This window comes from Rania fehmarnensis, from assembly GCF_056494185.1.
In genome coordinates this window covers 1,730,146-1,960,831 of record NZ_CM151398.1, presented here as the reverse complement: position 1 = coordinate 1,960,831, position 230,686 = coordinate 1,730,146, and the positions used below count along the sequence as shown (strand labels likewise).

Annotated in this window: 176 protein-coding genes and 2 tRNA genes (2 of these 178 running past the window's edge); 82 read left to right on the top strand and 96 right to left on the bottom strand. The window is 55.3% G+C overall.

The window, feature by feature from the left end; all coding sequences use genetic code 11:
• The 4 genes from SH573x_RS06295 to SH573x_RS06280 form a co-directional block, all read left to right on the top strand.
• A protein-coding gene (locus SH573x_RS06295) for a coiled-coil domain-containing protein (RefSeq protein WP_479353480.1) crosses the window boundary here: on the top strand, positions 1–905 show its final stretch. 3,019 nt of this gene lie to the left of the window's left edge; 905 of the gene's 3,924 nt are visible here — the last part of the coding sequence; its start codon lies off the left edge, out of view; the stop codon is at positions 903–905.
• A gap of 272 nt (positions 906–1,177) precedes the next feature.
• Complete coding sequence (locus SH573x_RS06290) at positions 1,178–2,191, top strand: ABC transporter substrate-binding protein (protein ID WP_479353479.1); 1,014 nt, start codon at positions 1,178–1,180, stop codon at positions 2,189–2,191.
• A 120-nt stretch (positions 2,192–2,311) separates the two neighbouring features.
• Complete coding sequence (locus tag SH573x_RS06285; protein ID WP_479353478.1) at positions 2,312–3,832, top strand: sugar ABC transporter ATP-binding protein; 1,521 nt, start codon at positions 2,312–2,314, stop codon at positions 3,830–3,832.
• Positions 3,829–4,860, top strand: a complete 1,032-nt coding sequence (locus tag SH573x_RS06280) for an ABC transporter permease (protein ID WP_479353477.1) — start codon at positions 3,829–3,831, stop codon at positions 4,858–4,860. Before SH573x_RS06285 ends, SH573x_RS06280 begins: the two co-directional genes overlap by 4 nt.
• Before the next feature lie 233 nt (positions 4,861–5,093).
• On the opposite strand, the gene SH573x_RS06275 is transcribed toward SH573x_RS06280, so the two are convergent.
• On the bottom strand, positions 5,094–5,957 hold the full coding sequence (locus SH573x_RS06275) for an inositol oxygenase family protein (RefSeq protein WP_479353476.1): 864 nt from the start codon (positions 5,955–5,957) through the stop codon (positions 5,094–5,096).
• A 266-nt stretch (positions 5,958–6,223) separates the two neighbouring features.
• On the opposite strand from SH573x_RS06275, the gene flgN reads away from it, so the two are divergent.
• The 7 genes from flgN to gatB all read left to right on the top strand — a co-directional run bounded on the left by flgN (position 6,224) and on the right by gatB (position 15,366).
• Positions 6,224–6,703, top strand: a complete 480-nt coding sequence (flgN, locus tag SH573x_RS06270) for a flagellar export chaperone FlgN (protein ID WP_479353475.1) — start codon at positions 6,224–6,226, stop codon at positions 6,701–6,703.
• Between the two features lie 9 nt (positions 6,704–6,712).
• A complete protein-coding gene (gene flgK, locus SH573x_RS06265) occupies positions 6,713–8,410 on the top strand; it encodes a flagellar hook-associated protein FlgK (RefSeq protein ID WP_479353474.1) in 1,698 nt (565 codons plus the stop codon).
• Between the two features lie 84 nt (positions 8,411–8,494).
• Positions 8,495–10,462, top strand: a complete 1,968-nt coding sequence (locus tag SH573x_RS06260; RefSeq protein ID WP_479353473.1) for a flagellin N-terminal helical domain-containing protein — start codon at positions 8,495–8,497, stop codon at positions 10,460–10,462.
• Between the two features lie 156 nt (positions 10,463–10,618).
• A complete protein-coding gene (moaC, locus tag SH573x_RS06255; RefSeq protein WP_479353472.1) occupies positions 10,619–11,155 on the top strand; it encodes a cyclic pyranopterin monophosphate synthase MoaC in 537 nt (178 codons plus the stop codon).
• Positions 11,109–12,206: a polyprenyl synthetase family protein gene (locus SH573x_RS06250; protein ID WP_479353471.1), complete on the top strand. Its 1,098-nt coding sequence runs from the start codon at positions 11,109–11,111 to the stop codon at positions 12,204–12,206. Before moaC ends, SH573x_RS06250 begins: the two co-directional genes overlap by 47 nt.
• Positions 12,207–12,396: 190 nt before the next feature.
• Positions 12,397–13,878, top strand: coding sequence for an Asp-tRNA(Asn)/Glu-tRNA(Gln) amidotransferase subunit GatA (gene gatA, locus SH573x_RS06245; RefSeq protein WP_479353470.1), 1,482 nt, complete (start codon positions 12,397–12,399; stop codon positions 13,876–13,878).
• Between the two features lie 18 nt (positions 13,879–13,896).
• The gene (gene gatB / locus SH573x_RS06240) at positions 13,897–15,366 is read left to right on the top strand and encodes an Asp-tRNA(Asn)/Glu-tRNA(Gln) amidotransferase subunit GatB (RefSeq protein ID WP_479353469.1); all 1,470 of its coding nucleotides are present in this window, start codon (positions 13,897–13,899) and stop codon (positions 15,364–15,366) included.
• A 501-nt stretch (positions 15,367–15,867) separates the two neighbouring features.
• Here gatB and SH573x_RS06235 read toward each other — a convergent pair.
• From SH573x_RS06235 to SH573x_RS06210, 6 genes are all read right to left on the bottom strand, one after another.
• Positions 15,868–18,147 carry a KUP/HAK/KT family potassium transporter gene (locus SH573x_RS06235; protein ID WP_479353468.1) on the bottom strand — a complete coding sequence of 760 codons (2,280 nt, stop codon included), beginning with the start codon at positions 18,145–18,147 and terminating at the stop codon, positions 15,868–15,870.
• 272 nt (positions 18,148–18,419) lie between these two features.
• Positions 18,420–19,424, bottom strand: a complete 1,005-nt coding sequence (locus tag SH573x_RS06230) for a tail fiber domain-containing protein (RefSeq protein ID WP_479353467.1) — start codon at positions 19,422–19,424, stop codon at positions 18,420–18,422.
• A 551-nt stretch (positions 19,425–19,975) separates the two neighbouring features.
• A complete protein-coding gene (locus SH573x_RS06225; RefSeq protein WP_479353466.1) occupies positions 19,976–22,429 on the bottom strand; it encodes a TolC family protein in 2,454 nt (817 codons plus the stop codon).
• Positions 22,430–23,332: 903 nt separating this feature from the next.
• Positions 23,333–25,579, bottom strand: coding sequence for a site-2 protease family protein (locus tag SH573x_RS06220; protein WP_479353465.1), 2,247 nt, complete (start codon positions 25,577–25,579; stop codon positions 23,333–23,335).
• A 9-nt stretch (positions 25,580–25,588) separates the two neighbouring features.
• Positions 25,589–27,040, bottom strand: coding sequence for an efflux RND transporter periplasmic adaptor subunit (locus tag SH573x_RS06215; protein WP_479353464.1), 1,452 nt, complete (start codon positions 27,038–27,040; stop codon positions 25,589–25,591).
• A gap of 91 nt (positions 27,041–27,131) precedes the next feature.
• On the bottom strand, positions 27,132–27,974 hold the full coding sequence (locus SH573x_RS06210; RefSeq protein WP_479353463.1) for an efflux RND transporter periplasmic adaptor subunit: 843 nt from the start codon (positions 27,972–27,974) through the stop codon (positions 27,132–27,134).
• A gap of 388 nt (positions 27,975–28,362) precedes the next feature.
• Between SH573x_RS06210 and SH573x_RS06205 the strand changes: the two genes are divergently transcribed.
• Positions 28,363–30,960 (top strand): sulfatase-like hydrolase/transferase, encoded by a 2,598-nt coding sequence (locus SH573x_RS06205; RefSeq protein WP_479353462.1) that lies wholly within the window; start codon positions 28,363–28,365, stop codon positions 30,958–30,960.
• Here the strand turns inward: SH573x_RS06205 and SH573x_RS06200 are convergent.
• The 3 genes from SH573x_RS06200 to SH573x_RS06190 all read right to left on the bottom strand — a co-directional run bounded on the left by SH573x_RS06200 (position 30,937) and on the right by SH573x_RS06190 (position 35,204).
• The gene (locus SH573x_RS06200) at positions 30,937–32,079 is read right to left on the bottom strand and encodes a trans-sulfuration enzyme family protein (RefSeq protein WP_479353461.1); all 1,143 of its coding nucleotides are present in this window, start codon (positions 32,077–32,079) and stop codon (positions 30,937–30,939) included. The two genes, SH573x_RS06205 and SH573x_RS06200, sit on opposite strands and share 24 nt — an antisense overlap.
• Positions 32,080–32,227: 148 nt before the next feature.
• Entirely contained in the window at positions 32,228–33,241 is a 1,014-nt protein-coding gene (locus SH573x_RS06195) for a 2-oxoacid:ferredoxin oxidoreductase subunit beta (RefSeq protein ID WP_479353460.1), read from the bottom strand.
• Between the two features lie 58 nt (positions 33,242–33,299).
• Positions 33,300–35,204, bottom strand: a complete 1,905-nt coding sequence (locus tag SH573x_RS06190; RefSeq protein ID WP_479353459.1) for a 2-oxoacid:acceptor oxidoreductase subunit alpha — start codon at positions 35,202–35,204, stop codon at positions 33,300–33,302.
• 962 nt (positions 35,205–36,166) lie between these two features.
• Between SH573x_RS06190 and SH573x_RS06185 the strand changes: the two genes are divergently transcribed.
• The 4 genes from SH573x_RS06185 to SH573x_RS06170 all read left to right on the top strand — a co-directional run bounded on the left by SH573x_RS06185 (position 36,167) and on the right by SH573x_RS06170 (position 41,149).
• On the top strand, positions 36,167–37,603 hold the full coding sequence (locus SH573x_RS06185) for a DUF1501 domain-containing protein (protein ID WP_479353458.1): 1,437 nt from the start codon (positions 36,167–36,169) through the stop codon (positions 37,601–37,603).
• Between the two features lie 357 nt (positions 37,604–37,960).
• Positions 37,961–39,640, top strand: coding sequence for an MFS transporter (locus SH573x_RS06180; protein ID WP_479353457.1), 1,680 nt, complete (start codon positions 37,961–37,963; stop codon positions 39,638–39,640).
• A 1-nt stretch (position 39,641) separates the two neighbouring features.
• On the top strand, positions 39,642–40,136 hold the full coding sequence (locus SH573x_RS06175) for a peptide chain release factor family protein (RefSeq protein WP_479353456.1): 495 nt from the start codon (positions 39,642–39,644) through the stop codon (positions 40,134–40,136).
• 254 nt (positions 40,137–40,390) lie between these two features.
• Positions 40,391–41,149: a hypothetical protein gene (locus SH573x_RS06170; protein WP_479353455.1), complete on the top strand. Its 759-nt coding sequence runs from the start codon at positions 40,391–40,393 to the stop codon at positions 41,147–41,149.
• 665 nt (positions 41,150–41,814) lie between these two features.
• On the opposite strand, the gene SH573x_RS06165 is transcribed toward SH573x_RS06170, so the two are convergent.
• Both SH573x_RS06165 and pnuC read right to left on the bottom strand, forming a co-directional pair.
• Entirely contained in the window at positions 41,815–42,819 is a 1,005-nt protein-coding gene (locus tag SH573x_RS06165; RefSeq protein ID WP_479353454.1) for an AAA family ATPase, read from the bottom strand.
• 54 nt (positions 42,820–42,873) lie between these two features.
• Positions 42,874–43,506, bottom strand: a complete 633-nt coding sequence (gene pnuC, locus SH573x_RS06160) for a nicotinamide riboside transporter PnuC (protein ID WP_479353453.1) — start codon at positions 43,504–43,506, stop codon at positions 42,874–42,876.
• Between pnuC and SH573x_RS06155 the strand changes: the two genes are divergently transcribed.
• The 8 genes from SH573x_RS06155 (at position 43,499) to SH573x_RS06120 (ending at position 52,289) form a co-directional block, all read left to right on the top strand.
• On the top strand, positions 43,499–44,515 hold the full coding sequence (locus tag SH573x_RS06155; RefSeq protein ID WP_479353452.1) for a radical SAM protein: 1,017 nt from the start codon (positions 43,499–43,501) through the stop codon (positions 44,513–44,515). The two genes, pnuC and SH573x_RS06155, sit on opposite strands and share 8 nt — an antisense overlap.
• A gap of 163 nt (positions 44,516–44,678) precedes the next feature.
• Positions 44,679–46,259 carry an AAA family ATPase gene (locus SH573x_RS06150; protein WP_479353451.1) on the top strand — a complete coding sequence of 527 codons (1,581 nt, stop codon included), beginning with the start codon at positions 44,679–44,681 and terminating at the stop codon, positions 46,257–46,259.
• Positions 46,260–46,382: 123 nt separating this feature from the next.
• Positions 46,383–47,465, top strand: a complete 1,083-nt coding sequence (locus SH573x_RS06145; protein WP_479353450.1) for a hypothetical protein — start codon at positions 46,383–46,385, stop codon at positions 47,463–47,465.
• A gap of 17 nt (positions 47,466–47,482) precedes the next feature.
• On the top strand, positions 47,483–49,249 hold the full coding sequence (locus SH573x_RS06140; protein ID WP_479353449.1) for a vWA domain-containing protein: 1,767 nt from the start codon (positions 47,483–47,485) through the stop codon (positions 49,247–49,249).
• Positions 49,250–49,339: 90 nt separating this feature from the next.
• The gene (locus SH573x_RS06135; protein WP_479353448.1) at positions 49,340–49,906 is read left to right on the top strand and encodes a hypothetical protein; all 567 of its coding nucleotides are present in this window, start codon (positions 49,340–49,342) and stop codon (positions 49,904–49,906) included.
• A gap of 4 nt (positions 49,907–49,910) precedes the next feature.
• Positions 49,911–51,302: an AMP-binding protein gene (locus SH573x_RS06130; RefSeq protein ID WP_479353447.1), complete on the top strand. Its 1,392-nt coding sequence runs from the start codon at positions 49,911–49,913 to the stop codon at positions 51,300–51,302.
• 200 nt (positions 51,303–51,502) lie between these two features.
• Positions 51,503–51,856, top strand: coding sequence for a hypothetical protein (locus tag SH573x_RS06125; RefSeq protein WP_479353446.1), 354 nt, complete (start codon positions 51,503–51,505; stop codon positions 51,854–51,856).
• A gap of 109 nt (positions 51,857–51,965) precedes the next feature.
• Positions 51,966–52,289 (top strand): hypothetical protein, encoded by a 324-nt coding sequence (locus SH573x_RS06120; RefSeq protein ID WP_479353445.1) that lies wholly within the window; start codon positions 51,966–51,968, stop codon positions 52,287–52,289.
• A gap of 1,006 nt (positions 52,290–53,295) precedes the next feature.
• Here SH573x_RS06120 and rpmG read toward each other — a convergent pair.
• The 28 genes from rpmG to SH573x_RS05980 all read right to left on the bottom strand — a co-directional run bounded on the left by rpmG (position 53,296) and on the right by SH573x_RS05980 (position 69,778).
• The gene (gene rpmG, locus SH573x_RS06115) at positions 53,296–53,457 is read right to left on the bottom strand and encodes a 50S ribosomal protein L33 (RefSeq protein WP_479353444.1); all 162 of its coding nucleotides are present in this window, start codon (positions 53,455–53,457) and stop codon (positions 53,296–53,298) included.
• 41 nt (positions 53,458–53,498) lie between these two features.
• A complete protein-coding gene (locus SH573x_RS06110; RefSeq protein WP_479353443.1) occupies positions 53,499–54,092 on the bottom strand; it encodes a bL17 family ribosomal protein in 594 nt (197 codons plus the stop codon).
• 152 nt (positions 54,093–54,244) lie between these two features.
• Positions 54,245–55,237, bottom strand: coding sequence for a DNA-directed RNA polymerase subunit alpha (locus SH573x_RS06105; protein WP_479353442.1), 993 nt, complete (start codon positions 55,235–55,237; stop codon positions 54,245–54,247).
• Positions 55,238–55,314: 77 nt separating this feature from the next.
• Entirely contained in the window at positions 55,315–55,695 is a 381-nt protein-coding gene (gene rpsK, locus SH573x_RS06100; RefSeq protein WP_479353441.1) for a 30S ribosomal protein S11, read from the bottom strand.
• Between the two features lie 114 nt (positions 55,696–55,809).
• A complete protein-coding gene (rpsM, locus tag SH573x_RS06095) occupies positions 55,810–56,193 on the bottom strand; it encodes a 30S ribosomal protein S13 (protein WP_479353440.1) in 384 nt (127 codons plus the stop codon).
• Between the two features lie 329 nt (positions 56,194–56,522).
• A complete protein-coding gene (locus SH573x_RS06090; protein WP_479353439.1) occupies positions 56,523–57,095 on the bottom strand; it encodes an adenylate kinase in 573 nt (190 codons plus the stop codon).
• 81 nt (positions 57,096–57,176) lie between these two features.
• Complete coding sequence (gene secY, locus SH573x_RS06085; RefSeq protein ID WP_479353438.1) at positions 57,177–58,550, bottom strand: preprotein translocase subunit SecY; 1,374 nt, start codon at positions 58,548–58,550, stop codon at positions 57,177–57,179.
• 81 nt (positions 58,551–58,631) lie between these two features.
• Positions 58,632–59,126, bottom strand: a complete 495-nt coding sequence (gene rplO, locus SH573x_RS06080; RefSeq protein WP_479353437.1) for a 50S ribosomal protein L15 — start codon at positions 59,124–59,126, stop codon at positions 58,632–58,634.
• Positions 59,123–59,635 carry a 30S ribosomal protein S5 gene (rpsE, locus tag SH573x_RS06075; protein WP_479353436.1) on the bottom strand — a complete coding sequence of 171 codons (513 nt, stop codon included), beginning with the start codon at positions 59,633–59,635 and terminating at the stop codon, positions 59,123–59,125. The genes rplO and rpsE overlap by 4 nt, the downstream gene beginning before the upstream one ends.
• A gap of 48 nt (positions 59,636–59,683) precedes the next feature.
• The gene (rplR, locus tag SH573x_RS06070; protein ID WP_479353435.1) at positions 59,684–60,052 is read right to left on the bottom strand and encodes a 50S ribosomal protein L18; all 369 of its coding nucleotides are present in this window, start codon (positions 60,050–60,052) and stop codon (positions 59,684–59,686) included.
• A gap of 79 nt (positions 60,053–60,131) precedes the next feature.
• Positions 60,132–60,674: a 50S ribosomal protein L6 gene (gene rplF, locus SH573x_RS06065; protein ID WP_479353434.1), complete on the bottom strand. Its 543-nt coding sequence runs from the start codon at positions 60,672–60,674 to the stop codon at positions 60,132–60,134.
• Positions 60,675–60,690: 16 nt separating this feature from the next.
• Positions 60,691–61,092 carry a 30S ribosomal protein S8 gene (gene rpsH / locus SH573x_RS06060; protein ID WP_479353433.1) on the bottom strand — a complete coding sequence of 134 codons (402 nt, stop codon included), beginning with the start codon at positions 61,090–61,092 and terminating at the stop codon, positions 60,691–60,693.
• A 23-nt stretch (positions 61,093–61,115) separates the two neighbouring features.
• On the bottom strand, positions 61,116–61,301 hold the full coding sequence (locus SH573x_RS06055) for a type Z 30S ribosomal protein S14 (RefSeq protein ID WP_479353432.1): 186 nt from the start codon (positions 61,299–61,301) through the stop codon (positions 61,116–61,118).
• A 102-nt stretch (positions 61,302–61,403) separates the two neighbouring features.
• Positions 61,404–61,973 carry a 50S ribosomal protein L5 gene (rplE, locus tag SH573x_RS06050; protein WP_479353431.1) on the bottom strand — a complete coding sequence of 190 codons (570 nt, stop codon included), beginning with the start codon at positions 61,971–61,973 and terminating at the stop codon, positions 61,404–61,406.
• Between the two features lie 180 nt (positions 61,974–62,153).
• Entirely contained in the window at positions 62,154–62,501 is a 348-nt protein-coding gene (gene rplX, locus SH573x_RS06045) for a 50S ribosomal protein L24 (RefSeq protein ID WP_479353430.1), read from the bottom strand.
• 2 nt (positions 62,502–62,503) lie between these two features.
• Complete coding sequence (gene rplN / locus SH573x_RS06040) at positions 62,504–62,872, bottom strand: 50S ribosomal protein L14 (protein ID WP_479353429.1); 369 nt, start codon at positions 62,870–62,872, stop codon at positions 62,504–62,506.
• 100 nt (positions 62,873–62,972) lie between these two features.
• On the bottom strand, positions 62,973–63,305 hold the full coding sequence (rpsQ, locus tag SH573x_RS06035) for a 30S ribosomal protein S17 (protein WP_479353428.1): 333 nt from the start codon (positions 63,303–63,305) through the stop codon (positions 62,973–62,975).
• A gap of 74 nt (positions 63,306–63,379) precedes the next feature.
• On the bottom strand, positions 63,380–63,577 hold the full coding sequence (gene rpmC, locus SH573x_RS06030) for a 50S ribosomal protein L29 (protein WP_479353427.1): 198 nt from the start codon (positions 63,575–63,577) through the stop codon (positions 63,380–63,382).
• Positions 63,578–63,681: 104 nt separating this feature from the next.
• Positions 63,682–64,089, bottom strand: a complete 408-nt coding sequence (gene rplP / locus SH573x_RS06025) for a 50S ribosomal protein L16 (RefSeq protein WP_479353426.1) — start codon at positions 64,087–64,089, stop codon at positions 63,682–63,684.
• A complete protein-coding gene (gene rpsC / locus SH573x_RS06020; RefSeq protein ID WP_479353425.1) occupies positions 64,037–64,753 on the bottom strand; it encodes a 30S ribosomal protein S3 in 717 nt (238 codons plus the stop codon). Before rpsC ends, rplP begins: the two co-directional genes overlap by 53 nt.
• A 15-nt stretch (positions 64,754–64,768) precedes the next feature.
• Entirely contained in the window at positions 64,769–65,128 is a 360-nt protein-coding gene (gene rplV / locus SH573x_RS06015; RefSeq protein WP_479353424.1) for a 50S ribosomal protein L22, read from the bottom strand.
• 106 nt (positions 65,129–65,234) lie between these two features.
• Positions 65,235–65,507: a 30S ribosomal protein S19 gene (gene rpsS / locus SH573x_RS06010; protein WP_479353423.1), complete on the bottom strand. Its 273-nt coding sequence runs from the start codon at positions 65,505–65,507 to the stop codon at positions 65,235–65,237.
• Positions 65,508–65,637: 130 nt separating this feature from the next.
• Positions 65,638–66,495, bottom strand: coding sequence for a 50S ribosomal protein L2 (gene rplB / locus SH573x_RS06005; RefSeq protein WP_479353422.1), 858 nt, complete (start codon positions 66,493–66,495; stop codon positions 65,638–65,640).
• A 112-nt stretch (positions 66,496–66,607) separates the two neighbouring features.
• Positions 66,608–66,925, bottom strand: a complete 318-nt coding sequence (rplW, locus tag SH573x_RS06000; protein WP_479353421.1) for a 50S ribosomal protein L23 — start codon at positions 66,923–66,925, stop codon at positions 66,608–66,610.
• An 11-nt stretch (positions 66,926–66,936) separates the two neighbouring features.
• Positions 66,937–67,584, bottom strand: a complete 648-nt coding sequence (rplD, locus tag SH573x_RS05995; RefSeq protein ID WP_479356659.1) for a 50S ribosomal protein L4 — start codon at positions 67,582–67,584, stop codon at positions 66,937–66,939.
• Between the two features lie 78 nt (positions 67,585–67,662).
• Positions 67,663–68,319 carry a 50S ribosomal protein L3 gene (gene rplC / locus SH573x_RS05990; RefSeq protein WP_479353420.1) on the bottom strand — a complete coding sequence of 219 codons (657 nt, stop codon included), beginning with the start codon at positions 68,317–68,319 and terminating at the stop codon, positions 67,663–67,665.
• A gap of 294 nt (positions 68,320–68,613) precedes the next feature.
• Positions 68,614–68,943 carry a 30S ribosomal protein S10 gene (rpsJ, locus tag SH573x_RS05985; protein ID WP_479353419.1) on the bottom strand — a complete coding sequence of 110 codons (330 nt, stop codon included), beginning with the start codon at positions 68,941–68,943 and terminating at the stop codon, positions 68,614–68,616.
• Positions 68,944–69,436: 493 nt separating this feature from the next.
• The gene (locus tag SH573x_RS05980; protein ID WP_479353418.1) at positions 69,437–69,778 is read right to left on the bottom strand and encodes a hypothetical protein; all 342 of its coding nucleotides are present in this window, start codon (positions 69,776–69,778) and stop codon (positions 69,437–69,439) included.
• A gap of 236 nt (positions 69,779–70,014) precedes the next feature.
• Here SH573x_RS05980 and SH573x_RS05975 point away from each other — a divergent pair, with 236 nt between their 5' ends.
• The 5 genes from SH573x_RS05975 to SH573x_RS05955 all read left to right on the top strand — a co-directional run bounded on the left by SH573x_RS05975 (position 70,015) and on the right by SH573x_RS05955 (position 77,788).
• Complete coding sequence (locus SH573x_RS05975) at positions 70,015–72,957, top strand: serine/threonine protein kinase (protein ID WP_479353417.1); 2,943 nt, start codon at positions 70,015–70,017, stop codon at positions 72,955–72,957.
• Between the two features lie 196 nt (positions 72,958–73,153).
• Positions 73,154–73,573, top strand: a complete 420-nt coding sequence (locus SH573x_RS05970) for a hypothetical protein (protein WP_479353416.1) — start codon at positions 73,154–73,156, stop codon at positions 73,571–73,573.
• Between the two features lie 218 nt (positions 73,574–73,791).
• Positions 73,792–74,415 carry a 3-keto-disaccharide hydrolase gene (locus tag SH573x_RS05965; RefSeq protein WP_479353415.1) on the top strand — a complete coding sequence of 208 codons (624 nt, stop codon included), beginning with the start codon at positions 73,792–73,794 and terminating at the stop codon, positions 74,413–74,415.
• 19 nt (positions 74,416–74,434) lie between these two features.
• Positions 74,435–76,843 carry a hypothetical protein gene (locus SH573x_RS05960; RefSeq protein WP_479353414.1) on the top strand — a complete coding sequence of 803 codons (2,409 nt, stop codon included), beginning with the start codon at positions 74,435–74,437 and terminating at the stop codon, positions 76,841–76,843.
• Between the two features lie 6 nt (positions 76,844–76,849).
• Positions 76,850–77,788: an ABC transporter ATP-binding protein gene (locus tag SH573x_RS05955; RefSeq protein WP_479353413.1), complete on the top strand. Its 939-nt coding sequence runs from the start codon at positions 76,850–76,852 to the stop codon at positions 77,786–77,788.
• A gap of 196 nt (positions 77,789–77,984) precedes the next feature.
• Here SH573x_RS05955 and SH573x_RS05950 read toward each other — a convergent pair whose 3' ends face one another.
• Positions 77,985–79,490: a zinc ribbon domain-containing protein gene (locus SH573x_RS05950; protein WP_479353412.1), complete on the bottom strand. Its 1,506-nt coding sequence runs from the start codon at positions 79,488–79,490 to the stop codon at positions 77,985–77,987.
• Positions 79,491–79,638: 148 nt separating this feature from the next.
• On the opposite strand from SH573x_RS05950, the gene SH573x_RS05945 reads away from it, so the two are divergent.
• Complete coding sequence (locus SH573x_RS05945) at positions 79,639–84,249, top strand: DUF6797 domain-containing protein (RefSeq protein ID WP_479353411.1); 4,611 nt, start codon at positions 79,639–79,641, stop codon at positions 84,247–84,249.
• Between the two features lie 250 nt (positions 84,250–84,499).
• Here SH573x_RS05945 and SH573x_RS05940 read toward each other — a convergent pair whose 3' ends face one another.
• From SH573x_RS05940 to SH573x_RS05920, 5 genes are all read right to left on the bottom strand, one after another.
• Positions 84,500–87,838 carry a PVC-type heme-binding CxxCH protein gene (locus SH573x_RS05940; RefSeq protein WP_479353410.1) on the bottom strand — a complete coding sequence of 1,113 codons (3,339 nt, stop codon included), beginning with the start codon at positions 87,836–87,838 and terminating at the stop codon, positions 84,500–84,502.
• A 147-nt stretch (positions 87,839–87,985) separates the two neighbouring features.
• A complete protein-coding gene (locus tag SH573x_RS05935) occupies positions 87,986–88,885 on the bottom strand; it encodes an aldo/keto reductase (protein ID WP_479353409.1) in 900 nt (299 codons plus the stop codon).
• Positions 88,886–89,019: 134 nt separating this feature from the next.
• The gene (locus SH573x_RS05930) at positions 89,020–90,291 is read right to left on the bottom strand and encodes an MFS transporter (RefSeq protein ID WP_479353408.1); all 1,272 of its coding nucleotides are present in this window, start codon (positions 90,289–90,291) and stop codon (positions 89,020–89,022) included.
• Positions 90,288–91,820, bottom strand: a complete 1,533-nt coding sequence (locus SH573x_RS05925) for a DUF7133 domain-containing protein (RefSeq protein WP_479353407.1) — start codon at positions 91,818–91,820, stop codon at positions 90,288–90,290. The genes SH573x_RS05930 and SH573x_RS05925 overlap by 4 nt, the downstream gene beginning before the upstream one ends.
• A gap of 11 nt (positions 91,821–91,831) precedes the next feature.
• Positions 91,832–94,357: a c-type cytochrome gene (locus SH573x_RS05920; protein WP_479353406.1), complete on the bottom strand. Its 2,526-nt coding sequence runs from the start codon at positions 94,355–94,357 to the stop codon at positions 91,832–91,834.
• A gap of 450 nt (positions 94,358–94,807) precedes the next feature.
• On the opposite strand from SH573x_RS05920, the gene SH573x_RS05915 reads away from it, so the two are divergent.
• Together SH573x_RS05915 and SH573x_RS05910 are read left to right on the top strand one after the other, a co-directional pair.
• Positions 94,808–95,806, top strand: coding sequence for an IS110 family RNA-guided transposase (locus SH573x_RS05915; protein ID WP_479353405.1), 999 nt, complete (start codon positions 94,808–94,810; stop codon positions 95,804–95,806).
• Positions 95,807–96,607: 801 nt separating this feature from the next.
• Positions 96,608–97,606 (top strand): IS110 family RNA-guided transposase, encoded by a 999-nt coding sequence (locus SH573x_RS05910; protein ID WP_479348882.1) that lies wholly within the window; start codon positions 96,608–96,610, stop codon positions 97,604–97,606.
• Positions 97,607–97,859: 253 nt separating this feature from the next.
• Here the strand turns inward: SH573x_RS05910 and SH573x_RS05905 are convergent, their stop codons facing one another.
• The 4 genes from SH573x_RS05905 to SH573x_RS05890 form a co-directional block, all read right to left on the bottom strand.
• Positions 97,860–98,909, bottom strand: a complete 1,050-nt coding sequence (locus SH573x_RS05905) for a polysaccharide deacetylase family protein (protein WP_479353404.1) — start codon at positions 98,907–98,909, stop codon at positions 97,860–97,862.
• On the bottom strand, positions 98,906–99,955 hold the full coding sequence (locus tag SH573x_RS05900; protein ID WP_479353403.1) for an isochorismatase family protein: 1,050 nt from the start codon (positions 99,953–99,955) through the stop codon (positions 98,906–98,908). The genes SH573x_RS05905 and SH573x_RS05900 overlap by 4 nt, the downstream gene beginning before the upstream one ends.
• A gap of 31 nt (positions 99,956–99,986) precedes the next feature.
• Complete coding sequence (locus SH573x_RS05895; RefSeq protein ID WP_479353402.1) at positions 99,987–102,923, bottom strand: PVC-type heme-binding CxxCH protein; 2,937 nt, start codon at positions 102,921–102,923, stop codon at positions 99,987–99,989.
• A gap of 172 nt (positions 102,924–103,095) precedes the next feature.
• Positions 103,096–106,608 (bottom strand): DUF1553 domain-containing protein, encoded by a 3,513-nt coding sequence (locus tag SH573x_RS05890; RefSeq protein WP_479353401.1) that lies wholly within the window; start codon positions 106,606–106,608, stop codon positions 103,096–103,098.
• A gap of 295 nt (positions 106,609–106,903) precedes the next feature.
• On the opposite strand from SH573x_RS05890, the gene SH573x_RS05885 reads away from it, so the two are divergent.
• Positions 106,904–108,364, top strand: coding sequence for an outer membrane protein assembly factor BamB family protein (locus tag SH573x_RS05885; RefSeq protein WP_479353400.1), 1,461 nt, complete (start codon positions 106,904–106,906; stop codon positions 108,362–108,364).
• Here the strand turns inward: SH573x_RS05885 and SH573x_RS05880 are convergent.
• The 4 genes from SH573x_RS05880 to gnd form a co-directional block, all read right to left on the bottom strand.
• Positions 108,332–109,045, bottom strand: a complete 714-nt coding sequence (locus tag SH573x_RS05880) for an arginyltransferase (RefSeq protein ID WP_479353399.1) — start codon at positions 109,043–109,045, stop codon at positions 108,332–108,334. The two genes, SH573x_RS05885 and SH573x_RS05880, sit on opposite strands and share 33 nt — an antisense overlap.
• A complete protein-coding gene (locus tag SH573x_RS05875) occupies positions 109,033–110,301 on the bottom strand; it encodes a beta-ketoacyl-[acyl-carrier-protein] synthase family protein (protein ID WP_479353398.1) in 1,269 nt (422 codons plus the stop codon). Before SH573x_RS05875 ends, SH573x_RS05880 begins: the two co-directional genes overlap by 13 nt.
• Before the next feature lie 8 nt (positions 110,302–110,309).
• On the bottom strand, positions 110,310–111,758 hold the full coding sequence (gene zwf / locus SH573x_RS05870; protein ID WP_479353397.1) for a glucose-6-phosphate dehydrogenase: 1,449 nt from the start codon (positions 111,756–111,758) through the stop codon (positions 110,310–110,312).
• A 248-nt stretch (positions 111,759–112,006) separates the two neighbouring features.
• Positions 112,007–113,485 (bottom strand): decarboxylating NADP(+)-dependent phosphogluconate dehydrogenase, encoded by a 1,479-nt coding sequence (gene gnd / locus SH573x_RS05865; protein ID WP_479353396.1) that lies wholly within the window; start codon positions 113,483–113,485, stop codon positions 112,007–112,009.
• A gap of 268 nt (positions 113,486–113,753) precedes the next feature.
• Between gnd and SH573x_RS05860 the strand changes: the two genes are divergently transcribed.
• Positions 113,754–113,826: transfer RNA gene (locus tag SH573x_RS05860), tRNA-Cys, on the top strand.
• 179 nt (positions 113,827–114,005) lie between these two features.
• On the opposite strand, the gene SH573x_RS05855 is transcribed toward SH573x_RS05860, so the two are convergent.
• Positions 114,006–114,782 (bottom strand): NRDE family protein, encoded by a 777-nt coding sequence (locus SH573x_RS05855; protein ID WP_479353395.1) that lies wholly within the window; start codon positions 114,780–114,782, stop codon positions 114,006–114,008.
• A 423-nt stretch (positions 114,783–115,205) separates the two neighbouring features.
• Between SH573x_RS05855 and SH573x_RS05850 the strand changes: the two genes are divergently transcribed.
• Together SH573x_RS05850 and SH573x_RS05845 are read left to right on the top strand one after the other, a co-directional pair.
• On the top strand, positions 115,206–116,339 hold the full coding sequence (locus SH573x_RS05850; protein ID WP_479356657.1) for a peptidylprolyl isomerase: 1,134 nt from the start codon (positions 115,206–115,208) through the stop codon (positions 116,337–116,339).
• Positions 116,340–116,446: 107 nt separating this feature from the next.
• Positions 116,447–117,109 carry a hypothetical protein gene (locus SH573x_RS05845; protein ID WP_479353394.1) on the top strand — a complete coding sequence of 221 codons (663 nt, stop codon included), beginning with the start codon at positions 116,447–116,449 and terminating at the stop codon, positions 117,107–117,109.
• Positions 117,110–117,151: 42 nt separating this feature from the next.
• Here the strand turns inward: SH573x_RS05845 and SH573x_RS05840 are convergent, their stop codons facing one another.
• The 7 genes from SH573x_RS05840 to SH573x_RS05810 all read right to left on the bottom strand — a co-directional run bounded on the left by SH573x_RS05840 (position 117,152) and on the right by SH573x_RS05810 (position 126,574).
• Entirely contained in the window at positions 117,152–118,609 is a 1,458-nt protein-coding gene (locus SH573x_RS05840; RefSeq protein ID WP_479353393.1) for a UdgX family uracil-DNA binding protein, read from the bottom strand.
• Positions 118,610–118,740: 131 nt separating this feature from the next.
• On the bottom strand, positions 118,741–119,961 hold the full coding sequence (locus tag SH573x_RS05835; protein WP_479353392.1) for a putative DNA modification/repair radical SAM protein: 1,221 nt from the start codon (positions 119,959–119,961) through the stop codon (positions 118,741–118,743).
• Complete coding sequence (mqnC, locus tag SH573x_RS05830) at positions 119,927–121,129, bottom strand: cyclic dehypoxanthinyl futalosine synthase (RefSeq protein WP_479353391.1); 1,203 nt, start codon at positions 121,127–121,129, stop codon at positions 119,927–119,929. The genes SH573x_RS05835 and mqnC overlap by 35 nt, the downstream gene beginning before the upstream one ends.
• A complete protein-coding gene (locus tag SH573x_RS05825) occupies positions 121,126–121,932 on the bottom strand; it encodes a menaquinone biosynthetic enzyme MqnA/MqnD family protein (protein WP_479353390.1) in 807 nt (268 codons plus the stop codon). The genes mqnC and SH573x_RS05825 overlap by 4 nt, the downstream gene beginning before the upstream one ends.
• Before the next feature lie 49 nt (positions 121,933–121,981).
• Entirely contained in the window at positions 121,982–123,283 is a 1,302-nt protein-coding gene (hemL, locus tag SH573x_RS05820; RefSeq protein WP_479353389.1) for a glutamate-1-semialdehyde 2,1-aminomutase, read from the bottom strand.
• 82 nt (positions 123,284–123,365) lie between these two features.
• Entirely contained in the window at positions 123,366–125,957 is a 2,592-nt protein-coding gene (locus SH573x_RS05815; protein WP_479353388.1) for a hypothetical protein, read from the bottom strand.
• Positions 125,958–126,076: 119 nt separating this feature from the next.
• The gene (locus tag SH573x_RS05810) at positions 126,077–126,574 is read right to left on the bottom strand and encodes a tRNA (cytidine(34)-2'-O)-methyltransferase (protein WP_479353387.1); all 498 of its coding nucleotides are present in this window, start codon (positions 126,572–126,574) and stop codon (positions 126,077–126,079) included.
• Positions 126,575–126,691: 117 nt separating this feature from the next.
• On the opposite strand from SH573x_RS05810, the gene SH573x_RS05805 reads away from it, so the two are divergent.
• Positions 126,692–127,543, top strand: coding sequence for a hypothetical protein (locus SH573x_RS05805; protein WP_479353386.1), 852 nt, complete (start codon positions 126,692–126,694; stop codon positions 127,541–127,543).
• A 23-nt stretch (positions 127,544–127,566) separates the two neighbouring features.
• Positions 127,567–128,394 (top strand): leishmanolysin-related zinc metalloendopeptidase, encoded by an 828-nt coding sequence (locus SH573x_RS05800; RefSeq protein ID WP_479353385.1) that lies wholly within the window; start codon positions 127,567–127,569, stop codon positions 128,392–128,394.
• A 439-nt stretch (positions 128,395–128,833) separates the two neighbouring features.
• On the opposite strand, the gene SH573x_RS05795 is transcribed toward SH573x_RS05800, so the two are convergent.
• Positions 128,834–129,739: a universal stress protein gene (locus tag SH573x_RS05795; RefSeq protein WP_479353384.1), complete on the bottom strand. Its 906-nt coding sequence runs from the start codon at positions 129,737–129,739 to the stop codon at positions 128,834–128,836.
• 95 nt (positions 129,740–129,834) lie between these two features.
• Positions 129,835–130,749 (bottom strand): phosphoribosylaminoimidazolesuccinocarboxamide synthase, encoded by a 915-nt coding sequence (locus tag SH573x_RS05790; protein ID WP_479353383.1) that lies wholly within the window; start codon positions 130,747–130,749, stop codon positions 129,835–129,837.
• A gap of 269 nt (positions 130,750–131,018) precedes the next feature.
• Here SH573x_RS05790 and SH573x_RS05785 point away from each other — a divergent pair, with 269 nt between their 5' ends.
• The 4 genes from SH573x_RS05785 to SH573x_RS05770 all read left to right on the top strand — a co-directional run bounded on the left by SH573x_RS05785 (position 131,019) and on the right by SH573x_RS05770 (position 138,318).
• Entirely contained in the window at positions 131,019–132,491 is a 1,473-nt protein-coding gene (locus SH573x_RS05785) for a hypothetical protein (RefSeq protein WP_479353382.1), read from the top strand.
• A gap of 284 nt (positions 132,492–132,775) precedes the next feature.
• Positions 132,776–133,810, top strand: a complete 1,035-nt coding sequence (locus SH573x_RS05780) for a PIN/TRAM domain-containing protein (RefSeq protein ID WP_479353381.1) — start codon at positions 132,776–132,778, stop codon at positions 133,808–133,810.
• Between the two features lie 4 nt (positions 133,811–133,814).
• Complete coding sequence (locus SH573x_RS05775; protein ID WP_479353380.1) at positions 133,815–134,534, top strand: double zinc ribbon domain-containing protein; 720 nt, start codon at positions 133,815–133,817, stop codon at positions 134,532–134,534.
• Positions 134,535–134,556: 22 nt separating this feature from the next.
• Complete coding sequence (locus SH573x_RS05770) at positions 134,557–138,318, top strand: WD40 repeat domain-containing serine/threonine protein kinase (RefSeq protein ID WP_479353379.1); 3,762 nt, start codon at positions 134,557–134,559, stop codon at positions 138,316–138,318.
• Between the two features lie 182 nt (positions 138,319–138,500).
• Here the strand turns inward: SH573x_RS05770 and SH573x_RS05765 are convergent.
• Positions 138,501–138,589: transfer RNA gene (locus SH573x_RS05765), tRNA-Ser, on the bottom strand.
• Between the two features lie 152 nt (positions 138,590–138,741).
• Here SH573x_RS05765 and SH573x_RS05760 point away from each other — a divergent pair.
• The 6 genes from SH573x_RS05760 to SH573x_RS05735 all read left to right on the top strand — a co-directional run bounded on the left by SH573x_RS05760 (position 138,742) and on the right by SH573x_RS05735 (position 145,674).
• A complete protein-coding gene (locus SH573x_RS05760; protein WP_479353378.1) occupies positions 138,742–139,962 on the top strand; it encodes an NPCBM/NEW2 domain-containing protein in 1,221 nt (406 codons plus the stop codon).
• 28 nt (positions 139,963–139,990) lie between these two features.
• On the top strand, positions 139,991–141,856 hold the full coding sequence (locus tag SH573x_RS05755; protein ID WP_479353377.1) for a S1C family serine protease: 1,866 nt from the start codon (positions 139,991–139,993) through the stop codon (positions 141,854–141,856).
• 20 nt (positions 141,857–141,876) lie between these two features.
• Positions 141,877–142,902, top strand: a complete 1,026-nt coding sequence (locus SH573x_RS05750) for a S1C family serine protease (RefSeq protein WP_479353376.1) — start codon at positions 141,877–141,879, stop codon at positions 142,900–142,902.
• A 121-nt stretch (positions 142,903–143,023) separates the two neighbouring features.
• Positions 143,024–143,776 (top strand): hypothetical protein, encoded by a 753-nt coding sequence (locus SH573x_RS05745; protein WP_479353375.1) that lies wholly within the window; start codon positions 143,024–143,026, stop codon positions 143,774–143,776.
• Entirely contained in the window at positions 143,773–144,723 is a 951-nt protein-coding gene (locus SH573x_RS05740; protein WP_479353374.1) for an HTTM domain-containing protein, read from the top strand. Before SH573x_RS05745 ends, SH573x_RS05740 begins: the two co-directional genes overlap by 4 nt.
• 33 nt (positions 144,724–144,756) lie before the next feature.
• The gene (locus SH573x_RS05735; protein WP_479353373.1) at positions 144,757–145,674 is read left to right on the top strand and encodes a malate dehydrogenase; all 918 of its coding nucleotides are present in this window, start codon (positions 144,757–144,759) and stop codon (positions 145,672–145,674) included.
• A 319-nt stretch (positions 145,675–145,993) separates the two neighbouring features.
• On the opposite strand, the gene SH573x_RS05730 is transcribed toward SH573x_RS05735, so the two are convergent.
• On the bottom strand, positions 145,994–146,992 hold the full coding sequence (locus tag SH573x_RS05730) for an IS110 family RNA-guided transposase (RefSeq protein ID WP_479353372.1): 999 nt from the start codon (positions 146,990–146,992) through the stop codon (positions 145,994–145,996).
• A 459-nt stretch (positions 146,993–147,451) separates the two neighbouring features.
• Between SH573x_RS05730 and SH573x_RS05725 the strand changes: the two genes are divergently transcribed.
• The 3 genes from SH573x_RS05725 (at position 147,452) to SH573x_RS05715 (ending at position 155,369) form a co-directional block, all read left to right on the top strand.
• Positions 147,452–148,681, top strand: coding sequence for an IS4 family transposase (locus tag SH573x_RS05725; RefSeq protein ID WP_479351024.1), 1,230 nt, complete (start codon positions 147,452–147,454; stop codon positions 148,679–148,681).
• A 1,007-nt stretch (positions 148,682–149,688) separates the two neighbouring features.
• A complete protein-coding gene (locus tag SH573x_RS05720) occupies positions 149,689–151,038 on the top strand; it encodes a BBP7 family outer membrane beta-barrel protein (protein WP_479353371.1) in 1,350 nt (449 codons plus the stop codon).
• A gap of 125 nt (positions 151,039–151,163) precedes the next feature.
• A complete protein-coding gene (locus SH573x_RS05715) occupies positions 151,164–155,369 on the top strand; it encodes a beta strand repeat-containing protein (RefSeq protein WP_479353370.1) in 4,206 nt (1,401 codons plus the stop codon).
• 118 nt (positions 155,370–155,487) lie between these two features.
• Here SH573x_RS05715 and SH573x_RS05710 read toward each other — a convergent pair whose 3' ends face one another.
• Positions 155,488–157,092 carry an amidophosphoribosyltransferase gene (locus SH573x_RS05710; RefSeq protein WP_479353369.1) on the bottom strand — a complete coding sequence of 535 codons (1,605 nt, stop codon included), beginning with the start codon at positions 157,090–157,092 and terminating at the stop codon, positions 155,488–155,490.
• A gap of 263 nt (positions 157,093–157,355) precedes the next feature.
• On the opposite strand from SH573x_RS05710, the gene proB reads away from it, so the two are divergent.
• Positions 157,356–158,501, top strand: coding sequence for a glutamate 5-kinase (proB, locus tag SH573x_RS05705; RefSeq protein ID WP_479353368.1), 1,146 nt, complete (start codon positions 157,356–157,358; stop codon positions 158,499–158,501).
• Here the strand turns inward: proB and SH573x_RS05700 are convergent.
• Positions 158,485–158,778 (bottom strand): DUF167 domain-containing protein, encoded by a 294-nt coding sequence (locus SH573x_RS05700; RefSeq protein WP_479353367.1) that lies wholly within the window; start codon positions 158,776–158,778, stop codon positions 158,485–158,487. The genes proB and SH573x_RS05700 overlap by 17 nt on opposite strands.
• A 100-nt stretch (positions 158,779–158,878) precedes the next feature.
• Here SH573x_RS05700 and SH573x_RS05695 point away from each other — a divergent pair, with 100 nt between their 5' ends.
• A complete protein-coding gene (locus tag SH573x_RS05695; RefSeq protein WP_479356655.1) occupies positions 158,879–159,814 on the top strand; it encodes a dihydrodipicolinate synthase family protein in 936 nt (311 codons plus the stop codon).
• 176 nt (positions 159,815–159,990) lie between these two features.
• On the opposite strand, the gene SH573x_RS05690 is transcribed toward SH573x_RS05695, so the two are convergent.
• From SH573x_RS05690 to SH573x_RS05680, 3 genes are read right to left on the bottom strand one after another with little or no spacing between them, the layout of a single operon-like run.
• Positions 159,991–160,884 carry a hypothetical protein gene (locus SH573x_RS05690; RefSeq protein ID WP_479353366.1) on the bottom strand — a complete coding sequence of 298 codons (894 nt, stop codon included), beginning with the start codon at positions 160,882–160,884 and terminating at the stop codon, positions 159,991–159,993.
• 59 nt (positions 160,885–160,943) lie between these two features.
• Positions 160,944–161,684, bottom strand: a complete 741-nt coding sequence (locus SH573x_RS05685) for a YggS family pyridoxal phosphate-dependent enzyme (RefSeq protein ID WP_479353365.1) — start codon at positions 161,682–161,684, stop codon at positions 160,944–160,946.
• A gap of 27 nt (positions 161,685–161,711) precedes the next feature.
• Positions 161,712–163,646 carry a hypothetical protein gene (locus SH573x_RS05680; protein ID WP_479353364.1) on the bottom strand — a complete coding sequence of 645 codons (1,935 nt, stop codon included), beginning with the start codon at positions 163,644–163,646 and terminating at the stop codon, positions 161,712–161,714.
• Positions 163,647–163,802: 156 nt separating this feature from the next.
• On the opposite strand from SH573x_RS05680, the gene SH573x_RS05675 reads away from it, so the two are divergent.
• A complete protein-coding gene (locus SH573x_RS05675; RefSeq protein ID WP_479353363.1) occupies positions 163,803–164,612 on the top strand; it encodes a YdjY domain-containing protein in 810 nt (269 codons plus the stop codon).
• 132 nt (positions 164,613–164,744) lie between these two features.
• On the opposite strand, the gene SH573x_RS05670 is transcribed toward SH573x_RS05675, so the two are convergent.
• Complete coding sequence (locus SH573x_RS05670) at positions 164,745–165,671, bottom strand: DNA cytosine methyltransferase (RefSeq protein WP_479353362.1); 927 nt, start codon at positions 165,669–165,671, stop codon at positions 164,745–164,747.
• Between the two features lie 227 nt (positions 165,672–165,898).
• On the opposite strand from SH573x_RS05670, the gene SH573x_RS05665 reads away from it, so the two are divergent.
• Entirely contained in the window at positions 165,899–166,237 is a 339-nt protein-coding gene (locus SH573x_RS05665) for a hypothetical protein (RefSeq protein WP_479353361.1), read from the top strand.
• A gap of 36 nt (positions 166,238–166,273) precedes the next feature.
• Here SH573x_RS05665 and thiO read toward each other — a convergent pair whose 3' ends face one another.
• A complete protein-coding gene (gene thiO, locus SH573x_RS05660) occupies positions 166,274–167,410 on the bottom strand; it encodes a glycine oxidase ThiO (protein WP_479353360.1) in 1,137 nt (378 codons plus the stop codon).
• Positions 167,411–167,659: 249 nt separating this feature from the next.
• On the opposite strand from thiO, the gene SH573x_RS05655 reads away from it, so the two are divergent.
• Positions 167,660–169,273, top strand: a complete 1,614-nt coding sequence (locus SH573x_RS05655; protein ID WP_479353359.1) for a serine/threonine protein kinase — start codon at positions 167,660–167,662, stop codon at positions 169,271–169,273.
• A 42-nt stretch (positions 169,274–169,315) separates the two neighbouring features.
• On the opposite strand, the gene SH573x_RS05650 is transcribed toward SH573x_RS05655, so the two are convergent.
• Positions 169,316–170,053, bottom strand: a complete 738-nt coding sequence (locus SH573x_RS05650; protein ID WP_479353358.1) for a two-component system sensor histidine kinase NtrB — start codon at positions 170,051–170,053, stop codon at positions 169,316–169,318.
• A gap of 120 nt (positions 170,054–170,173) precedes the next feature.
• Between SH573x_RS05650 and SH573x_RS05645 the strand changes: the two genes are divergently transcribed.
• Entirely contained in the window at positions 170,174–171,820 is a 1,647-nt protein-coding gene (locus SH573x_RS05645; RefSeq protein WP_479353357.1) for a YeiH family protein, read from the top strand.
• Between the two features lie 121 nt (positions 171,821–171,941).
• Positions 171,942–172,127, top strand: coding sequence for a hypothetical protein (locus SH573x_RS05640; protein WP_479353356.1), 186 nt, complete (start codon positions 171,942–171,944; stop codon positions 172,125–172,127).
• 67 nt (positions 172,128–172,194) lie between these two features.
• Here the strand turns inward: SH573x_RS05640 and SH573x_RS05635 are convergent, their stop codons facing one another.
• Positions 172,195–174,069 (bottom strand): c-type cytochrome domain-containing protein, encoded by a 1,875-nt coding sequence (locus SH573x_RS05635; protein WP_479353355.1) that lies wholly within the window; start codon positions 174,067–174,069, stop codon positions 172,195–172,197.
• Between the two features lie 211 nt (positions 174,070–174,280).
• Here SH573x_RS05635 and SH573x_RS05630 point away from each other — a divergent pair, with 211 nt between their 5' ends.
• The gene (locus tag SH573x_RS05630) at positions 174,281–177,409 is read left to right on the top strand and encodes a PSD1 and planctomycete cytochrome C domain-containing protein (RefSeq protein ID WP_479353354.1); all 3,129 of its coding nucleotides are present in this window, start codon (positions 174,281–174,283) and stop codon (positions 177,407–177,409) included.
• A gap of 8 nt (positions 177,410–177,417) precedes the next feature.
• Positions 177,418–178,548, top strand: coding sequence for an outer membrane protein assembly factor BamB family protein (locus SH573x_RS05625; RefSeq protein WP_479353353.1), 1,131 nt, complete (start codon positions 177,418–177,420; stop codon positions 178,546–178,548).
• A 191-nt stretch (positions 178,549–178,739) separates the two neighbouring features.
• On the opposite strand, the gene SH573x_RS05620 is transcribed toward SH573x_RS05625, so the two are convergent.
• From SH573x_RS05620 to hemQ, 4 genes are all read right to left on the bottom strand, one after another.
• Positions 178,740–180,158, bottom strand: coding sequence for a transposase (locus SH573x_RS05620; protein WP_479349604.1), 1,419 nt, complete (start codon positions 180,156–180,158; stop codon positions 178,740–178,742).
• Positions 180,159–181,111: 953 nt separating this feature from the next.
• Positions 181,112–182,263, bottom strand: coding sequence for an iron-containing alcohol dehydrogenase (locus SH573x_RS05615; protein ID WP_479353352.1), 1,152 nt, complete (start codon positions 182,261–182,263; stop codon positions 181,112–181,114).
• 19 nt (positions 182,264–182,282) lie between these two features.
• Entirely contained in the window at positions 182,283–183,947 is a 1,665-nt protein-coding gene (nadB, locus tag SH573x_RS05610; protein ID WP_479356654.1) for an L-aspartate oxidase, read from the bottom strand.
• A gap of 2 nt (positions 183,948–183,949) precedes the next feature.
• Positions 183,950–184,798 (bottom strand): hydrogen peroxide-dependent heme synthase, encoded by an 849-nt coding sequence (gene hemQ / locus SH573x_RS05605; protein ID WP_479353351.1) that lies wholly within the window; start codon positions 184,796–184,798, stop codon positions 183,950–183,952.
• Between the two features lie 84 nt (positions 184,799–184,882).
• Between hemQ and SH573x_RS05600 the strand changes: the two genes are divergently transcribed.
• Positions 184,883–185,581 (top strand): response regulator transcription factor, encoded by a 699-nt coding sequence (locus tag SH573x_RS05600; protein WP_479353350.1) that lies wholly within the window; start codon positions 184,883–184,885, stop codon positions 185,579–185,581.
• Positions 185,582–185,652: 71 nt separating this feature from the next.
• Positions 185,653–186,126 (top strand): hypothetical protein, encoded by a 474-nt coding sequence (locus tag SH573x_RS05595; protein WP_479353349.1) that lies wholly within the window; start codon positions 185,653–185,655, stop codon positions 186,124–186,126.
• Positions 186,127–186,165: 39 nt separating this feature from the next.
• Here SH573x_RS05595 and SH573x_RS05590 read toward each other — a convergent pair whose 3' ends face one another.
• The 3 genes from SH573x_RS05590 to SH573x_RS05580 form a co-directional block, all read right to left on the bottom strand.
• Positions 186,166–187,584, bottom strand: a complete 1,419-nt coding sequence (locus SH573x_RS05590; RefSeq protein ID WP_479349408.1) for a transposase — start codon at positions 187,582–187,584, stop codon at positions 186,166–186,168.
• 742 nt (positions 187,585–188,326) lie between these two features.
• On the bottom strand, positions 188,327–192,988 hold the full coding sequence (locus tag SH573x_RS05585; RefSeq protein ID WP_479353348.1) for an outer membrane protein assembly factor BamB family protein: 4,662 nt from the start codon (positions 192,986–192,988) through the stop codon (positions 188,327–188,329).
• Between the two features lie 83 nt (positions 192,989–193,071).
• Complete coding sequence (locus SH573x_RS05580) at positions 193,072–194,295, bottom strand: S1C family serine protease (RefSeq protein ID WP_479353347.1); 1,224 nt, start codon at positions 194,293–194,295, stop codon at positions 193,072–193,074.
• Between the two features lie 171 nt (positions 194,296–194,466).
• On the opposite strand from SH573x_RS05580, the gene SH573x_RS05575 reads away from it, so the two are divergent.
• Positions 194,467–195,744, top strand: a complete 1,278-nt coding sequence (locus SH573x_RS05575; RefSeq protein WP_479353346.1) for a thymidine phosphorylase — start codon at positions 194,467–194,469, stop codon at positions 195,742–195,744.
• 100 nt (positions 195,745–195,844) lie between these two features.
• Here SH573x_RS05575 and SH573x_RS05570 read toward each other — a convergent pair whose 3' ends face one another.
• Both SH573x_RS05570 and SH573x_RS05565 read right to left on the bottom strand, forming a co-directional pair.
• On the bottom strand, positions 195,845–196,747 hold the full coding sequence (locus tag SH573x_RS05570) for a DUF1559 family PulG-like putative transporter (RefSeq protein WP_479353345.1): 903 nt from the start codon (positions 196,745–196,747) through the stop codon (positions 195,845–195,847).
• A gap of 162 nt (positions 196,748–196,909) precedes the next feature.
• Positions 196,910–197,299, bottom strand: a complete 390-nt coding sequence (locus tag SH573x_RS05565) for a hypothetical protein (protein ID WP_479353344.1) — start codon at positions 197,297–197,299, stop codon at positions 196,910–196,912.
• Positions 197,300–197,451: 152 nt separating this feature from the next.
• Here SH573x_RS05565 and SH573x_RS05560 point away from each other — a divergent pair, with 152 nt between their 5' ends.
• Positions 197,452–198,450, top strand: coding sequence for a ZIP family metal transporter (locus tag SH573x_RS05560; RefSeq protein ID WP_479353343.1), 999 nt, complete (start codon positions 197,452–197,454; stop codon positions 198,448–198,450).
• A gap of 48 nt (positions 198,451–198,498) precedes the next feature.
• On the opposite strand, the gene SH573x_RS05555 is transcribed toward SH573x_RS05560, so the two are convergent.
• The 3 genes from SH573x_RS05555 to SH573x_RS05545 all read right to left on the bottom strand — a co-directional run bounded on the left by SH573x_RS05555 (position 198,499) and on the right by SH573x_RS05545 (position 201,766).
• Positions 198,499–199,341 (bottom strand): leucine-rich repeat domain-containing protein, encoded by an 843-nt coding sequence (locus SH573x_RS05555; RefSeq protein WP_479353342.1) that lies wholly within the window; start codon positions 199,339–199,341, stop codon positions 198,499–198,501.
• Between the two features lie 139 nt (positions 199,342–199,480).
• Positions 199,481–200,266: an SDR family NAD(P)-dependent oxidoreductase gene (locus SH573x_RS05550; RefSeq protein ID WP_479353341.1), complete on the bottom strand. Its 786-nt coding sequence runs from the start codon at positions 200,264–200,266 to the stop codon at positions 199,481–199,483.
• A 57-nt stretch (positions 200,267–200,323) separates the two neighbouring features.
• Positions 200,324–201,766, bottom strand: coding sequence for a hypothetical protein (locus SH573x_RS05545; protein ID WP_479353340.1), 1,443 nt, complete (start codon positions 201,764–201,766; stop codon positions 200,324–200,326).
• Positions 201,767–201,856: 90 nt separating this feature from the next.
• Here SH573x_RS05545 and SH573x_RS05540 point away from each other — a divergent pair, with 90 nt between their 5' ends.
• From SH573x_RS05540 to ahcY, 3 genes are all read left to right on the top strand, one after another.
• Positions 201,857–203,125 carry a glycosyltransferase gene (locus SH573x_RS05540; RefSeq protein WP_479353339.1) on the top strand — a complete coding sequence of 423 codons (1,269 nt, stop codon included), beginning with the start codon at positions 201,857–201,859 and terminating at the stop codon, positions 203,123–203,125.
• Between the two features lie 580 nt (positions 203,126–203,705).
• On the top strand, positions 203,706–204,662 hold the full coding sequence (locus SH573x_RS05535; protein WP_479353338.1) for an ArsR/SmtB family transcription factor: 957 nt from the start codon (positions 203,706–203,708) through the stop codon (positions 204,660–204,662).
• Between the two features lie 75 nt (positions 204,663–204,737).
• Positions 204,738–206,282, top strand: coding sequence for an adenosylhomocysteinase (gene ahcY, locus SH573x_RS05530; RefSeq protein WP_479353337.1), 1,545 nt, complete (start codon positions 204,738–204,740; stop codon positions 206,280–206,282).
• Between the two features lie 62 nt (positions 206,283–206,344).
• Here the strand turns inward: ahcY and SH573x_RS05525 are convergent, their stop codons facing one another.
• Entirely contained in the window at positions 206,345–207,733 is a 1,389-nt protein-coding gene (locus tag SH573x_RS05525; RefSeq protein ID WP_479353336.1) for an O-antigen ligase family protein, read from the bottom strand.
• Positions 207,734–208,108: 375 nt separating this feature from the next.
• On the opposite strand from SH573x_RS05525, the gene SH573x_RS05520 reads away from it, so the two are divergent.
• The 4 genes from SH573x_RS05520 (at position 208,109) to SH573x_RS05505 (ending at position 213,055) form a co-directional block, all read left to right on the top strand.
• Positions 208,109–209,050: a polysaccharide deacetylase family protein gene (locus SH573x_RS05520; RefSeq protein WP_479353335.1), complete on the top strand. Its 942-nt coding sequence runs from the start codon at positions 208,109–208,111 to the stop codon at positions 209,048–209,050.
• A gap of 46 nt (positions 209,051–209,096) precedes the next feature.
• Positions 209,097–210,422 carry a glycosyltransferase gene (locus SH573x_RS05515; protein WP_479353334.1) on the top strand — a complete coding sequence of 442 codons (1,326 nt, stop codon included), beginning with the start codon at positions 209,097–209,099 and terminating at the stop codon, positions 210,420–210,422.
• Positions 210,423–211,172: 750 nt separating this feature from the next.
• Complete coding sequence (locus tag SH573x_RS05510) at positions 211,173–211,583, top strand: TraR/DksA family transcriptional regulator (RefSeq protein WP_479353333.1); 411 nt, start codon at positions 211,173–211,175, stop codon at positions 211,581–211,583.
• Positions 211,584–211,972: 389 nt separating this feature from the next.
• A complete protein-coding gene (locus SH573x_RS05505; RefSeq protein ID WP_479353332.1) occupies positions 211,973–213,055 on the top strand; it encodes a S1C family serine protease in 1,083 nt (360 codons plus the stop codon).
• 8 nt (positions 213,056–213,063) lie between these two features.
• On the opposite strand, the gene hemB is transcribed toward SH573x_RS05505, so the two are convergent.
• The 3 genes from hemB to leuC form a co-directional block, all read right to left on the bottom strand.
• Complete coding sequence (hemB, locus tag SH573x_RS05500) at positions 213,064–214,068, bottom strand: porphobilinogen synthase (RefSeq protein WP_479353331.1); 1,005 nt, start codon at positions 214,066–214,068, stop codon at positions 213,064–213,066.
• Between the two features lie 6 nt (positions 214,069–214,074).
• Entirely contained in the window at positions 214,075–214,668 is a 594-nt protein-coding gene (leuD, locus tag SH573x_RS05495) for a 3-isopropylmalate dehydratase small subunit (RefSeq protein ID WP_479353330.1), read from the bottom strand.
• A gap of 130 nt (positions 214,669–214,798) precedes the next feature.
• On the bottom strand, positions 214,799–216,220 hold the full coding sequence (gene leuC, locus SH573x_RS05490; protein WP_479353329.1) for a 3-isopropylmalate dehydratase large subunit: 1,422 nt from the start codon (positions 216,218–216,220) through the stop codon (positions 214,799–214,801).
• Positions 216,221–216,412: 192 nt separating this feature from the next.
• Between leuC and SH573x_RS05485 the strand changes: the two genes are divergently transcribed.
• The 6 genes from SH573x_RS05485 to pdeM all read left to right on the top strand — a co-directional run bounded on the left by SH573x_RS05485 (position 216,413) and on the right by pdeM (position 224,398).
• Entirely contained in the window at positions 216,413–216,748 is a 336-nt protein-coding gene (locus SH573x_RS05485; protein WP_479353328.1) for a Rieske (2Fe-2S) protein, read from the top strand.
• A gap of 123 nt (positions 216,749–216,871) precedes the next feature.
• Positions 216,872–217,957: a ligase-associated DNA damage response exonuclease gene (locus tag SH573x_RS05480; protein WP_479353327.1), complete on the top strand. Its 1,086-nt coding sequence runs from the start codon at positions 216,872–216,874 to the stop codon at positions 217,955–217,957.
• 12 nt (positions 217,958–217,969) lie between these two features.
• Positions 217,970–219,757 carry an ATP-dependent DNA ligase gene (locus tag SH573x_RS05475; protein ID WP_479353326.1) on the top strand — a complete coding sequence of 596 codons (1,788 nt, stop codon included), beginning with the start codon at positions 217,970–217,972 and terminating at the stop codon, positions 219,755–219,757.
• Positions 219,754–222,345 carry a ligase-associated DNA damage response DEXH box helicase gene (locus SH573x_RS05470; RefSeq protein WP_479353325.1) on the top strand — a complete coding sequence of 864 codons (2,592 nt, stop codon included), beginning with the start codon at positions 219,754–219,756 and terminating at the stop codon, positions 222,343–222,345. The genes SH573x_RS05475 and SH573x_RS05470 overlap by 4 nt, the downstream gene beginning before the upstream one ends.
• A 305-nt stretch (positions 222,346–222,650) precedes the next feature.
• Positions 222,651–223,685, top strand: a complete 1,035-nt coding sequence (locus tag SH573x_RS05465) for a transposase (RefSeq protein ID WP_479353324.1) — start codon at positions 222,651–222,653, stop codon at positions 223,683–223,685.
• A gap of 32 nt (positions 223,686–223,717) precedes the next feature.
• A complete protein-coding gene (pdeM, locus tag SH573x_RS05460; protein WP_479353323.1) occupies positions 223,718–224,398 on the top strand; it encodes a ligase-associated DNA damage response endonuclease PdeM in 681 nt (226 codons plus the stop codon).
• Positions 224,399–224,630: 232 nt separating this feature from the next.
• On the opposite strand, the gene SH573x_RS05455 is transcribed toward pdeM, so the two are convergent.
• The 4 genes from SH573x_RS05455 to SH573x_RS05440 all read right to left on the bottom strand — a co-directional run bounded on the left by SH573x_RS05455 (position 224,631) and on the right by SH573x_RS05440 (position 226,474).
• Positions 224,631–224,837, bottom strand: a complete 207-nt coding sequence (locus SH573x_RS05455; protein ID WP_479353322.1) for a hypothetical protein — start codon at positions 224,835–224,837, stop codon at positions 224,631–224,633.
• A gap of 47 nt (positions 224,838–224,884) precedes the next feature.
• Entirely contained in the window at positions 224,885–225,319 is a 435-nt protein-coding gene (locus tag SH573x_RS05450) for a phage holin family protein (protein WP_479353321.1), read from the bottom strand.
• Entirely contained in the window at positions 225,316–225,552 is a 237-nt protein-coding gene (locus SH573x_RS05445; protein ID WP_479353320.1) for a hypothetical protein, read from the bottom strand. The genes SH573x_RS05450 and SH573x_RS05445 overlap by 4 nt, the downstream gene beginning before the upstream one ends.
• A 484-nt stretch (positions 225,553–226,036) precedes the next feature.
• The gene (locus SH573x_RS05440) at positions 226,037–226,474 is read right to left on the bottom strand and encodes a CsbD family protein (RefSeq protein WP_479353319.1); all 438 of its coding nucleotides are present in this window, start codon (positions 226,472–226,474) and stop codon (positions 226,037–226,039) included.
• Positions 226,475–226,758: 284 nt separating this feature from the next.
• On the opposite strand from SH573x_RS05440, the gene SH573x_RS05435 reads away from it, so the two are divergent.
• The 5 genes from SH573x_RS05435 (at position 226,759) to SH573x_RS05415 (ending at position 230,355) form a co-directional block, all read left to right on the top strand.
• Positions 226,759–226,932 carry a DUF1328 domain-containing protein gene (locus SH573x_RS05435; RefSeq protein ID WP_479353318.1) on the top strand — a complete coding sequence of 58 codons (174 nt, stop codon included), beginning with the start codon at positions 226,759–226,761 and terminating at the stop codon, positions 226,930–226,932.
• A 174-nt stretch (positions 226,933–227,106) separates the two neighbouring features.
• Positions 227,107–228,075, top strand: coding sequence for a diacylglycerol/lipid kinase family protein (locus SH573x_RS05430; RefSeq protein WP_479353317.1), 969 nt, complete (start codon positions 227,107–227,109; stop codon positions 228,073–228,075).
• A 99-nt stretch (positions 228,076–228,174) separates the two neighbouring features.
• A complete protein-coding gene (locus SH573x_RS05425) occupies positions 228,175–228,534 on the top strand; it encodes a hypothetical protein (protein WP_479353316.1) in 360 nt (119 codons plus the stop codon).
• A gap of 472 nt (positions 228,535–229,006) precedes the next feature.
• Entirely contained in the window at positions 229,007–229,144 is a 138-nt protein-coding gene (locus tag SH573x_RS05420) for a hypothetical protein (RefSeq protein WP_479353315.1), read from the top strand.
• A 68-nt stretch (positions 229,145–229,212) separates the two neighbouring features.
• The gene (locus tag SH573x_RS05415) at positions 229,213–230,355 is read left to right on the top strand and encodes a putative zinc-binding metallopeptidase (protein WP_479353314.1); all 1,143 of its coding nucleotides are present in this window, start codon (positions 229,213–229,215) and stop codon (positions 230,353–230,355) included.
• Here SH573x_RS05415 and SH573x_RS05410 read toward each other — a convergent pair.
• Positions 230,294–230,686, bottom strand: the 3' end of a protein-coding gene (locus SH573x_RS05410; RefSeq protein ID WP_479353313.1) for a hypothetical protein. Its footprint extends 519 nt past the window's final position; 393 of the gene's 912 nt are visible here — the last part of the coding sequence; its start codon lies off the right edge, out of view — the gene reads right to left on this strand; it ends in the stop codon at positions 230,294–230,296. The genes SH573x_RS05415 and SH573x_RS05410 overlap by 62 nt on opposite strands.

The window sequence follows — 230,686 nt, the reverse complement described above, 5'->3', positions numbered from 1 at the left end:
ATCCGCTCGTGACCAATTCCACCCTGGGCCTCATCGATCAAGTGCAAAACGTCGTCGACTCCAATCGTCAATTGGTCTTGGCACGCACAGCCGCTCCCAATCCGTTTGAAACAGCCAACTCTCTGCTAAAAACTCAACATCAGATGGATCAATTGCAGTCACAAGTTGTGGGTGACGAACAAGCGCATGCCGAAGCTCGTCGTGCAGTGCAAGGGGCTCGCCAACAACTTCAACAAGCCAACCACCTCGTCCGCCAATCTCAATCCGACGGCATCCCCGACAGCCCGCAAATTATTCAAACCAATTCACGCATCAGTCAGTTAACTCAGGAACTCAACGATACCGAACGCGAACTGGAAGTATCCCATGGCGATTGGCGGTTGGTGGATCAACGAGCCGCGCAAGTTCAATCCAACCTCGCATCGGCCACCCAGGCTCTCAGCAGCGAATTAACTGCCGCTGGTCAAGCCCTGGCTGCCTTCCAAAAGGCTTCGCAGACGGTGCTACAAGCCGGTCAATGGGCTGGCCCGTGGGGCATTCGCGTATCAGGCTCGCCAGGCGTCTCAGAACTGGAACGAGCACGACACAGTTTGCAGAGTGGCAATTACGATATTGTTTTGCAAGTCAGCCAGATTGCATTAATGGCCGCCCATACAGCTCTACAACAAGCCGAGCGCGAAGTCGCTCGGCGCCGACTGGAAGAAGAACGCCAGCGCGAAGCCGAACGCCGAGCGCGCGAGGCCGCCACCCGCCGACAATCATCTCCCACATTCGATAGCGGTAGCATCTTCACCTCTGGATCGGGCTCCTTCGGTAGTTCATCCAGCAGCTCGTCCAGTTCTTCAAGCTCGTCTAGCTCCTCGAGTGGTGCCTCCGGCTCCGGCTTCTCTCGCTCCGGTTGGTAAACGCCACGTAGCCGAGTCTCACGTAGCCGAGTCTCTCCGAGACTCGGGGCTGAATCTTTCAGCGTCTCGGAGAGACGCTGCTACGTGACACGTAGCCGAGTCGCTCCGAGGCTCGCTCAACTTCATCGCTAAGACCATTGGTGGCGCATCCAAAGTCTGGCGACTTCGGCTACAAAGTCGTAGCCGATGTCAACAGATCCACTGCGATCCGGTTATGATAGTAGTCCCACTAAACTCATCCTCTTCTTCAATCCCCGCTAGGAAGAATAATCATGCGTCGCTGTGCCTGGTTGTTGATTTCCATTTTATCGCTAACGCTTTCAGCCTGTACGAGTTCGTCTAACGACACCGCCTCCAACTCGAGTAGTTCCAGTGCCGGCGGTCAAGGAAAAACGCTACGTTTTGCGGTGATTCCCAAAGGCACCAGTCATCAATTCTGGCGCTCGGTTCACGCTGGCGCGGAAGCAGCGGCGAAAGAACTGGGCGGCATCGAGATTATTTGGAAAGGCCCTGAGACCGAAGCTGATACAGCTGGCCAAATCAACGTGGTCCGCAATTTCATTACCAACGGTGTCGATGGCATCGTCTTGGCACCCAATCACTCGCAGTCGCTGATGGATGTAGTGGCCGAAGCCAACGCTGAGAAGGTCCCCGTGGTAATCTTCGATAGCGGACTGGGCACTGGCCCCGAGATCGTCAGTTATGTGGCCACCGACAATCATCGCGGAGGCATGCTGGCCGCCGAAACCATGGCCAAGGCCCTCGATCACAAGGGCAAAGTCATCCTGCTGCGCTACAAACCCGGCAGCGAGAGTACCGAACAGCGCGAAAATGGATTCCTGGAAGCCATGAACAAAGAGACCGGCATCCAAATTCTCTCTTCCGATCAATACGCCGGTACGAAAACCGAAGAAGCCATGAACATGGCCACACAATTGCTGAACAAGTATCGTGACGAAGTCAACGGCATCTTTGCGGTGTGCGAACCGAACTGCAATGGCGTGCTGGAAGCACTGAAACAAACTGGCCTGGCTGGCAAAGTGAAGTTCGTGGCTTTCGATCCCAGTGATACACTGATTCAAGGACTGGAGCAGCAGACGGTCACCGGCATCGTGCTGCAAGATCCTTTTGAAATGGGCCGACAATCCGTAATGGCTCTAGTGAAACATATCAAAGGCGAAAAAGTAGAACCGGTCGTCTCAACCGGTGAATATGTAGCCACGGCCGAGAATCAATCGCAAGCCCCGTACGATCGCCTGCTAAAGCCCGAGATGGCCAGCCATTAACGTTTGACGTCGTACTCGTAATCCTCGTACTCGTACTCCTACTCGAAAATTCTGCGAGTAGGAGTAGGAGTAGGAGTAGGAGTAGGAGTAGGAGTAGGAGTACCGATATGAAAGCAGCGCATGCCATCGTTACTTGAAATGCGAAGTATCTCCAAGCGATTTGGTGCGACGCAAGCGCTCAGCAACGTATCGCTGTCGGTTGCGCAGGGCGAGACTCTGGCCCTCATCGGCGAGAATGGGGCCGGTAAGAGTACACTAATGAAAGTACTCAGCGGCGCTCATCAGCCTGACGCGGGATCGATGCTGATGGGCGGTCAAAGATTTCAACCGCAGCGACCAGTGGATGCGCGGCGCCATGGAATTGCCATGATCTACCAGGAGCTGAACCTGGCGCCTGATCTGACGGTCGAAGAGAACATCATGTTGGGCATGGAGACCAGCCGCTGGGGTCTGGTCCGCTCTCGCGCGCAGCGCGACCAGGTACGACAAGCCTTAACGACTCTCGGCCATGCTGATCTTTCGCCCGATCGACGCGTCAGTTCGCTATCGATCGGGGCGCAGCAAGTGGTTGAGATCGCCCGCGCACTAGTCAGCGATGCGCGGGTGATGATCTTTGACGAACCAACCAGCTCCTTATCACGACATGATGTCCAGCGGCTATTCACCATCTTGGCTCGACTGAAAGAGCAGGGGATGGCCATCATCTATATCAGCCACTTCTTGGAAGAGGTGCGGCAAGTGGCAGACAACTATGTCGTGCTCCGTGACGGTCAAACGGTCGGCCAGGGACAACTGGCTGACCAAAGCGATGAACAGTTAGTGGCGTTGATGATTGGTCGCAGCGTGGACAATTTGTTTCCTCATGTGCCGCACGCGATGGGTGAACCCGTGCTGGAAGTACAACAGCTGTCCGGTTCCAAGTCGCCACGAGGACTAAGCCTGAATTTGCGGCGCGGTGAGATTCTGGGACTGTTCGGACTGATCGGTGCAGGTCGCACTGAGACGCTGCGATGTTTGCTGGGTCTGGATCCAGCGCCCGCTGGGCAAGTCCTCATCGCTGGTCGCTCCAGTGCTGCGCGACCAAGTGCGCGCATGCGCGCCGGGCTGGGTCTGGTTTCCGAGGATCGCAAGACGGAAGGTTTAGCGCAGCAACTGTCGATCGCTGACAACCTCACGTTGAGTTCGCTGGGCCGCTACAGCACCGGTGGACTGTTGCGTTTGGGCCAGCGACAAAAATCAGTGGCCCATTGGATGCAAGAACTGTCCGTGAAAGCCAACAGCTCTGAACAGACCATTGGCGAACTGTCCGGCGGCAATCAACAGAAAGTGGCTATCGCACGCGTGCTGCATCAAGGCGCCGATATTCTGCTGCTGGACGAACCGACGCGCGGAATCGATGTGGGCACCAAAGCCGATATCTACCGGTTGATGGGTGAGTTGGCGGGGGAGGGCAAGAGCATTATCTTTGTCAGCTCGTATTTGCCCGAATTGCTGGCAGTGTGCGATACACTAGGTGTTATGTCGCGAGGCGTATTGCGCGAGACGCGGCCCACCAAACAGTGGACGGAGAACGAAGTATTGTCGGTGGCCATTTCAACCGACACCGTAATCGACGATCAAGCAGAAACGACAGCCCTGTGAGTACCTTACCCAGCCAAACTGAATCTACTGCCTCGCCGCGATCGGCCAACTGGAAAGTTTGGCTGGAACGTTTGGGGCCTCTACTGGCCTTGGTCATCGTCACCTTGGGCTTTGCCATCGCTGATCAAGTGTGGGGGCGCGGCAAATTTGTCGAGTTTCGCAATGTGCGCGTGGTCCTGGCTTCAACCGCGCCGGTAGCCGTGGCTGCCCTGGGCATGACCCTGATCATCATTACCGGTGGCATCGATCTATCAGCTGGTACCTCAAGCGTTTTATGCGCGACCGTACTGGCCCTGGCTCTCAATGCCAAAGTGCCTGTGTGGTTGGCCATTCTGATGGCCGTCGGGACCGGTTCGGCTTGCGGCGCAATCAATGGACTCTTGATCGGCACGCTACGGATCGCGCCTTTTATCGTGACCTTGGGTTCAATGACAATTTTTCTGGGCATCGGTAAACACTTAGCCGGTAGCACGACGGTCTTCGTCGGCCCAGAACTAGTGCCCGAGTGGTTGAGCAAGTTCGTTTCCACGGCGCCGCCACATTGGCTGGGCTGGATACCGAACATACCACCCGGCGTTTACGTTGCCCTCGGTATCGCCACGGTGGTGGCCATCGTCTTATCGCTAACAATTTTTGGACGGCACTTGAAAGCCGTTGGTTCCAACGAAGCTACCGCCAGGTTGTGCGGCGTCAATGTGCTCAAGACCAAACTCTGCGTGTACGCACTGGCCGGAGCGCTCTTCGGTGTCACTGGGATCTATTCGTTTGCTCAGTTACGTATGGCCAATCCTACCGAAGGTATTGGTAAAGAGCTGCAGTACATCGCCGCAGTGGTCATCGGCGGCGGCAGCCTCTCCGGCGGCCGCGGTACCGTGATCGGCACACTGGCGGGTGCCACCATCATGGGCGTGATGGTCAGCGGCTGTGCCCAGTTGGGCGTCAGCAACGCAACTCAAGACATCATGATCGGCCTGATCATCATCGCCGCTGTGACGCTAGACCAACTGCGTCAACGATCAGCGAGGTGATGCGTCACCTCTCCAAGGCTTTGCCTTGGGGAGGTCGAATCGAGCCTTAGCGAGATTCGGGAGGGGTCTTGGCGTGTAGCGATCTCTCCAGAGATCGGACGTAGATTGGTGCCGCGTCCAAAGTCTGGCGACTTCGGCTACGGCAAAAGTCTTGCCTAGCGCTGTGCCCCCTCCCGCAGACGACGGCTAAACGCCGCGTCTGCGACCTCCCCCGCTGCGCGGTGGAGGTGACGTCACCAATCTATCTTCTCAGGAAAATACTCGCTAATGAGCTCTTCATAGAATGGCCGCAAGCCGGCTACGTCCATGCGCTCGCTGCGTTTGGTGTAGAGATCGTATTGATTGAAATCGTTCACCCAAATGAACAGTTCGCGATCACGGTCGTTCATCAGGTAACCATACGCCTGCTCGCGATGAATTGGATAACACGAGTGATAACGAATCATGTACAGCGCCGGGGCTGGCATAAAGTCTTTGACGACATGATACAGGTACTCGTCATGTCCCCATGACATCATGACGTTCTCTAATCCACACCCAGATGAATAGATGCCCAGCTCGGTCTGCAGCTTCGGATCTTGGTAGTCGGGATTATCGCGAAACGCATCGTAGAAGACGATCTTTTCCGAGTACCGGCAGCCGACAGGAAAGGTATCGCCAACGACTGCCCACTGCGGTTCGTCCCACAAACACAGAATCTTTCCCAAGTCATGAATCAGCCCAGCGAGAATGTACCAGCGAGGTCGGCCATCGGCTCGAATCGCTTCCGCCGTTTGCAGCAGGTGCTCGATCTGCGGCAAGTCGATATCAGGGTCGCTGTCGTCGACCAACTGATTGAGATACTCCATCGCTTCCCAGATTCCCATCCGACGCTTGCCAAGACCCAAATACTCTTCGCGCTTGCGGCGCACAAACTCGAGCGTTTGATGGCGATGATTGAGGCGATAGAACTCTTTTACACTGGGCCGAGCTTCCGCCGCGTAGTTGCGAAATCGCTCGGTATCGGTCGCAGTCGCCAAAGTACCCGGCGAAGGATAACGCCTAAGCAAATCGTCTTCCCATTCATCCAAGCTGGCTAGTGGTCTATCGGTGCTCATGGTTCTGCGATCCTACGGGTCAAGTCGATCATGGGTGATGACTCAATATTCTAACCCACTCTTCGCCCAGCGGTACCGCGCTGGCTTTACGGGTCGGATAAAGTCTAACGACCGTGCGTACACTGTGCCGATATGGAAGGAGACGAGTCGGCAGCGACATACCACCGGCAGGTTGAATCCGTAGCGTAAGCCGCCAAGGCTGGCGTCATTGGATTGAAGTGCAGGACGAAAGCCTTGACGGCTTCCGCTACGAAGGAGCGAAGTTCATGCTCGATGCTCTAAAACAATATCTATCCCGGGCTTCAACCACGCTGGAAACCTGGGGGAGATGGCTAAACGAACATGAACAACTGCTGATTCTGGGCGATGTGGTGGGACTGGAAGCCCACACGTTAGGGGCTGAGAAGCTGCATCAGGATTTGGCGAACCTTCGACAGAGCCGCGCAGCACTTTTGGCCGAAGCTCATTCAGCCGGGTTGGTCTGCGAAAACTTGAAACAGCTAGCAATGGCGCTGCCCCAGTGGAAAGCGGATCGCAGCTTGCGCGACCAGGTCGCCCATGTCGAGCGCCAGATGACGAACTTGCGCAGGCTCAACACGGCCGCCTGGTTACTGGTCAGTCAGTGTTGCCGTGCTGTCGACGAGACCCTGCTGCTGATGACCTGCGGGCATACGACCGTGGGCGCGTATATCACAGTGCCCCAAGCGGATACGTCGGGCGGCCAGTTCTTCGATACGGAAATATAGTAACCGGCTATGTCGCTATTCGCTTCGATACAACAATCGGCTAATGCACTGACGGTGGCCCAATTGGGTCTGAACGTCGCCGGTAACAATATCGCTAATGCCAATACGCCTGGCTACATTCGCCAGGAACTGATTCAATCCACCGGCGCTGGATATCGTTATGGCGATGTGATCCTGGGCTTTGGTGTGCGGGCAGTTGGCGTTCAGCAAAAGATCGACAACTTTTTGTCCGAGCGATTGCGCGAGACCGGTAGCAACCTGGCCAGCAGCGAAGCGCTGGGTGAAGTCTACGATCAAATCGAATCTGCCTTTGCCGAGCTGGGCGATAACGATTTGAGCTCGCAGCTCTCGAACTTTTCCAACAGCATTCAAGATATGCTGAACCAGCCCGGCAATGATTCGCTGCGGCGACTGGTCATTGAACGGGCCAAGACACTCACCGGTCAGGTCAACTCGCTGAGCGGTACCTTGGATTCGCTCAAAGGAAACCTGAACTCTGAGATTCAAAGTTCGGCCAACGAGATCAATCGTTTAACGGAGCGTATGGCTTCACTTAATCAGCGCATCGTTCAGATGGAAGGTGGCCGCACCAGTGGTAGCGATGCGGTGGGACTCCGCGACGAACGTTTGCAGGTGCTCAATGAACTGGCTAGCTACGTTGATATTCGCGCGGTGGAACAAGCTAGTGGCAGCGTCACCGTTTATGTTGGTGGCGAATACCTGGTGGCCGAAGGCATTCAGCGACCGGTGGCCTATGCCTTGAAGCAGGATGGTAACGAAACGCGTCCAGAAGTTCGACTGATCGATACCGATTCTCCGCTACAGGTCAACTCAGGCCGACTAAAAGGCTTGTACGATGCACGCGATGGAGCTGCCTCCAAAGCCAGTGCCGACCTCGATGGGTTCGCGCGGACTCTGATTGAACAATTCAATCGCATTCATACCCAAGGGCAGGGCTTGGAAGGCTATGCAGCGCTGCAATCGACCAATGCTGCCGATGACACATCCGCCCCGCTCGATCTAGCTGGTTTCGATTCTAAAATTACCAATGGCAGTTTCGAACTGATTGTGCACGACTTGGAATCGGGCCGCGATACCACCGCGACTATTCGTATCAAGCTGACCGGTGGGGCTGATGATACTTCGCTGGAAGATGTGCGTGACCAGATCAATGCCGTTTCGGGCTTAACTGCTACGATCACTCCCGAAGGTGGATTGAAGCTGGGCACCTCGAACCCCAAATTGCGATTCGCTTTCCAAAACGACAATGCCGGCTTTCTGACTGCCGCAGGCTTGAATACTTTCTTCACCGGTAGTTCGGCGGCCACGCTACAGGTGAACGCACAGATCATTCAGAACCCGCGTTTGATGGGAGCCAGCCTGAGCGGTATCGGCGGCGGTACGGAGAACGCGGTCAAGCTCGCCCAGGCCTTCGATCAACCACTAGCCGCGCTTGGCGGTCGTTCGATCAAACAAGACTTTGAAGACCTGGTAGTGCGCGTAACTCAAGATATCAACGTCCAGCAAGGCACCACCGACGGACTGCGCAATTTCTATAAGACTCTCGAGAGCAAGAACATGGCCGTCACAGGTGTCAACCTGGATGAAGAAGCCATCAAGATGATCTTTTATCAACGAGCCTTCCAAGCCAGCAGCCGAGTCATTCAGACCTCCAGCGAAATGCTCGATACGCTCGTCAATTTGTAACCATCGAATCATTGACCGAATCGCTAACCGAATCATTGAAGTCCGCAGTTGACACGATCGCGGCTTACATAGAGGCTTTTGGCCATGTCCTCCAGTTTTTATCCAGCTACCGTGGGACGCACTTCTTCGTCGCAATCGATTAGTCGGTTGTTGTTCCAGGTTCACACCGACCAAAGTGCGATTCAAAAGCTGCAGATTCAGTTGAGCACTGGTCGCCGCATTGAACGAGCCAGTGAAGATCCCGCCGCCGCCATCCGGGCCCTGGCCGCTCAACGTTCACTCGAATTCAAAGGCCAGATGGTCAACAATCTCAAGAGTGCCAACACAGTTCTGGGAGCCAGTGAATCGATTCTCTCGCAAGTGCAATCGATTCTTAACGAGATGCGGGGAGTGGCGGTCGAGTCCGCCGGCAATACGCTCTCAGAAGCCGAACGCGATGCCAATGCTAACTCCGTGCGCGAAGCGGTTCGTAACTTAATTGAACTGGGCAACTCCAAGTTTCGCGATCAGTACATATTTGGTGGCTCCAACTTGAACAAGCCGCCGCTGGAAATCGTCGGTAACACAGTACGATTCTCAGGCACTGATAATCTGCTCAATACGATTACTGACCTGGGAGCGACGCTGGCGGCCAACGTCACCGCCGATGAAACGTTTGGCACGCGTTCCAACAACATCCTGGGCAATGTCGATCTCGATCCCAGCCTCGCGCTCGATACACCCCTGGCCAACCTGAATTCCGGAGACGGAGTCCGACGCGGTTCGATCGCCTTGTCCGATGGCACCAGTCGCGTTGAGATTGACTTAACCGGCGCGTTTACGATCGAAGATGTCGCTGATGCTATCGAGGCGCAGACGCTCGGTTCGCGAGCCATCGACGTGACCATTAATCAAAATGGTATCACTGTTGACTATCAAGATGGTCTGGGTGGTGTCCTGCGTATCGACGAAGTGGGATCTGGATTGGCGGCCGGAGATCTGGGTATTCGATCCAGTGGAGTTACTTCGACGTCGCCTATCGTCGGCACTGATTTGAATTTGTTGACGACCACTCAAACGAAACTCACGCAACTCTTCGGCGGTACCGGCATACCCAATGGATCGTTCTTTACGATCCGTCAAAACGATAGAGACTTCCAGGTTAACACCGCAGGCATGGAAACGGTCGAAGATCTAATCAATGGCATTGAAACCAGTGGCGCATATGTGGATGCAGGACTGGATTCCAGCGGACGTTACTTCACAGTGCGCAGCACGGAAAGCGGCACGACGCTGTCGATCGGCGAAGCCGGCGGCAACCTGGCATCGCGTTTGGGCATTCGCACCTTCGACCTGTCGACTCCTGTCGCGCGATTGAACTTCGGTCAAGGAATTTTCACCAGCGACGTCGCCAATGACTTGAAACTGGTGCGAACCGACGGCACTGAGTTGCAGATCGATTTGGACGGCGTGCAAACGGTCGGTGATGTAATTACGCGCATCAACAATCATGTCGATAACTTTACACCCGCCACCCGCATCGTGGCCAGCCTGTCGACCACCGGTAACGGCCTGGTCCTGACAGCTCCCGCCGGCGGGCAACCCATTCAGCTGATCAAAGGCGGCGGCAGCGAAGCAGCTACAGGCCTGGGCCTGGTACCAGCCGATCAGAGCAGCGTTACCGGCACCGACATAGGCACGGATAGCGTTATCAGCGGAATTGATATCAGCGGAATTGAAGTCGAAGGCACCTATACGACGCTGCTGCGACTGGAATCGGCCATTCGCGATGGCAATACCATCGACATGGAACGCCTGGTGGACGCTCTGGATGAAGATATCCGACGCGTCAGTATGTCTCGGGGCATCGTGGGATCGCGTCAGCAATCGATCGACCAAATCCAATCGCGGACCGAAGAACAGCAGATTCAGCTGAAGGAAGTCGAATCCAACGAAATCGACGCCGACCTGGCCAGCGTTATTTCCGAGCTTTCTACCCGCCAGGCTGCCTACGAAGCCAGCTTGCAACTGATGGGCACTTCGTCTCAACTGTCGCTATTCGATTATTTGTAGCGGACCTGTAGCGGAAGCCGTCAAGGCTTTCGAGCTTTTCCGCCGGCTAGCCGGAAAACGAGTTACGCACGAAAAGCTTGACGCATTCCACTACGCTGGACGAGTGTTATCTCCCTTCTGCCAATTACGGTTAGCTCACTGGTGAGCGGAAACAGTATGACTTTGCCGACCTTTTCTCATCTGGACGCCGAGGGAAATGCCCGCATGGTCGACGTGGGTCACAAGCCGGTAACCCGGCGGGTGGCTGTGGCCGAAGCGACAGTGAGGCTAAGAGAACACGTGGCTAGTCGACTGCAGGCGGGGCAGATGCCCAAAGGTGACGTTCTTCAGGTGGCGCGCATCGCTGCCATTGGAGCGGCCAAACGCACTGACCAGCTGATTCCGCTATGCCACAGTTTGCCGCTGGACCATGTTACGGTCCAGTTCAGTTGGCCCAATCCAACGAGCCTGCTGATCCAAGTCGAAGCGGCGGCGACGGCCCGCACGGGAGTTGAGATGGAAGCCTTGGTGGGCGCCTCACTGGCCGCCTTGACCGTGGTCGACATGTGCAAAGCCCTCGACAAGAGCATCGTGGTGGAAAACATACAGCTCGTTAGTAAAACCGGCGGGGCGTCGGGGAGCTACCAACGAGCGGTGGAGAACGCAGATGGATCAACTAGCCAACCAACAGACGCAAGCACCCATGCTCAGTGACGATTCATCCGGCCGGCCGTGGAATCGCCTGGCCAACGCATCCGCCGTGGAAGATCAGGCTTCGCGCATTAGCGCCAGTGGTGACACCCTGCGAGACGCGCGTTACGTCGAATTGGCCGTTGAGCAAGAGTTGGTTCACTTCGAGGAACTGCTGGCCCACCAACTCGACAGCCATTACCCAGAAGTTAGTCGACTAATGGAATCGGCCGCCGCGCTGCAAGGCAAGCGTTTGCGACCGCGACTGGTGATGCTCAGTGCATTGGCTTGCGGTGCCATCTCTCCCAATACGCGGCGCGTGGCTGCAGTGGTCGAAATGGTACACGCAGCTACGCTGGTGCACGATGATGTACTGGATGATGCCGATACGCGCCGCGGCGCTCCAGCCTCGCACGTGCGCTGGGGTAATCGAGCCAGTATTCTGCTGGGTGACCTGCTGTTTTCAAAAGCCTACATCCTGGCCGCCTCGGCCGGATCTTGTTTCGCAGCCGAGCGCGTCGGGCAAGCCGGGCAGGCACTATGCGAAGGCGAATTGCGTCAGCAGGCCACGATTGGCAACTGGTCGTTATCGATCGAAGAGTATATCGATATCCTTGGTCAAAAGACCGGTGACCTGTGCGCCGCCAGCAGTTTGCTGGGTGGTTGGAGCGCTGGGGCAGGTGGCCGTTGGCAGAAAGCTCTCGGGGCCTACGGCCTGCAGTTGGGCATTGCCTTCCAAATCTTTGATGACTGGTTGGACGTTTGGGGCACACCGGCCATAGGCAAACCACTGGGTAACGACATCGCCAACCGCAAGCCGACATTGCCGACATTGCGGTTGCTGGCCACTTGCGAGCCTGAGGCTCGCCCAGTGATTGTGGACTTGCTTAACAGCGGATCGATTAGTGAGCCATTACGCGAAGCGCTCGATCGTAGCGATGCCTCGTCGACCACGCTGGATATGGCTCGCAGCTTCGCTCAAGCTGCGTGTGAATCGCTGAGCATTCTGCCTGATTCGCCAGCGCGACAAGCGCTCATTCAAGTCGCCCAACAAGCCGTCAGCCGCCGGCGCTAAGCGTCACCTCTCCAAGGCTTCGCCTTGGGGAGGTCGAATCGAGCCATAGCGAGATTCGGGAGGGGTCTGGGTGGCCGATCTCGCCAGAGATTGGAAATCGATCGGCCACGCGTCCAAAGTCTGGCGACTTCGGCTACAGGGAACGCGGGGGACTTTCGCTCTGCGGAGCGTGACTATAAGCTCTTGCGGTATGAAACTCGAAGAATTATCCGCCGCGGAGCTCGGCCGCAAGATTGCAGGTGGCCAGCTTTCCAGTCGCCAAGTCACCCAGTATTTTCTCGACCGCATTGAAGCACTCGATGGTCGCGTGAATGCGTTCGTGCATGTCGATCGCCAACGGACGCTTTCCGAGGCCGAAGCGGTCGATCTTCGCGTTTCGCAGCGCGACCCAAATTTAAGTCCGCTGGCCGGCGTGCCCGTGGCCTTGAAGGATATCTTATGCGTGCGCAATAGCCCGACCACCTGCGGTTCGAAGATTCTTGAGAACTTTCGACCGCCCTACGATGCGGGGGTCGTCGAGCGCTTGCAGAACGCGGGCCTCGTCATCCTGGGCAAAACCAACCTCGATGAATTCGCCATGGGCGGTAGCACCGAGACCAGCATTTTTGGTTCGACCAAGAATCCCTGGGACCTAGCGAGAACCGCAGGTGGCAGTAGCGGCGGTTCGGCAGCTGCGGTCGCTGCCGGACTGGCTCCACTAGCCATTGGCACCGATACCGGTGGCTCTGTGCGACAGCCCGCATCGTTTTGCGGCATCCTGGGCATGAAGCCAACTTATGGCCGCATCAGCCGGTACGGCTTGATCGCATTTGCTTCCAGCCTGGATCAAGTCGGTCCGTTTGCCCATCATGCGGAAGATCTGGCATTGCTGATGGAAGTCATCGCAGGTCACGATCCACGTGACAGCACATCGCTTAATGCACCGGTGGCGGCGTATCAACGCGAATTGACTCAAGGGCTCGAAGGGCTCCGCGTCGGTTTATTGCGCGAGCAACTGGACTCACCTGGATTGCATGACACGGTACGTGCGAGCGTGCAGACTGCCGCGCAAGCCTTGCAAGATCTCGGGGCTACCGTGGTCGACGTCGAACTGCCGCACTCGAAGTATTCGGTGCCCACGTATTATCTGATAGCGCCCAGCGAAGCCTGCAGTAACCTGGCACGTTACGATGGTGCGCATTATGGCTATCGCGCACCACTGGCTGCTCGCCAAGCCAGCCTGGAAGCCATGTACTGCCAAACGCGCAGCGCAGGCTTTGGTGCCGAGGTTAAACGTCGCATTATGCTCGGCACCTTCGCCCTCAGTTCAGGATACTACGATGCCTACTATCGTAAAGGTCTGGAAGTTCGGCGACTGATTTACAACGACTATCAAGCGGCCTTTGAAAATGTGGATTGCGTGTTGGGTCCGACCACTCCAGCCTGCGCGTTCAAACTCGGCGAGAAACTGAACGATCCAATCCAGATGTACCTTGAAGATCTGTTCACCGTTGGGGCGAATCTGGCAGGCATTCCCGCACTATCGATACCCGCCGGTGTTACCGACGAGGGCTTGCCGGTGGGCGTGCAGTTGCAGGGACCACCTCTGAGCGAATCACGTTTGCTCAGCACGGCTCATCAACTGCAACAACATGGGTTCTCTAGTCCCCGCCTGGCCCAAGTCACGAAATAAGCGTTGAACGAATTGATCATGAGCGATACTCCTTACACCGTTGTGATTGGCCTGGAAGTCCACGTTCAACTAGCGACCGACAGCAAGTTGTTCTGTAGTTGCAGCACCAAGTTCGGCGCGCCACCTAATACTCAAGTTTGTCCCGTATGTCTGGGCATGCCCGGTTCGCTACCGGTGATGAATCAGCGCGCCGTGGAACTGGCCATTCGCACGGGCCTGGCCCTCAATTGTCAAATTGCCGAGACCACGAAGTGGGATCGCAAGAATTACTTCTATCCCGACTTGCCCAAAGGGTACCAGATCAGTCAATACGATATGCCGATTTGCTTTGAAGGGCATCTCGACTTGCCCTCCGAGCTGACTACCAGCAAACGCGTGCGCATCATACGAGCGCATCTGGAAGAGGACGCTGGCAAGAGCATGCACGATGAAACGGCTGGCAAAGCGGATAGCCGTATCGATCTCAATCGCACCGGCACACCGCTGCTGGAAATTGTCTCGTACCCAGATATGAGCTCTTCCGAGGAAGCCAAGAGCTACCTGACCGAACTGAAACTGCTGCTGGGTTATCTGGGCGTATCGGACTGCAATATGCAAGAAGGCAGCCTGCGCGTCGATGCCAACATCAACTTGCATATCACCGAAGGCAGTGAGACGTTGGCCACCCCGATCGTCGAAATTAAGAACATGAACAGCTTCCGCGCGGTCGAGCGCGCACTGGAATATGAAGCCCAGCGGCAGTGGAATAGTTGGCAGCGTGCGCCGATTCAAATAGGTCAAGCACCCAAGACCACGGTAGGCTGGGATGACCAGGCCGGCGTGACAGTCGTGCAGCGCGAGAAAGAAGAGTCCGCCGATTATCGCTACTTCCCGGATCCAGATCTTGTGCCTTTGAAGATTGCAGCCTGTACTATCGAAGCAGCTCGCGCGGAACTTGGCCTGTTGCCAGCGCAACTGCGTGACAACTTGCAAACGCAGCATGGTTTAAAACTGTACGATGCTGATGTGATTGTTAGCCAAGGTCCCGAGCTAGTTGATTACTTCATGGCAGCCATCGCCGCTGCTGCCCCAGCCAAGCGTGTCAGCAGTTGGTTGCAACAAGACATCCTGCGCACCCTGAAGGAACGCGATTGGACCATCACGCAGCTACCCGTACCTGCGCCGAAGTTAGCAGAGTTGTTGATCGAAATTGAAACCGGCCAGCTCGATACTTCGCGCGGCAAAGATGTATTTCAATATTGGCTCGAACATCCTGCCGATGACCTGTCTACCGCCCGCAAAGCTCTCGGTATCACTGCCGTCGATCACAGCGAAATCGAAGCCCTCTGCCGAGAACTCTTGGCCGAGAACCCACACATCGTCAAACAAGTTCAAGAAGGCAACTCCAAAGCCCTCGGCTCGCTACTCGGCCTGGCTAAGAAAAAGAACCCCAACGCCGACCCTCGCCAGGTCCGCGACCTGTGCGAAAAGATAATCGCCAGCATGTAGTCACATCTCCAAGGCTTTGCCTTGGGGAGGTCGAATCGAGCCGCAGCGAGATTCGGGAGGGGTCTGGGTGTGTAGCCGATCTCGCCAGAGATTGGACGTCAATTGGTGACGCGTCCAAAGTCTGGCGACTTCGGCTACCTCAAGCGTCTTGCTTAGCGCTGTGCCCCCTCCCGCAGACGAAGGCTGAACGCCTCGTCTGCGACCTCCCCCGCTGCGCGGGAGAGGTGACTGTCACCTCTCCAAGGCTTTGCCTTGGGGAGGTCGAATCGAGCCGCAGCGAGATTCGGGAGGGGTCTGGGAAGTGGAGGCGGTTGGTACCGCGGGAGTCTTGCCTAGCGCTGTGCCCCCTCCCGCAGACGAAGGCTGAACGCCTCGTCTGCGACCTCCCCCGCTGCGCGGGAGAGGTGACTGTCACCTCTCCAAGGCTTTGCCTTGGGGAGGTCGAATCGAGCCGCAGCGAGATTCGGGAGGGGTCTGGGAAGTGGAGGTCTGGGTGTCACCCTAAGGACTTGGTATTGGAGAAGTCGAATCCGGCGCAGCGAGATTCGGGAGGGGTGCTTTATCGCCGGCCTCGATCTCCAGTTCTGGCAAATCGACCTTCGCTTCGGTCGGGCCAAACACCACGGGGATAATCTGTTTGGACAAGGCCGCGTCGTAGATCAGTCCCAAATACTTATGAGCGGGAGTCGAGAGTCGCAAGGTCCAGCGGAAGATCAGGATGCGGAATTTCTGCAGAATATTCAGGTTCTTGTCGGAGATGATATCCTCTTCGCCCACTTCGACGATCCAGCGGTCGGCTGAAATTTTGATTTTGTGGTGCGACTGCAGATCGCGCAGCGCACCGCGCACATCGGGTTGCTCCAGGTAACCATAGTTGGCAATCACTGAATCGATATCGTGACCCAAGCTGATGACTTCATAACGACTACGCGACGAATAGTAAGGCTGCGAAACTTGATTAACGTGCAGGAACACAATATGCGATGGCAGGACTCCATACTTCTTGAGGAAGACACGTAAGACAACAGGCACGTAATCATCGTCAGAGCGGATGGGGCGCGAGCACAAAAAGACCGCTGCTCGATCGCTCTCGACCAGCCGTCTTCGACCTTGCACCAACATGCGTGCATGCGGCAAATTTTCCTGTAGAGCGATCTCCATATCATCCAGCATATCGCGCAGAGCGACCAACCAATCGATCTTCTTACCTTCGCGCACGCCGAAGCGATAGAAGGCAGCGCCCATCTGTGTTCGTCCCCATTGCCAGGTCAGCATGATCGTGATCAAGACGGTAGCAACCATGACGGGGAAATAGCCACCGCTGCCCAGTTTCAACAAGTTGCTCGCAAAGAAAATCAAATCGACGAACAATATAGGTGTGCACACCAGTAGCACTAAAGCCAGCGGCCAGCGCCAACGATAATAGGCTACGTTGCCGAACATCAACGTCGTCACACCCATCGTACCCGTGACCGCGATGCCATAGGCCGCAGCCAAGTTACCGGAATTGCGAAACATCAGCGTGACCAACAAGCAACCGAAGAACATCAACCAGTTGATGCCCGGCAGATAGACCTGGCCCTCAGCTTCGCGCGAAGTGTACTTGACTTCGAATCGCGGCATGAAGCCCAGCGTGATGGCTTGTTTGGTTATAGAGAAGATACCGGTGATCAGAGCTTGCGAAGCAATGAAGGCGGCCATGGCCGAGATCGTTAGGTCGGCACCTAAGATGATGGCATCGAGCGTCTCTCTACCGGTTTGAGGAGTCAGCGCGTAAAACGAATTGGCGCGCGGTGGCACTCCTTTCTCGAGCATATATCCAACTTGACCACCATAGTTCAGCAGCAGGCATGGCACGACCAGCGAAAACCACGCGATCATCACTGGTCGGCGGCCTGAGTTTTCTGGCTTGATGCTTTCACCTTCGGGGACTGGTTCTCCGCTCGAGACAGCAAAGTGTCCGATGTCCGCGTATTTGGCTTCGCCGCCTGTAATGGCCAAGACCACGACGCCCAACACAATAAAGGCTCCCGCGCCTGGGAAGTTCATGAGGAACTGAATACCGTATGCAGGATTGACAGCCTCAAAGACTTCGGGATGAGCGATAACCCAAGGCAGGCCTTTGAGGGCAATCCAGGGAAACCACACGAGCATCATGAACCAGCCAAAGAAGCCACCAACTTTGCTCGTACCGCGCCACTGCGCTTTGAACATCGCGAACAGACAGATAATGGTGATCGTGATGGCCCAAAATTCGCCCAGTGGATCAAAGGCACCGAGCAAACTAATGGGTGGTGTAATGATTCCATCAGCTGCCAGCAATCCTGCCGCCGTGACGACCAGGTAGCCAAGGAAGGTGACACCAAAGACTTTACCCGTGTGGCTCTTCAGCAGACTCCACAATGCAAAGTCACCGCCTTCGCCGCGATCGTCAGCCCGCATGACCAAGAAATCATACTTGACCGTTAAAACGACCAAGGCCCAGAAGATGAGACTTAAACTGCCCAGGAGATCATTGCGTTCCACCAGCCCAGTTCCGCCTGCAGCCAACATGGCCTCGACGGTTTCATGTGGCAAATGTTCGTGCTTGAGCCGAATCGTTTCGCGAGTGATCTCCATGACGGTATACAGTACCGACGTACCGATATCGCCATAGACGGTGCCAGCCGCTTCGCGAATGCGAGTGAATAGGCTCTTGGCAGGATGGTGGGACGCTCGTGAATGGCTGGTGCCAGTCTCCGCAGGACCTTGTTGGCCGCCGGCACCTTCATTCGTACTCATATCCACTCTCAAATTGTGGCCTAGGCTTTTCGCCTGTGTCGTATTTGGGAACGCTTAACTGGGCCATAGTGTAACCACAAGTGCGACTTCCCTGTACCCGGCACCCTAGTCTCCTTTCGCTCCGCGAAAGGCGGTGCTACGCGGCCACGTAGCCGAGTCTCTCCGAGACTCGAATTCCCAGCACTGCATGGCTTTACCGCAGATTCATCAGGGTTTCCGAAAGGTGGTGATGAAATGAGATGAACTGCCTTTCGCGGAGCGAAAGGAGACATTTACTCTATTTTCTCGGCCAATTTCTTCAGTAGATCCTGCTGTTGCCGAAGTTGTTCCGCTTGTTGCTTGATCTGCTCGGCCTGGACATCCAGGCGACTTTGTTGATCTTGGACAACTTTCGTCAGTACGGCCACGACATCCATCGGAGAGAGTTCGGTGCGGGACTTGGTCGCCACCAGGTCGGGCACGTCTTCGGCGATAAAGCCCACTTGCTGCTCATCAGGTTCGGCTTTGTAGCGATAGGTCACCGGCTGGAGCTGGGTAAGAGCTTGCTGGGCTTGCTTCAACGGCAGCGACTCGATGTCTTCTTTCAATTTGCGACTACTGGCGTTGGTCCACACGCCACCCGCGGAACACTTGGCACCGCTGGCCAGTGCTAAGGGACTAGTGGGATTGGTGATCCCCATGCCGATGTTGCCGTTCTTGATCACGATAGAGTTGATGTTCTTGTTGCTCGGAACGATGATCAGTGGATTGACTGCGTTGTTGTTATCACGAATCGCGAAGTTAGTAGCGACCGATTGCGAGAAACTGGAAACGGTTGTTTTCATTTGCAGCGTGGATGTACTGGTAGGTGATTGAGTTTCAAGAATCAGGCTGGTCGGCAGATTGGCATTAAGCGCATGGATGGTGGCAGTCGCATTCGGATTGCCTGGATCGACGCGCACTTCTCCCGGCTCGGTGGCCGATTGAATGGTGCCTACGTGCAGCTTGGCACTTGGAAAACCACCACCGCGAATACTAACGCCGCCTTCATTCATAGAAAGACTGCCACTAGGCGCTGCGGCGGTACAGACGATTACTCCAGCATTGAATGGTCCATCGAGTTTCCAGAGCACGTTGTTAGCTGGTAGGGACCATAAAAGATTGCCGCCGTTGTCGCGATAGTTAAGACGCGGTAGCGAACCTTGGACCGTCAAGACTTCCGTTTGTGCCTCCGCTGCGGTGGACAGCAAGCACAACATTCCGACGATCATACAAGCGTTAGAGTGTTTGAAATTCATGACGACCTCTTTGGCTGCGGATTGAAAAGTATGAGTCCGTGAGTTTCGGACAATATTCTCAATCGTAACTGGATTCCTTCCTCGAAGATGCACCCCCAATGGTAGGGCGGCTGTCCCCAGCCGCTCAGCACCCTCTAACCAAATCCTCGACCGACCGAGTGCCCGGGAGGGCGAAGGTCCTCCTGAGCCAACAACCGCCTTGAAGAGCGGATGCATGTAGAGCGGCTGTCCCCAGCCGCTCAGAACCCTCTAACCAATCCTCGACCGACCAAGTGCCCGGGAGGGCGAAGGTGCTCCTGAGCCAAACACCGCCTTGAAGAGCGGATGAATGTAGAGCGGCTGTCCCCAGCCGCTCAGCACCCTCTAACCAATTCTCGACCGACCAAGTGATCGGGAGGGCGTGCGGTCGGTAGACAATTTGATTAGAGGGTGCTGAGCGGCTGGGGACAGCCGCTCTACGCAAATGCCGAAAACGGGTAGCGATGGCTAACCATCGCACCCGTTCGGCAGTTCCCCCTGCTCTCGTTCACAGCATTGCTGTACGCGTTGTATTAGTTGTTGGCTTTGCTTCGCCACTGAGGAGAATTGGTACCTGCTTTGGTTTGCTGAGCAGGTAGAGCAGGGCGGTTGCCGCTGGCGGTGACCACTGGAGCTGGTTTGGTTTCCAGGTCACCCCATTCAAAGTTGCTGGCTTGAGCCACGGGTTTAGTGTTAGCTGGTCGAGCCGGAGTCATGGCACTCTTGTCTTGACGATTGGTTACCCGTTGAGTCGGCACGGCAGGGCGACGTGGTGCCGATGCTCGTGGCGTGTCGCTCTTGGGCTCGATCGCTTCTGGCGTGCGTGGTTTTTCTAGCTTGTCCAGATCGGGGAACTCGGAGTCGGGCTTGGAGTCTTGCGACTTGTCGTTCTTCGATTCGTCATCGGCTGGTGTGGGTTCGCCCCGGTTGTCGCGATTGACTTGGCCAAGTGATGGTTGGTTGCCTTCGGTTGGCAAACCCGATTCAACTGGACCGCGACTGATAACACCTGGACGAGTATAACCGTAGTCGAAGTAGTGGCCAGCGGCCCGTTGCTTGGCCAGTTCATCTGCGTCCCAGTAAGCTTTGTTGGCCCATTGACCTTCTTCCAAGGCAATCGAGTTCAGGTCCAGCAACGAACCTTTCCAGTAGTGGATACTGACAATGGCTTTGTTGTAGTCGCATAGTGACTGATAGTAGCTGCGTTGGGATTGTGCGCGATTTTGTTCAGCTCGCAACAACAAGTCGAGTAGTTGAGGCAGTTCACCGGTATTGTTTTCGATCTTGTCGCGATAGACTTTGATTTCTTCTGAGTTGGCAGCCCACTGATCGCGAAGCACACGCATCTGTTCAAAGCTTGACCGCATACTGCGTTCGGATGTAGTGATCTCATGCATGAGCCACACTTCTTTTTGCTGCAGTTCGACTTGCGCTTTATTCAGCCCCATCTCCCGGTTTTTAATGCCGGCCAACGCCCGGCGTTTGCCCATAGGTGCTGGAGTCAGTTCAATCCGTGCACCCAGTTCTTGATATTCACCGTCGGTCAAGGATTCCCAAGCACTAGAACCGGCGTCTGGGAAACGCAGACCGGTGCGGTCAGTCTTGGCCAGAACATCGCCCACGCCTACCCAGCGGTAAATGCCGGTCAAGTCCAACTGAGGCAAGAGTTGGTTTTTGGCGGACATGATTTCCATCTCGACGCTCTTGATCGCCCACTTCTGCTTGCGTAGTTCGACGTTTCGCACCAGGGCTTCTGCTTGAACGCTGCACCAATCAAAGTCGACGTAGGCATCGGTTGGCGTATCGACTGGGCGGATCAAGCGGCCGTCGGTTGGGGCCCAACCAATCTTCTCGCGAAGAACTTGTTCGCGGCCATATAGACCCAACTGATCGATGCTGCCGTTGAAGCGTGCCCCGTGTTTGGCGCTATACATTTGACTTTGGAAGGTGCCCAGCTGACCACGAGCTTGAGCTTCAGCTTCCGGTGCACCGCCGGCTCGAGCACGATCGGCGGCCACGCGCCACAGGTACGTGGCGGTGTCGAGCGACTGTTGAGCGGACTCGACCAGGCGGTAACCGCAGTATAGGTCCCAATACGCATCTTCGGTCGCTTTCACCAAGTTGCGCACGTTGGCTTCGAAGTCGTGGAGCGCAATGTCTTCATTGATGCGAGCCAGAACGACGGGAATACGATTGATCAAGGTGCCACGACCGCGGAGCAGTGGATGGCTGATCTGCATTTCGATGGCTTGCGTGTAGTCGGTAGGTACTGCACGACCAACTCCACCGGCTTCGACGTTGTTGTAGGAGTAGACCGTGGTTCCACGCAGGGTGGCGACACCACCGGTGGCCAAACGCTTGCTGATAGCCGACTGGTAGTTGGCATCAACGGCTTGGAACTGCTGTGGGTTAAACGGGTTGTTGGGTCCAACGTTTCGAGGTCGATCGGTGGTGTTGTAACCGAACAGCGACGAATACTGAGCATCGAATTCGCTGAGGGCATCTTCGACACCGGCAACTTGATTGGATCGCACGGCGCCTCGGAAGGGCACGCGATTGCCTTGGCTATCGATTTGCACTTGTTGCGTGCTGGCCAGCGTCGAGACCAGGGCAACATCATAGATACTCGGGAGCTGACCGGGTTGAGCACTAAGTTGCAAGGCGGAGACTGATCCGGTTTGCGCGTTGGCACCATTGGATACTGGCATGATCTTGGCATTGGCCAGCGCCATCGAGATGCAATCTTCCAGCGTGAGGTCAACGAACTCTTTTTCCGAGTTGGCTGGACCCAACGGTTGGTGAGCCTGGCTGGCTTCCGGTAGGGACTCTACCTGGACGTCGGCATACTCGATAGCCAAAGCTTGATCGAGGTAATGGGCCATTGAATTGTCTTTGGGAATGAAGAACGGTTGCGTTGGAGCACAGCCGGTCAGCAGTACCAAAGCGATTTGCAAATAGGCCGTGAAGCGAACAATTGATCGACTCATGGAGCCAAGGTTCCCTGCCAAGTCAGTCGTTAAAGCTTTGGCGCGCCAGTTCTCTGCCTGGCCGCGCCGCCCTCCAAGGATGGCTAATGCCAGCAAGAACGCGCCTCGCGGCGACAGATGCTTGATTGTGAACCCCCCTGTGTGTTGATCTACGAATTGCAAGCAATTCATAGACGTGTCCGCCGACACTTATCAACAGTATGGGTATCGACGCCCGCGCCCGCAAACTTTGGGCAATCGTTACAGCTTTACACAGAATCGGGAAATAATTTCCATCTGACCAAATCTGCTCAAGAGCGATCCGTATCCGATCTCGCCAGAGATTGAATCTATCACCGTTTGCGTCGCTGCGATGCTTGCTCTTCTTCCTACTCCTACTCCTACTCCTACTCCTACTCCTACTCCTACTCCTACTCCTACTCCTACTCCTACTCCTAGGCAGGATTGGTTAGAGGGTTCGCCTCGCCTGGCGGCTACGGGTTAAACGAGGAAGCCAGGTCAAACTTGGCTGCTTGGATAAACTAGCCCAATCCACATCCATTCCCAGGTGTGCTGGGTCTGTCCCCCGTCGCGCCCGGGGACACACTCGGGATCCGCAGGGGACACACCTGGGGTCTGTCACCGTTTGCGCCGCCGCAATGCTGGCTCTTCTTCCTACTCCTACTCGTGAGCGCGGGGACAGACCACTGGTCTTTTTGCTAGCGTCACTCATGCGCGGGGACAGACCGGACAGACCTGGGGTCTGTCACCGTTTGCGCAGCCTCTGTGCTTGCGCTTCTTCCTACTCCTACTCCTACTCCTACTCGATTGGGTACCTGACGTCTTGCCAAGTTGGTTAGAGGGTTCGCCTCGCCTGGCGGCTACGGGTTAAACGAGGAAGCCAGGCCAAACTCGGCTACTTGGCTAGACTAGGCTGTTCCAGATCCATTCCCAGATGCGCTGCGGATGTGCGTTTAAATGCACCCAAACTAGCTGACCCGGATACCACGGGGTCTGTCCCCGCACCTGCGCTGGGGACAGACCTGGGGTCTGTCCCTGGAGCGAGGCTTTGATAGCAAAACGCGGAGTCGGGTACTTCAACTTGGAATCGCCACTCTCATCGCTAGCAAACTCGACCGCTAGCGGACCGCCATAACGAGCAGCTAGCGAATCTTGATCGCAGATGTCAGAGCCGCGGGTATCGACTTCTTCCAGGCTGCCCATGCTACCTCGTCCACCGGTCTTGGCTACGGTAACACCCGCGTGGATATAACGAGCGAACAGAGCCGCGTCGCGCTGGCTGGCCGAGGCCACTACCTCCAGTTGGTCCGGGGCCACAATGGTGCACAGTGGTGTGCCCGATTTCACAAAGCGTCCCTCAATCTTGTCCGCCAGGCTCATCAGTAACATGCCCGCGCAGGGTGCGCGTACTTCCAAACCTGCCGCCCGTGACTTGAGTTGCTCGACGTGCGAGGCCAGCGATTCGGTCTTGGCCTGCTCAGCTTGCAGCAATGCTAGCTCTCCTCGTGCGCGCAGAGCATTGGCCTGCTCCTGCGAAGCTTGAAACTTCAATTCCGCGTCGGCCAGTTCCACAAGCAGTTCGTGGTTCTCCAGCCGGGCAATCAAGTCGCCCTCTTCGACCATTTGCCGGTCGGCCATTGGCACGGAGATCAACACTCCTTCGGCAGCCGCGCGAACGGTGGTCGGATCGCCGTAACCCACCACGCCTGGTGCGCTCAAACCTTGGGGGCTCGGCAACATCCCGACCCCAGCTAACACGACCGACAGGGCTCCGGCATACATCCACTGCACGCGGCGTTTAGCTGCCGCTTGTCGCAAGGCCTCAGGAGGTACCAGTCCCGCAGCGACGGCGGCCAACATGCTATTGCGTTTGAGCCACATGGGTCTCACGAACCAACCCCAGACGGCCCACGCGATCACTAATGCTCCCACACCATGCCACACGCTCAGTAGCCACCAGGCCATGCCCACCAGCATCAACATGCGATAGAACATGGTGGTCAAGCCAAACATGGCTAGTCCCACTTGGGCTCCATGCGTGTTGAGTCCGCTGGCGCTATGCATGCGACTGGCTCGCAAACCGAACGGATTGATGACCCGACCTATCACTTCTTTGGCAGCCGCTTGAGCCTCGGTCCACAAGTTAGGCCGAGACAAATAGTCGCTCAGGATGTAATAGCCATCGAACTTCATCAGCGGGTTACCGTTGAATGCCAACGTCGTAACCGTGCCTAGCGTGGCCACAGCCGCGCACATATATTGAATTTGCAGATTCGAACTACCCAGGGCGACCAGCACAGCGATGGCAGCCACGGCCATCTCGGCCAACATACCGGCTGCGGAAACGAGTACGCGCTGGCGACCGTTGGTTACGCGCCACAGATCTGTCACATCGACATAAGGCACGGGCGCCAAGAAGATGAAGTGCAACCCAGCTGAGCGTATGCGACTACCCGTGCTCACCGCAGCCACCGCGTGCCCCAACTCGTGGCAACACTTCAGCACAAACCAGGCAAACAGCCACCACAGCCGACCGTCTTCTACAAACAACTTTTCGTTTAGCGACCAAAAGCGCTGCGAGCTGCTGATCAAGACCACAACGGCCGTCAGCCACAAACCGGCCATGGCTATACCTGCCGGCCAGCTAACCAACCACAACAGTGGCTTGGCCAGTCGTTCAGTCAATTGACCGGAGAACAATGGCAAGCGAATAAAGAATGGATCGAGGGTCTGAGTCGGCAGCATCGGCTTGACCGGCCGCGGGCTTGGTGGCGCATCGCCGGTCGACTCTTGACGTTCAACCGCTTCGGTAATCAGCAGGCCTTGCTTGGCCAACCAGGCAATCGTAGCGCTGACGCGCTCTTTGGGCTCTTCGAACTTATGCTGAGCCAAGACATGGACGATTTGCTGTGGAGTAATGCCGTTCTGCAAACCACTGGCCACCAGATATTCGGCTTCACCCAGTTTGATAAAGCGGCCGCTCTGCGGATCTTCGACTGCATACCACAAGCGACCACCGCTGAGATGTGGCGTGAATTGCAAACTTGGCAGCAAGCGAAAAGCCGTTGGACTTGCGCTAGGACCTGCGCTAGGGCTGGCGCTCGGACTTGCGGCTGAACTTGTCATTGAATTGGTGGTTGGGTTCATCATGCGGATCGCTTACCAGAACATTTTCTTCAGCAGCCACTGCCAGGGACGATGAAACAGTAGCCAACCGATCGAACGTTGACCGCTCGACATGGTGACCGTGCCTTTCATGCCCGGCTTGAGCTCGCCAGCTCCACCTTCAATCTCCAATTCACCCACAAAGACAATCTGGTCGTCGATCACGCGGGCCCGTGGGTCGATGCGTTCAATCGCTCCGCTCCACAACCGATTGGAATCCGAGTCCACTCGCAGGGTAGCCAGATCTCCCACGTGGATCTCAGGCAAATCTTCGGTGGCCAGGTGAACTTCGACCGTCATGCGTTCCAGCGGTGCAACTTCAAAGAGCGTATCGCCGCGGGAGACGGGTGCACCTTGACTGCGATACCAATCGCCTTGCAGTACAATTCCGTCGATGGGACTGCGCACGGTCAAGCGCTCGAGGTTAGCTTTGATGGCATCGATCCGCACTGCGATCTGTTGCAGCTCGAGTTGGGCCACGCGCATGTTGCCCGACGACTTGCTGGCCATCCCCATATCGCGTTTCTTGGCGGTCGCTTCATATTCGGCTTGAGCCGACTCTAGACTCCAGCGCAGGTCATCTTCATTCAAGCGCGCCAGCACTTGACCTTGATTAACCGTCTCACCGGGCTTGACCAACGATTCCATCATCCGTCCATCCATGGGCGATGACACATAACGGCGCACGGTCGGTTCAATCACGCAGGCGCGGCGCGGCCAGTATGGAATGGGCACAGCCAGGATGATTGCCAGGCCAGCACAGGCTAACATCAATCGCTTGGGATTGGCTTGCCAAAATCCAAACACTTGCGACCAGCGACGAATCCAATGGCGAGCCACATAGTTGTGATGCCAGGCGCGCATCCAGGGACGTAGCTCATCCGCTAACAACTGTCCAGCGCCCGCCAGAGCATCCGCATCGTCTAGAGTCAACGATTCGCGAAACGAGAGTACGCAGCCAAAGCGAGGTTGGCCTGCATCCAGTTCCAGTCCCACGCCCATCACCGCCGTGCTCGACAACTCTCGCTTGGCCTGAACCATCACGGCTGTTAGTGTACCGAACGCTTGCGTAGAACCAATGACACAGGCGCTATGTGCCGCTTCGACCAGCATATTGCGCAGCCACAGGGGCTTGCGTTTGAGTGTGGACCAGGCAGGATCGCTGGAGTGTATATCTTTGGCGTGCCCCATCCTACTTAGGTGACCAATGAAGAGCGTAGCGCCAAAGCGCGCCGATAGTGACTTGAGGAGCGAGTCCATCGCTTCTTGCGTGCCATCGGGCTGAAGTCGATTCCAATCGACGAAGCGATCCAACGTGCAACAGCCGCCACTAGACGAAAATACGCCCTCAGTCGTGTCCACCAACTTGTCCAGTCGGTCGAGACATCCGTTTAGATCATCAGCCTGGAGCTGAAGATCAGCACTAGTTAATAGAGAGTTATCCACAATCCTGCCCGATTGATGGTTTAAGGTCGTCTTTCGCTTAGGCGAAAGAGTTAGTAGGCGCTGCCTTCACCCCGCGAAGGCGACTCACCAGCTATAACGTCGGCGACGATTGCCAAATGAGTTGGCATCGCGAACCCAACACTTCCGACTTGGGATTCTCGACGATGACTTGCATCTCGATCAGCCCGCTTTCGTCGTTAGCAAACGGCAGAACGTAATCGAAGGTGGCCCCCACAGCCTGACCGTTGGATATACGAACTTGAATTTGCTTTTGGTTGGGCAAACGCCGCACTTCTTCATCGGTCAGATAGAACATGGCCTTCATGCGCGATGCATCCGCGATGCGTGCCAACTGCGGAGTGTTCGCCGCCACAAACTCACCGACTTCTTTATGGAGCTTGATGATGACGCCATCGATGGGCGCGCGAATGGTGCGCTCGGACAACTGCTCCTCCAGCTTGCGAACTTGCAGTTCTAACACACGCTTTTCATCCAGCTCACTCTGCATGCGCCCTTCGGCCATCTGCAAATCCACGCGTGCCCGTTCTTCTTCTAGTTCATTGGCCTGGTTCTTCTGGCGCATTTTCGAGAGCATCTCAAGTTTGCGTTTATAAAAGGCCACCTCACCTTTGGCCGTTGTCAGGCGACCCTCAGCAGAGGCTTGCGCACGAGCGGTTTCTAGTTGAATCTCCAGTGATCTGGAGTCCAACAAAGCCAGCGGATCGCCGGTTTTTACATAGTCGCCGACTTTTACATAAAACTGTTGAACAAGTCCGGTCTCAGCAGTCGCTGCGTCGGCTTCTTTCCACGGGCGCAAAATGCCATCGGGCGATGTACTGGTCGAGCCCAGTCCCATCGCTCCCGGCTGTTGTGCAGCCAGTAAGTCAACCGTGGTCATTACGACCAGGATTGCGATGACAGTTGTACGAATCATAATGTCGCGGCCCAGGACGTCCGGGGGAGTACGTTCCACTTCACGAAAACCAGCCTCCACGCTGAATGGCTGGTACTTCGGCTACGCAAGATTAGGTCGGAGTTGCGGATGTCCAACCGCTCACAGGCACATTGGTGTGCAAAACGACATGTTAAGTACAACCTGTAACGGTTATGCCGTAGCCGAAGTCGCCAGACTTTGGACGCACTCACTAACCCATCCAATCCGTAGCCGAAGTCGCCAGACTTTGGAATCGCTACATTGGACGCATCCAATCTCTGGCGAGATCGGCTAAAACCAGAAATCTTCGGCGAGATCGGCTACACTTGACGCGTCCAATCTCTGGCGAGATTGGCTACCACCAGAATCTCTGGCGAGATCGGCTACTATGACTACACTGAAATCTCTCACGTGCCTCGTGTGCGCGCTCATTACCTGCCAACTTGTCGCAGCCCCGCCTAATGTGGTTTTGGTCATGACCGATGATCAGGGTTATGGCGATATCGGTTTTCATGGCAACCAGGAGATACATACTCCTACGATCGACGCACTGGCACGCTCGAGTTTGAGGTTGACCAACTTTCATGTCGAACCCACCTGCGCTGAAACGCGGGCAGCCCTGCTGACCGGTCAATATCCACTGCGCGGTCGCGTGTGGCATACGATCATGGGTCGCAGCATTCTCAGCAGTCAATCAACGACGCTGGCCCAGTTGTTCAAACAAGCAGGCTATCGTACCGGCATGTTCGGCAAGTGGCATTTGGGAGACAACTATCCCTATCGCCCGCAGGATCGTGGCTTCGATGTGACGTTACACCATGGTGGCGGGGGAGTATCGCAGACGCCGGATGTTTGGGGTAATGATTACTTCGATGATGTCTATTGGTCGAGCAGCGAATTGAAGCCCACGCGCGGCTATTGCACCGATGTCTTCTTCGATGCGGCCAAGCAGTTCATAGCTGCTGCAAGCGACCAGCCGTTCTTTTGTTATTTGGCAACCAACGCGCCGCATTCTCCGTATAACGTAGCCGAGCACTACAAGAAACCGTACCTCGACCAAGGTATCGAAGAGCCTCGCGCCAGTTTCTATGGCATGATCACCAACATCGATGACAACCTGGCCAAGTTATTGGCACAGCTTGACCAACGTGGCATCGCCCAGGATACGATCGTCATCTTTATGACAGATAATGGTTCGGCGGCGGGCTTTGTCCAGCGTCCCAACCAAGAAGGTCAACCGCGAGGCTTTAACGCCGGCATGCGTGCGACCAAAGGCAGCCAATATGACGGTGGCCACCGTGTGCCCTGTTTCATTCGTTACGCCAAAGCCTTACCCACCGACCGCGAGTTTGACAAACTGTGCGCGCATATTGACCTGGTGCCGACGCTCGCGCGCCTGTGTAACTTGCAGACCAAATCCGCGCAGCCGTTAGACGGACGGGACCTGGTCGATTACGTCAATGACAAGCAGCCTTGGGTCGAACGCACACACTTCGTTCAATCCCATCGCGTTGCTGAGCCAGTCAAGTATCGCAAGTGCGCGATCTTGACCGATCGTTGGCGATTGGTCGACGGTGAAGAACTATTCGACATGCAAGCTGATCCCGCCCAACAACATCCGCTCGAGGCCAGCCAGCATGTAGAAACGATCGCCAAGCTGCGAGCCGACTACGACGCCTGGTGGCAGCGGATGCAGGTCGACCCCAGAGAGTACTCCAACATTCCCTTAGGCACAGTTGCTGCCCCGCGCGTGCGCTTGACGGGTCACGATTGGCATGGTCCGCAGCCCATTTGGTCCCAGGGCTTTGCTGAAAAGGATCCGGTCACCAATGGATTTTGGGCTGTGGAAGTTGCCCGACCTGGCACTTATCAATTCCTGCTATCGCGTCGACCACTGGATGCCCCGGCTCCGATTCAAGCGGTGCGTGCCAAAGTTCAAGTCGGCGATCAATCGGCCGAAGTGACGCTTGATCCTTCAGCGGTAGTCGCGCCCGTAACCATGCAACTATCTGCCGGCGTGAACAAACTTACCACGGAGTTAACCTCCAGCGATGGCACGGTGCGCGGCGCGTACTTTGTCACCGCCAACTACTTGGGTGAACTGACAAGCGCAGAGGTGAAGGCGGGCTCGCAGTTGCCGACTTGGATCAAAACTGGAGATCGAATTGCCTGGGTAGGCGGCACACTGATCGAACGCGCCGCCGGCAGTGGAGCCCTAGAGACCGAAGTCTTGTTGCGGTCACCACTGGCTGGGCTGACCTTCGTCAATCTTGGTTGGAGCGGCGATGATTTTACAGGTCGAGCCCGGGCGGTATTTGGAGCGGAAGCCGAAGGCACAGCCAGACGCCTGACCGACATCAAAAATTCCGGGGCCAGCTTAGTTGCGATTGCCTATGGCATGAGCGAACTGCTGGACGAAGGTTTTAATGCCCAGCGATTAAAACTATACGCCAGCCAGCTCGATGAATTCATCGGCAGTTTGAAGGCCGAAAGCCTTCGCAGCGTGATTTGTCTGCCACCCAACTTTATCGATGACATCGAGGGTTCCGCTGCCGTTCCGCTCTACCGCGCGACCAGCGCCCACTATCAACAGCATCGACCAGCCATGCTGGATATGCTTCGATCCATGGCCAGCAAACATGAATTGCCAATTGTTGAGTTACCGCCCGTATCGTCCAGTCAATTCGAATCGGGCACGTACTTGAGCATCCAAGGTTATCGAACTTGGGGCACCAACGTTGTAGAGGGTTTTTATACAGACATACCCGACGCGACCTTGCGTTCACGCACTCAGGAACAACAGCTGTATACGCTAGCCAGCCAGTCACAACGCTTATTCTTCGACATGCATCGTCCCGAGAACGAAACGTATCTGCTGCTCTTCCGCAAACATGAACAAGGCAACAACGCTGTAGAGCTCGGTCAGTACCGCGCTCTGCTGGCTGAGAAGCAACTGGAGATGTTACACACTGCCGCCCGGCAATGACGCGAGGGCGCTGGCAAACTTGTCGCATAACCAAGCAGTCGGTTCGGCGCCCACAGAGATGCGCAGCGTGCCGTCGTTGATACCCAACTCAGCTTGCTCTTGAGCGCTTAAACCGCGATGACTAGTGGAGACAGGATAAGAGACTGTCGTCTGAATGTCACCCAGAGAGGGACAAAAGGGAATTTCGGGAGCGAGCGCCTGCAGAACTTGCTCAATTTTTGCGCGGCCACCAGCGACATGGATACACAACATCCAACCGCCTGTCTTTAATTGTCGCTGGGCTAGTTCATACTGTGGATGCGATGGCAGCAGTGGATAGTCCACACCCAGCACTTCGGGCAATTGCTCCATGCGCTGCGCCAGGGCGAACGCACTGTGTGAGGCGGCTGCCAGACGCAACGGTAGACTAGCCAACCCGCGCGAGGTCAGGTAACAGTCCAGCGGACTGGAAGTCATGCCATATAGGCTGATCACTTCAGCCAGTCGCTCAATCAACTGCGGCTCGCGGGCAGCCACCATGCCCACCATGGCATCGCTGTGACCAGAGACGATCTTGGTGAGGCTCTCCATGCAATAGTCCGCACCAAGATCGAGCGGCCGAGCAATCAAATGCGACGCAAAGGTGTTATCGACTAGCAATCGACCACCGACGCGGTGCGTCACCTCGGCGATCTCGCGAATGTCGCTAACCCTCACACGTGGATTGCTGATCGTTTCAATGACGACCAGTGCCGCTCGACTGCTGGCCAACCGCTGCAAGTCTTCGTCGCAGTTGGGATCAAAGGTGCGTGAGAAGACATGCCAGGGACCAAGTCCACTTTGAAAGAGAGATCGCGTCTTGCCGTACAGGTCGCGAGCCAGCCAAACTTCGCTGTGCGGTTTCAGGATGGACCACGCAACCGCAGCGATGGCACTCATGCCTTGGGCAGTGAGCACACAGCCCGCTGCACCGTGCAAGTCCGCTAAGCGATTGGCTAGCGACTGGGCATTGGGATGAGCATCTCGGCGATAGACGAAGTCATCACCTTGCATTCCACGCTGGGCAGCGTCCAGGCTGGGCATGCTCCAGACGCTCGACAGCGTTAGTGGTTCGGCATGAGGCGTCGCGCGACGTTTCATATCCAACCCAACTCGCAAATTGTGACCATCGGCAGGCTAGGCATTCAGGTGTTGCATGGTGGGTTAGAGGGTGCGCCTTGCCTGCGGCTACGGGTTAAACGATTGGGGGCCAGTCCAGTGTTCGCCAGTCCAGTGTTCGCTGGCTCGATTAGCTTACGACCCAAGTGTCGCCACTATTGAATAGTTTATTCAGGTCACCTGCGCCGCGAGCGGCGATGGCACTGTCGATCTGAGCTTGCATCTGCGTTTCAAAGGTCGGCGACTGGACATCGCGGAACACGCCGATCGGCTCAGGGAAGTCGGGCTGACGCATGCGAGCCAGCAGGTACACCAGCGTCGGATCAGCTTGCTCGTCATGGAACAGCAAATCATCTTCGGCTATGCCATTGCCCAAGCTGACTATTTCCGGGCGGAGTCCGTTCAAGCGAATTCCCTTGTCGCGATTCTTGCCGAAGATCAGCGGCTTGCCATGGGCAAGTTCCACTGTCGTGTCTTCGCGAGTGCCACGATCTTGAGCGTAGTTGAAGGCACCATCGTTGAAGACGTTGCAGTTCTGATAAACTTCGACGACCGCGGTACCTTGATGCAGAGCAGCGCGACGCAGCGTTTCACCCAAGTGCTTGATGTGGGTATCAACCGAGCGAGCAATAAACGTCGCTTCGGCACCCAGAGCCACCATGATAGGATTCAGTGGATGGTCGATCGCGCCCATCGGCGTGCTCTTGGTAATCGCACCTGTGGGACTGGTCGGCGAATATTGGCCCTTGGTCAATCCATAGATGCGATTGTTGAATAACACCAAGGTGATGTTCACATTGCGGCGCAGCAAGTGAATGAAGTGATTGCCACCAATCGACAACGAATCACCGTCACCGCTGATAACAAACACCTTCAAATCAGGTCGCGCCAGGCGCAAACCCGTGGCCACCGCTGGCGCGCGACCGTGAATGGAGTGCACGCCATAGGTATTCATGTAGTAAGGAAAACGGCTCGAGCAACCAATGCCGGAGACGAATACGATTTGCTCAGGGGGCAATCCCAACTCTGGCAGCATCTTCTTCATCTGCGCCAAAATGGAATAGTCACCGCAACCTGGGCACCAACGAATATCTTGATCGCTGGCGAAGTCGTTGGCAGTCAGAACTGGTAGTGCTGTACTCATTGCAGTATTTGAAATTTGAATTTTTGAGTTGTTAATAGTTGCGATTCGAAACTTGAGATTAACCGGCGCGGCTTTGGACCAACACGTCGGCGGCGCCTTCGGCGCTCGTCATCTCGAAGATCTTTTCCACCAACTCGGTGACCGTAAACGGCTTGCCTTTGACTTTATTAAAGCCGATGGCATCGACCAGGTACTTGCTGCGAATCAACATGCGCAGCTGGCCATTGTTGAGTTCCGGGATGAGCACCGAGTCGTAGCGACCCAAAATCTGTCCGAGGTTACTTGGGAAAGGATTCATGTGTCGCAGGTGGCAATGAGCGACACTGCGTCCCGATTCGATGGCTTTTTGCACGGCCGTGTAACATGCACCATGCGTACCACCCCATGACAAGACAAGTAGTTCACCTTGCTCGGGGCCGACGACTTGCTGCGGCGGAATCATTTCGGCGACGTTGGCAACTTTTTGCGCGCGAATGTTGGTCATCTTCTGATGATTCTCGGCGTCATAGCTAACGTTGCCAGTGCCATCCTGCTTTTCCAGACCACCGACGCGATGCATGAGTCCCTTGGTACCAGGGATGGCCCAAGGTCGAGCCAGCATTTCATCGCGCGAATACGGCTTGAACGAACCGTCACCCGTATCCACTGGATGGCGAATCGTAATGGGCGGCAGTTTGCTGACGTCTGGAATCAACCAAGGTTCGGCACCATTGGCGATGTATCCATCCGACAACACAACCACAGGGACCATGTAACGCGTAGCAATGCGCCAAGCTTCTACGGCCGTGTTGAAGCAATCGCCAGGACTGCGCGCGGCCAAAACAGGCACGGGGGCTTCGCCGTTGCGGCCGAATAAGACTTGCAACAAGTCGGCTTGTTCGGTCTTGGTTGGCAGACCAGTGCTTGGACCACCGCGTTGGACGTCAATGACCAACAGTGGCAACTCGAGCATCACGGCCAGGCCCATCGCTTCAGCTTTTAGCGCGATACCAGGTCCGCTGCTGGTCGTCACACCCATCGCACCACCATAGGAGGCACCCAGTGCCGAACAAATGGCAGCGATCTCGTCTTCTGCCTGGAACGTGCAGATGCCAAAGTTCTTGTACTTGCACAGTTCATGCAAAATATCGCTGGCCGGCGTAATCGGGTACGAGCCGTACACCAATTTCTTGCCGCTCAGTTGAGCAGCGGCCATGAGACCCCAAGCCAATGCCTGGTTGCCCATGATGTTGCGATACTTGCCGGGAGTCAGATGGGCTGCTTCGACGCGATACGAAATACCGAGTGCTTCGGTGGTTTCACCATAAGCCCAACCCACGTTGAGCGCGCGTTCGTTAGCGGCTGCGATTTGTTCGGTCTTGGAGAACTTGCCGCGAATGAACCGCAGCGTTGCTTCCATATCGCGACCGTAGAGCCAATAGACCAATCCCATCGCAAAGAAGTTACGGCAGCGATCGGATTCTTTGACGCTCAGTCCCAACGAACTGACCGCTTCGCGCGTCAGCTTGGTCATCGGCACTTTAACCAAGCGATACTTTTCCATCGCTGGTTCATCCAGCGGATTGGTCGCCAGGTTAGCGAGCTTCAAATCTTTGTCTTCAAAGCTATCTTCGTTAACGATCAGCAGTCCACCTGGACGCAGATCGTTGATATTGGTCACCAGCGCCGCCGGGTTCATCGCTACGAGTGCATCGAGCGTATCGCCGGGCGTGTGGACTTCGTGGGCTGCGAATTGAACTTGAAAACCGCTCACACCGGCGCGCGTGCCGCGTGGGGCACGAATTTCAGCCGGGAAGTCGGGAAAGGTGGCGACGTCGTTTCCGAGCAAGGCTGAGGTATTGGTCAGCTGTGTTCCGAGAAGTTGCATTCCGTCGCCAGAGTCGCCTACGAGGCGGACCGTGATACCACTCACGGTCTCGACTTGCTTGCCCTCACTCGTCGGTGAGGAGATGTCCTGAGACATTCACGTGGATCCGTTGGAGAGTTAGTTGGGGGTTTTGGCAAAGATTTTCGATTGTATCGAATTTTGGGCTGCCGTAAGTATACGCAATTTTGACAAAAGCCCCGCCAAGTTGCCATGCCAAATTGCCCAGTTAAGCCAAATCCTTTATCCCCTCGCCACCTCCCCAAGGCTTTGCCTTGGGGTCACCTCTCCAGGGCTTTGCCACCTCTCCAAGGCTTTGCCGTGGGGAGGTCGAATCGAGCCTTAGCGAGATTCGGGAGGGGTCTGGGGTTGTTGCCGATCTCGCCGGAGATTGGAGGCCGATGCGTGAAGTGTCCGAAGTCTGGCTGAGAGTGGGGACAGAGCCCCAGTCGATATGCTGGCATTGCGTGCGGATTCCCGTGCGCTTGCTCTGTCCCCAGACTCGATCGGGGACAGACGCCAGGCCTGCGATCAGAAGGTCTGGCGACTTCCGGCTACAGTGGAAATGACGGAGCGGCCCTGGAGAGCCGCTCTACGGGAGAGCGGGGACAGACCCCGAGGCAATATGCTGGCATTGCGTACAGACCGTGCGTGTGCTCTGTCCCCAGACTTGATCGGGGACAGACGTCAGGCTTGCGGTCCGAAGGTCTGGCGACTTCGGCTACGGTGGAAATGACGGAGCGGCCCTGGAGAGCCGCTCTACGGGAGAGCGGGGACAGACCCCGAGGCGATATGCAGTGCCCCCTCCCGCAGACTTCGGCTAAACGCCTCGTCTGCGACCTCCCCCGCTGCGCGGGGGAGGTGACAGTCACCTCTCCAAGGCTTTGCCTTGGGGAGGTCGAATCGAGCCGTAGCGAGATTCGGGAGGGGTCTGGGCGGTGGAGGCGAAGCCGGGAGTGGTGACAGCCGGTAGAATATTGAATTAGAGGGTGCTAAGCCGCTGAGGACAGCTGCTCTACGATGCGGCTCTACAGTTGTTGCTCTTCGAAAGCCAATACGCCATGTTTTCAACTGGACATCGCCATGCATTCGAGTCTCTGGGGGCGCGTAGGCGTGAGGGTTTGGTGGTGTCGTCGCGGCGCAATATGCTCAAAGCTGGCCTGGGGGGTATGGCTGGGATCACGCTGCCTGGACTGCTGGCCCAGCGCGCTGTGGCAGGCCCGGCCCGCGAGGGTAAAGCGAAAAGTGTCATTCTGTTATGGATGGCAGGTGGCCCAAGTCATATAGACACTTGGGATCCTAAGCCCGATCGGCCTTATCAAAATCGCGGCCCTTTTGGTGTGATATCGACCAAATTGCCGGGCGTGCAGATCTGCCAGCACTTGCCCAAGCAGGCCGCCATGCTGGACAAGTTTACGCTCATACGTTCGGTGGATGCCAAGTTCAGCAACCATGAACCCAACATGGTTTTCCAAACTGGGAACCTCGACGCTGAACCTCGAACCAACGCCGAAGCGGAAACCTACCCGGCCATCGCTTCGATCATCGCGCAGCAGCGCGGTAGCGGGACGAGTGGTTTACCGCCCTATGTAGGCTTTTACAGGTCGCGTTCGCATATCGCTTTTGGTGGCTCGATTGGTCAGCAGTACGATCCCTTCCAAGGCAATTCCGCTGCTCAGCTACCGATCTATGACACGGTGGGTAACGATTCAGGCAAGAAGTCGTCGGCTGAGATGTTTCAATTCCCAGGTGGCCTGAACTTTGATCGCTTGCAAGACCGGCGTCGCTTGCTGCTGGACCTGGATTCGATGCGCCGCCAAATCGATGCGTCCGGCACGATGGAAGCGACCGATGTTTTTCAGCAGCAGGCCGTCGATTTGTTGCTCGGCGAAAAAGCTCGACAAGCCTTTGATTTGTCGCGTGAACCCGACGAAGTGCGTCAGCGTTACGGCCAGCATCTGTGGTGCCAGCAAGCCTTGTTGGCTCGGCGATTGGTCCAGGCCGGGGTGGCCTTTGTCACGCTGGACCTGAGTTATCATCCGGCCAGTGGCACGTGGGACAATCATGGCGACAACATTCCGCCATACGGTGGCATTTCGCGCGGACTAAAGCCACTTCTGCCGCTATTTGATCATTTGCTTACGACGCTGGTCAGCGATTTAGAAGCCTGTGGCCAGCTGGATGATGTGCTAGTGATTGCAATGGGTGAGTTTGGGCGCACGCCCAACATGGGCACGCAAGGCAGCACTGACGGTCGCGACCATTGGCCGAATATTATGTCGATGTGCCTGGCCGGTGGTGGCCTGCGGCACGGCCAGGTGATTGGAGCCAGCGAGCGTGACGGCGGCTCAATCAAAGAACGCCCCGTCCGCCCAGGCGACCTGGCTGCCACCCTATACAAATACTTTGGCGTCCCACTGAACACCCAATACATCGACCACCGCGGCCGACCTCGCAATGTTGTAGAACAAGGCGAGCCAATCGGTGAGTTGTTTTGAATGGATGTTGTTTGGATTTTGTGTTGAGTGGATATTGTTTTGAGAGGCTAGTTGTCTTCGTTTAACCCGTAGCCGACAGGCTAGGCGCACCCTCTAACACATGTTCGCGTTTACCTCAGCATCCGCTTGCTCCGGAACAATGAAACGGCCAACTCGTTAATTCAGCAAGCCGAATGAAAAACTGGGATGGAAGCCTGCGCCACAAGGTTTCGCGAATAGTCACAAACTGCCTATCTGGGGGCAAGAACCGAACATTGCACTGGGCAAACGTAGCGGCGGCGATGCGTTCTGTGTATGCTAGCACCGATTTGAAATCGTGACCCTTTACCAACTCACACAGAAACTCTCAATCACACTATGACCAGTACAACTGACTCGGGAGCCGTACCCAATGCGCTTCGCCTGTTGCTGGGCGGCTTTCTGGCTATCTTGGCGGCGGGCGTAGGCTTTGCTATCCGTGGCGGCATCCTGGATAACTGGGCTGCCGACTTTAATTTTACATCTACGGAACTGGGCCTGATCAACGGTGCGGGATTCACCGGGTTCTGCTTTGGAATCATCATCGGCGGGATCGTCGTCGACAAGCTCGGCTACGGCAAGCTGGTGTTTGCGGCGTTTGGCTTTCACCTCTTGTCTGCCTTGGTCGCCTTCGGTGCAACAGCCGGCATGTCGACCGAAACCGCCTTCAATTATCTATTCATCGGTACGTTCTTGTTCGCCCTTGCCAATGGAACGTTAGAAGCTGTGGCCAATCCACTGGTGGCTACTATCTTCCCCAACAATCGCACGCATTATCTGAACATTCTGCACGCATCCTGGCCATTGGGCTTGGTGCTGGGTAGCGTGGCTGGTTGGATCCTGGACGACCAGTACAAGATTCATTGGAAGTATCAGTTAGCGTTATTCCTAATACCCACCATCATTTACGGTTTGATGTTCCTCGGACAGAAATATCCCAAGAGCGAAGCCTCAGCCAAAGGTCTGAGCTTGGGTGAAATGTTCCGCGATGTGGGCGTGCTTGGTTCAGCGATCATCGGTCTCTTTATCGGCTTGTTCGTTAACAACTCATTGGGACCATTGCTTTCCGGACTGACGGGTTCCGACTTCTTCGCTGGCGCGACTTGGATGTACATCTCGATTGCAGTCGGGGGCGCGGTGTTCTTAGGCTTCAGTGGGCTGGCCAACTGGTCGATTGGGGCAGGATTATTGGTTGTCTTGTTCTTGACTCACATCTTGGTCGGCGCGGTTGAATTAGGTACCGACGGTTGGATTCAGAACATCACCGGAAATATTCTCAGCAGCGAACAAGGCAAGATCTTGTTCGCATTCACCTCGCTAACAATGTTCTTGTTGCGATTCTGCGCTGACTTCATTGAGAAGAAATTGAAGATTACACCAGTAGCATTGCTATTAATCTGTGCAATTTTGGCCTGTATCGGTCTGAACATGGTTAGTGGAATCACGTCTTTCGCAGGTGCCCTACTGGCCCTTACGATTTACGGTATTGGCAAGACATTCTTCTGGCCCACGATGCTGGCCGTCGCCTCTGACCGCTTTCCGCGCACTGGCGCTGTAGCCATCTCGATTATGGGTGGCCTGGGCATGATGAGTGCCGGTCTCTTGGGGTCAGTGGGCTTGGGCTATGCCAAAGATCGTTTTGCTGGTGCCGCACTGCAGAAGAGCGATGCCGCCCTATATCAAGAATACAAGGCTGACAAACCCAGCCAGTTCTTGGTCTTCGAAGAAACCTACGGGCTAGATAACGCCAAGCTAGGCGATATCAATAAGAAACTTGAGGCCATTCGTACGAAGATCGCAGAAGAGAAGGGCGACGTGTCAACCGCTCCCTCGCAACTGGAACCTGCAGATCAAAAGGTCTACCAGGCCAGCATCGAAGGCGACCGACAGACGTTGCGAGCCGATTCGTTCATCCCACTGACCATGGCAGTCATTTATTTGCTGATGCTCATCTACTTCAAGTCGATTGGCGGTTATAAACGCGTTACGATTGAAGGCGAGCCTTCGTCGGGGCACTGAGGTGCATCCAGCCGCACTTGATCCAGACCAACTCTTGGCGGCGTGTGACATTCAGTTCACGCGCCGCAGTGGTCCTGGCGGGCAGAATCGCAACAAAGTAGAAACGGCCGTTGTGCTGACGCATCGGCCCACTGGTCTGATCGCTCAAGCTGCTGAGGAGCGTTCGCAAGCTGAAAACCGTCGCCAGGCCATCACGCGCTTGCGATTGAAATTGGCTGTCGAGCACCGGCAGTCGCCTCTGCCTGAGCGCTCGGCTCTGTGGTCGCAACGCACGGCCAACGGTCGCATTTCGGTTGCCGCAGACCATACTGACTTGCCGAGTCTCTTGGCCGAAGCCCTCGATGTGCTGGCTGCTCATCAATACGTGGCCAGCGATGCGGCGGCGGATCTCAAGCTCAGTTCGTCACAGCTAGTCGGACTACTGCGCATGCATCCGCCCGCACTGGCTGTGTTAAACAATCAACGCCTGGCCGTTGGCAAGCCGCCCCTTCGATAAGTAGCCGAAGTCGCCAGACTTTGGACAGACCAGTAGCCGAAGTCGCCAGACTTTGGACGCGTCGAGCTCGGGTTCATCCAATCTCTGGCGAGATCGGCTACGAAACCAATGCTAGCAACAGTTAAAATTCCAGAGTGCATTGAAGTGCCATCCCCTTGGAGAGCCGATTAAGGGTAAGATGGTGTCGAAAATCCGCCAGGAAATTGCGGACGAAAGTACTGTTTATTAGCTGGTGAGCTAGGATGGCTGGGACCATGCAGGGCCGTAAGTTTCGCTTGACAAGTTCTCGAGCTCTGGTGCTCGACATCGCGCATATTGCCAAACAAGTGCCGGCCTTTCCGGTCGAACGTTGGTTCGATATGGGAGCCGTGGCCGCAGCCCGCTCGCAAGCTGCGCCGCGCATTTCTTGGGTGACCCTGTTCGTCAAAGCTTACGGACTGGTCAGCCGTCAGATGCCCCAATTGCGCACCCACTTTCTGAAGTACCCGATTGCTCACTACTATCAAGCGCCTGGGAGCGTTGTGAGCGTTTCGATCAATCGCTTCTACGAAGGACAAGATCGATTGTTTTGGGGTCGTTTCTATCAACCCGAAAACTTGCGACTGGTCGATCTACAAGCGGAGCTGGATCTGTATTGTCAGGGTGATGTCTACGAGGTGTTCAAGCGTCAGATGTTGGCCGCCAAGTTCCCGACGATCATGCGCCGTTTCTTCTGGTGGTGGCGCATGAACTTCGAACCACAAAAACGAGCCCGACGTTTGGGCACGGGTAGTATTTCGGTACTGGCAGGGCAGGGCGTTTACAATCGCCTGCATCCTTGCATTTTGACGTCGACGCTGGCCTACGGTCCGGTGCAAGCGGATGGACGCATGTGGGTTACCTTGCAGTGCGACCATCGCGTCATCGACGGCGTCGCCGCCGCCGAAGCGCTCAACATGTTCGAACGCGTCCTGACCGGCGAGTTGTTAGGTGAGCTAGAACTGCTGCGCCACAACCAACGCCAAGTGGCCTGAACCAAGTCACTTACACCCGATGTCTCCCCCGATCTTAAGCGAGGACACACCACTTGTCTTTTTGCTAGCGTCACCCACACGCGCGGCGACAGACCCGGTGCGCGTCAAGTGTCTGTCCCCCGGTCGATCCGCTCCGCTAACTCAAGTCTTACACCCGACGTCTGTCCCCAGATCTTGAGCGAACTCAAGTCTTACACCCGACGTCTGTCCCCAGATCTTGAGCGCGTAAGCGCGGGGACACGCCACTGGTCTTTTTGCTAGCGTCACGCATACGCGCGCGGGGACAGACCCGGTGCGCGTCAAGCGTCTGTCCCCGATAGTAGAGCGGCTGTCCCCAGCCGCTCGGCACCCTCTAACCCAAGCCACTTCAAACCAGACGTCTGTCCCCCCGGGCGCGACCAGGGACAGAGCACCCGCATAACCAGAAACCAATGCCAGCAAATCAAACCGGGGTCTGTCCCCGATAGTAGAGCGGCTGTTGGGTTTGAGGCGACTTGGGTTATAGGGTGCCGAGCGGCTGAGGACAGCCGCTCTACGACCGGGGACAGACCCGGTGCAGTTTTCTGAAGTTGCCCGCAGTTGAGCGGCGCAGGCGGAGCCTGCAAGGCAGTGGGTTACCAGGCAGAGCCTGGTAACCAGGCCAGGACAACCGGGGCTAACGCCGGCTAACGCCCTCGACTTAGTGACAGTGTCTGCTCTACGATTGCCAGGCGTTGATCGAGCGGGCCGCCTACGCGGGTGTAGGACACATGGCGATGTTGCAACTCAGCTTCGATCTGACGCTGAAAGGCTTCGCGAAACACCGCGCCCGAACGATCCCAAGTGTCATCGTAGGGAATGTCGGGCAAACATAGAAAGTAGTGATCGTATCTCCGGGGCGCTTCATCTGCCAGCTTCTCCAAACGAGCATCGCAGGCATCGTGATAGTACATCGAGAAACATCGCGTGATGATGGCTTCGGTATCGACAAACAAAAACCGCCGCGCGGACTTGGCAGCAACATCTTCACGTTCGCGATGCCCGATGCCAATCTCGTAGAGTTGCTCCAAGGTTAAGCGGCGATCGACTTGATGCTCTTGCCAATACTCGCGACCGTATTCGGGTACCCACACGGTGTCATGTTTCGCAGCCAAGGTCTCGCAGAGCGTCGTCTTACCGGTCGAAGGCGCTCCGACGAACACGACATGTTTTACTAAGTCACGATAGACGAGCTGGGCAAGATGATGGCGCTGCGCGAACGGGTCTTGGCGAACGGCTGTACCACTGATCGCCACCTGGCTGCGGGTTTCATCGACGCGGCGGTCGATAACGCCTAGAGCTTGACTGACATGCTGGCCATAAAATTCGCTGCTATAAAAATGAGTTAGTGGCCAGCGCGAGCCTCCCGGCAAATACTCTTTCAATCGCTTCCGCAAATACGCATCATGTTCAGCCGTGATGGCCGGATCATCGCTAACCTCCAGCGGTCCATCCCAAGCCTCCAGCACTTCGACTTGCGGATACAACTGCCGAATCCAATGAACGCGTGTAGGCAGCGGTATCTCGGTCACCAGCGGAACGTCGTAAATCAGCACCACGACGCGATCCATTTCCGCCAGCGCGGTTTCGATCAGCAACTGATGTCCGCGATGCAAAGGAGCGAATTTGCCCAGGATCAAACCCGTTTTCATATTCTCAACATTCGATTGATTAACGCAGAGTCCGAATTGGACGAGTCGACATACTTAGCGAACCCGCAATTCTCGCCGCCAGGTAATCCAACCCTGCGTGGCCATGCCCAAAAACGCCACGTACAATCCTACGGTCGGCCACAGGCCTTGAGCACTGAATACGATGATGCTCAAGATATTAACGGCAATCCACAGCCACCAATTCTCGAGCTGCCTGTGAATGAGCAGCCACTGAGCTACCAGACTGAATCCAGTGAGGGTCGCGTCGGCCAGCGGCCAGGTCGCGTGAGTGAATCGCTGCATGAACCACCCGAGGACCAGCGAGATAGCGACAGCAGCTAGCAGGGCTATGGTCCTGTGAGGCCAGCTGAGTTGTTGAACTTCAATTCGCTCGCTGAGGCCGTTGGCATGATGTTGGCCATCGTGGTGTTGGCTTTCCCCAAGATTGTGCGCCGCCCCGTGCTGGGCAGCGGCGAGCGACTTTTTCCACTGCAACCAGCCATGCACTTGCAGGAGGGCAAAGACAATTTGTAGCCCCGTTTGCGAGTACAGCCGCGCATCGTAGAACACCTTGGTGTACAACAACACTTGCATCAGTCCAATTGGCCAACACCAGACGCTGCGCATAATGGTTAACGCGACGGCCAGTAGACCACACACTGCTGCTAGGACTTCCAGGATGCTCAAGCCGTCGGCTCCTCAAGGCAATCAGCGTTATTCTTTGGTGGTGGTCGTGCGCGTCACTACGCTCTGCCCAATGGCGTGTCAGTATTGTGGCTATAGCCGCCACGTTACGCGAGACCGCAGCTCTTTATCCGCAGCCACCCTGGCGCAGTTTGGGCAAGCGCTTCACCAATACCAGTCGGCCACGGGCCGCAGCATCCTGGTCTGTTGGTTGGGTGGTGAGCCGTATCTTTGGCCTGATCTGTGGCCAGTCACCCAGCTGTATCGCGACGAGTATAACTTACCCATCGGCGTGACTACGTCAGCAGTAAATCTAGACACCCTGGCGATCCAACAAAATACGCTGCGCTGGATTGACGAGCTGACCATCAGCGTCGACGGCCTGGCGGCTCATCACGAGTGGGCGCGGCAATCACCTGGCAGCTGGCCACGACTGCGACAGACGGTTCAAAAACTGGCCCGAATCCGCGCCGATTTTTCACCGATTTTACGTGCCAATTTGGTGCTCATGCGTTCCAACATCGACCGATTTGCCGCGATATGCCACGAATTGGCGACGTGGGGTTTTGACGAGCTGACCTTTAATCAACTCGGCGGCCTCGATCGCCCCGAATTCTATCCCGACAACCGCATCTTGCCCGCCCAGTGGCTAAGCTTTCGGGAACAGTTGCCGACCTTGCGTACGGCGCTCTCCACCAGCGGAGTCGTTATCGCAGGCTCAGAAGCCTACCTCGATCGACTGCAAGCGACCACCATGGGCCACGCCATTCCAGTCGCTGATTGCACGCCAGGACAAGAATTCTGGTTCATCGATGAAGTGGGCCGACTAAGTCCTTGCAGCTACACTAGCCATGCTTACTCCATACCCATCGATGAACTGACTACGACAGAACAGCTGTTGCAAATTCCCGACCGGCTAAAGACCTTAAGACAACACACTCGCTGCCAGGCCTGCGCTGACTGCCATGCCACGCATTGGTTCGACAAGTTCCGTCCCATCAATGTGGCATAGCACAATGTGGCATAGGCTTCCAGCCTGCGTGCATGTGACATAGGCTTCCAGCCTGTGTGCATGTGGCATAGGCTTCCAGCCTGTGTGTCATAGTCTTCCATCCAGAGTGTCCTACAACTAACACCATCACCAAACCATAGACCAACACAACCAAACGCACACGATGTTCAAACAATTCCTGCAACGCGTTTCGCAAGCACCCACCAATCCACAAGCAGCTCCTGCGGCCCGCGACTTTGATGTAGCCGATCTCTACCGCGGGCCGGTTACGATCAGTAGCGATGCCCTGCAACAAGAGTTGCCGCTGGATGAAAAGCTGCGTCAAGCTTACTTTTGGATCGTCAATCATGCGGTGATCAGCCCGTTCTACGATATTGAATATCAAGACGGACCTTCGCAGATATTTGAATTGGGCGACCACCGCGACCAGGTGATCTTACCCAGCGGCCAGAGTTACTGCAGTTTCATTCTGTTGCCGCTGTTGACCTTCTCTGTCCGCGCCAAATGTTTGTTGGTAGGTGGCCCCGGGCGGGGCAAGACCACCAGTGCTATCTTGATGGGCATTCTGGCCGGCTACCCGATCCGCGAAGTTCGTCGTGCCATCCAAAAGGGCCAACCGCAGATGACCATCGCTGACCTGATCGGTAGTCCGCTGCCGGCCGACATCGTCAAAGCGCAAAGCCTCGATCAAATCGGTATTGCTTGGCGCAGATGGTTGGGCATGCGAGTCAAAATCATCGATGAATACAATCGCATTCCCACGCGAACTCAATCGGCCTTGCTAACGTTGATGGCAGATAACTACGCCGAATTATTTGATCAGACTTTCGAATGTCCGCCATCGGCCTGGTATCTGACGGCCAATGACGATGCGGGCGGCGGTACGTATCAAGTCATCGAAGCCTTGCGCGACCGGATCGACATCGTCGTCAAGGCGTTGCACTTCAACTCGCGGTTCCTGGGCGATCTCTTGTCACGAATTGAATCCGGGGTCAGGCCCGAAGAGATCGTCCCAGCGCAGATTGTCTTTACCGAATCCGAACTAAATCGCATGGAAGCCGAAATTCGCGCCGTCGAAGTTCCCAAGCCGATTCTGCGTCGGCTCGAGTTCTTTGCCAGTCAGTTTGAATATATTGAATCGGCGGCCACTCAGTTTGAATACAAGACCAAAGACACCGTTAAACTCGCCGGTATCGATTGGCATCAAATCTCGGGTGCCGAAACTGGCAAGGACAAGCTGAAAGAGATCGGTGCACAGACCAAAAACGGCATGTCGGTACGAGCCTTGATGACCACCCTGACCTTCATCAAAGCCATGGCGTATTTCCGCGGCGCGCGACAAGTTGATATGGAAGACGTACGGCAAGTGATCCCCTTCGTCCTGCATGATAAACTCGTGCAAGACCCAGACTGCCCGTTCTTTGAGGCTCCCGGAAATGCGCCGCTCAGGAGCGACAAGATCGGTTGGATCCGTCGCATGTTCGATATGGCTTGCGCCGAATTCGATCGTTTGCAGTTAGACCAAGACGATCCAGTCCGACAACTCAGCGAGCAGTTTGATCAAGGCCTCGAAGGCGTCGATCAACGCGAAGTTCGTAAACGACTGACCGAGATCGAACGCATCCTCAAATCCTGGAGCGGCTCGCGCAAGTTCTATGGACATATGTACGACGACGTTTTGAAACTGAAGTACTTGCACCAGCGTTATACTAACTACTTGCGCTGGCTGAAGTGGAAGGCGTAGTCTCGTAGCGGAAGCCGTCAAGGCTTTCGGTTGTTGATCCTTCGAAATGCTTGACGCATTCCGCTACGAAAGACTTCGAAATGCCTGACGCATTCCGCTACGATAGTTTGGGCGAGATTTAATATGACAGTAGATGCAGATAACCGATCCCCTCGCGACTTGCAGATAGCTGCCGATGCTGCGTTTATAGCTGCTTTGGAAGCGGATCGCTCGGAGCTGAACCAACGTTTCAAACTCTGCAGCGCGCAAGGAGCGGCCTTGGATGGGGCCGCGTTTAAAGAGCATCTAATTCAGCGTGTGCAGCCCATTGTGGCAGCAGTGGCTCAGCAATTTCCTGAACGCACTCGGCTGGTTACCAAAGAACTGTACCTGGTATCGCTCGAACTTTTTCGAGCCAGCTACTGGGGAACCGAATCGCGACTGCTCGAGCTTAACGAGCTTTGGGAAAGCGTGCTGCCGAAACTAGCCCATCTCGTTGCCCGCGAGCCGGAAAGAGTTAGTGGCTCGCTGAGTAACGCGCTGATCAATCTCGCCAAATACGCAGTGCGCACACGGCAGTGGCTGGACGAACTGGCGTGTGTCGGGCCTCAGTGCGAATCGGTTTTGGAACTTCTGCAATGTGGACAGGTGCTTGCCTGGAGAGCAGGGCAAACGTTGCTGCGCCATAGTGCTCTGGAAACTTTGTTGCAACTACCGCGTAAGGTCGCAGGGCCGGCACTCGGATTGCCAATCGGACTGGCGGAAACGCTTGACGATCAAGCCTGGTCGGCCATCGTCGAGCGGCTCAAACGCAATCGCTGGTACGAGCCAACGCAGGCCAATGACGAGCAGGCGACGGCGACGATCTGCGAAGCGGGTCGAGTAGGCAACTATCGCGGACTGGGTGGTGGCTTTAGTGATTTGCCGAAAGTCTTTGAACATGAAAAGCAACTATACGTCACGGACCAAACGTCCGTATGGCGAATCGAAGTGGATCGATTCGGGTGTATTCTGCAGTTAGCACCCCAGGCACCTCTGAAAGGCAAAGCGGCCAAACCGCGCACGCCTGCAATCGATATTGAAGGCACGGTTTACTGGGATGAGATGGAACAGCCGTTCCCTTATTTAGTGACCTGCTGCAGTCACGCGACAGATGGTCAGACTTTAGCTCTGACGCTCGATAACTCATTTCACGTCTACCTGTTACATCGCCAAGTTTCGACATAGAAAGTATCAGTAGACGCATGCATGCTGAGTTGAAAGACAAATGGCAAGCCGATTGGCCAGAGGCCTTGCGCTTATGGAGCCAGTTTGTGCAACTGCATGAACCGATATGGTGTACGACACGGGCTGCGGAGAAAGCTGCGGGGCTGACCGGTAGCTTCGCCATGATTCGCCTGGTCGATCATTCGGTCGTCATCAGTTTGCGTCAAATCGCCGAACTGGGGCTCGAGGGTTTCAGTCGCGAGATCTTGGCGCATGAAATTGGTCATCATGTCCTGTGTCCAGCCGATCTGACGGATAACGCACGACTGCTGTCGCGCATTCGATTGGGCTTGCCCGGAGTTACTCAGTACGCACCGATGATCAGCAATCTATATTCGGACTTGCTGATCAACGACCGCCTGGCTCGACATGACCAGCTCGACATGGCCGGTGTGTACAAGCAGATGGGCACCACCAACGATTCGCAGTTGTGGCTGCTGTACATGCGCATTTATGAGTTGTTGTGGCGATTGCCGCCCCAGACGCTGGCCATTGGCTCGATTGAACCCCGCTTGAATCAAGACGCACAGCTGGGCGCACGCCTGGTGCGTAGTTATGCCCGCGATTGGATGGGCGGCGGCGGTCGCTTTGCTTGTCTGTGTTTTCCCTATGTTGAGCGCGATAAAGAAGCCGCGGAAAAAGCCTGCCGACATTGGTGCGATGCCGTGAAAGCCGGGGCCGGTGGCTTTCCCAATGGGCTGTGCGAAGAAGAGGAAGACGAACAAGACGGAGTTCTACATCCGGCCGAAGATCCGATCCTATCGGGCTTGGGAGAAATCGATGTCAGCGGCGGCAACCAGGGCCGAGTGCGGGGCCAAGATTCAGGCGTCAAGACAATCAAGACCGGGCGCAGCCCATTCGAGTACAGCGAGATCCTGCAAGCGGCCGGGGTCGAATTAAGCCTGCGCGAGATAACTGCTCGATATTACAAAGAGCGTGCGTTGCCGCATTTGATCCCCTTTCCAACTCGGACCACGCAGCAGGTTAGTGATCCACTGCCCGAAGGGCTCGAAGGCTGGGAGATCTCCGAACCGCTCGAGCAGATCGATTGGCTGGCCACACTTCTTGGCGGCTCCGAAGTCATTCCGGGTATAACGACTCGCCAACGTCTGTATGGCGATTCACCAGGCACTTCACCGGAGCGTCAGCCGTTGGATCTCTATTTGGGTGTGGATTGCTCAGGCTCGATGCGCGATCCAGCCCACTTCATTTCGTACCCCATCCTGGCCGGCGCGATCATGGTCTTGTCCGCGCTCCGCGTGGGAGCGCGTGTCAAAGTGGTGCTCAGCGGCGAACCAGGCAATAGTATTTCGACCGACGGCTTTATTCGTCAAGAACGTGCACTGCTGAACTTGATGACCAACTATCTAGGCACTGGTTATGCTTTTGGTATCCATCGCTTGTCCGAAACCTTCAACGAAGAATTTCGTAGCGATCGACCGGTGCATGTCCTAATCATTAGCGACAGCGATATGTTCCGTATGCTGGATGAACAAGGCAGTGAGAAATTGGGTTGGGATGTCGCTCGACAAGCCGTCCAGCGCTGTGGCGGTGGTGCTACCTACGTGCTGCAGATCCCTACTTCGTATCGCAGCCACGGTGCCCGCGAACTGGAACGCATGCACGCTGATGGCTGGGGTGTACATTTGGTAGACTCCATGGAAGAGCTGCTAGAGTTTGCTCGACAGTTCAGTCGCCAGAAATGGGCCCACGTAGCGGAAGCCGTCAAGGCTTTCGGATATTGACGAAACTCGTAGCGGAAGCCGTCAAGGTTTTCGGGAGTTTGATATGCTCGAAATGCTCGACGCATTCCACTACTGATAAAACATCGCACCATGAAACACGCAGGTCCACCGCTTGAAACGTTATTGCATCGGCTGACACAGTGTCCGCCCGACATGTTCGAGCATTGTGGGCAGTCACCCCAGCTGACGCTGGCCCTGGTGTGCGATTATTTTCGGCAACATGATCCACAGTATGATGCCACGCAATTGGCTCATGCGTGGCGGAAGCGTTCCGTGAAACAGTGTAGCGTGGCGGCCATTGTCGTTTGGCTACTCAACGATCCGTGGTTTCTAGCGCGACACGAGTTGGTGCCGCAGATGCGCCAGCTGTTGATCGATCCGCGGCTAGTGGCACTCAGCGAAATGATCCCGGCGGCTCTTTTAGTCAGCGATCCAGATCGACGCGAGGAACTCGTGCGTCTGACGCTATCGGCCTTGGACCTGCGACCAGCCGGAGAGACGCTCGCGCAGGCTACCGATCGATTCAATACTCTCGATTCCGTCGAACGCAAACGCATCCTCGCTGCCACGCTGGCCGCCGAGAAACGGGCCCGCGAAGTTCGCGAAGCGATGGCCCGTGCCAAAGCCCAAGAGTCGGCCAGCCGTTACGGAGAATAAGCACGTGGACACGTCCATCAAAGTTGAAGAAGACTCAGGTGGCTCAGCGCAGACTCACTACCCCGAAATTAGCGAAGTCGAACGCTTTCCGCTGCTTACATCCGCTGGTCGCCGACTCTTGCATGCCATGCGTCAACATCCGAGCGCGCCGCTTTGGAATTGGCCCAATGGCGAACAGCTGGATGCTGCGGGACTAAACTCCGTTGAGCAGTTCGCGCAGCAACTGCGTGCGGGCGCTCCCGCAGGCAAGCCCAACTGGTTAGATGAGTTCGCCCAGTTCTGCGTGACAGAGGTGCCCTTCTATCGCGACCGCCATTCGCGCTTGGCTTTGAGCAATTCCATCGCGTTTGAGTCGCTACCAAGTTGTTCGCGCGAAGATCTGGCGCCGCGAGTCTGGGATTTCGTGCCCGACAGCCAGTCGATCGACCAGTTGATTGTCTTTTCAACCAGCGGTACGACGGGGCATCCCACCAAGATGCTTTCGCATCCAGCCACGGCCGCCTGCGGTGTGCCGCTGCTGGAGCACGCCCTCATGCAACAGGGCCTAGAGTTCTCGCGCGGGCCCGAATCGGTGGCGATAACCAACGTGGCCGCTTACCGCGATGCGTTTACAACGGCCATCGTCGTTGCCTGGCTGAAGGAAGCCGGTTGCTTGCGAGTAAACTTGCATCCATCGTCCTGGCGCAAAGTGGATGATCGCAGCAAGTTCATCAACTACTGGCAAGCACCCATTTGGTTAGGTGACCCGATCGCTTTTGAGCAGATGCTGACAGTGGGTATCGATCGCGCGCCGCAAGCCATTCTGTCGAGCATCATGCGCATGCCGGAAAAGCTGTCCGAGAGCCTGCAGTCTAGGTATGGCTGCCCGATCATCGATATCATCGCCATGACCGAAGTTGGGTTGCTGGCGATGAAGACAGACGAGGGCCACATAGTTTTGCCTCACGATGTTTACGTCGAGATTTTGGACGAGCATGATCAAGTACTGCCCGCAGGCGGGCGCGGCGAAGTCACCGTTACTTGCGCCCGCAACCCACTGATGCCTCTGCTGCGTTATCGCACCGGTGACTTCGCAGCCATATGCCGACAAGGATCACGAACTATCCTGCTGGACTATGAAGGTCGTTTGCCAGTTCATTTTCCATTGAAATCTGGGCGCGTGGTACATAGCATGGAAGTCACGCGTCTACTGCGACGACATCCCTTGATGCAATATCGCTTGCATCAACCTACCCTCGACCATTTCGAGTTTGCTTATCGCGGGCACGTCGACGATGACGCTCTGCGCATGGAACTGGCCGAGTTGCTTGAAAGACCTTCGTCGCTGGTCTTTAGCGAACTAGAACTTACTGGCAAAACGCACAAGGTGATCGAATACTGGTCAGCGGTGAGTTAGCCTCAGTTTTTGAAACCAAGGGGCAGGTCTCATTTCCGCTCCGGAAACGAACTACGTGCAATCGTCCCTACTCCGATTCAGGAAATGAAACCTACCCCCTTTATTTCATGCCGTCCCAACACGTCAATCTCATTGCTCGCCTGCCATGGTCCTTATTTTGAGTCATTAGCCGACTGTGGCTGTTCGGGACAATGGCGGTAGTGGACGCAGTGTTGACTTTTCAGCATGGACGTCTCCAGCTGAATTTCATTGTGGGAGTGTACTCGATCATCGTGGCCATCAAGCTCTACCGTCGCGCGACCGGCATTGCCGAAGAAGCCATCGGGTGGTTTATCGTTCTGTTCTGGGCCGATGTGTTGCTGCTGGCCAGAGCCCGGAACTTGGTATCTCATCAACTACGAGAGCCCGCTATTAAATATTCCTTTCTGGCTATTGATAGTCTGCGACTGCCTTTTCTGTTGTTGGGCCAAGCGAGAATTGACGCGACGCTCGACGATCCTCTTTCTCGCGCAGCCACCATCGAAATTGCGCATCAGCCTGGCCGGCTTATTTAGCGCCACGGTAATATTGGCGGCTATCTTTAACACCTACCATCTGGATATGCGACGCCATCCGTTTGGCAGTGCTCGAAGTCGGAGTTCGTTCGTTTTATTACAATTCGAGGTGCACCGTACATCGTTGCAGCGGCGTTTACCGTGGGGATACCAAATACAACACTTGATCACGGTCTCGGCGCGTCCTTCGCAACCTTCCCCCAGCTTCACTCTGGCACCACGACGACCTACTTTTGACCAGGCGGAAAGATGGTTATCTGAAAAGACAGCCAATATCCTATTCATTACCGATGACCAACGTGAATGGCTTGATCTCGAACTAGATAGATATGAGTTGGACGCGTATATCCAAGAAGCGATCGCACAAAAGCGTTTACCGACGGCGCAAGACCTTCGCGATTATGCCCTCAGTCGCAGGCGGGATTCGAACTAAACCGTAGGCGTTAGCCTCGGTTATCGAACGCGGATGATCGATCGTCCGAATTTATATTCGTTTGCTGGGGCAAATGCTAGCAAAAATGACCGTGGCGAAATGGTAGGGCACCGAGATTATTGCAAGTAGTCTTCAGCTCGTTCCGCTCACCACAGATCTTTTTGCTAGCGTCATCCATACACGCGCGAGGGACAGACCCGGTGCTCGTCCGGTGTCTGTCCCCCAGCCGATCCGCCCGACCAGCTCAAGTCACTCACGCCCGACGTCTGTCCCCCGCGTCTTGAGCGCGTGAGCGCGGGGACACACCACTGATCTTTTTGCTGGCGTCACCTATACACGTGCGAGGGGCAGACCCGGTGCTCGTCCGGTGTCTGTCCCCCAGCCGATCCGCCCGACCAGCTCAAGTCACTCACGCCCGACGTCTGTCCCCCGCGTCTTGAGCGCGTTAGTGCGGGGACACACCACTGATCTTTTTGCTAGCGTCACCCATACACGTACGAGGGACAGACCCGGTGCTCGTCCGGTGTCTGTCCCCCAGGCCGATCCGCCCGACCAGCTCAAGTCACTCACGCCCGACGTCTATCCCCCGCGTCTTGAGCGCGTGAGCGCGGGGACACACCACTGATCTTTTTGCTAGCGTCACCTATGTATAGGGGGACAGACCGGTGCTCGTCCGGTGTCTGTCCCCACCCGATCCGCCCGACCAGCTCAAGTCACTCACACCTGACGTCTGTCCCCCGCTTCTTGAGCGCGTTAGTGCGGGGACACACCACTGATCTTTTTGCTGGCGTCACCTATGTATAGAGGGACAGACCAGATGCGGATTTTAAAGTCGCCCGCTTTTGAGCGGCGCAGGCGGAGCCTGCAAGGCAGTGGGTTACCAGGCAGAGCCTGGTAACCAGGCCTAACGGCCCTCGGCTTAGTTATAAGAACAGAGGTCGCGGAGTTTGATACTCCGCGACCTCTGTGTTAATTTTTTGACTCTCTGCGTAATCGACTTACAGAGTTACTTCTTCTTCTCGACGTGCGTGGTGTGTTTGCGCAAGCGGGGGCAGAATTTGCTCAGCTTGAGCTTTTCACCGCCGGTTCGACGGCGAAGCGTGTAGTTGTGATCGCCGGTTTCTTCACAGACGAGAAAGACGACTTCTTTTTTCTTTTTCTTGGCCATGATTGAGTTTTATCGTTTGAAGTGCGAGTGGATTGTCAGGTCTATTCGGCGCCAACTGGTTCGGCAGGTTGGCTACCAAAGTCGGGCTTCTCAGCTTTCTTGCGGGTGCGATCGTTCTTGCCGGTGAACTCGAGGATAGCTCGTGGGCCATTGTCACCCAAGCGAGGCTTGGCCAACTTTAGGATCCGCGTGTAACCGCCTGGACGATCGGTGAAACGATCGGCGATGACCTCGACCACAACTTCGACCGCTTTCTTGTCGCGCAAGGTAGCAAACAGCTTGCGACGACCATTGACCACGGGACTACGAGCCGCAACCCACTTGGCATAGTTGTCGCTCTCGCGCCAAGCTTTCCATTCCGACGAATTGCGTTCCGCTGTGGTGCCGAACTCTGCTGAAGCAATCTCGGCGACGCGAATTCGCTTGGCCAGCGTAACGCACTTTTCGACCAATGGTCGAATTTCCTTAGCCTTGGCAACGGTCGTGATAATACGACCCTTCACCTTGGGCTTGTTCATATCTAGCTCCGAATCAGGCCGTTCGGTCAAGAACAGGGCGGAAACCATGTTGCGAAGCAGAGCTTTTCGGTGACTTGGGGCACGGCCCAAGACTCTTCCGTGTCGACGGTGACGCATGATTTTAGCTGTAAGGATTAAGGTGTAAGGTGTAAGGATTAAGGTGTAAGTCGCAAGCAGTCGGGTGTCTGTCGTATGGGATAAGGCATTTGTTGCGAGGTGTATTGCTTACACCTTGCTGCTTACACCTTACCGCTTACTGCTTACACCTCTCAGCGGAATGTTTGGCTCGACGGCAAGCGCATTCCTAAGTGCAAACCCAGCGTGGATAGCTTGTCGCGCACTTCGTTGAGCGTGGTGTCGCCGAAGTTACGAATCTCGAGCAGTTGATCTTCGGTGCGTTGGACCAGTTCGCGAATCGTGCGAATGCCTTCGCTCTCCAAACAATTGCCAGCTCGAACGCTCAGGCGCAGTTCGCTGACCAGCATGTTCAGCTTGCCCTCTAACTGGGCTTCGGCTGAACCAGGTCCGCCGCGTGCGGTCGCATGGACTTGCTTGCCCAGTTCGGTGTATTGCACAAACGGGTTGAGGTGCTTGCGCAAAATCTTGGCGGACTCGGTCAGAGCCAGTTCAGGATCAATCGAACCGTCGGTCCAAATCTCCAGCGTCAAGCGGTCGTAGTTGGTCTTTTGTCCAACGCGAGTTTCTTCAACTTCGTAGCGCACACGGGTTACGGGGCTGAACACGGCGTCGACGAAGATGATGCCGATTTCGTGATCGCGAGCGGTGTGTTCCGATGCGGGCACATAGCCACGACCGTTTTCAACCACCATTTCCATCACAAACGGCACATCGTCGGTCAACGTAGCCAACACATGATGCTTGTTGATCACTTCGACATCGCCATCGGTTTCAACATCAGCGCCGGAGATAATGCCGGCTTTGTTGCGTTCGACAGTGATCACTCGCGTTGAATCGCTGTGATTCTTGACGATCAGGCTTTTAACGTTCAACACGATATCGGTGACATCTTCGAGGATGCCGGGAATCGTGGTGAATTCGTGCTGAGCGCCGCGAACTTTGATTTGCGTGATCGCACTACCTTCCAGACTGGAAAGCAGGATGCGACGCAGACTGTTGCCGATGGTGGTACCAAAGCCACGTTCAAATGGCTCTGCCACGAATTTGCCGTAGGTGCCTGAGAGCGTGCTCTTGTCAACGTGCACTGCGCTTGGCAATTCCAAACCGCGCCATTTGATGTGCATTAGTCGTTAGCCTCGTACTGGAAAATTGTGCTCTGTTAGGAAATGCAAAAGTTGTACGTACTGCATGCGGCGGTCGATTAGACGCGGCGGCGCTTGCGAGGTCGGCAACCGTTGTGCGGAATTGGCGTGACGTCTTCGATCTGCTTGACCGACATACCAGCGGTCTGCAGAGCAGTGATCGCGCTTTCGCGTCCCGAGCCCGGTCCCTTGACGCGGACATCGATCTCGCGCACACCAAACTTGGCAGCCTTCTCAGCGGCTTGCTGAGCGGCGACCTGGCCGGCGAACGGAGTGCTCTTGCGAGAACCCTTGAAACCACAAGTGCCAGCACTCGCCCAACACAACGTATCACCCTTGGTGTCGGTTATCGTCACCGTGGTGTTGTTGAAGGTGGCGCGAATGTGGGCAATCGCCACCGTTACATTTCGACGCTGCTTACGACGTTTGGCCTTTGCCACAGTCCTGGACCTCAATATCTGATACGAACAACGTTAGATGACAAATGTATTCCAAGCCAACCCGAGCTCTGTAATGGATCAGCAGCCAGCGGCCGCCAATCCAACCAGCGCGGATTAGCGCAAGTCTTTAACGCCCTTCTTACCGGCAACTGTCTTACGAGGACCTTTGCGGGTGCGAGCATTGGTACGCGTGCGTTGCCCGCGAACCGGCAGGTTCAAACGGTGGCGCATGCCACGATAACACTTAATTTCACGCAGGCGGTGAATGTTCTGACCAATCTGACGACGCAACGGGCCTTCGACCGTGTAGTCACGCTCGAGCATCGTCGCCAAACGACTCAACTCGTCTTCGGTCAACTCACGAGCAGCTTTGTCGGGGTCAATGTTCGTCCTAACACATACCTGACGGGCGACAAAACTGCCGACACCGTACAAATACGTGAGCGAAATGGCCACTTTCTTTTCGTTGGGGATATCCACACCAAGTAAACGCGGCACGCGACGAACTCCTGCAAACTACTTAACTACTGAATTGATAAGAACTTACTTCATTCTACCCGGCGCAATAATTGCACTTTCTCGATTCGGAAGCGAGATAGTATAGCCCGACGAATTTAAAATCCGCAAGCCGTAATTGTCTCCTTTCGCTCCGCGAAAGGTAAACGTTTTCCAAGTCACCCCAAAAACAACCGCATTTACCCCACAAGCCTCGACGAATGTCGTTAGATCAGGAACCAATCCCGGTTAACTTCGTTGACTAAATGCAACTCGGGGCTACTGCCGCTCGTTGAGCGTGGTTAAGCGCAACCGGGGCTGATGCCCTCGGCTTAGTGGCGGCCTTGGTCGACGACGGCCTTGATGTTCTCAAAGACCGTATCCGGTGACTGCATGCCGTCGATCGAAGCCAACAATCCGCGGCGCGAATAATACTCCAGCAGCGGTGCGGTCTGAGTGTTGAACACGTTCAATCGCGCGCGAATCGTCTCATACGTATCGTCGGCGCGGTTTTCCAGTTGAGCTCGTTTCAACAACCTGCCCACCAGCTCTTCGTCTTCGGCCTTCAGGTCGATCACCAAATCCAACTGGCGGCCGACTTTCGTAAAGTGTTCGTCGAGCAGCTGAGCTTGGACGAGCGTTCGTGGAAAACCATCGAATAGGCAGCCCGCTTCGCAATCAGAATTGGACAGTCGTTGGGCGACGATGCGCATGACCAAATGATCCGGCGCCAACTTGCCCGCATCGACGTAGGAAGAAACCCAACGCGACAGAGCCGTGTCTTGACGCTTGACTTCGCGCAGCATCTCACCGGTTGAGAGGTGAGGAATCCGCAAATATTCGGTTAAACGTTTACACTGGGTGCCCTTGCCCACGCCAGGCGGCCCGATGAAGACTATCCGCATGGCAATGACCCTTGGGAAAGGAACGGTCCGGTTTGACCCTCAACCGGACCAGTAAACGCTGCCAATCTGCCTCCTGGCAACCTACGACTCCAGCAAGCCGCGGTAATTCCTCATCAGTAAGTGGTTGTCGATCTTTTGAATCAAATCGAACGCAACGCTAACAGCGATCAACAGTCCGGTACCACCGTAGAAATTGGCTACTGCGAAGGAGTTTACCAGCTGTTGATTGACCAAGATGGGCACAATGGCTACTAAGGACAAAAATGCCGCACCCACGTACGTGATGCGCAACATAACCTTCTCCAGGTAATCAGCTGTACGCTTGCCCGGACGATACCCAGGAATAAACGTACCGTGATCACGCAGGTTCTCCGACATTTCCTTCGGGTTGAAGGTAATCGAAGTCCAGAAGTAACAGAAGAAGAAGATGAGGATGACGTACAGCACGATATAGGTGTACGACTGACCGCTCGAAAGATTGTTGCCCATCATATTGAAGAAGTTGGCAAACGATCGACTGAGGGCAGTCTCGCCACTGAAGCCGCTGGCCATCACCGTGAACAACAGACCTGGCAGCATGATCAAGCTGCTGGCGAAAATGATCGGCATCACACCCGCTTGATTGATGCGGAGCGGCAAGTACTGCTTGGTGCCGCCATAGACGCGGCGACCGCGAACATGTTTGGCACTCTGCGTGGGAATGCGTCGCTGCCCCAACGTGATGAACACCACGCCGAACACAACTGCTACGAACAAGCAGGCCATCACGATCAGCGTATCAGGACCGATCTGTCCCGAGGAACCGCTGAGTTGGTAGGTCATGTCTTCCTTCAGATCCAGGAAGGCTTTGGGCATCTGAGCCAGAATGCTAGCCATGATGAGCAAGCTAATACCGTTGCCGATCCCGTATTCGTCGATCTGCTCGCCCAACCACATCAAGAACATGGTGCCGCAAGTCATGATGGCGATGGCCGTGACCTGCCACCCGAAGTGCAACTGGGTCGAGGTCAGTCCAAAGAAGTCTTCTGAGACCCAGGAATTTGGCCCGCCACTACCCATGATGTAGGTGCGCAGGTAAATCCAGCTTTGCAGGATGCACAAGAACACCGTCAAGTAACGCGTGTATTCATTGATCTTGCGCATGCCCGTTTGGCCTTCTTTGCGCAAGTTTTCGATGGGCTTCCAGACGCTGCCCAGCAGCTGGAAAACGATCGAGGCTGAAATATAGGGCATGATGCCCAAGCCGAAGATCGTAATTTGGCGCAGGTCAGTTGCCGCAAACACCGAGACTTTGTCCAGAAAGCCGCTCAGTTGGCTATTCTGATCGAAGCTGCTCGGAACCATTGGCAAACGGATTTGATAGCCGACGCGGTACACGGCTAGCAGCAACAACGTCAGCAGAATCTTCTGCCTGAGCTCAGGAATTGTGAAAACAATTCGCAGCTTTTCCCACATGGGGATAACTCCGTTTCGGGGTCAGGAGCCCTCGCAGAGTCAGATGCGAGCGGCTCGATCGAGGTGCACTGTACTACGCGTTTATTTCTTGGCAGCTAGCTCGGCAACGCGCTGTTTGGGAGTGCGTCGGGCTTTGATTACGGTAGCAGTTCCACCGGCAGCTTTCAACTTCTCCAAAGCCGATTGGCTGAAGCGATGAGCAGAGATCTTCAAAGGCTTGGTGACTTCACCGTCGCCCAGAATCTTGATCTCATCGAATCGTCGCTTGATCACACCGCGCTCTTGCAGAGTCTTGGGATTGATCTCGTCACCCGCATCGAATACTTGGGCCACTTGTCCCAAGTTGATCGACACGACGTTCAGCGCGAACTTGTTGTTGAATCCACGTTTGGGGATCCGGCGTACCAGTGGCAGGTCACCACCTTGGAACGTGGGATGGCGTGAGTAACCAGAACGCGACTTATGACCGTTGTGACCACGACCGGCCGTTTTGCCTTGACCGCTACCGGAGCCTCGGCCCAAGCGGCGACGCAAGCGATTCTTGGTTATACCTTCGTTGACTTCACTAATGTTCATGACAGGGAAACTCCTCGCAGTCGCTCGACATCTTCACGCGTGCGAAGTTTCTTCAGAGCGTTGAACGTGGCTTTGACCAGAACCGATGGGTTATTGGAGCGGAAGCTTTTGGTCAGAATGTCTTTGATACCGGCTGCTTCACACACAGCCCGCACGGCGGGACCAGCGATGATACCGGTACCGGGGCTGGCTGGCAGCAAGATAACTTTAGCAGCGCCGTAACGACCGATGACTTGATGCGGGATCGAGCCGTTGACCACTGGTACGGTCAGGTTATCCCGATTGGCTTGTTTTTGCGCTTTGGTAACGCTGGGCGGAACTTCGTTGGCTTTGCCATAGCCAAAGCCGCAACTGCCTTTGCCGTCACCCACGACCACCAAAGCTGCAAAGCTGAAGCGACGACCACCTTTGACCACGGCGGCGCAGCGTTTGATCTTCAATACGCGCTCGACCGAGCCTTCTCCACCTTGGGATCCGCCGCCTTGTCCGTAGTCTACATTGTTTGCCACAACCTACTCCCGTTATCGTATCTGAATTGGCCTGGAGGCCTTATTTCATTAGAACTGCAGGCCGCCTTCACGAGCAGCGTTGGCCAAAGCGGCCACGCGACCATGGTACTTGCAAGCACCGCGGTCGAAGCAAGCTTTGGTAATTCCAGCGGCCACAGCCTTTTCAGCCACTAGTTTGCCGATGGCCGTAGCTGCGTCGCAGTTGTCACCCGACTTGAGCTGTCCGCGAATGCTTTTATCGCGGCTGCTGGCTGAAACCAGCGTTTTGCCAGCTTCGTCGTCAATCAACTGACAAGCCACATGCTTGAGCGTACGTTGCACACACAAACGCGGTCGCTCGGCGGTGCCACGCACGGCTTTGCGAACACGCCAGGTACGACGCTGACGCTGAGTGTTGATGATCTTCTTGAGTTTCATGGTGCACTAGGATCTGATAAGTAAGATCAGAAAATTGAACGTTGGAAAACGGCAGCGGTGGAAATCCACTGGCCGCCTATTAAGTTGCGGACTTACCAGGTTTGAGTTTGACAACTTCACCTTGGTATCGAATACCTTTACCCTTGTAGGGCTCGGGCTTGCGGAGTGATCGAATTTGAGCTGCAAACTGGCCAACCAGTTGTTTATCGCACCCCTTGATCACGATGTGTGTTTGATCGGGGCAGGACACATCCAGGCCTTCGGGAATGTCCTGCTTCAGTTCATTAGCGAAACCCACGCGAAGGTTCAGCTTTTTGTCCTTGATCGAGCAGACGTAACCGACGCCTTGGACTTCCAAGCGTTTTTCGTAGCCGTTCTTGACGCCGAAGATCATGTTGTTGATCACCGCGCGGGTCAGGCCGTGCAAAGCTCGACTGGTGCGTTCGTCGTCGCGACGAGCCACGCTCAGCTTCTTGCCGCCATCGTCAACGCTGATGCTGATCTCGGGATGGAGCTGCCACTGGAGCTTGCCTTTGGGGCCTTCCACGTTAACTGCGCCATCGGCGACGTTGACTTTAACGCCGTCGAGCACATCAACCGGTTTCTTTCCAATTCGTGACACGGTTAGGGCCTACCTCTTAGCAAATTTCGCACAGGACTTCGCCACCCAGCTTATGCTGACGGGCTTCGCGATCGCTGAAAACGCCACGGCTGGTGCTAATTATGCAAATGCCGAGGCCGTTGAGCACGGGACGCAAATCGCGGCTCTTGGAATATACACGTCTGCCAGGTTTGCTGACGCGCTTGATCTCTTGAATGACGCGTTCGCCATTGGGGCCGTACTTCAGTTCGATGCGCAACGACTTGGCTGGTTGACCTTCGACTTGATGTTCTTCGAAGTCCCAAATATAGCCTTCGCGCTTCAGCACTTCAGCCACGCCTCGTTTAAGCTGCGAGAGTGGAACTTCGACGTAACGTCGTTCCACGCGTACAGCGTTGCGAATGCGTGTTAGCATGTCGGCGATAGGATCAGTCATCATGGTGTTCTGTATCCTCTTTACTCTTACCAGCTAGCCTTACGAACACCCGGAATCAAACCTTGATCTGCCAACTTGCGGAAGCAGATACGGCAGATGCCGAACTTACGATACACCGCGCGGGGACGCCCGCACAGCTTGCAGCGATTCTCTCGCCGCGATGAGAACTTGGGAGTTCTTTTGGCTTTAGCTATTTTGCTTTTGCTCGCCACGGGCTGGTTTCCCCGCTGATGGTTGTGTCTTGGGAACTACGAATTAAATTTCAATCAGTGATTTCAAACTTCAAATCCTACGATTCGAAACTTGAAAACCTTTTAGCTTGCGGTCTTGGGTTTGCGAGCCGCACGGAAAGGCATGCCCATCATTTCCAACAGCAGGAAAGCCTGCTCGTTGGTGGCAGCCGACGTGCAGATCGTAATGTTCATGCCTTGCGGCTTGGTGTACTTGTCCGGGTTCAGCTCCGGGAACACCAGGCTCTCGGACAAGCCCAGGCTGTAATTGCCATGGCCGTCAAAAGCCGTACGGCTGATCCCGCGAAAGTCGCGAACTCGAGGCAGTACAATGCTGATCACGCGGTCCAGGAACTCATACATGCGCTGACGCCGCAGAGTCACTTTGCAACCGATCGGCATGCCTTCACGCAAACGGAAACCAGCAATCGAATGCTTCGATAACGTAATCACCGGCTTCTGGCCTGTGATGTCCGTCATAGCATCGACAGCGATCTCAAGATTCTTTTTGTCAGCTACGGCCGATCCCACACCCATGTTGACCACAATCTTGGTCACGCGGGGCAGGGCCATCGGATTGGCAATTCCCAGTTCCTGCGCCAAAGCTGGCCGGATCTCGGTTTCGTAGCGTTCTCTCAGTCGTGGAATGCTCATAACTCTACTGTCCTGGTCTTCGTGAGTGATCTGACTTTCGCGTGATCACCGTTCGAAGCGGGTGAACTCTATTTTTCTTACACAGGCTGGAAGCCTATGCCACATTCTATTTTTCTTACACAGGCTGGAAGCCTATGCCACATTCTGTCTTTTCGCACAGGCTGGAAGCCTATGCCACAATTACTTTTTGGCGTATTTGGGATTGGCTGGTGAGAGCGTCCCGAGGCTGGCGCCACTCTTTTTGGCGAAGCGTTCTTTGCTGCCGTCGGCCAGGTAGCGTACACCGACGCGGGTAGGCTTTTGGCTCTTGGGGTCGATCAGGGCGACGTTGGCCATCGGGATCGCGGACTCTTTGGAGAGCCGGCCACCTTGTGGGTTCTTGCCGCTTTTCTTGACGTGCTTGTAAACTCGATTGATACCTTCGACCAGCACGCGCTGGCCTTCATGGTCAACCTTCAGCACCTTACCGCGGCGGCCTTTGTTGGCACCGGCAGTAACAATAACTTCGTCATCAACTCGGATATGCATTTCTAGACCACCTCACTGGCCAGGCTGACGATCTTCATGAAGTTGCGATCTCGCAATTCGCGAGCCACCGCACCGAAGATACGCGTGCCACGTGGATTGGAGTCCTTGTCGATCAACACAACTGCGTTGCTATCGAAGCGGATGTAACTGCCATCGATGCGACGGGTGGGTTGCTTGGTGCGAACTACGACGGCTCGTACCACCGACTTCTTCTTGATTTCACTGCCAGCGATCACGCTCTTGACCGAGCAGATAATAATATCGCCCAGTCCGGCGTAACGTCGGCGCGACCCGCCCAGCACCTTGATACACATCACTTCGCGTGCACCGGTGTTGTCGGCTACGGCCAATCGGGTTTCCTGTTGGATCATGGCTTATCGATTTCGCAAACGAATGATCGGGAATTACTAACTGTTGCTAACTGTTGCTAACTGTCTCTCGTTTCCTTTCGCGGAGCGAAAGGAGACACTCTTACTCGCCTTGGAGCTCTTCCAAGGTTTGATTGATTTCTTCACCACCAACTGCTCGTCGAGCCGATCGCAGGGCAGCCATATCGACTTCCTTGCTCTTCTCGACGATGCGTACCAGCTTCCAACGCTTCAGGGCGCTCAGCGGACGACTTTCCTGGATCTCGACCGTGTCACCGACGGCCGATTCATTGTTCTCGTCGTGCACGTGGCAAACGGTGCGTCGACGCACATACTTGCCGTACTTGGTATGTTTGACCAAGCGGTTAATTTCCACTCGTCGCGTCTTGGCGCACTTGTCGCCGGTGACCACACCAATCAGTATTCGCGCTGCCATACAACTAGCCTACTAATTCTTCGTTCTAACTGAAGCCTGAAGTCTGATACCTGGAGCCTGACTCGGAGTCTGACTTACTTTTTACCCTTGGCACGCTGAGTTTGCAGCGTACGCACTTGGGCGATCAAGCGGCGATTGCGTCGCAGCTCGCTGGGCGCGTCCAGTTTCTCGGTCTGAGACTGGACTCGCATGCGGAACAGTTGGGTAGCCGCTTCTTTGGCGGTCAGCTCCAGCTGTTCGTCACTCATTTCTCGTAGTTCGGATGCTTTCATCGTTTTCGCTCGTGCCTTTGTGTGCAACTCGTCCCTCGCCTGCGGCTACGGGTTAAACGAGCTTCACCTTGCTATCACTTAAACCTTACGGCCTGTGCTGGTGACTACGCTGGCCGACGACGGCACAAGCGTACCGGGATCGGCATTTTGGCAGCCAGACGTGCAAAGCAAACCTTGGCTTGTTGTTCGGTCACACCAGCAAGTTCGTACAGCACGGTACCGGGCTTAATCACCGCTACCCAATGCTCCGGCTCGCCTTTACCCTTACCCATTCGAGTTTCGAGGGGCTTGGATGAAATCGGCTTGCTCGGAAAAATGCGAATGTACAGTCGTCCTTCACCGCGAACATATTGTTGCGCTGCGATACGTCCTGCCTCGATCGTCCTGGCTTTGATCCACCCGCCTTGGGTGGCCTGCAGGCCAAAGTCGCCAAAGACGACTTTGTTTCCTCGAGTCGCATTACCTTTTATACGACCTCTTTGGCTTTTTCGATGCTTGACCCGCTTGGGCATCAGCGCCATCGCTCGAGTCTCCCGCGTAAGAACCTTGATTTACCCAGACTTGAACCCCAATATTGCCTTGCGGTGTTGACGCTTCGGCAAAACCATAATCGATCTTGGCCTGCAGCGTACTCAGCGGTAGCGAACCGGCGTTGGCTTTTTCACGGCGAGCCATTTCAGCTCCCCCGAGTCGACCTGCCAGCTGCACCTTGATACCCTTGGCCCCTGCGTCCATCGTCGTTTCGATGGCCCGCTTCATCGTGCGGCGGAAGTTAGCTCGCTTGGCAAGTTGCTGAGCAATATCCTCAGCCACCAGCTGCGCCATAATTTCCGGACGCGATACTTCTTCAATCTTCAAATTCACTCGGCGTCCGATCAGCGATTGCAGCTCTTCTTGTAGAGCTTCGACATCCTGACCCTTCTTACCGATGATGTAGCCAGGTCGAGCCACGAAGAGCATCACGCGGACTTCATCACGCGTTCGCTCGATTTCGATGCGATCGATCCCCGCACTACGATACTGCTGACCCTTTTTGGGGTGATTCTTAATGAAGTTCCGAATCTTATGGTCTTCGACCAACAGATCCGCAAACTCTTGCTTGGATGCGTACCAGCGACTCTTCCAGCCGATGACCACACCGGTGCGAAAGCCTACTGGATTAACTTTCTGTCCCATATGGATATCCTGCTCTTACATTTCTGCCAGCGACTTGAGCACAACCGTGATATGCGCGGTGCGCCGCAAAATGCCGTAAGCCATACCGCGTGCACGTGGACGAATTCGCTTGAACATCGGACCACCATCAATTCGAGCATCAGCCACTACTAGCTCTTCAGCTGGCGTGGTGCGCTGACCCTTGTTCTGATCGGGATCTTGAGCGTTACCAACAGCGCTTTGCAATACCTTTTCAAGCATGCGTGCGCCGCGATGAGGCTGGTATTTCAAAATATCCAGAGCCTCATCCGCAAACTTACCGCGGACCAGGTCGGCCAGCGGCCGAACTTTCCGGGCGCTGATGCGTGCGTATTTATGTGTTGCTCGGAACGCCATAATGCGTCCTCTCTCCAAGTACGAATTTTGTTCTTGTCAAACTGTCTGCAATCGGCAGTCGCACGGTAAACAGCCGAACTGCATACCACACCACTTTGGCCGCACGCTACTTCTTGCCGCCCTTGCCACCATGACTACGGAAGGTGCGGGTCGGAGCGAACTCACCCAGCTTATGACCCACCATGTCTTCAGTCACAAAGACCTTTGTATGCTGCTTGCCGTTATGAACCATGAAGGTCACACCCACAAACTCAGGCACAATCGTACAACGACGAGCCCAAGTGGTGATGGCCGCGCCAGATCCAGCTTCCTGGACCTTGACCACCTTGGTGTACAACTTCGGATCAACAAACGGACCTTTTCTCGATGAACGACCCATAGGGCTTCCAACCTGTGTGTGGAATAGGCTTCTAGCCTGTTGTTGTCTTACATCTAACGCAATGGCCCGCTTTAGCAGCCTGCCACCACTACCGACTGAAACCACGCACGGGTCTCAGTTACTTAAAATCCTATCGCAGCTTCAGTTGACCATAACGACGCGACTTGCGGCGACGAATGATCGAACTGTTGCCTGGCTTGCGAGGACGACGAGTTCCTCCACCCTTGGCCGACTTGCCTTGCGGACTGACCGGATGGCGACCACCCTTGGTCCGACCTTCACCACCACCGTGCGGGTGATCGATCGGGTTCATAGCCGTACCGCGGACATAAGGCCGAATGCCTTTCCAGCGATTACGTCCAGCTTTACCAATTACCACTGCACTATGATCAGGATTGCTGGTTCGACCGATGGTAGCTCGACAGTTACCTGGCACACGGCGAATTTCACCGCTTGGCAAAGCCAACTGAGCCCAATCAGCTTCGCGAGCCATCAACGTCGCTAGCGTACCTGCACCACGGCACAACACACCACCACGACCGGGCTGCAACTCAATGCAGAACACTTGCGTCGCCGGCGGAATATTCTTCAGCGGCATGCAGTTGCCAACTTTCGGCGTCGCATCCGGACCATTCTCTACTGTATCGCCAGCCTTTTGACCATCAGCCGCAATCACATACCGCTTCTCACCGTCAGCGTACACCAACAGGGCAATGCGGCTGGAACGAATCGGATCGTACTGAATCGAATCGATCTTGGCCGGAATACCGTCTTTATCACGCTTGAAGTCAATAATGCGATACTGTTGCTTGTGACCACCACCACGATGCCGCGCAGTGATCTTGCCTTGGTTATTGCGGCCACCCTTTTTCTTTTGGCGAACCAGCAAAGCCTTGACAGGCTTGGCACCAGGTGTCAGCTCCGCAAAATCGCTAACCGACGCATTGCGACGCCCTGGCGAAGTTGGTCGGTACTGTCGAATACCCATCGCTTGTAACCTTAAAATCACGCCTTGGCTTGTCAGCCATTTCCCAGCGTGCACCAAACTGCTATTCCAAACTTACGCTTGTCCACTTAAGGACCCGCAACCGACTACTTCCTTAGAAGAAGTCAATACGATGATCAGCCCCGAGCTTGACGATCGCCTTCTTCCAAGTGCGCGTGACGCCTTGTCGATTACGGAAGCGACGAGTCTTACCCAGACGATTCTGAGTTCGCACGTCCACAACCTTTACATTGAACAACTCTTCCACCGCGCGACGCACATCCAGCTTGTTAGCTTGCGGATGAACCTCAAACGCATAGGCATTGTGCCTGGTGGCGCGATGCACACCTTTTTCAGTCACCAACGGACGCAGGATCACTTGATGCGATTCGAGCTGCACGCCGCTGACAGGAGCACTGGCTTCTTGACTCATTTCAATTCTCACTAAGCCGCTGTAATTGTCTTGGTTTCCATGGTCGTCTTGATCGCCTCGACAGCATCCTTAGTCAGGAGCACGCGACGAGGCTTAAGCAAGACCAGGGCATTCAGATCCGACACCGGACTGACCGTCAACCCAGGAATATTGCGACCACTCATATACACATTGGGTGCATGAGCAGCAGTTGCCACCAGCGTCGTCTGGCCAGCCAGCCCCAACGCCTTGAGCACCGTGGCCAGCTCCTTGGTCTTAGGAGCAGCCATATCGAGCTTGTCAACAACCACCACTTGACCACCGATCAATCGCGTCGCTATCGCCATGCGAGTAGCTGCACGAATCGCTTTCTTAGGCATCCGATAATAGTAGGATCGCGGACGCAACTGCATCGCATGACCACCACCACGGCGCTGCGGAGCTCGCTTGGAACCCATACGCGCATTACCGGTACCTTTTTGCCGATACATCTTTTTGGTAGAGCCCGACACTTCGCCGCGACCCTTAGTCTTCTTGCTGCCCTGACGCAAATTTGCCTGGTACATCACCACAGCATCATGCAACAGCTGCTTGCTGATCTTGGGCGCTATAGCCGCCGGATCGATATCAACTTTACCGACCTCGGCACCACTACGATCATAAACAGGAAGAGTAACCATCATCTTGTTCCAATCACAACCCGACGCGTAAGCGAGGGACAGCCAAACCACAACCCGACACGCTCGCCAGGCACAGCCTTAACCAACTTTGTTCGTTTCACGCACTACTACATAGCCGCCGGTTGGACCAGGCACTGAACCATGCACTAACACGAGATTATTTTCCACATCGACCCGAGCTACCTGCAAGTTGCGGGCAGTCATCTTATCATTGCCATATCGACCAGCCATCTTCTTGCCACGGAAAGTACGACCGGGATAGGTGTTCATGCTCGTACCACCAGGATGGCGATGCACCTTCTTAACACCGTGAGTCGCACGCTGACCTTTGAAATTGTGCCGCTTCATCGTACCGGCATAACCACAACCCTTGGTAATGCCCGTCACATCAACAGCCTTCACGCCGTCGAGCACATCCACCTTGACCGTGGCGCCAACTTCAACGCCTTCGACCGGACCACGCAACTCGCGCACAAATCGCTGGGGCTCACAATCAGGCTTCTGAACAGGAGCCACACCAGCCTGAGCCAATCGCTTAGCTCGCACGCTTCCGATGGAAGCCACATGCCCGCGCTCACTGCGACTAGAGAGTCGCCGAGGCTTGTCAAGAAATCCTAGCTGTACCGCTTCATAACCATCGCGATCGACAGTTCGCAACTGCAATACACGACAAGGACCAACCTCAAGGACAGTCACCGATACGGCGGTGCCATCTTCCTGGAAAATCTGCGTCATGCCGACCTTACGGCCGAGTATACCCTTTGCCATTGCTCTCATTTCCCGTCGATACGCTTGCACTCAAGGACTAGCAACTATATCTGCAGCAGGAGACCAAACTCCCAAACGAGCCAAAGACTCGCACCACAGGCTACCGTTACCTTGAATGCCTCCGTTTCATAAACTTTTCCAAATAGCCGCCAACAACCAACCACAACACACTGCGGCGACCGAACTCCAATGCGAGCCCGCCACCCTCACCAGACTTGCACCACCCACCCCAAGGCGAGCGACACACCAACTCCAGACCGACTAGCGGCCAGCAGTTGCCTTGATCTTGATGTCCACACCGGCCGGAAGACTCAATTTATTGAGAGCTTCGATCGTGCGGGCAGTTGCCTGCTTGATGTCAATCAAGCGCTTGTGAGTACGAATCTCAAATTGCTGACGCGCCTTCTTATCGATGTGCGGTCCCGAAAGAACCGTGTATCGTTCGATGCGCGTTGGCAAGGGTATCGGCCCGTGCACTTCCGAATGCGTCCGCTTGGCGGTTTCCACGATTTCCGCCGCGCTTTGATCAAGCACAGAATGGTCGTAGGCTTCCATACGGATTCGTATTACTTCGTGCGATCCACCGGACACAGGTTAGCCCTTTTGATGAGACTGTTCGTATCGGCAATAACTACCAATACCAATAAGCCGACAGGCGAATTGGAAGCGAGCGAGTTTAAGTTGCGCCCGACCAACCGTCAACGCCAAAAAAGAAAGTGGGACCGAAGAATTTTTGAAGCCCCCTTGGAGTGCGGTGCCATCTGGCACCGCTTTGATGTAAGCGAAGTCTCGAAACGCAGCCTGAGTCACCCTGGACGCCCGAATCATCCGGTTCGTGCAGGCTGCGGCACAGTTTGATTAGGACATCAAAGCTACGGCTGCGCCGCAGCACTCCAAGGTGTCACCTTCCCAAGGCTCTTCGCCTTGGGGAGGTCGAATCGAGCCGTGCAAGATTCGGGAGGGGTCGGGGAAGTGCAGGTGGTTAGTACCGCGGGAGTCTTGCCTACCGCTGTGCCCCCTCCCGCAGACGAAGGCTGAACGCCTCGTCTGCGACCTCCCCCGCGACGCGGGGGAGGTGACACCTTTATTCCATGCGGAATTCGTCTTCGCTTTGGTCGATTCGCGGTGGTCGAATGAGAAGCTGGGCAACCAAGTAGATGCCCCGGGCCACAACGCTGAGCACGAGCGGCGCTGAATAGCAGGCGACCAGGAACACGATTTGGGCTTTGCGGTTCTGACCGGCCTCGCCCACGTCTACGGTGCGGCCCAGCCAAGCGTTCAGCTCGCCAGTGACCGACGGCAGAAACATCGCGTATCCCAACAAAGCCGCCGCAGTCGCCGCCACCAACATGACCAACAACACCCAGTCCATCCCAAAGGTCAGGCGGTTTTGCGGCTTCTGAAAAGGCGATTGCGTGGTGGACATGCCAGCCATTGTAAGCCGACTGGCCTAAAGTCCACAAGCTTTTCTGACGGCGGTCGCTGGCCAAGAAAGTCGGCTGGTCGCCGGAAAATTCTACCTGGATTGCCAATATTGCACCCGCCCACCGCGTACAATATGCAGAAGCGGGCAAGGTCCCGGACTATAATAAAGGATCAGGGAGAGCACCTCTCCAATAGGGCCGTTTCTCGTCTTATCAACTCATTTTGAGCGTGGCACGGATGAAAAGCCTACTGTCCGACGACAGCAGTTCGCATGCGCGCGCCGCGGAATCGGGCGGCCATTCGCTGCCTGCCATGGAAGGCTCTACTTCGCTGCACCAAACTCTGGCCAGTTCAGCGTCGGGTGCGGGAACGGGCCAAACTCTGGCCAGTTCAGCTACGGGGACGGGCCAAACTCTGGCGAGTTCAGCTACGGATCAGCCGCAGGATCAAGATCAGACTGTAATCAGCCAGCGGCCGGTGGCGCTTCCCGCCGACTTTGTGCGGTCGCTCTCGCTTGTCGAACTGTCCAAGTCGCTCGAAGGCCGCAGCCTGCACCACTTTTCGGTCGACCGCATGATCGGCGGCGGTGGGATGGGGGCCGTCTTTCGCGGTCGCGATCAAAGGCTGGATCGCGAAGTAGCTATCAAAGTTATTCCGGAATCTCGACGCGATCCGGAAACTCTCCGCCGCTTCCGCATGGAAGCCCAAAGCGCTGCACGTCTAGATCATCCCAACATCGCGCGCGTCTACGATATCGGCGAAGACGAAGCCTGGAACTACATCGTCTTTGAGTTTATCGATGGCATCAACTTGCGCGACTTGGTGCAAAGCAACGGTCCGATGAGCATCGATGACGCGGTCTTTACCACGCGACAAGTGGCCGAGGCGCTTCAACATGCACATGATCGCGATGTCGTTCACCGTGATATCAAACCATCCAACGTGATCATCACGCCCACCGGTATCGCCAAAGTCGTCGACATGGGCTTGGCTCGCAATACGGCCAACGATCGCTCGACCGCCGATCAAACCGCTAGCGGCGTAACCTTGGGCACTTTTGATTACATATCGCCCGAACAAGCCCGCGATCCGCGGGACGCCGATGTGCGTAGCGATCTCTATTCGCTGGGATGCACCCTGTTTTTTATGCTAACCGGCCAGCCTCCATTCCCGGAAGGCACCGCTTTGCAAAAGCTGCTCAATCACGGCAGCCAACCTCCGCCTGATCCGCGACAATGGCGCGACGATATCAGCGATCAATTGGCTGCGGTACTGTCCAAGTTAATGGCGAAGCGACCGCTTGATAGGTATCAGAAACCTATTGAATTGATCAACGATCTGCTGCTGATCGCGCAGCTGGAGAGCCTGCCCCGGAGTCGATCGGCTGGCACGATCATGATGCGGCCGACCATCGCGCGGCGTTCGCTACTGGAAACACATCTACCCTGGATCATTCCGCTGTGCGTGCTAATCGGATCGGCCGTTTGGCTGCAAAGTGCCGACTCGTGGACCATGCCGCTCGAAATACCGCAACCGAGTTTGTTGCCGACTCAGAGTCTGCGATATCAAGCAGCACCTCCCAATGCGATGCCGACTTTATCGGCTGCACCCAGTGACCCACGCACCGGCGCGCTACCTGTCGGCGAGTCGATGAACAGTCTGCCAAGCGCCGAGCCCAAACGAACCACTCAGCCACCTGCCTTGGAACCTCGGCCTGCACCAGAAAACGTCGCCACCAGCGACACCAAGTCCGAGACCAAAAGCGCAGAATCGCCATTAGTTTCACTGGCGCCAGTTAAGAACCGTGAAACCCCCAGCAACGTCATACCTAGCTTGCCGCCGACCAATACGCTTGCCGGCGATGTGCCCGTCACTCCAAGTCCCACGGTGGACACATCCAAACCCACTGCACCAACCGAAAACGCGCGGCGCTCACCGAGCACTATCCCAACCCCAGATGTCATTCGCGTGGGTGGCTCAGCCACAGAATCGCTGGGCAACCTCTCGCGGTGGGCACCCAACCTGCCGGCGGCCTTAATGCAGGCGGCCATGCAGCCAGACATTCGCATCATCGAACTGAACGAATCGATCGAACTGACCTCGTCCATCACCCTGCCACGCAGCGGACTGACCCTGCGTTCCGCGCCGGGTATCAAAGCCGAAATCGTGCTCTCGGGTGCCAACACCTTCGGCTTTGGTTGGGAAGCCTGGATCGATGTCGATCGCAAATTCCTTCGGTGTCAGTCGCTGCGCATCAAGTGCCTCAATGACATGCGCCAGCCGCAGGCCATCTTCACCATGCGCAATGGCGGCCGCATCGAACTAGAAAATTGCGAAGTGACGATGCTCAGCTCCCGGGATTCGCAACTGGGCAGTTGCATTGCCGTGAAGGAACCGGTTCGCGCTAAAACCAGCGTCCTCAGCAACATTCCGAGCGCTACCTCTACCGCCATGCCGCCCATGCTGATGCCCACCACCTCAGCCACCACAGTCACGCCGACGATCATGCCTGGGCAAAGTGAATCGCCTGCCGGCGAACCAGCCACCACGCCCACGACAACGGCAGTCGCCGATGACGAGCCGATATCGCTGGTGATGCGAGAATCGATCATTCGCGGTGCCATGTCGCTGATTACCATGCGCAGCGTAACTCGAGCCGAAGTAACCATCGAGAAAGTCTGTGCGATGTTGGAGGGCCGCGTGCTGACAATTCGCAGCTCAGAGGACGATCGCATCCCACCGGTCATTCGCATGAGCTTGCAGCAATCGACCTTCGCGACTCATCTCGGATTCTTGGCAGTGATGTCTGGAGCCAGTTCGCGAGCCCCACTGACGCTCATGCGCACCGCCCGTTTGTGTGCTTTCTGGTCCCCGATCACGGTACCTCATATTGCTATCGATGGTTTGGACAGTGAAGAACTTTTCGAAAAGGTGTTGTTGCTGCGCGGCGAAGAGAATGCTTACGACCAGAACATCGAGACGCTCTGTCAGTGCCGGCTAGCGGACGGCCAAAATATCGACTTCAGTTTGGCTGAAGTGACGGGCGAATGGTATCGTGAACTGGGCAACGAACACGAACTGCGTTGGCTCGAGAACGTCCCCCCCGAGCAGCCTATGCATGAGCAATTGCCCACCCAATATCGCCTGCGCGATAGCATGTTTATGCCCGGCTACCGCTAAAAGCGACCAACCCCAACGGCGCGGCGCAAACTAGCCAACCGGCAGGGCTTACCCAGGTTAAACAAAAGAGAAATTAGGCTACTTTTGGTCCGCAGCTTGATTTTGCGCGAGCTTATGCGCACACTTTCACGATACGGTGGAAATCCGCCGATTCAATTTTTGCGACTGATCGTTGAACAGCTATGGAGATTGACGAATGAAGAAGACGATTGCCATGCTCATGGTGCTTGGCCTGGTTACCAGCCTGAGCATGCCCGCCTATGCCATCAAGCCACTGAACGACAAGTTCGTTGAAATTTACGAAGCCGACAAAGATACTCCAGATGCACTCAAGCCTCTATTGAAGGAATCGAAGTGCAATCTGTGCCACGTCGGTCCAGACAAGAAAAAGCGCAATCCGTTCGGCAAAGCTGTTCATGACGAGCTGAAGGCAGCCAAGTTCGATCTGGCCGCCTACAAGAAAGAACCGAAGGCTGAGAAATATACCGAAGAGCTCAAAGCGATCTTCAAGAAAGCCACCGAGCAAAAGGTTCTCAAGACCGACAAGACCTTTGCTGACCGCATGAAAGCTGGCGAACTGCCTGGCGGTGACAAGGACGGTAAAGGCCTCGAGTAAATCGAGGATCCCGGTCACGCTCTGACAACATTTACAGCCAAGTGTCGCTAAGATGCTTGGCTGTTTTTTTGGCTAACGCTGGTTCGCGCAGACTACGGTAATATTGGGTTAGGACATCAAAGCTGCGGCTAACGCCGCAGCACTCCAAAAACCGGGGCTAATGCTTTCGGCTTAGTGTAGAACCGGGGCTAATGTCCCTCGGCTTAGTGAGAAAACGAATGAAATCTGTATGGCTTCCTTTATTGGCGATCGCACTTTTGACTACTGGCTTGATGGCTCAGGATGCTGAGCTGAAGAAGATCTTTGATGGCAAGTCGCTGGAAGGCTGGAAAGCTAACGAAAACCCGGATAGCTGGAAGGTTCAAGATGGCTGCCTGGTCTGCAATGGTCCTCGAAGTCACCTGTTTTATGTGGGTGATGACAAGGCTTTTAAGAACTTTCACTTCAAAGCCGACGTAAAAACCACCAAGGGCAGCAATGCCGGCATTTACTTCCATACCAAATATCAGGAAACTGGTTGGCCGCGGTATGGTTACGAATGCCAGGTCAACGTCAGCCACACTGATCCCAAGAAATCCAGCGGCTTGTACGCAACAGCCGACGTAACTGACCCCGGGGTCCAAGACGACCAGTGGTACACTCAGGAGATCATTGTGACTGGTCGACACATCGTGCTGAAGATCAATGGCAAGACGCTGACCGACTACACTGAGCCTGAGAACAAGGCCGCCTATTCCAATGAGTTTGAAAGACGCTTGGATGAAGGGACGTTTGCCCTTCAAGCGCACGATCCAGAGAGTCTGGTCTACTTCAAGAACATTTACGTTAAACGCTTGCCTTAGCCGCGGAGTAATCCCCTTGGTGCTACGCCCTGATCATTATGCCTTTCGCGTCTGCGAAAGCCGCGGGGCTGTAGTGGGCCGTGGACTCCATCGGACTGGGCACAGGCTAGAGGTCTGTGCCACGCTGTTAGCCATCATCTTGGTTGGCTGTGCGTGTGTAGCCGAAGCACGTTCAGGAATCGGCGGCGCCCTGTTGGGCTCGACCGCCAACCTGACTGGGGCACCGATGAAGGCCGAACTGGGTTTGGGTGGCGTGTGGAAGCTGGGCCATCCCACGCCGCTGCGGGTGGAGCTGCCGAGCCAATGGGGCACGATTCCTGACGCGCTCGAGATAACCACCGTCGACGGCGATGGCGTGCCAGTGACCTATTGGCAGCCCCTGATGTGGCCGCCGGCTAGTCCTGCACCCGCGACCGCTTCGTCCACCGAGACGCCCACAGATCCCACCACTGCACCTGCAGGTCAGTCCGCTGCACAATCGACGACCAGTACCAGCGGCGATCCTCCGCCGCGATATGTATGGTGCACGGTAACCATTGGTCGCACCGATCGACCAATGAAGATCCGGGCGCTCGACCGCCGCGGCGACCAGATCCAAGCCATCGAACTCAGCGGATCCGACCTCGGTCGGGCCTTGCCAACGACGCAAACTTGGATGGTCGCGATCGGCAGTGCCATGGGGGTCGATGCCACCAGCTACACCTTAACCGACACCGGTTTGTCCAACTTCACGACCACGGTTCTGACTGCAGCAGAACAATTGCCATCTACCTGGCGAGGCTACTCGGGTTGCGATCTCTTGATTGTCTCTAGTGGCCAGACGAAACCGCTGATTGCCAAGGTGTCGGACCTCCAGTGGATCGCGATCGAACAGTTTGTGATTCATGGCGGCACGACTATTCTGTCGTTGGGTGAGTTCTCCCAGCAGATACCAGCGGAATCGCCTGTGCGACGACTGGTGCCCGGTGAGATCGTTGATTTTGTCGGCAATGTGGATGCATCGCCCTTGGAAGCGGCGACCGCCACCAATTATCAGCTAGCCACGATCTCCGCCACGCGACTGCATGAGGTTCGTGGTCGAGTGGAACTTTCGCTGCTGGATATTGGATCCAAGCGCATGCCGTGGTGGGTGCGTCATACGCTGGGCAAAGGAGTGCTGCATTACTTGGGCAGCGACTTAGATCATCCAGTCCTGCTTCAATGGAAAGATCGACGATTGCTGTGGGACAAGCTGCTGGCCGGGTTTTGGCTGCGCGAGCAAACCTTGGAAAAAGCCAGCAGCGCTAACCAAGGCGAAAGCGGTTCTGGCTATTTGGGCTACGATGATTTGACTGGCCAGCTGCGAGCAACGTTGGATTACTTTCCAGCCACCCGCGTTTTCAGCTTCGTTAGCATCGCGGCTATCGTGGTTGTGCTGCTACTGATTATCGGTCCGCTCGATTATGTGATTTCCGTGCGCTGGCTCCGCCGACCGTCGCTCAGTTGGATCTTTAGTGGTGCGGTAATCGCAGCTTCATCGCTGGGTTTAATCTGGCTGGAAGATGTCTCGCGACCCAAACAACTCTTGCTCAACAGCGCCCAAATCGTTGACTTCTTGCCTGGTCAAAAGACTTTTCTGGTCGATGCCTGGACGCACGTTTATTCCAGTCGTGCGCGAACAGTCGACGTTAACTTGAATAGCCAGGTTGACTCGAGCGAACCGCGATTGGACTGGCAAGGCTTGCCGGGCAAAGGGCTGGGTGGCATGGAGTCCAACCTGCTGACCGATCAGAACATGCCCAACTACACGATCACTTTGGCAGTAACTGGTGATCCGAATTTCACTTCCGATGTCTCCATGACGGGACTGGGTATTCCTGCCTCCGGCACCAGGTGTTTGTACGCTAACTGGAGTGGCAAATTCGAACCGACAGCGACCAGTCAGCTGACGGAACTGAAGGGTATCGATCAAATTCAAGGCTTGTTGGTTAATCCTCTACCGTATGAGATCCAGCGTCCGGTGCTGGTGTATCACAACTGGGCATATACCTTGCCCTCGCGCCTGCGGGCCGGTGAAGAGCTGACGATTACTTATGACACGGTACCCAAGGATTTGATGAGGCGTTTGAATCGTCGGCAAGTGCAGAAAACCGACGAAATTCTGACGCGTTGGGAGCCCGACGATCGGCAGTCGCTCGATCGCTTGCTCGAGATCATGATGTTTTACAAGGCCAGCGGCGGTGCCGATTACACCAAACTGAAACACCGCTTCCAGCCACGCACCGATATCAGTAACGCTTTAGCGCTCGATCAGGCTGTTTTGTACGGCCAGTTGGTCGAACCGATGGGACAAGTGAACATTTCCAACTTGCCCGAAGACCAGGTTAAACGTGAGTCTGGTAGCACATGGTGTCGAGTCTTGCTGCCAGTCGCTCGTGCCGAGGAGTAGCCTTCGTTGATCAAGACGCAGAATCTGACCAAAAAATATGGCGAGATGTATGCAATTCGCGACATCAATCTCGAGCTCGAGAAGGGTGACCTGTTTGGCTTCATCGGCCCCAACGGAGCTGGCAAAACGACGACCATGCGCATCGTGGCTACGTTGCTGACGCCAACTTGGGGCGAAGCCTACGTGTGCGGCAACTCGATTTATACCCAGCCCGAAGAGATTCGACGCCTGGTCGGTTACATGCCCGACTTCTTCGGAGTCTACGATGACATGACCGTCATCGAATATCTCGAATTCTTCGCAGCCGCCTACCGCATCCATGGTGCCCAGCGCCGCAAGCGCTGCGATGAGATGCTCGAGATCGTCGATTTGAACTTCAAGCGTGATGCTTACGCCAACACGCTCTCGCGCGGACAGACTCAACGACTCGGACTGGCTCGCGTGCTGCTGCATGACCCAGCGGTCTTGCTGTTGGACGAACCGCTCAGCGGGTTGGATCCGCGTGCCCGCATTGAAATGCGAAACTTGCTAAAACGTTTAGGGCAAATGGGCAAGACGATCATCGTCAGCAGCCATATTCTGCCCGAGTTGGCCGACATCTGTAACAAAGTCGGCATCATCAATCGCGGCGAGATGAGTTTCAATTCGTCGATTAGCGATTTGATGAAATTGGTGCGACCGCAAATTATGCTGGCGATCGAACTGGCCACTCCCGAACGCCATGATGAAGCCGCCAAGACGCTCGAGACGCATGCGCTCGTCAGCCGCGTCGATCGCGATCGCCATCGACTGCTGGTAACTCTAGGCGTCGGTGTCGAAGACTACTCACCCCTAGCGACCGATTTAACGTCCGCCGGCTACCGAATCAAACGCTTCGCCGAACAAGAACCTGACCTCGAAGCCGCCTTCATGGCCTTTACCAAGGGCAGCGGAGATAAGATCTAGGGCACCTCCGCCGCGCAGCGCGCGCACAGCTGGGAAGGTAAGACTTTTGCTGTAGCCGAAGTCGCCAGACTTTGGACGCGTCACCAATCGACTTCCAATCTCTGGCGAGATCGGCTACACGCCCAAGACCCCTCCCGAATCTCGCAAAGCCTCGATTCGACCTCCCCAAGGCAAAGCCTTGGAGAGGTGACTGTCATCACATCTGCGTCCCCACGAACGCCATGACCACGTACAACACCAACTCTTCTTCTTCGGGTTTTAGTTTTTCGTTCTGGTAGTCCAAGATTAGCCGGCTGAAGATCGTAGGAATCTTGGCCTTGAGCAGTGTGTCGCGGGGGATGGCATGGCTCTGGACGGCTTCACGTAGGGCTTCCAGTTCATCTGGATATTGTTCGCTACGGGGTATGCCGAATTCGTCAGCGAACTTGCCGATGGCAGCGCACAGTTGAGCTACCGTCAAGCGTGCTTTGGCGTTGCTGTTGCCATGCTCTTTCAAGTAGTCGACCATCAGGGCGCGTTTGTTGGCGGTGAAGCCAAAGATGGTCGGCAAGTTGGCTCGACCAATCGTCTCTTCATCACCTGCCTCGGCAGCATCGGTCAATGAACTGGAACTGGGCCGCGCCCGCTTGGGCATTTCAAAGTTCAACACAGAACTCCAGCCTTCCATCTTCTCGACAACTTGCTTCAATCGATAATGTTCATCGGTGCGAATACCTTGCCTGGTCAAAGCTTCATTGCCGAACATAGCTTGTTCCGCCAGCACAAATGCTTGCCAGCGTTCTGGGGTGGGCGCTTCATGTGGGGCGTCAGCTACCGCGTCGCGCAAGTACGCAGCATACAGCCGAGCTCGCATTTCACGATGCACCTGGTTCTGCGGATCGAAACCAGGCATGGGGCTGGGACGCACCCAGTGCTTGATCGCATCCTCTTGATAGCCTTCGACACGTTGGATATCGCGTATCGCTTTGTCGGTTTCCAGCATCGTTTCTTGCTGAGCGGTGGTGCCCAACAACTTAGGATAAACATTGAGCAGATGATCGACATCACGCACAAAGTTGTAACTAGGATCCGAGTCGGGCCGCGCCAGCATCTTGGTCAGTGCGCGACTGAGCTGGCCGCTTTCTTGCATTGGGCCTGGCGCTTGAGCGGCGGCCATTTCCAAATTTGAACTTACCGAGCGATAGACGGCCCAGGATCCTAAACCCATCAATGCCAACAGCACCGTCGAACCGACCACCAAGCCCACCAGAAAAAACGTGGTGGTGCGTCGCTTCTCTTTGGCCAGAATCTCTTCGCGACTGACCGTCTTCACGATCGGCACTTCGCGCGTCGGTGCAGCCCAGGCCGAAGCTGCCGAGGGATCAACCTGAGGAGCTTGAGCCAGCGGCGTTGCCAACGGATCATCGAAGTTGTCGAGATCACCAAAGTTATTGAGGTTGTTCGTAGACGAGCTTGCCTCGTCATCCAGCGATAATGAATTCCAAGTTCCGCTTGTGCCTGCCGGATTGGCTGGCTGAATCGGCTTGGACTTTACAACTGGTCGACGAGCCGCTTCCGGCTTGACCACCTGAGGTTGAGCGGGCTTGGGCTGAGTGCGAAACTGGTTCTGACACTTAGGGCAAGCGATTTTCCTGCCCAGTACGGAATCGTCTTTCAACACCAAGCGCGCACCGCAGTTCGGACATTGGATGGCTGTGGGCATAAATCACTCTACTTGATTGGTGAGCCATTAATTCTACCGTCATGCCGATGCAATTTGAGAATCTTGGCAATCGAATCCGCCTATAATGTCCCCTTTCGCTCCGCGAAAGGAACCCACCTCAATACTTCTCACCTGGCGCAGGTCATTCATGAACTTCCGACGCACCGTGATCGCATTGCTCTTTTGGTCGCTGTTGGCCGTAGTGGCTGTAGTTGCCAGGCCGGCTCGCGCGGCCGACCCGTTTCGCCGAGATAACCTGGTTGCCTGGTGCATCGTGCCCTTCGACAGTCAGAAACGATCGCCCGCCGAGCGTGCGGAGATGCTGGAGAAACTTGGCATCAAAGCTCTAGCCTATGACTATCGGGCTGAACACATTCAGTCGTTTGATGAAGAGCTGGACCAGTTGGCCAAACACCATATTCAGCTGACCGCCTGGTGGTTTCCAACCGAACTCAACGATGAAGCCAAACTGATTCTCGATGTGCTCAAGCGGCATAACGTTAAAACACAGCTCTGGGTCACCGGGGGCGGTGCTCCTACGAAAGACACTGCCGAACAAAAGGCTCGCGTCGAAGCCGAAGCGGCCCGCATCCGCCCCATAGCGCAAGCCGCCGCAGCGCAAGGTTGTCAGGTAGCCCTCTATAACCATGGCAGTTGGTTTGGCGAACCTGAAAATCAAATCGAGATCATCCAGCGACTCCAGCAAGACCAGATCACTAACGTGGGCATCGTCTACAACTTGCATCACGGTCATGCCCACCTATCGCGTTTCAAGGAGTTGCTCGCCAAGATGCAACCCTACTTGATGGCGCTCAATCTAAACGGCATGGTGCCCGATGGCGAAGCCAAGGGGCAAAAGATCGTTCCCTTGGGTGCTGGCCAATTGGATGTCCAACTGCTCAAAACGATTCGTGAAAGTGGTTTTCAAGGGCCCATCGGCATCCTTAATCACACCGACCACGATGCCCAGCAACGACTGGAAGATAATCTCAACGGCCTGGACTGGTTGCTGCCTCAGCTCGATGGCCAGCCAGCAGGGGCTGCACCCAAGTATCGCACTTGGAAAGGGGTCGCCCTGCCGGCGGTGGGTGGAGGCAAACTATACGCAGCCACGGCTGCGCACGCTACGTTTCCGCTGTCAGTCATCTGTCGAGCTGAACTGACCACCGCCGAACCATACAACATTTTGGTCGCGCACCACACCAAGGCCAGTGGAGCTCACTGGGAACTGTTTACACAAGCCGGCAATGGACTATTGTCGCTCTATATGCCAGGCTTTGAACCAAGCCTGATCGCCTCCAATGTCAACGTATGCGATGGTCAAGTGCATCAACTGGGATGCGTTCTCCAAGCAGGCCGGGTAAAACTCTTCGTCGATGGCCGCGTCGTAGCCGATGAGTCCACCCGCCGCCAATCGGAGAGCGCCACTGGTGACCAAATTGCAGTCGGTCGACTGGTTGAAGATGGTCTGCAGTGCTCTGGTACGATTCACTCGGTGCGCATCTTGAGTGGTTCGCTGGATCCAACTCAAGCCCTATCGGCCACATCCAATAGTTCACTGAAACTGATCAACGATTGGAACTTTGTCGACGCCTCAGCTGAAGGCAGCAGCAGCCAGTCGGACAAGCCGACCACCGCTTCCGCATCTGCTCCCTACGACGCTGCTGTGGTCAAGTCACTAGCTAGCGCTGCCATCGCGTCAGGTAAAGCAGAACGCGGAGTGGCCGTTTTCGCGTCGGCCCGCACCGCTTGTTTGTCATGTCACAAGATCGGTAAACAAGGCGGCAGCGTCGGCCCCGATCTGACTCAAATCGGCAAGGTGCGCACGCCCGAACATCTAGCCGAGTCCATTCTGTGGCCCAACCAACATGTCGAAGACAAATACAAAGTCTATCAAGCGTTAACCAGCGATGGACAAATCGTCACCGGTTATAAGTCGCTGGAGAATGATCAAGAACTTTTTCTGCGCGATCCGTCAACGGCCAAAGAAACACATCTCGATAAAGATGATTTGGAAGCGGTTCGCAACATGCTGTCGGTTATGCCCGAAGGCCTGGCAGCGGCCATGTCCCGCGAGCAACAACAAGACCTGATTGCATTCCTGGCTGACCTCGGTCATCATCAAGCGCTACGCTTCGAAATTGCGGAATCTGTTTTGGAACATGCACAACCGCACGAACCTGCCAGCTTTCCATTGACGCGCCAACCGCTTGATAAACAATCACGCTACGACTGGCAGGCCTATATCAACCGCGATCGACTGTACGACTTCTATACCAAAGAAGCCAATCACTTTCGTAAACAAAAACAATTTGAACCATTGCTGGCTGAGTACCCAGGCATCGATGGTGGCGCGCAAGGCCACTGGGGTAATCAGAACGAAGGCACATGGGAGAGCGACGCTTGGAACTTGAGTATTCTCAGCAATGTTCAAGCCGGTGTGTTCAAGGGCGACAAGTTGATGCTGGGCCGCGCCGTCTGCGTGCGTCTGGGTGAACACGGCGAGCAGGCGGTGTGCTTCGACCCTGATACGCTCAGCTATCGCGCCTTGTGGCAAGGCGGTTTCGTTAATTTCTCTAAAGTACGGCATGGCTTTATCGATGGCATGTTCGCCGATGGTGTCATGCTGGACCTGCCCGAATCGGCGGCGCGGATTGCGGCTCAAGGGCCGGCACAATACCTGGGTTACCATCGCGTGGGCAAGCGTATTGCCTTTGCCTATCGCATCGGTTCCGTTGAATACCTGGATTCGCCCTGGTATACCAACGGTCAGTTCACGCGCGAGGTTGCGCCGCGTCAACAGCACTCTCTCCATAGCCAGATCGGCAATCCGAGTGCTGGGAGTGTTGATCCCGTGCGTATCGGTCACAGCCAAACCAGCGACACGCTCACGACCAAGGTTCGCTTAGGGCAGGGTGGACCGTATGTCATCGATACCATTGAATTGCCCTGGGACAACCCGGACAAAGCACTGCTGTACTGTGGCGATCATGATTTCCTGCCCGATGGCTCGGCACTAGTCTGCACAATGCAAGGCGACGTTTGGCATGTGAGCGGTTTTAGTTGTCGCGATGGCCAGCTTCCCGAAACTGCTCAGTGGCGACGCTTTGCCACTGGTCTGCATCATGCGCTTGGTCTGAGAGTGAGCGACGATGGTATCTTTGTGTTGTGCCGCGATCAATTAACTCGGCTGCACGATACCGACGGCGATGGCCGAGCCGACTGGTACGAATGTTATTCCAACGCTTTTGAAACTTCGCCCGCCGGGCACGACTACATTTGTGGACTGCAGCGCGATAGCGAAGGCAATTTCTATACCGCTTCGGGTAATCAAGGTCTTGTGCGTATCTCGCGCGATGGCCAGCAGGCGCAAACGATCGCTGGTGGATTTCGCAATCCAGATGGACTGGGCATTTATCCTGATGGCACGCTCACCGTTCCGTGTAGCGAAGGTGAATGGACTCCGGCATCGATGATCTGCGCGGTGCCTCAGCAGAAGTGGATCGACCTGCTTGGTCAGCCCGTCGATCTGACCAAGCTGCCGTTTTATGGCTATCGCGGTTCGCAGTATGTCAAGTTGCCATTGGCGCGTCCCGAATTGCCGCTGGTGTTTCTGCCGCGCGGCGTGGATAATTCAGCCGGTGGCCAGGTGTATATCGACAGCGATGCCTGGGGACCAGTGGCCGGCCAGATGATTCACTTGTCCTTCGGCACAGGTTCGCACTTCTTGCTGTTGCGCGATGAAGTCCAAGGTCAATTGCAAGGCGCAGTCGTACCGCTGCCGGGTCAGTTTCTATCAGGCGTGCATCGCGGTCGCTTCTCACCGCATGATGGTCAGCTGTACGTGTCAGGCATGGCAGGTTGGGGCAGCTATACGACCGAGCGAGGCTGCTTCCAGCGCGTGCGTTACACCGGGCAGAGCGTACAACTACCGACCGGCTTTCACCTGCATGAAAATGGAGTGGCCATTAAGTTCACGCAGCCACTGGAGCGTGCATTTTGCGAGCGGGCCACCGAACATTTTGCGCAGGCCTGGAACTATCGTTACAGCACAGCCTATGGCTCGAGCGAGTACTCTGCGATGCACTATGGGATGCGTGGCCATGATCAACTGAAAATTGCTTCGGCGCATGTACTGGAAGATGGCCGCACCTTGTTTTTGGAACTGCCAGCCTTGCAACGCTGCAATCAACTGCACCTGCAAGTTGCCACGGGCCCTGAACAGCGTCATGAACTGTTCGCCACTTGTAATGCGTTGGATGCACCAATGGCAGGCGTGCCTGGTGTAAACTCCGAAGCCAAGACGCTTACTCCCCATCCGCTCGATACCGACATGGCCATGGCCGCGCGGCGTTTGCCCAATCCTTGGCGCAAGCAGATCAAAGATGCCCGGGCGATGCGCATCGAAGCCGGTAAGAACCTGTCATATTCAACCAGGCAGCTCCAGGCTAAGGCAGGCGAGTCAGTGGCTTTGACCTTCGTCAATCCAGACGTCGTGCCCCACAACTGGGCGCTAATCAAGCCGGGCTCGCTGCAGACGGTCGGCAATGAAGCTAACAAGCTGGTCGCAGACCCCGAAGCCGTCATTCGCCAATACGTTCCGCAGACCGACGATGTGATTTGCTACACCGACATCGTCGATCCACAAGAAGAAGCCGTCATCTATTTCAAGGTCCCCGAGACACCGGGTCGCTATCCATTCCTCTGCACCTTCCCCGGCCACTGGATGGTCATGAACGGAGAGCTAATCGTCAACTAAGCCGACGGCGTTAGCCGCGGTTCATTCGTTCACGAGTGCGTTTTGGGTGGCACTGGCAATGCGCAGCATAGCCAGTGCTCAAAACGAAGTAGTTGATATTCGAGCTGCGGTTGACCAGTCTAATGACATCGAAGTTTCAATACATCCCGCACTGGTTTTTTGGCAATGAAGGAAACCCGTCACTGGTAGCACCCAGCGATGGTGTATCCATCACTTCGCTGCCACTGGTACAGTGAACGAGCCCGCCAACTTACTTAAGCGACTTCAGAAAGGCGATGACGTCCAAGAACTCCGTGGGGGACAGGGTTGCGCCCAGGCCCTCAGGCATGCTGCTTTGCTTGACCTGTTGGCGAGCCTCGATGTCGTCGGTCTTGATCGTGCGTTTCTGTTTGCCGTCGAAGATCACCACTTGCTCTTTGTCCTCGCTGACCAGCAAACCAGTGATGACCGTACCATCGGAGGTCAGCACATTGGTCGACAGATACTTGGCATCGATTTCGGCGTTGGGGTCGATGATCGATTGCACGATCTTGAATCCATTTAGACGCGTGCCCACTTTCATCATATCGGGACCAAAATCAGCCCCTTCACCATAGACCTTATGGCAAGCGATACAACTGCGGCGAAACACGGTCTTGCCGTTATCGGGATTACCACCAGGCATATCCGCAATAGCTTGCACTGCTTTGTTGCGTGCTTCTTCGGGCTGTGGATCTTTACCCAACAAAATCTGCAGGTAGGGAATCACTTCTGCAGCTTTCTTGTCGGTTGCGATGATGGCGTCGAGCATCGTTTTGTTGGTGTCGCTCTTAGCCAAATCCCCGCGCAGATGGGCCGCTTGCCACACACCAAAGTTAGCCCCCAAAGCGGCATCGGCGATGTAATTCACATAGTTGTCTGGCGATACGTTGGTCGCCGCGATCACTGCATTCATCGCTTCTAGCTGTGGAAAGAAACTCAAGCCGCGGACCGCTTCGGCGCGGACGCGTGGATGTTCATCGACAGCTTTCTTGCTCAGCAGAGCCAACGCCGATTCGATGTGTTCGCTCTCATCGGCCAACACCCGTGTAGCCGCTGCCCGCGCCTCAGGCGTTTTTGCAGCCAGCAAGTCGGTCAGTAGCGCTGGATCCACGGCGTGGAACGAGGCTTGTAGCCACAGGGCTTCACAGCCCAGTCGATCACGCTCAGACTCTTGCGCATTTTGCTTGAGCCAGGGCCCAAGCGCCGCCAGCACTTCGGCTACCGGACGCGATTGCAGTTCCGCCCGAGCGCGATAACGGGTACGCCATTCATATTCCTTCAGTTGATTGAGCAGTTCGGGAACTGCTTTGCCGTACTGAGTCACTGGAGTCAACAGCGGTTTATCTTTGTAGACCAAACGATAGACGCGGCCGTGAACGTGATCGCGATTAGGATCGCGTTGGCTGTACTGCATGTGGCCGATCAGAGGATTAGCCCAATCGCCGAACCACAGCGCACCATCGGGACCAATCTGTGGATCGACGGGGCGGAAGTGCTTGTCCGGGCTGCTCAACAAATCAAACGGCGTGTTCTTGTCATTAGCATCATGACGCACGCGCACGCCCTTGAATCCCGCTCCATCGTCGGAGAACGTCCAGCGTGGCAGACCGTTCATGTTAATCACGCACGCGTAAATAAATTGGCCTTGAACATCGTCCGGGAACTGGCGAGTGACCAGGAAGTCACTGCCGACGACCGGTCGCATGCCTTCGGTATCAAATACCGCGTTTAGACCTTTGCGTCCTCGATATTGTTTGCCTGAAAGCGCGGTGTCCCAATGATGATTGGCGCCTGTTCCATCACCCGGAAATCCTTGGCCCCATTGGTCGAACAGGAAACACCAAGGGTTACCGTAACCAGGCGTGACGGTATGCGAAACTTTCCAAGTGCGTGGATCGAGCGTGTAGTATCCTGATGAACCGAAATTGCGGAATGGTCCCCAAGGTGTTTCCACCGTGGTACTCATGGCCACACCTTCCATCATCTCCAGTCGGCCTGCGGGACTGGCTTCGAATGCGCCAATCGTATGGTGAGTATCTTCGGTTGCCCAACCATCGAGCGCATGAACGATCTGGTCGGCCTTGTCATCTCCGTCGGTATCCTTCAACCAGATCAATCGCGGCTGATCGACGACTAAGACGCCACCGTTGTAAAATTGAAAACCAGTGGGGCAGTGCAGCTTTTCATAAAAAATCGTGCTCTTGTCGGCTTGACCATCGCCGTCGGTATCTTCCAGGATGACCAGTTTATCGCTAGGCGGTGGAGTGCCCGGCTGCCACTGTGGATAGCTGGGCATGGTCGAAACCCACAGTCGCCCTTTGTTATCGAAAGCAATCTGAACTGGCTTGGCGATTTCCGGAAATTTGCTTTCATCGGCAAACAGTTTCATTTCAAACCCAGGCGGAACATTGACCGACTTGATCAGGTCGGCCGGAGCTTGAATGGTTGGCCCGCCTTCAGGGTTTTCGCTGTACTTCTGCTGCGGCACACCGAAGCGTGTCTCGGGCAGATACAGATCGCCAGTTTGACTGTCGTCAGGTTGGGTTGGGACTTGTTTGCCTTGAGCAATATCCCATACATAGCTATCGCGCACGGCGGCCATGTTTCGAATCTTGACATACTCGCGCGGGAACGTTTCCGTATCCCAGGTGCGCCGACCGCCATAGACATACCAACCGTTCAGCATGCGATAGTCTTGCATGTGAACCCAAGATTTGTCGTTGACAGCGGCTCGCAGTTTTTCCAAGCGATCGCTACTGCCGCCGGCCGGATGGGGTGAGCCGAAGAGGGCCGAGTCTAACAACTCGCCGATCAAACGATCGCCGGTCTCATTCAAGTGGCAACCATTGATGGTCAATTGCAGTCCGCTCTCGGAATTGAACAGCACGGCGGATTTTTCGAACAAATCAACAAAGGCCAGTTTTCGCTTGTCGGCCACCGCCTTGGCTGCATCGCGATACAGCCTGAGGTTTTCGTTTTGAGCGCTGGCGTTGGGCATTAGCGGATCTGCGCTAACCTCGACCGCGATCGGCGACACAATTACGAACCGAGGTTGGCTGCCTTCGTCATCGCGTGCATACTTGGTCGCATACTCATCGAGCATGTTCTCGTAATCGTTCTTGAACTTTTCAACACCGTTGGGACCTTCGAACGATTCGTTGAAGCCGAAGAAACAGAAGAAAGTGTCGGGACCAAAGGCGGTCAGTGGATCATCTAGTTTGTAATAGTCGTTGCCACGCTGGCGATTAGCGACTTCATCGGCCGGCCGACCAAAGTTGCGAAAGATCAGCTGCTCGCTGGGGAAACGCAAATGTAACAGCGTTTCGAAATGACCGAACAGATTCATACGTTCGGCGGTAGAGTTTCCGATCAGGGCGATGCGTTCACCTTTGAGAAATTTCAGCGGAGTCGCACTGGGCGGCAGTTCCGCACGCTTGGGACGAGCCGGTCGCTTGAGCAGCTCTTCAGCCGTCTTCATCGCCGGATCCGATTTCTGCGCAAATGCTGGACTACCAATGAATCCGAGGGCAGTTAGCGTCAACAGAGAATTGCGAAGCCAGACTCGCATGGGCGAACCTTGTATCGTGAGGAGGGTGGGTGATAAACGTGGGGAGCTAGCAAGTATAGTTGGGCGCTGCGAGGCTGGAAACATGGTTAAAACCAGAAGCCCAGCCGCGTCTAACCCCTTAATCCCGAATTGGACGCGTCCACGTGTCTAACTCAGTTCAATTACATGGCCAGGCTGACCGAAGCCGATGATGGCCATGTGAATGGCCGGATGCGCAAGCGCAAACTCGATGGCCTGCGTCACACCAATCTGCCGTTGACTAGCCGCAGCCACATCTTGCTGATAGAGCGACAGGGGAAAGTACGGCGTCTTGAGCGTATGAGCACTGGGCGGTGCGCCCAAAATCGCGCCGGCCGCCAGGACGCGAATGGCCATCGCGCCCATTTGTTGCTGCTGGCAGTCGGCCAAAATGTTGCCGTAATTGCGATCGGTAATCTCGGGCGGCATTGCGAGGCCAGCACTGGGATTGAGCATGTTATAGGGCAACTGAATGGTATCGAACTGGCCGCTTCGAATGACCGCGCGCATCGCTTCGGCCTGGCCGGTGCCCGTCAAGCCGATGAAACGCGCCAGACCCTGCGACTGCACCGCGCGCATCGCCTCAAGCACTCCGCCTGGAGCCAGTACATCCTCGGGCGATAGCGATGCAGGTTCATCGCCACGCCGCGCAGTCAGTCCGTTATGCAACTGCAACAGCGTAACTTGCGAACGTTGCAGTCGAGCCAGGCTGCGTTCGATACTGCGCAGCACCTGGCTGGCGGCGTCTTCTGTCGCCTGAGGATCGATGCGAACCTTGGTGGCAATATGGATCTCGTCCGCAGCGGCAGTGCCAATTTGTTTCAGCGCCGCCCCCAAGTTGGTTTCGCTTTTGCCTTCACCGTATCCAGCCGCAGTGTCGATCCAATTGATCCCAACTTCCAGCGCCCGAGTCAGCGTGGCAATCTGCCGTTGGCGATCACTACCAGTCATCAAACCAGAGACCGGTCCCGCTCCTAGTGCAATCCGCGATACTGATAGATTGGTACGACCAAGTATGGTTGACTGCATAAATACCGTGGATTCTCAAATTCAAACTGCTTCCAGCCTGTGTGAACTGTGGCATAGGCTTCCAGCCTGTGTGAACTGTGGCATAGGCTTCCAGCCTGTGTGAACATTGACACCTTCGAACCGCTCGGCCCAAGCTACGGATCGAAACCTTTTTCTTTCGGTGCAAACCAGATGATCACCATACCTACCACGTAGATCATGCTGGTCCAAAATCCAATTTGACCATAATCTCCTGCGATCTGTTGGATCGGCAAGATAGCGATGCCCAAAACGACCATGGCCGCGACCACGCGACCAGTGTTAAACGAAATGCCCGTACCCGTCGAGCGCACATGCGTCGGAAACAACTCGGGTAGGAAGAGCGGTAACCAGCCAAAGTAGGTCACACCAAAAAAGCCTAACAAGAACACCATCCAATCAAAGTAAGGCTGATCGGGTGTCATCTGACTGAACATAGTCGAACTAACCGCAAACGTTGCCAGGCTGATCATAAAGTATGAAAGTCTGCGTCCACACAGACTGGCCAGGTAACCGCCCATTAAACTGCCGATGATCGCGCCTGATGAACGCGTGATTTGCGTCCAAGCTTTTTGGCGCGGATCTCCTTTGGGCTTGGTAGCGGCTTTTGACTCTGCTTGAGTGCGCGACTCATATTGATCGCGCCAAGGTATAACCCAATTCGCATTGGCTGCCGTACCCACAACTGGAATGGCGCCTAAACTGATGCCTAACAGCGTGCGATAGAGCAGGGGAGGGCGAAACACTTCTACGATCGGTGCCGAAGATTTGTTCGCTAGTTGCGGGGCCTGGCGGGCGGCTAACCACTTGGCTGACTCTGGCACCCAAATCAAGATCCCGACACCAATCAAAATTGGTGATGCTCCGATGAAAAACGTCCAACGCCAACTATCGCTGGTGATTGCAAAGTTGTAGCCGATAATGCCGAGCAGCACGAAACCAAAATTCGCCGCTGTCCCCATCACACCTGCCATCAGTGGGCGCGATGCCGAGGGCCAGGCCTCGGACACCAGCGCGACTGCGTTTGGCCATGCACCCCCAAATCCTAAACAGGCCAGAAAGCGCATTGTCCACATCAGATGCGGTTCATGCACAAACCAACACACCAGGGTCAAGCCTGAGTAACACAACACGCTCAACCCCATGGCGCGCGTGCGCCCGATGCGATCTCCCAACGCACCGAACAACCAACCACCACAGGCGGCGCCCAACAAGAATGCCGCTTGAAACCAGGCGAACCACGTCGTAATAACTTTCTCGGATATATCCGCCCCGAGCAGTTCGAGCATCATCTGGCGATGAATCAGAATGAACAGAGAGTTCTCTAAGCCCGCAAACATCCAAGCCAAGAACGCGGCGGCCAGTAGTAGAACGCGTCGATCACTCACTTCGGAATCCGATTCAGCGTGTAATATGCGTCAGCATGCAGTAAAGCTTGTCCCTGCCGATTGCGAACTCCACTTGCGACTAACTCGTGCACATACAAAGGTCGCAGCCCTTCGACCACCAGTTTAACGCTCTTACCATCATCGGAAACGTGGGCCGACGTAACTTTTAGCGTCTGAGTCTGGATCTCGTCACTGCCATAAGTCGCATGATACAGATAGGTATAACTCGACAGCGAATACGAAGCTACATTGGTCGCGGTGGCTGGATCAACTTCTTCGGTAAAATCAAGGATAAAACCATCGGCAGCGGCCCGCATTTGCTTGATTTCGAAAGGTATTTTTCCAGTCCACACCAGGCGTTGCAGTCCGTAGGCAGCCGTACCCAAGCTGCTCCAACCACGATTGGTCAGCCCTGCAAACATGCTGCCATCGTCGCCCTGACACAGTCGCAATACGGCCGAACCAAATCCCTGGCGGAATGGAATGGCGGCGCCTTGGTATTGGCCGTCTACCTTTTCCAGAAACACTCGATTCATTCCTGCCAGCGTGAATTCGCCGATAAACAGTTGACCAGCAAACGGACCAAACTTGCCTCCACTGGTATCACACACGATATCGGTGCTCGACTGGCCCACTTTTTTGTACGGCAACCACACGGCCGGTGGAGTCATCTGCGGCATGCGCTTCAGCGCCTCCGGATATGACAGTCCATCGGGCAGCGCACGAATGCCTTTGACTGGTGCGCCTGGAATGTTCTGCGAGGCTAGCGATTCCGGTTGATGCGTGAAGATACCGGGCCGCATGTGATGCAAGGTATTGGTCGGTACCCAATTGCCTTGTTGGTCGGTGTAAAACATATCACCGTCCAGGTTGGCCCCCAGTCCACTGGGTGAACGCATCCCAGCGCACACCGGTTGCAACTGACCATCGGGCGTAACTTTCATTCCCCAGCCCCGCCAACGACCTTGATCAAACTTGAGCGTGGGTTCGCGCAGCGCCCGCTTCAGTTGGTCACCGCGCAGGCCAAGTCCCAGATTGAGCGTCAGCCATAGATTGCCTTGTCCATCCAGCTTTGGTCCGTACGCATATTCATGATAGTGACCAGTTACACCCCAGCCTTTGGCCACCGTGCGATACTCGTCGGCCACATCGTCGCCGTCGCTATCGCGCAGGGCAGTCAGTTCCGATCGCTGGGCAGTAAACAACTGACCATCGTGGTACAGCAACCCTAATGGTTCATGGAGCGCACTAGCAAATTGATGGTAGGTAACATTGGCCGGCGGTTCATCGTAAATGCCGCTGAGCAACCAGACTTCGCCGCGTCGCGTGGCCACGGCCAGGCGACGATCCGGTAGCGCGGTCAAACCGCTGACTTCCAACACCACACCTTCGCCGGCTTTCCAATTGGGCGAGCGTGAATCGGTTGGCGACTGCGGTGCCGTAATGGAGATCAGTCGATAGTAATCGTTTTCGTCGGCCAGCAGTGGTAGTGCCCACAACCAAATCAGCAGCGTCTTGATGAGCTTCATGCTAGGAGTCCTTACCAACTGTAGAGTACGCTGAATTTGGTTTCGGGAGCGGCCGCAATCGGCACTAACACTTGCGATTGACCACTCACATTGCGACTGAAAGCCGAGGGCAACATCTTATCCGGCAAGGTGACGGTCAAACTGGACGCATACGTCCAGCTACTGCCGGCATGTTGGAGCTGTTTGCCACTGCCGACGGCGCGGTACCACAGGCCTTCAGCCAACTTGGGCGCATCGGGTTTTAATTTAATGGTCAGTTCGCGAATGATACCCTTCTTGGTCGCCGACGGACTGGACGTCAACTTGTTCTTCCACGCGGGATTGGCTTCCAGACGCTCTGGGGTAGCGGGCACCAGGCGATCAAAGACTTCGTAGGGCCCCACTGCATAATGAAACTCGGGCACGCCCTCTTTATCCAGCCGATATCCCCCAAACTTTGCCTGCGCAGCGGGCGGTTCCAAGGGCGAATCCAATTTCAGTTCAGGCCAAGGCGCGTTCTTATTCGGTAGCAGCGCCAGGTCCGGCCCCTGAGGTAACGGGATGCGCATAGTTGTCAGCGGCACAGCCATCGGCGCCATGCGATCATTCCAAGTGCCTTGGGCATCGATAAATCGATCCCCCCACAACTCGCCCAGGCGAACCGATTCAGCATCAAAGGCATAATGCACACGGCTCGGAAAACCAACGGCAATCGCATGTGTGCCAGCCAGTTGCATAAACGTGCGCAGTACGATTGGTTTCTCGCGCGGGATTAGCTCGAAGTTCTGCCGGCGTATTTGTTCGATCTTGTCGGGCAATGCCTGGCGATCGATATCTTCCAAGTAGGTCCACAAGGCAGCCACTTGTTTTTCAACGTCGCCCCCTAGAACTTCTTGATTGACACTGCCGGGAGCAAAGAAGGTGGGCATACGTGTGCGTGGTTTCAGCGAAGCGGGATTGAGCAAGAAATCATGAAACCACTCGCGACGCACGCGCTGCCCGATGCGGCCCACCTCAACACCCACGACCCCCGGCAAGGATTCGCCCTTCAGTGGATGACATTGAACGCAACCGAGATTGAAGAGCACCCGACCTGCTTTGACTAGTGTTGGATCCACTGGATCAAGCTTCTTGGACGCGGGCGCGGGCCCGACGCCATCGGCTTGCGCTAATTGATCGACCAGCGGATCCACTTCGCTGCCTGGATACTTGGGCATGCGTATTTGTAAGTGTGGACGCACTTCGCCATTGCCCACCAATACCGCTTTCAAATGCGGTGTCACTAGTTTGCGCCCCACACCGGTCAGGGGTGGAGGCAAGCGACCTTCATCGCCAATATCGACCTGACCCTTCGTTTCAAAATATCCATCGCGACCACGCGCAACACCTCCCAGACCATCGCGCACATGGCAGGCATAACAATTCAGTTGGAGCATGGTCGTGGCCACTTGCGACCCAGCGGTGCGTCGATCGCTAGCCGGTTTCTTCATAGCCTCTAGTGCGGCCGCGATGCTCGCGCGCTGCGCGTCATCGAGCGCGTAATGCGGCAGCGACTTCACCGGCTGCGCGGACAGACAACCGCGTTCGGCTTTCGGATTCAAACTTCGCAGAGCCTTGCCGCGCGGCGTGGCTTTCACTCCATTGGCCGAGTGACAATTGGCACATCCCAAACTTGTAAATAGTTTACGACCTTCTTCCTGCAGAGCACGGTTGATCGCGAGCCGTGGCGGATCAACCGGGTCTGTGGAGATCGATTGCAACCAGGCCACCAAGTCGGCCGCATCCGCCGTGCGGAGTTTCATGTTCGGCATACGTCCCGAAGCACGAACTGTACCTGGATCGAGCAAGAACATGGCCAGCCCTTGCGCGGTGTACTTGCTGCGCATATCGGGCAACGGAATCGACGGAATCGTACGAGCCACATGCGCCAAGCCCATCTTGGCTAAGTCTTCTGGCTCGAGTTCTTCCAGCATTTTCTCCAGCGCGGGATCGGTCTTGGCATTGCCGACTTGATCTTGAGCCGGTGCATGACAAGCGACGCAGCCCGACTGATGATAGAGCTGTTTGCCGGTGGCAGCGTTGCCTTTGTTCCAAAACTCATGCAGCACTGGATTGGCGCCCGATGCTTTCAGCTCCGGAAAAGGTGTTTGTTGACCGGTGAGAAAAGCGACCAGGGCTTCGATCACCCGCGGCTTTTGGGCCGCATCAACACTGTTTAATACATCGGGCATCGTCGTGCCCAGATCGATGCTGCTGGGATCATTCAAAAACCGCGCGAGCCACTGAGCTTTCAATCGACGACCGACCGATTCCAGTTTGGGACCACCCTTGGATTCAAGACTGGCGTCGCCCGCGGCATGGCACGACGTGCAACTCAGCTCTGCCAGAAGCAAGCGGCCTGCTTCGACTTCTTCCAGTTCGCCGTGCCTGGCAAAACGTTCAAAACCTATGACGTGCGCAGAAACATCAGCTGCATAAACTGTAAAGCCAGTGGCAAACCCAGGCCAACAACAGAACCAACAACAGAGCAGGCCAAGCGGAACAGCCTTGATAACCATCGTCACCAACCAGCATCTTGCAAAGTTGAAATCAAAGAGAACGCAGGAGTCGTATTATAGACATAGATATCAGAGAGAGGTCACCTCTCCAAGGCTTCGCCTTGGGGAGGTCGAATCGAGTCGTAGCGAGATTCGGGAGGGGTCTTCGGCAGTGCGAGTAGTTAGTACCGCAGGTGTCTTGCCTAGCGCAGTTGCCCCCTCCCGCAGACGACGGCTAAACGCCGCGTCTGCGACCTAGTATATAGCGGCCAACTAAGATGTTCATGTTCGACGTCGTTGCAACGGTGTCGGACTCAGCTACCCAGACAGTTTATCGACCCCGAACGAATGTACACATTTGTAGCTCGTGGGGGAGCGAAGTCGGGCAGCTGATTGTTTTCTATCCGAACGGTCGCTGAGTGCTCTTCGCCAAGTGCGAGGAAGCCTGAATTTACTAGGTAGGAGTTTACAATGACAACATATGATCGCGTGATCGGCATTGATGTAGCTTCCAAGAAGCTAGACATTTCCGATTCCCAGGGCAAGCTGCCTTCAACGATTAGCAACACGGTCTCGTCCATTGGCAAGTTGATCGAGCGCATCCAAGAGCCTGAAAAGACACTTGTGGTTTGCGAGAGCAGCGGTGGTTATGAGAATATCATGGTTGACCTGCTACACGAGGCGAAGGTCAACGTGGCGGTGGTCAACCCGCGCAAGACTCACTACTACGCCAAGGCACACGGGTATCTAGAAAAGACGGATACCATTGATGCCAAAGTAATTCGGCATTTTGGTGAGCAGGTCAAAGTCCATTTGACCAAGCCGCTTACCGAGCGAGAGAAGAAGCTTCGGTCGCTTACGCGTCGTCGAGTACAGGTCATGACGATGATCAACCAAGAGAAGAATCGCTTGCGTTTTGAGGATGAGACGGTCAAGCAATTCGTTGAAGAGAGCTTGAAAATGCTGAAAAACCAGCTAAAAGCTCTGAACGAGCAGCTCAAGGAGCAAGCCAAGGAGATGAGCAAAGAGACACCTAACGTAAGGATCATCTCCAGCGCGCCAGGCGTGGGTCTCATCACGACAGTCACTCTGTGTGCTGAACTTCCTGAACTTGGAAAAATCTCTCGTACGGAAATTGGCAAGCTTGTTGGTGTAGCTCCGATGGCCAACCAAACCGGTCAGAGCGATGGCAAGAGACGCATTCGCGGAGGTCGATCAACGGTGCGTCGTACACTATACATGGCGGCCTTAGTGGCAACCAAAAAGAATCCAGTGGTCGAGAAATTCTATTCGAGGTTATTAAGCCGAGGAAAACCGAAGAAGCTGGCGTTGATCGCGAGCATGCGAAAGCTGCTCCTGATCCTTCACGAGATGGTACGTACGCAAACGATGTGGGACCCCGAGAAGAAGGCACGTGACCAAGCTGTCGCCAGCCTGGCCACGGGCGCTACGTGCTCGGCGGGTCATTGACTCACCGGCGACTAAGTTATCCCTTACAAAGTTGCGTCCCCGCAGAGCTTTGCTATGTTTCACTTAGCACAGTTCATAGTAATGCTGCGCCTGTAGGAAATCAAACATTGAGTTACCGGCGCCATGCCTTGAAAAATCCCGGGGGTTTGGGGGCTGGCCCCCAAGATGCCCAAGCGAAGGGAAGAAATTTAAGATTCTTCCTTGACTACCAACTAGACGGTCGCTCCCCCGCTGCGCGGGAGAGGTGACGTCACCTCTCCAAGGCTTCGCCTTGGGGAGGTCGAATCGAGGCTTTGCGAGATTCGGGAGGGGTCTTCGGCAGTGCGAGTAGTTAGTACCGCAGGTGTCTTGCCTAGCGCAGTTGCCCCCTCCCGCAGACGACGGCTAAACGCCGCGTCTGCGACCTCCCCCGCTGCGCGGGAGAGGTGACGTCACCTCTCCAAGGCTTCGCCTTGGGGAGGTCGAATCGAGGCTTTGCGAGATTCGGGAGGGGTCTTCGGCAGTGCGAGTAGTTAGTACCGCAGGTGTCTTGCCTAACGCAGTTGCCCCCTCCCGCAGACGACGGCTAAACGCCGCGTCTGCGACCTAGTATATAGCGGCCAACTAAGATGTTCATGTTCGACGTCGTTGCAACGGTGTCGGACTCAGCTACCCAGACAGTTTATCGACCCCGAACGAATGTACACATTTGTAGCTCGTGGGGGAGCGAAGTCGGGCAGCTGATTGTTTTCTATCCGAACGGTCGCTGAGTGCTCTTCGCCAAGTGCGAGGAAGCCTGAATTTACTAGGTAGGAGTTTACAATGACAACATATGATCGCGTGATCGGCATTGATGTAGCTTCCAAGAAGCTAGACATTTCCGATTCCCAGGGCAAGCTGCCTTCAACGATTAGCAACACGGTCTCGTCCATTGGCAAGTTGATCGAGCGCATCCAAGAGCCTGAAAAGACACTTGTGGTTTGCGAGAGCAGCGGTGGTTATGAGAATATCATGGTTGACCTGCTACACGAGGCGAAGGTCAACGTGGCGGTGGTCAACCCGCGCAAGACTCACTACTACGCCAAGGCACACGGGTATCTAGAAAAGACGGATACCATTGATGCCAAAGTAATTCGGCATTTTGGTGAGCAGGTCAAAGTCCATTTGACCAAGCCGCTTACCGAGCGAGAGAAGAAGCTTCGGTCGCTTACGCGTCGTCGAGTACAGGTCATGACGATGATCAACCAAGAGAAGAATCGCTTGCGTTTTGAGGATGAGACGGTCAAGCAATTCGTTGAAGAGAGCTTGAAAATGCTGAAAAACCAGCTAAAAGCTCTGAACGAGCAGCTCAAGGAGCAAGCCAAGGAGATGAGCAAAGAGACACCTAACGTAAGGATCATCTCCAGCGCGCCAGGCGTGGGTCTCATCACGACAGTCACTCTGTGTGCTGAACTTCCTGAACTTGGAAAAATCTCTCGTACGGAAATTTCCAAGCTTGTTGGTGTAGCTCCGATGGCCAACCAAACCGGTCAGAGCGATGGCAAGAGACGCATTCGCGGAGGTCGATCAACGGTGCGTCGTACACTATACATGGCGGCCTTAGTGGCAACCAAAAAGAATCCAGTGGTCGAGAAATTCTATTCGAGGTTATTAAGCCGAGGAAAACCGAAGAAGCTGGCGTTGATCGCGAGCATGCGAAAGCTGCTCCTGATCCTTCACGAGATGGTACGTACGCAAACGATGTGGGACCCCGAGAAGAAGGCACGTGACCAAGCTGTCGCCAGCCTGGCCACGGGCGCTACGTGCTCGGCGGGTCATTGACTCACCGGCGACTAAGTTATCCCTTACAAAGTTGCGTCCCCGCAGAGCTTTGCTATGTTTCACTTAGCACAGTTCATAGTAATGCTGCGCCTGTAGGAAATCAAACATTGAGTTACCGGCGCCATGCCTTGAAAAATCCCGGGGGTTTGGGGGCTGGCCCCCAAGATGCCCAAGCGAAGGGAAGAAATTTAAGATTCTTCCTTGACTACCAACTAGACGGTCGCTCCCCCGCTACGCGGGAGAGGTGACGTGCTTACACCCCTGCTGCCAGTTCATCGAGCGTCACCAATTTGGCCTTAGCACCGGCCGATCGCACCACGTCTAAAATCATGTCGAGCGTTTTGAAATCGGGATCGACAACTCCCAGGCAAGAAGGATGGGCCAGAAAGTCAAACGCCAGACCTTGATCGATGCAACGCAGTAGGGACTGGCGAATCACATCGACAAACCAGTCGACCTTCCAACGCCCGGTGCGAAAAGCTCCGATATCGCTGATCGGACTCATGGGCAATTCAATCAAGCCATCGTCGTAGCGAAAGGGTTGGGCCGCCGTTTGGGCAGCGGTGATGCCGTCGATAACTTGCGCACTGGGCTGCTGATGCGACTGCGTATTTGGATGAGCCGGGTAGAGACTGCTTACCCAAGTAAAACCTTGCTCCATCAATTCAGCTCGCACTTCGGGGTGGTTGCGCAATCCATCCGCAAATCCACCGGGCGTGCGAAAGCCAGCGGGTTTCTCGATGGCCAGTCGCTCTTTCATGGCCTGAGAGCATAAACGTATGTTTTGACGAATCACGTCAAACGGTTCGGCTCCACCGGCCAGCCACGGTGAACGAGCGAAGCGATACTGAACATCTGCCAGGGTCTTGGCGGTGACGTTAACGTGATCATAGGTGTGATTGCCTAGCGGATGGCCAGCCGTTTTCAGTTCCGTTAGCCAATCGACGTTGGCTTGCTCCAGCACGCGGCCAACGACAAAAAAGTGCACGCGCCCGCCAGCCTCCGTCACTCGTCGCGCGGCGCCTAGTGCATATTGCTTAGCCGCCTCATCGAGGTTTCCCTTCTCGTAATCCCAGTGCGTAGTTTCCCAGGTGGGAAAATTGCGACTCATCTCCAAGTCCAGCGTGATCGCCACCCGGGCCACCGACGGTGAGTCCGGCGAATTGACTTCGGTTGGCAGGGCCTCGGTCGAAAGCGTTTCACTGACTGCGGCTGACGACCGCCCAGTTAATATGACCGAACCAGCCAGTGCCATGCCCAATTGCAACGCAGAACGACGCTTAAGATGGCCGAGCGTGTTCACTTGGCACCTCCGGCTATCTCAACCCACGATACTTGAGTGATCAATTGATTGAGCGCCGCATACGATATGGCGGCATTGACCGCATAGCGCGGCGAAGTATTCGATGGAAAAGTGGCCAGCGATGCATCGGCTACCAAGAACACATTAAAGTCTTGCGATAAATTCTCGTAACCGGCCGTCGTTTTGCAAAAGCACATGTCAGTTGCATAACCGGTCAATAGCACATGGCGAATGTGGTTCGCTTTCAAAAACTCACGCAGCGGTTGGTAACCTTCCGCATCGTAGATCACCACATCTTGCTCTGCCACATCGACATCCGTGGTCACCGGAATCGGCAGCTTCCAAAAGCCGGCGTTGTTGAAGCGATCTCCGGAATCAAGCCCCGGAAACTGTTTGAAATAGTCGATTACCGGTGTCTCGCTTGAAAGCTTTAGTTCACTAATCAAGGGTTGACCTTGGTAGTTGAACTCGCGCAGAACTCTATCGAGTTCTCGCGCTCCTTGAGCACGCTCGCTGGCGGTGGGCGTGTGTTGAAAGGAGCGATAGAGCTGGCGGCGAATTGGATCGCACGCGCCCGGCAAACTGTACAGCACCATGCCTACGTGAGGTCGCAAGCGATTGATTAGCGGTTTGACAATCGTGCGCGTATGTTCGGCGGCCAGGTGGTTCTTTTCTGGCGTGCAGAAGTCGGCTACGCCATTGGGCTCTGGAGTGTTCCAACCTTGACCGTCATCAATTCCCCAGGGATGCACCATGATCACGGCGGTATGGGCCGCTTGCAGGTGATTGGGCATTTCGATAATGCCCCGCGCGTTGTAAGAAAATCGCCAGGCCCGCACATGCAGATCGGCTTCGGGCTCGTCAACAATGGCTGGAGCTTCGAAGTGCGCCTGTTCGATGATCGGCTGGAAGAACTTGGGATGATCGGCCAGCAGCGGTTTAGGATTCTCGATGCGCTTGAGCTGGTTGGAATAAGTCCGCGGCGACTGTGCACAGACTTGAGTGGCCAGGCTGAAACCAATAAGGGCTATTGTGATGCGCATCATAGTTGTCATCCTGGGACTGCGTGAATGTGCGTTAGGATCTCAAGTAGGCAAACAAATCTCGAAGCTCTTGCGGCGTTAATTGTTTTATCAAGTCTTCCGGCATAATCGAGCTAGGCGCGGGACGCACTTCGGCTATTTCATCAGCTGCAATTGTCTGCGTTTCACTTTTAGCGTTGATCAGTTTCACACTACCGTCGGGTTGTTCGGTAACGATACCCGTCAGCACGCGATCATCTTGAGTCCGTACGATCGAGCTCATGTACTCTTTGCGAATGACGGAACTGGGATCCACCAGGCTGACTAGCAGAAAATCGCGATCCGTGCGATTGGCACTGGTTAGATCAGGTCCCACGGCGCCGCCTTGGCCATGGAGTTTATGGCAGTTGGCGCAATGTTTTTCGAACAAGGGTCGCCCACTGGCGGCGTGTCCCTCGGCAGCCCGCAAGTCGTTGTTCAAGCGACGCACTTCGGCCAGTTTGTCTTCGGGAGAGGCTACATTCAGTTTTCCCCAATGCTTGAGAACTAACCGGTCGATCTCGATGTCGTTGTGCACGGCCAAGGTGCGCACTTGGTCGAGCGATACCGAGTCTCGCGCAATTGCGCCCGACTCAACCTGATCGAGCCAGGCCCGCGCAGACGATATGCGTGAGATGAGTATCGCGTGAATGCGTGAACCAATCGGTTTGGCCTGCGAGTGTGATAAGCAAGACATCAGCATGTCAGTCACTTCCGCGCTATCCATCTTGGCCAGCACATCCAGCGCAGCCAGAGTCAAGGTGTCACTGGAACTCTGGTGGAGCAACATGGCTCTTAAGGGTTTCAAAGCCTCTGCATGAGGATGTTCGGTCAGCAGTCCAAGCGCTCGCAGTCGATCGCTCTCGACTGCATCTGCTGACTCCAACACTTTAATGGCATCGAACTGAGGTTGTGGGTTGCCCATCAATATTGCCAAGCGCGACAGCGCGACGTGCTGCGGCAGCTTGGACCAGTGCGATTGCACGATGCCGCTCAAGCTGTGCGCAGTGGCGAGCTGATCGCGCTGGGCGCGGAGCTCTTTTGGAACTTCTTGCCAGCCAGCCAAAATAGGTGCCCAGATGTCGACCAACTTATCTTCCGGTGCCACGTGGATGAGTTGCGCGATTGAGTCGAGCCCTTCATCAGTTCCTTCGGCCGCGTAGCGGCGAACCAGTCGCGGCCACAAGACTTGCTGTCCAAGGCGACTTTTCCACAATGTGGGACGCACGAAACGACTCATCACTTCGCTACGACCAGAGACACTATGTCTCTCAACCGCCCACCACCACTGCAGCGGCAAGAACGGATCATCGAAATCGATGTCGCGATTGATGTTGGCGTTGATAATCGGCAGGGCTTGATGCGCAGGCAATCTAGCAGCGGTGGAAGCCAGTTGACTGCGCACATGTACGTCGGGCTCTTGCTCAGCCAGGCTATCGAGCACATGGGCCAAATTTCCTGGTAATTGACCACAATCTCCTAACCAACGAATGGTCCAATAGCGAACCGGTGCGTGTGGACTGGCCAGTAACTGCGGGGCAGCACTATAGAGGTCAGTGCTGGACTCGAGCGTCGGGTCGTGCAGAGTCATCCAGCTCCACAGTGATTCAATAGCCTCACGTGCATCGCCCGCAGCGATTGCTTGTTGCAAAAGCTGAGATCCAACTTCTTGAGCATTGCGTCTGGCAAGTTCCTGACGAGCTCGACGGACAAGCCATTGATTGCGATGGGTATGCAGTTCCAATAGTTGACCAGTGGAAAGCTGGCTCAGGTCGCCGGCTGCTGCGGAGGAAGTTGAATCGCGCTCCGCAGGCTTGATGGCATAGATGCGACCGTTGGTGCGGTCCCACTGGGCATCGGGATCCGGGTGGGCTGTACGGGCATCATGCCAATCGGAAATATAGACACAACCATCGGGGCCCGTGGTAACGTCCGTCGGCGCAAACCAACTGTCACGACTGTCGAGCAGTTGTCCCAGCGTGTGCGTTTTAAAGGTTGAACCCAACGGTTCGATGGCATGCCGATAGGCGGCATGCCCCAAGAGATCTCCAGCCAAATATCGATTGCGATACTCAGGCGGCAAGGCATCAGCTTGATACACCATGCCGCCGACAGTCACATGCCCGCCACGAAACTCTGCGTGTTGTGCATGTTCAAAGTAACCGTAGCTGTAAGGATTGTGCAATTGACCATGCTTGGCAAACGACTTGACATAGTTACCACCTTGCACGCCATGCAACAGAACATAGCCGCCATAGTTGGTGCTGTAGAGCAGATGGCCATCGGCATCAAAATCGAGTCCCCATGAGTTGCCGCCTCCCTCACAAAACAATTCAAACGCTTGGGTGCGCGGGTGATAACGCCATACTCCTTGCTGAAATTCGATACCGCGGATTTTGGCAGTCACCGTGCTGCCCTGGCAACCATACAACCATCCATCCGGCCCCCAGGTCAACGAGTTGGCTACGCTATGCGCGTCTTGCATGCCAAAACCTGTCAACAAGACTTCGGGATCGCCGTCGGGCACGTCATCGCGATTGCGATCAGGATAAAACAGAAGATAGGGGACGTTCAGCACAAACACGCCACCGTGCCCAAAGGCGATCCCGGACGCGAGATTCAAGCCGCTAACAAAATCGCGACTTGCATCCACTCGACCATCGCCATCGGTATCTGTAAGAATTGTGATGCGATCCGATCCACGCGGTCCATGTGGTGGTGGCGGCGGCACTCGGTCGTACTCGGTGCGCGAGTAGCGATCGACCTGCGTACGTTTAAGCCCTTCGGGATTGGGATATTGAAGGTACTGTACAACCCATAACCGACCGCGATCATCAAATTCGATGCACACCGGTTGCCTGACCAGCGGTTCACAGGCGACCAGTTCGACCTTCAGTCCTTCGGCCACCTGCATCTGCTTGACCGCTGCTTGCGGTGGAAAACCCTGAGCCATTAGGTGCGGGCTGGCGCACAAAAGCAAGAGAGGTACAAAATACTTTATAGGTGAAGTAATTATCATCTGGGCGTACTAAACCATGGGCGTTAGCCCCGTTTAACGAACGTTCACGGGTGTTGAGGTAGGAACCGAGGCTAACGGTAGTAGAACCGAGGCTAACGCCCACGGTTTAGCGTTTCATCAGAACTTCGTCGAGGTTGAGCAGGACGTTGCCAACGGCGGTCCAGGCTGCGCACTCCACTGCATTAGCCTCCGGTGGCAGCGGGCCGAGAGGTTCGGTGGCTAGTTTCGTGGCTGACTCGACTTGCGAGGTCAACTGCTGCGTGGCTGATTGTAGCAAGCGCTGGAGGGCCACCAATTCTTGTTCAGTGGCGCTGCGCGAGGTGCAGGCTTGAAAGGCCAACTGCAAACGTTGTTGCGTTGTCTTGTCGCGACCCTCGACCAGCAGGACGCGTCGAGCCAATGCCTGGGCCGCTTCGACAAAGCCAGGATCGTTCAGCGTCACGAGAGCTTGTAGCGGTGTATTGGTACTATCGCGTCGCAAGGTGCAGACTTCGCGACTGGGGGCATCGAAGGTCGCCATCGATGGGTAGGGGTTAGAACGACGCCAGGTGGTGTATAGCCCGCGTCGATATCGATCTTCGCCTTGGCTGGCTTCCCAGTCAGTCTTGCTACCAAAGGCCGCCGACAGACCGAGCGATGGCTGCGGGGGACGTACCGGTGGTCCAAACATTTTATGGCTCAGTAACCCCGAGGCGGCCAGCGCTTGATCGCGCACCGACTCGGCACTCAAACGCACGCGTGGTCCGCGAGCTAACCAGGCATTGTCGGCATCGGCCTCTAAGGCGGCGGGCGATACTTCGCTGGTTTGCTGATAGGTTCTTGACAACACTAACCTGCGCAAGAAACGCTTAGTGCCCCACTGACCGTGCATCAAATCCATGGCCAGCCAGTCGAGCAATTCTGGATGTGTAGGCAGATCGCCTTGCGAACCAAACTCTTCGCTGGTGCGGACAATGCCCAGCCCGTAGAGGGCTTCCCAAGTACGATTGGCCATCACCCGCGCCGTCAGCGGATTCTCAGGCGAGATCAGCCAGTGAGCCAACGATAGACGGTTCAAATTCTCGGCACGTGGCGCATGAAAAACGGCTGGCACGCCTGCCTGAACTTGATCACCCAGCGATTTGTAGTTGCCGCGCAGTTGCACAAAGGTCTTCCGCTCTTGACCGGCCAACATTTCGCGCATCACAGGTACGCTGGTTTCTGGCTTCATACTCGCCAGCCGCTTTTCCAAGTCGGCCAATTCGATGCGCGCGGGTTGATTGACAGTGGCCAGATGTTGGGCAAAAAACTCACGCAGCGCTTGGCTCTCAGCAGCTGTGCGCTCGGTCGCCGCTTTCTGCGCAATTGTGGTCAGCGCGGCATCCATTTGTGCCCAGTGGCCCGCAGAGACATCGCGACTGGTGAGCACTTCGAAACTGCCGAGCAAATGATCGCGATGCGCCGATTCGTGCGCCAGTTCAACGCGCATTCGACTGCCAGCGGACAGCTGAATCGGTTCGGCAGGAATGAGCGTCAGCAGATGTGACTTGTCGATTTGCCCACCTACTGCCCAACCGGTCGTCTTTTCAGGATCGATTACGTTGGCAGCAGCAAAGTCGGGCTGTGAGAAGTCGGCAAAGGCCGCCGCCAACTTTAGCGGGGTGATACCCGAGATATCGATCGCTTTACTATCTTTAGGCGCTTCAACAAACGTTTGAGTGAAGACCGCCTGCCGATTTTCATCGAGCAGCGAGACGATAACGCCATTGAGTCGCGATTGCACGTCACCATCGGTGCGATTGAAGAACGTAACTCGATCAATGGGCAGCACTGAACCGAGATCGACTTCCCACCATGGATCATCCGAGATGGCAGTATGCGTGACGGAGTTCTTCGTATAGTCGCCGGATGTCTTGCCGTCGATCGCTCGATTGGCTTCGCCGCCGTAGTCCGTGGTGCTCTGGGTCGCTTTGCCTCGCTGAGCCACGTTGGATCCTTGTGCTTGCACTTGGACTTCAGCCAACGAGAGAATGCGTTCTTTGCCAGGCAGTTCGAAACGCACAAAGCGCGCCTGTTTAGCTTGCGATTGAGGTGGGATGAGACTGACGCGCACATCGGTCAGCACAAAATTGCCTCCGCCAAGTCCTGCGCCTCCGCCAGGCAGATCAGCTAAAGGAAGCGTACGCAGACCAATCGCTTGGACCTGGCCGGCACAGGTATCGCTCACGTCAAACTCTAGCGTGAACGTGTCGGCGACAATCTTATCCTGCATCGGCCGCACGCGCACGCGTCCCTGATCGTCCCAGCTAGCTTCGGTGTTCGTTTTAGCACCGAAAGACACGGGGTCGAGAATATTCCACTGGGCCGCAGTCAACTGGCTGGTCCATTGTTCGTATTCTTGTTGCACTGCAGGCGAGACGGTTCCCAGTTGCGCATGCAATTGGTCGAGTCGTTGTTGCCACTCTTTGCGCTGATGTAATTGTGCATCGGTGAAGAGCTCGACGCGCGGTGATTCGTCTTGACGATCAGCATCTTGCGATTGATTGAAGATGTCAAATACTTTGAAGTATTCTTCTTGTGTGAGCGGATCGTACTTGTGCGTATGGCACTGAGCACAGCTGAACGTTAGTCCCATCCAAACGGCCATGGTCGTATTGACGCGATCGACGATGGCCACATTGCGAAATTCTTCGTCGTTGGTGCCGCCTTCGTTGTTGGTCAACGTATTGCGATGAAACGCAGTAGCGATCAAATCATCTTCGGTTGGATTGGGCAGCAAGTCGCCGGCGAGTTGCTTGACGGTGAATTCATCCAGCGGCATATCGGCATTCATCGCTCGCACAACCCAATCGCGATAAGCCCAGATGGTACGGGCTGGGTCATCTGCATATCCAGCGGAGTCGGCATAACGAGCCAAGTCGAGCCACTTGCGCGCCCAATGCTCGCCGTAGGCGGGCGAAGCGAGCAAGCGATCAACCATGCGTTCAACTGCATCGGGCCGAGCATCATTGACGAAGCTGTCCATCAGTTCGCTCGAGGGAGGCAGTCCGACCAGATCGAGCGACAAACGTCGCAGCAACACCGCGCGCGACGCCGGTTCTGAAGGCAGCATATGGCGTTGGAGTTGCTTGGCCAGTACAAAGCGATCGATAGGATTGTGCAACCAATCGCCCAGCCTGGCTTGCTCGGCAGATTTGAGCTTGGACAGTTGATCGCTCAGCTGGGGCAGTTCAGGTGTCACCGGCGCAACGAACGACCAATGCTTGAGGGCTGGAGCGCCTGAGCGAATCCACTGTCTGACTAGTTCGATCTCGGCGGGCTCCAGGGCTTTGCCGAATTCTGGCGGCGGCATGCGATCACTATCGTCCTGGGAAGTGATGCGCAGGAACAGTTCGCTCTCAGCCAGTTTGCCGGCCACGACAGGTATCTTGCCCGAGTCGGCGGCGCGATAGACACCATCGCCTTGATCAAGCCGAAATCCGCCTTCGCGTTCCTCTTTATCGGGACCGTGGCAGGCGAAACAACGATTCGAAAGGACTGAACGCAGTTGCTGCAACTGCTGGGAACTCAAACCCTCGTCAGCCAGGCTGGAACCGCAAGCCAGGTAGAGCAGACCAAACCAGAATGCAGATGTTCGCATGTTCGTCGCAATGGGTGGGAAGGAAACCGGTGGGTGTCCTGAATTATAGTCGATTTACGCTGGGTTAGCACTCCTTTGGAGTGCGGTGCCATCTGGCACCGCTTTGATGTAAGAGAAGTCTCTTGCCGCAGCCTGAGTCACCCTGAACGCTTGAATCACCTAGTTCGTGCAGGCTGCGGAACAGTTGGGTTATCACATCAAAGCTACGGCTGCGCCGCAGCACTCCAAGGAGTGCCAAAGCTGGTAAAATCAACTTCCCTACCCATTTACCCAACCGCCAATTGAGTGCTTACTGATGATGCGCTGTCTTCGATCTTCTGGGTTGCTGTTGGTTTGTGTGAGTTGCCTGGTGGCCTGCCAGTCGAGGCTGCCTGCGCAGTCGGCTTCACAGAATACGAAATCCGACAGCACTTCGATTCCCGATCCACAGTTTAATCCGCTACCCGCTCAGCCCGCCGCCAATCTGTGGCAGCGGGCACAGGGGGAGGACTGGCCCAATTTCCTGGGTCCACGCGGTGATGGGACCTCCGGCGAAACAGGAGTGCAACCCGATTTATGGCAGCCGCATCCCAAACTGCTGTGGCAACTGCCGCTGGGGATGAGCTATGGCGGACCGGCTGTTGTGAAAGGTCGCGTGCTGCAGTTCGATCGCGCGGGGGATTCCGAACGCCTGCGCGCCTTGAATGCGGAGACCGGCGAAGAACTCTGGAGCTGGAAAGACAAAGTCGAATACTCAGACATGTATGGCTACAACAACGGACCCCGCTGCATGCCCATCGTCGATAACGACTTGGTTTATCTCTACGGCGTTTCTGGCAAGCTAAGCTGCGTAACGCTGCATGATGGCCAAACGATTTGGCAACGCGATATGAATACCGAGTTCGGTGTGATCCAAAACTTCTTTGGGGTCGCCAGCGCGCCGTGCGTGTGGAACGATGACGTACTGGTCATGGTGGGCGGCAGTCCATCAGAATCCAAAAACATAGCGAATGGTCGACTGGATATGGCCATACCCAACGGTTCGGCGGTCGTCGCCCTGGATAAACGTACAGGCCAGTTGAAGTATCGCGTGGGCAATGACCTGGCCAGTTATTCCACGCCGATCGTCCGCAGAATTGCCGACAAAGACACGGGGCTGGCGCTGGCCCGGAGCGGGCTTTTGGCCTGGGACGTTCGCAGCGGTCAAGAACTATTCAGCTTCCCGTGGCGCGCGGCTATGCTGGAAAGCGTCAATGCAGCCCAGCCAGTTGTCGTCGACAATCAAATCTTCATCTCGGAGACCTATGCGATCGGCAGTACGCTGCTGGAGGTCCGTCAAGACAAACCCAAAGTCGTGTGGCAAGACGGCAAGACGCGCGGCACCCAAGCTTTTCGCGCCCACTGGTCTACACCAGTGGTGATCGATGGTTACCTGTACGGTTGCAGCGGCCGCAATCAACCCGATGCCGACTTTCGCTGTGTACGCTTGTCGGATGCCAAGGTCATGTGGACCGATCGACGACACGAACGGGCCAGCGTGCTGGCTGTCGATGGTCATTTGATCGTGCTGTATGAGAATGGCGAGCTGGAATTGATCAAACCCAATACGAAAGAGTATGAACGGGTGAAGCAAGTCGACTTGAGCCGCATCAAGGGCAATGACGGTTTGCCATTGCTAGATGATCCGTGCTGGGCCGCGCCTGTCTTGTCGCACGGGCTGTTGCTGGTCCGCGGCAATTCCAACCTACTCTGCTTCGACCTCATACCTTCGCCATGAGCCGGCTTGAAATCGCTCGTGTGGATAATAGCGTGCTTTGTAACGCAGGTGTCGATTCTCGGCTACATACATGCCTAGATATACCCAACGCATCGCATTAGCGCGGGCCAGACGAATCTGCGTCAGAATCGAATACGTACCCAGGCTGAGATAGTCCAGTTGCGGATCAAAGTAACAGTAGACAGCCGACAGAGCCGTCTCGCCCACATCGATAATGGCCACCGCAGCCAGGCGATCATCCAGCCAATACGATATCTCCGAAGTCGAATTCCACGATGAAATCAAGAACGCGGAGTAATCATCGGTACGAGCTGGTCCATCGCCTCGATCCATATCGCGCTGCATGCGATGCTGGTTGAATAAACGCAGTCGCACTTCGTCACAGATTGGCGTGCGCAGTTCAATGCGTAGTTGCTGGTCGCCCTTCTTAAGCACGCGCCGCAGCGAACGGCTTTCATGAAAGCTGTGAACATCGACCCTCAGCGGCTCGCACGCCTGACAGCCAGGACAAGCCGTGCGATAGTAGAACCAACCGCTACGACGATAGCCCAAGTCCAGCAAGTGATCGAGCTGCTGAGCCGTTATGTGCGCGGCCGGAATTTCCAAAGGCATGCGAGCCGTGCGGGCGTCCAAGTAAGGACAAATGCTGGGCTCGTCAATGACCTTGGTCAGTTGAAGCATTCAATGACGACCGCCGAAGCGGCACCGTGAGTGGTAAAATTCAGCTTGAGGGCGTAGCGACGTTCGTCGATCGGTTGTGCTTGGGTCAGCACATGTACCGGGCAAGCCGAATCGCGCTGGCCAAAGCCGAGCGTCGGCAAAGTCGTACCATGGGCTAACGACAATATACTGGCAACCAACTCCACGATGCCACCGCCACCACCGAGTTGCCCAAAGTAACTGGAGAAGCCCACCACGGGCACATCGCCGATCAATGGCGCCAAAGCTTGAGCCTCGGTCGCATCCAAGATCTGATGCGAGAACGCTTGCGTCGCCACGTGTGCCAGTTCCGACGACCTAATGCGCGCATCGTCCATGGCCGCGTTTGCCACTGCGGCGATCGAAGTAGCGCTGCCACAGTAAGGTTGCGATGCCGCCGCGAAGCGATTCGACCAACCAGCCAGTCGAGCAATCGGCTTGGCACCGCGGCGTGCCGCGTGATCGCGACTTTCTATGATGATTGCTCCAGCACCTTCTCCCGGCACGATGCCACGCCGACGCTGATCGTACGGCAGGCAGTAGGGAGGCTCTTGATCTTGACCAGTATCAAACAGCGGAAAGTGTCGATACATCAAGCGACTAGGCGAGATACGACTACCAGTTGAACCCACAACCATCATATCTGCCGACCCGCGCTGAATAATCATGGCGGCTTCTTGCAGAGCATGAAGACCGCTGACTTCGTCCATCACGATTGTATTGTTGGGGCCACGCGCATCGACGGCGATACCAACATGACAAGCTGGCATGTTGGGCAAACTCTTGAGCATCCACAGCGGTTGAATGGCCTTTAGAAACGTCGTTCCCCAACGCTCGTAATGCACTTGACCATTTTCGCTGCAAGCTTTCACCGCATCGACCAGGTCATCCAAGTCTCCGCTAAAAGTTTCAGCACCGAAAACGACGCCGACGCGGTTGGGATCAACCGATCCATCGACCAGTCCAGCATCTTGCCAAGCCAGTCGCGAAGCGGAAAAGGCAGTTTGCAATTCAGGCGCCATGACCTTCAGCGCTTTGCGCGGCGTGACGTATTGCTTGGCATCGAAGTCTTTCAGCCGAGCGCCAACCAGCAATGGCGCATCAGGTTGACTGGGTTCGTTCAACTGGACGATGCCACAGCGTCCGACCTCCAGGCTCGACCAAAACTCATTGCGCCCGATGCCAATTGGGGACACCACGCCCACACCGGTGATGACGATATCGCTCAATTCTGGCATCGAAGTCTCTAATGGATTACCGGACAAACATCAAACCACTCGCGGCCCTGCTGGTGCATCCAAGCGGTCGACGATTCTGGCCCCCAACCACCCACTGGGTAACTGTTCATCGACGGCGCGGCCGGACTGCGCCACGCAGCAATGATCGGGTCAATAATTTTCCAAGCCAGTTCGACTTCGTCGCTGCGCGCAAACAAACTGGCATCGCCAGTGATGGCGTCTTGCAAAAGTCGTTGATAGGAATCGGGCATTTCACCAGCATCGGATGCAAATCGGAAATCGAGTTGGCTCAGCTTGAGTTTCATTTCCTCGTCAGGAACTTTCGACTGGAAGTATAGCTGCAAACCTTCCGCAGGTTGGATCTGGATGACCAGTCGATTGGCTTGCGGGCGACTGCGACCAACTTCCCCAAAGAGCACTTGCGGCGGTTCACGAAACTGAATCACGATTTGCGTAGTGCGACAGCCCATGGCTTTGCCGCTGCGCAGGTAGAAGGGCACTCCCTTCCAACGCCAATTGTCGATATGCAACTTTAGCGCGGCAAAAGTTTCCGTTTGACTGTCCGCTTGGACACCTTGTTCTTTTAAGTAACCTTCATACTGTCCGCGAATCCCGCAGTCGGCAAAGTCCCCGCCCCGCATGGGACGCACAGCCTGCAAGACTTTCACTTTTTCATCGCGCACAAACTGGGCATTAAACCGCACTGGCCCTTCCATGGCGGTAACCATCATCAACTGCAGCAGATGGTTCTGAAACATATCGCGCAAAACGCCCGAGCCGTCGTAGTAACCGGCCCGCCTACCGACCGCCACTTCCTCAGCCACTGTAATCTGCACGTGATCGATAAAGTTTCGATTCCATAACGGTTCGAATATCGAGTTACCAAAGCGCAGCACCAGGATGTTCTGGACGGTCTCCTTACCCAGGTAATGATCGATACGATAAACCTGATCTTCATTAAAGACTTTGGCCAGGCAACTGTTCAACTGCTTGGCCGTCTTCAGATCGGTACCAATCGGCTTCTCCACCACGATGCGCCGGGCGGCTTCGTCGCCCTTGGCCAGGTCCGCGGCACCCAGTTGAGCGATGGCGGCTTCGTACAACTGCGGCATGGTCGCTAGATAGTAAATCCTTTCGGTTGGCTTGTTCAGTTCGATCTCGTTGCAGCGCGCGGCCAACTTGTGAAAGTCTTCGCCAGAATTGACATCGCCAGCCAAATAGTGAATGTACTGGGCAAACTCGTCCCAGACTTCAGCCTCAAAACCCTTGGTGAACTTGGCGGTCGACTCGCGCAGTTGCGCGCGCCATTCATCGTCGGTGAACTGGCTGCGGGCGACCCCCAGAATGCGAGTCTCCGGAGGTAAACGCTTGCGTTGAAAGAGTCGATACAAAGCCGGTATCAATTTGCGGCTCGTCAAGTCTCCCGACGCGCCGAAGATCACCATGGTATGCGACATAGTTTCCTACCTTGCCCGAACTCTTTTCGTATATGGTTATGCGGCCCAGTGTGGCATAGGCTTCTAGCCTGTGTCTGTGGCATAGGCTTCCAGCCTGTGCTGTGGCATAGGCTTCCAGCCTGTGTGGCATGTGGCCTGTAACCTGTGTCTCTGACATGTGGCCTGTGCTGGCGGCCTTCTGAGTATACAACACAGGCTGCAAGCCTATAACTCTGGACACAGGCTAGAAGCCTATGCCACATTCTCCATTAGCTGGGCTGTTTGCGAATGTCCAACCATTCGCTGTGGTAGGTGCCAGCACGATCGACGCGCTGATACGTATGAGCACCGAAGTAATCGCGCTGAGCTTGCAACAAGTTGGCGGGCAGTCGTTCGCGTCGATAGCTGTCGTAGTAAGCCAGCGCGGTCGAAAAAGCGGGAGCAGGTACACCCAGGTGCGTCGCCGCAATCAATACGCGCCGCCAAGCCGCCTGGCTCTTGTCGATGATCTCTTTGAAGTAAGGGAACAATAGCAAGTTCTCGAGGTTCGGTTCTTTGTCGAACGCTTCTTTGATGCGATCGAGGAACTGAGCGCGAATGATGCAGCCACCACGCCACAAAAGCGCACAATCGCCATAGTTCAAATCCCACTTGTGTTCGGCGCTGGCGGCTTGCAATTGCACAAAGCCCTGTGCGTAACTGCAGATCTTCGACGCATAAAGCGCCAAACGCACCGCCTCGATGAACTCTTTCTTGCTACCGATCAAATCCTTGATCGGACCGGCCAGCGTCGGATTGTCGCCGCTCTTGGGAGCCGACAGGACCTTGCTAGCGCGCACGCGGGCTTCTTTGGCAGCCGACAGAGCGCGGGCGTAAACTGCGGTGGTTACCAGCGTGCTCGGCACGCCCAGGTCCAGCGCCAATTGGCTCATCCACTTGCCAGTGCCTTTGGCCCCGGCCACGTCGAGAATCTTATCGACCAAGTACCCACTGCCATCGGGCTGGTCATCTTTGGCCGAGAAAATATCGCGGGTGATTTCAATCAAGTAGCTCTGCAGTTCGCCACGATTCCACTCTGCAAACACTTCGTAAATTTCATCGTTGTCCAGGCCCGCCACATCTTTGAGCAGTTGATAGGCTTCGCAGATCAGCTGCATGTCGCCGTATTCAATGCCGTTATGGACCATCTTGACATAATGACCGGCACCGCGGGGTCCAACCCATTCGCAACATGGGATATCGTGATTGGGTCCAACCTTGGCAGCAATCGCTTGGAAGATAGGCTTCACTAGCGGCCAGGCGGCAGGTGAACCACCAGGCATCATGCTGGGTCCCTTCAAAGCGCCCTCTTCACCGCCCGAGACACCGGTGCCGACGAACAGCAGACCTTTGCCTTCGATATACTTGGTGCGACGTTCGGTGTTTTCATAGAATTCGTTGCCACCATCGATGATGCAGTCGCCTGGCTCCAGGTGAGGCAACAGTTGTTCAATCAAATCATCGACCGCTGGCCCAGCTTTGACCAGCATCATCACTTTGCGCGGACGCTTGAGGGCGGCCACCAGTTCTTGGATCGTGTGGCAGCCCACAAAATTTTTGCCTTTGGCTCTGTCGGCGATCAGTTCGTCAACTTTTTCGACCGTACGGTTATAAACAGCGATGCGAAAGCCTCGGCTTTCCACGTTCAAGGCCAGATTTTCGCCCATCACCGCCAAGCCAATCAGGCCAAAGTCGCAGTCTGCGCTCATAACGAAGTTTCTCGCGTAAATTTTGAGTTTGGTGGTCGCTCGGGAGATGGCGATCCGACAAACGTGCCAGTTTATGGTAAGTGGCGCCAATGGAAACGGGGGACAATTCTCAATTTTCAGATTTCAAACGCTAGATCTTCAAAAGTTCCCCCAATCGCCCAGCCGATACAATCGATCTGCTCACCTTGACGCTTAGTCTCAATGCCGATAGAAAAGCAGAACGTGACAGTTGTCCCTCGATAGGACTCCTGGCCGCGTGAGTAACCGTGGCGCTGTAGCCAAGTGGCTAAGGCAGTGGATTGCAAATCCACCACGCGTGGGTTCGACTCCCACCGGCGCCTCTCCAAATGCAAAACGGCGAACCGCAAGGTTCGCCGTTTTTGTTTTACCACGTTGTAGAGCAACTGTCCCCAGCTGCTCAGAACTTGCTAACCAATGTGTCTTCCGACCGATTGACTAGCGTTACAATTATTTGCCTTGCCGGGTTCAGAGCGGCTGATCTCGACCGCTCTACTACCTGCTAATTCGCTTTGGATTTGCTGCGGGCTTCACGCAAGCCGCGGCTGAGGATGTCTCGCAACAACGGCGAGAAATCTTCATACTTGGCTTCGTCGGGTGCTCCCGATGCGTATTGGAAAATCGCATCGCGAGGCTTGGGACTAAGGGCAATCAGCGTGCTGCTGACGGTACCATAGTCCGGGCCACGCATGATCATGCTCGGCCGACCACCAGGGGTGGGCGTTCTGGCAAAGACCTTGCTGGCGACGGCCAGAAACTTCACCGGTGAATCCAGCATCTGCAGCGTCAACAAACGATGAGCCAAGCGGACTCGCTCGTCTGTCGGATCGTTCAAATCCTGGTTGCCAATGATGTTCAAACCATCTTCTAGTGGCAGCACTTCCTGCTCGGTATCGCTATGCACAACCCAGCCGCTTTCACCGTCACAGACGATCAAGTTCAGCGGCTCATAACGATTGCTAGTCAACTCTTCCATGGCTTTGTCGACACCCTTGCGGGCGGACGACGCGCGTAGCACTTCGCGTGCTAGCAAACCACGGCTTCTCAAGCCTAGCGGGTCTACCGGGGCACGACGCATGCTCATGCCAACGAATAAACCATGTTGATTGACCCCTAACCAAGTACCGCCTACGCGTTGGTCAAGACCACATAATACGCGAGGTTTGCCGGACTGTATGGACGGGGAATGGGCGGGCCTGTCGTAATACTCCTCTCTATTCGCAGCTACAAGAATTGGGCTCTCCGGAACCAAACGGTAGAGGACGGCCAACAAACACATTGGTTGCAATTTCTTTCAAGAGGTAGCGAACTTGCCACAGCCGAAGGTTTCAAGTTGATTCGCCCCTTCCAGGCGTCTCATTTCCTTGAGCGTCCGACTCTCGATGTCCATTAATCTATCGTCCAAACCACCCTCCAAACACCCCCTAATGGGTGTCACGCATCGGTTTAATGGCTTGGAGGTGCAAAAAATGTTGGTAGAGTTTTCCAGACACTTTGGACTTGATTTTTCCGGGCAAATCGTTCATGAGTGTCACCAAGGTATCCAGCCTCTGTTTCAGCCCGTCGCAGCCCAAGCTACATCGCTTAGGCCGCAACGCGGATACAAACCTTTGGCTGGTCAATAGTTGCGGCGATCCGGACCAGGGCCTTGCAGCCCTGGACCGCACCTAGAGTTTTTTGAGCATGGAGGCCCAAGGGCGTGATGCATCAGCGTTATTGGCTGGCTGCCATAATCTTGGCCACCAGCATGTCAGCCGCAGTGGCCCAAACACCCGGGCAACTAACCTCCGGCAAATCGCGAGCCGAGGCTCAACCAGAGGACGATGGCACGTCGAAAATTGTGGCCACCGACCTGATATGCGTTGTCGGCGGCGACCATGTTCTGGCTGCCGATGTCTTCGCCTACATCGATAACAAAATCGAAGACAATCGCGACAAGATTGCCCCCGGACAAGAGGACGCCATTCGCCGCCAACTTTTGCGCCGCATGCTTGTTCAATACGTCATGATTAAAGCGCAATATCAAGATTTCCTCCGCGACATCATCGGCGTCGCTGCTCCCTCGGAAGCCAAAGAGAAACGCAAACAGGTTTCCACTAAAGCCGTCAAGATGTTCTACGAGAAGCAAGTCCCGCGCTTGCTCAAACAAAACGAAGTCGCCGATGTGCTGGCTTTGGAAGAGAAGCTGCGATCCAAGTCCTCTTCGCTGATGCAACTGCAACAACAATTCGTAGAAACAGTGCTGGCAGGTGAAGCTGAGCGCAAGAACGTGCCGGAAAAAGTGGAAGTGCTACGCGAGGAACTGCTGGCGTATTACCAAGAGCACGAAGAGGAGTGGCAGAACCCAGGCCGAGCTCGCTGGCGACAACTGACCGCCCGCTTCGATCGCTATCCCACCAAAGCGGCTGCTCAGGCGGCCATTGAAGCCATGGGTAACGAGATCTTCTTAGGCGGCAAACCATTCGAAGCGGTGGCCAAGTCCAGTTCGCAAGGGTACACCGCCAAAGACGGCGGCAATCACGATTGGACCTCCCAAGGGGGGCTGAAAAGCCAGGTGCTTGATACAGCCATCTTCTCCATCACCCCACGCCGCCTCAGCCAAGTGATCGAAGATGATGTCGGCTTTCACATCATCGAAGTATTGGAACGTGAAGACGCGCGCGTGACCACCTTCGAAGAAGTTCACGACCAAATGCGCGATGCCATCATCGATCGCAAACGTCAGGAAATGGCCGAAGAGTATCGCAAGAAAGTCATGGCGCGAACCGCCGTCTGGACTCGCTGGCCCGACGATATCCCCGGCAGCAAATCACTGCTAGATGTGCTGCAAGAGTAGTGGTGCCGCGCATTCGGCATTGACCCGAATCTGTTCCCTTCGCTAATGTCGGTTCAAAGTTGACCACCTGACCTAAAAGTTGACACCTAACCATAGGACCCAAAGGAATGAAGAAACTTAGCTGCTGTGTTCTGCCGCTGTGTGGCTTGCTGCTGGCAGCAACCATCGGATGTGGTGGCAAGACCGAAGATCAATCCGCACAAGTTGCTGGTCAAACTGGCTCCGCACCAGCCGGCGCTAGTGGACAAGCCTCCTCCAATGCCGTCGTCACCAACGGTGCGGGCACCGAACCAGGCGAAGTCGTCGCGCTGTTTCTGGATAGCCTCCGCCGCGGCGATGAGACAACCGCCAATAGCGTCTTGACCACGCAAGCTCAAACCGAATTGGCCAAGACCGACTACGTCATCGAACCACTCGGCACGCCCGAAGGCAAATACACCATCGGCCGCGTGGGCTATGTGGACAACGAAAAAGTCACCGGCCTGGTCGAATGCATGTGGAGCGAACCCAGCCCAGAAGCTGGCAAGCCACCGATCGAAATGGAACTGGTCTGCGAAGTTCACAAAGAACCAGCCGGCTGGCGCATCAGTGGTCTGGCCGTGAAGATGGCCGGTACCGAAGAGACCTTTGTGCTCGACTTCGAAAATGCCAGCTCGCTGCAAACAGCTCTCGAAAACGCCAACGGCCAACCAGCACAGCCTGCTCAGCCAACTCAACCTGCTGCTCAGATCGCATTGCCGCCAATGCCCAATGCACCAGTACCACGCTAGTAATTGTCTCCTTTCGCTCCGCGAAAGGCACAGCTGAACCTCTCACTCCGCGAAAGGCTGTTCCTTCGCGGAGTAGTGTCTCCTTTCGCTCCGCGAAAGGCCGTTCCTTTCGCGGAGCGAAAGGAGACTCTGCCTCAAATCTTCAATCAGTTCGCGGCGTTTAGCACTCTGCTGCTCGGGCAGGGCTCTCAGGATGGCGGCGGGATGCCAGGTAGCCATCGTCTGTGGGCACAAGGGTGATTCTATAATCCGTCCGCGCAAGTCTGTGAGCTTCACGTGCCGGCCCACAACTGCATGCAACGCGGTCGCTCCCAAGCACACCAACATCTTAGGCTGCACCAGTTCGACTTCCGCTGCTAGCCAAGGTCGACAGGCGTTGATGTGACGACTGGATGGAGTCTTGTGCAGACGTTGTTTGCCACGCTCCTGAAAGTGAAAATGTTTAACGGCATTGGTCAAGTAAACATCCGCGCGGGCTAGACCACTTTCAGCCAGCGCCTCGCTGAGCAACTGCCCAGCAGGTCCTACGAACGGTTGCCCCATTCGATCTTCGACATCTCCCGGCTGCTCGCCCACAATCATGATCGCAGCCTTAGTCGGTCCCACACCAAAGACAGTTTGTGTCGCCGACTGGCACAACTCGCAGCCACGACAGCCTGCAGCCGCTAGCTGCAGTGTCGACCAATCCGCCTTAGCAGCGTTGGGGACAAAATCGGCAGCCGAAACCGACAAACCTTCGGTGTAGCTGACCATACGCTGCACGCGCTCGGGAGCTTCCTGCAGCAATCGGTCGATCTCGGTCGTCTCTGGCAACGTCGACCAATGCCGCACCGGCATCTCTTTGCGCATCATGGCCAGCTTGATGCGGGCAGGGTTAAAGGTTGATCCGTAATAGGTCTTCCACAAAGCTTCCAGCTCATCACCCTCTGGCGCGGCCGAACGTGGCATGCCCGGTCCGTACTCGAGACTCTGACCATCCCAGGTAACCGACTCATCGGGCGTCAGAATGGTCCAGTGCATGCCGGTAAATCGTCGAGAGAAGAACGGGGCGACCCGTCGCAGAATCACATGATCGGGCCGATGCCAGGCCACATAATGCTCGCCGCCTTCGTTAACCACACGTCGAAATCGCACGAAGGCTTTCATCTTGTGGCAATCGCGCCTGATCTGCTTTTCCATCATCAACAGTTGATGCACATCATCGTCGGTCGTAATCTGCAAGAGTTGCGGCTCGTCGCCAGTCAATCGATACAGTACCCGATACATCAGCTGCCAGCGCTGAGGCGAACGATGACAGGCCACCGCCTCGGCCAGTTCCACAAACTCTCTTGGCACTCGCTGAACCTGGGAAGTGCCCTCGACAATAAATGTGTCTTCTGCAAATAGCGTCCCAGTCGCACTCAGTTCACTCAACCGCACTCGATCCGGCGCGACTCGCCGGGCCAACAAAGCCCGGCAGGTCACTCGCCAATGTTCAAAGTCCGTAATCGCAATATCCATGGCTCACCCATTCGCCATTCCCGTAGCGGAATGCGTCAAGCATTTCGAGTATTCCCGTAGCGGAATGCGTCAAGAATTTCGAGTATCTGACTCTCCATCGAAAGCCTTGACGGCTTCCGCTACGCTGGCGTTTAAAACAACATTAACTGCTGCGGTTTATCGGCTACCAGTTCGCGCAAGGTTGGCGAGTCGATTTGGCCGGCATAGGTATTGGTGTCGGCTGTAATGACAAAGTAACGCGCTCGCGACCAAGCGACGCGCAGTTTTTTAAGATCGCCAGTGGTCAAAGGGGAGTGCTGCCGGATCTGCAACATGCGATCGACGCTTCGCGCACCGACACCAGGAATGCGAAGCAGATCACGGCGCTCGGCGCGGTTGACATCGATCGGAAAGAACTCGCGATGCATGAGTGCCCAAGCCAGCTTGGGATCAATTTGCAGGTCCAAATTTCCGTCGGTGCCTGCGGTGATCTCGTCGACATCGAATTCATAGTAACGCAATAGCCAGTCGGCTTGATACAGACGATGCTCGCGGACCAAAGGCGGTGCCTGGCCGGGCAAACGCGCATCGGCATGGGGAATCGGACTGTAAGCCGAATAATAAACGCGGCGCAAGCGTTGGCCGCTGTAGAGGTGGCTGGCCGTGCGCAAGATTTCTTGATCGGTCGTAGCCGTCGCGCCGACGATCATTTGCGTACTTTGACCGGCCGGCGCATAACGCGGCGCGCGAAACCCTCGATCGCGCTCGGCCTTGGCATCATCGATGCGGCCTCGAATATCGTTCATCGTGGACACGATCTCGGGCTTCTTCTTCTCCGGAGCCAACTTAGCCAAATCGGCTTCAGTGGGCAGTTCTATATTGACGCTCAATCGATCCGCCCACAATCCAGCTTCATCGATCAGTTTGGGATCAGCACCCGGAATGGTCTTCAGATGGATATAGCCTCCGAAGTGCTGTTCCTGCCGCAAACGTTTGGCGACATCGACGAGCTGTTCCATCGTGTAATCGGAGTTTTGAATGATCCCCGAACTAAGAAACAGACCTTCGATGTAGTTCCGCTTGTAAAACTCCATCGTCAACCAAATGACTTCGTCATTGGTGAATCGTGCTCTGGGCGTGTCGCTAGTGACACGATTGACACAATACTGACAATCGAAGATGCAGTAGTTGGTCAGCAGAATTTTCAGCAGGCTAACGCAGCGACCATCGGGCGTATAGCTGTGGCAAATGCCCATGCCTTCGGTGGAACCTATGCGGCTGCCCTCGCGCGTACCTTTCGATCCGCTGCTGGCACAGGATGCATCGTACTTGGCAGCATCAGCCAGAATGCTGAGTTTCTTTTGGACGTCCATTGCCTCGGTTCGCTTCGATCGCGCGCTTCTCTAATTGCTCATCGACCAGCTTGTACCAGACGTCGCGTTGTCTGGGCACATAACCAATTTCGGTGATGGCCGCTCGAATTTGATCGAGCGTCAAAAAATGTACCGTACCCGCTTCGGCCACCACGTTCTCTTCGATCATCAGGCTGCCCATATCGTTGGCACCATACAGCAGAGCAAGCTGGCCGATCTTTAGACCTTGTGTAACCCAACTGCTTTGAATGTTGGGGAAGTTATCCAAATACAAGCGAGCCACAGCTTGCGTGTGCAAGTATGAGTAAGCACCCAACTTGGGCAGCTTCGAAAGATCCGTATGCTCGGGTTGGAATGTCCAACAAATAAAGGCGCTGAATCCGTGCGTTTCGTCTTGCAGTTGTCGCAATCGATCCAAGTGCTCAACGCGTTCCTCCAGCGTTTCCACATGGCCAAACATCATCGTGGCCGAGCTGATCCCGCCCAGCGAATGCCACACGCGCATGACATCCAACCAATCGTCGGTCAGCACCTTGCCACGCGTAATCTCTTTGCGGACGCGGTCGACCAAGATCTCGGCACCACCACCAGGTAAACTGCCCAGGCCTGCCGCTTTTAAACGACTGAGCACTTCCTGCAGAGTCATTTTGTTCACTTTGGTGAAGTGATAGATCTCTGGCGGGCTAAAGCCGTGAATATTGACTTGCGGAAAATTCGTTCGGATGTCCGAGAGCAATTCCTCGTACCATTCGAGCTTGAAGGTGGGATGCAGTCCACCTTGCATCAAGATCTGATTGCCGCCCAGAGCGACGGTCTCTTCCACTTTCTTCAGCAGCACATCGCGAGGCAACACGTAACCTTCATCGCTTTTAGGTGTGCGATAAAACGCACAAAAGTCGCAGACAGCCGTGCAGATGTTGCTGTAGTTGATATTGCGATCGATGTTGTAGGTGCGATAAGGCTCTGGGTGCAAGCGCCGAGTTACAGCGTCGGCTGCCGCACCAATGGCCGTTAAATCGTGCGTTTGCAAGAGCTCAAGGCATTCAGCGTTGGTGATCCGCTGGCCGGCGATGGCTTTGTCTAAGATGGCGCGAATCGACTTGGCTGCGGCCACCTCCGGGCCAGAAACAGGTGATGCGGTTGTCGGCTTTAGTACTGTTTGACTCATGATGGCGATTGTGTAAGGAGGAGGTGATCACGACCGGCCGGAGCCAGACCGACTTCGACGGCTCGATGGTAGAACAGTTCGAGCCCTTGTTGTTGACTGGGCTCTAACTTGAAGTACAAGAACTTCTCAAAGTAATCGATGCAGGCTTGGGTCGTCAGGCCGTACTTGCTTGCCTGCTCAGCGGCAATCTGACGCGCGGCGGCCAAGCCTCGATCGCGGGCCACTTCTAGACCGGCTGCCAGTCCAGCCATATCGCGATTAGGTCGTGCCACCCACATCGCAAACACAAATGGTAGCTGCGTCGTCTTAAACCATTGCTCGCCCAAATCCCAAACTTCGCAAAACTCATCGCCCCAACCCCGCAAAGCGCGATCGCCGATGACTAGCACTGCATCGGTCGGAGCCGTTTCCGCTGGTCGACCGATCGGCAGCGGTTCCAGCCGAGGTCGAATACCACAACGATCCAGTAGCAAAATCTGCGCTAGCGCGGCGCTGGTGCGCGAGCCTTCATCCAGGGCAAGTGATTGCACCAAGTGGGGCGGCTGGCGAAAGAGCAATTGCACACTCCAAACCGGGCCGCGGCAAGCGATACAGGCATCCGACACGATCGACAAATCTTCCAACGGAGATCGAAACAGTTCGATCGACGGAATCAGAGCTACATCGAGTTGGCCGGCATGCAGTTGCGCGGCCAACCGACTGGGAAGATCCAAGGTCAATTGCGACTGGGGCAAGGCCCGATCCAATTGGTGGATCAGGGGTTTAGTGTTCAAGTAAGAAACTGCCCCAATGCGGAATGTCATGCCAACGCCTTTCTATCTCCTCAAACCGCAGGTGTGAACTGCGAATAACTTAAAAGCCCGCCAGCACTTTCTCAGCAGCATCGATCGTTTGCTGAATATGTTCGGCGGTATGCGTTTGGGAGAAAAAGAGCGCTTCAAATTGACTACAAGGCATATAAACACCTTGGTCAATCAAGCCCCAGAAATACTTGGCAAACTTGGCCCGATCGCAGTGTTGGGCTTCGTTCCAACCGTAAACATCCATGTCGGCAAAGAAGAGCGTCATCATGCTGCCCACGCGTTGCAGGCGATGGGGCACTCCCGCCTTGGTGGCCGCCTGGGCCAGGCCATCACCTAGCATGGCACCATATTGCTCTAGTTGCGGATATGGCGAGTGGTCGCGTAGCAATTTCAACGTGGCTGTGCCGGCTGCCGTGGCCAGCGGATTGCCGCTGAGTGTGCCGGCTTGGAAGACTTTGCCACTCGGCAAAACTTGATCCATTAAATCGATGCGGCCACCATATGCCCCCAGTGGCATACCGCCGCCCACAATCTTGCCCATCGTGGTCAGATCGGGCGTAACGCCATACAGCGCTTGGGCGCCACCGTATGCCACCCGAAAGCCGGTCATGACTTCATCGAAGATCAAGACCGTGCTGTACTTGTTGCACAGTTCACGGGCCGTTTCCAAAAATCCGGGCCGCGGTGGTACGCAACCCATGTTGCCCACAACCGGTTCCAAAATGATGGCAGCGATCTGCTGACCTAACTCCTGAAACGCCTCAGTAAGCGCTTCGATATCGTTGTATTCGAGCACCACGGTATCGCGTGAAGTCCCAGCGGTAACTCCCGGCGAATCGGGGACGCCCAGGTTGGCAGCCGAACTACCGGCGGCCACCAGCAAACTATCGACATGACCGTGATAGTTGCCGGCAAACTTGATGATCTTGTCCCTGCCCGTAGCGCCGCGGGCCAGACGAATTGCACTCATCGTGGCTTCGGTGCCGCTGCTGACCAAACGCACCTTGTCGACGCTCGGCACGGCGCTGATGATCAGCTCCGAAAGTTCACTTTCGGCTTCCGTGGGCGCACCGTAACTGGTGCCTCGCTCAGCAGCATGCACGATGGCTTCGATCACCAGCGGATGCGCGTGACCGAGAATCATCGGTCCCCACGAACCGATGTAATCGAGGTATCGATGGCCGTCGATATCGAACAGGTATGGACCAGCCGCTTGTTGGATGAACAGCGGTTTACCGCCTACCGCGTGAAAGGCGCGCGCCGGACTGTTCACACCGCCAGGCATGAGTTGACAAGCGCGAGCATAGGCGGCTTCCGAGCGCGTGTGCGATAGCCGGGTCAACGATTCCAAGAGCGTGTCCTTCGTTAAGGTTCGAATCCAAGTCTTGATTTGGCGTGTAGGATCCACACCGGATTATAAAGCAATTTCAAATTTACTTCAGTGCGGCGACGGCCTCGAACCGTTTTCGCCACCATTCTGGTTCAATTTGTCCTTTGGCCAGCGTTAGTCGGGCAATATCAGCAGCCGACGATTGCTCACCGCGGCCCAAGCTCCACTGGATCTCTAGCCAGCGCGATCTCAGATAGGCTTCGCTCTCTTGCTTGGTGCCCGCGGCGACGCGTTTTACCAAGCGAATCGCTTCGGACTGCGCAGCCTCAGTTCCGCTCTGGACCAGCGCCGCGGCCAGGCTGAGTTGCAGGTTTGGATCGCTTGAGTTTTGTTGGGCTAACTCACGAATAGCTTGCAAGGCAGCGCTTCGCGAACTAGCGTCGCCAGCGCTCAGCTGTTTCAATCGCAAGTCAGCCATGTGCAGTACGGGCGTTAACTTGGTTTGTTCTCGAGGCATGCGAACCAGTTCCGCGACTTTTTGCCAACTACTGACTTGCCCAACCGCAATTTCATCCAGCGATTCAACCAGGCTGCGACACCAGGCCAGGTTTACAATTGTGGATAATCGATTGTGATCGAGCAGGCCTACTGAATTGTGGGCATCGCTGGCATCCTGCCGGCGGGCAGCAGCCAGCGTCAGCAGTACGGCCAGCAAATTACGGGCATCGGCCGCTTGATCCAGCTGTTGACCGGGCAGTTTCAGGCCGACCAGTTCTTCAGCTTCTTCTTGCGTCAGCGGCGAGGTCAGCAGTGCAGCTGCCAAGGTTGTGATCGTGGCGGATTGGCGACAACTTTCCAGCTTGCCATCACGAATATGTTTGGCCAGTCGCTGAGCTTCGGGCAAGGTTTGATTTTTGGGCAATCGGGCCACTACCGTATCCAACCAATTGCTGAGGGCCGCCTGCTGACGAGTCGCATCACCGCTGGCCGCTGCCCGATGAATCCACATGCCCGCTAAATCGGAGAAGCGTTTTTGCATAGTGAACCATTTGGCCAAGTACTCTTCGGCCTTGAATGTCTCGTCGGCATCCGGCCACAGCGCCAGTTGTTGCTGCAAGACATCTTCATATTGCGTTTTCAGATCGTTGGATTCGGTATCGACGGCAATAGCTTGAGCCAGGCACCAGGCGGCCAAGACATGAGCGGCTGGCGCCGCGGTCAGGTCCGGGTGTTCGGTAGTTAGTGGTACCAACAGCTGGGCCGCAGCTTGCCACTGCTTTTCTTTTTGCATCAGCTTGGCGGCTTCTACCGCGTAGCCCAGAGCTTCGCCAAATTGCTGTGAATTGCGGGCTTCGATAACCGCTTGTTTCAATCGCGCGATCGCGGCAGCAGTCTGGCCACCGGATAGCAATTGTCGAACTTCGACGGCGACTAGTTCCGACATAGGAGCCGACAGCGGTGTAGTGTCGGATGTGCTAGCCGCGCCGGTGCTGGAACTGCTGGCAGCAGCCACCAAGAGCGCTTCGCCTCGATTGCGCCAGTAGTTGCCATAACGCTCGCCCAACATCCGGGCTTGCTCAACCGCGGCTTTCAATCGTTCGGTGCGTTGACCTGGTTCAAGTTTAGTGAGCCGCGCTAGTCCTACGCGGAGGGCGCTCAGTTCCACTTCGGGATCATCGAAATTCTGACGCAACGTTTCTAAGTGCTGCTGAGCCTGATCGACCTGTCCATCGCTGCACAGAGCCTCGACCAATGCGCTGCCAGCGCGGAGGCGGGCCAATTGAGACACTGCCAGGGCGGCGCTGCCATCGGCGGATGGAAGCCCTGGGGCGGCTTGCCCTCGCAAGATGGAAGCGAGTGTTTCGATCGATGCCTGGCGTTTGCCTAGTTCCAGTCCGGCGGTCGCTTGGGCAACGATGAGCTCATTGCGTGCAGACCAATCTTGAGCCGACTGCGTTAACACGGCGGTGGCAGTGCGATCGACATCGGCCAGAGCGGCCAGGTGATCCGGCGCATCGGCGCTGTAACAGCGCGCACGCACCAAGAGGGCTTCGCAGCGCAGGGCCGTGCAATCGATTTGCAGTTCCTGCAGTTCGCGACTAGGCGATTGCTGACTGGCGCTGGTGCCTCGGGGTTGCGAGAGCGGCAAGCGTTCTTTAATGTCTTTTTCAACCGCATCCATTTGCGATTGCACGCGGCGCACTGCTTGCAGAGCCTGCTCGCGTTCACTCTGGGCGGCGGGCGTAGCCAACCACTTGGCCAAGGACTGTTGAGCCCGCAGCAGATCGGCTCGGGCCAATTGCCAGGCCAACCACGGCAAGCGAGGATCTTCGGGGTGATCGCGTCGATATTCGCTTTCGGCCTCGAGAATTGCCTGCCAACTCGGCTGACTGTTGGACTTGTTCTGCAAAGCCAATTGGCTCAAACATTCCAGATGCCGCATGGCCCAACGAGCGCGCTCGGGTGCGTTTTCGATATTCACAAAGATCTGCGCGCGGCAATACTGGGCCGCACTACTGGCCGCCCCACGCTCGCACACCTTGCGCAGCGAATGATCGATGTAGTCGGGAGGCACAGCCCTGGCGCTGATCGCGCAAGTAGCCACCACGGCACCGCATAACCACGGTAGCCAAGTTCGCGACCATCGTCGCCGGCTCACGGCATTTTCAATTGCAAATCCCAGCAATTGGTTCATCGAATCAATGCACTAGTAGGTCAGTTAACAGATTAAGTTCCCAGTGTACCACGCACGATTGAAATAGAGTTATCGTCCTCACGCATAGAGAGGTCGCACTTTGCAAGTCTATGCAACACTTACGCGTTGATCTGTCGATAGGCTTCGTACATGACGATGCCCGCCGAGGTAGCTTGATTGAGGCTGCGCACAGGTCCAGGCATGGGGATCATGATCTGACGATCAGGGTTGTGGGTGGCGCGCAGCGTGTCGGGCAGGCCATTGGTCTCGCGACCAATCACGATAACATCGCCGCGCTCAAAAGTAGCCCGCGTGTAGTTGACCGTACCAAACTTGGTCAGCAGCCAAGCGTTGATCAGCGGCAAGTGTTCCGCCAGCTCCTGCCAATGATCGACCACTTGCCATTCCAAATGTTGCCAGTAGTCCAGTCCAGCGCGCCGCAAATTGGCTTGATCGAGCCGAAAACCTGTGGGACGCACGATCCAAAGTTTCGCGTTCAGGGCCACGCAGGTCCGCCCAATATTGCCAGTGTTTTGCGGGATTTCAGGCTGGTAGAGGACCACATGCAGCCAAGGTCGTGAGGCAGACTCTGTTGAGCGGCTGGGGTCTGCATGCATAGCGTGACTCTTGGGGAACAGTTAAGTTAGAGGTATGTAACTTTATTTCGCTGCCGCGCGCTGCCGCGCGGCGGTGAAGGATCGAACCACTGCTATCCCTCCTTGTCTTGTCATTCTATGCCAATCCCAGTTACCTGTCCCGGCTGCCTGAAGCGCTTTCAAGTCAACGACAAATTTGCTGGCAAGACTGGCCCGTGCCCCAATTGCAGCAAGCCAATCACGATTCCGGCAGCATCCGAGCAAGTTGTCATTCACGCTCCGGCCGATGCCGGCCCCAAGGATTCCAAGGGCCGCCCGGTCTTCATGCCAATCAAACGGCAAGAAGTCAAAGTCTCGCTGCCGGTCGCCCTGACCGCTGCCGGGGTCAGCGTGGTCTCGCTAATCATTGCTATCGGCGTGCGTTTTACGTCACCCGAACCGCCCACAGCCATCTTGGCCCTGGGCAGTATCTTGTTGGCTCCGCCACTGGTGCTGCTGGGTTATTGGTTCTTGCGCGATGACGAACTGGAAGGTTTTCAGGGCAAAGAACTGGTAGCCCGCACCGCCATCGTCTCGGCAGTCTTTATGGTTACGTGGGCGCTGTATGCTGTGATACCGATGTATGTTGGCTCCTACAAATCGATGGCGGAGATTGATATCGTTTCAGTCGGTTTCATCGTGCCGGTCATGATCGTGCTAGGATCAGCCGCCAGCGTGTTGGCCATGGAATTGGAGACGATGCAAGGTGTGTTGCATTATTTGCTCTACTTTGCCATCACGCTTGTCTTGGCGTTGATCATGGGCACGCAAATCGCGCAGCCCTTTGCTCGGCCGGTGCCGGCCACCTCAACCGGAACCGCAGCGCCAGCGACTCCCGTTCCGCCAGTTCCCAATAATGCCAAGTCAAAGACGCCGCCAACTCCAGCGACTCCACCGTCCACCAAACCCGCGGACCCCAACGCGCCCAAGAAACCACGCCTGATGCAGTAAGACAAAGCTTGCTGTGACCGAATATGCTCGCGCCCCCATATATCGCTCATGCCAGTGTCTCACGTTCTGCAAGTCAAGAGACAGTTCGCAGCGCCTTCAAAATCGAAGTGCGTTTCGCTGGTGGACTCAGCCCCGCTGATATCCGAGCCTTCAAACAAGCAGCGGATCGCTGGACGCGCGTCATCGTCGGTGACTTGCCATCCATGCAAGTCGATAACGAAGAGATCGATGATCTGCTGATCGAAGCCGAAGGACTGGAGATCGATGGCCCGGACGAAGTGTTGGGTGAATCCGGTCCAACCGTCTTGCGTCCCAAGGCTGCGGGTGCGTATGCGTTTCTACCGGCCAAGGGCCAAATGTCTTTTGATGTCGCCGACCTTCAAGCCCTACAGCGCGAAGGCACCCTGGTCGACGTGATCTCGCACGAAATGGGACACGTGCTGGGCATCGGTACGATCTGGGCTCGCAAACGCTTGCTGGTGGCCGCCCGCAGCAATGATCCAACCTTTCGAGGTCGCCAAGCCCGCGTGGCCTATGGTCAACTGCTTGGCACCGATCCTCGTGCGGTACCAGTTGAAAACCTCGGCGGTGCCGGCACACGCAATAGTCACTGGCGTGAATCCATCTTTGGCAACGAACTAATGAGTGGCTTTGTAGCCGCCGCCCCGAATCCACTCAGCGTTATCACTGTCGCTAGCCTGGCCGACTTGGGTTATACCGTCGATTTGAGCCGTGCCGAAAAGTACGACCTGCCTGCAGCGATCAGCATACCTAAGACTAACCTGGTAGCCTCACGAGTCATTCAGAAAATCCAACGCCCACGTAGCCGAGTCTCTCCGAGACTCGTATAACTCCCACTGCAAACTGAGGCCCGCGAATCAATCAGCGTCTCAGAGAGACGCTACTACGTGACACGTAGCCGAGTCTCTCCGAGACTCGCATAACTCCTACTGCAAACTGCGGACGTGAATCAATCAGCGTCTCAGAGAGACGCTGCTTCGTGACACGTAGCCGAGTCTCTCCGAGACTCGTATAACTCCCACTGCAAACTGCGGACGTGAATCAATCAGCGTCTCAGAGAGACGCTGCTTCGTGACACGTAGCCGAGTCTCTCCGAGACTCGTATAACTCCCACTGCAAAATGCGGACGTGAAACAATCAGCGTCTCAGAGAGACGCTGCTACGTGATACGTAGCCGAGTCTCTCCGAGACTCGTATAACTGCTACTGCAAACTGCGGACGTGAATCAATCAGCGTCTCGGAGAGACGCTGCTACGTGACTCGGATAACTCAGGTTGGGCGCAGGGCCAGGATGGAACAGGGGACTTTGCTGAGCATGCGTGTAGCCGTGTTGCCGATCATCAGTCCGCTGATGCCGGTGCGAGCCACGGTGCCGCAGACCAGCAGATCGATTTCTTGAGCCCGGCAAAAACTCGGGATCTCTTGGGCCGGCGCTCCGCGCAGCAAATGCACGCGTTTGTCGCTAGCTTGCAATCCGAATTCACTCAGTACACCATCCAAGGCTGTTTGATGGCACAACCGGTTTTGGTCGATCATCTCGTCGAATTCACTTTGCGCCATTCTACCTTCCAGCAGTTGCGCATCGTAGACATCCCACACATACACAACGTCAACACTGCATGCTTGGCGCTCCGCCAATTCCAGCGATCGACCAAGGATGATGCGATTGAGCTCGCGATGTGCGTCGTCATTAGGTGTGGCATCCACAGCGGCCAGTATACGTCCACACTCACCGGCGCGATCCCCTTGCGTCAACCATAACGCGCAACCAGCGCGGCGCAAAAGCTGATTGGACGTGGCCCCGATCGTTCCCGATTCGTGGCTGTGGGCCCCTTTGGCTGAACGCACCAGCAAGTCGATTTCTCGGTCCTGCACAATCTTGATCAATGACGCAGAAAAGTTGCCCCGCAAGAGTTCACAGGAACACTGCAACGACTTAGCTTGAAATTTCTGGACCAGCAACGCAAGTCGCTGCAATTTATCTTGTGCCACTTGCTCATGCTCAGCTTGCCACTGGGGCATCAGCCTCGCCGCAAAATTCAATTCGCGCAGCACATCAACGATATGCAGCGAGGCTCCGTAATGTTCCGCCAAGGCAGCGGCGCGATCCAATTCCGCTCGTTCACCTGCTTGCAAGGTGTCGATGGCAACCAGGATATGACGAAAGGGCTGCATGGTTTTAAGTTTCAAATTTCAAGTTTCAAGTTTCAAATTTCAAGTTTCTCGGGTTCGAGCTCAGTCAGTACAGTACGAGAAACTGCCTTAACTGATCAGGCATCTTGCGTGAGCAACTGGTAGGCTTCGATGTAACGGGAGCGAGTTTGCTGGATAACATCGGGCGGCAGAGCAGGGGGTGGGCTGTTGCGATCCCACTCGCTAGCCATCAGCCACTCGCGCACGAACTGCTTGTCGAACGATGGTTGACTGTGACCAGGCTCGTAGCGATCGCTGGGCCAAAAACGCGAACTATCCGGAGTCAGTACTTCATCGATCAAAATTAGCTGGTCATCGCACCAGCCCCATTCCAGTTTGGTGTCGGCAATGATGATGCCACGCTGTTCAGCCAGCCGGCTCCCTCGTTCGAAGACCGTCAGGGTCAGTTCGCGGAGTCGCTGGGCGGTTTCCATGCCGATCGCATTGGCCATAAATTCGAAGGAAACGTTTTCGTCGTGACCAGTTTCCGCTTTGGTGGCTGGTGTGAAGATTGGCTCAGGCAAACGATCGCATTGTTTGAGCCCAGCGGGTAGCGGGATGCCACAAACTGAGCCGGTTTGTTGATACTCTTTCCATCCCGAGCCTTCCAGGTAACCGCGCACGACGCATTCGAAAGGCACAACTTGTGCCTTTCGGGTGCGCATGATTCGGCCTTGCAATTGAGTTTGTTGTGACTCGGTGATCGCGGGCTGGCCGGCTGGCACCGGTGGTAAATCGACACCCAGGAAGTGATGCGGCACCCCTAATTGCTCGAACCAAAACAAGCTCATCGCCGTTAACACGCGACCTTTGTCGGGAATTCCAGTGGGCAGGATCCAGTCAAAGGCGCTGATGCGATCGGTGCTGACGATGAGCAGTTGGTCACCCAAGTCGTACACATCGCGAACTTTCCCCTGCCGGCGTGGCCAGGGCAAATCGCTCTGGCAAAATGCCTGGCTGGGGGAATCAAACGTCTTTCGCAAATTCGTCATGCAGCTATCTCTAAAATAATCTTTGGCAGGCCAGGCCCAACTTAGACGGGCATACCCAGCTAATCACATCTCTGTCAGGCGCGAATTGGACACTGTTCACGTGCTTAGAACTACCGCTGTCTCCAGCCGGTAAGTGTAGCCGCCCAGCTAATTCCGCGGAATCGGACGAAAAACGGCCAATTGAAAGTAATGGCGTCTTGCGTTAGATTCGCTGCTTTGATGGCCATTCCACAATCCCAAGTCACGAAAGCCGCCACTCGATGGGCGTCATGTGCTTTCACGTACCGAACGCCGAACAATTAGATCCGCAGGTTTTTCAGACCGCCTATGTGACTGGCATTGAGGGAATCCCTTGGCCATGCATTAGCACGCGCCGCGGTGACCAGTTGATCATCCAGCGTGATATCGACGAATCGGGCAAGCTGCACATCGTGTGGCCCACGCGCAGCTTTGGCAACGTCACGCTGATGACTACTAGTCTGAAAGTGGATTCAGGCGTTTATAGCTTGCCGCTGGAATTATGCCGCGGCACGATAATTAGGCTGCGCAACCAGATCTTCGAGTGGCAGCGCATTGGTTTGCGTGTGGCCGCCAGCACGCTGCAGTTGAGCGAACAAGCTCTGGATTGCTTTATCAATGCCATTACCACCGCTAATCCCGAAGCAAAGGCCCGCCTGGCTCAAGATGCGATTGAGCTGGCCCTGCGATCGATGAACGAACTGTGCAATGCTTTCAGCACACAAATGTTAGATGTTCGCAAACAGAACGAAGATCGCCTGTCAACGCTACTGGGCGTGACTCTGGCGCCTGCTCTGTCGCTACCCAGCGTATCGGATGCGATCTGTACAGCGTTTAATATTGTGTGCGTGCCAGCTGATCTGGCTGCGGTTGAATCGAGCTCGGGCAAACGCGATTTCTCTTCGCTGGACCGCCAGATCGAATGGGCGCGCAACTGTAACTTGCGTATTTGCTGTGGACCGCTCATGCGTTTTCGTCCCGGCGCGCTGCCCAGTTGGATGGTGCTCTTGGGCGAAAGTTTCGAGTCGATTTTATCGACTGCACTCTCTCATGCTGAAGAGACCGTCAATCGCTATCGTGGCAAAGTTCATCTGTGGAACTGCGGCAGCAGCTTGAATGTGCCCGGCGAATTGGACTGGAATGACGAACAAGTCTTGCGTTTGGCCGTGTCGCTGATTCAAACGGTGCGGCGCAGTGATCCCAAAGCGCCGGTGCTGCTGTCGATCGATCAACCCTGGAGCGAATATCTCAGCCGAAGCGTCGATGGCATATCGCCGTTGCACTTTGCCGATGCACTGATCCGCGCAGATTTGGGACTCTCGGGTCTGGCGCTGGAATTGAATTTGAACGCCTGGCCCGATGGAACCCTGCCGCGTGACGCGCTGGAAATCAGTCGCATGATCGATCGCTGGTCGATGCTCGGTCTGCCGTTGATGATTATCTTGACCTTGCCTTCGGATGACTCACTGGATGCTTCGGTCAGCGGCAATCGGCAGCCGGTAACCAGTTGGCGAAATCCGGATAACGATGCCAGCAGCGAAAACCTGGCCGATACCGTACTGAAACTACTCGTCGCCAAACAAGCCGTGCATGCCGTGGTGCTCGGCCAAACCACCGACCAGCTGCCGCACGAATTCCCACACTCTGGTTTGTGGGACCCAACGGGAAAACCCAAGCTTTTCCTGTCACAAATTGCCAAGCTGCGGCAACAGTATCTAACGTAGCGATTTTTCCTCTCGTAGCCGAACTCGCCAGAGTTTGGACTTCGTAGCCGAACTCGCCCGAGTTTGGTTGGCGCGACCCGAAAGCCTTGACGGCTTCCGCTACGAAAGCCGAAATCCAAACTCTGGCGAGTTCGGCTACGGGAGTTCGGCTACGGGGGGATTTTCGGGTTCAGGGCCTCGAAAATTCGTGTAAACTAGAAGATATGGGCACGTGATCACCACCTGAAACTTCAGCGGAGAAGCTTTCTGTGCCCCATTGATGTTTAATCCATGAAAGCCGATCGATGGCACTGTTGATATTGCGTGTTTTATTTATATGCGTGGCTGCGGGCGCAGCGACATACTTTTTTCAATTGGAGATCAATGGTTCGCCTTTGCTGCCTTATCTGATCATCTCGGGTATGGTTCTGTTGGCTTTGGGCGTGATTGCCATTGATATTTTTACACCTCGCAAACGTATTGAAGTTGTCAGTGCGATATACTTCGGTTTGATAGTAGGTTTTCTAATTACCCATATGCTGTGGGTCGCCATTTCGCCGTTGGTAGGTCAGAGTCCACTGGGGCCACCGGCTCAGTTGATGATTGCGGCCACGATGTGTTATGGTTGTACGAGTTTGCTACTGCAGACGAAAGATGATTTTCGTTTTGTCATACCGTACGTCGAATTTGCGCGCGACTTGAAAGGCATTCGTCCCTTGGTGCTCGACACCAGTTCGATCATTGACGGGCGATTGGCGGAGTTGGCTGAGACCAACATCATCGACAGTCAGGTGGTGATGCCCGCCTTTGTGCTTTCGGAGTTGCAAGGCATTGCCGACAGTAGCGATCGTTTGCGGCGAGCTCGCGGACGTCGCGGACTGGACATTCTGAACAAGCTCCGCACGCTGAAGAAGATCGATTTTCAAATCTACGAACGCGAACTGCCCGAGTTTGCCGGACAGACGGTGGATATGAAGCTGGTGATCTTGGCCAAGCACCTGGAAGGCAAGGTGGTGACGGGCGATTTCAATTTGAACAAGGTCGCCAAAGTTCATAACGTACCGGTCATTAATCTGAACGAGATCGCCGCTGCCTTGCGGCCGCAGTTTTTGCCTGGCGAGAGCTTTGATGTGCGCATCGTCAAGACCGGCGAAGGGCCTGAACAAGGCATTGGTTATCTGGATGATGGCACGATGGTAGTCGTCGAAGGTGGCCGTGATCGCATCGGTCAAACCTTTCCAGTGGTCGTAACCAGTACGTTGCAAACTCAAGCCGGTCGCATGCTGTTTGCCAAGTGCGAAGACACGATTCGTTCCCATAGCTCTGGAACGCATTCGTGAGATCATGCTGCTTCAACCACTAACGTGGGCACTCAATCTGCTCCTGCCTCCAGAATGCGCATGGTGTCAGGAACCGGTCGACGATGACCAGCGTTTGTGCGTTGCGTGTCAAGCAGTCTTCACCACCCAAATCAGTTGTTGCCAGCGCTGTTCGATGCCCGTGCCGGAGGTAGTGGACCGTAGCTCTTGCATTCGCTGCCGTGATCAAAAGTGGCGATTCGAACGGGCCGTGGCGTTGGGCCCCTACCGAGGTCGACTGCGCGAAGCCATCATCTTGATGAAACGTCCCGTCTTCGAATCGCTAACGATGGCCGCGGGAGAATTGTTGGCAGAGAAGCTCGAGCGTGAGCAACTCCAGTTCGATGTGATTGTGCCTGTACCCAATCATTGGTCGCGCCGCCTGGCTCATAAAACATCCGCCGCAGAAACGCTAGCCGGCGCGATTGCTGCCCGTTCCAAGCGGCCGCTGGTACTGACGGCCGCCGTGCGTCGGCGCCGGACATTGAAACAAGGTATGCTGGCCTGGAGCAACCGACCAGATAACGTTAAACAAGCGTTTCGAATTCGGCGCAGCCAGTTCATTGCCCAGAGGCGAGTCTTGTTGGTCGATGATGTGCTGACCAGCGGTGCGACCGCCGCTGAGCTCACGCGCTGCCTGTTGAAAGCCGGAGCAACCAGTGTCAACATTGCCGTGGCCGCCAGGGGCACTGGTTCGCGAAGTTGAAAATTTGAAATAGGAATACTGCATGTCGCAAGGCCCGAGTCCTCCCGGCGATAACCAGCCAGCTACCGAATTAAGCAATCTTTGGCGTAGTGGCGTGAATGTTAGCCTCCAAGATTTTCTCTCCCGTTATCCAGGCTTGTCCACCGGTCAATTGGTCTCGATCTTATGTGTTGACCAAAATCGACAATGGCGCAGCGGCCAACATGTTCTGGCTGAGCAGTACTTTCGCGATTATCCAGCCGTCCAGGCCGATACCAGCTCCGCTCTCGACTTGATCTATAACGAATTGCATCTCCGAGAAGAGCTGGGATTGATCATCGCTGACCAAGAGTACATGCAGCGGTTCCCAGAGCTGGCCAACGAAATCAAGATCCAGTTCGAGATCCATCGTTTGATCGAGGACTGCACACCGGACCTCTCAGAGAACTCTTCTGTCGCCACGATCCGCGGGACAGTGGATGACAATCCAGACGGCAATACCAATGCCCATACAGATGCCAGTTCCGACGCCAGTGCCAGTAGCCTCACGGTTGCCGGCGCATTGCCATCTGAGCAAACTTCGTCGGACAAGCAGCCAGTCTTTCCGAACTTGCCCGGTTATCGCTTGATCAAGATCTTGGGGCACGGTGGGATGGGCATCGTGTTTCTGGCCTGGCATGAAAAGCTTAAGCGCCACGTAGCGGTGAAGGTCATCAAATCAAGCGTGCTGGGCGAACCGGCAGTGCGGCAGCGTTTCGAGGCCGAAGGACGCGCAATTGCACGTTTGAACCAACCCAACATTGTGCAGATCTACGAAGTCGGTGAATACTTAGATCAAATGTTTTTGTCGATCGAGTATTGCGCTGGCGGGAGCCTGGCCAGGCATCTCAATGGTACACCGTTGCCGGCCAAACAATCCGCCGAACTTTGTCGAGCGATCAGCCTGGCGATTCACCATGCGCATGAACGCGGCATCATTCATCGCGATCTCAAACCCGCCAACGTGGTGTTGTATCTGCCACAAGAACAAGAACTCACCGATTCAGAACAAGTTCTGCGCGAGGCCATTCCCAAGGTAACGGACTTTGGACTGGCGCGCACTGCGGAGGAGGCGGGACAAACGATCGACGGCGTAGTCGGTACGCCCAGCTACATGTCGCCAGAGCAAGCACGCAGTCCCTCGGCGGTAACTGGGCAATCTGATATCTATTCGTTGGGTGCAATTCTGTATGAACTGCTGACAGGCCGCCCGCCATTCAAAGCCACGTCGATTTTAGAGACGGTGCATCAAGTTCTCAGCGACGAACCGGTCGCGCCGCGGCAGCTTGTGCGTAGCTTGCCCAAAGACATCGATACGATTTGCCTGAAAGCTCTGCATAAAGATCCCAGCCGGCGGTACGAAACCGCGCTGGAACTAGCTACTGACTTGGAGCGATTTCTGGCGGGCCAACCGGTCAAGGCGCGCCCCATATCTGGGTTCGAAAAAAGTTATCGTTGGTCCCTGCGAAATCCAGGCTGGTCCGCGGCCGCCGCTGCGGTGGTCATGTTGATCTGGGTCGCAGCCTTGTTGACGTGGCGCAACATCGCCCAGGCGCGGCAAAGTATTGAGGATTTGCGTGCGCAGCAGGTGCTGATCCAACAAGAGCAGCAACGAACGCTGGTCGAGAAAGAGAAAACCGCCGATGCACTGCTGGCAGCCAACAAAAGTCTCTACTCCGCCAACATTGCGCAAGCGGCTAACGCTTGGGCTGGTCTGAATATCGCCAGTATGGATGACTTCTTGCAAAACTGTCCGCGTGAACTGCGGAATTGGGAATGGGGTTTTCTTAACGGGCTGAGCGAACATCGCCTTCAGGCCTGGCAAACCGAAGCCGCCTCTGTCACTTCCATAGCCTTTCAGCCTCAAAAGCAATGGTTGGCTTCCGCGAATCTGGAAGGCCAGGTGACGATTTACGATTACAAATCTGCCCAAAAAATCTTCGAACGAAAATTTGAACCCTATATACGAGCCAAATTGAATTTTCTCAATGAAGGTCAGCAACTGATATTCGGCGAGACGATCGAGTCCCAGTTCGTTCTGCAAGCGACTCGCGAGCAATTTAGCGTCATCAGCACCAGCGATCCATCAGAGAAACCCTTTGTTTGGAAAGCACCCAACGCATATCGCATGTCGGACATGGTTGTGTGCGAAGCCACCAAACAATTAGCTGTGGCCTTGCTGCGATCCAGATCTCTGACCGAGCGTGGAACCATCAAGCTGTTCGATACCAGCCAGTCACCACCACCAGAAACGTCCGATTTTGAAATGCCCGGCGAAGAATGCCGAGTTCTCGCTTTTGCTCCCAGCGGAAGGTTTCTAGCTGTCGGTGGTGGTAACTCACTGATCTATCTCGTTGACGCCGATACGCATCAAGTAATTGAAACTCTCGAAGCGTCCCCGCCGCGCCCCACGAACATCGACAGATCACTTTCAGTGGTATCGCTCTTTGGCAAGACACAAGAACTCGTCGAGTGGGGCGTCAGCTGCTTGGCGTTCAGCGATGATGAAAAACTGCTGGCGGCGGGTATGGTCGATGGCCAAGTCCGTATTTGGAATATGGACAACAAAAAACTGAGTTATGTTTTCAAGCCGGCGGATGATCTGATCGTCAATCTTCGATTTTCAACTGACCATCAACAGTTAGCGATGACCTCTACGGTCGACGTGATTCATGTTGTGCATCTACCTACCGGCGAAGCGTTGGCCTCACATCAAGGGCATACCAAGCGCATCACCAACTTGTGCTTTGACCAGAATCAGAATGTCATCTCTTCCAGCCGCGATGGCACGATTCGGCAATGGCCCGCCAGCGATCGCGCTGACAGCCATACACTCAAAGGTCACACGCGCAGCGTGTTGTCGGCTGGGTTTCAATCCGATGGAAAAGTGTTGGCTACCGGAGACGGCAACCTATTCATGGGTGGGGCAGCCAGTAGCGTTCGCTTCTGGGACATGGCCAACCAAAGTTGTACCCGAGTCTTGCAACTGCCCTGTGGTTGTGCGGCCGTCAAGTTCGATCCAGTCAGTCACCGCGTGGCCGTCGGCGGTGGCGATGCCAAGGTTCGCATCTTCGATGAGCACAACGACCAGCCGCAAATCTTGGAGGGGCATTCCAGCGCGCTGACTTCATTGGCCTGGCATCCAAATGGCCATGAATTGGTCTCGGCCTCTGGTTCTTTGGCTTTTTCGATGTTGCCAGGCGAAGCCATCATCTGGGACACCCGCGACATGACGCAGCGCCTGGTGCTGAAAGGTCACACGGCCGCGATCAGTTCCGTGATTTACAGCGCGGATGGTCGCCAGATTGCCACCGCCGGTGCCGATCGGACTGTGCGTATATGGGATAGCCAAACGGGCGAGTGCTTGCAGGTCATGTCCGATCCCCAGGAACCCATTCTGTGCCTGGCCATGGACCCGGCGGGCCAGTGGATAGCTGGTGGAACCGGCGATGTGCTCAACCCGCTCAAATACAAATCGGGTGAAATATTTGTGTGGGAACTACCTTCAGGCAAACTCTTGCGTGTGCTGCGCGGTCATACGCAATTAGTGCATGGATTATCCGTTTCTGCCGACGGCCAGCGCTTGGTCTCCTGCGCTCGCAACGACAAAATCAGAATATGGGAGCCGACGTCGGGCACGGAAATGCTGACACTGACTCCTACCGATTACGCTTGTGGCGTTTACTTCAGTCCAGATGGCCGACACCTGGCCGTGCCCAATTGGAGCGGCAAGATCGACCTGTTCTCAGCCACCCTAACCCCGTAGCCGAAGTCGCCAGACTTTGGATGAACTACCAACTACGCTTCCAATCTCTGGCGAGATCGGCTACAGCAAAACTCCGTAGCCGAAGTCGCCAGACTTTGGATGAACAACCTACCACGCGTCCAATCTCTGGCGAGATCGGCTACGGGAAATAAAAAACCCTGGCGTTAACCAGGGTTTTCTAGCGGAGAGGACAGGATTCGAACCTGCGGAAGGGTGTTACCCCTTCGCCGATTTAGCAAACCGGTGCTTTCGACCACTCAGCCACCTCTCCGGTCATGCACACAGTTTCCTGACAAGACTGCATCTCGTCAAGTTCGCTTTCGGATTTTCTACACAAGGATTCGTCGTCGCAGAGAGCTGCTCTGCGTAGCCCGATCGGCTATGATAGAAGTGGTTCGTCTACTGCATCTACGGAATGGCTCAATGCACAAGTACTTACAGATCACGGCTTTGGGGCTGTTTTATTGGACAGCAATGCTCCGCGGCGGCTACTGCCAAGAAAGCGTGGTCGAAATTGTCGAAACCAAACTTCCCACCTACACGGCTGAAGTCGTCAAACTCGACCGAGACGGATTGACGATAAAATTGTCCGGGCAATCGCGAGTCCTGCCCCTGGACCAGTTGCTAAGAGTGCGTCTGCCAGACGCCAGCGAGCCGGTGGCCAAGGCCAAGATGTTGGTGGAACTGAACGACGGTTCCCAAATTTATTGTCGGCAAATTACTTCCGACGGAAAAAATGTTCAGCTCGAACTCGCCGATGGTAGGTCACTGTCTATTGCAGCCCGGCAGATTGCCAGCTGCCTGCAACAACCGTTGAATTCCGAACTGGCTCGCCAGTGGGAGACCATGGTTGAGTCGCGTATCACCAGCGACGTGCTGATACTAAATCGCTCCGCTGAAGCTCTCGATAAGATCGAAGGTGTCATCAGCAGCATTACCGACGCGGTAGTAAAGTTTCAGTTCGATGGACAAGATATCGATGTGCAACGCACGAAGTTGGCGGGCTGGAGATTTTTTTCACCCGCGGGTTCATCCAAGTCCAAGTTGCTGGCGGTAGTTCGCGATAACTCGGGCTCGAGTTGGATGGTCAGTAATTTGGCAGTCAACTGGACGACGGACGAAGCAGCCGAACTGACCTTGGTGGGCGGTACCAAGATCGCCATGCCACTGCAGGCACTGGCTGAGATTGACTTCTCATTCGGCAGCATGCGTTTCTTGGCCGACATCGAGCCATTAGAACGCAAAGTGCAACCACGCCTGTCGCTAGCAGTGCCCCTGCCCGAAGCCGAGCAACTCTTTGGCCCGCGTCCCAGCGTAGCTGAGACCTCGCGTGGACTGGCCGCAGGACCTGGCATTCAGTTCATGGGCTCCGGCTCAATCACCTATCGCGTGCCCAATGATTTCAAACGCTTGCACGGCAGCGTCGTCCTGGCGCCCGAGGGCCCGCAGTTTGTTCCTTGCAAGGTCCAAGTATTTCAAGAAGACAAGGTACTTTGGGAAAAGACGCTGGATCAACCCCACGAGCCCTACAAGGTCGAACTGGAAGTTGACGCCGGACGTCGCTTGCGAATAGTTGTGCAAGCTGATTCGAAACAACCCATCGGCGATCTTGTTAACTGGCGTCAACTGCGTTTCGTAAAGTAAATGGATGACCTTTGAAATTGTTCAACCAATGACCACCCATCAAACCAGGTATGGATCGAGCATTCTGCGGCCGCCATGCATGTTACGGGTAACCGCCTTTGTGCTGATGATCGGCGTCACTCTATCAGCGCGAACTGCGTCCGCAACTGAGCCACCTTCATCGGTACTCGCAGCCCAGCGTGCACGCCAAGCCAGCATGCATTCGGCCAGTGAAGCAACGATTGCAGTGTTTGGACTCGACGGCGGCGGCGGTGGCAGCGGAGTGATTATTACGCCCGATGGTTATGCGCTGACCAACTTTCACGTCACGAGTGCCTGCGGCGACCACATGCGGGTCGGGCTGGCCGATGGTCGCATGGTTGATGCGGTGATTGTCGGAATCGATGCGACCGGTGATGTATCGCTGATCAAACTCTTGGGCGATGACAACTTTCCAACTTCGCCGATGGCCGATAGCTCGCAAGTGCGCGTGGGACAATGGTGCTTTGCGGCTGGCAATCCGTTTGGACTGGCCACCAACTTGCAACCTACGGTTTCTTTGGGCGTGGTCAGCGGCGTAGGTCGCTACCAATACCCGGCCAATACGATTCTCGAATACTCCGACTGCATTCAGACCGATGCCGCCATTAATCCAGGCAATTCGGGTGGACCACTGTTCAACTTGGACGCCGAAGTCATCGGCATCAACGGCCGTTGCTCGTTCGAGAAACGTGGGCGAGTGAATGTAGGTGTCGGTTATGCCATCAGCATCAACCAGATCAAGAATTTTCTGGGTATGCTGCGCAGCGGTCGCTTGGTTGATCACGCCACCTTGGGCGCAACGGTCGCCACCGATGAGTCAGGCAAAGTCCTTATCAGCAATATCCTGAACGATAGTGACGCCTATCGCCGCGGCTTGCGCTATGGTGATGAAGTTATCAGTTTCGCTGGTCGCAACATCCAAACCACCAATGATTTCAAGAACGTCCTAGGTACACTGCCGAAAGATTGGCGCGTACCGATGGTCATCCGCCGCGAAGGCCAAGAGCAAACGCAGTTGGTACGATTGGTGGGCGTGCATACCGAAGGACAACTGAGTCGTTTGGTGGCGGGCGAATCATCCGAGCTACCCAAACCCAAACGACCCGGTGACCAACCTGATCAACCCGAAGACAAGGACCACCCGCACGACGAAGGCGACAAACTGGATCGCGAGGCGGAGCAAGCCGCGCAAGTCGACGGAGAGGATGCATTGGCACCAGGTCGACCAGACTTCAAGCTCGTCAAGTCGATGCTCGAACCGCGTCCGGGCTTTGCCAACTACTATTTCAATCGTTTAGAACGCCAGCAGGTCTGGACGCGTGTGCAAACTCTTGGTGACTTTGCCAAGACCCAAGTGGCATGGAAGTTGGCTGGCAAACTGGCCACTGAACCGACGCCGGTTGAAATAGACCTGGCTGCGGACAAAGCGACCTTGGCCATCGGCCGCCGTTCAGTGGAAATGCCAATCAGTGATGCGATGGCTGCCGTTGTTGACAAGAATCAGGAAGATGGAATGCTGGTGGCGCTGCGGGCCTGGCAACAACTGCTACAAGAAGGCCCCGACAAGATCGGATCGACTATTTATTTGGGCACTGCACCGATTTATCCGACGCTCGATAAGAGCGGAGCGGGTATGCAGATCTGCGATTGTTTGCAAACCACTTGGTACGATGCCATGGTCCGCTTCTATGTGCCCGTGGGTTCAACCGAGATAAGTTGCGTTGAAGTGTTTGGTGAACCGGGCAATGATCCAGTGGAGCTGTACCTCGACCAGTATCACGAGGTCGATGGTTTGAAGTGGCCCGCCCGCGCCCGCTTACAGTACGGGACTGAACCGATGTTTGTAATGACTATTGAAACGATAACCAAGTAGCCTCGTTGAACGCTTAGCCAATGATCAAACGAACTTTATGCTGCTTGTGCATCATTCTAATTGGACTGGTTTCAGGCCGTGTTGGCTGGGCACAATCACGCACATCGATCGGTTCGGTCAATCAAGCTGCGGTCAGTGCCGAACTGAAGACGGTCAAGCTGTACGGTGCAGGAGGCATTGCCGGGTTGGATACGTATCAAAGCGGTTTCTTCATCGACGAAGCCGGCCATGTGCTGACGGTGTGGAGCACGGTGCTGGATGTGGACAAGGTAATCGCAATTACCAGCGATGGTCGCCGCTTGGAATCGACCGTGGTTGGAATCGATCCCAACCTGGAGATTGCGGTGTTGGATACCGGTAAAGCGACCAGCGAGTATTTCTCGTTAGCCGAGACGACTGAAGCCAGCGTGGGCCAGCGGGTGCTGGCCTTGAGCAATCTGTTTGGAATTGCCACTGGTCGAGAGATGGCCAGCGTTCAGAAGGGCGTCATCATGGCCCGCACGCGACTGGATGCGCGGCGCGGCACCTTTGCGTCTGTATACCAGGGACCGATTTACGTGGTGGATGCGATGACCAACAACCCGGGGGCTGCGGGCGGAGCCTTGACCGACTTTAATGGGCGTCTGCTGGGGATCTTGGGCAAAGAGTTGCGAGATGCCCGCGCCAATGTGTGGCTGAACTACGCCATCCCGATCGGTCAGGTCAAGGAGTCTGTATCGAACATCCTCGAGGGCAAATCGATTGCCAAAGTGGATGGCGACAAACCGCCTGTTGATCGACCGCATACCTTTAATGCGTTGGGCATTGTGATGGTACCCGATGTACTAGCCAAAACGCCTGCCTATGTCGACTTTGTCAAGCCAGGTTCGGCGGCAGCGCGGGCGGGCTTGAAGAACGACGACTTGATTCTAAATGTCAACTCAGTGCGCATCACTTCACAAGCTGCCCTGCGACAAGAATTGCAGACGATCGATCGTGGCGATGAGCTGCTGATGCTGGTGCAACGCGGAAACCAGCTGCACGAAATTAGTATTCGCGAGCCATAATGCTGCATAGGCTTGCGGCCTGTGTGATTGGTGAATAGACTTCCGATTTGTATTCAGGCTCATCACGCAGAGGGCTGCACAGATAACGCCGAGAGAATCGAACATCGCGGGTGCTCTATACTTGCCCAGCGTCAAAACGCGAGTCATTATCAGTATCCTGGTGACGCTGCACCTGCTAGCAGTGCTGGGCGAACCGATGCGCATGTTCACGCAAGGTCGTCAGCCCGCCGCGCCCGATGCTGGACTAGTCCGGAGATCGTTGGGCCCGTACATCGATTTCGCTTATTTGCATCACGGATATTTCTTTTTCGCACCCAATCCAGGTCCTAGCCATTTGATGGACATTACGTTGCTGGATGCCGATGGCTCGCAGCGACACTTGCGGTTGCCCGATCATCGCGCGCAGTGGCCCAGGTTGCTTTATCACCGGCACTTTATGCTGTCCGAGTTTTTGTATCAGTTGTATACACCGCCTCTGACGGGCATTGGCCCCAGTGACGATCCGGCGATCATCGATTGGCGACGTGAGCGAGCACTCTTTGAACAGGTGCGTGGTTCGATGGAAAAGCACCTGGCCAAACGTTATGCTGCTCAACGAGCCGAGATTCAACTGATGGAACATCGCTTGCCAAACGCCGTGGAAGTATTCGAGAACAAAATGCGGCTGGACGACGAGAAGTTGTACATCCTGCTGCCCGACGTGCCCACCGACGACGGCTTGCCACCACCAACATCTGCATCGGCGGTTGGCCCCTCAAGCACCTCGCGCGCTCCGGGCAGTGCCGCTATGCCTGGACTATCACCACTTCCAATTTCGCCCAACGTGCCTTCTCCGCTTGTCCCCAACAAGTCCAGCGAAGAGGTCAAACCGTGAGCGCTGACAGCCCTGTCTCCTCCAACTGGTTTACCGAAGCGCTTGATGGCTGGAATCGATTTTGGTTTTCACCTTCCCAGCCGCACACGCTAGCGATCATACGCATTTGCTGCGGATTGATGCTCGTTTATGTACATGGTATCTGGCTGAGCATGGCCGGCGACTTCTTTGGTCCAGATGCTTGGATCGATAGGCAAACTTCGCGACAACTACATCAGTTCGACTACATTGCCAGTTACTTGATGTTCGTTAGTAGTCCGCTGGTAATTGGCTTGCATCAAGTCGTGGCCATGAGCGTTAGTTTCATGATGGCAATCGGGTTCATGACGCGAGTAGTTACGCCACTTGCGTGGGCGATGACCTTGATGGTTTGCCATCGGCAAACAGGCGCGCTCTTTGGGCTCGACCAGGTCGTCATGATGCTGTCGATGTATTTGATGATCAGTCGTTGCGGAGACGTTTATAGCCTGGATGCTTTCCGCCGACGCGCGGAGGCTAGGGAGCCGATTAGTCACGTATCGAACACAGTGGCTATGCGCCTGTTGCAACTGCACTTGTGCATCATTTATCTGTTCGGCGGACTGAGCAAGATGCGAGGCGACCTGTGGTGGGAAGGGACAGCCATGTGGTGGTCGGTGGTCAACTATGAATATCAGTCGGTTGATATAACCTGGTTGGGCTTCTCGCCTCTGACGATCGCCTTGCTTACACATGTGACACTCTTCTGGGAAACATTTTATCCGGCGATCATTTGGCCTCGGCTAACGCGGCCATTTACGCTGGCGATGGCCGTGCTGGTCCACGGCGGCATTGCGATTGCGCTGGGCATGCCAACCTTTGGATGCATGATGATTGTGGCCAATATTGTGTTTGTGTCGCCGCGTCGCGTACACTTGATCGTCGCTGGAGTGCTGAAACGCCTGGGTGTCGGTTCATTCAGTCGATAGTCATGTCTCTGCGAATGCTCGAGGACCAATCACGTGAAAGTTTCGATAATTGGAACTGGACATGTAGGGACCGCGATCGCTTTTGCGCTGGTTACTAAAGGCCTGTGTCAGGACTTGGTATTGGTCAATCGGACTCGGCGCAAAGCCGAAGGGGAAGCGGCCGACTTGCAACATGCGGCCGCTTTTAGTTCTCGCGCCATGCGTATCAGCGCTGGCGAACTGGCACAAACAGCTCACAGCGATGTGGTCGTATTGGCGATGAGTGCTCCGCGTGATTCAACGATTGCCGCCGATAGTGCCCGTAAGTCGCAGGTGCGCGGGAACCATCACCTGATTAGACAAGTGCTGCCGGAGTTGGTTCAACTGAGTTCAAGTGCCATCTTCTTGGTGGTCTCCAATCCGGTGGATGCCTTGACCTACTTGGCGTGGCGAGCCTCCGGATTGCCCGCGCAGAGAGTCATTGGTACTGGCACGCTCATCGATAGTGCGCGTTTTCGATCTTATCTCTCGCAGCACATGCACATCCATCCGGACGACATTCGCGCTTACGTGCTGGGTGAGCACGGGGACACACAGTTTCCGGCGATGAGCGTCGCTGCCACTGGCGGCGAGCGCTTGGATAACGACCCGGTGATCAATCGGCTCTTTGAGCGCACGGTTACCAGTGGCCATGAAGTGTTTGCTATCAAAGGCTACACCAACTACGCGATTGCTTTAGCTAGCGTAATGATCATCGAGTCGATTTTGCTGGACAGTCATCGCACGCTACCGGTTTCGACCTTGATCCAAGGATTTCAGGGCGTCGAAGACGTGTGTTTGTCGGTGCCGGTCGTATTGGGTCGGCAAGGCGTTGCGCGGCATTTGGTCCCGCATTTCAGCGCAGCGGAAGTCGCCGCCTTCCATTCGTGCGCAGCATCGGTCAAAGCCGTAATCGCCGACGCAACCCTATAAAACGTCTGTCCCCTCTGTCCCTTTGAGATCGTACAGCTTTTAAGTCATTTGTACGGAGGGCTTTATGTCACCTCTCCCAAGCTTTGCTTGGGGGAGCGACCGTCTAGTTGGTAGTCAAGGAAGAATCTTAAATTTCTTCCCTTCGCTTGGGCATCTTGGGGGCCAGCCCCCAAACCCCCGGGATTTTTCAAGGCATGGCGCCGGTAACTCAATGTTTGATTTCCTACAGGCGCAGCATTACTATGAACTGTGCTAAGTGAAACATAGCAAAGCTCTGCGGGGACGCAACTTTGTAAGGGATAACTTAGTCGCCGGTGAGTCAATGACCCGCCGAGCACGTAGCGCCCGTGGCCAGGCTGGCGACAGCTTGGTCACGTGCCTTCTTCTCGGGGTCCCACATCGTTTGCGTACGTACCATCTCGTGAAGGATCAGGAGCAGCTTTCGCATGCTCGCGATCAACGCCAGCTTCTTCGGTTTTCCTCGGCTTAATAACCTCGAATAGAATTTCTCGACCACTGGATTCTTTTTGGTTGCCACTAAGGCCGCCATGTATAGTGTACGACGCACCGTTGATCGACCTCCGCGAATGCGTCTCTTGCCATCGCTCTGACCGGTTTGGTTGGCCATCGGAGCCACACCAACAAGCTTGGCAATTTCCGTACGAGAGATTTTTCCAAGTTCAGGAAGTTCAGCACACAGTGTGACTGTCGTGATGAGACCCACGCCTGGCGCGCTGGAGATGATCCTTACGTTAGGTGTCTCTTTGCTCATCTCCTTGCCTTGCTCCTTGAGCTGCTCGTTCAGAGCTTTTAGCTGGTTTTTCAGCATTTTCAAGCTCTCTTCAACGAATTGCTTGACCGTCTCATCCTCAAAACGCAAGCGATTCTTCTCTTGGTTGATCATCGTCATGACCTGTACTCGACGACGCGTAAGCGACCGAAGCTTCTTCTCTCGCTCGGTAAGCGGCTTGGTCAAATGGACTTTGACCTGCTCACCAAAATGCCGAATTACTTTGGCATCAATGGTATCCGTCTTTTCTAGATACCCGTGTGCCTTGGCGTAGTAGTGAGTCTTGCGCGGGTTGACCACCGCCACGTTGACCTTCGCCTCGTGTAGCAGGTCAACCATGATATTCTCATAACCACCGCTGCTCTCGCAAACCACAAGTGTCTTTTCAGGCTCTTGGATGCGCTCGATCAACTTGCCAATGGACGAGACCGTGTTGCTAATCGTTGAAGGCAGCTTGCCCTGGGAATCGGAAATGTCTAGCTTCTTGGAAGCTACATCAATGCCGATCACGCGATCATATGTTGTCATTGTAAACTCCTACCTAGTAAATTCAGGCTTCCTCGCACTTGGCGAAGAGCACTCAGCGACCGTTCGGATAGAAAACAATCAGCTGCCCGACTTCGCTCCCCCACGAGCTACAAATGTGTACATTCGTTCGGGGTCGATAAACTGTCTGGGTAGCTGAGTCCGACACCGTTGCAACGACGTCGAACATGAACATCTTAGTTGGCCGCTATATACTAGGTCGGAGCCAGCGTTAAGCTAGGCTCCGGGAGGGGGCTCGTTACCGAAGTGGAAGTGTTTGCAGCGGGTTCGTAGAGCGGCTGTCCCCAGCCGCTCCGCACCCGGCAAGTCGGCATCTTCCGACCACAGGTCTGTCCCAATACCGTTCGGTACTCTTCTTGCTGAGGGGCGTCGGGGCGTAAAATGCTGACATTGTTGGGTGAGATTGGGGTTATTCTTGCTAGCATTTGACGGAGGTGGAGGATGTCTGCGTCAGATTCTGAGGGTAATGGCAAGCATATTAGGTCTAAAGACATCAAAGGATTGAGGTACTTAAAGGCGCTTCGTCCATTTCTAGAACGCTTGCATAAGGTGGGAACGAAGCGTGATCAGGGCCGCCAGCGCAAATTGTTCATGGACCAGTACTGCATGCTGATCCTGCTGTGGCTCTTCTCCCCTACGGTCGACTCTCTGCGGGGCCTTCAGCAAGTGACCGAACTCAAGAAGATCCAAAAGAAGTTCGGCATCTCTCGAGCCTCTATGGGCTCGCTGTCGGAGTCGGTCAGGGTGTTTGACCCCGAGGCGGTCAAGGAGATCATGTATGAGCTAGCGAAGCTCCTGCCCGAGCCCAAAGTGCCTGAGAGGCTTTCTCAGTTAAGCAAGACGCTAATGGCCGTCGATGGCACTGTCGTCAAGATCTTAATGCAAGTGGCCGAACTGGCTTGGATCAATGAGTCTTGCTGTGGTTACAGGTTGCATACCCACTTCGAAGTTCTGCGGGGTCTGCCCAAGCGTATAGATGTAACCGGGGCAAATCCCAAGGGCCGAGACTCAGAAACAGCAGTTCTCGAACGAACTATTGCGCCTGACCACTGCTATATGATGGATCGAGGGTATGCCAAGTACCAACTTTGGAACAGGATTCATGCTCAGGACAGTAACTATGTTTGTCGCGTTAGCGACAAGATCCAGTTTGAAGTGCTTGAGGATCGCCCGCTAACGGAACAGGACCGGCAAGCCGGCGTGTTGAGTGATCAACTCGTTCAAGTGGGGGCCAGTGAGAACAATCGTCCCGACCATCCGGTTCGCATGATTTGCGTGCGATGTTCGCCTCACACCAGTCGCGGTCGAACTCGGGGGAGAAACTTCTCCAGCACTGGTCCCAGCAGCGATGGCGTCCTACGAATCGTCACCGACATGCTTGATCTGCCGGCTGAGTTGATCGCTTATTTATATATGCTCAGGTGGAGTATTGAGCTATTTTTTAGAATGCTCAAGCAGTTGTTGGGCTGTCGTCACTTGCTGAGCCACAAGCAAGAGGGCGTTGAGATCCAGGTCTACTGTGCGTTGATAGCCTGCATGTTGATCCTGATTTACACCGGACGCACTCCGACCAAACGCACTTTCGAGATGCTTTGCCACTACATCAATGGCTGGGCCAGTCTGGAGGAAGTGGAGCGGCATCTCGAACGCCTGAAGGAGCGACCTCCCTAAGTCCCAAGCCCAAGCCAACTAGTCTCTAATGCTAGCACTCAACTGGGCTACCGGTGCGCGCCGATCCAGAAAACGCAACAACTGCACACTCTATCTGTGAACGCTAGCAATTCGATTCACCCTGAAAAAACGCTAGCATTTCCACACTCGACAGCAAGGCAATTCGAGGGCCGAACGGTATTGGGACAGACCCCCCAGCATCAGGCTGTACATTTGCTAGCATCGCCTTCAGATCCAAACACGGGGACAGACACCATGCTGAACCACGGGTCCGTAGAGCGGCTGTCCCCAGCCGCTCTGCACCCGCTGAACATGCATCCTCCGACCACAGGTCTGTCCTCCCCAGCGACAGGCTGTACATTTGCTAGCATCACATTCATGATCCAAACACGGGGACAGACACCATGCCGAACCACGGGTCGCCCGTGCTCTGTCCCCGGATCCGGGCCCGGGGACAGACCATGGGTCCGTAGAGCGGCTGTCCCCAGCCGCGCCGCACCCGGCAAGTCGGCATCTTCAAACAACTGGTCTGTCCCCAGAGATCCGAGCGCCCAGAGATTCGAGCGGGGGGACAGGCCGCGGGGTAACTTGGTCGGACGAGACTTTGGTTAGAGGGTGCTGAGCTGCTGAGGACAGCTGCTCTACGCCTCCAATCTCTGGCGAGATCGCCTACGCGGCAGCTGAGTTTGACGGCTGCGTAGACTTTTTTGATTGGTCAAAATTTTCCATAAGAGCAAAAGTTGCGGGCGATTTGCGCCGATAAAGAGTGACTGACGCCCAGGGTAGAGAACTTGGGATGACTTTTATACGGCCCGGTGGGTGGGGTGTACTCGGCTTGGGCCTGTCGGAATTTGCTACAGTCCGCTACGGAAGGCGAACTACTCGTGACAAGACAGAAATCACTTTTTGCGACGCTCCTTGTTGTGCTAGCAACCAGTCTTTTGCCAGCAATGGCTCAAGAACCGACTGGGCGCTCCCGCACGAGCAATCGCACTGGTTCGCGATTGATGGAACGTACCGAGAAGCCACTGGGCAGCCCCAGGCGTTCCAATGTCAGACCAGCCAGCGCCGACATGATGGTACAGGATGGCGAAATCGTTCAACCTGAGCCGGTCCCTGACATGGGCCACGACCACATGATGGTCGAAGGCGAGCCCCTGGCCAGTTGCGACAGCTGCAATGGCCACTGCGGCGGCGACTGCGACAGTTGCTCACACGATAGCTACTGCAGCACTTGCCAATCGCCTCGACGCTTCTGCATCTGCTTGCCATCGCACGGCTGGGTCCATGCTGAATATTTGATGTGGTGGCAAAACGGTATGAACCTGCCGCCGCTGGTCACCTCCGGCTCAGCCCTTGACCGCACCACAGCCGGCGTTTTGCCCAACGCACCAATTCTCTTCGGTGGCAATGACAACGTTCTAGATGGGATTCGCAACGGCGGCCGCATCCGCTTTGGAACCTGGTTCGATCGCTTTCCAGGCCTTGGGCTAGAGGGCGAATACGTGGGTTTGGGTCAAGCCACCGAGAGCTTTTTTCAGCTATCGAACGGCTCACCGGTCCTGGCTCGACCGTTCTTTAACATCGTCACTGGCCAGCCAGATGCCGAATTAGTCTCGTTCCCAGGCGTCCTCAGCGGTTCAGTTGGCGTGGATGTTTCCACTCAATTCAATGGCGCAGCGGCACGCTTGCGCAAGTCGCTGTGCTGCTCGACCAGCTGCGACACTGCCATCCTGGGTTGCATGAGCGTACCGACCTCCTCGCGCATCGATGGCACTTTAGGCTACCGCTACTTCGAACTCAAGGAATCGCTCGACATTCGCGAACGCTTGACAACTACAGGCAACGACCCAGGCAGCTTCAATATTCTGGACCACTTCGATACCCGCAATCAGTTCAATGGCGCCGAAATTGGCATGATGTGGCAAGGCCGTCGCGGGCTGTGGAGCCTCGATGGACTCATGCGAGTGGGCATCGGCAACACGCATCAAACGGTAACCATTCGGGGCAATACACAAGTTACGCAAAATAATTTGACCACACCGTTCGAAAATGGCATCCTGACACAGCGATCCAACATCGGCACTCATGATCGGGATGTCTTCAGCATGATCCCAGAGCTAGGCGCAACCCTAGGCTATCAATTCACTCGCAACGTGCGACTGACAGCCGGTTACAGCTTGATCTACTGGGGCAATGTGGTCCGTCCAGGCGATCAAGTCGACCTAGACGTTAATCCCAACCTGTTCCCGCCCCAAGCAGATCCATTTACTGGTGCATTACGACCGCAGTTTCAGTTCGTTTCGTCCGATTATTGGGTACATGGCCTGAGCTTAGGTGCGGAGATGCGCTGGTAACTGCGACCGACACGTTGCAACAGCGTTTGCAAGCATAACAAAAACAATACAGAGCTCGGCCATTCGACTACCGAAATGGTCGAGCTCTCGTTTTTTGGTGTCCGCTCAGGGAAGGGCAAGCCGCAATGGGTAGTTTCTTCGATAAACTGTTTGGCCGTTTACAATCCTCACGCAAACGCACGGTCAATGCCCGCAAGCTGCGAGTCGAAGCACTCGAGCGTCGTCAATTGATGGCCAGCGATCTGGCAACCATCACCGGTACAGTCTATACCGACTTGACCGATAACGGACTGACCGCCGACGATACGCGGCTGAACAACGTCACCGTGCGTCTCTATCGCGACGGTGGCAATACCAACTTCGATAACGGTGGCGCCGACGACACGCTGATCGGCACAACCACGACCAACGCCAGCGGTGTGTATACCTTCAACGATCTATTGGCCGGTACCTACTTTGTTCAGCAGTCGGCCGTGGCCGGTACGCTGCAGCGCCCAAGCGAAACAGTAAAGACCGTCACAGTTACGCCAGCTCAAGCCGCTGGCTCCTCGGGCACGACCATCGACAGCTTCACAACCAATCAAACTGTCATTGCCAACGTGATCGGCACGCCTGTCAACAGTGCGGTCGCGGCAGCTGAAGCTCTGGGCGGCCAGCGAGAGATGTTTGCTAATCTCACTGCCGGCGCGTCGATCGACCTGAATTCCAACGCCGGTACGCCAGGCATACTGGAATTTAATACCAGTCCCACCGGGACCGGTACCCGTATCATTACCTATGATGGTTTGGCAGAAAGCGACGCCAACGTTGTCGATGGCACTGGCCTGGGTGGACTCGACTTGACCAACGCCGGATCGATCTTGGCCTTTCGTTTTGCCCTAGGAGCTGACCAAGCGGGCGGAAACTTGATCATTCGCGCTTACTCGTCGGCGGCTGATTTTTCGCAAATCACCATCCCCATCGAAGATACTGGGGGTGCTGCCAGTGCCACTGCGGTGGCTCGATTCACTGATTTCGTCACTGGGGGCGGAACTGGGGCCGTCTTTACCAACATCAATGCATTGCAAGTTGAGTTCGATGTTGCGGCTTCCGACGGCCAGCTCGACTTGATCGAATCTGTTGGGCGCACGTTAATTACCTCCAACGCAGCCAACCTCAATCCGCTGTCGATCGGTAACTTAATCTTCCGCGACAATGATAACGATGGCACCCGCGATGCAGGTGAGCCAGGCATTGCCAACGTTTCCGTAGAACTCTACGCCGACACCAATGGCAACGGCTCGTTCGATAGTGGTACCGACACACTAATCGGTACGCAAACCACCGATACCAATGGTAACTACCTGTTTGAGGATTTGTTTCCCGGCGATTACATCGCCGTTGTACCGGCTTCGCAGTTTCTGGCAGCTGCTCCACTGTTTGGCCTGGTCACCGCTACGGGTTCTCCCGACCCTGACAATGACATTGATAACGACGACAACGGTGCCTTGGTTGGTACCGTAGTGGCCACCAGCGCCATCACGCTGGTTGCCGGTGGAGAACCGACCAACGATACCGATACTGACACCAATTCCAACTTGACACTCGACTTTGGATTTACACCAAGTATCGACTTGTCAGTGATCAAGTCGGGTACCGCTACCATCGATGCTGGCGGTAACGTCACCTACACGATTGCAGTAACGAACAATTCACCGATCGCAGCCACCAACGTGCGAGTCACCGATAACTTGCCAGACGGCGCGACCTTTATTCCCAACGGCACCAACGGCAGCACCTCATCAGTCGAATGGACAGTGCAAGCCAATCCAGCAGGAGAACTACTCGCCACGATCGCTTCACTAGCCGCTGGGGCGACTCAGAACTACACCGTAGTTGTTTCGACCAATCCCGCTTTGGTTGCCGGTACGCTTAATAACGTAGTGACTGTCGCCAGCGATGGTCTGGAAGAAACGCCTCTCGACAACGAAGATGACGCAGATACCACGATCACACGTAACGCCGTATTACAAATAACCAAGAGCGACGGCACACGTACGACGGTCAGCCCGGGCGACACGTTCACTTACACGCTGATTGTAACCAACACTGGTTTGTCGACAGCCAACAATGTCACGCTCGTGGATACATTGCCAGCGGGTTATACCTTTGTCAGCTTTACTGGCACCAGTCAAGGTTCTCCAGTGCGAACCGTAGTGGGTAGTCTGGATCAAATCAGCGCGGGCGTAGCCTCGCTGGCCGTGGGCGCTACTATGACCGTTGGAGTGAACGTTGCCGTAGCCGCTACAATTGCCGGCACGACAATCGTCAATACTGCCACAGCCGATTCCGACGACTCAGCGCCGATTACTGCTAGCGATACCAACAACATCGTTCGCAATATTGACCTGCGAATCGCCAAGACCGTCGGGGCCAGTACTGTAGGCGTCGGTGGCAGATTGACGTACACCTTGTCCGTCACCAATGATGGACCACTGGATGTCACCGGTGTCGAAGTCGATGATAATTTGCCAGTCGGATTTACGCTGGCCACTACAGGCAATCCAGCTAGCATCGTTTCCAACGTAACCGCTACTCGCGACTTCATTTGGAATGTCGGCAACTTGACCAACGGTCAGACGGCCACGGTCAATGTAATCGTCGATGTATCGCCAACCTTTACGCCAGCCAGTAACATTGTCAACTCCGCCACCATTGCCGTCGATCGCTTGGTTGGATTCACTGATTTGATCGACAACAACACCGCTACTGCCGCAGTGACCGTCGAGCCGCGGTATGATTTGTTGATCACCAAAGACGATACTCTCACCACGGTAGCCGCCGGCCAGCAGTACGCTTATACCATTACCGTCAATAATGCTGGGCCCAGCGCCGCCAGCAACGTGGTTATCACTGACGTCTTGCCTACAGGTCTGCAATTTGTCAGTGCGACCAGCAACAGCACTAGCATCGGATCGGCCACTGGTCAGAACTATTCAGCGACCATTGCCTCACTGGCTTCTGGTGAAACTCGAACCATTACGCTCACTGTGCGAGCTCTAGCTAGCGCCACTGGAACGAGCATCGTTAACACGGCCACCGTTACTGCCGATAACGCCGCCACTCAAGAAACAGGCACTCGTGCGAACTCGGCCACCGACACCAACACACTGACCCGTGCAGTAACTTATAACGTCACCAAGACCGGTCCGACGGCTGCAGTACTTGCCAACACAGCCTTTACTTACACCGTGATTGCTTTCAACAGCGGTACAGCCGACGCACCCAACGTCCTGTTCTCCGACCCGCTACCTGCAGGCGTGACGTTCAACAACGGCACCTTTACTGTCAACGGCACAGGAACAACGGGCAGTGTTACCTTCAATAGCACCACCAACCGATTAGAAGCTAATCTGGGTACGCTATTGGCCGGTGGTTCATCAACGCTCAATCACGCGACTATTACGCTCAATGTTACGGCTGCGGCTACGGCCAGCGGATCACTCGTTAACACAGCCACGATTTCTGGCCCCGACAATGCCAACGGTGTCTCCTCTGCAGCGACGATCACCGTCAATCCCAACTTTAACCTGACAATCAACAAGACCGACAATGCGACCTCGGCGACGGTTGGCCAAAACCTGGTATATACGATCGTGGTCACCAACGCTGGACCATCACCAGCAACCAACATTCTAGTAACAGACACGCTGCCGACGTCACAGTTGACGTTTGTCTCTGCTACCAGTGCGGCTGGCACCTTCACCAACAACAACGGCGTGGTGACGGGCACGATTGCGTCGCTGGCCAGCGGCGCTACGGCGACGATTACCCTGACTGCCACCGTACGCAACGACGTTCCCAACGGTACCGTGATTACCAACCCAGTTACAGCCACCGCTAGCGGCCAGGCCGCGGCTGCTACCAGCAGCGATACGACCACCGTCAATACCAATCGAGCGCTCAGCGGGTTTGCCTACATCGACATCAATCGCAACGGCGTCCGCGATGCCAATGAACCTGGCATCGGTGGAGTGCTGTTCGCTTTGACAGGTACTTCAACCGCGGGAGCGGCCGTGAACCTCACGGCAACTTCCAACGACACAGGCCTGTACACCTTCAGCGATGTACCACCTGGCACCTACTCGGTTTCGCAAACGCAACCGGCCAGCTACATAGATGGTGGCGAAACGGCTGGTACTACCGGCGGAACCGCGCCTAACACCACCGGCAGCAATGTAATCAACGCTATCCCACTGACCAACACGAACTCAGACGGCAACAACTTCGCTGAACAACGCGTCTTTAGCAAACGCCTCTTCATGTCCAGCACGACCAACACGACGAACTAGGAAGTTTGAAGTTCGAAGTTTGAAGTTTCACTTTAGGTGGCCACCGCTGCCAAGCGGTGGACTCTTCGCGTGGCGCGATCCACCGCCTGGGCGGCGGTGGCTACGGAGAATTGTCCGATTAGGTGGGCACAGCTGCTTGTTCGTAGGTGCGAGAATCGGCCAGCGAGGCCTGACCGATGTTCTTCAGAGCGATGTTGTAGAGTGCCTGACCGTGCTCGGTTGGGTACTCACCAGTAATACACGCCTGGCATAAATCGCTACGCGGTAAATCGATGGCGCGAGCAATGGCGCTGACCGGCAAATAACGCAACGAATCACAGCCAAGCGCTTTGGCCATGCGATCCTGAGCTTCATCGCTCAGTGGACCACCCTCCAAATACTTGGGCGCAAAGAGTTCATCGATCGTCGACATATCGATGCCATAGAAACAGGGCGACACGATGGGTGGGCAAGCCACGCGCACGTGGATCTCTTTGGCTCCACCTTGTTCGCGAATGCGATCCAGCAGCACTTTCATCGTGGTCGATCGTACGATCGAATCTTCAACTAGAAAAACGCGTTTGCCTTCCAGCACTTCGCGCAGCGGCGTGTACTTACTGGCCGCTTTCATGCGCCGCGCGCGTCCACCTTCGATAAATGTTCGACCGCTATAGCGATTGCGAATGAGACCTTCGCGACTGGGAATGCCCAGTTCGAAAGCCATGGCATCGGCGGCCGCTTTACTGGTATCGGGTACGGGCACGACGATCGTGTCTTTATCGCGCACTACTTTGTTTTCAGCGATCTCCATGCGAGCCAACTCTTCGCCGAGTCGCGTTCGCGACAGATAGACGCTGCGATCGTCCAGTGTGCTAGCCACGTTGGCAAAGTAGATCCACTCAAAGAAGCAATGCGCGCGACGTGGACTTTCGGCAAACTTCGTAATGCGCAGGCCCTCTTCTGGAGTGACCAGTGCACAATGGCCTGGAGCCAACGAGTGAATATTGGCTGGCGAGAAGCCAAGATTCAGCAGGGCCACACTTTCGCTGGCCGCACCAAACAGCGGGCCCTCGACCGCATAACACATCGGTTTGATGCCCAGCGGATCGCGAGCCACCAGCATTTCGCCCCGCGCGTTCAAGAACGCCAAACTATACGCGCCATCGAACAGCGCCCCCACCTTGGCGAAAATCTCGGGCAGCGGGCGACTGGCCGAACCGGCCGTCGATAGTTCGCGTCCCAACTCGTGCATGATGATTTCGGTATCGGTATCGCGAGCCAAATGATGCTCGCCTTCGTGCAACAGTTTGGCGCGTAACTGCGCGTAGTTGGCCAACTGGCCATTGAAACAGAAACTGAACCACTTGTGCTTGTGAATATGCTCGCGCTCAAAAGGCTGCGCATAATTGCGGTCATCTTTGCCGCATGTCGCGTAACGCACATGTCCGATGGCGGCCATGCCGGCGTAATCGCGCATGATCGATTCGCACTTGCCGCGATGGGAGAGGCGAAACACTTCGGCTACCGTCCCGATATCCTTCAGGGTCGACAGCAGTTGTGGCCGATCGGGATTGTAGGTCGTCATCCCGGCGGCCAATTGGCCGCGATTCTGAATGTCTTGCAACATGCGAGGCAAGAGTCGAGAAGTCTCATGTGCCCCCTCCTCAGGAGCCAGAGGGCTCAACTGCGTACCTGGGAGATGATAGATCGCCGCGACACCACATTCGTGGTTTAGTTCGCTCATCGTGGAGAATCGCTCCTTCAAAAGCAGCGTTAGCCTGGCCCAGAAAATGCGCAGCGAAAGACACCGGGTCCTGACTCGCCCTGAGCAGCGTTCAGTTTACCCTAGGCCAGCAGAAGCGGCAAACCGTAGACTACTAGCAAGTTTCCGGTTTACATCTGATACTATTTTTTCTAACCGTCTGGAGCAGCCTTAAATTTCCTACATAGCCTGACCGCTATTGGGTTCCTAACTCCCAAAACCCCATTTATCCTACTCGTGCAATTATGAATGGAATTGATCGGTTGCCGCTGATGGCGGGCACGGATGTGTGGGTCGTCAAAGTGGGTTCACGTGTCTTGACCGGGCCCGACGGCCGGCTCGACCGGCTACATTTAGGCCGTTTAGCTGCGCAGCTGGCCGCGTTGTCCGACGCCGGCAAACAAGTTGTGCTGGTCAGCAGCGGCGCAGTCGCCTCCGGCATGGGCAAACTCGGATTACCTTCGCGGCCCACCGATCTGGCGGAACTACAAGCCGTCGCTGCTGTAGGTCAGGCCCACCTGATTCAAACCTACGAACACTTCTTCACGCAGCACAATCGACACGCGGCCCAAATACTGTTGACCGCAGATGACTTGGATAATCGCACCCGCTATTTGAATGTCCGCAATACATTGATGACGCTGTTGCGCTTCGGTGTTATTCCAGTCATCAACGAAAACGATACCGTAGCGGTCGATGAACTGATGACCACCTTTGGCGATAATGATCGATTGGCCGCGATGGTGGCAGGTTTGTTACCACGACCGCTCCTGGTTATTCTCAGCGACGTACAAGGTCTATACGATCGCGACCCAGCTGATCCAACGGCTGAAATACTGCGCACGGTTACCCAAATCGATGATTCGACATTTGAACTGGTGCGTGACAAACGCACCGGTCTGAGCAAAGGCGGTATGGGCAGTAAACTGCGCGCCGCCCAGTTTGTCACTGGCAGCGGGTCGCCAGTGATTATCGCCTGCGGTCGCGACGATAACGTGTTGACCCGATTGCTGGCCGGAGAACAACTGGGCAGTTTGTTTCTGCCTCAATCGCGGAATATGGCACCCCGCAAACGTTGGATCGGTTTCTCCGCCCAGTGCACGGGCGAAGTGCATGTCGACGTCGGCGCTGTCAAAGCGATCATCAACGAAGGTCGCAGCCTGCTGGCCATCGGTATTCGCGATGTGAGCGGCAAGTTTGAAAAGGGTGACATCGTCTCCGTGATTGGCCCCGATGGACGCGAGATCGCCCGCGGCCTGATCAATTACAGCGCGGCCGAAGTTCGTCAGATCCGCGGGTGCCGTTCGCCGCGCATCGCCGAGATCTTGGGACAATGTCCCTACGAAGAGGTAGTGCATCGCGACAACATGGCCATTACGGTGTCGGCATAAGCCGTTGGCGAACTTCGTCGGGCGTTAAACCGCTGATACGAAATTTCTTTTGACGTGACGTTTGACCACTAACCAGGGCGATAGCTGATTTGGCCAGCCCAAGTTTGTCAGCCAACACTGCCACAATGGCTTCGTTGGCTTTGCCTTTATCCGGCGGGGCGGTCACGGCGACTTTTAGCGATCCAGCATGCTCACCGGCCACTGCATCGCGTTTGGCACCGGGACTGGCACGAACAGATAGAATCGAGCCCTGGGCACAGACTGAAATTTCTAACATAATCTTTGGCTCTAAAAACTAACCAGCGCCCCATTCATAAACAACCATCATTTTCCGACGCAGCGCGTTGGACTACAACTGGAGAACACTCGTGGCCGACATGTCGCAGATCTTTCGTGGCACCATGCCTGCACTAATGACTCCTTGCGATGCTCATGGGCAGATAGACCACGATGCGCTAGTTCGCAAAGGCCAAGAACTAATCCAGGCGGGTATGCGGGCGGTGGTCTACTGCGGTTCGATGGGCGATTGGCCACTGCTAACCGACGCACAACGCATGGACGGAGTTAGTCGACTGGTCAAAGCCGGCGTGCCGGTCGTGGTCGGGACCGGTGCTCAAAATCCCAAACTAGCGGCAGCCCACGCTAAACATGCCGCCGATGTGGGAGCCGCTGGCTTGATGGTCATTCCGCGCGTACTCTCGCGCGGCACCTCACCCTCTGCACAGTATGCGCATTTCTCTGGCATCTTGTCAGCTGCCCCTCAAATTCCTGCAGTCATTTACAACAGCCCTTACTACGGCTTTGAAACCAAAGCTGATTTGTTCTTCGCGCTTCATAAGCAACATCCCAACTTGGTTGGTTTTAAAGAGTTCGGCGGCAGTAGTTCGCTGACCTATGCGGCAGAACATATTACAACCGGCAATCCGAAGCTGGCACTAATGGTCGGTGTCGATACACAAGTCTTTCACGGCTTTGTGCGCTGCGGCGCGGTGGGCGCGATCACCGGCGTGGGCAACGCTCTGCCTAAAGAAGTGCTGCGACTGGTTGCCTTATGCGAAGCGGCCGCCCAAGGCGATGCACAAGCCCGCCGCTGGGCGCAAGAACTGGATGAGGCCCTGAAGGTTCTGTCGACCTACGACGAAGGTCCCGACCTGGTGCTCTACTACAAACACTTGATGGTGCTCGAAGGGAACCCCGAATACGCACATCAACTCAACAGCACCGATGCACTCGTTCCCACGCAACGCGCCTTTCTTGAGCAACAATGGCAGCAGTTCCGCAAATGGTGGAGCGGCTGGGAAGGCAAAAACTAAGCCGCAGGCGTTAGCCTCGGTTACTTACACGTTGACGACCGTTAGCCGTTGCCACCGGGGCTAACGACCTCGACGCCCGTGACCCACGGTTCGTACAGGCTGCGGTACGGTTTGGTTATTACATCAAAGCTACGGCTGCGCCGCAGCAATCCAAAAACGGGGCTAACGCCCTCGGCTTAGGGCTTTTTCTTAAATGCTTGCCAGAGGGTGCTTGTGCACATCGATATGCTGGCGATCAACGCAATCACCATCGTGGACTTGGTGAAATTCGGATTGCCTTGACACCAAGTAATTATCATGGCCAGCCCCCGCAGTTTCCTGGGCGCGTTCTTCATCTGAAAATTGTTCAGATCTATAACGCCGGCCACGAACATGCCCGCGAAGATGGCCACTGCCAACCAAGGCACACACGCCAACAATGTCTGCTTGAGCGTCGGGACCTCTTTGGGTGGATTGTAGTATTGAGAAATTTGCTGCAAGGCATCGGCTGGAAACACGTTCTGAAATCGCTGAGGGAATTCTACGCCCACACGTTTAATCCACACGAAAATAAAGGCCATGGCTGTAAACAGGTAAGCCAATCTGCCGATCACCAACGGCCAGTTATCGCCGGCGGGTATCGAAAGCAGACCCAAGCCAACCACAATCACTGGCAATATGGTGATTCCCAAACAGGACACCCAAGCCAGCCCCGTCAGCCACGAATCACGCGTGGGTAAGAAAGGTTTAGCTAGTGGTATCTCTGCCATGGGTCGTGCAGCCAGTTCTCGCTCTTGCAACCGCATACTCCAAATCAATAACGGCACACCTAAAACTGCCACCAGCAAACCAGCATAGATGGGCAGCCATGGCATCAACATGACAGACCATGCGGGAAACATCATGATCACGATGCCCAAGAACATTAGCGATTTTGATCGAATGCTGATTTCCGGCTGTAGATTCAAGGGCAGGCGATCCTTGGACAAATGATAGTCACGCGCGCGGCCACGAAGAGGGTGATCGCTGGGCAATAATTCTATGCCCTTCAAGAGCAGCAATCCGCCCGAGAACGCTAGAGATTTATCCAATTATCTTGATGATGGCTAGCGTTCAAAGCCGCGCATACCTTTGCGTGAAGCTGCCCGAACTATTGCTCGACGCCTTCCCACAGCAGCGAACCGATGCGAACCATCGTAGCCCCAGCGGCGATGGCCACAGCAAAATCTCCGCTCATCCCCATCGACAGTTGTTTCAGGTCACACTGAGATGAAAACTGCTGTTGGAGTCGGTCGCGCAGTTCGCGCACCGAATCAAATTCTCGACGGGCTTGATCAGCGGCTGAACCATCGGTCGACATGGCCATCAACCCGCAAACTTCGATGCCAGGTAAAGTTAACAAGTGCTCGAGCGCAGAGGGCGCAGCGTCAGATGGCATGCCGGTCTTGGTGGCATCTTGCGTGACATTGACCTCCAGCAAAACCTTCAAGCGTTTCTGAAACTTGATGGCTTCAGCATTAACGGAGTCTGCCAATCGCAGGCTGTCGAGCGAATGCAACCAGTCGATCACCGGCACCGTGCGGGCTGCCTTGTTGCGCTGCAAGTGGCCAATCATGTGCCAATGAACTGCAGGAGGCTGAACTGTGCCAGTCGAGCTTTGGCTCAGCCGCTGGGCGATCTCCCGCTGCTTGTCCCACAGCGACTGTGGTCGGCTCTCACCGAGCTGGCATCCGCCGGCTTGGACGAGTTGCCAGGTTTTGTCCACGTCGACGTATTTGCTGACGGCCACCATCATAACCGACTCGGGGGCGCGACCGGCGGCGATGGCTGCTTCGGCAACTTCTGCTTGAGCACGTTTGAGATTGCTGGCCAGAACTGGATCAATCGCCATCGCTACGGTGGGCCTTCGTGGCTTGGTTCATGTGGCTTCAACTTCTACCAGCGTGTCGACATCGCCCGAGTCACCATCGAAGCGACCGGCAAAGAAGTCGTAGATCGTATGCATGCCCAGGGCTGTGCGCCGCGTGGCTTCGGCCAAGGTGCGATAGAACAACCACTGGTGCAAGCCAATTTGAATGCGATAGGCCACCGCAACGCTGGGCGGCACGATCACCAAATCTTCAGCCACCGTAAGTTGTCGCCAAGTCAGCGGTTTATCGGCATGCGAAGGTTTGAGACTGATCAGGAGCGGGGAATACAAGCGCGACGCATCCGTGGTGGCTCGGAGCGTTAACGTTCGCCCATCGACCGAAAGTTTGCTGTTGCAGAGCTGTTTGCGCCATTCGGGCTGGGCAAGGGGCAACACCAAGCAACGTGCACCACTGGGTGTTACCAACCAAGACTCGCGCGTCTTGTCAGCCGTCTCGTGCGCGATACCGACACCTAGCGGCAAGTGGGACTGCAGCGTCCAGTTACCTTGATGCTCGCTGATCAATGCGTCGGCCAGCAAGACCAATTGCTCTTCGCGAAACAAAACCATCTGGCGTTGAATGAGGCACTTGTCACCGAACTTGGCTTCGACTTCCAAATAATCGACTTCTTCGTCGCTGTACCAACAAACCTCTTCCCAATCATCCAATTGCATTTGCGCCTGGCCATCGAATTCGACTTGCACAGGCCAACGTCCCGCTACCAACGTGGTGCCCTTAGGGCCCACAATTTCTAAAGCTAGAGGTGAATCGGAAAAATCAATCGCCATGCGACCACTGTGCTTGCGCCAATCAGTCTGCATACTGACCGCCCGCGCCGTATCGCAATAATGTGTCAGCGCAGGCAGATCGCTGGCATCGACCAGCTTCTTGGCATCTTTGCGTTTGATGTCGCGCGTGGTCAGATCGTTGAGCGTCATGACCGCCGTCAAGGATTTGGTCCGTCGAGCTATCTTGGCCAGTGCTTCCCAGTGCGCTTCGACAACCGGCACCAGGCCATGCACGCCCAATAAACTGCTTCCGCCCATACGCGTCCAGCGCGCGGCATGTTCGAGCAGAGTTTCCAGAGCTGAACGTTGAGGCGCATAAAACTTTCGCAGGCCCAATGAGTCGGCCAAAATGCGACAACGCAATACGCTGCCCAGCGAAGCTCGCAAATACGACGCCCCATAGGCCAACCACCGCGCCGGATGATCTTGGCTTTGCTCCAGCAAGAGTGCCAGGTTATCCATCGCATCGAAGGCATCGGCAAACAGACTGCGTTTACCGGCGCCTGTCACCGTCCCCAGCAACAGCGGCAATTCGCATTTGAGCACCAGTTCGCACAACACCGAATCATCCGGATCACATTTGGCTTTGGCAACGCGATCGACGGCGTCTTGCAACCATGGGCCCAGCCAGGTGTTGCCAGTTCGTTTGGCGTGCTCGGGCAACATCCACGCGAAAGCGATCAGGCCAAAGGCTGAATCGGCTTCGCGATCGGCTTCGTCCAACCATTTGGCTGCCATGGTTTCGATTGGCCAGCTCATCAACGCTGAAACGCTTTCGCGATTGGCTGCCGACGATTCAGCTGTCGGTACTACTGCGTCACTTCTGGTCGGTTGCGATTGAGCTGGCTGCGATTGGGCCAGGCCTGATATTTGTCGAGCCGACATACCGGCGCGCACCAGGATCTCGGCTTGCTCCTGCAAGACGCATGACCAAAGAAAGGTTGATTCAGGGGAAACATGTTTCGGCCAATCGAGCCGACCCAGTGCATGATCGTAGGCTGCGGACCATACATCGGTCGGCTGGGCCAAGGCGGCGCGTACGCGCGCCACAAGTGTCTTACGGCGAGCTTTGCCTGATTTGACTGCTGTGCCGCCGCCAGCCTCTTCGCTCTCGGCTTTGATCTCGTCAGCAAAACGTGGGTCGATCCAGTCCATTGATTCACTCTTGCTTGGGATAGGAGCGTGCTGGCCACTGGGCCAGCATCGCTTGGGCGCTTCAGAACTGTTAAACTGATAAGGGAGCCACCATTGTGCTCTGAGCGCTTACAATGTCAAAGATGGCAGACGAGAATTTGCGGAGGAGGTCGCTGTATGCAAAAGCTATCAATGTTGCCGTGGCATATTTTGTGTGCAGGCTTTTCAATTTGCTGGTCCTTGGTGGTCTGCCTGCCCTCCGCGTCGGCACAATACTTGAGCCGAGAACAACGCGCCGAGAAGGTGGAAAAAACGTTAGGCGACCCACCGAACATGAAACGGCTCTCGCCCAAAGATCGCGTGTGGGTAGATGTCAAAAAGCACTTGGTCGTTGCCGATGGTTACATCGCCATGCGCCAGGGACAACTAGAAATGTTCGCTTGTCCTGCCGGAACGAAGGAACATGAATCGGTTGTAGGCCTGCTAACCAAAGCACAAATTGTCCACACGGCACTTCTAGCCGCTGGTGCCAAGAGCGGCAAACCGGTTGCTTGGGAACCCAAGTTCGAACCACCCACCGGCAGCGAAGTCTCTATCTACGCCTTGTGGTTTGACAAAGACGGCAAGAAGCAAGTGACCGATGCTCGCAAGTGGATCGCTCACTATGGAAAAGACAAGAAGACCCTCGAGCAGAACTGGGTCTTTGCCGGCAGCAGCTTTTGGAAAGACCCGGACACGGGCGAGAATCGCTACCAGGCCGAAGCGGGTGACTTGGTGTGCCTGTCGAACTTCACCACCGCCACGCTCGATGTTCCCTTCATGAGCTCGCAAGCCAATTCGGGACTCCTGTTTGTCGCCAACACGGAATTGATCCCGGAGGAGATGACTCCTGTGCGACTGGTCTTTAAGGTCGTTAAACCCGAAAAGACCAAGGATGCTGAGGCTGAGGCCAAACCATCTGATGACATTTTGACGCCAGCGTCCTAACTCTTTGGAGTGCGGTGCCATCTGGCACCGCTTTGATGTAAGTAAAGTCTCCAGCCGCAGCCTGAATCGCTCTGAAAGCTTGGAGTCACCTAGTTCGCGCTGGCTGCGGTACGGTCCACGCTTACATCAAAGCTACGGCTGCGCCGCAGCACTCCAAATAAAATGCTGCATCACGTAGCGTACGACGGGTATCGATAGACTGTTACCCAACAACTTCCAAGCTTGTCGATGGCTGAGATCGCTGGGCAAGACAAAGCTCTCGGGAAATCCCAGGATGCGGGCGACTTCCAGTGGATGAAAGCGTCGCAGGCCGTGAGCCAATTGGACAAACGAACCGGCGTGCATGAGCGATTTGCCATAACTGCTGCCAAAGCAAGCCGTGACGGCGTGGCGATCATCCACATGAACTCGATCCAGCGCTGTACCAAAGCGCGCAGCGGTGTCAGCCGCGATCGACAGTTCGACGATCTGTGCGTCATCCAACACAATGCCAGTTAGAATTTGACGCAGCGATCGCTCCAAGCAGGGCAGGGGAGCCCAAGTGGCCAGCGGTTTCAAACTAGCCAACATGTAAAAGCGCGGACGCTTGTTGGGCCAGCCTAACTCCGTAGGACATAGGGTGCGCTCGGCGACGTAATATGCGCATCGATCGAGTTGCTTACGCAGCAGATCGCAGGCTTGTGAGCTCGAAAAACCTGGAACATTTTCCAGGGCGATGATTTGTGGCCGCAGCGGTTCGATCAACTCTGTCAAGTGCAATAGGCTGCGAGCCCGCGGGTCATCGATGTCGCGCTGTAGGCCACGGCGTGAATAGGGCTGACAGGGCGGCGAGAGCCACCACAGGTCGGCGTTGGCCGTTCTCAATTCATCCCCGGAAAGACTTTCGATCTCGCGTGTTAAGTACTCACCGGTGAAGTTCGCCTGATAGACGCGTCGAGCTCGCTGATCGATGTCGATAGCCACTGTCTCCAGCGACGAGCCCATTGCGCAGGCCAGTCCGCCTAGTCCCGCAAAGAACTCGATCGCGCGCGGTCTGGTGATCGGAATATTGGATTTCAATGTTGCCTCAAGACATCATGTTGCCTACCAACGACATCAACTGCCGCCTGCGTTGATTTTCCACATCAATTCGCATCGCGCACTCTTGTCGGCAATTTCCCGTAAACACCAAAGCCACAATGACTTACGGCCAATGACAGCCACTTCTTAGTCGGCAAGGCCCAACACCTGCTTTAGCTGATCCTTCAGTGGTTCACTCTCTGAATAACCAGCAACAGGCAAGCGGCATGCGCATTCGAAAGTTAAAATTCTGGCAATTAAATGTCATCGTCGCGCTGATGTTGCTGGCACATTGGCTTGGCATGCATCTGATCGTTCACTGGGTGGGCGGCGAAGCCAATGTGGCCCGCGGACAATCGACTGCACGCTCGGCTGTACCCGCTTTTCAACACGATGACGGCTGGCGCCGGACCAGTCATGGGTGGGAGCGCATCGAACATCTAACGTCTCCGCCAGCACTGGCCGCCACGCATCACATCTCATGGTCGCATATCTGGCCCGCTGCTTGGGCAGCCGGCGTGGTGTTGTTGATTTGCAGTGTACCTCAACGTTCAGCCGGCGCATAAGAACCAAACACCTAGCCCAGCGCTGGTTGGAACAGCTTAACCGCGTCCAGGGCGGAACGGCGACAGATCGATGGACGAACGGCCTTTGGTGATCAGTTCCCCCAGTACGCGCGCTGTACCGGCTGACAAGTGAATACCGGCGCGGTAGTGACCAGCGGCAACGAAGACATTGGATAGCCTGGGCAGTTGACCGATGTAAGGATACGTATCAAACGAGCCTGGTCGCAGGCCGGCCCAACTCTGCTGGATGTTCGCAGTGCGCAGAGCGGGCATGAACTCGTAAGCCCATTGCCGCAGTTCATCCAGGACTTCGTCAGTGGTGTGGCACTGGAACCCGACTTCTTCCTCATTGCTGCCGACCAAGATATGTCCGTCTTCGCGCGGCACCAGGTACCGATTTCCTTCGTTGACAATGCGATTGAGCAGCGGTTGCGAGTTGCGGAACAAAATCACTTGACCTCGAATAGGCAAGATGCCGCAAGGTACATCGAGTTCCTTTAGAAGATGGGTGGTCCATGGTCCGGCAGTCAAACAATATCGCTCGGCTGCGAAGGTTTGGCTGGACTGACCAAAATCAGCGATTACATGCTCGATGCGACCATCGGAACTGGCCAATTGCGTAACCCGGGCTGATTCAACGATAGTCACTCCACGCTGTCGGCAGGCCTGAGCCAGGGCCGCGGTGTAATGCGGCGTGCGGAGTTGACATTCCCCCGGCAAATAGACGGCTGCTCGAACGCGGCCCGATTGAGCCAGCGGGGCCAGAGCTGGTTGGTCCGCGGCAAGTTGGTCACTGCTCAGTGAATGAACCTCGATACCAAGTTCGCTCCAATAAGCGCGATTGGCGGCCAGCGTAGCAGCCTCACCGGCCGTGGTGGCCACGTAAATGCCACCGCAATTGCGGTAGCCCGGATCGATGCCCGTCATCTGCTGCAGAGTTTCAGACCACTCGGCCAACAAGCGGTGCGAAAGTGTGCGCAATTGCTCCAGCGGATCGTCCAAATGCTGCTGGGCAACCGGCGGCAGAATGCCCACGCCCGCCCACGATGCCGCCCGCGCACACTGCTCGGCTTCCAGCAGCGTCACTCGCTGACCACGCTCGGCCAGCTCCCAAGCCACCGACAAACCCACGATTCCGCCACCAATAACCAAAGTGTCAGTTCGGGGGGCCATCGTTTTCGGTAGATCTCTCATTATGGGGTGCAGTTAGCATTTGCGAAAAAACGCAAAAACTTCTGCGATTTTGTTTGCACATGGCCCTCCGGCTGCTATCTTCTCGACTGTTCGTATTCAAAATAAGCCGGAAAAACAGCGGCGGATGCTTCTGATCTGTAAATTCTATGGGATAATAACCGCTAGGCCTATGTGGGCAGGCAGCCCAGAATTTTCGGCCAGGATTCGCAGGCGTGGGATGGGCTCGACATGTCGAAAGTCACCTCGGAAAAGCTGATTGAACTGGTGCAGAAGAGTCAACTTGCGACTCCGCAAGTGCTGGAGAAGGCTGTCGAGGCGATTCGAGCCGAGCATGATGGCAAGCTGCCCGAAGATCCGGTGGTCTTGGCCAAAGCCCTCCAGCAGCACAACGTCGTCACGCATTGGCACTGTGAAAAGCTGCTGCAAGGTAAATACAAAGGCTTCTTTCTCGGCAAACACAAATTGCTGGGCCACTTGGGTAGTGGCGGCATGAGCAGTGTGTATCTGGCCGAGCATATGAAGATGCATGACAAGCGGGCGATCAAAGTCCTTCCGCGCAGCCGCCTGGGTAACTCGTCCTATTTGGCGCGTTTCCAATTGGAAGCCAAAGCGATCGCCTCGCTGAACCATCCCAATATTGTCCGCGCTCACGATATTGATAACGAAGGTGATACGCATTACATCGTAATGGAGTATGTCGATGGCGCAGACTTGCAAACAATGGTCAAGAAGAAAGGACCATTGCCGTTTGCCGATGTTGCTGACTACATTTCGCAAGCTGCACGCGGACTGCAACATGCTCACGATATGGGCCTGATTCACCGCGACGTGAAACCAGCTAATGTGCTGGTCAATTCGCAAGGCAAAGTCAAATTACTGGACTTGGGACTGGCTCTGTTTAGCGATGATAAACAAGCCTCGCTGACCGTGGACTTCAACGACAAAGTTCTGGGCACCGCCGACTACCTCGCTCCTGAGCAAGCTTTAAATAGTCACAAGGTCGATCATCGCGTTGATATCTATGGGCTGGGATGCACGATGTATTTCATGCTGACCGGCAACGCACCATTCCCCGAAGGCTCCATCGCCCAGCGCATTGCCAAACACCAATCGGCCATGCCTACCGACATTCGCAAGTTGCGGCCCGAATGTCCCGGTGAGCTCGAAGGCATCTGCGTCAAGATGATTCAGAAGGATCCCAAGTTCCGCTATGCGTCGGGCAACCAGGTCGCTGAAGTGCTTGATGCCTGGCGCGTAAAGTACTTGGCAGAGCAACGACGGCTAGTGAAGACAGGCGGTGGTGGTGGCAGTAGTGGTGATAGCCATTTGAACTTGGGCGATGAAAACGGAGTTGGCTCCGGTCGATTGTCGCCCTCCAGCGTGGATACCGTCAGCAATCGTTCAGGCGATACCGAAGCAGGACGATCCGGTTCTGGAACAGGATCAGGGACCGGCAGCTCGAAACTAACGCCAGGCGATAGCGGCATCCTGATGCGTATCGCCAATAAAGCCGCCAACTCAGACGACACCAGTCGCATAGATTTAGAAGCGGAGATCCGTCGACGGGCTGCTCAGTCAACAGCTCATGGTCAGGCATCGGCCGCCGGTAAATCCGCTGCTGCCAACAGCGGTGCCACCAACGCCAATACGCCAGCTAACGCTTCGCGCGCCGGTCAGGTTGTCGCCAAGCCGATAGCCAAGCCTGTCGCCAAGAGCATGGTCGAACCTGTGCGACTGCCTCAGTCACGCAGCAAACTGATAGCAGTAATCATCGGCCTGGTGATAATGTCGCTAGCCGCAGTCGGCGCTGGCGTCTTCATCTACTACCGTTTGACATCTTAGGTGGGCTTCTACCGTCTGGCGACGGTAGCTACGCTGAAGTAGTTAGCCCAGTCGCGGCGGCGTCGGAAACTCGAGCATAAACTTGGTCCCATGACCAACATCACTTTGCACGCCGATGCGACCACCATGAGCTTCGATGATTTTGCGAGCAGTCGGCAAGCCTAGTCCCGAGCCACCTGATTTAGTCGAATAGAAAGGCTCGAACATCTTGATGGCCGTGGTGTCGTCCATTCCAGAGCCCGTATCGATCAAGTCGAGCGCCACCCCATGCGGTGTTGAATGCGTACGCACTACAAATTGCCCGCCATCAGGCATCGCTTCGAGCGCGTTCTTGACCAGGTTGATCAGTGACGCCTGCAGTGAATCACTATGGAGCAAAATGCTAGGTAGATCGGGATCGAGATATTCGATGATCTCCACGCCGCTCTTGTCAAACTGAGGTTTGAACAGTCGCAGCACGGTTTCGACTTGTTCATTGAGACTCCCGGGAGTCATTTCCAGATCGCGCATACGGGCGAAGCGTAAGAAGTCACGCAGTAAGTTCTCCATGCGCTGGCATTGCTGACGAATCATATCGATTTTGGCATTGGCGCGACGCTTGCCCGGCCAATCGCTTTCTGTCAACTCTTCGCTCAGCAGATCGGCGTTCATATGAATAACGGAGAGCGGATTTTTGATTTCATGCGCCAGCGATCCGGCCAATTCGGCCAGTTCGTGGTACTGTCGTCGCAACTCTTCAGGTTCGTCGGCAGCGTCCATGTCCGACATCTCCGGTAACATAATAGAAGCCCTCAAGGGTATAGGCCGATTTCGCATGAATCGCGCTAGGGGTATTATATCGCCACCCCATCCGCTTCCCAGGCACCCTGGGATTCCTGCCCTCCAGCCAGCGAAGCTGCTATGTCATCCAATGCCAAGCCTTCTGATACTGAAACCGTACTTGAAGCCGAATTCATTCCCAAACGTGGCTTGCATGAAGACTGGACTGCGTCACTCATTGGCCTGGCCATTTTTGGAATCGCATTGTGGCTAGCCATGGGCACTCGCCCCGAGCAGTTCACCTGGGATACACCAGCGCCGGCACCGCTGAGCAGTGAAGCCAAAGCTGCGGGTAAAAAACAGGAGACTCCTTGGGCTGCGCCACTGAAGGGTTGGATCGGCAAGTTCTCGACTTGGAAAAGCGACCCCACCGCCTCACTACGTCCCAAGCCTAAATCCAAGCCCAAGCCCACCACCGCATCGGAATCCAAACCATCGTCCGCCTCCCAACCCGTCGTCACCGATGGTGCGTTTGCAGCGCCGACTGAACCAGCGGCCCCAGCACCAACGGAGAACAAGCAAGCAGAATCGGAGAAGAAGCTCGAGAACCCAGGCGACTATCAATGGCGTGGCGTGGTGGGAGCGCTGATCGCCACGCTGCTCGTCGGCTTGAGCGCATGTTTGTTGCAATTGCAATCGGGCCGACAGTTGATATCGTTTGTGCCCGCATTTCTATCAGTCTTTTTACTAGCCGTATTCTCGTTTGTGCTGGCAGCCCAAGAAGTGTTGGAGGCTGCCAATCTCGAATATGCTCTGTGGGCCTTGCTGGTCGGATTGATTCTGGCCAACACGATTGGTACGCCGCGGTGGATGATGCCGGCAGTGCGCAGCGAACTGTTTATCAAAGTCGGATTGGTTTTGCTGGGCTGTGAAGTGCTCTTTTCACGACTGCTGGAACTCGGGGCCCGCGGGGTGTTTGTTTCGTGGCTGGTCACGCCTATCGTACTGGTGACGACGTACATCTTTGGTCAGCGGATCCTCAAGATGGAAAGCCGCTCGCTCAATCTAGTGATCTCAGCCGACATGTCGGTATGCGGAGTGTCAGCAGCCATCGCCACCGCTGCCGCCTGCAAGGCCAAGAAGGAAGAGTTATCACTGGCCATTGGCTTATCACTGATCTTCACTGTGCTGATGATGATTGTTCAGCCGAAGATCATCGAAGCCACCGGCATGTCCCCCGAGGTCGGCGGCGCATGGTTAGGAGGTACAATCGACTCAACCGGCGCTGTGGCAGCCGCAGCCAATTCCAAGTACCTGGGGCCGCAAGGCTTGGAGACTGCCGTCACCGTCAAGATGATCCAAAATATCCTGATCGGCGTAACGGCGATTTGCGTTGCCATCTATTGGACTCGCTGGGTTGAGCCCACGCTGGCCAGTAACGCTAATGGTGAGCCCAAACAAGTGAACGTGGGCTTTGGCGAAATTTGGCGTCGTTTCCCCAAATTCGTTTTAGGCTTTATCGCGGCTTCGATCTTGGCCAGTTGGTTGTTCGCTAGTTCTTATTACAGTCAGATGTGGCTGGGTGCGGCGGTCGATGGCGTTACTAAACAACTGCGCACATGGCTTTTCTGCCTGGCCTTCGTGAGCATTGGCCTGGAAACCAACTTCCGCGAGTTGCTACCCTATCTTCGTAGCGGCAAAGCCTTGACACTTTATCTATGCGGACAAGCGCTCAACTTGACTTTGTCCTTGATCATGGCCCTGATCGTGTTTGGATTACTGAAGTGACTCACGCTTACCAAACACTATCCTCGATTGCGGTTTGTACCCAAATCGGAATTGGACAGTTCGACGTGCTTGTTATTCATGCGTTGATCGACCATTGCGATCCAATAAAAGGAGCCCGACGATGCAGCGCTACGCGACGGCTGGCCTAACCTGTGCCGCGATGGCTGTGGTGTGGCTCGTCATCCTGCCGTGGATCGGACGACAAGCGGCGGTGAAGGAGCACGTCGATGCCTTGCATGCGGCCAACATCAATGCTTCGGCCATGTTTTATTCGGAACTCGAATGCCAGCAGTGGCTGCAAAAATAAGCCGTCATTTGATGAATGGCGTTGCGTTCCACCGTCTGGCGACGGTGGCTACGTTGCGTCCGGTTGTTTACTTGCCAATCCAACTTTTCACAAAGCGATCGGGTGGTCCAAACGTTTGAGTGAAGGCAGCAGGAAAAGCTTGCCCGTCGCGCATCAGACTCAGCAGTTTGTCAAACTGCTTGCGACTGCGACGGTCCATCATGACACCTACGAGTTTCATGCCGACGAGCCCCGAGGCTTCGTCATCCAAACGACCTTCCAAGAGTGTCTCGGACTTATCGACCAGGGCCGCCGCTTGAGGCATTTCGCGTTTCCATAGATCGATGCGTGGATCATTGCGAGCTGCTGAGCTGAGGACCAAGTTGCGAGCGACGCCTTCTGCAAACCAATTGGGCACTTGAGGCAGCGAGCCCACGTAGGCACCTGAGAGTTGTTGCGATAACACACCGGCCTGTTGCTTGGCATCCAATTTTGTATCGTCCACAACCGCTACATAAACATCCAACGGCGTGGCTCGCCAATGGGCTTGCCAGGTACCAGGTAACTCACGACTTTCGTTCATCTTGCCAAACTCGCTGTAGTCGTAGCGACCTTTGTAGATGAAGATTGTCACTCCACCTTTAACGAAACTGCCTGGTGGCAAGCGTAGTTGTTTGCGGACGTCGGCCAGTGCAACTTGAGCCGTCGCCAACCATTCATCGGCCCGACCTTGAGTCACATTGCCCAGCACCACGAATTCATCATTGGCAGCGACCGATGGTTCCGATCCGGGCAAGACCTTTTTCCATAACGCTTTGGCTCGATCGGTGCGTTTGGCCAAAAGTTCACCGTGTGACGCTGAGGCCGCCCAGGCTTGACTGATCACGTTTTCGATATCGATGGTGGGGCTTGCGCCATCGAAGGCAGCGCCTTCGTTGATCCAGGTGCTGATCAGCGCGATCTTATCTTCAGGCAGAGCAGGGCGGCCCAGCGGCATGCGTTGACCCGACATACCTTTCAGTTTTCTGATGAGCAGGCTTTCATCGGCTTTGCCCGGTGCCAGTGGACTACCACTATCGCCGCCGCGTCGCAGACCCGCAAAGTTATCCATGCTGAAGTTACCCGACGCGCGGCGGCCATTGATGTGGCAGCCAACACAATTCTCCATCAAGACCGGGGCGATGTCTTTGGCAAACGATACGGTTTCTTTTCCAGTAGGCGCAGCGATCGTATCGTCCCTGGTCGCAGGCGTCGACATGCCAGCCGCTCCGGCCACATAACTGGCCAGCGGAGCCATGCGGTCTGGACCATCGAACTCAGCCCCCGCATCGATCCACTTCTGCAACTTGGCAAAGTTCTCTTCGCTTACTTTGCCACCACCGCGCGGCATATCGCCCGATTCGATTACTTCAACGATGCGCGAGCCTTTGGCCCCGCCAGGACTCACCACTTTGCGGCCGTTGATGCCTTGCATCAGCTCATTGAAACTGGCCATCGAAAACTGACCACGGCGATTGTTGATGTGGCAGTTACCGCACTGTGCGACCAAGAACGGCGCGATATCAGACTTGAAGCTGACCGCATCTCCCGGTTTCGGTTGAGAGGCGCCGATCAGTTCGTCCCAGGTAGGAAGCGGCTGGAGTTCAGCCCCTTCCAGTTCTAACAGCGCATGAGCTTTTTCCAGCCGAGAGTACAGGGGCCGCACAATTTTTTGTATCGCCGCGTCTTTGCTTTCGAGCAGTTTCAACAGTGAGGCTTGAGCCGTGGTCAGCTTGGCCGCCGATTCCTGAAACTTATCAGCCGCATAGAATCGGCCAGCCGCTAAGAGCTGACTATCGATCTCTGAGATTTGCTTGCGTTGTTCCGGAGTTATCGCCAGGCCAGTCGCCGCTACCGACGACCAAAGACACCAAGCGACCACCGCAACCACGCTTGGGGCCGATAATTTTCGAGTTCTAACCATGGGTTCCACTATCAAGATAAGTTTCCTGGGGATAACTCCATAGTAACAGCGATTGCACCGGTTTGCTGTACTCATCCCCTAAGCCGTGGGCGTTAGCCCCGGTTCCTAAGCCGTGGGCGTTCAGGTAGACCCCACCTTCAGCCTGACTTACAATGGTACAGTGACCCGCTTCCCGCCCCGACACGAAAACCCCGCCACCGGAAAACCGCTGATGATCCGTTTGACAGCTGTGTTAGGCTGCGTGTGCTTACTGCTTGTGCCCAACGCCAGTCGCGCAGAGGAGCCGCTCCAGTTCAATCGTGACATTCGTCCGATTCTGAGTGCGGCCTGCTACCGTTGCCATGGCTTTGATGCCAAAGCCCGGCAAGCGGACTTGCGCCTGGATATAGCTGAAGAGGCGTCAAAAACTCGGGAAGCTGGGACCGCCATCATCGCGGGCAAAGCTGATGATAGCCTGGTTTGGAAACGCATCGCCAGCGCTGATGCTGACGAGGTCATGCCGCCGCCCGATGCCTTGCGGCAACTGACCGATCAAGAAAAAGAGATCATCCGTCGCTGGATTGATCAAGGCGGCGCGTATCAAAAGCACTGGGCGCTCGAACCGATTACCCAGCCCAGCGTACCGGTGGCCAGCCCAACCCATGTGGCCTGGAACGACAATACTATCGACCGCTACTTGTTGCCGCGCATTGAGGCGAGCGGACTTCCCCCCCAACCTCCAGCCGACCGCAACACACTCATTCGACGCGTGGCCTTTACGCTCACCGGGTTGCCGCCCAAGCTGGATGAAGTCGAGCAGTATCTTACCGATGCATCACCCAACGCTTACGAACAAATGGTCGATCGCTATCTGGCCAGTTCGGCCTTCGGCGAAGAGATGGCTCGCCATTGGTTAGATGCAGCGCGTTATGGCGATACACACGGGTTGCACTTGGACAACGTGCGTGACATCTGGGCCTATCGAGACTGGGTCGTCAACGCGTTCAACTCCAATCAACCGTTTGATCAGTTTACAATCGAACAGTTGGCCGGTGACTTGCTGCCCAATCCTACTCAAGCCCAACTGGTGGCCACAGGTTTTAATCGCTGCAATGTAACGACCAGCGAAGGCGGCGCAATTACCGAAGAGTTTCTGTTTCGTTACGCCGTGGATCGCGCCAGCACGACCGTGCAAACCTGGTTGGGCATGACTGGTGGCTGCGCGGTTTGTCATGATCACAAATACGATCCGCTGACGATGAATGAGTTCTATTCGTTCTACGCATTCTTTTACAGCGCTGCCGACCCAGCAATGGATGGCAATTCAAACAACACGCCACCCTATCTCTCGTTGGCTACGCTGGAACAAACCGCTGAGATCGAACGCCTGAAGACGATCGAACAAGCTCTCGAACAACGCGCCCAGCAATTGGCTGAAACTTATGCCAAGAATCTAGCAGATGGCCCCGCAACGCCTGAGGCCACCGCCGCGACAGAACAAGCGGTCGATGATGTTTGGCTGAATGACTCTCTGCCACTGGGTGCCAGCGGCAGCAACACGTCGCGCAATCGTGAGGTGTGGACCACGCGCGACGAGTTGGAGATTCCGCTGGGTCAGCGTGCTCTGAAGCTGGCCTTTGGCGAATACTACCAGCAAAAGATCGACGGTGGGATTGTGCCCCGTGTCATTCCCAAAGCACCACGCTTGTCGTTTTGGCTACGCGTCGATCCATACAACCCATCCCAAACAGTGGCTATCGAACTGAACACCACCGCCGGTCAGCGGCGTTACGGTTGGGGCAAGAGCGAGCTGCTGCGAAAAGGTGAATTCAATAACGATGTCAATCGACAGATTGGCGACTTACCGGAGTCGAACAAGTGGCATTTGATCACGCTCGACGAAAGTCAATTGAACTTGCCGGCGGGCACCTTCGTCAACGACATAATGCTCATGCAATTTGGTGGCGTTTGCTGGATCGATGGCCTGCGCGTGCAAGGGCAGCGCAGCGATAACGATCCAGGCTCGTCCATCAACAACTGGCTAGCTTATGGAAATGGCCGCAGCTTGAATGTCGTCCCCAACGAAGTCGCTGGTATTCTGAAGGCCGGCAAACTCGAGGAAGGCAGCGAGGGTGGCAAATTCCAATTGAAGACTCAGTTCGCTAAACTCATCGCCCGCGATGTACCAGCGGAGCTAATGAGTGCGCGCGCAGCCTGGGTACGAAATAACGACGAACGCATCATGCTGGAGCAATCGATCCCCGGTACGATGATCTATCGCGACCTGCCCGAGCCGCGTAAGGCTCATCTGATGAAGCGCGGACAATACGATCAACCAGGCGACGAAGTGCAACCGGCCACGCCAGCCTTCCTGCCTCCGTTGAAACTGGCCGATGGTCAAACGCGGGCCACCCGCTTGGATATGGCACGCTGGCTGGTCAGCGACGAGCATCCATTGACTGCGCGAGTAACGGTCAATCGCTTTTGGCAACAAGTATTTGGCCTGGGCCTGGTAAAGACCAGCGACGACTTTGGTACCCAAGGTGACGCGCCTTCGCACCCAGAACTACTCGATTGGTTGGCATTTGATTTTCGCACCCACGGTTGGAACGTCAAACGCTTGATGCGGCAACTGGTAACGACCGCGGCCTTCAAACAGGCCAGTGCGGTCACGCCGCAAGCACTAAGCCAAGATCCTCAGAATCGCCTATTGGCGCGAGGGCCCCGCATTCGCTTGGATGCTGAACAAGTTCGCGATAACGCCTTGGCAGTCAGTGGACTACTGAATCCGCGCATGGGTGGTCCCGGTTTCTTAACATATCAGCCGCCTAACATTTGGGAACCGGTTGGTTATGGCGATAGTAATACACGTTACTACTTGCAAGACTCTGGTCCCGACATCTACCGCCGCAGTTTGTATAGCTTCATCAAACGCACTGCGCCACCACCATTTATGTCGAACTTTGATGCGCCCAATCGCGAGATGTTTTGCACGCGCCGAGAACGGGGTAACACTCCCTTGCAAGCGCTACAACTGATGAACGACGTTCAGCATGTTGAAGCCGCTCGAGCTTTGGCCGAACGAATCTTGCGCGAAGGTGGCACGACGCCTGCACAGCGTATCGACTACGCCGTGCAATTGACGTTGGCTCGCGCACCAAAAGCGGACGAAGCTGAATTACTTTCAGCTTCACTGAATAAGTTTTTGGATAAGTACGTCCAGCAGCCAACTGCAGCCCAAGAGCTGATCAACGTAGGTCAGTCCAAGCCAGCTGCTACCACGCAGCCAACCGAATTGGCCGCGTATACGCTGTTGGCCAACCTAATTCTGAATCTCGATGAAGCCGTAACGCGCAATTAATTGGAGCGATGGACATGCTGTGGGGACGCAAAAGTGGATGGCAGCCTGGCCTGTTGACTCTGTGGGCACTAGCGGCATTCTCCTGCGGCGATCTGATGGGTAGCGACTGGCCCGTTGCCCGCGGTAACGCTGCTGGCACGGGTACCAGCACCGATCAATTGCCTAATGAACCAACGCTCCAGTGGGAACTGGCGCTGGGTGGTACCGGCTTTGATGGTACACCCGTCGTGGCCAAGGAAACCATTTACTTGGGCGATGTCGATGGTCGCGTGGTGGCTGTCGATTTGAATAGTGGCAAACTGAAATGGGACAAAAAGTTTGACACCAGCTTTGGTGCTCCCGCCTCGGTCGATGACACTACGGTGTACATCGGCGACTTGGACGGCAAGCTACATGCGCTAAAGGTTGAAGATGGTACCGAGATCTGGTCGTTCGAAACGCAAGCTCAAATCGATGCCGGTGCAACTTTTTACAACGACCAGTTGTTGATCACTTCGGAAGATGGCACTCTGTATTGTCTGAACAAGAGTGACGGCAAAGAAGTCTGGAAGTATGAAACCGGCGACCAATTGAGATGCTCAGCCACGCTATCGGGCAATCGAACCTTTCTCGGTGGTTGTGATGGCAAGCTGCACATTGTCGACGTAACCCAAGGCAAGAGCGTCGGGGAACCAGTTCCGCTGGATGGCCCCACCGGCAGCACACCGGCTGTCTCTGGTGAGATTGCCATCGTCCCCACGCATAGCGGCGAACTATTTGCCATCCAATCGGAAACAGCCACGCAAGCCTGGAAGTTCCGTGATCCGAAACTGGCTCAAGAGTTTCAAAACTCCGTTGCCATCTCAGGGGAATTGATTATTGCCGCCAGTCAAAATCGTCGCGTCTTTGCACTCAACCTGGCCGATGGCATCAAGCGCTGGGATGTAACACTGCGCAAACGCTGCGATAGTTCACCCGTAATTGCTCAAGACAAAATTGCGCTCGCCGCTACCGACGGCCGAGTGATCTTGTTGGAACTGTCCACCGGCAAAGAACTGTGGCTGTACGAAGTCAAAGGCGGTTTCACCGCCTCGCCAGCGATCGCCGACAACAAGCTGATCGTAGCGTCTGACAAAGGTACGATTTACTGCTTTAAGTAACGTGAGGTCACCTCTCCAAGGCTTCGCCTTGGGGAGGTCGAATCGAGCCGTAGCGAGATTCGGGAGGGGTCTTGGCAGTGCAGGTGGTTAGTACCGCAGGAGTCTTGCCTGGCGCAGTGCCCCCTCCCGCAGACGAAGGCTAAACGCCTCGTCTGCGACCTCCCCCGCTGCGCGCAACGCTGTGAAGCATTTTATGCGGCGTTTTTGAGTTCGAGTTCCGTTAATTTCTTCCGTTCCCGAGAAGTCAATTTGAGAATGGTTGGTTCACCCAGCGATTTCTTTTCAGCGTCTTTGGGTCTATGGCGCGCGCGTTTGTCGGTGGTGTTGTTATATCGTTGTACTACTGCGTTGATCAGATCCAGCGTTAGCTGGTTTGGTTGGCTACTCTCATTCAAGTTACGCATGTATTTGCGCAATACTCGTAGCGTGTTTGCCAGACTTCGGTCATTGGGGGTATAGTCTCGATTCTTCTCCTTCTTGTCTTTTTTCTTTTTCTTCTCTTTCGTCGCTGCTGATATTTGGGCTCGCAGTGCAAACAGTTCCGCCAATGCCATCGCGTTTAAAGACCACTCGACTTCAACCAATGATCGTTCGGGATTGCGGCAACGAAGTTTTTGTTTGTCGACCGTTTGCTTTAGCCCACGAAACTCGACCTCGATCAACCACCGTTGCTTGTAGAAGTTTGCAATCTGTTCGATGGTTAGTTCGTCCTCATTCAACACACTGGTCAGCATCCACATTTTCGTTTTTCCAACCGTTACGCGAACCAAGCGAAGTCGCAGTGGCGGAACACCTTTATCCATTTGGTCTTTAGGCCAGCACAGAACCGTTCCATCATCCTGCGTTCTAGAATCCGTGTTTTGACTGAGCAATTTTACATTGCCCCCGACTCGTACTAGGAAGTCATGCCCCGCTTCCACAATCGACTTCCATAATTGAAAACCAACGAAACCTGCATCGCCAGTGAATAGGGTGCCTGTCGGAAATTCCTCTTGCTCAATTATGTCGCGAACGTGGTGACGCTCACTGGAGTTAGAAGGCCCGAACCGCCAGGTCCATGGCAATCGCATAGTCATGTGCCACACCATTGTCATCCAAATTTGCGGTTCTGGCGGTGCAGGCTTTTCGGCTCTCTTGCGTGGCTTGTTCATCGACGTGGAGTTCTTGTTCTGCCTCTGCGCTTTGTTGTCGTTGTAACGGGCTTTTTTTCCCTTACCGTAGTTAGGCGCACAGAATGCCTCTTCATTTGAAACCGAACGTGGTACCGTCGCTCTAGAACCGTCAAAGCCCATTAGTACCCAGCCATCGGTGCGGTAAAAACGATCTCCCCACAGTTTCGCCAGCAAATGAAGGCGAGCGCGAATGCCAATTCGGAGAACTTCCTGGTTGTTGGTCAATACGTTCATCATCCCAGTGTAAGACCGGGCAATTTTCGTGAGTCCCAAGCCATGACAAGTCTCAATCGACTGGGCAAATGAATCGGTCACATTCTTACACTCTTGCCATGTCCAAATCAAAGCTTGTGCGGCTAACTGTTCTCCCTGCCAAGTGGCATTGCCATGGAACTGGCCTTTGGCAAATAATGCTCCTGAGGGAAGGATGAGCTCCACGAGCTCCTTGAACAATGCACGATTCTTGACCAGCTCGAGTTTGGCCCTACGTTTGATAACTCGTGATCTATTCTTTGCTCGTTGCTTGCGACTCACGGCCAGATTCCTTTCTGACTGATAGGTTTCAGTTAGTGCTTGGGGGAATCTGGCCTTTTTTCATCCTTTGGCAATTTATGGAAGCCCAGTTTTTGCAAGTTAAAATGCTTCACAGCGTTGCGCTGCGCGGGAGAGGTGACTGTCACCTCTCCAAGGCTTCGCCTTGGGGAGGTCGAATCGAGCCGTAGCGAGATTCGGGAGGGGTCTTGGCAGTAGAGGTGGTTAGTAACGCAGGAGTCTTGCCTGATGCAGTGCCCCCTCCCGCAGACTTCGGCTGAACGCCTCGTCTGCGACCTCCCCCGCTGCGCGGGAGAGGTGACAGTCACCTCTCCAAGGCTTCGCCTTGGGGAGGTCGAATCGAGGCTTTGCGAGATTCGGGAGGGGTCTGGGCGGTGGGTTGGTTGATACCGCAGGAGTCTTGCCTGGCGCAGTGCCCCCTCCCGCAGACGAAGGCTAAACGCCTCGACCGCGACCTCCCCCGCTTCGCGGGAGAGGTGACTGTCACCTCTCCAAGGCTTCGCCTTGGGGAGGTCGAATCGAGCCGTAGCGAGATTCGGGAGGGGTCTTGGCAGTAGAGGTGGTTAGTACCGCAGGAGTCTTGCCTGGCGCAGTGCCCCCTCCCGCAGATGAAGGCTAAACGCCTCGTCTGCGACCTCCCCCGCTCCGCGGGAGAGGTGACAGTCACCTCTCCAAGGCTTCGCCTTGGGGAGGTCGAATCGAGCCGTAGCGAGATTCGGGAGGGGTCTTTGGCAGTGCAGGTGGTTAGTACCTCAGGAGTCTTGCCTGGCGCAGTGCCCCCTCCCGCAGACGAAGGGCTAAACGCCTCGTCTGCGACCTCCCCCGCTTCGCGGGGGAGGTCACCAGGCCGCTCTGTACAGAGCGGCGAAATCACTTTGGCTAAGCGGTCGAGGGTTGAACGTGCCGGTCCATTGCTTAGTGGCTTCGTTTGCCAGATCGTCGAGATGCGATTCGACGACCTTCAACTGTTGCAGTTGCGTAGCCAACTTGGCCTGAGCCAACATCTGGGATACATAGTCGGCCAGCAACTGGACCGCTTCGTGAGCCGAGTCGACGTTGTGCGCATCGGGCACATCGCTGTAAAGCTGCGCGTACCATTTAGCCGTTTCCACACCGTTGAAACGGATGACATGCGGCAACATCAATCCCACAGCCTGGCCGTGAGTTACCGAAAAACGCGCGGTGAGCGGATTGGCCAGCGCATGCGCGGCACCGAGCATGCTGGTCTCGATGGCCAAGCCGGCAAAGTACGCACCTAGTTGCATCTGCGAACGCGCTTCCAAATCCTGCGGATCGGACAAGACTTTCGGAAAGCCTTCGCTGAGCAGTTGCCAGGCTTCGCGACTGTAACAGATGCTCAGCGGATTGCGTTTGCGCGTGACATACGATTCGAGCGCATGCGAGATGGCATCGATACCCGTCAGCGCAGTGACAGAGGCAGGTTGCGTGACGGTTAACTCTGGGTCGAGCAGGGCGATGCGACAAGCGGCCCTGGGATCACCGCAAGCCATCTTTATATGAGTCTCAGCTTGACTGATCAGGGCAAAAGATTGCGCTTCGCTACCGGTACCGGAGGTCGTGGGGACGGCGATCATCGGCAGCATATCGCTAGTCGCTTTGCCTACACCCCAATAATCCTCCATGCGCCCGCCGCAACTATAGAGAAAGTTGATGCCTTTTGCACAGTCCATCGAACTGCCGCCACCAAGACCGATCAAGACATCTGGCTTGAAGTCGTGCGCCATGCGCAGTCCTTCATCCACTTCAACGGTTGAGGGATTCTCCCTTACTCCATGAAAAGCACAGACCTGCAGACCTGCAGCCTGCAAGGCATCTACGCCTCGTTGAAAATGTCCTGCCTGTACTACGCCTGGGTCACTGACCACTAAGACTCGATTGGCGCCAAGTTCTCGGGCCAGTTGTCCTAAGCGCGTGACTACTCCTCGACCGAACACTAGTCGCGTGCGGGGCTGGAAATCAATACCTTCCATCAGTGACCTTGTCTGGATGTTAACGGCTCTGGGGCGGTCGAGTGAACTTCAAATGGCGATGCCAGTTGGCTTCATCTAACTTAGGATAGTCAGTTCGCAGATGGGTGCCACGCGATTCAGTCCGTGCCAATGCAGCTTGGGCCATCAAGTGAGCGACGGTAATCATGTTCTGCAATTCCCAACCTTCTTCGGCGTGAAAATTGTAGGTCAGCACATATCGGCTATAAGATTCGATCGCGCTGAGCGCTTCCTCCAGGCGATCCGCACGCCGTTGCACTCCAACCATTCGCCACATGAGACTTTGCAGAGCATTTCGAATATCGGATACATCCAGCGCCACGCCATCGGCTTGCGAAGGCAGATTGCTGAGCTTGGGTACACGAAAATCGTCGGGCATGTCTGCGGCGGCCTGGCTCGCCAGCTGGCCAACGCGCGCACCGAAGACCAAACCTTCTAACAAGCTATTGGACGCCAGGCGATTAGCACCGTGCAAACCAGAACTAGTGACTTCGCCCGCGGCCCACAGACCATCAATGGTCGTTCGTCCATCGATGTCAACGACCACACCGCCAATCATGTAATGCGCGCCGGGTCGCACCGGAATACGATCGCGGGTGATGTCCAGATCGAACTTGCGGCACGCCTCCATAAAGCCCGGAAACTCTTCGCGCACTTTGTTCGGCTGGAGATGTTGCAGCGACAGATATACACAGCTGTGTTGAGTCTTCTCCATCTGCGTGACGATCGATTGACTGACCACATCGCGTGGGGCCAGTTCCATGCGACTGTCGTAGTCTTGCATAAAGCGGTAGCCGTGAACATCCAGCAGATGAGCACCGGCGCCGCGTGTGGCCTCAGTGACTAACGTACGGGAACTGCCTGCGATGTACAGAACCGTCGGATGAAATTGCATGAATTCCATATCGCGCAGTTCCGCGCCGGCGCGATACGCCAGTGCGTGTCCGTCGCCAGTAGCTACGCGTGGATTGGTCGATTCGCGGTAGATTTGACCACATCCGCCGCTGCACAAAATCGTTTGCTTGGCCCACAACAGAATGGGTTGATTGCCTGGTCGCGACACCAGTGCACCGCGGCAGACACCGTCTTCTGTTAGCAGATCGATGGTGAATGTCTGCTCCCAGATGGTGACTCGACCGCTGGCCCGGGTGCGTTGGATGACTGCGCGCATGACTTCGCGCCCCGTGGCATCACCCAGAGCATGCACGATACGCTGGTGTGAGTGACCGCCTTCGCGGCCGAGCATCAATTCACCTTCATGCACATCGAAACGCGTGCCCCACTCGATTAGTTCCAGCACGCGCTTGGGAGCTTCACGCACCACGACGTCGACGATAACCGGATCGCACAAACTACCGCCGGCCAGCAATGTGTCTCGAACGTGATCCTCGAATCGATCTTCGGGATCCCACACGCTAGCGATACCACCTTGAGCGTATGTGCTGTTACTTTCTTGAATGGCATCTTTGGTGACTACGACGCACTTCAATCCTGGCGCAATTTCGTTGGCAGCTCGCAAGCCTGCCAATCCGCCCCCGATGATCAGCACATCGGTAAAGAAGTGAGGCAGATCTTTTAGAGCAAAGGGTATGAGGTAACGCGGCGAGGGTGGCCCAAGCTTGACGATATCTGGCGAAGTTCTTTTGGCACCGGCCAATTGTTCCATAATCAATCTGCCAGTCGACAATGTTTGGCGATCTCTGCTGCACTCATGACGTAACCGACATAGAAGGCACCGAATTCACCGTATTTAGCGCTGGCCTCGTCAAATCGCATGCGATACACGATCTCTTTTAAGTATTGCGGATTGCGAGCCCACAAGGTTACGCCCCACTCCCAATCGTCCAGGCCGACCGAAGCGGTGACCACTTGGCTGACGCGACCGGCGAAGCTCATGCCACTCTGCGCGTGCTCGGCCATCATGGCGTTGCGATGCGAGAAAGGCGTCGTAAACCAGTTGGCCCCAACCACGCGACTCTTGTTCATAGGATAGAAGCAGAGACTAGGCCAAGTGGGTAACTCAGGCGCAATTCGCTGCTCGTTCATCATCGGCAGACGTTTTTCATACGCTGCGACCTTGGCTGCAAAATTGGGCGAATTAGGATCTTCGCCACTGGAGACTAAGCGGTCGGCATATTGTTCGGGGCTCGGCACATACTCCGAGATTTCAGTCAACGAAACAAATGAATAAACCGCTTCCAGGGCCGGTCCAATGGGACTGCCCACTAATGCTTGATGAACGCTTTCGATCTTCAGCGGATCACCATCCAGAGCGATCGTGCCAAAATCCGCTTTGTGACCACTGATGACAAAGCTTTGCAATCGCGCCGGCGCACTGGCTGCCGCGGGATCAAGGGCTGCCGACATGGCCGCTAGACCTTGTTGGCGAGCCTCCGCTGGCAACGCCTGCCAGGCGGCTCGATCGATACGATAAAACATATGCGTGCAATGCCAACCCTGGATCGGTACCAGCGATGGAGCAGGTAACTCGGATGGTCGTACAGACGGAGCGTTCATTGGATTTCGTTTCTGGCAGGCGCCGGCTATGATGAAGGATTGCAGCACATTTTACGAGGATTCGACGATTCTGGCGAGTTGGCTATGCAATTGCTGGTTCTGGTGGCCGAGGATGACGCAATCACGCGACGCGGCTTGGTCGATGTGCTCTCGAACGAAGGCTTTATTTGCTTGCAAGCGGCTGATGGCCAACAAGCAATTCGCTTATACAAGCAACATCATCCCAACTTTGTATGCTTGGATGTTATGATGCCGGAGTTGAATGGCTACGAAGTCTGCCGCCGCATTCGCGCCTTGGACCCGCAAGTGCCGATCATTTTTTTGACCGCCAAAGGCGAAGAAGTCGACAAAGTTGTGGGCCTGGAAATCGGAGCCGATGATTACATTGTCAAGCCTTTTGGCGTGAAAGAAGTGCTGGCCCGCATGCGTGCGATTGCGCGGCGCTGCCTGGCCACCGCCGGTTCACAACCTGACAAGTTGACCGATGCGTTCACCCTGGGTGACCTGGAAGTTCACCCAAAACAACTGCGGGCCACACGCGGCGACGAATCAATCGAATTGACGTTACGCGAAATAAAAATCCTTCAACTGCTCTACCTGCGCGCCGGCCAGGTTGTCGACCGCAATGAATTGATGAACTACGCTTGGGGCCAAGATTACCTGCCGACCAGCCGCACCCTCGATCAACACGTTTCTCAGCTGCGCAAACGCATCGAACGCGACCCCAAACAACCCGTGATCATTCAAACCGTTCACGGCGTTGGTTACCGTTGGGAAGCCTAAGGCCTGCGGACAGCCGGTTCCTCTGCGGGTATAATGCGGTCACTTGGAATTCATATCCTGGGGGACACAGCATGGCCAACGATCTAGAAAAGTTCTTGCAGCAGGCCGCCGAGCGCCTGGCACAGAAGGCAGCTGGTCGAGCGGGCGGTCCAGCAAGGCCATCGGGCTCTGGATCACTTCCCAGCCAATCCAGGGCTCGTCCGCCCATCGCCGAAGTGATTCCAGCTCAAGTCATCGAACCGTCCTCAAATCGAGTCGGAACGCTACGCGAGCAGGGGCCAGATCCCCTCAGCACGATCGACACGCGACCAGAATTGGCGCAGCAAATCAGCCTGACGGACGAACGCATGTTGGATCACGTACATCAAACGTTCGATCACGAACTTACGCATTTGAAAGCGGCATCCAGCAGCTTAGCTACTCCCAAACCGATTGCTCAAACTGCCGCCGACTTTGCGCGCCAGGCTCCCGTCCTGGCCATGCTCCGCGATCCCAATACGCTCAAAGCCGCCTTCATCGCTAGCGAAATCTTTAAGCGCAAGTAGCTGTCACCTCTCCCGCGCAGCGCAACGCTGTGAAGCATTTTATGCGGCGTTTTTGAGTTCGAGTTCCGTTAATTTCTTCCGTTCCCGAGAAGTCAATTTGAGAATGGTTGGTTCACCCAGCGATTTCTTTTCAGCGTCTTTGGGTCTATGGCGCGCGCGTTTGTCGGTGGTGTTGTTATATCGTTGTACTACTGCGTTGATCAGATCCAGCGTTAGCTGGTTTGGTTGGCTACTCTCATTCAAGTTACGCATGTATTTGCGCAATACTCGTAGCGTGTTTGCCAGACTGCGGTCATTGGGGGTATAGTCTCGATTCTTCTCCTTCTTGTCTTTTTTCTTTTTCTTTTCTTTCGTCGCTGCTGATATTTGGGCTCGCATTGCAAACAGTTCCGCCAATGCCATCGCGTTCAAAGACCACTCGACTTCAACCAATGATCGTTCGGGATTGCGGCAACGAAGTTTTTGTTTGTCGACCGTTTGCTTTAGCCCACGAAACTCGACCTCGATCAACCACCGTTGCTTGTAGAAGTTTGCAATCTGTTCGATGGTTAGTTCGTCCTCATTCAACACACTGGTCAGCATCCACATTTTCGTTTTTCCAACCGTTACGCGAACCAAGCGAAGTCGCAGTGGCGGAACACCTTTATCCATTTGGTCTTTAGGCCAGCACAGAACCGTTCCATCATCCTGCGTTCTAAAATCCGTGTTTTGACTGAGTAATTTTACATTGCCCCCGACTCGTACTAGGAAGTCATGCCCCGCTTCCACAATCGACTTCCACAATTGAAAACCAACGAAACCTGCATCGCCAGTGAATAGGGTGCCTGTCGGAAATTCCTCTTGCTCAATTATGTCGCGAACGTGGTGACGCTCACTGGAGTTAGAAGGCCCGAACCGCCAGGTCCATGGCAATCGCATAGTCATGTGCCACACCATTGTCATCCAAATTTGCGGTTCTGGCGGTGCAGGCTTTTCGGCTCTCTTGCGTGGCTTGTTCATCGACGTGGAGTTCTTGTTCTGCCTCTGCGCTTTGTTGTCGTTGTAACGGGCTTTTTTTCCCTTACCGTAGTTAGGCGCACAGAATGCCTCTTCATTTGAAACCGAACGTGGTACCGTCGCTCTAGAACCGTCAAAGCCCATTAGTACCCAGCCATCGGTGCGGTAAAAACGATCTCCCCACAGTTTCGCCAGCAAATGAAGGCGAGCGCGAATGCCAATTCGGAGAACTTCCTGGTTGTTGGTCAATACGTTCATCATCCCAGTGTAAGACCGGGCAATTTTCGTGAGTCCCAAGCCATGACAAGTCTCAATCGACTGGGCAAATGAATCGGTCACATTCTTACACTCTTGCCATGTCCAAATCAAAGCTTGTGCGGCTAACTGTTCTCCCTGCCAAGTGGCATTGCCATGGAACTGGCCTTTGGCAAATAATGCTCCTGAGGGAAGGATGAGCTCCACGAGCTCCTTGAACAATGCACGATTCTTGACCAGCTCGAGTTTGGCCCTACGTTTGATAACTCGTGATCTATTCTTTGCTCGTTGCTTGCGACTCACGGCCAGATTCCTTTCTGACTGATAGGTTTCAGTTAGTGCTTGGGGGAATCTGGCCTTTTTTCATCCTTTGGCAATTTATGGAAGCCCAGTTTTTGCAAGTTAAAATGCTTCACAGCGTTGCGCGCAGCGGGGGAGGTCGCAGACGAGGCGTTCAGCCTAAGTCTACGGGAGGGGGCACTGCACTAGGCAAGACTTCTGCTGTACCAACCATCTTCACTGCCCAGACCCCTCCCGAATCTCGCAAAGCCTCGATTCGACCTCCCCAAGGCGAAGCCTTGGAGAGGTGACTGTCACCTCCCCCGCGCAGCGGGGGAGGTCGCAGACGAGGCGTTCAGCCTTCGTCTACGGGAGGGGGCACTGCACTAGGCAAGACTTCTGCTGTACCAACCATCTTCACTGCCCAGACCCCTCCCGAATCTCGCAAAGCCTCGATTCGACCTCCCCAAGGCGAAGCCTTGGAGAGGTGACTGTCACCTCTCCCGCGCAGCGGGGGAGGTCGCAGACGAGGCGTTCAGCCGAAGTCTGCGGGAGGGGGCACTGCGCCAGGCAAGACTTCTGCGGCACTAACCAACCCACTGCCAAGACCCCTTCCGAATCTCGCAAAGCCTCGATTCGACCTCCCCAAGGCGAAGCCTTGGAGAGGTGACTAGCGGGCCGGAAAATCGCGAAACGGCTTAGTCGAATTCGGTAGGGCTCCGAAGTAGCAAATCGGCTGCGGCGGTTTCTCGCCGTCAGTGGCCATCAGTTCGATGCGTGTCGAGCCGATTCCCATATTGACCTTTAAATCGTTGGGTTCGATCTTCATGGTAAACTCAGCCCGTTCGCCAGCCTGACTGCGAACCTCCAAGGCGGTATTGCCATAAGCCAACGTACCGTCGCGCAAATCGATCACTGCTAAGCCCGCCTGCCGAGTCTGTGCAGAGGGTTGCTGGATACGATAGAAGGCAATGAACGGCGAGTTGCGCGGCTGGGAACTATTGAAGATGAACAGTTGCAACATGCCCGCTTGGTCCCACAACATGCGGCCATCGGTGGCATCGAGCGCCACGATACTACCATTAATCGGAAAGAGACCACGATCGTTGTCTTTCTCATCTGGCCACGGACGAATGGACATCGTGTTGCTATCAGCCAGGTTAGTCCAGATAACCACCCGCTCGCCAAACAACTGAACCCAGACGTCGCGCAGTCCTTTTTGAGGCGGAAGTTGGTGTTCCACAACTTTGGCAGTCTGCACGTCACAGTACCAGAGACGTCCTTCAGGTTCTACGACAGCCAGATGTCGACCATAGTCTTTGCCAGCCGATAACGAGGCGAATTCTGTTTCGACAACTGCCTGGCCACTGAAGACATCCAGCAAGCGCAAGATGCACTGATCGGCTTCAGAATTATCGACTTGGATAATAGCCTTCTTTTTGGCGGAGCCTTTTTTGACTTTGGTTTGGACCAGGTGCTTACCCGAGCTGATACTGTTACTCCACTCGCCGTCGTAATCGTATTGACGCAAGAGAGCCCCATCGCGGCAATCGAGCACATCGATCTTCTTTGCCGATTTGTGCACCACAGCCACTTCCAGTTCATGCGCCACCAAGGCAGTGCTGTCGTCATAGTTGGAGCGACTCCACAGAGGATCACCCGTCAGGGCGTCGAGCAAAATGACGTCGCCTTCCTTTTGCACCACAATGCCCATAGGCGTCATGGGTCCAACCAGAGCTTCACGCGTCGAACTGCCCCGATTGGGCGTTTTCATGCGCAACTGGTTGGTCGTAGTCGTGGAGGTGGCCGATGTGTATGGCTTTTGTGGATTGGACGGGACACGGGAGAGTGAATATCGCCAGAGACATGAATCCTGAGATGAGGTGTACCCGCGATATATATCGAAGGCCAACAGTTCGGTCTGCGTTTCAAGATAGACCAAGCCGCCATCATATTGCGCACGCAAGAAACTGTCGTTGAGATCACCGGTACTGCGCTGAAAGGCGCATTGCGAAATCATCTGACCAAAAGTGTTGCAGACAATTAAGTGATCGTTGGCAAATCCTAATTCGATATCCGGCCGACCATAGCGTGTGCCAGTCGCTTTCAATCGAATCTGCGTATGATTAACAGGTCCTTCGCGGCGTTTGATGTCAACTTCTACCTTACCCTCAGGCCACTTCACGTCAGTATCCAGAGAGATTGGTTGGCCCTCAACTGGCCTCCCATCGGGTGCAATAATCAGTTCGTCGCTCTGAGAATACGTGACGACATCGTCCGCTTTGGCATTTTCTTGGAGCAAAGCCAGCGCGTTTTCCCGAACTGCCTGATCGCTATTGAAGAGAACTGGTTGCAATAAGCGTTCACCCATCACTTGATCGGTGTCACCCAAAAGATTGCTCGCCAGATTGATCACAGCTTCGTGAGCCGGATCGAGCCAGGCCAAGAACCGCAATTCCAATTCGCGCGTAAGTGGATGGTTCTGAGCAGCAGCCGTCAATCGCTCTTGGATGATACTGAGCATGCGATGGCGCTCGTCCGGTGAAGCCGCTGCAAAGACTCTGGCCAACTGTACACCAATCCAAGTGTCAATATCTACCTGGTGACCGGCGGCTACGGTCATCGTTTGAGCTCGGGGTTGCAATCCAGGTTGACGGGAATTGGTGCGTTCACGCACCAGTTGCATCAGGCGTACAAACGCCAATTCATGTTGGCCGCTCTTGATGTTTCCCTTGGCCAGCAAAACCAGAAAGCGGAAATACTGCGACTTGATAATCGACTCGTATTCGGTCGCCAGGGGCAAGTAGCGATCGAAATCTTGTTCCAGCCCCGTCAACAATGCATCGACTAACAGGTAACGCGTCTCTCCATCGTCGTTATTGAGGGCGAAAGACTTGCGGAGCAGTTCGACGGCGTCGCTGACATTGTTGTCGGCCAATAGCAACAAGGCCTTTTGGTTGAGAGCCCAATTGTCCTGGGCATTGGCGGCCAGACGTTGTTGCACTTGCTGAGCCAGTGATTCGCGTGTGTAGTACGCAGAAATCCTGGTAGCGCCGACCGAGATGATTCTGTTCTTAAAAGCAAACAGATTACCTAGCGGTTGCTCAACAATGGCTGCGTCAACCAATTTGCCTTCATCCAAATCAATCTTGAGCACTCGCCGTGCTGTGGTTGGCAGATACAGGTATTTGCCATCGCGAATACCCTTGCCAGCTACGACTTCGCGTTGACGTATACCGCCGGTTTCGCTGGTGTTGGCGCTTGCATAACGATCGTGAGAATTGGGCAACTTGGCAGCCACCAAAACGTTAGCGCCCCAACTGGCCATGCCATCGGTTAAATTCAAGGCATGCACATCGGTATTGGAGACCATGATGACCCGATTGTTTTGCACACCCGCGATATAGCGGGCATCGCGAACTTGTTCCCAATGCGTTGTGCCCGATAGTAGATCGATGCATAGGATGTGGTTGTACTCAGGCGGTGTGAACAGGACACGGCCGCGATGAATCACAACTTGCGGTTCCGCCCAGCGTTCGACCGTCGCATCAAAAGCTTCTTGTGGTTCAGCCAGGCCGAAGGGGCTCAATTGTGGACTAGGGGCATTGTATTGCTTGGCCCACAGAAGGCTGCGCGTCAACAAATCCACTGCGATGATCGCTCCGTTACCGACCGGGCACACGATCACTTCGTCGGAAATCGAAGGACTGAGCGCTTGCGACTGGCGCAGTTGATCCGACTTGATCGAGCCATCGGGCGAGAGCGTTAATTGTTGAGCCCACTGCTGCTTGCCGGTACGTGCATCGAGCACGACCAGTCGCGTTTCCATGTTGATTTCGACCAGTGCATAGAGGTCGCCTTCAAATGATAGCGGTGGCCCCAGAAAGTAGGCGCCCGCTAGTTCGGGTTCATTCAGGCTGTCTTCTCCACCAACTTGCCACAACTCTTTGCCTTCGCCCTGCAAGCTCACACCGATCAGCGTATTGGTGGCCGGAGCTCCGTTAAACTGCATTCCACCGAGATTCTGCCGCAGGGTGCGCATATCTTCGGTACCGGTGATGTAATACAACTGCGAATTGTCGATGCTAAACTGACCAAAGGCGGAACTGCCCCAAATGCGGTTGCGCAAGTTGGTATGCAACAAAAACTCTTCGCTTTCCATGCCAAAGGATTGGTTGCGAGGCGCGATCGACACTGGCAACGCATCTTTGTAGAAGGGCCATTTCCTCAAGCCCGTCTCCAGATCAATCGCGAACACATTGGAAGTTGCGGTCTTAGCCAACACGATGTCGCCCAACATGCGTGCTTCCAGCTTGGGCAAGAGCGCTGTAGTGGAGGGACCAGTGCGCTGCGCTAGCGCATTGACGGTCTCTTCGTCGCTGCGATCGCGATGCAGCGTCATATCCCAAGCGACCATCGGCATCGGTAATCCGGCCGCGGCAGTTCCGTTGCGATCGGGCTGGCCGCCAGTCATCATCCAGTTATCTAGTGGACGTTCACCCGACTGTAGCAACTTGGGATAAATGTTACCGAGCAGCTTGGGCCAATCTTGTTTACCGTCCAAAGTAACCTGACGGCTACCGAGCATAACCGAGGCGCCAGCGAACACGTTAGCCCCGTCTTGCAGAGCCTTGACGGCCAGCTCCAAGCGCCCCGCTTGCATCCAAGCGCCGGCAACTTCGCTGACCAGCTGCGCCCCAAAACGTTTGCGCGCAGCCGGAAAGCCGCTCAGACGCTGCAGAATGCCAGCAGCGGCGATGGGAAATCCGCGAATCAGTTTATCCTGCGACAGCAGTATGCTGGCATCGTATCCGGCTTCGGTGTGATAGTACTTGCGGCTGACTTCACCGATGGCTTCGATATCGCGAGCAGCCACCGCGGCTTGCAGTGCCTGGCGCGCAGCTACTCCGTACTTAATCTCCAGGTACTTGCGTCCTTCTTCGGGAATCTCCCCCAGTAAGCGCAAGGCTTCGGTGCGCACGCTATTGCGAAAGTACCTATCACCAGCCGCTTCGGTGAAGTAATCTTGCTGGATGGAATCACCGTTCAGTTCGTCCGGCTGCTCGTCCAGCAATAGGCTGCCCAGGGCTTCGATGCCATCGCTATAGCGCATTTCTTCGATCGCCGTTTTGCCTTCGCGCAGCAGCCGAGTCAACGGCCGAGGAGCGAGCAGGATGCGTTCTTGAGCCAGCGCCTCGCCGCGATTGGCGCGATTGCCAAACTGCGCCTGGGCAGGTTCCGCTAGAAAAATGACCAGACAAGCCATTAGGCCGCCCAGCATGAGGGCCCGACCGCAATGTCCATTTAGAGCGAAACTTCTGGGCAATTTCATTTCTCGAGCCATTTGTTCTTATTCCGTCACTAGAACCCAAGCGAATACTGGCTGATCATCTCAAGCTTTTTGGCCGTGCAAATCTAGTTGGCAGGATCCAACTTGATTTCGAGCTTCATCCGCTCGCCGGCGCGCAACACGATCATCTCGATTGGTTCACCAATGGATGACACTTCGATCATGTCCGCCAGCTCTGCACCGCTGGACACTCGTTGATTATCAAAGCGAACGATCACATCGCCAGCCAACAGCCCAGCCCGATCAGCCGGTCGATCCGGCGCGGTGCTGACGACGAACGCACCACCACCAGCGGGCAGATCGAGCTGTCGTTTTACATCAGGCGGAATAGATCGCAGCTGCGCACCCATCTTGGCTCGCCGTACTCTGCCGCGCTCGAGCAGTTCGTTCTTGACCCACAGCGCGCGATTGACAGGAATCGCAAAGCCGACACCTTGAAACGAACCGGAGCTGGAAGAGATCGCCGTATTGATACCGATAACTTTGCCATCCAAATCAATCAGCGGGCCACCCGAGTTGCCAGGATTAACAGCTGCGTCGGTTTGCAAGACGTGCCCCTTGATCATGCCCTCCAGCGGGCGATTCTTACCGCTGATAATACCCGCGCTCACCGTCGAATGTAGATTGAACGGACTGCCGATGGCCAACACCCAATCGCCCACATTCAAATCGATCGCACTGCCCATTGCTGCCACCGGCAAGTCTTCGTTAACATCAATACGCAGAATAGCCAAATCGCTATCCGGATCGGATTTGACATCTCGAGCAACGAATTGGCGTCCATCCTGCAGCATGACTTCGATATGTTTGCCATCTTTGACCACATGATTATTGGTCAGAATGAGTCCTTGACTGGTGACGATAACACCCGAGCCGAAGCCATCGAAACTGGAATCGTCTCCGCCTACGATATCCAGCACGCCACCTCCATCGCGATCGCTGCGATCACGCGTGCGGACCTTGATCGTGACCACTGCGGGCACCGCGCGTGCGGCCGCGTCACGAAAGGCGCGAGAGAGTTCGCGGGCGCTAGCCCGGTTCTGCTGAGCTTCGGCAGGCGTGCTGGAGCGATCGCGATTCAACTCCGGCGCACCGGCCGTTTTCTGCTCATCCTCGCTAGAGGCAGCAGCGTCATCTGACGGCGAAGGTGCCGCCGCAGTTGGGGCTGAATCTTGGGCCAGGCAAGGAACTTGTAAAAGATTCGCACTCGCACCACAGGCAGCAACAGCCACCGACCAGATGGCCAACGTACGACAACCAATACGGTCAGGATTTAACCAAGCTAACATAGTGAACTACTTGACTGCAGACAGATCTTCCAAGGGCAGAGACCCCAACTGGGAATCCACCCGTTCATTGTATACGCTACAGGCCGCCAGTGTGCAGTCAAACCCCGAGGCTTCGACGTCCTCAGCTTGTAAACGCTGAGGCGCTCGAATTTGTTGACAGAGACTAACCCTATGGTCCCCGCCGCTATCATTGCTAAAAAACGCGATGGTCTTGAACACTCTGCTGGCGAAATCCAAGCCATGATCGACGGCTTTCTATCAGGTGAAGTGGCCGACTACCAGATGGCTGCTTGGGCCATGGCCATCGTTTGCCGCGGCATGACGCGCTCTGAGACCAGTGTGCTCACCAGCGCGATGCTGGCCAGCGGTTCGCGGCTAGCGCGAGCCACCGATCGACCTCGCGTTGATAAACACTCCACCGGTGGACTGGGCGACTGCCCGTCGATAATCTTGGCGCCACTCTTGGCGTGCTTCGACCTGGACGTGCCGATGCTCAGCGGCCGTGGGCTGGGAATCACCGGTGGGACGCTCGATAAACTGGAATCCTTTGAAGGCTATCGCACCAATCTGTCGGAAGCGGAGATCAACCAACAACTATCAGCCATCGGTTGTGTGATCACAGGTACTACACCCGATATCGCGCCTGCCGATCGCCAACTGTACGCGCTGCGCGACGTGACCGGTACGGTCGAATCGATCGCGCTGATCACCGCCAGTATCATGTCCAAGAAACTGGCTGAGTCGCTCGACGCGCTTGTCCTGGATGTCAAGTTTGGCAGCGGTGCCTTTATGCAGAACATCCGCGATGCGCTGCAGTTGGCAGAGAGCCTGGTCGCCGCTGGCCAACACGACAAACTGAAGACCACTGCCGTGCTCACCGCTATGCATCAACCACTGGGGCGCATGGTCGGCAACGCCTGCGAGATCAACGAGGCGATCGAGGTTCTGGAAGGTCACACATCCAGCCCCCTGGCCACGGTTACGCTCAGGTTGTGTAGTGAATTACTGTGCTCAACAGGCCGCGCATCCAACCTGGTTACGGCCGAGAACAAACTACTAGCCGAGATCAATAGCGGTCGACCACTCGATCGATTGCAAACCATGGTGCAGTGGCAGAAGGGGCGCTATCAAGATCGACTGACGCTGGAAGAAACTCAAACGCTAACTGCATCGGATTCAGGCTACATCCACGCGATCGATGGTCGCCTATTGGGTCAAGCGGTAATTGAGATGGGAGGCGGACGCAAGTCGATGAGACAGACTATCAACCATCGAGTCGGCTTGGAGATGCTCGTCCGGGCTGGCGAGCATATTACGCGCGGCCAGCCGATCGTGCATCTCTTCTGTGCCGCTAACAATCGCCTCGAGACGGCTCGACAGCTGGTCCAGCGAGCCGTGGCGATATCCAGCGACGCACCCACCGCTACGCCACTGATCGTACCACTATGAAACCCTGAGCAAACTCGTAGCCACCGTCGCCAGACGGTGGACACTCGTATCGGCGAAATCCACCGCTTGGCAGCGGTGGCTACCGTCAAACGCTGCGAGCTTATTGATCTTCGCTGACGACTTCACCACCCGAAATCGTACACATGGCTTTGTACATTTCTTCGTCCATAGTCTCTGAGTACATGCGTACCGATCCATCAGCTCGCAAGAAATTTACACCACCGGGATGGTAACTGCGAAAGTCTTCGAAGTGTCCGCCAGGGTGATTAGGAGCATGGTCCGCTACGCCCACAATGCGGGCCTCAGGCTCGTTGGCGTCCGAAATAAGTCCATGCCAGACAGAGCCACCCAGTCGACTATCACGCTCGCCGACGATGATTGTGTTGCTCAGTCCATCGCGGATGTCGCGGAACTTGGTGCGGCTATTGCCAAAGAAAGTTCCGTCGCCATTAAAAGGGGCATCTTCCAATTCAAACGTTCCGAACATACCGATGTAGTTGCTCTTGGCGATCGAAAACAGCTTATGACCTTCGTCGATATTTTCAGGACCATCATCGCCGCCGTGGCCATGACCATGTCCATCGCCTTCGGCAATTTCGAAGATGGTGGGAAAGGGATCCGACGGGCAAATGAAGTTGGGGACTGTGGTAATCAATAATGACTGATGAATGGGATCAGCAATGGGAAAGCGCGAATCAATCTGGCGATAGATGTTGTCGCCTTCCATAAAGGGCAACAGGGCACTGGCCCAACCCCAACCAGGATCGCCATTGGCTGCTTTGGAAACCCATCCAGACGGCAAACGACCATAGGCCGATTCGTAGTTGTGAACCGCCAGACCAACTTGTTTGAAGTTATTGGAACACTGCATCCGTCGCGCAGCTTCACGGGCCGCTTGAACTGCGGGCAATAGCAGACCAACTAACACACCGATGATCGCAATTACGACCAACAACTCAACTAATGTAAAAGCGCGCGATCGCATGAAACCCGAAGTACGCATGGGACAATTTTCCTGTGTGATGTAAATGCTGATAATGGTGAGAGGGGGCGCTCGAGATGTGGAGCGCTCAGGCGGTGCCCTGCGTAAAGTCCAGCCAAGGGCCTTTCGCGGAGCGAATGGAGACTCTTTGGCGGACGCTTTCGCGGAGCGAAAGGCGACCATTCAGCACACAGGTGGTCCGCGAGATGCGTAACCGAGTACGAGATTAGAAGGCGGTAAACGCTCTGAGTCGATCGTGGCCGCCAAGATCAATCGCTCGCTAACTAGCGAATTGTCGATCACTTGGATATGAGTAACTTGCGCCAGCAAAAAACAGGTGGCACAATCTTCATGCAGATCTGGCTCGGTCAATCGGCCAGTCAAGTCGGACAGCTGCTGCGTACGCTTGGAAAATACCGAGTCTTCTAGACAGTTGGATTGTCCGCAATGCGAGTGGGCGTTCGGCGAATGTGCATGAGAATGGCACACGCTGTGATGTAACCACAGCGGTAGCGGTCCTCCGCCAGCGATCGCTAGCAGGCACAGCCACCATACTCTTTGCATTAAATTCATGTGCTTGACCTGCGGACACCGAAGCCGAACTCGCCAGAGTTTGAATGCCTCAGTCAAACGCTATCTTCGCCCAAAGCAGGTCTTACGTCAAGTTTTCGGCCTGTTAAGATAGGAGCAGAATTTGACTCACCCCCCCTAGAAAGTACTATACTTTGTTCGCGCCGCTTGCCCAAATCTTCTTTTCGGCCGGCGGTCTGCTGCTGGCTTACTCAGCGGCAGTGGTCTTGGCCTCGATCGTAGGCGGGATGATTCCCAGGTGGTTGAGACTGACGCATACTGGCATGCAGATACTGATCAGCCTGGTGGGCGGAGTAATGCTGGGCATCGCTGTTTTTCACATGCTCCCGCACGCCGCCGCTCAGTTAGGCGCCGATTCCATCGATCAAGTCGCTTGGGGCATCATGCTGGGACTGCTATGCACCTTTTTTCTGTTACGCTTCTTCCACTTTCATCAACACGGTCCCGCCGATTTCGGAACCGGCGAAACTGACGCGGATACGCATCTTTGCTCCAGCGAACTTCAGGCGACCCAGCGTCAACAGGATCCCACGGACTCCCACGACACTAGTGACCATCACAGTCATGTTCACGAGCATATACACAATCACGATCATCATGGTCACGAACATGGTCACAAACATGGTCACAGCCACGAGTCACCGCGTTGGATGGGCGTGCTGTTGGGACTGGGCCTGCATACCCTGATGGACGGCATGGCGCTGGCTGCGAGTGTAAAAGCCGAGGCGCTCCAACATGCGGGCCACGAACACGGCGCGGGCCTGGCGGGACTGGGAACCTTTCTGGCGGTCTGCTTGCACAAGCCCTTGGATGCAATCTCTATTACATCACTGATGAACAATGCGCCGGCCAACCGACGGCTGTTGGTCAACTTGGGCTTTGCGCTGATGTGCCCGTTGGGCGCGTTGCTGTTTTGGTTTGGAGCCGACATCAGCGGCAGCGCGGCTAGCCTGGCCGGCTGGGGTCTAGCCTTTTCAGCCGGAGTGTTCTTGTGTATCTCGCTCAGCGATCTGTTGCCAGAGATGGAGTTTCACTCACATAACCGCGTGCAACTCACTTTGGCTTTGCTGATCGGCATCGCGATCGCCTGGGCCATCGGACTGCTAGAAGGCGCCGGCGCGCATCATCACTGAATTGGAACCGCTGAATTGATATTCACATGACTCGGCCGCGTAGGGTGCTTACTTCGAAGCTTTCTCCAAGTTGATGCGTCCGCCGATGGCTTTCAACTGCGCGACTTGTTCGTTCTTGGCCGCATCGCTGAGCGGATTGCCGAAAAGATAGATTCGCCAGAACGGTGCAAACTGCTTGCGTTCATCGGCCTTGGCCATCTCGACCAGTACGCTTATATCGCTGATCTTGTTATCCTCCAGCATCAAATACGTTAGCTCCGTTAGTGGCTTGAGGAAATCGAGTTTCTCCACGCCACAGGCGCGGATATCGATGCGGTCGAGCCACTTCAGTTGTCCAACTGGGGCGAAGTCTTCAACTGCGTTGCCATCGAGGTACAAAGATTGAACTTTGGGCAGACCTTTAACGACATCGATCTTGGTGATCTTGTTGTTGGACAAGTACAGCGAACGCATGTTGGTCATCTTGGCCAAGGGAGCGATATCGCTCACAGCGTTATTGGACAGCTCCAAATATTGGATGCGATCCAATTCGGCTAACGGCGCAATCGACTCGATTTTATTGCGAGCCAGGGTCAGCGATTGGACCAATTTCAGTCCGGCCATCGGGGTCAAATCGGTGATCTCGTTATTCTCGAGATCGATCTCCTGGACTGCTACACAGTTCTCCAGGCCGGCCAGGTTCTTGATGCCTTTGCCCTTGCCTTTGACCTGCGAGATATTCTTGACATCGTCTTTGGTCAGCGGCTCGGTGTTGTAGCGCTTTAGGAAAACTTCTTGGCGAACTGCCGCTTCGAGAGCTTTATCGGGGAACAAATCCTGGGCTTGGACCTGGCCGGAAACAACGCTCAACGCCAATAGGACAAGCGCATAACGCAATTGAGTTATCATCATCGCGATCGACTCACTGAGGTGGGACATTGGGTGGGATAGGCCCGTGCCTTGCGGGCACGTTTAGTATGGTCCATCGCATAGTAATTGAAAACTAGGCCAAATGCCACATTTCAAAGGACGGGAGAGGCCCAGCGCGCGCTTATTGCGCAGTCCACCCGCCATCGACGGCCAGGACGCCACCGGTGAGGTAACTGCTAGCCTGACTGGCCAAAAAGATCGCCGCACCTTGAATTTCTGGCATTTGCCCCCAGCGTTTCATGGCGGTGGCTCCGATGATGGAGACGCGAGCCTCCTCGGTGTCCGCGATCGGAATATTCATCTCCGTCAAAAATGGTCCCGGGCAAATGGCATTACACGTGATACCAAAGGGAGCCAACTCAATACCTAAGGTGCGGGTCATTTGCACGACAGCTCCTTTGCTACTGGTATACGGAGTACGATTGGCCAGTCCAACCAACCCCAAAGCGCTGGCCAGATTGACGATGCGACCATACTTGGCTGCTTTCATGACTGGAGTTACCGCGCGGGCCATCAGCCACACCCCGCGCACGTTGGTGCGCATAACGTCATCGAACTGATCAACCGATAGTTCATCGATCGGGCCGCGGATGTTGATGCCGGCGTTGTTGATCAAGATATCGACGCGGCGCCAACGCACCATCGCTGCCTTGACCAGGTTTTGAACTTGAACCGGATCTGTAACGTCCGCCGCATGACCACAAGCATCGATGCCGTAGTGATCTACGATCTGCTGGGCTGCTTCGATGGCTTCCTCGGCATGTCGACTAACCAGCATGATTTTGGCTCCAGCCGATGCCAGGCCGGCAGCCATCGCTAGTCCTAATCCCTTGGAACCTCCTGTAACAATCGCCGTACGTCCGTCGAGGCGAAATTGGCTAATGCCAGGCAGATCGGCCAGGTTCATGGAAGGGTGTCTTTCTGTGGGTAAACAGTGTGGGTCGATACTTTATGTGCCGCTTGGTCAACTCAACTTCTGCAGGTCGGCTCGCTTGTCTTGGTAAGTCTGATTGAATGCCAGAGCGCCCGCATGTGGCTCGATGCCCCAATTGGCACACGCGTCTCGATAGACTTCTGGCCACCAGTTGCGATGGGTCGTCAGTCCGCTCTCGAGATAGTCACGCCAGTGGCTAAGGACTTTCGTCCAGCACCGATCGCCGTAGGCTAGCGCTTCGTTGAGCGATTTATAGCGCGGTACATACCAGCGCCGACCGATTTGTGCATGCAGCACTTCATCGGCCCAGTCGAAGTCTTGGAACAACCCTGAGAGCGCATCGCCGCTGGCCAATCCAACTTCCCATTCGTAACGTTTGCCAGTGCGCGGCATCAAGCCTTGTTCGATAAAGAACAAAACGCCGTGGCGTTCGCGAGCGTCAAGTTGCATGTTGAGGTTGCGTGACCAGGTGAAGTTGATTGGAATCTTGCGCCAATCGATGCATTGGGCGACGAAGCCTACCTCGCCCATCATTGCGTGTCGAGCTTCGTCCCACAGTTGTCGGCTCATCTCCATGTGGAATTCCCACGGTTCCTCATCGCCTAGTTCGGTGAGGATACTGGCCATCATCTCAGGCACATCGATTTCACGCAGACGTTTGTAGTACATCATCAGCGTCTTGGCTCGAGCCGGAAATTGCTCGTCGTACAAGAAGGCTTCCGGATTGACGCCCGCGTTATACGAATCGATAAAACGTTCGTCGCGACATGGCTCGGCTTGATAGACGAACGGTTCAGCCGAATACATGGCCGGGGGCACGTCGGTTTCAGATTGATTGTGAGGTTCGGTTCCGTCGAGCCCACCGGCGGCCGCCAGGCACTGATGGAGCAGCGTTACCCACTGTGCATGTTGTGTGTGCAGCTCCGGCGTGAGCAGACAGTCGATAGCTTGCTGGCCATAGACTTGCACCTCGCGCATTTCGAAGGCGATCAATTTGGCGACCCGCACCGTTGGTGCGTCGGCTAGAGGATGAGCATCTTGCTGTAGCTTGTGGCAAGCTTGAATGATCGCGGGCAAAGTGACTTGGTAGCATCCCAGCAGAAGAGACTCGGTGCAGGGGCTGGCGATAACTTCGTCCATCAGTCGCTCGAGCGCGGGATGCGGAACTTTATCCAAGCCCAGGGGTGGTTCGCGCATTTCGCTAACGCGGCGGCGAATGAGCGTCACTTGTTCAGCGCACAGGTACGCATGCTGGCTGAAGGCTGCCTTCAGTTCGTAGATTGGTTCTGAGGTGATGCGCGCGGCGAATGTTTCGTATAAACGTCTGAGGAGATAGTGCAGGCGTTTGAGGCGTGTGACGCTCTGTTCAACACTCCAGTCGTTCTGTGCAGCCTGTTCGAGCGAGGCGAGACCGGCCAGGGAAGGCAGGCCCTTGTAGGACTGATAACTACCAGGTTCCAATCGATACGACATAGCTGGTAAACTTGCTCGATCTGAAGACGCCAGAGTGCGATTGGATGAACGCCATCGCCAGCACGTGAACGCCCAGTATAGTGAGCCTCTATGTTAGATACCATCGTCACCGCACCAGGCAGCCTAGGTGACGTTAATCCGATGATTGCGATCGCCCGCGGTTTGCAGGCGCGCGGTTGCCGAGTAACGGTGGCGACGGCCGAGCGTTATTTGCCGCTGATCGAACGGGCTGGTTTAGGTACGCGCATGTTGGTCTCGGAAGAGCACTTTGCCAAGGTGGTGGGCAACCCGGATATCTGGCATCCGCGCAAAGGACTAAAGCTTGTTTTGCAAGCCCTAGGCATCGAACAACTGATGGATCACTATCGCTGGTTGGAAAGCGTGTATGTGCCTGGTGAAACACTGCTGGTCAGTCATCAACTGGATTTTGCAGGCCGCGTTTTTCGCGATGCTCATCCAGAGATTCGTTTGTGTACGGCGTTGCCCGAACCGGTGATGTTGCGCTCGTTGACGCAGCCACCGCAACTGACGCCGATTGGGTTGGAGAGAAAGCTTCCTCGCTTTCTGTTGCGAGCCTTTTATCGTTTTTCGGATGTGATGGCTGACAGGATTCTGGGGCCGACCATTAACGAGTTGCGGCGCTCGTCCGGTTTGCAGCCCGTGCGACGCATTTTGGACAAGTGGTGGGCTTCGCCCGACTTGAATTTGGGAATGTTTGACGAGTGGTTCACCGTACCGCGCGAGGACTGGCCAGCCAATTTCGTGTGCACTGGCTTTCCGCTGGCGGATTCGGGAGACCTACTTCCCGAGCCGGCATCGGATTTGATTGAGCATGCATTGTCGCCACTGCAAGGACAGGCTCCGATCGTCTTCGCTCCCGGCTCGGCCCATGCGCACGCCCGCAACTTTCTGGCTGCCGGGGCGGAAGCCTGCCGCAGACTCAATCGTCCGGGTGTGCTCTTAAGTTCGGTGGCCGATCAATTCCCCGCCAGCCTGCCGCCCCAGGTGGTCACCGCCAGTTACTTGCCGTTCCGCGACCTGATGAAGCGCGCTTGTGCGATTGTCCATCACGGCGGTATTGGTACAACCAGCCAAACCCTGGCGGCTGGCCTGCCGCAGGTTGTCTGTCCCATGGCTTTCGATCAGTTCGACAACGGCTCGATCGTCCAGCGCGCCGGCTGTGCTAGCGTAGTCCCCATGTCGCGCGTAACCGCAGCCCGCCTGACAGCCGCCCTCGATACAGTCCTCCATTCCCCCCAAGCAGCGGAGGCCGCCCGTCGCCACCAGGCTCAGGTCCAACAAGGTTGGGCCTCTCCCGAAAAGCTAGCATCGTTAGTCCTGAGCTTGGCACGCCAATAAGGTCTGTCCCAAAACTCTCCGCAATGCTAGCAAACCCCCACATCTTAGTTATGGGACAGACCTCGAACAATCGGGACCTCTCCGCCCGGTGGGCCCGTCGGTCCCGCATCGACTCTGTCCCGAAACTCGAGTGCAATGCTAGCAACTCCAAACTACGTTCTTTTGGGACAGCCCCCTCAGCCCGCGCGGAATCGGGAGAAAACATGGGTCAATACCCCCATTCCTTCATCAACACTAGCAAAACACCCCAGTTCGCTATGGGACAGACCACGAAAAAGCTAGCTCAGTTCGCTTATGGGACAGACCACTAGAAAAGCTAGCTCCAGAGTCGACGCAATACCAGCAATTCCAAGCGGTTGCTTTTGGGACAGACCGGTAAGGCCGCGCCTGCAGCCGGGGAGACAGCATGGGCCAAAAACCTACGCGCTCAATGATGCTAGCAAACGCCGCCCGCCTTATGGGACCGACCACTCCGAAGATAAATGGTTTGGCCAAACTCACCTATGATCGCCCCCTGCGCACTTGACCAGCGTTGGGAAAGAGATAAAATTCGATCATCCGGATAGATGGATGGAGATGTATGATTAGCAGTTTGGCTCCTTTGGACTGGTTGCAGACGCTGGCCGACCCGACGCGGGTGCGGTTGCTTCGGCTATTGGACCGACAGGAGTTGTCAGTTACTGAGCTCTGTTCGATCCTCCAGTTGCCGCAAAGCACGGTATCGCGGCACCTGAAACTGCTCGTTGGTCAGGAATGGCTGGCCAGTCGGCGTGACGGGAATAATCATCTCTACCGAGTCGAGCTGGAGAATTGGAACGACGCTCGCCGCGAGCTGTGGAGCTGGGTGCGCGGCCAGGCTGGCGAAGCTGCGACTACAAACTTGGATGATCGTCGGCTGGAACAAGTCTTGTCGCAGCGCTCGCGCAGCGCGGACTTTTTCCGATCCGCCGCTGGGCAATGGGACGCTATGCGGGTGGAGCTGTTCGGCCCACGGGTTGACGCCTCCGCTTTGGCGGCCACGCTACCACCCTCGGCGGTAGTCGGAGAACTAGGTTGTGGTTCGGCTCCGTTGGCGCAATTGGTTGCACCTTTCGTACAACGGGTAATTGCCATAGATAATTCACCCGCGATGCTTGCCGCTGCCGAACAACAGCTCAATGGGCAGGCAAACGTCTCCCTTCAGCTTGCCAGTTTGGACCAATTGCCTCTGGACGATGCGCAGTTGGACGCCGCCTGGCTGGTGTTAGTCTTGCCGTATTTCGCTGAAGGTGTTGGCATTCTGCGAGAAGCGGCGCGCGTGCTCAAGCCGAATGCACCGCTAATCATCGTCGACATGTCCCCACATGATCGCGAGTTGTATCGACAAGAAATGGGTCACGTGCGTTTAGGGTTAGAGCGTGACCTTCTCCAAGGATGGTGTGATCAAAGCGGGCTGAGAATCGAGCGGTACTGGAAATTACCTCCCGATGCTGCAGCTCGTGGCCCAGAATTGTTTACCGCAGTTATCAAACACACCTGCGGCACAGTTGTGACATAGGTTTGCATCCCGTGTCATCCCACTTAATCAACTTAATCGTAAAGCTTTTTCACACTTTAAAAAGGTTCATCAAGTATGAGTGCTGTCGCCAGTCCTAAACCAGCCAAGTCCACCAAGGCCGCCAGCGAGCGTCCCAAGTTCAAAGTTCTTGCCTTCGACCTGCTGGAAGCCGGCAAGCGCGAAGATGCTCAAGCCATCGTCGACCTGGGTCGCAAAGAAATCATGTTGGCCGAAGACGAAATGCCTGGCCTCATGGCTCTCCGCACCCGTTACGCGGCTTCGCAACCGCTCAAGGGCGTTAAGATCATGGGTTCGCTGCACATGACCGTGCAAACGGCCGTGCTGATCGAAACCCTGGCCGACCTAGGCGCCGATGTGCGCTGGGTCAGCTGCAACATCTTCTCCACTCAAGACTCCGCCGCAGGTGCAGTTGTCGTCGGTCGTGGCGGCACTCTGGATAACCCCAAGGGCACGCCTGTATTCGCTTGGAAGGGCGAAACTCTACCAGAATATTGGTGGTGCACCAACGAAGCTCTTGTCTGGCCAGATGGTTCCGGTCCCGACATGTTGGTCGACGACGGTGGTGATGCAACCCTGTTGATCCACAAAGGTGTTGAATATGAAGCCGCAGGCAAAGTACCTGCCTTCGATGCTGAGAACGAACCTGAAGAATGGGGCGTTATCCTCGATCTGCTGCGAACCGAACTGGTTTCCCAGCCCGGCAAGTGGACCCAGATGGCCAAGGACATTCGCGGCGTGAGCGAAGAAACCACAACCGGTGTCGCACGACTGTATGAAATGGAACGCAAGGGCACGCTCCTGTTCCCAGCGATCAACGTCAATGACTCAGTGACCAAGAGCAAGTTCGATAACAACTTCGGTTGCCGTCACTCATTGGTCGACGGACTCAACCGTGCAACCGACGTTATGATCGGTGGCAAAGTTGCAGTGGTGTGCGGTTTCGGCGAAGTCGGCAAAGGTAGCTGCCAATCCTTGCGTGGCCAAGGCTGCCGCGTAATCGTGACCGAAATCGATCCGATCTGCGCTCTGCAGGCTGTGATGGAAGGCTACGAAGTCAAAACGCTTGAAGACGTCATTGGCGAAGCCGATATCTTCATTACCACCACCGGTAACAAAGACATCATCACCGTCGAACACATGAAGAAGATGAAGGATCGCGCCATCATCGGCAACATCGGTCACTTCGACAATGAAATCGATATGGCCAATCTTTACAAGCTTGAAAAAGCTGGCAAGGTCGAGCGGATCAACATCAAGCCTCAGTACGATATGTTCCGCTTCCAGGAAACCGGCAAGAGCGTCTTGGTTCTAGCTGAAGGTCGTCTGCTCAACCTCGGTTGTGCAACTGGCCACCCCAGCTTCGTTATGAGCTCCAGCTTCACCAACCAAGTGTTGGCCCAGTTGGAACTGTGGATCGAACGCGATAACGGTAAGTATGCCAAGAAAGTTTATGTCTTGCCCAAGAAGCTCGACGAAGAAGTGGCTCGGTTGCACCTGGAGAAACTAGGTGTCAAGCTGACCAAGCTAACTGACTCGCAAGCCGAATACCTGGGCATCCCAGTGGAAGGCCCCTACAAGCCTGAGCATTACCGTTACTAACGAACCTGCTTGACACGGGTTTCAGGCCTGTGCTCTGTCAGATGAAACAAAAGGCCCCGAGGTCACTCGGGGCCTTTTTCATTAACGCTTTCAGGTGAGGGCGAATCAACGAATTGACGACAGCAGGCAGCCACCAGTCCCCAAGATCCGAACAGGATTGTATTCTCAATCGCCGAAAAAGAGACTTCGTGAAACGCCATTTGCAGCATGTGCACTCCCAGGATCGCGGCGCTGGCTAGAGCGATGCCTCGCGCCCACTTGGGCACTTCCCTTCCATTCCAAAGTTGCCACATGCGCCGCATGAATGAAGTCATCACTGCTGTGTACAAACAAAAACCGACCAGGCCCAAATCGACCAACAGACTGAGGAAACTGTTGTGATGAACATAGCCGCGAATCGACTCCAGGCGTAGTTCGGTGGAACGGTCGGCCAGATAGGGGCGGTTGTAAACTTGAAACTGGTTGAACCCAAATCCGGTAAGTGGCTTGTCTTGGAACATCTTCCACGACACATAAGCAAAACTAGCTCGCATATAAGTACTTTCGCGTGTTTCCGCTGCTGAGTATTCACGCTTGAAAGCCACCAAGTCTGGCCCCTTAATGGCCAATCCCGCCATGGCGCCAGCCAGAATGCCTGTAATTGCCAGTCGTCGCGTGAAACCTGTCAGGCACCCCATCACGGTTAACATGACAATCAAGGCAGCCCCCATCCAAATGCTGCGAGTATACGTCAAGAACACAGCCAACATATGCAGCGGCACTAACCACAAACAAACTAACCACAGCGGCTTACTGGACGGCTTGAGCCAGACCGTAAAGATGGTCAAACACGTCAGCACTAATAGCAAACAAACTCCTAATCGCACCGACTGCAGCATCGGTCCCCGTGCGCGCCCAAAGTGGATACCCAAGGTTGGATCGCCAATAAACTCGGGATACACAAATTGCCAGAGTTGCGCCACTTCCAGTACAGCTGTCACCGAGAGGTATAGTCCCAAGAGTCCCAAGCACCACATGACTGGCTGCAATCGGCGGGCTTCAAGTTTGGACATGCGAAGCGCTGCGAAGATGGTCACTGGGATCAGATAGCCATTGATCAAATGCATGATCGTTGGCGGCTGTTCTTTGGTTTGTGGAGCCAACGACTGACTGAATGTCCGGGCAAGCAACCATATCAAAAACAGACCCAATAGCACATCCGTCGTTTCCAGGCGGAACGTGGCCAACTGTCCTCGGTACCATTTGGTACCAAACTGGATGAGGAGGGCTACCAACCACAGTCTATCCAGCGTCCACGTCATGCCTGCGGCATCAATGGCAAAAAACTCCGCCGGTAAACATGCAGTGGCTGCCAAAAAAATGACGCAAGAAAGTGGAACCGAGCCGCGCAGCAGCGCGACGAGCATCCACAAACAAACAGGAACAGCAAAAGCTAGTGCCAGCGGAGCCATGTAGCCACTCAGGTACAACGATTGAATTCTAGTATGAAACCGTTTGCCTAACACGTATCAATCGAAAAGCGCCTGGCTATTCCGTCGCCCAAAAGTGCAATTCCGTTGGAAGTGCCCGCAGGCTGGTCGCTGGCTGAGCTGCATAATCGCTACAGTCGGAGCAGAGTTGCACGTTCTGCCGACAGACTGCAATCGCACCAATCGCTACTCTCGCGATAATCGATGCCGCTTGGCTAATGACTTGAGTTTATGCCAGGCGAAAAGTCCAACTTGACCGATCTTGGTAACGAAGTGCGCGACAGACTTGCATTGCGTTTTGGGCCGCTCTCGTCTTTCGTCGCAGTAATTTTCATCATGCGTATCTACCCACTTATCATGTCGAACCGTCGTCGACAGTGGGCAGCTTGGCTCTACCTGCAAATCACTTCCGCCAGCCGCCGACGCTTGCGATTGAAACTAAGTCAGGCCGGACGTTATCCGATCGCCGTGCTGTTCTATCACCGGGTTTCCGATGTGCAGCCAAACTCGTGGACTATATCGCCGCGCAACTTTGTCAAACACTTGGACTGGTTGGAAGAGAACTTCGACATCGTGTCGTTGTCTGAAGCTCAGCGCCGCATTCGCAGTCCGCTGAACTCGCGACCAACCGTAGCCTTAACTTTTGATGATGGCTACGCAGAGAACTGCAAGTTTGCGATACCTGAGATCGTGCGACGTGGTTTGCCAGCGACTTACTTTGTAGTAACCGATGCGATTGCATCTGGCAAGCCATTTGCCCACGACGTTCGTCAACGCACACCGTTGGTGCCCAATTCACTGTCAGAGATTCAAGAGATGCACTGCGCTGGTATCGAGATCGGCGCGCATACGCGCACTCATTGCGATCTGGGCCGCGTGGTAAACGCTGACGAGTTAACCAGCGAGATTTGCGGATGCCTCGAGCAACTGAGCCAATGGGGACTAGGGCCGACACGTTATTTTTCGTTCCCCTTTGGTCTGCCTGAAAACACTTCACAAGCGGCCGTGGATTTACTGATCAAATGCGGGCTGGAGGGGTTTTGTACCGCCTACGGTGCTTGGAATTGGCCGGATTCGCCTGGTTATCATCTGCGTCGTATTCACGCTGATCCCGGGATGCAAACATTGAAGCGCTGGCTGACACTCGACCCTCGCAAGCTGACCAACAACTGGCGATTGCCGTTTTCCGAACCGGAATATTGCTCGTCTGGCCTTACCAGCTCACCAACTTTGAAACAACTTGATCTGCCTGTTTCGATCCCTTCGATTCCTGCAAGCCTGTGCTTGTCCCCTGAGTAGCCTTCGGTTGCTACTGGTACCCTTTTCTGGTTGGAGCCCTCCAATAATGAAATCCACTTCGCATTCGCATTCCGGTCCGCAACACTCTGGACCACAAGCAAACGGTCAACTTGTCAAGGCTGAACATCGCACGCATGCTCTGAATACCAGCTTTGTGTTGACCAGCATGCCAGTGGGGGGCGCTGAAACACTGCTGGTCAACTTGATTGGTCGCATGGACAAGAGAGTGCTCAATCCTGAGGTGATCTGCCTGAAAGAGCCAGGGCCGTTGGGATTGGATTTGAGCAAGCAGATTCCCGTGCATGCCAACGTGCTCCGCCATAAATACGACATTCGCGTACTGTGGAAACTCGTCCGCCGCTTTCGGCGTTCACAAACCGATGCCGTGGTGACCATCGGCGCAGGTGACAAAATGTTCTGGGGACGCTTAGCCGCCAAGCTGGCAGGGGTGCCAGTCATCTGCAGCGCATTGCATTCAACAGGCTGGCCAGACGGAGTTGGACAGTTGAACCGAAAGCTGACTTCGATCACCGACGCATTCATTGCGGTGGCTCAAGATCATGCGCAGTTTTTGATCAACTGGGAAGGGTTTCCCAGGCAACGTGTATTCATGATTCCCAATGGCGTAGATACCGATCGCTTCAAGCCTGACGCTTCACGACGCGCTTGGCTGCGAGAACAATTGCAGGTTCCTGACCACGCGCCCCTGGTCGGAATTGTCGCCGCCCTGCGCGAGGAGAAAAATCACCGACAATTTATATTGGCAGCTCGCGATATTCTGAGGGCACACAGCGATACGCGATTCGTCATCATCGGCGATGGTCCCATGCGCATAGAAATAGAGAGGCAGATTGCCGAGTTGTGCTTGCAGCGTTTCGTCCATCTACTGGGAACACGTAGCGACACGCCCGATATCCTGGCCGGGCTGGACGTCTTTGCACTGACTAGCCGAAACGAAGCGAACCCTGTTTCGATTCTCGAAGCATTGGCCTGCGGCATTCCAGTGGTAAGTGTAAACGTCGGCTCCATTCACGAAACGGTCATCGACGGCGTGACTGGGATCTTAACGACCCCAGGCAGCGCCGAAGAAACCGCTAATGCAGTCATTCGCTTACTTGATAATCCCCCGCTAGCCAATGAAATGGGAGCTCGAGGTCGCGACCACATGGCTCAGAGCTGGAGCCTGCGTGCCATGGTAACCGGATATGAACGTTTGATCACTATGCTCTACAACGACAAGGTCCCAGCCAATCGGCAGCTGGTCACTCAGCCGTGGGAGCGCCAAACGCCAGTTACCCTAGGCGCCCCGCTTCTCGTCCTACCCCAAATCCCCAATTCAATTGGGACAGGCGCGCCACTGCCACCTCACTAGCAACCGCCTACGCAATCCCCCATTGCTAGCACTGCCCCACCGCCAAAGTGTTTTGGGACAGGCGCGCTAGTAATGGCGGTACTGTGCGGTCTGTCCCATCTGGGGTTTGGAGAAGCTGATGCGATATCCCATTGAGATCAAATGAGCGGTACGACGCATTTTGCTAGCATCGCCTGCCCCCAAAAATCCTTTTGGGACAGGCGCGCGGGTGAAAGTGAGATTTACGGCGGGGATTGGGGCGAGGGCGAACTTTGGGGTCTGTCCCATTTGTGTTTTAGGGGGTTTTGCAGGCAAAACAGTTATGGGACAGGCGCGCTTGAGACGGACGATGATGGCGAGCAGGACGTTGGCAAAACTAACTGTCGTTTTGGCCCTCCGCAGGATGGCAAGTTTTCACGGTACGGGCTTTGCAACCGTTATGGGCGGAGTGATTGAACTGCCAAAACAGAATGATTGGAAAAGTTGTTTACGTGAGTGGTTTTCTCTGCCCCTGTTGTAAACAGGATGGTATGGCACTGTTAAACGAGTTCTCCAAAATTCAACAACTTACTGCCGTACTGCTGCGTACTATATCTACGCCCTGTACGCCCGACTGGGGAAATTGACCATTAAATGTTGTAACCGCCGCAACGTGACAGTTAAACAGGCAACAGACAACCCGAGATTTCCCCGACCTCCGCTAACCGGGCGGAGTTGTTTCTAACCGCAACCGTACAGTTTTTGAACACCTTATGCAAAAAGGTACAAGCCATGAGCCGAAAAGACGCGCTACTGAAGTTGCGGCAAGTACTGATTCATCGTCGTGACGCTATTCGTCGCGTGCTGGAGGGTGACTTGACCGCGCTGGCCGAACTGAGCCTGGCATCCGGAGATTTGGCCGATGCCGCTCTGGATACCGCGCACGAGGAAGTGACCAGTCAAATGGCCGAAGTCGAGGGGCGTGAACTGGTGCAGATCGAAGAAGCCCTGCTGAGATTTGAAGATAAATCTTACGGACTATGCGTCGAGTGTGAAAAACCCGTCCCCTTGGCTCGCCTACAAGCTGTGCCGTACGCGCGCTTCTGCATTAATTGCCAACGACTGGCCGAGAAAAATAGCGGGAGCACCTGGACTGGACGTTCTGGACATGCGTACGATTCCAACGTCGTAGAACCCTACTAAGCGGCAGCGGCTTCCCAATCGGCGGCCGCGCACGCAAACTAGACAACACAGTTTCGCAAAGCCGAAAATTGTGACTTGCTAGCAATATAAGAATTTAACGCACCTGCGACCGGCGGGCAGACCTCATTGGGTCTACCCGCCGGTTTAGTTTAGACAGCATTCGGCCGGAATGCCGATAGCCAGTGGGCACCAAACGTAGCTACCTCCCTGTGGGACATCGAGGCGGCTTAACCCAACACTCGCTATCCTTCGCGCTCCAGCTGAGGTTCCTAATGCAAGTTTCCCAACCGGCGTTCGTATGCTCCCACCGACGGACAAGCCTGGTCGCTCTCGCCCTAGTGACTGCGTTCGTCTCCGTCCAGTCGGGACCCGTCAAGGCACAAGTTGTCTTGAGAGCCGACCCTGATCGCGCGGTCGGTACCGCACCTTCTAGCGAAGTTCTGGTTTCGCACAACGATCGCCAGCGCGAGTTCATGCGGCTGCAGCAAGAAGCCAGCTATCTGCAGCGGATGAATAATCTCACTCGCGATGTCGTCAACTTCGCGATGCCCAGCGTCGTGCACATCGAGGCTAGCAAGAAAGCGGAACACAACAACTCCGGCTTGGCCAGTAGCCGCGTCGACGAAGCCGGAGCCGGAGTGATCGTACGCATCCGCGAGCAGCTCTACGTTTTAACCAACCGGCACGTGATCTATCCGGCGGAAACCTCGGGCATTCGTCTGCAACTACACGGTGGCAAACAGCTGCGACCCAAACGAATTTGGGTTGATCCATCGACCGACGTCGCCGTCATGCTCATCGATGGCGACAACTTGCTGGATGCCCAAGTCGGCGATAGCGATAGAATGCAAATCGGCGATCATGTGATCGCCGTGGGCAGCCCCTTCGGCCTGAATCACTCAGTAACCTCCGGCATCTTAAGCGCGAAGGGCCGACGCAACTTAGAACTCGGCTCGCGTGAAATCGAAATCCAAGACTTCTTTCAAACGGATGCAGCCATCAATCCAGGCAACAGCGGTGGTCCGCTATTTAACCTAAACGGCGAAGTAATTGGGATCAACACCGCGATCGCCAGTAACTCAGGCGGCAACGAGGGCATTGGCTTCACTATACCCATCAACATGGTAATGCTGGTCGCCGATCAGCTAATCACCCGCGGTAAATTGCAGAAGGCCTACTTGGGCGTCGTGCTGGAAGTCAACTTCACCGGTGCTATGGCCCGACAGTTGGGATTGCCAAACGCTGAAGGAGCCTTGGTTAAGTCTGTGCTACCTGGTTCACCAGCCGAGAAAGCTGGTATTCAGGTTGGGGATGTCATTCTCGATTTCGATGGTACACGTATCGAAAACGATGGGCATTTGGTCAAGACAGTTGGCTTGACGCGCTCCGGCAAGCAAATCCCAATGACCATCTTTCGTCAACAATCGCGACGTGAAGTTCCAATCGTACTCGAACCGTCTCCAGAGAATTAGTAGCCGTCTTACAACCACTTAGCCGCCTGCGGCGCATAGTAGGTAAGAATCATATCCGCACCTGCGCGCTTGAAAGCGATCAAACTTTCGAGCACGCAGGCGTTCAGATCTAGCCAGCCATTTTGTGCGGCCGCCGCGATCATGGCATACTCGCCACTGACTTGGTATACGGCCGTGGGCACATGGAACTCGCGTTTCACTCGCGAGACGATATCCAAATACGGCATACCAGGTTTGACCATCACGATATCGGCGCCCTCGGACAAGTCGAGCGCCACTTCATGCAGAGCTTCATCACTGGCCGATGGTTGCATCTGATAAGTCTTTTTGTCGCCGGAACCCAAACTCGATTTCGAACCAACTGCGTCGCGAAACGGTCCATAATAAGCAGACGCGTATTTGGCTGCATAAGACATAATCAGGACGTGCTGAAAGCCCGCGCCGTCGAGCGCCTGTCGAATTGCTCCAATGCGGCCATCCATCATGTCCGATGGAGCAATAATGTCCGCCCCAGCCTGAGCCTGGACAATCGATTGTTTGCACAACACCTCAACCGTTTCGTCGTTGACCACGTAATTGTCGCGCAGCAGACCATCTTGACCATGCGAGGTATAGGGATCTAAGGCTACATCACCCATGATGCCAACCTGGTCGCCAAAGCGAGCCTTCAGCGCGCGCGTCGCTCGGCAGATCAAGTTATCGCTATTGAGTGCTTCCTCTCCGTCTGGCGTCTTCAGCGTCGCAGGCGTTACGGGAAACAACGCAACCAAGCGAATGCCCAGCTCAACCGCCTGAGCCACTTCTTCAAGCATGCGATCGATGCTGAGTCGATTGACGCCCGGCAAACTAGCTACTGGCTCTTCGCGATTCTGACCATCGAGAATAAATAATGGCCAAATCAGATCGTTGCTCGTCAGTCGATTCTCGGCCACTAACTCGCGCACCCACGACGTGCGTCGCAAGCGCCGCATACGCGTTCCGGGAAAACTACCGCGTGAACCAAAACCGTTCATATGGACCTACGCTATTCCGTGCAGTTGCTCGTACTGGGTGATCTTGTCGGCTTGCTCAAGCGAGATGGCGATGTCATCCAGCCCATGCAAGAGCGAGTGACGACGCGATTCTTGAACCTCAAAACTCAGCTTCAATCCCTGCTGGTCAGTTACTTCGCACTTCTCCAAATCGATAGTCAGTTGGTAACCATCGGTAGCGGCTGCGCGATTGAAGAGGTCTTCGATCTGCTCTTCGCTCAGCACAATTGGCAGCACACCGTTCTTGAAACAGTTGTTGAAGAAAATGTCAGCAAACGATGGCGCCAACACCGCTCGGAAGCCATAGTCATCCAACGCCCACACAGCGTGCTCGCGGCTGGAACCCGATCCAAAGTTACGACGTGTAACAAGTATCGAAGCACCTTGGTTGCGCGGCAGGTTGAGTTCGAATTCGGGATTGGGCTGTCCAGAGTCTAGAAATCGCCAGTCGAAAAACAAGAACTGTCCAAATCCTGTTCGCTCAATGCGCTTGAGGAATTGTTTGGGGATAATCTGATCGGTGTCGACATTGGCGCGATCCATCGTCGCGACTAGTCCGGTGTGCGTGGTAAAAGCTTGCATGTTTTAGCTGCTATTTTGATACGTCGTTAGAGACTGTGGTTGAATAGTGTCGATTGGCGAGCGCCGGATCCAGCGCTAGTGTTGTGTCATAGGTATCTGGGGTCGACCATGGGCTGGAGCCAATGTCACCTTAGGCTTTGTAGTTCCATTGTCGAATATCAGTGAAGTGACCTTCGATAGCCGCAGCGGCAGCCATGGCGGGCGAGACCAAGTGGGTGCGTCCCCCTTTGCCTTGACGTCCTTCGAAGTTGCGGTTGCTGGTCGAAGCGCAGCGCTCACCGGGTTCGAGTCGGTCGGGGTTCATAGCCAAACACATGCTGCATCCAGCTTCGCGCCAATCAAAGCCAGCTTCGCGAAAGACTCGATCGAGCCCTTCCTCTTCAGCTTGCCGTTTCACCTGACCGCTGCCTGGGACAACCATCGCATTGACCTTTGAGCTCACGCGATAGCCCTGAACAACTTTCGCAGCCGCTCGCAGATCTTCGATGCGTGCGTTTGTACATGAACCGATAAAGACGCGGTCAATGGCGATGTCGCTCAGTAGTGTACCAGCCGACAGCCCCATGTACTCAAGCGAGCGAGCTGTCGTTTTCTGTTCGGTCTCGTCATTAAAGTCAGCCGGGTTTGGAACGCGAGAGGAAATCGAAGCGACTTGCCCGGGGTTTGTGCCCCAGGTCACCTGAGGTTCGATGTTTGCACCTTCGAATACTTGAACTTTGTCGTAGGTAGCTCCAGGGTCGCTAGGCAACTGACGCCACTTGGCCACAGCTGCATCAAAGTCTTTGGGACCAAAGGGGCGACCCTGCATGTACTTGATGGTGGTTTCATCGGGAGCGATCAAGCCGGCACGCGCACCTGCTTCGATCGACATGTTGCAGACAGTCATGCGTTCTTCCATCGACAAGGCTCGAATGGCTGAACCGGTGTACTCAAGCACGTACCCCGTACCTCCATCGGTCGATAGTTGGCCGATCAAATACAGAATCAAGTCCTTGGCCGTGACGCCTGGGAGCAAACTGCCGTTGACTCGCAGTTCATAAGTTTTTGGTAGATACTGCAGCAACGTTTGCGTAGCCAGTACATGCTCTACCTCGCTGGTGCCGATGCCAAAGGCCAGAGCGCCAAAGGCACCATGGGTGGCCGTATGACTATCGCCACAGACGATCGTCATGCCAGGTTGCGTGTATCCCAGTTCCGGGCCGATGATGTGCACGATGCCTTGATGAATGTCGTTGAGGTCGTACAGGCGAATACCGAACTGCTTGCAGTTTTCGCGCAAAGTGTCCACTTGCTGTCGGGCGATGGGGTCGGCGATCGGCAGGTTGCGATTGTTGGTCGGCACGTTGTGATCGGGAGTAGCGATCGTGCGTTCTGGGCGACGAACCCGGCGGCCGGCTAGTCTGAGGCCTTCGAAGGCTTGGGCGCTAGTAACTTCGTGAACCAGATGCAAGTCGATGTACAGCATGGCTTGCTTGCCTGGCTCGGCATGAACGACGTGATTGTCCCAGATCTTTTGAAACATGGTTCGTGGCGAACCGCTGACTGTTGACATGGCTGTAGGTGGGTTCCTGGAGCTTCAATAGGGTGGAGTTGATGCTGACCGGGGTGGGCAACTGGGCTGCCTAACATCTTAACCGCCGCGGCCGATTTGCGGTATACTCGCCAGGCTTCTGCGACTATTGCCCGGCTGGCTTAGGCCCTGCCAGGCTCCCAGCATACTCACTGTCGTGATTGTATTATCACCATGTCTGATACTGACCGGCGCGCGTCTGAGACGAACTGGCATTTGGCTTGCACAATAGCTGATCTGGAGGGCGGCGCCCGGGAAGTGCTGATTGGCCAAAGGGTGATTGCGATATTCAGGACTCCCGAAGGCTTTTCCGCGGTCGATGGCATGTGTGCTCATCAAGGTGGGCCGATTGCCAAGGGAACTCTGGACGGCTGTTGCGTCACTTGCCCGTGGCACGGTTGGCAATACGATGTGACCAATGGCAAGAACATGTTGACCGGCAGGCAGCTGCTGGCCACTTTTCCAGTTGAAGTGCGGGGTGAGGAGTTGTGGTTGGAAGTTCCGCAGTAGTTTCATCTGGCCTCGACTGTGCTTTGCGCACCCAGTGTTTATTGTCGATATCTCGTGTCGTCGATGTCGCGCGTAGTCGATTGACTCGGTGAATGTTCTTCCACGGAAAAAAATGGACGGGCGATGCCGATCCTGCAGGAAACTCCCGAGGGTCTTTATTGTTCAGCCGGCGACTTCTACGTCGACCCGTGGCGGCCGGTCCGTCGTGCAATTATTACGCACGCTCATAGCGATCATGCGCGTTATGGCTGCGACAGCTATTTAGCGGCGCGCGATGGTGCTGCAATTTTACAAATGCGATTAGGCTCACAGGCTCGCATCAGCCTGGCCAATTTTGGTCAATCGCAAACAATCGGTGGAGCGAGGGTGTCACTTCATCCCTCGGGACACATGACCGGAGCGGCTCAAGTACGTATTGAGGTTGGCGGCGAAGTGTGCGTTGTTTCGGGCGACTATAAACTGCAGAGCGATCCAACATGCTCTAGCTTCGAAGCCGTACGTTGCCACACTTTCATCACTGAATCAACTTTTGGTCTGCCGCTATACCGCTGGGACAGCCCAGCAAAGATTTTTGCAGAGGTCGATCAGTGGTGGCGCACCAATCAAGAGCAGGGCAGAGCAAGTTTGCTACTGGGTTATACCGTTGGCAAGGCACAGCGATTGCTAGCGTCGGTCGATAGTTCTATCGGTCCTATCTTTGCACATGGTGCGATCCTGAGCGCCGCACGCGCGTATCGTGCATGTGGAGTAAAACTTCCCGAGCTGAAGTCTGTGTTAGAAGCGCCTGCTCGGTTTGACTGGTCGCAAGCGCTGATTGTAGCCCCGCCATCGGCGCTTGGTTCCACCTGGGTCCGACGGTTTGGAAACGTGTCGACGGCAATGGCGAGCGGTTGGATGCGCGTGCGCGGTATTCGTCGGCGACGAGCGGTCGATCGAGGGTTTGTCGTATCTGACCATGTTGATTGGCAAGACTTGATGCAAGCCATAGCGGCAACGGGCGCTCAAGAGATTTGGGTTACACACGGCTATACCAACCAAGTCGTACGCACACTGCGATCTCGAGGCTTGGATGCGCGCGTGGTCGTAACTCAATTCACAGGTGAAACGGCTGAAGTAAGTGGCGGCGATGAACCACTCAATGGTGAACTCTCTAGTGAGGAGACACTGGACGCTCATTCACCGTCTAATGACGATGCACTGGGAGGCTGACCAGGACAAGTTATGCAACGCTTTGCCCAACTGTTCGCCCAGCTTGATCAGACCAACAAGACCAACGACAAGGTAGAAGCGCTCGGCCAGTACTTTCGTGAAACCGATTCGGCCTCGGCGGCTTGGGGGTTGTACTTCTTGAGCGGGCAGAAGTTGCAGCGATTGGTTAGTAGTTCGCTACTTCGGCAATGGGCGATGGAAGTCGCAGAGATTGAGACCTGGTTATTCGATGAATGCTATGAAGCTGTAGGAGACTTAGGCGAGACGATCAGCTTGATCGTGCCACGGCCCGTTGCAGGAGAGAAACAGTTTACGTTAGCCGAGTGGGTAGAGCAAAAGTTATTGCCGCTAAAGAGGCTAACGGTAACTGAACAGCGGCGCGAGGTGGTGGCCGCTTGGCGTGAGCTCGATCAGGTGGCTTGCCTGGTGTTTAACAAGCTTCTCACCGGTTCTTTTCGAGTGGGTGTCTCGCAAAAGTTGGTTGTGCGCGGGGTGGCTCGAGCCAGCGGCATAGATGCGGAAGTGTTAGCGCACCGCTTGATGGGTTCATGGCAGCCTAGCGCGGAATTTTATCTACAGCTGATTCATCCTGATGCTGAAGACACGGTAGTCAGTCGTCCGTATCCGTTCTTTTTGGCTAATCCCCTAGAGGACTTGCCTGAATCGTTAGGAGCGATCGACCAATGGCAAGCGGAATGGAAGTGGGATGGAATCCGCGCACAGATTGTGCGTCGATGCGGGCAAACGTTTATTTGGTCGCGGGGTGAGGAGCTTATGCAAGATCGCTTTCCTGAACTGGAAAGTGTAGCGGCGAGGCTGCCAGATGGTACCGTGCTCGATGGCGAGATCGTCGCGTATCGCGATAGCGTGATCCAGCCGTTTGCACATTTGCAGCGTCGCATTGGCCGCAAGGCTCTGGGTAAAAAGATTTTGCGCGAGGTACCCGTGGCATATTTGATGTTTGATTTGCTGGAGTGGCAAGCGATCGATATTCGGGCGGAGCCATTGTCGAAGCGGCGCGATAAGCTGAACGAATTGTCTGTGGCGATTGAGCAGTCGGCACGTATCGCGGCCGAATCGACCCGTTCAGATGGTTGGTTGAATTTGGTTGGCGACGTGGATGAGGCTGGGCGATTGAGCCGGGTGGGAGATACATGTGGATTTCAGCTGCCTGCGGCTGTCAGGGCTGGTAGCTGGGAAGAGCTGATGCACATTCGCAGCGGTGCACGCGCAGCGCACGCTGAGGGGCTGATGCTCAAGCGGCTTGACTCGCCATATCGCGTTGGTCGGCCGCGCGGAGATTGGTGGAAGTGGAAGATCGAGCCTTATACGATCGATGCTGTGCTGATCTACGCCCAGCGGGGACATGGCAAGCGAGCCAGTTTGTATACCGACTACACCTTTGCCGTATGGGACTGCGAGGTGCTCGTCCCATTTGCCAAAGCGTACTCGGGGTTGACCGACAAGGAGATTGCTCGTGTGGATCGGTTCGTGAGGCAGAATACCCTGGAGCGCTTCGGCCCCGTGCGTAGCGTGACTCCGCAGCTAGTGTTTGAGCTAGCATTCGAGAACATTCAATTGTCGACTCGGCACAAGTCGGGGATCGCTGTCCGATTCCCACGGATCTTACGTTGGCGTGAGGATAAGCCAATTTCCGAAGCCGACTCCCTCGAAACCATTCGAACGATGTTGGGTGGTCGCGCTACAGTCGATCAGGATTCGGCCGCTCAAGATTTGGGGGCTCAAGATTCTGATGGTCAAGGATTGGGCAATCAAGGATTGGGCGGTCAGCTATCGTGACGCGTCCCAAGCTAAGCCGGGCCAGTCTTGCCCAGGCGACCGATCGCGTAGAACGATGGTTTAGCTTGCTAAACCGCAAGCCCTTTGCCTTCCAGCGTCAGTCTTGGCGAGCCTACCTGCAGGGCAACCACGGTCTGATCCACGCTCAAACTGGGACAGGCAAAACTCTTGCCGCCTTCCTCGGCCCCGTCATTGAACAGCTAGCAATCGATCACCCCAATGCTGGCATTGCCCAAAGTTATGGGACAGGCGCGCAAGTTTCGCAATCTCCTTTTGGGACAGACCCCGCGGAGCGCGCGGCGACCTCGGTCAAACGGACGAAGCGTAACTCTCGACGCTCGCGGGCTTTAAAGGTTTTGTGGATTACGCCGCTACGTGCTTTGGCAGGTGACACGGAGACGAACCTTCGCGCGGCGGTTGCAGGCCTGGGCGTGGACTGGGAGGTCGAGAAGCGAACCAGCGACACTTCAGCTTCGTTGCGGGCCAGGCAGAGCATCGCTCTGCCGGAGGTCCTCATCACTACTCCAGAGAGTGCGACCGTTCAGTTGTCGCGCGAGGACTGTCCCCAACGCTTTTCTCAGCTGCGTTTGATCGTGGTGGATGAATGGCACGAATTGCTAGGTAGCAAACGTGGTGTCCAAACAGAGCTAGCACTAGCAAGGTTTCGAGTACTTTGCCCCGGCGTGCGAATCTGGGGCCTTTCGGCAACTTTAGGAAATTTGGGACAGGCAATTCAGACTCTGGTCGGCCCCGCACAGATGGGACAGACCACCTTGGTGAAAGGCAAGATCCCAAAACAGATTCAGATTGAAGAGCTGATTCCAGAGAACATGGAGCGATTTCCCTGGGCTGGCCACCTGGGACATCGCTTGGCTCCACAAGTCGCAGAAATTATAAGGCTATCAAAGTCGGCGCTGGTTTTTACCAATACTCGGTCGCAAGCTGAGGTTTGGTATCGTGCATTGCTAGCACAGTTACCGGAACTTGCGGGTCAGATGGCGGTTCATCATGGCTCGCTCGATCAAAAGTTGCGTTGGTGGATCGAAGATCGCCTTCGCGATGGTCGGATGCGATGTTGCGTTTGCACTTCCAGTTTAGAACTAGGAGTCGATTTTCCGGTCGTCGATCGGGTAGTACAGATCGGCAGCCCCAAAGGCTGTGCGCGACTCATCCAGCGAGCTGGCCGTAGCGGACATCAGCCGGGACAGGCCAGTCAGATCACGTTTGTTCCAACACATGCCCTGGAGTTGGTTGAGATCGCTGCCCTCAAGAGCGCCCTAGCCGAAGGGCATATCGAACAACGCATTCCGCTCAGTAAACCGCTAGACGTCTTGGCGCAACATGTGGTCACCGTCGCCCTCGGCGGCGGGTTTCGCTCGGCAGAATTGCTGGCTGAGGTACGTGGGACAGGCGCCTATCAAGAGCTGAGCGACGAAGAGTGGCAGTGGGTAATCGACTTCGCGACCAAGGGAGGTTCCAGCCTCGCGGCCTACCCGGACTACCACCGCATTGAATTGATCAATGATCGTTATTGCATGACCAACAAGAGATTAGCTGCCCTGCATCGCATGTCCATTGGCACAATTGTCAGCGATGCGGCCATGCAGGTGCGGTACATGAGCGGCAAGGCTCTAGGAACTGTCGAAGAGACATTCGTGGCGAGACTGTCCCCTGGCGATCGATTTATGCTAGCGGGCAAGCTACTGGAATTGGTACGAGTCCATGACAATACCGCTTGGGTTAAACGCGGTCGTGGACAAGAAACTGCCATACCCCGCTGGATGGGCGGCCGCATGCCATTGTCAACTGAACTGTCTCAAGCGATGAGAGAACAGCTAGAACAGAGCATCGCTGGCGTTTACAAAGGACAGGCCATGAAGGCTGTTCGACCCATGTTGGAACTTCAACTCAGTTGGTCAACCTTACCCGCTCATGACGAATTGCTCATTGAACGCTGGAAAGATCGGGACGGACACTATCTGTTTGTTTATCCGTTTGAGGGCCGACTGGTACACGAAGGACTGGCCGCTCTATGGGCGCTACGCTTATCACGCATTAAACCCATTTCGTTCTCCATGGCCATGAATGACTATGGATTCTTATTGGTTTCGCCCACGGAACCACCCCTTGAACAATCGATTTCCAACTTGCTGGCCTTAGAAAACGTCGGCCAAGATATTCTGTGTAGTTTGAACGCATCGGAAATGAGCCGGCGACAGTTTCGCGAAATTGCACGCGTGGCTGGCCTGCTATTCCAAGGTTACCCCGGGCAACGCAAGCTTGCCAAACATCTGCAAGCGTCCAGCAACCTGTTCTACGATGTCTTTGTTCAATATGACCTCGAAAATCTTTTATTGCAGCAGGCTAATCGAGAAGTATTGCAACATCAATTGGAAGCGGACCGTTTGCAAGCGGCTATGAGCAGAATGACTAACAGCCGTATCTTAATTCAGAATCTCAAGCGACCTACTCCGCTAGCATTTCCGCTTATCGCGGATCGGCTGCGTGATCGGCTAAGTAGCGAGAGTTTCGCGCAGCGTGTGGAGAGAATGCTTCAATCCTTATCAAAGCATTGGGACAGGACTTAAAAACTTTACGAAGGTAGCGAGTTAGCTAACTATTCCCAGTGCACAGATTAACACAATTCGAAAATTCGCAAATTTTTTTACGCGTTTTCTCCAGGGATTTACGCGCATTGCGAGTCTGAAAAAGCGTTTTTGCCCTTGACGCGTCCCTATCCTAGTAAATGTGAACTCGCTCACGTGACGGTCTCGGCGGCAGCGGTGACTTGTGTGGCCCATGATGCATGCATACGCCCATGGTGCATAGGTTTTTGGCTGCGGTTGGGGCAGCGGTCTGTTTCTCATTTACCCATGGAGGCATCGAAACCATCATGACCAGACCTCGTAATCAAATTGTCGATCTCGATTACTGCCAGATCTATCACTGCGTTACGCGCTGCGTACGCAAGCTCAAGCTGCTCAACATCGGTACGACCGATCGTCGGCAGTGGGTGTGCGATCGCCTGGTTGAACTGGCGATGTACTACGCTATCGTGCCCATCTCCTTTGCAATTCTGGGAAATCATTTGCATTTCATGTTGCGGATCGATCCCGAGACGGCTCGCGGCTGGTCGGCCGAAGAAGTGCTACGCCGCTGGTATACGCTGCATCCGCCCTACGTCAAAGGCAAGAAGATGGTCGAACTGGACCCGGAGTGGTTGGCCAAGAAGGCTCTGGATTTAGAACTGGTGGAGAAACTGCGCCTGCGTCTGATGGACTTGGGTTGGTTCATGAAGGACTTGAAGCAGCCGCTCTCGCGCCTGGCCAACGCTGAGGATGGATGCCATGGCGCGTTCTTTGAAGGACGTTACAAGTCGGTGGCGGTGCTGGATGAAATAGCGGCGTTGATGGTGTTGGTGTACATCGACAATAACCGGTATGCGGCGGGATTATCGAGGTTGCCGGAGTTGGGGCGTTACACGTCGCTCTACGAGCGGTTGTTGCATGTCGAGTCGTTGGGACGGATGGACGACCTGCAGGCTGCCAAGTCGGGTAGCATCGCAGCCAGCCGGGCCAGCGAGGGTTTGGAAGACGATCTGTGGCTCATGCCGATCGAGGACCGTCGCCGCTTTGGGGCCAAGCGTGCGGGATTGATCGAAGGTTTTACGCTTGGTCAATATTGTTGGTTGGTCGATGAGACCGCTCGCATGCAACGCGAGGGCAAGCAGAGTTTGTCGCCTGAGACCGCGTCGATCTTTGAGCGACTCAAGATGACTCCGGAGCTGTGGCTGATGCAGCAGGTGCTGCTTTCGCAGGATCGCTGGCGCGGAACGTTCTTTGCGACCAGCCAAGAGAAGCTGCAGGAAGCAGCTGCCCACTTCGGTCGCAAACGTTGCTACAACCTAAACGGCTACTCGGCCGCCTAGGCAATTTTCGCAGCAGTCGTAAACTCACTAGTATGCAACTGTTGCCTGAAATCCGAATCGACGTACAGGATACTTGTCTCACCTTGCTTCCAAGCAAAATGGTTTGGTGGCCGGATCAGCGTGCGCTAATTCTTGCGGATACGCACTTTGGTAAGGCGAGTACTTTTCGCAAAGCTGGACTGCCAATACCGGCCGGCACATCGACATCCATGCTTCACGCAATTTCACGTGAAGTAGACCGGCTGTGTGCGCAACAACTGATCATTGTAGGAGACTTCATACATTCCTCGGTGGCTGCTGGAACAGACTACGAGGACGAGTTGCGTAGCTGGCGGACGGCAAATCGTAAGGTGGGCATTTTCCTGGTACGTGGCAATCATGATACTCGGCGATCGGACTTTTATGAGAACCTAAACGTCGACGTCAGTGAAGAGGATTTTGCCGATTTTGGCAGTTTGCGATTCTGCCACTTTCCTGAAATGGCGACCTCGGAACGGTTTACAATCTGTGGACACATGCATCCCGCTGTTCGAATTGGCCGTGGCCCAGTTAGGGAGAGTTTTGCATGTTTCCTTTTGACGAGCATGTGCCTTGTCTTGCCCGCCTTCGGCGAATTTACAGGGCGTGCAATCGTTAGGTTGAACGCAGGCGATGTCGCTTACGGGATAGCTGACGACAGTCTCTTCTGCCTTACGAGTCCTGCATACAGTTAATGCGCTCCAAAGTTCTGCGCGACCTCAAACAGCATCAGACGTGGTCTGTCCCATAACTGATGGCCGTCCCATAACTGATGGCCCAAAGACTAGTGGGCCTGTCCCAAAAGCAAAGTCTAGTGGGTCTGTCCCAAAAAAACGCTAAGGGGTCAGACCCGGTACCTCCGATGACTTCAGGCTCTAAAGGCGAGTGTGCCTGTCCCAGAAAAAAGATGGGACAGACCTGGGTGGACTACCAAGGGCGGAGCTTCCAACCGCAGAAAAAGCCGAGGCCGAAGAGTGCGCCAGCGACCACGCCTGGGCGACTGCGGCAATAGCCTTCGATCGATTCCGTTACCTCCGAGATCAGTTTAGAAAAGTCCTCGCCACAAAATTCATCGATCGAATCTGCCTCATCGTGAGATTGCGACTGCCTGCGCTCTAAATCCGACGTGGACATAATTTACCTCTTGGGTTGAAAGTAGGAAAATGTGAACTGCATGCTGGTTAGATTGAAAATGACTGCGAGAGAGCTTGCCTAAGCCAGCGCAGGTTCTCCGCGGCCTCACGGCGACTGGTGGAAAATGATCGCAGCGAAGTACGAAGCTGTTGAACACACCAAGCGCCCAATCCAACCCCGATGGCAGCAAACCCTCCACCTACTAAAAGCTGGCAAACCCACAGGGGCCAATCCAACCCCCACTGAAGGAGCGAACTGAGACCTAGTGCTAGGACAGGCAACGAAGCAAGTAGTAAACATACGGAAACTAACGTCCCAAAGAACGCAATTTTCGCCGTTTGAATGCAACTGCTAGCATCAGCTTTGAGCAACTTTCCCTGGAGTTCAGCCAAGTCCAGTGCGTCATTTATGACCGATGAAGCTCCGTGCGTTACACCCTGAATAGGCCCAACCCGCTCGGCCGATGCAAAGCGGTCTCTCATCCTCGACGTTTGACCAACCATCCGATCACCCCCCCTACCACAGCGGCTACCAAAAGACTTGTACCTGGCCGATTGCGAATGAACGAAGTGGATTTCTCCATCAGCATTTCATGCGTCTGAGTAAAGGTGGACTCGATCTGCTCAGTCCAATTGCCTTCAGAGTTAAGGCCTGGTATACGAGCCTGCCCTTTAAGGTCGGGCAGATGATGTTTGCCGTTGGTTCGGTAAGGCATTGCTTCCTCGCGTGTGAATAAGTGATTGAATTTGCTCGGCAACATACCCTCGGACGGCGTTGCCAATTAGCGAGCCTACGAATCCCATAGCCGCACCACCCAGACCAGCAATGCCGGCGGTCCGCGCCTGCTCGTCGCTTATGGCATCAGTCCCATTCGAACTGGGCGCTGCGTTGCTAGCGACGGAGCTACGCGCGCCTGTCCCATGAGAGCGAGTGGGTACCAGCCAGTAGCCCAGGGCACCCGCTAGAACCACTATAGGAATGGGATGAGCCCGGACATGCTCGCGCCAATCGCTCAGCCGCTCAACCTCATGTCCAAGGTCGACGGCGTTTACCAAGCCCCGGTTGCGGACGATTGCCATTTCTTGACATACAGCGACTTGATCTAGCATATTGACCTATCCCCCTCCACCCAGACCGCGAAAGCCCCACAGAATCCTCGCGCGCCACGCACTTTAGAATCCATAGCCTAAGCTCTGGAACTACCAACGACGATTGTTGCTGCCGCCAAATAGTGAAGCGCCAGTAATCAAACCCGCGGCAATACCCGCAACAAATGCAATCGCGATCGACTCCACCGGTCGCTGCTTGACCGTCTGACGGGCCACGCGATAACCGTCTTGCGCCGCGGAAGCGGCATAGTCATACCCTTCGCGCACTCGATCGCCTGCCATCGATGCATATTCGCTCGCACCTTCGGCTACACGATTCATTGTACCGGACGCGTTATTGCTCAAAGAACGAATATAAGATTCGATATCCTCACGAGCCTGACCAGTCTTGCGCTGAATAACGCCAACCAGCTGATTGACATCGCCCTTCAATCCAGCCAGGTCATCACCTGTCAGTTGCGAGTACTTCTTCTGCACTGCGCCTACCATTTGATTCCAAGAACCTTGCACATCTTCGCGAGTCAACATATTTACGCTCCTCAAACTTGGACAACAGTGTCTCATGCTCAGCCGCTAACGCTGAACGCATCCAGCTTCAGCTGTTTGCATTAGACGCCAGTTGCATTCGCCGTACCAATCCGTCAAACGTGATCGATAATCGCGCAGCTGTGCACATGTTCTGACTAACCTCGCTTTGGCACAGCCCTTGCAACACCGCTAGATTCGACGGCGGCCAATCTAAGATTTGGAGTGTTTCCAAGTAGTGCCGCGAAACAATATCACTAACGACTTGTGTTGTGAGGAGCGGTACCATGCTTTCTTGGGCTTTGACTTTCCTGGTGTTGGCAATTATCGCCGCAGTGTTTGGATTCGGTGGAATCGCTGCAGGCGCATCACAAATTGCTCAAATTCTGTTCTTTCTGTTTTTGGTAATGTTTGTTGTCAGCCTGATCACTGGCGGACTGCGTGGACGCACACCGGTCTGAACACGCTGGCAGCGAGCAATTCACAAGCGGGCGGCGGCTTAACAGCCCCTGCGTATTACATGCAGCTTTTACAGCGGCGCAACATTGACGCATGTCAGTTGCGTCGCTGTTGTCGTTGGCATCGCAAGAAAAAAATCGGATCGTATTGCTTGTCGAATTAAGGAACGGTTCTACATGGCTCAATTGCCTCAGCCTCTTTCGACCAGCGTCTTGAATTTCAGCTCAGCTCTCAACAGTCCCACGCTCTTAGTAGGCAGCAGAACGGCGGTAGTCGAACAGTTTCCAGAGCATGCAGCCGCATTGCTAGAATGTTCAAACATCAAACTGTGCGGTGAACTGCCGGACTCAGACCCAGCCTGCGAACTCTGGCAACGAATTCAAACGCTGCAGCCAGATCGAATCTGGATCGTGGGTGGTGATGGAACTATTAATCTAGTTGGACAATGTGCTCTGCGAGTAAGCCAATCAATCCCTTGCTGGCTAACACCGGCTGGCACCGCCAACGACTTAGCTCGATCGTTGAGTGAACGCTTTTTGGACAAAGATCCGGTGCCCGAGAAACCCATGCCTTCGATCTCTCCACAGATCTTAGTTGATCTTCTGTCAGTCAAACTAGATAACAATCCTTGGGTACAGTGTAGCGCTAACATGCTGACGCTTGGAACAAGCGCACGCAATACGCATCATGTGACCACTGAGATAAAAGCTCGCTGGGGCGCGTTGGCCTATCTGACGCAGGTATGGCGAGCAATGGCCGATCTCGAACCGTTTACTATTCGCTTAACTGTTGGCCAGACTGAACCCAGGACCGTTGAAAACATCCTGAACGTGTTTGTTGCCAACGGCAAATATTGTGGCGGCGGTTTTCAGATTGCCCCCCAAGCCTCCATTGATGATGCTTTGATGGATGTACTGATTATTCGACAAGGTACGACAACGGAACTGGCACACCTGGCCACGTCCTACCTGACTGGCAACCACTCCGAGCATAATCTCGTCGAGCACTTCACTGCTAAACACTTGAAGATCCAGTGCGAGAACTCTTCGCCTATCACCCTGGATGGCGAATCGTTCACGGCACAGAGCATCGAGATCAACATCGAGCCGGCACGTTTGCCAACAAGCTTGGTATTGCCGCAATAAGGGCTGCGGGGCTGGCACGCAACGTGCATCGAGTTCTAGTGTGTTTCAGGCAGTGTGTTACTGCGTTAAAAACGAACGACAACTCTTTTGGAGTATGGGATGATGAAACGGTTTTTAGGTTTGGGATTGCTGCTAGCGACATTTGGGCTGGTTGGTTGTGACGAAACAGTGAATGACCATCAAGCAGATGCCGTACGTGAACAATCGAACGCGGATGCCGACGCCGTACGGAATCAACACAACCAAGCCGCAGACAATGTCCGCGATGCAACTGGCAAAGACGCCCTGGGCAATGCCCGTACAAATTCCGCCGAAAATCGCGCCGATGCGATTGAAGAACATGGCGAGAACAAAGCCGACGCAATCGAGCAGGCCGGCGAGAACAAAGCCGACACGATTGAAAATCGCGATAACGTGAATACCCCGAGCACGGTTCCGGGAACTACAACTCCTCGCTAGATTTAAAACGCGTCCCGCATAGCAATCAACGGCGAACTGTAACCAGTTCGCCGTTTTGCATTTACCCCTGGAGCTAGCGATGCTCTGCGCGAATTTCTCGCGACCGTTGAATTGGCACGGCGAGTGCTATTTAAATCGAAAATCAATGGTTGTGCCAACCCCGAGAATTACTGAACGCGAACTTTAGAATTGCATGGGAAGGAAGTAAAGATGTTGCAGACCCTCGCCGCAAAAGCTAAGCCAGTCAAGACTAATTTCACACAACATAGAGCTCGTCAACTTGACGTTCGCAATAGTTGGTCCGTCCAACAGCGAATCGAGCGGAGGCAGCGAGCGGAGATTCGTCAATTGCAATTGCTGCAACTGGCTGGTTTGCAACTGGTTTGTTCACGGTAGCGCCGGGGCTGCTGCCGCTGCATCGTTTCGCCCGCAGCTGCTTTATGTTTCTCTATCTATCTCGACGGTATACATCATGAAAAAAATTCACTCTGGACTCAAATGCATCGGTCAACGCTCGGGCAAAGTTAAGTATGCGTTGGCCATGTGGTTATTGGGCCTGCCTTTACCGATTGTCTTGATCGCACTATTCTGGGGTGGCTGTGACTGGTAGTACTCGACTTCGAGTAACAGATCAACCAGCCGCGGATATCTAGGTTGATTTGCTTCCGAAAGTGCATCGTGAAAACTAGTTTTTGCAAGTGTGGCAATCGACTGTTTTTTAACAACCATAGTTGTTTGGCCTGTGGTAGGGCAGTGGGCGATTGCCAGGTCTGTTCGCACTTAACTAGCTTTAGCCAAGATGGCGGTACATTGGCCATACGGTCCAATGACGTGCAATCAACTGACAGTCCTACCCCCCAAGACCGCTGGCAGTGCGATCAACCTGCATGCTTACGCGATGTAGTGCCTTGTGCCAACCGATTCAAAGGGGCGTGTACAAGTTTCGTGGAAGTTGGCCAACCTGAGCTCTGTCCATGGTGTCAGTTCACGACGTTTATTCCTGACCTTACGTTAGCTCCAAATCAACTACGCTGGGCGTCGCTGGAGGCAGCCAAACGCAGGCTCTTGGCAGCGCTTGAACAACTTGAATTGCCGCCTTATATATCCGGCCTTAAAGAGCAGTATCCGCTCTCATTCGAATTCCGTGCCCCGATTGTCGTTGATGGCATTAGTCAACCGGTCATAACCGGTCATGCACAAGGCGTGATCACCGTCAACGCCGAGGAGGCGGACAGTGACCGTCGGGAGGCAACCCGGCTTGCGCTAGGCGAGCCGCAACGAACACTCATTGGACACATGCGTCACGAAATCGGGCACTATATAGATTGGTCATACGCTTCGCGCGTGGCGCTCGACGAATACGTCGTGCTCTTCGGGGATCCCAACGCATTCGATTACGAACAGTCTAAGCAACGTCACTATGCCGAAGGCGCGCCGGCGGATTGGCGTCAACGCCATGTGAGTGCCTATGCGTCCATGCATCCTTGGGAGGATTTTGCTGAAACGGTCAACGCGTACTTGGACATCTTGGCCATCGCAGAGACGGCTCGAGATCAGAAATTGGCCGAGATCGATACCAGTCCCAGCGCTTCGGCGGCCGGTATGGTCACAGCGATATTGCCTTTAGCCGTAGCCATTTCCGAGTTCAATTTAGACCTTGGCTTGCAGCCACTGCTGCCCGAACATCTCTCGCAAACGGCGATCGACAAACTGGCCTACGTACATCGGCTGCGGGCCCCAGCTGTGCGTGCTGAGTACATTAAGCAGCACGAGCAGCCTTCCACCGGCGGCGGGCCTGCCAAGCTAGAACCGGCAGGCTAAACAGCGCGAGCGAAGTGGGTTCGGGTACAACGATCAAGCTAAGCTGCTGGCCGCCCACCATAGCCCCATTGATTGCATTGGTGTAGCGAGCGATTAGGGAATCGCCCGAACCTGCGGATGCGTCGCCAAAATCGCCCCCGGTATAGGTAAACCAGTGCACTCCCACCAGAACTGGCCGCCCCATAATAATCATGAACGATGGTGCACCGGAGTCGCCAGAGTTTACTTTCGCTTCATCGGGCCCAACGCCCCCGGTGGGCGTGTCGTAATCAAAGATGATCGTATCGCTGATGGTTGGGCCGAGAGCTGGGTCGGAAAAATTGGCCAGGAA

What these genes read in the sequence shown, in the direction of transcription:
- SH573x_RS06290 (WP_479353479.1), top strand. Translation starts at nt 1,178, where the DNA reads ATGCGTCGCTGTGCCTGGTTGTTGATTTCCATTTTATCGCTAACGCTT.
- SH573x_RS06285 (WP_479353478.1), top strand. Translation starts at nt 2,312, where the DNA reads ATGCCATCGTTACTTGAAATGCGAAGTATCTCCAAGCGATTTGGTGCG.
- SH573x_RS06275 (WP_479353476.1), bottom strand. Translation starts at nt 5,957, where the DNA reads ATGAGCACCGATAGACCACTAGCCAGCTTGGATGAATGGGAAGACGAT.
- flgN (WP_479353475.1), top strand. Translation starts at nt 6,224, where the DNA reads ATGCTCGATGCTCTAAAACAATATCTATCCCGGGCTTCAACCACGCTG.
- flgK (WP_479353474.1), top strand. Translation starts at nt 6,713, where the DNA reads ATGTCGCTATTCGCTTCGATACAACAATCGGCTAATGCACTGACGGTG.
- SH573x_RS06260 (WP_479353473.1), top strand. Translation starts at nt 8,495, where the DNA reads ATGTCCTCCAGTTTTTATCCAGCTACCGTGGGACGCACTTCTTCGTCG.
- moaC (WP_479353472.1), top strand. Translation starts at nt 10,619, where the DNA reads ATGACTTTGCCGACCTTTTCTCATCTGGACGCCGAGGGAAATGCCCGC.
- SH573x_RS06250 (WP_479353471.1), top strand. Translation starts at nt 11,109, where the DNA reads ATGGATCAACTAGCCAACCAACAGACGCAAGCACCCATGCTCAGTGAC.
- gatA (WP_479353470.1), top strand. Translation starts at nt 12,397, where the DNA reads ATGAAACTCGAAGAATTATCCGCCGCGGAGCTCGGCCGCAAGATTGCA.
- gatB (WP_479353469.1), top strand. Translation starts at nt 13,897, where the DNA reads ATGAGCGATACTCCTTACACCGTTGTGATTGGCCTGGAAGTCCACGTT.
- SH573x_RS06235 (WP_479353468.1), bottom strand. Translation starts at nt 18,147, where the DNA reads ATGAGTACGAATGAAGGTGCCGGCGGCCAACAAGGTCCTGCGGAGACT.
- SH573x_RS06230 (WP_479353467.1), bottom strand. Translation starts at nt 19,424, where the DNA reads ATGAATTTCAAACACTCTAACGCTTGTATGATCGTCGGAATGTTGTGC.
- SH573x_RS06225 (WP_479353466.1), bottom strand. Translation starts at nt 22,429, where the DNA reads ATGAGTCGATCAATTGTTCGCTTCACGGCCTATTTGCAAATCGCTTTG.
- SH573x_RS06220 (WP_479353465.1), bottom strand. Translation starts at nt 25,579, where the DNA reads ATGATGAACCCAACCACCAATTCAATGACAAGTTCAGCCGCAAGTCCG.
- SH573x_RS06210 (WP_479353463.1), bottom strand. Translation starts at nt 27,974, where the DNA reads ATGATTCGTACAACTGTCATCGCAATCCTGGTCGTAATGACCACGGTT.
- SH573x_RS06205 (WP_479353462.1), top strand. Translation starts at nt 28,363, where the DNA reads ATGACTACACTGAAATCTCTCACGTGCCTCGTGTGCGCGCTCATTACC.
- SH573x_RS06200 (WP_479353461.1), bottom strand. Translation starts at nt 32,079, where the DNA reads ATGAAACGTCGCGCGACGCCTCATGCCGAACCACTAACGCTGTCGAGC.
- SH573x_RS06195 (WP_479353460.1), bottom strand. Translation starts at nt 33,241, where the DNA reads ATGAGTACAGCACTACCAGTTCTGACTGCCAACGACTTCGCCAGCGAT.
- SH573x_RS06190 (WP_479353459.1), bottom strand. Translation starts at nt 35,204, where the DNA reads ATGTCTCAGGACATCTCCTCACCGACGAGTGAGGGCAAGCAAGTCGAG.
- SH573x_RS06185 (WP_479353458.1), top strand. Translation starts at nt 36,167, where the DNA reads ATGTTTTCAACTGGACATCGCCATGCATTCGAGTCTCTGGGGGCGCGT.
- SH573x_RS06180 (WP_479353457.1), top strand. Translation starts at nt 37,961, where the DNA reads ATGACCAGTACAACTGACTCGGGAGCCGTACCCAATGCGCTTCGCCTG.
- SH573x_RS06170 (WP_479353455.1), top strand. Translation starts at nt 40,391, where the DNA reads ATGCAGGGCCGTAAGTTTCGCTTGACAAGTTCTCGAGCTCTGGTGCTC.
- SH573x_RS06165 (WP_479353454.1), bottom strand. Translation starts at nt 42,819, where the DNA reads ATGAAAACGGGTTTGATCCTGGGCAAATTCGCTCCTTTGCATCGCGGA.
- SH573x_RS06155 (WP_479353452.1), top strand. Translation starts at nt 43,499, where the DNA reads ATGCTCAAGCCGTCGGCTCCTCAAGGCAATCAGCGTTATTCTTTGGTG.
- SH573x_RS06150 (WP_479353451.1), top strand. Translation starts at nt 44,679, where the DNA reads ATGTTCAAACAATTCCTGCAACGCGTTTCGCAAGCACCCACCAATCCA.
- SH573x_RS06145 (WP_479353450.1), top strand. Translation starts at nt 46,383, where the DNA reads ATGACAGTAGATGCAGATAACCGATCCCCTCGCGACTTGCAGATAGCT.
- SH573x_RS06140 (WP_479353449.1), top strand. Translation starts at nt 47,483, where the DNA reads ATGCATGCTGAGTTGAAAGACAAATGGCAAGCCGATTGGCCAGAGGCC.
- SH573x_RS06135 (WP_479353448.1), top strand. Translation starts at nt 49,340, where the DNA reads ATGAAACACGCAGGTCCACCGCTTGAAACGTTATTGCATCGGCTGACA.
- rpmG (WP_479353444.1), bottom strand. Translation starts at nt 53,457, where the DNA reads ATGGCCAAGAAAAAGAAAAAAGAAGTCGTCTTTCTCGTCTGTGAAGAA.
- SH573x_RS06110 (WP_479353443.1), bottom strand. Translation starts at nt 54,092, where the DNA reads ATGCGTCACCGTCGACACGGAAGAGTCTTGGGCCGTGCCCCAAGTCAC.
- SH573x_RS06105 (WP_479353442.1), bottom strand. Translation starts at nt 55,237, where the DNA reads ATGCACATCAAATGGCGCGGTTTGGAATTGCCAAGCGCAGTGCACGTT.
- SH573x_RS06090 (WP_479353439.1), bottom strand. Translation starts at nt 57,095, where the DNA reads ATGCGGATAGTCTTCATCGGGCCGCCTGGCGTGGGCAAGGGCACCCAG.
- secY (WP_479353438.1), bottom strand. Translation starts at nt 58,550, where the DNA reads ATGTGGGAAAAGCTGCGAATTGTTTTCACAATTCCTGAGCTCAGGCAG.
- rplO (WP_479353437.1), bottom strand. Translation starts at nt 59,126, where the DNA reads ATGAACATTAGTGAAGTCAACGAAGGTATAACCAAGAATCGCTTGCGT.
- rplR (WP_479353435.1), bottom strand. Translation starts at nt 60,052, where the DNA reads ATGAAACTCAAGAAGATCATCAACACTCAGCGTCAGCGTCGTACCTGG.
- rpsH (WP_479353433.1), bottom strand. Translation starts at nt 61,092, where the DNA reads ATGATGACTGATCCTATCGCCGACATGCTAACACGCATTCGCAACGCT.
- rplE (WP_479353431.1), bottom strand. Translation starts at nt 61,973, where the DNA reads ATGAGCATTCCACGACTGAGAGAACGCTACGAAACCGAGATCCGGCCA.
- rplX (WP_479353430.1), bottom strand. Translation starts at nt 62,501, where the DNA reads ATGCATATCCGAGTTGATGACGAAGTTATTGTTACTGCCGGTGCCAAC.
- rplN (WP_479353429.1), bottom strand. Translation starts at nt 62,872, where the DNA reads ATGATCCAACAGGAAACCCGATTGGCCGTAGCCGACAACACCGGTGCA.
- rpsQ (WP_479353428.1), bottom strand. Translation starts at nt 63,305, where the DNA reads ATGGCAGCGCGAATACTGATTGGTGTGGTCACCGGCGACAAGTGCGCC.
- rpmC (WP_479353427.1), bottom strand. Translation starts at nt 63,577, where the DNA reads ATGAAAGCATCCGAACTACGAGAAATGAGTGACGAACAGCTGGAGCTG.
- rplP (WP_479353426.1), bottom strand. Translation starts at nt 64,089, where the DNA reads ATGCCCAAGCGGGTCAAGCATCGAAAAAGCCAAAGAGGTCGTATAAAA.
- rpsC (WP_479353425.1), bottom strand. Translation starts at nt 64,753, where the DNA reads ATGGGACAGAAAGTTAATCCAGTAGGCTTTCGCACCGGTGTGGTCATC.
- rplV (WP_479353424.1), bottom strand. Translation starts at nt 65,128, where the DNA reads ATGGCGTTCCGAGCAACACATAAATACGCACGCATCAGCGCCCGGAAA.
- rpsS (WP_479353423.1), bottom strand. Translation starts at nt 65,507, where the DNA reads ATGGGTCGTTCATCGAGAAAAGGTCCGTTTGTTGATCCGAAGTTGTAC.
- rplB (WP_479353422.1), bottom strand. Translation starts at nt 66,495, where the DNA reads ATGGGTATTCGACAGTACCGACCAACTTCGCCAGGGCGTCGCAATGCG.
- rplW (WP_479353421.1), bottom strand. Translation starts at nt 66,925, where the DNA reads ATGAGTCAAGAAGCCAGTGCTCCTGTCAGCGGCGTGCAGCTCGAATCG.
- rplD (WP_479356659.1), bottom strand. Translation starts at nt 67,584, where the DNA reads ATGGTTACTCTTCCTGTTTATGATCGTAGTGGTGCCGAGGTCGGTAAA.
- rplC (WP_479353420.1), bottom strand. Translation starts at nt 68,319, where the DNA reads ATGACGCAGATTTTCCAGGAAGATGGCACCGCCGTATCGGTGACTGTC.
- SH573x_RS05980 (WP_479353418.1), bottom strand. Translation starts at nt 69,778, where the DNA reads ATGTCCACCACGCAATCGCCTTTTCAGAAGCCGCAAAACCGCCTGACC.
- SH573x_RS05975 (WP_479353417.1), top strand. Translation starts at nt 70,015, where the DNA reads ATGAAAAGCCTACTGTCCGACGACAGCAGTTCGCATGCGCGCGCCGCG.
- SH573x_RS05970 (WP_479353416.1), top strand. Translation starts at nt 73,154, where the DNA reads ATGAAGAAGACGATTGCCATGCTCATGGTGCTTGGCCTGGTTACCAGC.
- SH573x_RS05965 (WP_479353415.1), top strand. Translation starts at nt 73,792, where the DNA reads ATGAAATCTGTATGGCTTCCTTTATTGGCGATCGCACTTTTGACTACT.
- SH573x_RS05950 (WP_479353412.1), bottom strand. Translation starts at nt 79,490, where the DNA reads ATGCCCACAGCCATCCAATGTCCGAACTGCGGTGCGCGCTTGGTGTTG.
- SH573x_RS05945 (WP_479353411.1), top strand. Translation starts at nt 79,639, where the DNA reads ATGAACTTCCGACGCACCGTGATCGCATTGCTCTTTTGGTCGCTGTTG.
- SH573x_RS05940 (WP_479353410.1), bottom strand. Translation starts at nt 87,838, where the DNA reads ATGCGAGTCTGGCTTCGCAATTCTCTGTTGACGCTAACTGCCCTCGGA.
- SH573x_RS05935 (WP_479353409.1), bottom strand. Translation starts at nt 88,885, where the DNA reads ATGCAGTCAACCATACTTGGTCGTACCAATCTATCAGTATCGCGGATT.
- SH573x_RS05925 (WP_479353407.1), bottom strand. Translation starts at nt 91,820, where the DNA reads ATGAAGCTCATCAAGACGCTGCTGATTTGGTTGTGGGCACTACCACTG.
- SH573x_RS05920 (WP_479353406.1), bottom strand. Translation starts at nt 94,357, where the DNA reads ATGGTTATCAAGGCTGTTCCGCTTGGCCTGCTCTGTTGTTGGTTCTGT.
- SH573x_RS05915 (WP_479353405.1), top strand. Translation starts at nt 94,808, where the DNA reads ATGACAACATATGATCGCGTGATCGGCATTGATGTAGCTTCCAAGAAG.
- SH573x_RS05910 (WP_479348882.1), top strand. Translation starts at nt 96,608, where the DNA reads ATGACAACATATGATCGCGTGATCGGCATTGATGTAGCTTCCAAGAAG.
- SH573x_RS05900 (WP_479353403.1), bottom strand. Translation starts at nt 99,955, where the DNA reads ATGATGCGCATCACAATAGCCCTTATTGGTTTCAGCCTGGCCACTCAA.
- SH573x_RS05895 (WP_479353402.1), bottom strand. Translation starts at nt 102,923, where the DNA reads ATGGCTCAGGGTTTTCCACCGCAAGCAGCGGTCAAGCAGATGCAGGTG.
- SH573x_RS05890 (WP_479353401.1), bottom strand. Translation starts at nt 106,608, where the DNA reads ATGCGAACATCTGCATTCTGGTTTGGTCTGCTCTACCTGGCTTGCGGT.
- SH573x_RS05885 (WP_479353400.1), top strand. Translation starts at nt 106,904, where the DNA reads ATGATGCGCTGTCTTCGATCTTCTGGGTTGCTGTTGGTTTGTGTGAGT.
- SH573x_RS05880 (WP_479353399.1), bottom strand. Translation starts at nt 109,045, where the DNA reads ATGCTTCAACTGACCAAGGTCATTGACGAGCCCAGCATTTGTCCTTAC.
- SH573x_RS05875 (WP_479353398.1), bottom strand. Translation starts at nt 110,301, where the DNA reads ATGCCAGAATTGAGCGATATCGTCATCACCGGTGTGGGCGTGGTGTCC.
- zwf (WP_479353397.1), bottom strand. Translation starts at nt 111,758, where the DNA reads ATGTCGCATACCATGGTGATCTTCGGCGCGTCGGGAGACTTGACGAGC.
- gnd (WP_479353396.1), bottom strand. Translation starts at nt 113,485, where the DNA reads ATGAGCGCAGACTGCGACTTTGGCCTGATTGGCTTGGCGGTGATGGGC.
- SH573x_RS05855 (WP_479353395.1), bottom strand. Translation starts at nt 114,782, where the DNA reads ATGTGTTTGTTGGCCGTCCTCTACCGTTTGGTTCCGGAGAGCCCAATT.
- SH573x_RS05850 (WP_479356657.1), top strand. Translation starts at nt 115,206, where the DNA reads ATGCATCAGCGTTATTGGCTGGCTGCCATAATCTTGGCCACCAGCATG.
- SH573x_RS05845 (WP_479353394.1), top strand. Translation starts at nt 116,447, where the DNA reads ATGAAGAAACTTAGCTGCTGTGTTCTGCCGCTGTGTGGCTTGCTGCTG.
- SH573x_RS05840 (WP_479353393.1), bottom strand. Translation starts at nt 118,609, where the DNA reads ATGGATATTGCGATTACGGACTTTGAACATTGGCGAGTGACCTGCCGG.
- SH573x_RS05835 (WP_479353392.1), bottom strand. Translation starts at nt 119,961, where the DNA reads ATGGACGTCCAAAAGAAACTCAGCATTCTGGCTGATGCTGCCAAGTAC.
- mqnC (WP_479353391.1), bottom strand. Translation starts at nt 121,129, where the DNA reads ATGAGTCAAACAGTACTAAAGCCGACAACCGCATCACCTGTTTCTGGC.
- SH573x_RS05825 (WP_479353390.1), bottom strand. Translation starts at nt 121,932, where the DNA reads ATGACATTCCGCATTGGGGCAGTTTCTTACTTGAACACTAAACCCCTG.
- SH573x_RS05815 (WP_479353388.1), bottom strand. Translation starts at nt 125,957, where the DNA reads ATGAACCAATTGCTGGGATTTGCAATTGAAAATGCCGTGAGCCGGCGA.
- SH573x_RS05810 (WP_479353387.1), bottom strand. Translation starts at nt 126,574, where the DNA reads ATGCATGCAGACCCCAGCCGCTCAACAGAGTCTGCCTCACGACCTTGG.
- SH573x_RS05805 (WP_479353386.1), top strand. Translation starts at nt 126,692, where the DNA reads ATGCCAATCCCAGTTACCTGTCCCGGCTGCCTGAAGCGCTTTCAAGTC.
- SH573x_RS05800 (WP_479353385.1), top strand. Translation starts at nt 127,567, where the DNA reads ATGCTCGCGCCCCCATATATCGCTCATGCCAGTGTCTCACGTTCTGCA.
- SH573x_RS05795 (WP_479353384.1), bottom strand. Translation starts at nt 129,739, where the DNA reads ATGCAGCCCTTTCGTCATATCCTGGTTGCCATCGACACCTTGCAAGCA.
- SH573x_RS05790 (WP_479353383.1), bottom strand. Translation starts at nt 130,749, where the DNA reads ATGACGAATTTGCGAAAGACGTTTGATTCCCCCAGCCAGGCATTTTGC.
- SH573x_RS05785 (WP_479353382.1), top strand. Translation starts at nt 131,019, where the DNA reads ATGTGCTTTCACGTACCGAACGCCGAACAATTAGATCCGCAGGTTTTT.
- SH573x_RS05780 (WP_479353381.1), top strand. Translation starts at nt 132,776, where the DNA reads ATGGCACTGTTGATATTGCGTGTTTTATTTATATGCGTGGCTGCGGGC.
- SH573x_RS05775 (WP_479353380.1), top strand. Translation starts at nt 133,815, where the DNA reads ATGCTGCTTCAACCACTAACGTGGGCACTCAATCTGCTCCTGCCTCCA.
- SH573x_RS05770 (WP_479353379.1), top strand. Translation starts at nt 134,557, where the DNA reads ATGTCGCAAGGCCCGAGTCCTCCCGGCGATAACCAGCCAGCTACCGAA.
- SH573x_RS05760 (WP_479353378.1), top strand. Translation starts at nt 138,742, where the DNA reads ATGCACAAGTACTTACAGATCACGGCTTTGGGGCTGTTTTATTGGACA.
- SH573x_RS05755 (WP_479353377.1), top strand. Translation starts at nt 139,991, where the DNA reads ATGACCACCCATCAAACCAGGTATGGATCGAGCATTCTGCGGCCGCCA.
- SH573x_RS05750 (WP_479353376.1), top strand. Translation starts at nt 141,877, where the DNA reads ATGATCAAACGAACTTTATGCTGCTTGTGCATCATTCTAATTGGACTG.
- SH573x_RS05730 (WP_479353372.1), bottom strand. Translation starts at nt 146,992, where the DNA reads ATGACAACATATGATCGCGTGATCGGCATTGATGTAGCTTCCAAGAAG.
- SH573x_RS05725 (WP_479351024.1), top strand. Translation starts at nt 147,452, where the DNA reads ATGTCTGCGTCAGATTCTGAGGGTAATGGCAAGCATATTAGGTCTAAA.
- SH573x_RS05720 (WP_479353371.1), top strand. Translation starts at nt 149,689, where the DNA reads ATGGAACGTACCGAGAAGCCACTGGGCAGCCCCAGGCGTTCCAATGTC.
- SH573x_RS05715 (WP_479353370.1), top strand. Translation starts at nt 151,164, where the DNA reads ATGGGTAGTTTCTTCGATAAACTGTTTGGCCGTTTACAATCCTCACGC.
- SH573x_RS05710 (WP_479353369.1), bottom strand. Translation starts at nt 157,092, where the DNA reads ATGAGCGAACTAAACCACGAATGTGGTGTCGCGGCGATCTATCATCTC.
- proB (WP_479353368.1), top strand. Translation starts at nt 157,356, where the DNA reads ATGAATGGAATTGATCGGTTGCCGCTGATGGCGGGCACGGATGTGTGG.
- SH573x_RS05700 (WP_479353367.1), bottom strand. Translation starts at nt 158,778, where the DNA reads ATGTTAGAAATTTCAGTCTGTGCCCAGGGCTCGATTCTATCTGTTCGT.
- SH573x_RS05695 (WP_479356655.1), top strand. Translation starts at nt 158,879, where the DNA reads ATGTCGCAGATCTTTCGTGGCACCATGCCTGCACTAATGACTCCTTGC.
- SH573x_RS05685 (WP_479353365.1), bottom strand. Translation starts at nt 161,684, where the DNA reads ATGGCGATTGATCCAGTTCTGGCCAGCAATCTCAAACGTGCTCAAGCA.
- SH573x_RS05680 (WP_479353364.1), bottom strand. Translation starts at nt 163,646, where the DNA reads ATGGACTGGATCGACCCACGTTTTGCTGACGAGATCAAAGCCGAGAGC.
- SH573x_RS05675 (WP_479353363.1), top strand. Translation starts at nt 163,803, where the DNA reads ATGCAAAAGCTATCAATGTTGCCGTGGCATATTTTGTGTGCAGGCTTT.
- SH573x_RS05665 (WP_479353361.1), top strand. Translation starts at nt 165,899, where the DNA reads ATGCGCATTCGAAAGTTAAAATTCTGGCAATTAAATGTCATCGTCGCG.
- thiO (WP_479353360.1), bottom strand. Translation starts at nt 167,410, where the DNA reads ATGGCCCCCCGAACTGACACTTTGGTTATTGGTGGCGGAATCGTGGGT.
- SH573x_RS05655 (WP_479353359.1), top strand. Translation starts at nt 167,660, where the DNA reads ATGTCGAAAGTCACCTCGGAAAAGCTGATTGAACTGGTGCAGAAGAGT.
- SH573x_RS05650 (WP_479353358.1), bottom strand. Translation starts at nt 170,053, where the DNA reads ATGTTACCGGAGATGTCGGACATGGACGCTGCCGACGAACCTGAAGAG.
- SH573x_RS05645 (WP_479353357.1), top strand. Translation starts at nt 170,174, where the DNA reads ATGTCATCCAATGCCAAGCCTTCTGATACTGAAACCGTACTTGAAGCC.
- SH573x_RS05640 (WP_479353356.1), top strand. Translation starts at nt 171,942, where the DNA reads ATGCAGCGCTACGCGACGGCTGGCCTAACCTGTGCCGCGATGGCTGTG.
- SH573x_RS05635 (WP_479353355.1), bottom strand. Translation starts at nt 174,069, where the DNA reads ATGGTTAGAACTCGAAAATTATCGGCCCCAAGCGTGGTTGCGGTGGTC.
- SH573x_RS05630 (WP_479353354.1), top strand. Translation starts at nt 174,281, where the DNA reads ATGATCCGTTTGACAGCTGTGTTAGGCTGCGTGTGCTTACTGCTTGTG.
- SH573x_RS05625 (WP_479353353.1), top strand. Translation starts at nt 177,418, where the DNA reads ATGGACATGCTGTGGGGACGCAAAAGTGGATGGCAGCCTGGCCTGTTG.
- SH573x_RS05615 (WP_479353352.1), bottom strand. Translation starts at nt 182,263, where the DNA reads ATGGAAGGTATTGATTTCCAGCCCCGCACGCGACTAGTGTTCGGTCGA.
- nadB (WP_479356654.1), bottom strand. Translation starts at nt 183,947, where the DNA reads ATGGAACAATTGGCCGGTGCCAAAAGAACTTCGCCAGATATCGTCAAG.
- hemQ (WP_479353351.1), bottom strand. Translation starts at nt 184,798, where the DNA reads ATGAACGCTCCGTCTGTACGACCATCCGAGTTACCTGCTCCATCGCTG.
- SH573x_RS05600 (WP_479353350.1), top strand. Translation starts at nt 184,883, where the DNA reads ATGCAATTGCTGGTTCTGGTGGCCGAGGATGACGCAATCACGCGACGC.
- SH573x_RS05595 (WP_479353349.1), top strand. Translation starts at nt 185,653, where the DNA reads ATGGCCAACGATCTAGAAAAGTTCTTGCAGCAGGCCGCCGAGCGCCTG.
- SH573x_RS05585 (WP_479353348.1), bottom strand. Translation starts at nt 192,988, where the DNA reads ATGAAATTGCCCAGAAGTTTCGCTCTAAATGGACATTGCGGTCGGGCC.
- SH573x_RS05580 (WP_479353347.1), bottom strand. Translation starts at nt 194,295, where the DNA reads ATGTTAGCTTGGTTAAATCCTGACCGTATTGGTTGTCGTACGTTGGCC.
- SH573x_RS05575 (WP_479353346.1), top strand. Translation starts at nt 194,467, where the DNA reads ATGGTCCCCGCCGCTATCATTGCTAAAAAACGCGATGGTCTTGAACAC.
- SH573x_RS05570 (WP_479353345.1), bottom strand. Translation starts at nt 196,747, where the DNA reads ATGCGTACTTCGGGTTTCATGCGATCGCGCGCTTTTACATTAGTTGAG.
- SH573x_RS05565 (WP_479353344.1), bottom strand. Translation starts at nt 197,299, where the DNA reads ATGAATTTAATGCAAAGAGTATGGTGGCTGTGCCTGCTAGCGATCGCT.
- SH573x_RS05555 (WP_479353342.1), bottom strand. Translation starts at nt 199,341, where the DNA reads ATGATGATAACTCAATTGCGTTATGCGCTTGTCCTATTGGCGTTGAGC.
- SH573x_RS05550 (WP_479353341.1), bottom strand. Translation starts at nt 200,266, where the DNA reads ATGAACCTGGCCGATCTGCCTGGCATTAGCCAATTTCGCCTCGACGGA.
- SH573x_RS05545 (WP_479353340.1), bottom strand. Translation starts at nt 201,766, where the DNA reads ATGTCGTATCGATTGGAACCTGGTAGTTATCAGTCCTACAAGGGCCTG.
- SH573x_RS05540 (WP_479353339.1), top strand. Translation starts at nt 201,857, where the DNA reads ATGTTAGATACCATCGTCACCGCACCAGGCAGCCTAGGTGACGTTAAT.
- SH573x_RS05535 (WP_479353338.1), top strand. Translation starts at nt 203,706, where the DNA reads ATGATTAGCAGTTTGGCTCCTTTGGACTGGTTGCAGACGCTGGCCGAC.
- ahcY (WP_479353337.1), top strand. Translation starts at nt 204,738, where the DNA reads ATGAGTGCTGTCGCCAGTCCTAAACCAGCCAAGTCCACCAAGGCCGCC.
- SH573x_RS05525 (WP_479353336.1), bottom strand. Translation starts at nt 207,733, where the DNA reads ATGGCTCCGCTGGCACTAGCTTTTGCTGTTCCTGTTTGTTTGTGGATG.
- SH573x_RS05520 (WP_479353335.1), top strand. Translation starts at nt 208,109, where the DNA reads ATGTCGAACCGTCGTCGACAGTGGGCAGCTTGGCTCTACCTGCAAATC.
- SH573x_RS05515 (WP_479353334.1), top strand. Translation starts at nt 209,097, where the DNA reads ATGAAATCCACTTCGCATTCGCATTCCGGTCCGCAACACTCTGGACCA.
- SH573x_RS05510 (WP_479353333.1), top strand. Translation starts at nt 211,173, where the DNA reads ATGAGCCGAAAAGACGCGCTACTGAAGTTGCGGCAAGTACTGATTCAT.
- hemB (WP_479353331.1), bottom strand. Translation starts at nt 214,068, where the DNA reads ATGAACGGTTTTGGTTCACGCGGTAGTTTTCCCGGAACGCGTATGCGG.
- leuD (WP_479353330.1), bottom strand. Translation starts at nt 214,668, where the DNA reads ATGCAAGCTTTTACCACGCACACCGGACTAGTCGCGACGATGGATCGC.
- leuC (WP_479353329.1), bottom strand. Translation starts at nt 216,220, where the DNA reads ATGTCAACAGTCAGCGGTTCGCCACGAACCATGTTTCAAAAGATCTGG.
- SH573x_RS05485 (WP_479353328.1), top strand. Translation starts at nt 216,413, where the DNA reads ATGTCTGATACTGACCGGCGCGCGTCTGAGACGAACTGGCATTTGGCT.
- SH573x_RS05480 (WP_479353327.1), top strand. Translation starts at nt 216,872, where the DNA reads ATGCCGATCCTGCAGGAAACTCCCGAGGGTCTTTATTGTTCAGCCGGC.
- SH573x_RS05475 (WP_479353326.1), top strand. Translation starts at nt 217,970, where the DNA reads ATGCAACGCTTTGCCCAACTGTTCGCCCAGCTTGATCAGACCAACAAG.
- SH573x_RS05465 (WP_479353324.1), top strand. Translation starts at nt 222,651, where the DNA reads ATGACCAGACCTCGTAATCAAATTGTCGATCTCGATTACTGCCAGATC.
- pdeM (WP_479353323.1), top strand. Translation starts at nt 223,718, where the DNA reads ATGCAACTGTTGCCTGAAATCCGAATCGACGTACAGGATACTTGTCTC.
- SH573x_RS05455 (WP_479353322.1), bottom strand. Translation starts at nt 224,837, where the DNA reads ATGTCCACGTCGGATTTAGAGCGCAGGCAGTCGCAATCTCACGATGAG.
- SH573x_RS05450 (WP_479353321.1), bottom strand. Translation starts at nt 225,319, where the DNA reads ATGAGAGACCGCTTTGCATCGGCCGAGCGGGTTGGGCCTATTCAGGGT.
- SH573x_RS05445 (WP_479353320.1), bottom strand. Translation starts at nt 225,552, where the DNA reads ATGCCTTACCGAACCAACGGCAAACATCATCTGCCCGACCTTAAAGGG.
- SH573x_RS05440 (WP_479353319.1), bottom strand. Translation starts at nt 226,474, where the DNA reads ATGTTGACTCGCGAAGATGTGCAAGGTTCTTGGAATCAAATGGTAGGC.
- SH573x_RS05435 (WP_479353318.1), top strand. Translation starts at nt 226,759, where the DNA reads ATGCTTTCTTGGGCTTTGACTTTCCTGGTGTTGGCAATTATCGCCGCA.
- SH573x_RS05430 (WP_479353317.1), top strand. Translation starts at nt 227,107, where the DNA reads ATGGCTCAATTGCCTCAGCCTCTTTCGACCAGCGTCTTGAATTTCAGC.
- SH573x_RS05425 (WP_479353316.1), top strand. Translation starts at nt 228,175, where the DNA reads ATGATGAAACGGTTTTTAGGTTTGGGATTGCTGCTAGCGACATTTGGG.
- SH573x_RS05420 (WP_479353315.1), top strand. Translation starts at nt 229,007, where the DNA reads ATGAAAAAAATTCACTCTGGACTCAAATGCATCGGTCAACGCTCGGGC.